Annotated in this window: 182 protein-coding genes, 8 pseudogenes and 2 riboswitches (2 of these 192 cut by a window edge); of the genes and pseudogenes, 82 read left to right on the forward strand and 108 right to left on the reverse strand. The window is 72.2% G+C overall.

The genetic code is table 11. The features are described 5' to 3' along the window. Positions 1-1,123, forward strand: the 3' portion of a protein-coding gene (locus KV557_RS01055) for a site-specific integrase (RefSeq protein ID WP_218197624.1). The gene continues 122 nt to the left of window position 1, outside the view; 1,123 of the gene's 1,245 nt are visible here — the last part of the coding sequence; its start codon lies off the left edge, out of view; it ends in the stop codon at positions 1,121-1,123. A 115-nt stretch (positions 1,124-1,238) separates the two neighbouring features. Here the strand turns inward: KV557_RS01055 and KV557_RS01060 are convergent, their stop codons facing one another. The 7 genes from KV557_RS01060 to pglW form a co-directional block, all read right to left on the reverse strand. Next, on the reverse strand, positions 1,239-2,405 hold the full coding sequence (locus KV557_RS01060; protein ID WP_218197625.1) for a hypothetical protein: 1,167 nt from the start codon (positions 2,403-2,405) through the stop codon (positions 1,239-1,241). A gap of 251 nt (positions 2,406-2,656) precedes the next feature. Further along, complete coding sequence (locus KV557_RS01065; protein ID WP_218197626.1) at positions 2,657-4,825, reverse strand: DEAD/DEAH box helicase; 2,169 nt, start codon at positions 4,823-4,825, stop codon at positions 2,657-2,659. Then, positions 4,822-6,168: a BREX system ATP-binding protein BrxD gene (gene brxD / locus KV557_RS01070; protein WP_218197627.1), complete on the reverse strand. Its 1,347-nt coding sequence runs from the start codon at positions 6,166-6,168 to the stop codon at positions 4,822-4,824. Before brxD ends, KV557_RS01065 begins: the two co-directional genes overlap by 4 nt. Further along, positions 6,168-8,942 carry a BREX-2 system phosphatase PglZ gene (pglZ, locus tag KV557_RS01075; protein ID WP_218197628.1) on the reverse strand — a complete coding sequence of 925 codons (2,775 nt, stop codon included), beginning with the start codon at positions 8,940-8,942 and terminating at the stop codon, positions 6,168-6,170. Before pglZ ends, brxD begins: the two co-directional genes overlap by 1 nt. Continuing rightward, on the reverse strand, positions 8,942-12,883 hold the full coding sequence (locus tag KV557_RS01080; RefSeq protein ID WP_218197629.1) for a DUF6079 family protein: 3,942 nt from the start codon (positions 12,881-12,883) through the stop codon (positions 8,942-8,944). The genes pglZ and KV557_RS01080 overlap by 1 nt, the downstream gene beginning before the upstream one ends. Before the next feature lie 62 nt (positions 12,884-12,945). Next, positions 12,946-16,644 carry a BREX-2 system adenine-specific DNA-methyltransferase PglX gene (gene pglX, locus KV557_RS01085; RefSeq protein ID WP_308129708.1) on the reverse strand — a complete coding sequence of 1,233 codons (3,699 nt, stop codon included), beginning with the start codon at positions 16,642-16,644 and terminating at the stop codon, positions 12,946-12,948. Positions 16,645-16,785: 141 nt separating this feature from the next. Then, positions 16,786-21,171, reverse strand: a complete 4,386-nt coding sequence (gene pglW, locus KV557_RS01090; RefSeq protein WP_308129709.1) for a BREX system serine/threonine kinase PglW — start codon at positions 21,169-21,171, stop codon at positions 16,786-16,788. 583 nt (positions 21,172-21,754) lie between these two features. Between pglW and KV557_RS01095 the strand changes: the two genes are divergently transcribed. Further along, complete coding sequence (locus KV557_RS01095) at positions 21,755-22,777, forward strand: outer membrane protein assembly factor BamB family protein (protein ID WP_218197632.1); 1,023 nt, start codon at positions 21,755-21,757, stop codon at positions 22,775-22,777. Between the two features lie 114 nt (positions 22,778-22,891). Here the strand turns inward: KV557_RS01095 and KV557_RS44775 are convergent, their stop codons facing one another. The 4 genes and pseudogenes from KV557_RS44775 to KV557_RS01110 form a co-directional block, all read right to left on the reverse strand. After that, the gene (locus KV557_RS44775; protein WP_374106575.1) at positions 22,892-22,984 is read right to left on the reverse strand and encodes a DALR anticodon-binding domain-containing protein; all 93 of its coding nucleotides are present in this window, start codon (positions 22,982-22,984) and stop codon (positions 22,892-22,894) included. A 68-nt stretch (positions 22,985-23,052) separates the two neighbouring features. Then, a pseudogene (locus tag KV557_RS44780) lies at positions 23,053-23,271 on the reverse strand (hypothetical protein); the annotation flags it as partial. Next, positions 23,210-23,632 (reverse strand): annotated as a pseudogene (locus KV557_RS01105) (helix-turn-helix domain-containing protein); the annotation flags it as partial. The pseudogenes KV557_RS44780 and KV557_RS01105, both read right to left, overlap by 62 nt. Before the next feature lie 39 nt (positions 23,633-23,671). Next, positions 23,672-24,169 carry a hypothetical protein gene (locus KV557_RS01110; protein WP_218197633.1) on the reverse strand — a complete coding sequence of 166 codons (498 nt, stop codon included), beginning with the start codon at positions 24,167-24,169 and terminating at the stop codon, positions 23,672-23,674. 121 nt (positions 24,170-24,290) lie between these two features. Here KV557_RS01110 and KV557_RS01115 point away from each other — a divergent pair, with 121 nt between their 5' ends. Beyond that, a complete protein-coding gene (locus KV557_RS01115; protein ID WP_218197634.1) occupies positions 24,291-25,058 on the forward strand; it encodes a phytanoyl-CoA dioxygenase family protein in 768 nt (255 codons plus the stop codon). 55 nt (positions 25,059-25,113) lie between these two features. On the opposite strand, the gene KV557_RS01120 is transcribed toward KV557_RS01115, so the two are convergent. Next, positions 25,114-25,647, reverse strand: a complete 534-nt coding sequence (locus tag KV557_RS01120; RefSeq protein ID WP_218197635.1) for a hypothetical protein — start codon at positions 25,645-25,647, stop codon at positions 25,114-25,116. A gap of 360 nt (positions 25,648-26,007) precedes the next feature. On the opposite strand from KV557_RS01120, the gene KV557_RS01125 reads away from it, so the two are divergent. From KV557_RS01125 to KV557_RS44785, 9 genes and pseudogenes are all read left to right on the forward strand, one after another. After that, positions 26,008-26,211, forward strand: a complete 204-nt coding sequence (locus KV557_RS01125) for a hypothetical protein (protein ID WP_218197636.1) — start codon at positions 26,008-26,010, stop codon at positions 26,209-26,211. A 232-nt stretch (positions 26,212-26,443) separates the two neighbouring features. Further along, positions 26,444-27,304, forward strand: a complete 861-nt coding sequence (locus tag KV557_RS01130) for a CRISPR-associated endonuclease Cas3'' (protein ID WP_218197637.1) — start codon at positions 26,444-26,446, stop codon at positions 27,302-27,304. After that, positions 27,301-29,196 (forward strand): CRISPR-associated helicase Cas3', encoded by a 1,896-nt coding sequence (gene cas3 / locus KV557_RS01135; protein ID WP_218197638.1) that lies wholly within the window; start codon positions 27,301-27,303, stop codon positions 29,194-29,196. The genes KV557_RS01130 and cas3 overlap by 4 nt, the downstream gene beginning before the upstream one ends. Positions 29,197-29,199: 3 nt before the next feature. Beyond that, complete coding sequence (gene casA, locus KV557_RS01140) at positions 29,200-30,768, forward strand: type I-E CRISPR-associated protein Cse1/CasA (protein WP_218197639.1); 1,569 nt, start codon at positions 29,200-29,202, stop codon at positions 30,766-30,768. After that, positions 30,765-31,310: a type I-E CRISPR-associated protein Cse2/CasB gene (gene casB, locus KV557_RS01145; protein ID WP_218197640.1), complete on the forward strand. Its 546-nt coding sequence runs from the start codon at positions 30,765-30,767 to the stop codon at positions 31,308-31,310. The genes casA and casB overlap by 4 nt, the downstream gene beginning before the upstream one ends. After that, entirely contained in the window at positions 31,303-32,529 is a 1,227-nt protein-coding gene (cas7e, locus tag KV557_RS01150) for a type I-E CRISPR-associated protein Cas7/Cse4/CasC (RefSeq protein WP_218197641.1), read from the forward strand. The genes casB and cas7e overlap by 8 nt, the downstream gene beginning before the upstream one ends. Next, positions 32,526-33,290, forward strand: coding sequence for a type I-E CRISPR-associated protein Cas5/CasD (gene cas5e / locus KV557_RS01155; RefSeq protein WP_218197642.1), 765 nt, complete (start codon positions 32,526-32,528; stop codon positions 33,288-33,290). The genes cas7e and cas5e overlap by 4 nt, the downstream gene beginning before the upstream one ends. Next, entirely contained in the window at positions 33,287-33,952 is a 666-nt protein-coding gene (locus tag KV557_RS01160) for a type I-E CRISPR-associated protein Cas6/Cse3/CasE (RefSeq protein WP_218197643.1), read from the forward strand. The genes cas5e and KV557_RS01160 overlap by 4 nt, the downstream gene beginning before the upstream one ends. 4,311 nt (positions 33,953-38,263) lie before the next feature. Then, a pseudogene (locus KV557_RS44785) lies at positions 38,264-38,515 on the forward strand (nucleotidyltransferase domain-containing protein); the annotation flags it as partial. Here KV557_RS44785 and KV557_RS01165 read toward each other — a convergent pair. Continuing rightward, a pseudogene (locus tag KV557_RS01165) lies at positions 38,476-38,931 on the reverse strand (helix-turn-helix domain-containing protein); the annotation flags it as partial. The pseudogenes KV557_RS44785 and KV557_RS01165 sit on opposite strands and share 40 nt — an antisense overlap. A 287-nt stretch (positions 38,932-39,218) precedes the next feature. Between KV557_RS01165 and KV557_RS01170 the strand changes: the two are divergent. Then, entirely contained in the window at positions 39,219-40,460 is a 1,242-nt protein-coding gene (locus KV557_RS01170) for an IS4 family transposase (protein ID WP_308129710.1), read from the forward strand. A 248-nt stretch (positions 40,461-40,708) separates the two neighbouring features. On the opposite strand, the gene KV557_RS01175 is transcribed toward KV557_RS01170, so the two are convergent. Beyond that, the gene (locus KV557_RS01175; protein ID WP_218197646.1) at positions 40,709-42,322 is read right to left on the reverse strand and encodes a recombinase family protein; all 1,614 of its coding nucleotides are present in this window, start codon (positions 42,320-42,322) and stop codon (positions 40,709-40,711) included. 98 nt (positions 42,323-42,420) lie between these two features. On the opposite strand from KV557_RS01175, the pseudogene KV557_RS01180 reads away from it, so the two are divergent. Beyond that, a pseudogene (locus KV557_RS01180) lies at positions 42,421-42,924 on the forward strand (DUF5995 family protein); the annotation flags it as partial. On the opposite strand, the gene KV557_RS01185 reads toward KV557_RS01180, so the two are convergent. After that, positions 42,885-44,324 (reverse strand): GuaB1 family IMP dehydrogenase-related protein, encoded by a 1,440-nt coding sequence (locus KV557_RS01185; RefSeq protein ID WP_218197648.1) that lies wholly within the window; start codon positions 44,322-44,324, stop codon positions 42,885-42,887. The pseudogene KV557_RS01180 and the gene KV557_RS01185 overlap by 40 nt on opposite strands. A 286-nt stretch (positions 44,325-44,610) precedes the next feature. Between KV557_RS01185 and KV557_RS01190 the strand changes: the two genes are divergently transcribed. Beyond that, positions 44,611-46,104, forward strand: coding sequence for an SDR family NAD(P)-dependent oxidoreductase (locus KV557_RS01190; RefSeq protein ID WP_374106581.1), 1,494 nt, complete (start codon positions 44,611-44,613; stop codon positions 46,102-46,104). 22 nt (positions 46,105-46,126) lie between these two features. Next, on the forward strand, positions 46,127-46,579 hold the full coding sequence (locus tag KV557_RS01195) for a nucleotide triphosphate diphosphatase NUDT15 (protein ID WP_218197649.1): 453 nt from the start codon (positions 46,127-46,129) through the stop codon (positions 46,577-46,579). Positions 46,580-46,587: 8 nt separating this feature from the next. On the opposite strand, the gene KV557_RS01200 is transcribed toward KV557_RS01195, so the two are convergent. The 7 genes from KV557_RS01200 to KV557_RS01230 form a co-directional block, all read right to left on the reverse strand. Next, positions 46,588-47,853, reverse strand: a complete 1,266-nt coding sequence (locus KV557_RS01200; protein WP_218197650.1) for a multicopper oxidase family protein — start codon at positions 47,851-47,853, stop codon at positions 46,588-46,590. Positions 47,854-48,445: 592 nt separating this feature from the next. Continuing rightward, on the reverse strand, positions 48,446-49,282 hold the full coding sequence (locus KV557_RS01205; protein WP_308129712.1) for a DUF1259 domain-containing protein: 837 nt from the start codon (positions 49,280-49,282) through the stop codon (positions 48,446-48,448). A 430-nt stretch (positions 49,283-49,712) separates the two neighbouring features. Beyond that, positions 49,713-50,768 (reverse strand): type III polyketide synthase, encoded by a 1,056-nt coding sequence (locus KV557_RS01210; protein ID WP_218197652.1) that lies wholly within the window; start codon positions 50,766-50,768, stop codon positions 49,713-49,715. 361 nt (positions 50,769-51,129) lie between these two features. Next, positions 51,130-52,335 carry a cytochrome P450 gene (locus KV557_RS01215; protein ID WP_218197653.1) on the reverse strand — a complete coding sequence of 402 codons (1,206 nt, stop codon included), beginning with the start codon at positions 52,333-52,335 and terminating at the stop codon, positions 51,130-51,132. Positions 52,336-52,688: 353 nt separating this feature from the next. Then, positions 52,689-54,926, reverse strand: coding sequence for an FtsX-like permease family protein (locus tag KV557_RS01220; RefSeq protein WP_218197654.1), 2,238 nt, complete (start codon positions 54,924-54,926; stop codon positions 52,689-52,691). Then, positions 54,923-55,609: an ABC transporter ATP-binding protein gene (locus tag KV557_RS01225; RefSeq protein ID WP_218197655.1), complete on the reverse strand. Its 687-nt coding sequence runs from the start codon at positions 55,607-55,609 to the stop codon at positions 54,923-54,925. Before KV557_RS01225 ends, KV557_RS01220 begins: the two co-directional genes overlap by 4 nt. Next, on the reverse strand, positions 55,606-56,130 hold the full coding sequence (locus KV557_RS01230) for a PadR family transcriptional regulator (protein ID WP_218197656.1): 525 nt from the start codon (positions 56,128-56,130) through the stop codon (positions 55,606-55,608). Before KV557_RS01230 ends, KV557_RS01225 begins: the two co-directional genes overlap by 4 nt. A gap of 252 nt (positions 56,131-56,382) precedes the next feature. On the opposite strand from KV557_RS01230, the gene KV557_RS01235 reads away from it, so the two are divergent. Next, positions 56,383-57,036 (forward strand): Rv1733c family protein, encoded by a 654-nt coding sequence (locus tag KV557_RS01235; RefSeq protein WP_218197657.1) that lies wholly within the window; start codon positions 56,383-56,385, stop codon positions 57,034-57,036. Positions 57,037-57,096: 60 nt separating this feature from the next. Then, complete coding sequence (locus KV557_RS01240; RefSeq protein ID WP_218197658.1) at positions 57,097-57,657, forward strand: hypothetical protein; 561 nt, start codon at positions 57,097-57,099, stop codon at positions 57,655-57,657. Between the two features lie 28 nt (positions 57,658-57,685). Here the strand turns inward: KV557_RS01240 and KV557_RS01245 are convergent, their stop codons facing one another. The 3 genes from KV557_RS01245 to KV557_RS01255 form a co-directional block, all read right to left on the reverse strand. After that, positions 57,686-58,363: a YoaK family protein gene (locus KV557_RS01245; RefSeq protein ID WP_218197659.1), complete on the reverse strand. Its 678-nt coding sequence runs from the start codon at positions 58,361-58,363 to the stop codon at positions 57,686-57,688. A gap of 45 nt (positions 58,364-58,408) precedes the next feature. After that, the gene (locus tag KV557_RS01250) at positions 58,409-59,143 is read right to left on the reverse strand and encodes an MgtC/SapB family protein (RefSeq protein ID WP_218197660.1); all 735 of its coding nucleotides are present in this window, start codon (positions 59,141-59,143) and stop codon (positions 58,409-58,411) included. 103 nt (positions 59,144-59,246) lie between these two features. After that, on the reverse strand, positions 59,247-60,893 hold the full coding sequence (locus KV557_RS01255; protein ID WP_218197661.1) for an NRAMP family divalent metal transporter: 1,647 nt from the start codon (positions 60,891-60,893) through the stop codon (positions 59,247-59,249). A 394-nt stretch (positions 60,894-61,287) separates the two neighbouring features. Next, positions 61,288-61,474: riboswitch (M-box (ykoK) riboswitch) on the reverse strand. A gap of 137 nt (positions 61,475-61,611) precedes the next feature. Between KV557_RS01255 and KV557_RS01260 the strand changes: the two genes are divergently transcribed. From KV557_RS01260 to KV557_RS01280, 5 genes are all read left to right on the forward strand, one after another. Continuing rightward, entirely contained in the window at positions 61,612-62,430 is an 819-nt protein-coding gene (locus tag KV557_RS01260) for an ABC transporter ATP-binding protein (protein WP_218197662.1), read from the forward strand. Beyond that, positions 62,427-65,168 carry an ABC transporter permease gene (locus KV557_RS01265; protein ID WP_218197663.1) on the forward strand — a complete coding sequence of 914 codons (2,742 nt, stop codon included), beginning with the start codon at positions 62,427-62,429 and terminating at the stop codon, positions 65,166-65,168. The genes KV557_RS01260 and KV557_RS01265 overlap by 4 nt, the downstream gene beginning before the upstream one ends. Before the next feature lie 367 nt (positions 65,169-65,535). Further along, a complete protein-coding gene (locus KV557_RS01270) occupies positions 65,536-65,904 on the forward strand; it encodes a BlaI/MecI/CopY family transcriptional regulator (RefSeq protein ID WP_218197820.1) in 369 nt (122 codons plus the stop codon). After that, on the forward strand, positions 65,901-66,788 hold the full coding sequence (locus KV557_RS44335; RefSeq protein WP_218197664.1) for a M56 family metallopeptidase: 888 nt from the start codon (positions 65,901-65,903) through the stop codon (positions 66,786-66,788). Before KV557_RS01270 ends, KV557_RS44335 begins: the two co-directional genes overlap by 4 nt. 109 nt (positions 66,789-66,897) lie before the next feature. After that, positions 66,898-67,989 (forward strand): hypothetical protein, encoded by a 1,092-nt coding sequence (locus KV557_RS01280; protein ID WP_218197665.1) that lies wholly within the window; start codon positions 66,898-66,900, stop codon positions 67,987-67,989. Positions 67,990-68,123: 134 nt separating this feature from the next. Here KV557_RS01280 and KV557_RS01285 read toward each other — a convergent pair whose 3' ends face one another. Continuing rightward, positions 68,124-69,083, reverse strand: a complete 960-nt coding sequence (locus KV557_RS01285) for a GlxA family transcriptional regulator (RefSeq protein ID WP_218197666.1) — start codon at positions 69,081-69,083, stop codon at positions 68,124-68,126. Between the two features lie 110 nt (positions 69,084-69,193). On the opposite strand from KV557_RS01285, the gene KV557_RS01290 reads away from it, so the two are divergent. Beyond that, on the forward strand, positions 69,194-70,147 hold the full coding sequence (locus tag KV557_RS01290; RefSeq protein ID WP_256176759.1) for an NADP-dependent oxidoreductase: 954 nt from the start codon (positions 69,194-69,196) through the stop codon (positions 70,145-70,147). Positions 70,148-70,237: 90 nt separating this feature from the next. Here KV557_RS01290 and KV557_RS01295 read toward each other — a convergent pair whose 3' ends face one another. After that, on the reverse strand, positions 70,238-71,332 hold the full coding sequence (locus KV557_RS01295) for a C40 family peptidase (RefSeq protein ID WP_218197667.1): 1,095 nt from the start codon (positions 71,330-71,332) through the stop codon (positions 70,238-70,240). A gap of 298 nt (positions 71,333-71,630) precedes the next feature. On the opposite strand from KV557_RS01295, the gene KV557_RS01300 reads away from it, so the two are divergent. The 4 genes from KV557_RS01300 (at position 71,631) to meaB (ending at position 78,595) form a co-directional block, all read left to right on the forward strand. Next, the gene (locus KV557_RS01300; RefSeq protein WP_218197668.1) at positions 71,631-73,283 is read left to right on the forward strand and encodes a serine/threonine-protein kinase; all 1,653 of its coding nucleotides are present in this window, start codon (positions 71,631-71,633) and stop codon (positions 73,281-73,283) included. Between the two features lie 132 nt (positions 73,284-73,415). Next, positions 73,416-75,353 (forward strand): methylmalonyl-CoA mutase subunit beta, encoded by a 1,938-nt coding sequence (locus KV557_RS01305; RefSeq protein ID WP_218197669.1) that lies wholly within the window; start codon positions 73,416-73,418, stop codon positions 75,351-75,353. Beyond that, on the forward strand, positions 75,350-77,587 hold the full coding sequence (gene scpA / locus KV557_RS01310) for a methylmalonyl-CoA mutase (RefSeq protein ID WP_256176760.1): 2,238 nt from the start codon (positions 75,350-75,352) through the stop codon (positions 77,585-77,587). Before KV557_RS01305 ends, scpA begins: the two co-directional genes overlap by 4 nt. Positions 77,588-77,599: 12 nt before the next feature. Next, positions 77,600-78,595 carry a methylmalonyl Co-A mutase-associated GTPase MeaB gene (meaB, locus tag KV557_RS01315; RefSeq protein ID WP_218197670.1) on the forward strand — a complete coding sequence of 332 codons (996 nt, stop codon included), beginning with the start codon at positions 77,600-77,602 and terminating at the stop codon, positions 78,593-78,595. 79 nt (positions 78,596-78,674) lie between these two features. Here meaB and KV557_RS01320 read toward each other — a convergent pair whose 3' ends face one another. Continuing rightward, entirely contained in the window at positions 78,675-79,220 is a 546-nt protein-coding gene (locus KV557_RS01320; protein ID WP_308129714.1) for an ATP-binding protein, read from the reverse strand. Positions 79,221-79,393: 173 nt separating this feature from the next. Here KV557_RS01320 and KV557_RS01325 point away from each other — a divergent pair, with 173 nt between their 5' ends. The 3 genes from KV557_RS01325 to KV557_RS01335 are packed head-to-tail and all read left to right on the forward strand — an operon-like array spanning position 79,394 to position 81,433. Further along, a complete protein-coding gene (locus KV557_RS01325) occupies positions 79,394-79,717 on the forward strand; it encodes a putative quinol monooxygenase (protein ID WP_218197671.1) in 324 nt (107 codons plus the stop codon). Continuing rightward, complete coding sequence (locus KV557_RS01330) at positions 79,717-80,955, forward strand: helix-turn-helix domain-containing protein (RefSeq protein WP_218197672.1); 1,239 nt, start codon at positions 79,717-79,719, stop codon at positions 80,953-80,955. Before KV557_RS01325 ends, KV557_RS01330 begins: the two co-directional genes overlap by 1 nt. 4 nt (positions 80,956-80,959) lie before the next feature. Continuing rightward, positions 80,960-81,433 carry a hypothetical protein gene (locus KV557_RS01335; RefSeq protein WP_218197673.1) on the forward strand — a complete coding sequence of 158 codons (474 nt, stop codon included), beginning with the start codon at positions 80,960-80,962 and terminating at the stop codon, positions 81,431-81,433. A 66-nt stretch (positions 81,434-81,499) separates the two neighbouring features. Here KV557_RS01335 and cyaB read toward each other — a convergent pair whose 3' ends face one another. The 5 genes and pseudogenes from cyaB to KV557_RS01360 all read right to left on the reverse strand — a co-directional run bounded on the left by cyaB (position 81,500) and on the right by KV557_RS01360 (position 85,038). Further along, entirely contained in the window at positions 81,500-82,069 is a 570-nt protein-coding gene (gene cyaB / locus KV557_RS01340) for a class IV adenylate cyclase (RefSeq protein WP_218197674.1), read from the reverse strand. Positions 82,070-82,268: 199 nt separating this feature from the next. Next, a pseudogene (locus tag KV557_RS01345) lies at positions 82,269-83,033 on the reverse strand (class I SAM-dependent methyltransferase); the annotation flags it as partial. 51 nt (positions 83,034-83,084) lie between these two features. After that, positions 83,085-83,861: a polyprenyl diphosphate synthase gene (uppS, locus tag KV557_RS01350; RefSeq protein ID WP_374106576.1), complete on the reverse strand. Its 777-nt coding sequence runs from the start codon at positions 83,859-83,861 to the stop codon at positions 83,085-83,087. 62 nt (positions 83,862-83,923) lie between these two features. Beyond that, the gene (locus KV557_RS01355; protein ID WP_218197676.1) at positions 83,924-84,712 is read right to left on the reverse strand and encodes a hypothetical protein; all 789 of its coding nucleotides are present in this window, start codon (positions 84,710-84,712) and stop codon (positions 83,924-83,926) included. Then, positions 84,709-85,038, reverse strand: a complete 330-nt coding sequence (locus tag KV557_RS01360; RefSeq protein WP_256176761.1) for a PadR family transcriptional regulator — start codon at positions 85,036-85,038, stop codon at positions 84,709-84,711. The genes KV557_RS01355 and KV557_RS01360 overlap by 4 nt, the downstream gene beginning before the upstream one ends. 54 nt (positions 85,039-85,092) lie before the next feature. Between KV557_RS01360 and KV557_RS01365 the strand changes: the two genes are divergently transcribed. After that, the gene (locus KV557_RS01365; protein WP_218197677.1) at positions 85,093-86,112 is read left to right on the forward strand and encodes a hypothetical protein; all 1,020 of its coding nucleotides are present in this window, start codon (positions 85,093-85,095) and stop codon (positions 86,110-86,112) included. Between the two features lie 98 nt (positions 86,113-86,210). Here the strand turns inward: KV557_RS01365 and KV557_RS01370 are convergent, their stop codons facing one another. Next, the gene (locus KV557_RS01370; protein ID WP_218197678.1) at positions 86,211-86,813 is read right to left on the reverse strand and encodes a superoxide dismutase; all 603 of its coding nucleotides are present in this window, start codon (positions 86,811-86,813) and stop codon (positions 86,211-86,213) included. Positions 86,814-86,994: 181 nt separating this feature from the next. Between KV557_RS01370 and tsaD the strand changes: the two genes are divergently transcribed. Further along, the gene (gene tsaD / locus KV557_RS01375; RefSeq protein WP_308129726.1) at positions 86,995-88,041 is read left to right on the forward strand and encodes a tRNA (adenosine(37)-N6)-threonylcarbamoyltransferase complex transferase subunit TsaD; all 1,047 of its coding nucleotides are present in this window, start codon (positions 86,995-86,997) and stop codon (positions 88,039-88,041) included. Here tsaD and KV557_RS01380 read toward each other — a convergent pair. From KV557_RS01380 to KV557_RS01395, 4 genes are all read right to left on the reverse strand, one after another. Continuing rightward, entirely contained in the window at positions 88,019-88,465 is a 447-nt protein-coding gene (locus KV557_RS01380; RefSeq protein ID WP_218197826.1) for a DUF5990 family protein, read from the reverse strand. The genes tsaD and KV557_RS01380 overlap by 23 nt on opposite strands. Before the next feature lie 168 nt (positions 88,466-88,633). Then, a complete protein-coding gene (locus KV557_RS01385) occupies positions 88,634-90,580 on the reverse strand; it encodes an ABC transporter ATP-binding protein (RefSeq protein ID WP_308129716.1) in 1,947 nt (648 codons plus the stop codon). A gap of 353 nt (positions 90,581-90,933) precedes the next feature. Further along, positions 90,934-94,119, reverse strand: a complete 3,186-nt coding sequence (locus tag KV557_RS01390; protein ID WP_218197680.1) for a type 2 lanthipeptide synthetase LanM family protein — start codon at positions 94,117-94,119, stop codon at positions 90,934-90,936. A gap of 145 nt (positions 94,120-94,264) precedes the next feature. After that, positions 94,265-94,444, reverse strand: a complete 180-nt coding sequence (locus KV557_RS01395; protein ID WP_218197681.1) for a hypothetical protein — start codon at positions 94,442-94,444, stop codon at positions 94,265-94,267. Between the two features lie 374 nt (positions 94,445-94,818). On the opposite strand from KV557_RS01395, the gene KV557_RS01400 reads away from it, so the two are divergent. Next, on the forward strand, positions 94,819-95,334 hold the full coding sequence (locus KV557_RS01400; RefSeq protein ID WP_218197682.1) for a histidine kinase: 516 nt from the start codon (positions 94,819-94,821) through the stop codon (positions 95,332-95,334). A 36-nt stretch (positions 95,335-95,370) separates the two neighbouring features. Here KV557_RS01400 and KV557_RS44340 read toward each other — a convergent pair whose 3' ends face one another. Continuing rightward, positions 95,371-96,198: an ABC transporter permease gene (locus KV557_RS44340; RefSeq protein ID WP_308129717.1), complete on the reverse strand. Its 828-nt coding sequence runs from the start codon at positions 96,196-96,198 to the stop codon at positions 95,371-95,373. A 182-nt stretch (positions 96,199-96,380) separates the two neighbouring features. Between KV557_RS44340 and KV557_RS44345 the strand changes: the two genes are divergently transcribed. Beyond that, positions 96,381-96,752 (forward strand): hypothetical protein, encoded by a 372-nt coding sequence (locus KV557_RS44345; protein ID WP_308129727.1) that lies wholly within the window; start codon positions 96,381-96,383, stop codon positions 96,750-96,752. On the opposite strand, the pseudogene KV557_RS44350 reads toward KV557_RS44345, so the two are convergent. Beyond that, positions 96,710-97,153: pseudogene (locus tag KV557_RS44350) on the reverse strand (FtsX-like permease family protein); the annotation flags it as partial. The gene KV557_RS44345 and the pseudogene KV557_RS44350 sit on opposite strands and share 43 nt — an antisense overlap. 52 nt (positions 97,154-97,205) lie before the next feature. On the opposite strand from KV557_RS44350, the gene KV557_RS43975 reads away from it, so the two are divergent. Then, positions 97,206-97,625 carry a hypothetical protein gene (locus KV557_RS43975; protein ID WP_305148963.1) on the forward strand — a complete coding sequence of 140 codons (420 nt, stop codon included), beginning with the start codon at positions 97,206-97,208 and terminating at the stop codon, positions 97,623-97,625. On the opposite strand, the gene KV557_RS42105 is transcribed toward KV557_RS43975, so the two are convergent. Next, positions 97,622-97,768: a hypothetical protein gene (locus KV557_RS42105; RefSeq protein WP_256176832.1), complete on the reverse strand. Its 147-nt coding sequence runs from the start codon at positions 97,766-97,768 to the stop codon at positions 97,622-97,624. The two genes, KV557_RS43975 and KV557_RS42105, sit on opposite strands and share 4 nt — an antisense overlap. A 73-nt stretch (positions 97,769-97,841) precedes the next feature. Further along, positions 97,842-98,531, reverse strand: a complete 690-nt coding sequence (locus KV557_RS01410) for an ABC transporter ATP-binding protein (protein ID WP_218197683.1) — start codon at positions 98,529-98,531, stop codon at positions 97,842-97,844. 208 nt (positions 98,532-98,739) lie between these two features. Here KV557_RS01410 and KV557_RS01415 point away from each other — a divergent pair, with 208 nt between their 5' ends. Both KV557_RS01415 and KV557_RS01420 read left to right on the forward strand, forming a co-directional pair. Continuing rightward, positions 98,740-99,969, forward strand: coding sequence for a sensor histidine kinase (locus KV557_RS01415; protein ID WP_308129718.1), 1,230 nt, complete (start codon positions 98,740-98,742; stop codon positions 99,967-99,969). Beyond that, positions 99,966-100,658: a response regulator gene (locus KV557_RS01420; RefSeq protein WP_218197684.1), complete on the forward strand. Its 693-nt coding sequence runs from the start codon at positions 99,966-99,968 to the stop codon at positions 100,656-100,658. The genes KV557_RS01415 and KV557_RS01420 overlap by 4 nt, the downstream gene beginning before the upstream one ends. A gap of 114 nt (positions 100,659-100,772) precedes the next feature. On the opposite strand, the gene katG is transcribed toward KV557_RS01420, so the two are convergent. After that, complete coding sequence (gene katG, locus KV557_RS01425) at positions 100,773-103,001, reverse strand: catalase/peroxidase HPI (protein WP_218197685.1); 2,229 nt, start codon at positions 102,999-103,001, stop codon at positions 100,773-100,775. A gap of 229 nt (positions 103,002-103,230) precedes the next feature. Here katG and KV557_RS01430 point away from each other — a divergent pair, with 229 nt between their 5' ends. After that, entirely contained in the window at positions 103,231-103,644 is a 414-nt protein-coding gene (locus KV557_RS01430; RefSeq protein ID WP_218197686.1) for a Fur family transcriptional regulator, read from the forward strand. Here KV557_RS01430 and KV557_RS01435 read toward each other — a convergent pair. Next, a complete protein-coding gene (locus KV557_RS01435) occupies positions 103,611-103,832 on the reverse strand; it encodes a hypothetical protein (protein WP_218197687.1) in 222 nt (73 codons plus the stop codon). The two genes, KV557_RS01430 and KV557_RS01435, sit on opposite strands and share 34 nt — an antisense overlap. Here KV557_RS01435 and KV557_RS01440 point away from each other — a divergent pair. Further along, positions 103,778-104,593 (forward strand): NADPH-dependent F420 reductase, encoded by an 816-nt coding sequence (locus KV557_RS01440; protein ID WP_305148961.1) that lies wholly within the window; start codon positions 103,778-103,780, stop codon positions 104,591-104,593. The two genes, KV557_RS01435 and KV557_RS01440, sit on opposite strands and share 55 nt — an antisense overlap. Before the next feature lie 45 nt (positions 104,594-104,638). Here KV557_RS01440 and galK read toward each other — a convergent pair whose 3' ends face one another. Both galK and galT read right to left on the reverse strand, forming a co-directional pair. Further along, positions 104,639-105,769, reverse strand: a complete 1,131-nt coding sequence (galK, locus tag KV557_RS01445) for a galactokinase (RefSeq protein WP_218197689.1) — start codon at positions 105,767-105,769, stop codon at positions 104,639-104,641. Further along, positions 105,766-106,875: a galactose-1-phosphate uridylyltransferase gene (gene galT, locus KV557_RS01450; protein ID WP_218197690.1), complete on the reverse strand. Its 1,110-nt coding sequence runs from the start codon at positions 106,873-106,875 to the stop codon at positions 105,766-105,768. Before galT ends, galK begins: the two co-directional genes overlap by 4 nt. A 194-nt stretch (positions 106,876-107,069) precedes the next feature. Here galT and KV557_RS01455 point away from each other — a divergent pair, with 194 nt between their 5' ends. Then, entirely contained in the window at positions 107,070-107,888 is an 819-nt protein-coding gene (locus tag KV557_RS01455; protein ID WP_218197691.1) for a DeoR/GlpR family DNA-binding transcription regulator, read from the forward strand. On the opposite strand, the gene KV557_RS01460 is transcribed toward KV557_RS01455, so the two are convergent. From KV557_RS01460 to KV557_RS01480, 5 genes are read right to left on the reverse strand one after another with little or no spacing between them, the layout of a single operon-like run. After that, positions 107,885-108,949, reverse strand: a complete 1,065-nt coding sequence (locus KV557_RS01460) for a LacI family DNA-binding transcriptional regulator (RefSeq protein ID WP_218197692.1) — start codon at positions 108,947-108,949, stop codon at positions 107,885-107,887. The two genes, KV557_RS01455 and KV557_RS01460, sit on opposite strands and share 4 nt — an antisense overlap. A gap of 30 nt (positions 108,950-108,979) precedes the next feature. Continuing rightward, a complete protein-coding gene (locus tag KV557_RS01465) occupies positions 108,980-110,716 on the reverse strand; it encodes a glycoside hydrolase family 36 protein (RefSeq protein ID WP_218197693.1) in 1,737 nt (578 codons plus the stop codon). A 56-nt stretch (positions 110,717-110,772) separates the two neighbouring features. After that, a complete protein-coding gene (locus KV557_RS01470) occupies positions 110,773-111,618 on the reverse strand; it encodes a carbohydrate ABC transporter permease (protein ID WP_308129719.1) in 846 nt (281 codons plus the stop codon). Next, complete coding sequence (locus KV557_RS01475; RefSeq protein ID WP_218197694.1) at positions 111,615-112,598, reverse strand: carbohydrate ABC transporter permease; 984 nt, start codon at positions 112,596-112,598, stop codon at positions 111,615-111,617. Before KV557_RS01475 ends, KV557_RS01470 begins: the two co-directional genes overlap by 4 nt. After that, positions 112,595-113,938 (reverse strand): ABC transporter substrate-binding protein, encoded by a 1,344-nt coding sequence (locus tag KV557_RS01480; RefSeq protein ID WP_218197695.1) that lies wholly within the window; start codon positions 113,936-113,938, stop codon positions 112,595-112,597. Before KV557_RS01480 ends, KV557_RS01475 begins: the two co-directional genes overlap by 4 nt. A 520-nt stretch (positions 113,939-114,458) precedes the next feature. On the opposite strand from KV557_RS01480, the gene KV557_RS01485 reads away from it, so the two are divergent. From KV557_RS01485 to KV557_RS01495, 3 genes are all read left to right on the forward strand, one after another. After that, entirely contained in the window at positions 114,459-114,935 is a 477-nt protein-coding gene (locus KV557_RS01485; protein ID WP_218197696.1) for an Imm50 family immunity protein, read from the forward strand. Next, a complete protein-coding gene (locus KV557_RS01490; RefSeq protein WP_218197697.1) occupies positions 114,925-115,323 on the forward strand; it encodes an immunity 50 family protein in 399 nt (132 codons plus the stop codon). The genes KV557_RS01485 and KV557_RS01490 overlap by 11 nt, the downstream gene beginning before the upstream one ends. Before the next feature lie 443 nt (positions 115,324-115,766). Next, on the forward strand, positions 115,767-116,171 hold the full coding sequence (locus tag KV557_RS01495) for a hypothetical protein (RefSeq protein ID WP_218197698.1): 405 nt from the start codon (positions 115,767-115,769) through the stop codon (positions 116,169-116,171). Positions 116,172-116,301: 130 nt separating this feature from the next. Here the strand turns inward: KV557_RS01495 and KV557_RS01500 are convergent, their stop codons facing one another. From KV557_RS01500 to KV557_RS01510, 3 genes are all read right to left on the reverse strand, one after another. Further along, the gene (locus KV557_RS01500; protein ID WP_218197699.1) at positions 116,302-116,466 is read right to left on the reverse strand and encodes a hypothetical protein; all 165 of its coding nucleotides are present in this window, start codon (positions 116,464-116,466) and stop codon (positions 116,302-116,304) included. Positions 116,467-116,577: 111 nt separating this feature from the next. After that, positions 116,578-117,933, reverse strand: coding sequence for a diaminopimelate decarboxylase (gene lysA / locus KV557_RS01505; RefSeq protein WP_218197700.1), 1,356 nt, complete (start codon positions 117,931-117,933; stop codon positions 116,578-116,580). A gap of 36 nt (positions 117,934-117,969) precedes the next feature. Next, positions 117,970-118,146: a hypothetical protein gene (locus KV557_RS01510; RefSeq protein ID WP_218197701.1), complete on the reverse strand. Its 177-nt coding sequence runs from the start codon at positions 118,144-118,146 to the stop codon at positions 117,970-117,972. A 372-nt stretch (positions 118,147-118,518) separates the two neighbouring features. On the opposite strand from KV557_RS01510, the gene kdpB reads away from it, so the two are divergent. Both kdpB and KV557_RS01520 read left to right on the forward strand, forming a co-directional pair. After that, entirely contained in the window at positions 118,519-120,711 is a 2,193-nt protein-coding gene (kdpB, locus tag KV557_RS01515) for a potassium-transporting ATPase subunit KdpB (RefSeq protein WP_218197702.1), read from the forward strand. Positions 120,712-120,881: 170 nt separating this feature from the next. Beyond that, entirely contained in the window at positions 120,882-121,367 is a 486-nt protein-coding gene (locus KV557_RS01520; RefSeq protein WP_218197703.1) for a universal stress protein, read from the forward strand. Positions 121,368-121,592: 225 nt separating this feature from the next. On the opposite strand, the gene KV557_RS01525 is transcribed toward KV557_RS01520, so the two are convergent. From KV557_RS01525 to KV557_RS01535, 3 genes are all read right to left on the reverse strand, one after another. Beyond that, on the reverse strand, positions 121,593-122,786 hold the full coding sequence (locus KV557_RS01525; protein WP_218197704.1) for an alpha/beta hydrolase: 1,194 nt from the start codon (positions 122,784-122,786) through the stop codon (positions 121,593-121,595). 87 nt (positions 122,787-122,873) lie between these two features. Beyond that, positions 122,874-125,609: a molybdopterin-dependent oxidoreductase gene (locus KV557_RS01530; RefSeq protein WP_218197705.1), complete on the reverse strand. Its 2,736-nt coding sequence runs from the start codon at positions 125,607-125,609 to the stop codon at positions 122,874-122,876. Next, positions 125,606-126,454, reverse strand: coding sequence for an FAD binding domain-containing protein (locus KV557_RS01535; RefSeq protein ID WP_218197706.1), 849 nt, complete (start codon positions 126,452-126,454; stop codon positions 125,606-125,608). The genes KV557_RS01530 and KV557_RS01535 overlap by 4 nt, the downstream gene beginning before the upstream one ends. Before the next feature lie 180 nt (positions 126,455-126,634). Further along, positions 126,635-126,822, forward strand: a riboswitch (M-box (ykoK) riboswitch). A 385-nt stretch (positions 126,823-127,207) separates the two neighbouring features. Between KV557_RS01535 and KV557_RS01540 the strand changes: the two genes are divergently transcribed. From KV557_RS01540 to KV557_RS01560, 5 genes are all read left to right on the forward strand, one after another. Then, a complete protein-coding gene (locus KV557_RS01540; protein WP_218197707.1) occupies positions 127,208-127,444 on the forward strand; it encodes a hypothetical protein in 237 nt (78 codons plus the stop codon). Positions 127,445-127,508: 64 nt separating this feature from the next. Then, the gene (locus KV557_RS01545) at positions 127,509-127,934 is read left to right on the forward strand and encodes a winged helix-turn-helix domain-containing protein (RefSeq protein ID WP_218197708.1); all 426 of its coding nucleotides are present in this window, start codon (positions 127,509-127,511) and stop codon (positions 127,932-127,934) included. A 54-nt stretch (positions 127,935-127,988) separates the two neighbouring features. Continuing rightward, entirely contained in the window at positions 127,989-128,492 is a 504-nt protein-coding gene (locus tag KV557_RS01550; protein ID WP_218197709.1) for a hypothetical protein, read from the forward strand. A gap of 40 nt (positions 128,493-128,532) precedes the next feature. Then, the gene (locus tag KV557_RS01555) at positions 128,533-128,952 is read left to right on the forward strand and encodes a VOC family protein (RefSeq protein ID WP_218197710.1); all 420 of its coding nucleotides are present in this window, start codon (positions 128,533-128,535) and stop codon (positions 128,950-128,952) included. 143 nt (positions 128,953-129,095) lie between these two features. After that, positions 129,096-131,720 carry a glycosyl hydrolase gene (locus tag KV557_RS01560; RefSeq protein ID WP_218197711.1) on the forward strand — a complete coding sequence of 875 codons (2,625 nt, stop codon included), beginning with the start codon at positions 129,096-129,098 and terminating at the stop codon, positions 131,718-131,720. A 4-nt stretch (positions 131,721-131,724) separates the two neighbouring features. On the opposite strand, the gene KV557_RS01565 is transcribed toward KV557_RS01560, so the two are convergent. The 7 genes from KV557_RS01565 to KV557_RS01595 form a co-directional block, all read right to left on the reverse strand. Further along, positions 131,725-132,369, reverse strand: coding sequence for a hypothetical protein (locus KV557_RS01565; RefSeq protein WP_218197712.1), 645 nt, complete (start codon positions 132,367-132,369; stop codon positions 131,725-131,727). Between the two features lie 141 nt (positions 132,370-132,510). After that, complete coding sequence (locus tag KV557_RS01570; protein ID WP_308129720.1) at positions 132,511-132,990, reverse strand: cupredoxin domain-containing protein; 480 nt, start codon at positions 132,988-132,990, stop codon at positions 132,511-132,513. A 133-nt stretch (positions 132,991-133,123) separates the two neighbouring features. Then, the gene (locus KV557_RS01575) at positions 133,124-134,455 is read right to left on the reverse strand and encodes a nitrate/nitrite transporter (RefSeq protein ID WP_218197713.1); all 1,332 of its coding nucleotides are present in this window, start codon (positions 134,453-134,455) and stop codon (positions 133,124-133,126) included. After that, on the reverse strand, positions 134,452-134,811 hold the full coding sequence (gene nirD / locus KV557_RS01580) for a nitrite reductase small subunit NirD (protein WP_218197714.1): 360 nt from the start codon (positions 134,809-134,811) through the stop codon (positions 134,452-134,454). The genes KV557_RS01575 and nirD overlap by 4 nt, the downstream gene beginning before the upstream one ends. Continuing rightward, the gene (gene nirB, locus KV557_RS01585; RefSeq protein WP_218197715.1) at positions 134,808-137,393 is read right to left on the reverse strand and encodes a nitrite reductase large subunit NirB; all 2,586 of its coding nucleotides are present in this window, start codon (positions 137,391-137,393) and stop codon (positions 134,808-134,810) included. Before nirB ends, nirD begins: the two co-directional genes overlap by 4 nt. Before the next feature lie 32 nt (positions 137,394-137,425). Further along, entirely contained in the window at positions 137,426-138,670 is a 1,245-nt protein-coding gene (locus tag KV557_RS01590) for an NAD(P)/FAD-dependent oxidoreductase (protein WP_218197716.1), read from the reverse strand. Further along, positions 138,667-140,880: a molybdopterin oxidoreductase family protein gene (locus KV557_RS01595; RefSeq protein ID WP_218197717.1), complete on the reverse strand. Its 2,214-nt coding sequence runs from the start codon at positions 140,878-140,880 to the stop codon at positions 138,667-138,669. The genes KV557_RS01590 and KV557_RS01595 overlap by 4 nt, the downstream gene beginning before the upstream one ends. Positions 140,881-141,072: 192 nt before the next feature. On the opposite strand from KV557_RS01595, the gene KV557_RS01600 reads away from it, so the two are divergent. After that, the gene (locus tag KV557_RS01600) at positions 141,073-142,194 is read left to right on the forward strand and encodes a uroporphyrinogen-III synthase (RefSeq protein WP_218197718.1); all 1,122 of its coding nucleotides are present in this window, start codon (positions 141,073-141,075) and stop codon (positions 142,192-142,194) included. Next, positions 142,194-142,895: a sirohydrochlorin chelatase gene (locus KV557_RS01605; RefSeq protein WP_218197719.1), complete on the forward strand. Its 702-nt coding sequence runs from the start codon at positions 142,194-142,196 to the stop codon at positions 142,893-142,895. The genes KV557_RS01600 and KV557_RS01605 overlap by 1 nt, the downstream gene beginning before the upstream one ends. Positions 142,896-142,897: 2 nt before the next feature. Here the strand turns inward: KV557_RS01605 and KV557_RS01610 are convergent, their stop codons facing one another. Beyond that, entirely contained in the window at positions 142,898-143,095 is a 198-nt protein-coding gene (locus KV557_RS01610) for a DUF397 domain-containing protein (protein WP_218197720.1), read from the reverse strand. 13 nt (positions 143,096-143,108) lie between these two features. After that, a complete protein-coding gene (locus KV557_RS01615) occupies positions 143,109-143,960 on the reverse strand; it encodes a helix-turn-helix domain-containing protein (RefSeq protein ID WP_218197721.1) in 852 nt (283 codons plus the stop codon). A 190-nt stretch (positions 143,961-144,150) separates the two neighbouring features. Here KV557_RS01615 and KV557_RS01620 point away from each other — a divergent pair, with 190 nt between their 5' ends. The 3 genes from KV557_RS01620 (at position 144,151) to KV557_RS01630 (ending at position 145,780) form a co-directional block, all read left to right on the forward strand. After that, positions 144,151-144,477 carry a hypothetical protein gene (locus tag KV557_RS01620; protein WP_218197722.1) on the forward strand — a complete coding sequence of 109 codons (327 nt, stop codon included), beginning with the start codon at positions 144,151-144,153 and terminating at the stop codon, positions 144,475-144,477. 267 nt (positions 144,478-144,744) lie between these two features. Further along, positions 144,745-145,209: a helix-turn-helix domain-containing protein gene (locus KV557_RS01625; RefSeq protein ID WP_218197723.1), complete on the forward strand. Its 465-nt coding sequence runs from the start codon at positions 144,745-144,747 to the stop codon at positions 145,207-145,209. 1 nt (position 145,210) lies between these two features. Beyond that, positions 145,211-145,780, forward strand: coding sequence for a PIN domain-containing protein (locus KV557_RS01630; RefSeq protein WP_218197724.1), 570 nt, complete (start codon positions 145,211-145,213; stop codon positions 145,778-145,780). 58 nt (positions 145,781-145,838) lie between these two features. On the opposite strand, the gene KV557_RS01635 is transcribed toward KV557_RS01630, so the two are convergent. After that, complete coding sequence (locus tag KV557_RS01635; RefSeq protein ID WP_218197725.1) at positions 145,839-147,473, reverse strand: purple acid phosphatase family protein; 1,635 nt, start codon at positions 147,471-147,473, stop codon at positions 145,839-145,841. Positions 147,474-147,670: 197 nt separating this feature from the next. On the opposite strand from KV557_RS01635, the gene KV557_RS01640 reads away from it, so the two are divergent. Beyond that, complete coding sequence (locus KV557_RS01640) at positions 147,671-148,726, forward strand: NAD-dependent epimerase/dehydratase family protein (RefSeq protein WP_218197726.1); 1,056 nt, start codon at positions 147,671-147,673, stop codon at positions 148,724-148,726. Positions 148,727-148,751: 25 nt separating this feature from the next. Here the strand turns inward: KV557_RS01640 and KV557_RS01645 are convergent, their stop codons facing one another. From KV557_RS01645 to KV557_RS01655, 3 genes are all read right to left on the reverse strand, one after another. After that, positions 148,752-149,195: a hypothetical protein gene (locus tag KV557_RS01645; RefSeq protein WP_256176763.1), complete on the reverse strand. Its 444-nt coding sequence runs from the start codon at positions 149,193-149,195 to the stop codon at positions 148,752-148,754. A gap of 148 nt (positions 149,196-149,343) precedes the next feature. Next, positions 149,344-150,498 carry a sensor histidine kinase gene (locus KV557_RS01650; protein WP_218197728.1) on the reverse strand — a complete coding sequence of 385 codons (1,155 nt, stop codon included), beginning with the start codon at positions 150,496-150,498 and terminating at the stop codon, positions 149,344-149,346. Beyond that, the gene (locus KV557_RS01655; protein WP_308129721.1) at positions 150,495-151,289 is read right to left on the reverse strand and encodes a response regulator transcription factor; all 795 of its coding nucleotides are present in this window, start codon (positions 151,287-151,289) and stop codon (positions 150,495-150,497) included. Before KV557_RS01655 ends, KV557_RS01650 begins: the two co-directional genes overlap by 4 nt. A gap of 172 nt (positions 151,290-151,461) precedes the next feature. On the opposite strand from KV557_RS01655, the pseudogene KV557_RS42110 reads away from it, so the two are divergent. From KV557_RS42110 to KV557_RS01665, 3 genes and pseudogenes are all read left to right on the forward strand, one after another. Next, positions 151,462-152,166: pseudogene (locus tag KV557_RS42110) on the forward strand (glycosyltransferase family 2 protein); the annotation flags it as partial. A gap of 180 nt (positions 152,167-152,346) precedes the next feature. Next, positions 152,347-152,802: a TIGR04282 family arsenosugar biosynthesis glycosyltransferase gene (locus tag KV557_RS42115; protein WP_374106582.1), complete on the forward strand. Its 456-nt coding sequence runs from the start codon at positions 152,347-152,349 to the stop codon at positions 152,800-152,802. Beyond that, positions 152,799-153,458, forward strand: a complete 660-nt coding sequence (locus tag KV557_RS01665) for a class I SAM-dependent methyltransferase (RefSeq protein ID WP_218197731.1) — start codon at positions 152,799-152,801, stop codon at positions 153,456-153,458. Before KV557_RS42115 ends, KV557_RS01665 begins: the two co-directional genes overlap by 4 nt. 246 nt (positions 153,459-153,704) lie before the next feature. Here the strand turns inward: KV557_RS01665 and KV557_RS01670 are convergent, their stop codons facing one another. After that, entirely contained in the window at positions 153,705-155,078 is a 1,374-nt protein-coding gene (locus KV557_RS01670) for a glycosyltransferase 87 family protein (RefSeq protein ID WP_218197732.1), read from the reverse strand. Between the two features lie 179 nt (positions 155,079-155,257). Between KV557_RS01670 and KV557_RS01675 the strand changes: the two genes are divergently transcribed. Together KV557_RS01675 and KV557_RS01680 are read left to right on the forward strand one after the other, a co-directional pair. Next, on the forward strand, positions 155,258-156,367 hold the full coding sequence (locus KV557_RS01675; RefSeq protein WP_218197831.1) for a molybdopterin-dependent oxidoreductase: 1,110 nt from the start codon (positions 155,258-155,260) through the stop codon (positions 156,365-156,367). Then, positions 156,367-156,846 carry a hypothetical protein gene (locus tag KV557_RS01680; protein WP_218197733.1) on the forward strand — a complete coding sequence of 160 codons (480 nt, stop codon included), beginning with the start codon at positions 156,367-156,369 and terminating at the stop codon, positions 156,844-156,846. Before KV557_RS01675 ends, KV557_RS01680 begins: the two co-directional genes overlap by 1 nt. Here the strand turns inward: KV557_RS01680 and KV557_RS01685 are convergent. Continuing rightward, entirely contained in the window at positions 156,812-157,666 is an 855-nt protein-coding gene (locus KV557_RS01685; protein WP_218197734.1) for an S-methyl-5'-thioadenosine phosphorylase, read from the reverse strand. The two genes, KV557_RS01680 and KV557_RS01685, sit on opposite strands and share 35 nt — an antisense overlap. Before the next feature lie 270 nt (positions 157,667-157,936). Between KV557_RS01685 and KV557_RS43980 the strand changes: the two genes are divergently transcribed. After that, the gene (locus tag KV557_RS43980; protein ID WP_218197735.1) at positions 157,937-158,575 is read left to right on the forward strand and encodes a transglycosylase family protein; all 639 of its coding nucleotides are present in this window, start codon (positions 157,937-157,939) and stop codon (positions 158,573-158,575) included. 186 nt (positions 158,576-158,761) lie between these two features. On the opposite strand, the gene KV557_RS01695 is transcribed toward KV557_RS43980, so the two are convergent. The 3 genes from KV557_RS01695 to KV557_RS01705 form a co-directional block, all read right to left on the reverse strand. Then, positions 158,762-160,669, reverse strand: coding sequence for an amino acid transporter (locus KV557_RS01695; RefSeq protein WP_218197832.1), 1,908 nt, complete (start codon positions 160,667-160,669; stop codon positions 158,762-158,764). A 282-nt stretch (positions 160,670-160,951) separates the two neighbouring features. Next, the gene (locus KV557_RS01700) at positions 160,952-162,595 is read right to left on the reverse strand and encodes a multicopper oxidase family protein (RefSeq protein ID WP_218197736.1); all 1,644 of its coding nucleotides are present in this window, start codon (positions 162,593-162,595) and stop codon (positions 160,952-160,954) included. A gap of 79 nt (positions 162,596-162,674) precedes the next feature. Continuing rightward, positions 162,675-163,070 carry a DUF6153 family protein gene (locus KV557_RS01705; RefSeq protein WP_218197833.1) on the reverse strand — a complete coding sequence of 132 codons (396 nt, stop codon included), beginning with the start codon at positions 163,068-163,070 and terminating at the stop codon, positions 162,675-162,677. Positions 163,071-163,316: 246 nt separating this feature from the next. Between KV557_RS01705 and KV557_RS01710 the strand changes: the two genes are divergently transcribed. The 3 genes from KV557_RS01710 to KV557_RS01720 all read left to right on the forward strand — a co-directional run bounded on the left by KV557_RS01710 (position 163,317) and on the right by KV557_RS01720 (position 167,004). After that, positions 163,317-165,701, forward strand: coding sequence for a collagenase (locus KV557_RS01710; RefSeq protein ID WP_308129722.1), 2,385 nt, complete (start codon positions 163,317-163,319; stop codon positions 165,699-165,701). A gap of 203 nt (positions 165,702-165,904) precedes the next feature. Then, positions 165,905-166,498, forward strand: coding sequence for a hypothetical protein (locus KV557_RS01715; RefSeq protein WP_218197737.1), 594 nt, complete (start codon positions 165,905-165,907; stop codon positions 166,496-166,498). A 104-nt stretch (positions 166,499-166,602) separates the two neighbouring features. After that, positions 166,603-167,004 (forward strand): YccF domain-containing protein, encoded by a 402-nt coding sequence (locus KV557_RS01720; RefSeq protein ID WP_218197738.1) that lies wholly within the window; start codon positions 166,603-166,605, stop codon positions 167,002-167,004. A 94-nt stretch (positions 167,005-167,098) separates the two neighbouring features. Here the strand turns inward: KV557_RS01720 and KV557_RS01725 are convergent, their stop codons facing one another. Further along, complete coding sequence (locus KV557_RS01725; protein ID WP_218197739.1) at positions 167,099-168,766, reverse strand: AMP-binding protein; 1,668 nt, start codon at positions 168,764-168,766, stop codon at positions 167,099-167,101. A gap of 957 nt (positions 168,767-169,723) precedes the next feature. Here KV557_RS01725 and KV557_RS44355 point away from each other — a divergent pair. After that, positions 169,724-170,371 carry a response regulator transcription factor gene (locus KV557_RS44355; RefSeq protein ID WP_218197740.1) on the forward strand — a complete coding sequence of 216 codons (648 nt, stop codon included), beginning with the start codon at positions 169,724-169,726 and terminating at the stop codon, positions 170,369-170,371. A gap of 100 nt (positions 170,372-170,471) precedes the next feature. Here the strand turns inward: KV557_RS44355 and KV557_RS01735 are convergent, their stop codons facing one another. Next, positions 170,472-171,281 (reverse strand): AfsR/SARP family transcriptional regulator, encoded by an 810-nt coding sequence (locus KV557_RS01735; protein ID WP_218197741.1) that lies wholly within the window; start codon positions 171,279-171,281, stop codon positions 170,472-170,474. A 336-nt stretch (positions 171,282-171,617) separates the two neighbouring features. Between KV557_RS01735 and KV557_RS01740 the strand changes: the two genes are divergently transcribed. After that, on the forward strand, positions 171,618-173,600 hold the full coding sequence (locus tag KV557_RS01740; protein ID WP_218197742.1) for an elongation factor G: 1,983 nt from the start codon (positions 171,618-171,620) through the stop codon (positions 173,598-173,600). Between the two features lie 147 nt (positions 173,601-173,747). Here KV557_RS01740 and KV557_RS01745 read toward each other — a convergent pair whose 3' ends face one another. Genes KV557_RS01745 through KV557_RS01760 form a run of 4 tightly spaced genes read right to left on the reverse strand, consistent with a single transcriptional unit; the run spans position 173,748 to position 177,989 of the window. Further along, positions 173,748-174,518 carry a cyclase family protein gene (locus tag KV557_RS01745; RefSeq protein WP_218197743.1) on the reverse strand — a complete coding sequence of 257 codons (771 nt, stop codon included), beginning with the start codon at positions 174,516-174,518 and terminating at the stop codon, positions 173,748-173,750. Continuing rightward, entirely contained in the window at positions 174,505-176,178 is a 1,674-nt protein-coding gene (locus KV557_RS01750) for an FAD-dependent oxidoreductase (RefSeq protein ID WP_256176764.1), read from the reverse strand. The genes KV557_RS01745 and KV557_RS01750 overlap by 14 nt, the downstream gene beginning before the upstream one ends. A 40-nt stretch (positions 176,179-176,218) precedes the next feature. Further along, a complete protein-coding gene (locus KV557_RS01755) occupies positions 176,219-177,157 on the reverse strand; it encodes an aromatase/cyclase (RefSeq protein WP_218197744.1) in 939 nt (312 codons plus the stop codon). Positions 177,158-177,200: 43 nt separating this feature from the next. Beyond that, positions 177,201-177,989, reverse strand: coding sequence for an SDR family NAD(P)-dependent oxidoreductase (locus tag KV557_RS01760; protein ID WP_218197745.1), 789 nt, complete (start codon positions 177,987-177,989; stop codon positions 177,201-177,203). 197 nt (positions 177,990-178,186) lie between these two features. On the opposite strand from KV557_RS01760, the gene KV557_RS01765 reads away from it, so the two are divergent. The 4 genes from KV557_RS01765 to KV557_RS01780 are packed head-to-tail and all read left to right on the forward strand — an operon-like array spanning position 178,187 to position 181,547. After that, entirely contained in the window at positions 178,187-178,603 is a 417-nt protein-coding gene (locus tag KV557_RS01765; RefSeq protein WP_218197746.1) for a nuclear transport factor 2 family protein, read from the forward strand. A gap of 12 nt (positions 178,604-178,615) precedes the next feature. After that, a complete protein-coding gene (locus KV557_RS01770; protein ID WP_308129724.1) occupies positions 178,616-180,169 on the forward strand; it encodes a class I adenylate-forming enzyme family protein in 1,554 nt (517 codons plus the stop codon). Positions 180,170-180,203: 34 nt separating this feature from the next. Next, positions 180,204-180,494 (forward strand): antibiotic biosynthesis monooxygenase family protein, encoded by a 291-nt coding sequence (locus KV557_RS01775; protein ID WP_218197747.1) that lies wholly within the window; start codon positions 180,204-180,206, stop codon positions 180,492-180,494. 12 nt (positions 180,495-180,506) lie between these two features. Further along, complete coding sequence (locus KV557_RS01780; RefSeq protein ID WP_218197748.1) at positions 180,507-181,547, forward strand: methyltransferase; 1,041 nt, start codon at positions 180,507-180,509, stop codon at positions 181,545-181,547. Positions 181,548-181,675: 128 nt separating this feature from the next. Here the strand turns inward: KV557_RS01780 and dapC are convergent, their stop codons facing one another. Together dapC and KV557_RS01790 are read right to left on the reverse strand one after the other, a co-directional pair. Next, positions 181,676-182,767 carry a succinyldiaminopimelate transaminase gene (dapC, locus tag KV557_RS01785; RefSeq protein ID WP_256176765.1) on the reverse strand — a complete coding sequence of 364 codons (1,092 nt, stop codon included), beginning with the start codon at positions 182,765-182,767 and terminating at the stop codon, positions 181,676-181,678. Beyond that, complete coding sequence (locus KV557_RS01790; RefSeq protein ID WP_218197749.1) at positions 182,764-183,231, reverse strand: PPOX class F420-dependent oxidoreductase; 468 nt, start codon at positions 183,229-183,231, stop codon at positions 182,764-182,766. The genes dapC and KV557_RS01790 overlap by 4 nt, the downstream gene beginning before the upstream one ends. A 170-nt stretch (positions 183,232-183,401) precedes the next feature. On the opposite strand from KV557_RS01790, the gene KV557_RS01795 reads away from it, so the two are divergent. From KV557_RS01795 to KV557_RS01805, 3 genes are all read left to right on the forward strand, one after another. Beyond that, positions 183,402-184,874: an FAD-dependent monooxygenase gene (locus tag KV557_RS01795; protein ID WP_256176766.1), complete on the forward strand. Its 1,473-nt coding sequence runs from the start codon at positions 183,402-183,404 to the stop codon at positions 184,872-184,874. A gap of 90 nt (positions 184,875-184,964) precedes the next feature. Then, positions 184,965-186,002, forward strand: a complete 1,038-nt coding sequence (locus KV557_RS01800; protein WP_218197750.1) for a methyltransferase — start codon at positions 184,965-184,967, stop codon at positions 186,000-186,002. A 17-nt stretch (positions 186,003-186,019) separates the two neighbouring features. After that, complete coding sequence (locus KV557_RS01805; protein WP_218197751.1) at positions 186,020-187,687, forward strand: NAD(P)/FAD-dependent oxidoreductase; 1,668 nt, start codon at positions 186,020-186,022, stop codon at positions 187,685-187,687. A 113-nt stretch (positions 187,688-187,800) separates the two neighbouring features. Here the strand turns inward: KV557_RS01805 and ctcQ are convergent, their stop codons facing one another. Both ctcQ and tcr3 read right to left on the reverse strand, forming a co-directional pair. After that, positions 187,801-188,376, reverse strand: a complete 576-nt coding sequence (gene ctcQ, locus KV557_RS01810; RefSeq protein WP_218197752.1) for a flavin reductase CtcQ — start codon at positions 188,374-188,376, stop codon at positions 187,801-187,803. 178 nt (positions 188,377-188,554) lie between these two features. Next, positions 188,555-190,090 (reverse strand): tetracycline efflux MFS transporter Tcr3, encoded by a 1,536-nt coding sequence (tcr3, locus tag KV557_RS01815; protein WP_218197753.1) that lies wholly within the window; start codon positions 190,088-190,090, stop codon positions 188,555-188,557. Positions 190,091-190,262: 172 nt separating this feature from the next. On the opposite strand from tcr3, the gene KV557_RS01820 reads away from it, so the two are divergent. Then, entirely contained in the window at positions 190,263-190,760 is a 498-nt protein-coding gene (locus tag KV557_RS01820) for a MarR family winged helix-turn-helix transcriptional regulator (protein WP_218197754.1), read from the forward strand. On the opposite strand, the gene asnB is transcribed toward KV557_RS01820, so the two are convergent. Genes asnB through KV557_RS01840 form a run of 4 tightly spaced genes read right to left on the reverse strand, consistent with a single transcriptional unit; the run spans position 190,744 to position 195,356 of the window. After that, positions 190,744-192,573, reverse strand: a complete 1,830-nt coding sequence (gene asnB, locus KV557_RS01825; RefSeq protein WP_218197755.1) for an asparagine synthase (glutamine-hydrolyzing) — start codon at positions 192,571-192,573, stop codon at positions 190,744-190,746. The genes KV557_RS01820 and asnB overlap by 17 nt on opposite strands. A 2-nt stretch (positions 192,574-192,575) precedes the next feature. Further along, a complete protein-coding gene (locus KV557_RS01830; RefSeq protein ID WP_218197756.1) occupies positions 192,576-192,830 on the reverse strand; it encodes an acyl carrier protein in 255 nt (84 codons plus the stop codon). Between the two features lie 43 nt (positions 192,831-192,873). Continuing rightward, a complete protein-coding gene (locus KV557_RS01835) occupies positions 192,874-194,079 on the reverse strand; it encodes a ketosynthase chain-length factor (RefSeq protein WP_218197757.1) in 1,206 nt (401 codons plus the stop codon). Further along, the gene (locus KV557_RS01840) at positions 194,076-195,356 is read right to left on the reverse strand and encodes a beta-ketoacyl-[acyl-carrier-protein] synthase family protein (protein ID WP_218197758.1); all 1,281 of its coding nucleotides are present in this window, start codon (positions 195,354-195,356) and stop codon (positions 194,076-194,078) included. Before KV557_RS01840 ends, KV557_RS01835 begins: the two co-directional genes overlap by 4 nt. A 292-nt stretch (positions 195,357-195,648) precedes the next feature. On the opposite strand from KV557_RS01840, the gene KV557_RS01845 reads away from it, so the two are divergent. Beyond that, positions 195,649-196,893, forward strand: a complete 1,245-nt coding sequence (locus tag KV557_RS01845; protein ID WP_218197759.1) for an FAD-dependent monooxygenase — start codon at positions 195,649-195,651, stop codon at positions 196,891-196,893. Between the two features lie 76 nt (positions 196,894-196,969). Next, positions 196,970-198,310: a cation:proton antiporter gene (locus tag KV557_RS01850; RefSeq protein WP_218197760.1), complete on the forward strand. Its 1,341-nt coding sequence runs from the start codon at positions 196,970-196,972 to the stop codon at positions 198,308-198,310. 25 nt (positions 198,311-198,335) lie between these two features. Here KV557_RS01850 and KV557_RS01855 read toward each other — a convergent pair whose 3' ends face one another. From KV557_RS01855 to KV557_RS01890, 8 genes are all read right to left on the reverse strand, one after another. Further along, on the reverse strand, positions 198,336-198,581 hold the full coding sequence (locus KV557_RS01855) for a DUF6059 family protein (RefSeq protein WP_218197761.1): 246 nt from the start codon (positions 198,579-198,581) through the stop codon (positions 198,336-198,338). 115 nt (positions 198,582-198,696) lie between these two features. Continuing rightward, positions 198,697-198,933, reverse strand: a complete 237-nt coding sequence (locus KV557_RS01860) for a chaplin (protein ID WP_218197762.1) — start codon at positions 198,931-198,933, stop codon at positions 198,697-198,699. A gap of 93 nt (positions 198,934-199,026) precedes the next feature. Further along, positions 199,027-199,641 (reverse strand): 2'-5' RNA ligase family protein, encoded by a 615-nt coding sequence (locus tag KV557_RS01865; protein ID WP_218197763.1) that lies wholly within the window; start codon positions 199,639-199,641, stop codon positions 199,027-199,029. Between the two features lie 9 nt (positions 199,642-199,650). Beyond that, the gene (locus KV557_RS01870; RefSeq protein WP_218197764.1) at positions 199,651-199,980 is read right to left on the reverse strand and encodes a hypothetical protein; all 330 of its coding nucleotides are present in this window, start codon (positions 199,978-199,980) and stop codon (positions 199,651-199,653) included. Beyond that, entirely contained in the window at positions 199,977-202,544 is a 2,568-nt protein-coding gene (locus KV557_RS01875) for an Hsp70 family protein (protein WP_218197765.1), read from the reverse strand. The genes KV557_RS01870 and KV557_RS01875 overlap by 4 nt, the downstream gene beginning before the upstream one ends. A 27-nt stretch (positions 202,545-202,571) precedes the next feature. After that, a complete protein-coding gene (locus tag KV557_RS01880) occupies positions 202,572-203,264 on the reverse strand; it encodes a nucleotide exchange factor GrpE (RefSeq protein ID WP_218197766.1) in 693 nt (230 codons plus the stop codon). Further along, positions 203,261-203,686, reverse strand: a complete 426-nt coding sequence (locus KV557_RS01885; protein ID WP_218197767.1) for a J domain-containing protein — start codon at positions 203,684-203,686, stop codon at positions 203,261-203,263. The genes KV557_RS01880 and KV557_RS01885 overlap by 4 nt, the downstream gene beginning before the upstream one ends. Before the next feature lie 51 nt (positions 203,687-203,737). Further along, the gene (locus KV557_RS01890) at positions 203,738-207,976 is read right to left on the reverse strand and encodes a hypothetical protein (RefSeq protein WP_218197768.1); all 4,239 of its coding nucleotides are present in this window, start codon (positions 207,974-207,976) and stop codon (positions 203,738-203,740) included. Positions 207,977-208,184: 208 nt separating this feature from the next. On the opposite strand from KV557_RS01890, the gene KV557_RS01895 reads away from it, so the two are divergent. Further along, positions 208,185-209,978, forward strand: a complete 1,794-nt coding sequence (locus KV557_RS01895) for a serine/threonine protein kinase (protein ID WP_218197769.1) — start codon at positions 208,185-208,187, stop codon at positions 209,976-209,978. Between the two features lie 31 nt (positions 209,979-210,009). On the opposite strand, the gene KV557_RS01900 is transcribed toward KV557_RS01895, so the two are convergent. The 4 genes from KV557_RS01900 to KV557_RS01915 form a co-directional block, all read right to left on the reverse strand. Then, the gene (locus tag KV557_RS01900) at positions 210,010-211,056 is read right to left on the reverse strand and encodes an ABC transporter ATP-binding protein (RefSeq protein ID WP_218197770.1); all 1,047 of its coding nucleotides are present in this window, start codon (positions 211,054-211,056) and stop codon (positions 210,010-210,012) included. Further along, complete coding sequence (locus KV557_RS01905; RefSeq protein WP_218197771.1) at positions 211,053-212,558, reverse strand: ABC transporter permease; 1,506 nt, start codon at positions 212,556-212,558, stop codon at positions 211,053-211,055. The genes KV557_RS01900 and KV557_RS01905 overlap by 4 nt, the downstream gene beginning before the upstream one ends. Positions 212,559-212,632: 74 nt before the next feature. After that, positions 212,633-213,700 carry an iron ABC transporter substrate-binding protein gene (locus KV557_RS01910; protein WP_218197772.1) on the reverse strand — a complete coding sequence of 356 codons (1,068 nt, stop codon included), beginning with the start codon at positions 213,698-213,700 and terminating at the stop codon, positions 212,633-212,635. A 369-nt stretch (positions 213,701-214,069) separates the two neighbouring features. Then, positions 214,070-216,322, reverse strand: coding sequence for a heavy metal translocating P-type ATPase (locus KV557_RS01915; protein ID WP_218197773.1), 2,253 nt, complete (start codon positions 216,320-216,322; stop codon positions 214,070-214,072). A gap of 248 nt (positions 216,323-216,570) precedes the next feature. Between KV557_RS01915 and KV557_RS01920 the strand changes: the two genes are divergently transcribed. Continuing rightward, positions 216,571-216,894: a heavy-metal-associated domain-containing protein gene (locus tag KV557_RS01920; protein WP_218197774.1), complete on the forward strand. Its 324-nt coding sequence runs from the start codon at positions 216,571-216,573 to the stop codon at positions 216,892-216,894. 112 nt (positions 216,895-217,006) lie between these two features. Here the strand turns inward: KV557_RS01920 and KV557_RS01925 are convergent, their stop codons facing one another. After that, on the reverse strand, positions 217,007-217,684 hold the full coding sequence (locus KV557_RS01925; RefSeq protein ID WP_218197775.1) for a hypothetical protein: 678 nt from the start codon (positions 217,682-217,684) through the stop codon (positions 217,007-217,009). Between the two features lie 94 nt (positions 217,685-217,778). Then, positions 217,779-218,384 carry a TetR/AcrR family transcriptional regulator gene (locus KV557_RS01930; protein WP_218197776.1) on the reverse strand — a complete coding sequence of 202 codons (606 nt, stop codon included), beginning with the start codon at positions 218,382-218,384 and terminating at the stop codon, positions 217,779-217,781. Between the two features lie 96 nt (positions 218,385-218,480). Here KV557_RS01930 and KV557_RS01935 point away from each other — a divergent pair, with 96 nt between their 5' ends. After that, positions 218,481-220,025: an FAD-dependent monooxygenase gene (locus tag KV557_RS01935; protein ID WP_218197777.1), complete on the forward strand. Its 1,545-nt coding sequence runs from the start codon at positions 218,481-218,483 to the stop codon at positions 220,023-220,025. 137 nt (positions 220,026-220,162) lie between these two features. On the opposite strand, the gene KV557_RS01940 is transcribed toward KV557_RS01935, so the two are convergent. Next, positions 220,163-223,246, reverse strand: coding sequence for an AAA domain-containing protein (locus tag KV557_RS01940; RefSeq protein ID WP_218197778.1), 3,084 nt, complete (start codon positions 223,244-223,246; stop codon positions 220,163-220,165). Positions 223,247-223,438: 192 nt separating this feature from the next. Here KV557_RS01940 and KV557_RS01945 point away from each other — a divergent pair, with 192 nt between their 5' ends. Next, on the forward strand, positions 223,439-225,094 hold the full coding sequence (locus KV557_RS01945; RefSeq protein WP_218197839.1) for an N-6 DNA methylase: 1,656 nt from the start codon (positions 223,439-223,441) through the stop codon (positions 225,092-225,094). A gap of 9 nt (positions 225,095-225,103) precedes the next feature. Here the strand turns inward: KV557_RS01945 and KV557_RS01950 are convergent, their stop codons facing one another. The 4 genes from KV557_RS01950 to KV557_RS01965 form a co-directional block, all read right to left on the reverse strand. Beyond that, positions 225,104-227,239, reverse strand: a complete 2,136-nt coding sequence (locus tag KV557_RS01950) for a UvrD-helicase domain-containing protein (RefSeq protein ID WP_218197779.1) — start codon at positions 227,237-227,239, stop codon at positions 225,104-225,106. A gap of 40 nt (positions 227,240-227,279) precedes the next feature. Beyond that, entirely contained in the window at positions 227,280-228,485 is a 1,206-nt protein-coding gene (locus KV557_RS01955; RefSeq protein WP_218197840.1) for an McrC family protein, read from the reverse strand. Continuing rightward, positions 228,479-230,362 (reverse strand): DUF4357 domain-containing protein, encoded by a 1,884-nt coding sequence (locus tag KV557_RS01960; protein WP_218197780.1) that lies wholly within the window; start codon positions 230,360-230,362, stop codon positions 228,479-228,481. Before KV557_RS01960 ends, KV557_RS01955 begins: the two co-directional genes overlap by 7 nt. 222 nt (positions 230,363-230,584) lie before the next feature. After that, positions 230,585-230,686 carry the 3' portion of a hypothetical protein gene (locus KV557_RS01965; RefSeq protein ID WP_218197781.1) on the reverse strand. The gene runs 1,038 nt beyond the window's last position, so only the last 102 of its 1,140 coding nucleotides appear in the window; its start codon lies beyond the right edge, outside the window; it ends in the stop codon at positions 230,585-230,587.

The following is a 230,686-nucleotide window of genomic DNA, read 5'->3' on the forward strand; positions in this document are numbered from 1 at the left end:
TCGCAAGCGCCTTTCGCGCTCCACCATGTTCCCGACCGAGGACGCCGCGCAGGACTGGCTGGACCGCATCATGAAGGCGGCCGGCCGAGGCGTCAGCGTCGATCTCGCCACCGCCTCGCTCGGGGAGTACGGCGACTCTGTAATGGACCTGGCCATGCGCGGTCTCGAACTCAAGACCCACGCCCCTTACATGGCAGGCTGGCGCCTTCGCGTCAAACCCACCGTTGGCCATCTTGAGGTCGTCGGCATCACTGCCGGCATCGCCGACCGCGCCCTCAACTCCTGGATCGCCGACGGCGCGGGCGTCTCGACCCTCAAGAACACCATCGCGGTGTGGGTCAGGGTCATGGAGCAGGCCATCCGCGACGGCATCATCGAGATCAACCCCGCCCGCCTGAACGGCTGGCAGAAGCTGATCAAGACCGCCGAAGACGAGGAACACGACCCCCGAGGTCTCGCGCTGCGCGACTGGGACACCCTCGACCGCCTCGCCGACGCCTTGGTGGCCGCTTCGTACAACCAGTACGACGGCTGGGGCGACGTCGTACGCTTCGCCGGCGGCACCGGCGCCCGCATCGGCGAGGTCTCCGGCGTTCGCGCGGGCGACATCGACACCGACAAGTGGATTTGGCGGGTCTGCCGACAGACCACCACCGCCCCCGGCGGGCTGATCGACAAGGGCACCAAGGGCAAGCGTTCCCGCCTCGTCCCGATCATCCCAGAGCTGCGGCCCAACATCGCTTGGCGGATCTCCCGGGTGGGCAAACGCTCCGACGCCAGGCTGTTCACCGGCCCTCTCGGCGGCCGGATCACCACCGCGGTGTTGCGCGACGCCACCCATTGGGATGACGTCGTCGTCCGGCTTGGCTACGAGTACCTGCGCCGCCACGACCTCCGCCACACCGCCCTCACCTGGTTCGCCGACGCCGGCGTCCCGCCCCATGTCCTCATGCGAATCGCCGGACACGGCCAACTGACCACGACCCAGCGGTATCTCCACCCCGACCTGCGCTCCATCGAACGTGCCGGCGCCCAGCTCACCGCCTATATCAACGCCTCACGCGGCCTGCCTGGCCCCAAGGTCGAGGTCGAGCAGATCCGGGAACTCGCTCTGACCTCCTGACCGTCCAGGCTCACGCGCCTGGACGTTGCCACCAACCATGAATGCCACGGTGTGGTGCCGTCGACCTGGTCGACGGCACCACACCGTCCAGGTGTCCGCGAGCTCCCGCCGGAGGCTACGGCGCTTCCAACAGGCCCTCGGTGATCTGTTCCCAGCTCGGACGGCCCTCGTCGATACGGCGAACCACGGTGAGCAGTCTGCCGTCCAAGTAGGCGTCCAGATTCTGTTCTGCCCGCTCGTCGCGACCTCGACGGGTCATGTGCTCGGGCAGGCGGCTGGCCAGGACGCCGAGCAGGACCTCATGGGTTGCCGGGCCCAGCCCGTCTGCTGGCACCCACCGCCCGCGCACCGCGACGTCTGAAATGCTGCCCTCGACGTCGGAACTTGTCTCGAAGCGACGGGATAGCGCGGCGTCCAGGTGTTCCTCCGCGCTCTGAACCCTCTCGTTCAGTGGTGGGTCGTCGTAGCCTATGGTCAGGCTATTCAAGGGCGGCTCGCTGTCGTCGGCGATGAGTGGACCCGCTGGTGCTTCCCGCCTGACGTCTCTGCGGCGTTCCGCGCGGATCTCCCAAACCGCATGGCCCGGTTCCTCGATCCATCCGAGCATGAGATCGCTCTCTACTTGGTCGTTCCCGGCGGGCAGGAAGATGTCCACGCTCACGCCGTTCGGGCCGATCCACACCCAGCTCATGAAGTAGGCGTGGTCGGTGTGCTTGGCCGACCAGTCGGCGAGCTGGAGCAATCTGCGTCGCTGCTGGGGCGTTTCCTTCGCCGGGAAGAGCGCCTTGGTTCTGACACGACGGCCCCGGGCCTCACCCGCGAGCGGCCCGCAGCACATCTGGAACAGCAAGTCCGGACGGACGCCTCCACCGCCGTAGCGCTTGACCAGATGACCGGGCAGCACGTCGAAGCTGTGCAGGCCATCGCCCGACTTCCACATGAACAGGGCCTCGCTGGCTGCGGTCATCACTCCCAGTCCCGCGCACTCGGCGACAAACCGGCCTATATGGCCCGAACTGGCCAGCAGCGCGGGGAAGTCGACTGTCAGTGGCCCTCCGGGCGTGGATCCGGCGAGATAGCTCGTGAGGAGCGCGACCTCCTGATCACGCACGCGCGGGTCGATGACTTTCCGTACATCGCAGGCGAGGGCGTTGATGTGCACCAGCCGTGAGAGTGCCACAGGCAATGGGCCCTGGCCGACTTCGGTGGCCACGATGTCCGAAGTGCCATCGGGGTTCGTTTGGACGATGAACCGCCAGAGACGGGCGCGTACGGAGTTCATGTCCGGAGCGTACGTTGCACCGCCGACACCTCACACTGTCCTGGCCTCGATCGCTGCAGCAGTTCTTGGGGTGGCACCAAGCACTGGCACTGCACGTGATCGAGATCGAGCTGCTTGGCGGCGTGCAGCGGAACGGGAACAGGCTCGGCTGCTCCTACCTCCGGCAGCCCCCCGACACCGGGCTAGAAGCTCACGCGAGACAGGCCGCGGTGGATGTCGGCGACCAAGCCGGGTTACTCCAGCTGGCGTGCTCACCTCGCTTGGGCTGAGAACCGGACCGGGGTAGCCAGAACGACGTCCGCTGATTCGAGGTCTGCGAGCCTGTTCGCAAGCGTGGCCATGGCGAGGCGTTCGGGGAGGGCCTCGTGGAACTTCAGCCCGCGCATAGCCTTCACGTCGACATCAGGCAGGCACAGGCGTGACGCTGCGTCCGCCGTACCGGCCTTCCACATCTGCGGGGTGAGGTCGGTGCGTAGGCGTAGGTATTCGTCGGAGAAGCGCTGGCGTTCGTCGGTGAGGCCGGCGAGGGTGGCGGTGAGGGTGGCGTTGGCGCGGTAGCCGGCCCAGGTCCACCAGCGGATATCGTCGCCGAGCCGTGTGATGACGGTGCCACCGGGGTGGACGGTATCGACGTTCTGCTCGCGGACGTGCGCGAGTTGCTGGGTGGCGCGGCGGGTGAGTCTGACCGGCGGGTCGGTTCCGAGCAGCACGTCGCGGGCGGCCTGGTTGAGTGCGTAGGAGGTGCCGCTGTAGCCGGTGCCGAACCAGCGGGCGCGGCCGGCGAGGTCCGAGGGTTCGACGTAGCAGCGGCGCCTGGTCCAGTCGATCCAGGTGACCTTCCAGCTCCGCCCGCCGAGCAGGAGGACCCGGGGGCCGTCGATCTTCTCGGTGAGGAGCATGGGGTCGGTGCGGCCGATCTCCTGGCGGCCGGCGAGGACGGTGAATTCGGGTGGTGCGGTGAAGACGGCGGTGATGCCCATGAAGTGGCGGCGGCCGAACTTCTCCTCGGCGGCCGGGCCGATGAACAGCAGCTCGCCGTCCTGGTCGAGGAAGCCCTCGTTCACCAGGTGCCGCAGGATGGGTTCGGCGCTGGGGTCGAACGGGGGCAGGCCGTTCCAGCCCTGGTTCCAGAGTCCTTGGGCGATCTTGTGCTCTTGCAGGCTGAGGGCCAGGAGCTGCTGGGCGATGATGTGCCGGGGCTCGGGCGGGGCGGTGACTGGCTCGATGTAGCCGCGGCCCCACAGGACGAGGAGTGCCGAGGCGCTCAGGAGTGCCTCGTGGCTGCGGGCGAGGAAGAGGCAGTTGCGGGTGGATCCTGCGCGGCGACCGGTGCGGCCGATGCGTTGGAGGAAGGAGGCGACGGTGGTGGGGGCGTCGATCTGGATGACGCGGTCGAGGTCGCCGACGTCGATGCCGAGTTCGAGGGTGCTGGTGGAGACGATGACGCAGTCGCGGGCTTCGGCGAAGGCGGCTTCGGCGCGGCGTCGTTCGTCGAGGGAGAGGGAGGCGTGGGAGAGGAAGGTGGTGACGCCGGCGGCGCGGAGTGCAGCGCCGAGTTCTTCGACGAGCTGCCGGGAGTCGCAGAAGACCAGGCGCTTCTCGCCTCGGTGGAGGGCGGCGATGACCTTGGCCGCGTTGGCGGTTGATCCGACGTAGTCGAGTTCGATGTCTCCCGGTGGCGTGACCGTCGTGGCGTCGGCGACGGCGCGTGGGGCGAGATCGACGCCGGGGGCGACGACCTGGGCGGGGCGCTGGCCGCGGCCTGACCCTTGCAGCCAGTGGAGGAGGTCGCCCGGGTTGCCGACCGTGGCGGACAGGCCGATGCGCTGGATGGGCCGTCCGGCCAGGTGTTGGAGGCGTTCGAGGACGGCGAGTAGGTGCCAGCCGCGGTCGTCGCCTGCGAAGGCGTGGACCTCGTCGACGACGATGGTCCGGAGGTCGGCGAAGAGGCGGTGCTGGTCGACCTTGGTGCTCACCAGCATGGCCTCGATCGACTCGGGCGTGGTGAGCAGGATGTCCGGCGGGTCGGTGAGGATGCGCCGGCGTGCGGTCTGGGGGATGTCGCCGTGCCAGAGTGCCACGCGCCGTCCGAGCCATCCGGCGTACGTTTCGAGGCGGGGCAGGAGGTTGTTCAGCAGGGCCTTGAGCGGGCACACGTACAGCACCGACAGCCCGGTCCACCGCTGCTGCTCCATGGCGGACAGCAGCGGGAACGACGCGGCTTCGGTCTTCCCACCGGCAGTGGGGGCGAGCAGGACCGCGTCCGATCCGTCGAGCAACGGGGCGATGGCCTCCTGCTGAAGGGGGCGGAGTTCGCGCCAGCCGAGGGAGTTGACGATGTGATGGACGAGAGCGGGCTGGAGCCGGGACAGCGCGGCCGTCCCGGCTCCTGAGCCGGAAGGTGTGTGGGCGTCGCTCATAGGTCGAGCTCGATGTCGCCCGCGGAAGCAGCGCTGCGTTCGGCTTCGCTCAGCTCCGCCGAGGAGAGGGTGAGGGCGTAGTGCCGGCGCGGGTCGAAGTCGTCGAACTCGTCGACCCGGTCGAGGACGTCGGCGACGAGTTTGCGCAGGAAGACGCGAGGGGCGATGCCGACCTGGCCGCCGAGTCCTCCGGTGACGGCGGTGGCGAGTTCGGCGATGTAGGCGTTATCTACGAGTTCGGCGACCCGGTCCGGGTTGCGGGCAGCTCCGGCGTAGAGGTCCCGCACGCTGCGGCCGAGTTCACCGAGGCGCTCCAGGTCGAAACCAGCGAGGCGCAGTTGGACCGCGCGGGGCGAGTCGAAGCGCGGGTCGGTCGTGAAGTCGGTGGCCAGGCGCTGTGCCAGCGGGGGAAGCCTCTGCACGCCCTGCTGTCCGTCGTAGAACGCGGGCGTGCCGGTGATCACCAGGAACAGGCCGGGGAAGCGGCCGGCGTCGATCTCGTCCAGGAGCTGCCGCAGGGCGTTGAGGCCCTTCTCCCGGACGTCGCCTCGTACGCGCTGGAGGGTCTCGATCTCGTCGAGGACGAGCAGCAGGCCGGGGTGTCCGCAGTCGCGCAGGACGGTCAGCAGGCCTTGGAGGAAGCCGAGGGCTGCGAAGTGGTCGAGGTCTCCGCGGACGCCGGCGGTCCGGCGGGCGCCGGCGGCGACGGACTTCTGGCCTCCGAGCCAGGCGATGAGCGCCTCGGCCGTTGCGGCGTCGCCTGCGGCCTTGGCGTGGCGGTAGCCGCGCAGGGCCGCTGCGAACGCGGGGGTAGTGCGGGCGACGTCGGCGAGGCGGGACTCCATGAGCGCATCGACGGCTTTGCCGAGGGCTTCGGTGTCGTCCTCGGGTACGTCTCCGGCGTCGAGGACTTCCTCTTCCAGGGTGTAGAACCAGGAGTCGACGATGGCGCGCAGGGCGCTCGGGGCGTGGCTCGCGGTGGACAGGCGTTCGGTCAGGCGTCGGTAGACGGTCTCCAGCCGGTGCAGCGGGGTCTCGGTCTCGGAGATCTGGATCTCGGCCGTGGCCAGGCCCATGCGCTTGGCCCGCTCGGCCAGCCAGCGGGCAAAGAAGGTCTTGCCGGATCCGTAGTCGCCGCGGACGGCGTGGAAGGCGGCGCCGCCTCGGGTGACGACGGTCAGGTCGTCGTCGAGGGCGCGTTCGAAGCGGTCGAGGCCGACGGCGAAGAGGTCGAGCCCGAACTGGGGCACGGTGCCGCGGCGCAGGGCATCGATCACATCGCGGCGGCGGGCCGCGCTCACGGAACCCGCGTGTCCCATGGATGCCGACTGGTCGGTGCTCATCAGCTGTCCACCTGGAACTGTTCACGGGCGAGCGGCACGTTGAGCCGCAGCCTGGTTCCGTTGTCGCTGAATTCCAGCACGGGGTAGCCCTCTACGTTCATGAGTCGTTGCAGTGTGGCGGCGAAGCCGTCTGCGTTGCGGCCGGCCTTGCCCGCTGCCGCCGCCACGGCGGTCAGGGACAGGACGCCGTCCGCTGCCACAAGGGCGTCGACGACGGCGGCCATGACCGCGGGCTCGAGCGACCTGCGGACGAACTTCCGCTGGAAACGGAAGGTTTCGGACGCCACCAGCTTTGTCCCGAAGGAGGGGCCGTCCGACGGGGTGCTCGTCTCGGCGGCTTCGCGCGTCTCCTCCATGGGTTCCTGGCCGTCCGTGGGCTGGGCCGGGGTCGACGACGTGTCTGTCTGCTCGGCGACGCGTGCCGCATCGCGGGTGGGGGCGCCGGCGTTCCACCAGGACGGGGTGACGTCCTCCGGTGCGAGGAGGTGCCAGTCCTTGGGTGGGTCGGCGTCGACGGGCAGCAGCGTCAGGACCGGGACGGTCATCTCGGCGAGGGAGGCGCCGCCGTGGTAGCCCGCCTTGCGGGGCGTGTAGCGGATGTCCTCGCGCCATGGCGCGACGATGCGGCCATCGCCTTCGAGGACGCGCGGTCCGGTGAGCAGGACTTCGCCGGATCCCGGTTCGCCGAGGCGCCAGCGCGCGGCGCTCACGTTCCCGGCGGCTGCCGGGGCGTCGAGTCCTTCGCCCCGCTCGAGGACGTGGCCGTGGTCGGCGACGATGACGACGGGTCGGCTGTAGAGGCGTGCGGCGGCGAGGAGCTCGTCCAGGTAGGTCACGTCGGCGAGGCGCCACCGTGTGCGGTCGCCCTGGGCCGCGTGATCGAGTGAGTCGTCGACCGTGTTCAGCACGACGCCGACGACCGCCTCGCCGGCCAGCTCGCGCTGCAGCGTGTCAGAGAGCCGCTGACCGGCCGCCCCTCCTATGTCCGCTTTGTGGAACAGGACAGCCGAACGGCGCTGCCGGGACCAGAACGCCTCGAAGCCGGGCTTCTCCACCGATTGGCCGCCCTGGGTGAGGCTGCCGGTGAGGAGGGAGGCCCGGCTGATGCGGGTGAGTGAGGGGATCGCGGCGACTGCGGCCGTGCGGCGGCCCCGGGCGGGGCCGGTCTCCAGCCAGCCGCGGCGGGCGAGTTCTTCGCCGAAGCCGACGGCGACTTCGCTGCTCATGCCGTCGACCAGCAGGATCAGCGGGGCCCGGCCTGACTTGCCGGCGAGCTTGACGGCGATGGTGTCGAGCACGTTCTCGACCAGGAGCGCCCCGGCCGGCGTTTGGCCGGTCGCGGTACGTGTCCATTCACGCAGGTACCGGGCGAAGATCTCGTCGATCACCGCGCGCCGCCCACGAGCAGCGTGGTAGACGCTGTGGTAGGCGGCACTGACCGGTTCCTGGGCATCGGCGTCGCCGGCCCACAAGACGGTGAGGGCGGCATCCACCCAGCCCCAGTCGGCGAGGTGCTGCTCGACCGCGTCTGCTACGGAGGCGATGGTCGGCTGCGGGCCGGCCAACCAGCGTGCCAGGCGCACGGCGGCTTCGGCGGTGCGGACACGCGGGCGCAGCAGGCCCGCGAGGTGGTGGCGGCGCAGTTCCTCAAGGGCGGCCTCGGCCGCGGCGAGGTCCCGTGTGCGGGGGCCGGAGGGGTCGAGGACAGCCGCGAGTGCGTTGAGGCGAGCCTGGAACCCGGAGGGCAGGTACGCGTTGCCCGCGAGGGCTTCGGTCAGGCCGGCTTCCTGGGCCTGCCGGTCCGCCTGGTCGAGGACTTCCCGGGCCCGGTTGTGGGCCGCGTGCTGCTCCGGTCCTGCCTGTTCGGCCTGCAGCAGCCAGCGGATCAGTGTTCCCTCGACCGCGAGGGCGAAGGGACGCAGGTCGGCGGGCTTGGGCCGGATGGTTCCGAACAGCCCGCCGAGCGCGAGGCCGGTCTCTGCCGATGGAGCAGGGCCTGCCACCACGGAGCCGACGACGCCGAGGGCCATGGCTTCCTCGCCGCGGCCGGCGGCGCACAGGTCGAGCAGCAGCGACGCCGCGTTGCCGGCGACCTTGGTCAGCCAGTCCCGCATACCCTGCTGCTCGTCCTTGGCCAGTGCCGCGTAGGCGGCGGGCCCGAAGGGGCTGCGGGACCAGGCCAGCAGGGTGTCGGCGTCCAGCGGGGTGTCGCGACGGCCATCTCCGCGGGTGCCGGCCGCGTCGGGGGATGCCTGGCTGATCGACAGCCTGGCCTCGACGAGTGCGCGCATCGCCGCATCCAGCGTGAGCACGGAGCCCAGCCGCGGCCACCCGCCATGGGGCTCTGCTTCGAGGAGAGCGTTCACCAGCCAGGATTCCGCGCGGATGCGCGGGTCGAGACCGGTGGCGCCGAATCGCAGCCGGACGATCTCCGCCCGGTCGACGCTGAGGACCTGGCGACGCAGGGCGTGGCCGAGCACGTCCCAGCCAAGCTGCTCGTCCTCGACCGTGGTGGTGACCACAAGCACCGAACCCACGCCCGTAGCATCTTCCTGATGGCGGTGCCAGGCGTCGGAGATACCAAGGACGGAGTGCTGCTCCACGACCTCGATCCGGCGCTTGTCCTCAGCCAGGGAAGCGGTGAACTCGGCAGCCGCGCCGCTCTCGTACCGGCCGTGGACCAGGACGAGCCGGCGGTCCGGCTCATTGGGAAGCTCCAGACGCAGAAGTGCCTCGATGACCCGGCGGTTGACCAGGGGCGGCTGGGCCGACATCACTGCGCCGCCCCTTCGCTCACGCTACCGCCCGCTCCGGGCTCGTCCGAGGGCTTCCACCACCCGATCTCAATCTCGGAATCAGGATTGGTGGCAGCGAACTCCCGGATCTCGCCCAGCAGATCCGCCAGCGCACTTTCGAACGCGGTCTCCCCGGCCCGGGCCGCCACCCTGCGCGTGGAGCGGCGCGGCACGGCCGCCGCAGGACCAGCCGCAGCGGTGGTGCCGGCGGGAGCGGCAGGCGCGCTCGGTTCGGCGGGCGAGGTGGGCAGGGGCGGCTGGCCGTGGAAGGTCAGGCTGACCTGGCCAGCCTCGGTCGGCGGCTCCTCCGGCATCGGCGACGACAGCGGCGCCGCGGGAGGTGCCACCGGTGCGGCGACAGCGGCCAGCCGGGCCGCGTCCCGGATCAGCGCCAGAGACTGCGGCTGGATCTTGTCCAGGACGGGCGCGAGCTGACGGGCGAACTCATCCTCGTGAGCGGCACGTTCCACCTCGGCGATCAGTCGCTGCGCGCGATCGCCGATCCCGTCCGTCCGTCCGGTGTACTCGCGGACGCTCTCCAGCAGATCCCACTGCGTACGGTCGAGCGCCTTGAGAACGGTCTCCGCCGAGCCGACAGCGGCACCCAGCTCCTGATCGGTGATGTCGTACGCGACCGCGGCAAGTTCCTTGACCAGCGGAGTGTCGTCCTGGTGCCGCGTCAGCCGCTGGACGAGGTCCGCGGCATGCCGAGCCGCCAGCAGGCGGGGCGCACGCGAATCGCCAAGGCCCAGCGCGATGGCGTGCTGCGGCTTTCCGAGGGAGCTGCGCACCCCTTCGACGGCCGGCTCCACTGCCTCGGCCTTCGCACGCACCGCTGCCGCGAGCTTCGCGACGTTGCGGGCGAACAGCACGGGCGGCACCCCGGAGACGCCGAAGAGCGCCGCCGCACGCTCCCGCGCGGTGGCGAACTCGGCCTCGCTGGGCTTCTCCTGAGCCCGCAGAACGTGGCCGGCCCCGATCGACTGCAGGGGCGGCGCCGCCGACTCGGCCTTGCCGTTGTAGACCCAGGACCGGTCGGCCAGCAGGGCATAGGTGGCGATCAGCAGACTGCTGACCTGCTTGTCCAGCCCGGTCCAGCCGAGCTTGGCGATCCACTGGCGGATGTCCTCCACCTTGTACTCGCCCGTGATCTGCTGCTGGGCGGCGTACTGGTCGATCCGCCGGCGCCACTCGGTACTCAGGGTCAGCGGACCGTCGTGGACCTCCCCGAGCTCCAGCGGGTGCACGATCCTCTTGACGACCGCCATCTGCCCGCGGTCGAGTTCCACGCGCCCGGAGCCGTCCTCCATGGCCTTGGTGATCCAGCCGAGCACAGTCTTCAACTCGGCCGGGGTGATCGCCTTGCGGTTGCCGGACGGGTCGAAGTTAGGGTGCTTCGGGTACAGCTCCTGGAAGACACCGTCGGCGATCCGAAGCATGTTGCCCTTGAAGCCGGCGGCGGCTTCCAGCCGGGGCCGGTGGCCGGGCAGCATCGACAGCAGGTGGCCGTCCTCCCCCACCGGTGCACCGGCGTTGGCCTCGTCCAGGCGGCTGATGCCGTACAGCTGGCCCAGCGTGACGGTGAGCTGGGAGGTGAGGTTGTCCCGCTGCGCCTGGAGCTGGTGGCGCATGCGGACGCGGTCCTCGGCGGAGTAGTTGACCGCGAGGTCGTCGAGGCGCTCCCGCTCCAGCACGTAGTTGATCTTCAGGAGTCGCCCGAGCTGGCCGGCACGCTGACGCGAGAGGTGCGCCGGCAGCCACACCACGGTGGGCTGGTGGTGCCGCTCGTCCCGCAGCAGCTGACGGACCCGCGCGGCGTCGTTGCTCGGGTACTGGCCGGCGACGTCGAACGGGTAGTCGATGACGAAGCGCACCCGCCCGTCGACCGAGGGGATGAAGTGGTCGTCCGGGATCTCCTGGGCGTCACGGACGTTGCCGAAGACGAACTCGGCGGTGCGCTTGGTGCCGCGCCACACGATCTCGTGCTCGCAGACGAACCCCTCGGTGTCCTTGATGTCCAGCGCGTTCCAGAGGGTCTCCTTGATCCAGACGCGCCGTGCGCTCACCCGGTCGACCTCGCCGACGGCGTCCAGCAGCGGCTCGACGTCAAGGTCGGACAGGTGTAGGGCGAACACCGGGTCATTGCCGCCGTCCGAACGCAGCTCCCCACCGAACTCGCCCTGCAGCTCCTCCAGGCGCGCCAGCGCCACCTTGTCGTCGGTGATCGTCCGGGTGCGCTTGACGGAACCGTGGTTGAGGTCCGCAAGACGGCGCGCGGTCAGCCGGGCCAGAGCCGGGACCTCGGGGGTCAGGTAGGCCAGCAGGAGTGTCTTGACGAGCCGGTCGGTGGCCCGGAAGTCGGCGCTCTCCTCGCCCTGGTAGCGCTCCAGCATCCAGGGACGGACCTTCTCGTAGAACCGGTTGGCCTGCCCACCCTCCTTGCGGAGCTTCTCGGTGAACGCGTCGCCCATGCCGCCGGAAAGGACGTCCCACAGGTCACCCAGCGGGATGATCTGGCCGACCTTCATGTCCTCGCGCCGCCGCCACAGCAGGTCCTGGAGCAGCTTCAGACCGGTCCGCTCGCGCTGGAGCGCACCTGACAGCGCGACCAGGACGTTCAGCAGGGCCGGCGTCAGCGGGTAAACGTCGCGGAAATCCGACCAGTCCGACTGGGTGGCGCCCTGGGAGTCAAGCAGCGCGTCCTTGACCCGTGCGTTCGCCTGCTCGAAGTCGGCGAAGGCCGCATCCAGGGCGGCCCGGGCCTCCGGGGAGCGGGGCTTGAGCACGCGCTCCTTGATGATCGCCGGGAGGTTCCGGTCCTCCAGGTTGATCACGTCGAAGCGCTGGGCGAGGTACCCGACCTGGGACTCCAGGTTCTTCACCTCGGCGCCAGTGACGTCCTCACCGACGAGCTGGGAGAGGTTCCTCTGCCTCGATACGAAGGAGACGATGGGCACCGGCCGGTCCGCCACCCCCGACTCGATGATCTTGACGAGCTTGCCGACCTCGGTCTTCACGAAGTCCTGGTCGCTCATCCTGGCCTGAAGCCAGAGGACCAGCTCGTCCAGGAACAGGACGATGCCGTCGTAGCCGAGCGACTTGGCGTGCCGGCTGATGACGGACAGGCCGTCCTCGAGAGGGATAAAGGCGTTCGCGTCACCGCTGGCGCCGCGAGCGTAGGACTTCATCGGTCCGCTGAGCAGCGCGGAGACCAGCGCCTCACGCAGCGAGTCGCCGGGCGGAGCCGCGAACGCGCGGTCCAGGTCAGCACTGGTCCAGCCGGTGGAAGGTGCTGCGGCCTCCTCCAGCGGCACCAGGTCGTCCTCGTCCGCGGCACTGGGCTGGCCCGTGCCGCCGCTGACAGCACGGTCCCCGAGCTTACGGATGAACAGCTCGTCGCCCTCGATGCTGCGGTTGTAGCGGGCGTCGTCCAGCATCGCATCGGCCCGGTAGACCGGCGGCGTCGGCGCGTTCGGGTCTATACGACGGATCGCACGGACGTAGCCACCGAGCAGTGCGGAGTCCAGGTCGGCGGCGCCGACGAGGTGGTACGGGACCATGAGGAATCGGCGGTCGCGAAGCCAGTCGTCGTGCTCGGCGATGACCTCCTGCAGACGTGGCTTGGAGCGGGCGGCTGGCTCGTTGTTGAGCACCGCGTGGAGCACTGACATGAAGTGGCTCTTACCGGAGCCGAACGAGCCGTGCAGGTACGCGGCGTTCGACGAACCGTCGCGAACCGAGCTGCGGACGAGGGTGAGCGCCTTGCCGAAGGCTTCCTTCAGCTGATCGGTGACGACGTACTCGTCGACCAGACGCTGGGTCTCCTCGAACCCGCCGGACAGCTCGACCTTGAACTTGCCGGCGAGGACCGCGTCAGGGATGTCCAAGACGTCCCGGAGGAAGAGCTCAGTGCTGGACATCGCGGGTCGCGGTTCCCTTCGTCGTGGAAAACATGTCGGTGCGATCGTGCAATGGCTGCACGTTACTTGGCCGCCGCCCTGCCGCGCTTGGGCGCGGACGGACGCCAGGAGAGCACCGCATCCGTCGTGATGCCGTGCTCGCGTTGCTGGGCCTCCAGCCACTCCTGGCAGTCGGTCGCAGGATTGCCGTCCCACTCGGGATCGAACTCACCGTGCCACTGCTTCAGCCAGGGCAGCAGCTCCAGCATCCCTGCAAGAAGCGGAATCAGCTGCTCACCCTGCCAGTTGTCCCGCTCAACACGGTCAGTCACGAGGTTGATGATGGCCTGCGCCTGGTCACGGTGATCCCAACCGGCCCAGCCGAGAACCAGCTTGGGGTCGGCCTCCGGTCCAGCATCCGGGTAGGAGATGAACCGCTCCTTTGCCACATCGAGCTTGCCCCGGTTCGACCAGTACGAGTGCTTCCGGAAATCCGCACCGGAGTACTTCGACGGGACCGCGATCTCCAGCCGCTCCCCGGTTCGATCCTCCTCGCGCTGCTGCTCCCACACCGTCTCCCACTGCTCACGCTTACGCAGACCGGAGTCCTTGTATCGCAGTGCAGCGAGATAAGGAACGTGCTCATCAGTGAGGATCTCGCGGAGGACATCAGCAAGTCTGAGGTCGCGCTTACCGAGGTGGTCCGCCGCGTACAGTTCAGCTACCGCGTGAACGTCAGCGTCCTGGGAAAACAGGTCCGCCAGCCCTGCCGGCGTGAGCGTACGTGGCTGGCGCATTCCATCGCGCGTATAGAACCACAGGTCCTCGCGCTCACAGCGATCAAGCAGCCAGGTACGGAGTGCGTCCTCTTCCCGCTTCTCCCAGGTAGGCATCGACCAGCGACGCTTGCACTCAGGCCGCTCAATCAGCGCGATATCCCGCCGCCTATCGATGACATCGATCCGGCGCTGAACGACGTCGCGATACCACTGAGGCCAGCGAGCAGGGATCTCCGTGACAGGGGTGGACCGGTGGCGCTTGAACCAAGCTGTGCCCGAATTTCCTACTGCCTTGCGTGCGAGCACAATCTCGAAAGCCCGCTCGCCTAGAGCAACTTCAGGCACGTCAGAGAAATTCTCAGCTGTGAGCGCGGCCAGCTCTCCGTCCTTGAGCATGCCATACGCACCATACGCCCACCAATCCAGCTCCTCCTGAATCGCAATCATCCGCTGGCGAGTCGACGTGTGAGCAACCCGAGCAAGACGGAGAGCCTCACGATTCGGCACGCTGTCCTGGTCGGCCGCAATAGCTGCTGGCTCGGTCATTGCGAGCTCTTGAGCGAGCTCATCAAGTGCAGAACCATAGCGATTCGCAAGAGCGGCAGGAACCGGAAACTTCACCAGCCTGGTGCCGGTGAATTCATAGTCCTTCATCCAAGCTTCGGGACTCCACCTATTCCCTCCACCACTCGTATTGTCGGCACCACTCTTCGCTTGACTAACCTGCTTCAGCCAGAAGCAAGCCACCGAGGAATTCAGCACGCCGAGCAGATCCAGATGTTCCTTCTCCGACACCCCCGCCGGCAGCTTAATCACCGGGGCGGAGCGGCTAAATACTCTCCCGCCGCGGTCCAGCACGAAATGATTATGCGTCGCAACGAACGCGAACGAAATCGACAAGGGCATACGATAGCGCTTGGTGAAAAACATCGAGTACTCATACCACTCGAGTCCCCGCTCTAGCTGAGTAGCGCCGAATGCGACACGCTCCCGCAATATCGAACGGTACGGCCAAAGAAAATCGAGAACCTCGGCTTCAGCTTCCGCTTCGAGCGAATCGGCGCCGTAGGGCCACAGAGATTCGATCGTATCAGCAATCGCAAAATCCCGAACAACATCCCCTTCGACCAGCGGGCGTCGGCGACCAGCATCAATCCTTTTTCGGTTGAGGGTTCCACCACCCACCATATATGCGCCATCTTCGCGAGTAACCGCTCCAAAGCCGATCTCGCCAACAAGGTCACCGAGGCGTCGAGGCATCCGTTCGAGTTGAGCCTGAAGATCAGCCGCGCCACCACCACTCACGGACCAGGGGTGCGCGGCAAAACGATCACGGTTGGCGTCCTCTACGGTTACCCAATTCGACTCGCCGCCCGGGCTCCCTACCTGTTCCACGATGGCACGCCACACCGATCCTTTTGCTGCATCTTCAGGCTGCCCGGGTTCACCAAGAATACCCAGCACGGCTCTGATGGGATCCCCCCAGCCTCGGTCCGTATTTCGACCAATCAAGATAACTGTCGGAGTTCCATGCCCCGGGATGTAAGCTCCCGAGGTGTCGATAACGTGCGTCAGCTTCACCTGAGTTCGAAAGAACTCCTCGATGAGCTTCTTGCCAAACTCCCGCTTCATGAAAGAATTCGACGTAATCTGCCCAGTGAACCCCTGATGCTCGCGCGTCGCCAGATCGAAAATTCGCTGCGCAAAGGGCACCGACAGTGCATACGTCCCAGCGCAGGAGCTGTATGCGTCGCGATAATTCCCGTTCTCGTGCTTATCCTTCACTGTGATATACGGCGGGTTGCCGACCACCACATGGTAGGAGTGGCGCCCCAGAAGGTCGCAACTGTGCACAAACTCATTCACGTCTTCGGTCGAGTACGCGAACGCGCTATCCGACTCCGCCTCATCCGCGTCTACCGACATCCCCAGGGCCGCGAAAAGGTCGTCGTCCGACTTGCCCTTCTGCTTTCGCTTACCTACACCGCGCCCGTGCAACAGCGAGTCGCCGACCGCCACATTAATAGGGAAGTTTGGCGCCAGATCCAGGCGCTCCACACCTGCTGCCTTAAGTGCAGCCAGCAACAGCCGGAATCGGGCGATGCTGACAGCGAATGGGTTCTTGTCGCATCCGTGCACCGCGTCCAGCGCGGCCCGCACATTGGCCCAGTCGTCTACGCCCGGACCTGCCTCCGCCCGGTACTTAGCCAGCAGCCGCTGGAACAGGCCAAGCAGAAAGTGCCCACTCCCACACGCGGGGTCGATTGTCCGCAATCCCCGCCGAACGATTGGTCGCGACTCGCCCTCACGAGTCGTCAGCTCAGGCCACAGCCCGAACTCCTCAACCGCAGGCTCTAGCGTAAGGTCGAGGATGAACTCCTCCACGAACTCGGGGGTTTGTAGCAGCGCATACGTCTTCCGCGCGTGCTCGCTCAGGTTCTGGTAGAGGTCACCGAGGAAGCGAGTATCCCAGTCCTCGCTTTCGAAGAGGTGGACAGCTTCGCCGTCTTCTCCCCGGCGACGCCAGAACGCCAGCAGCGCCCGCGCCGCCTCGAAGCTGGGGGTAAGCCCCCACAGCGGGTTGTGGTTGCGGTCGAAGAGCCCGCCTGCCGTCTCGTTCGCCGCCGCGAGGTGATCGAACGCCGCGACGAGCCAGTCGCGGTCGTTCTGCTCGGGGTTCTCCCGGAAGTACGCCTCGTGGCGCTCCTCTGCGATCACCAGCCGCTCGCCAGGGCCGGCGATCCAGGGCCATTCGATCAGCCCGTTGTCCTCACAGAAGCGGACAAAGACCGTGCCGAGCGCCCAGGCGACGGCAGCCTGCGTGATCCGCTCCTCGCGCCAGCTCTCGAACGTTGCGGCCGTGCGCTCAGCCGCCCGAGCGCGTCGGTACTCGTCTTCCAGCGTCGCCGCGAACTCCGGCACGTCTTGGCTGCGCTCTCGCAGGTCGTCCTCCAGAGCCGCCACCTGCTTGCGCAGGTCCTTCAGCAGCTCGTTCTGGTCCACTCCCCGACCCGTCACAGCGCCCGTCCCTTGTCCGTCCATCCGTCGGTCCAGGCGGACCGTACGGTTCCCCATTTTGCCAGTTCGGCGCACTCGAACGATCGGCTGTTCCGAAGCTCGGGTCCGCCGCAGAGGCGCATATCGTCAGGCTGCAGCACTCCGCGCTCGGAGCTCGTCCAGGAAGTCCCTGATCAGCACGGCCCGCTCCGCCTCGCCGAGCACCTCGACGATCATCCCGTCGAGCTGCGGGGTCTCGTGCGGCGCCTCCTGCGGGCAGAGCAGCCACAGCCCGTGCGGGGCGTCGGTCTCCCGGCGGGCTGCGTTCTGCAGGGTGACCAGCAATTCCCGCCCACCAGCGTCCTGGTATCGAGCGACCAGACCCGCATCGTGGAGGAAGAGCACGTCCGTCGACCGAGCTCCCTCGACTCGGTCACGCAGGTGCTCACCCACTCGAGACCACGCGCCCTTGACGTAGGAGGCAAGCCCTCGCGGCAGTTCGCCGGACTCGGTGAACTTGGTGTCGATAGTCAGGACTCGCCCCCATTCGGTGCCGTGCTGGGCCGCGAGGGCACGGAACTCCCGAAGGAACAGCCCGCCCAGCGAGACCGGCTCCACCCCATATGCCTGGGCAATGAGCTCTGCTGCCCCGGGAAGGTGCTTGCCTCGGAGGGTCAGGGCGAGGAAGCCTCCACGGTGCAGGGCGTCCTCCAGCTTGGCTTCGAGGAGTACCTTCGGGTCTCGCCCGGCCGCCGCCGATGCTGCGGCCACGCCTGCCGCGCTCGGGAACAGTGTGGTAGCGGTCGCGGAGGCCGTCATTGAGCGAACGCCCTCCGGGACCGGGGCGCGGAAACGCTTGGTCTCCCGGTCGTATTCGAGGACGAATCCGGCATGCTGAAGCGCCTGCTTCATCGCCTCGGCCAGAGCCTCTTCCAGCTCGACCGCCGTCGGCTCGCCGAGATCAAGATCCGGGAAGCGAAGCCGCACCTTGGCGAGGAGTTCCTCCGCGGTCGCGCCCCGGTCACGCCGCACACCGGCGGCGGCCTGCGAGATTCGGATCGCCTGTGCAAGGCCGAGGCCCCTCGGATAGAGCTCCAGACGCGGCGAGTACAGGGCGTCCTGGGCGGCAGCCGACGCGAGCGCCACCATGCGACCGTCCGAGAGAGGCGTCATGCCCGACGGCAGCGGCACGGATCGCAGGTCGCGGATCACGACGGCACGGTCCGGCAGCGGCTCGGTCAGCGCGAGCCGGTCCGCCTGCTGTCCGAGCGACCGAGCGTAGTCGGCGAGCTCAGGCGCGCTGGGGTCGTTGGTCCCCACCAAGGACTCGCACGCGATGAAGACCCTGCCGCTTCGCCGAAGCACGGCGAGCCGCGGCTGACCATCATGGTCCTTGTCCTGCGGCCAGGCTTCCGCCTCGACAGCCGCGCGGACCACGGCGAGCGCGAGCACCTCCGCACGCTGTGGGTCCTCTTCCCGCACACCCTTGCGGATCCGCAGGTCGGTTGCCACTTCCTGCGCGGTGACAACGCGCCCTGCCCCGGTGACGAAGGCGACGATTTCCTCCCGCAGCGTCGCCAGCACAGGATCTGCCGCCCAGGACTGGATCGCAGCCACATGGCTCCGCGAGACGGTCGCCTGCGAGGTGGGCAGTGCCTTGGCGATGTCCGTCTGCGAGCACCAGACCGGCAGTGTGGAGAGCTCGCCATCGACGCCGGGCAGGCCGAGCGTGAGCCGGATGATGTCGCGCTTGCGCGAGCCCTTGCTGGCCGGGCCCGGGTCGAGGTGGGCGGCGAGCTCGTCGATGCTGGCGCGGGCTGCGATGTCCGCTGGCAGATTTGCCAGGTCCACCTTCGGCTCCACGGCCGCGGTCCCTGAGCCTCCTGCCGGCTTCGGGCCGGGCGCGGCGGCCTTTCGGAGCTTCGCGGTCCACTGCTTGTGCCGGCGGTTGAGTTCCTTGCGGATCACCGCACCGGCACCTCGGGCACGGGCGATCTGGTGCAGCGGCACGCTGAGAAGTTCACCCACGGTGGTCGCACCGAAGGAGTTGGCCACCGACTGTGCGCGTGGTGAGAGGCCGGCGTCCTTGAGCAGGGTGTCCGCTTCGGCCTGCGCGGCGACGCGGTCGCGGGCGGCCTCCAGATCCTCCGTCTCGTCGTCCTCATCGTCCGGAGCCACCGCATCGGCCTTGGCGAACACGGCCTGCCAGGCTTCGTGCATCTGCCGCAGGGTGTCGAAGCGACGGTCAGCGTCCCGATGGAGTGCCCGCCGGAAGAACGCCTTCAGTCCTTCCTTCAGCGCGGGCTCGAAGACGTCCTCCGCGATCACCGGGTACTCGTCGTCGGTGGTGCGGGGATCGGTCATCTCGTCGCCCCAGCGGGGGCGCTCGCCGGATGCCATCTCGTGCAGGGTGACGGCCGCGGCGTAGTACTCGGCGTGGTTGTCGAAGACCGGCCGGCGCGGTGTGTCGAGGAACGGGTCGAGGTAGCCGCGGGTGCCGGCCTTCACGTCCCGCTCCGATGCCTCGGCGAGGGAGAAGTCGAAGAGCACCAGCTGCCAGGACCGGTCGGCCCGCTGGAGCACGCCGAAGTTGTCCGGCTTGAGGTCGCGGTGCCGCACGCCCTTGCCGGCCAACTGGTCGAGGGCGTTGAAGAGGTCGCTGCTGAAGCGCTCAAGCTCGTGGTAGGTCAGGCGCCCGTCCCCACGCAGTCGGGCACCGAGTGAGCGCTCGCCGGCGTACTCGAGGTCCAGCACCGTCCGGTTGTGGATCTTGCGCGGACCATCGAGCAGCCGCACAACGGCGCCACCGCCGACCTTGGCCAGCACGTCAGCCTCGGATTCGAGGCGGTCGTCGCGGGTCTCGTCCAGGGCAACCTTGAGCACGCGCCGATCGACCCGGATCGCGCCCCCGAGATCTTCCACCTCGCGCCGCACGAGCAGAGCCCTGGCGGTGGCTCCGGTGCCGAGGACCCTCTCGACCGTCCACTCCGCATCGACGTTCTGCCCTGCCATCGCCGCGAGCGGGTCGATGCCGACCGGCGCCGATACTTCCGTGGCGGCTGCGTGCTCGATTCGGTCGAGTTCGTCCAGGAACCGGTCCACCGAGTCGAGCCGTTCGGCCACGTCCGCCCGGGTTGCCCGGAACACCAAGCCGTCGAGTTCTTCCGACACGGCGTCCGACACGGCGGACGGACGCAGTCCGCCGTCGTTCGTCAGCCGCTCGATCATGGCGCTGCGCCGCTCGGCCGGTGGCTCGCCGGCCAGGATCAGGTGGGCGAGGGCGCCGAGGCCGAAGATGTCCAGGTCGACCGGGTCGGCGAACTCCATCTCGAACTCCGGCGCCAGGTAGACCTGTGCGGCGTTCTCGACGTGATCGCCGCCGGCGCTGGGGGTGCCGAGGGAGGTGTGCGAGGTGCTGTCAAAGTCGCGGGCGGCGACCTGCCAGTCGATGATGCGCACGACCGGGTTGGACCCGTCTGACTTGCAGGAGACGTACACCGACCTGGCCGCGAGCGCGCGGTGGTAGAGCGAGCGCTGGTGGGCGTAGCGCAGCGCGTCGGCGATCTGGCGTACCAGCTCCAGCCGGGTCTCGTGGGTCAATGAAGCGCTGTAGGTGGCCAGGTAGGCGTCCAGGCGCAGGTCGGCGGCGCGGTGGTTGAAGAGGATGGCCGGGCCGCCCTGGTGGTCGCGGAACTCCCGGGCCTGGGCGATGCCGCGGTGGCTGATGCCCTGGAGGACCTGGTACTCGCGCCGGGCTGCTCGTTCGACCGAGTTTCGGGTCTCCGCGGTTGCCTGGAGGCTCACCAGGTAGACGCGGACGCGGCCTTCCTCGCGGATGGGCTGCTCGCGGATGGCAAGGCGGTCCTCCCAGGTGGGGCCTCCGTCAAGGGGGCGCCCGGCGAGGTTCCAGCCGTCGCCGAAGTTCAGGTGGGCGGTGGATGCCTTGACGCCGATCCTCTTCATGAGATCGGGCAGGGCCCGCGCCAACTCGAATCGCTCGCGCCGGGCGGCCTCGGAGTCTCGCTGCGGCGGCAGTCCGAGGAAGTCCTGCCAGACGCGGGGCAGGCCGCTGGCACCGTCGTCACGGCCGTAGACGTTGGTCTGCTGGCCGGCGTCGAGTTCGGATCGCAGGCTCGGGGCGGACAGGAACACCGCCGGGGAGATAAACGGGATGCGCACGCCGGTGTGGAACTTCCCGGCGGCCCAGGAAAGCTTGCTCCGCAGTTCCTTGGACTTGAGGTCGGTCAGGTGCAGCGGGTTGTCGATCGTGCGGAGCCGGTCGGGGCCGTGGAAGTTCCAGGTGCTCCCGTTGTTGACGAGACGCCCCGGGTGCGCTTTGAGCTCCACGAGGAAGAGACCGCGTGGTACCAGAACGAACAGGTCGCACTCGTTGACGCGCCCCGAGGAGGCCGTGAACGAGAAGGTCGCCCACGCCCGGAAGGGCTCCGCCGGCGGCATCAGCGCCTTGACGTGGTCGAGCGCTTCCTGCTCGTGCGGGAATGGGGAGGGGCGTTCCTGGAACCAGCGCTGCACGCGCGGCGGTGCAGGCTTCGGCCGACGCGCCCCCGAGTTGCCGTCTTTGCCTGTTGCCGACACCCCTGCGCCCTCCCTGGTCCCTGCTTCCGGCCGCGGACGAACCACGGCCTTCCTTCACAGCCTTGACCCTATCGGTCAGGGCCGACAGGTGGAGGCGTGTAGTCCCTTCCGTGATCAACCGGTCCCGAGGTGCTCGCTGCGCCGTGGCGTGGATCCTTCCAGGGCGGCATTTCCGGAACCGGTCGATCACTGTCAGGTACAGTCTGCACTGCTTCGGTGATCAAGCAAAGGGGGAATGATGATCTTCGCGGCTCGCTGTCGGCATCGGCGCTGGGCTGGGGCTGTCGCCCTGGTGGTGGCGTTGGCTGGCCCGCTGTCTGGCTGTAGCGGTTCAACTCCCCTGTCCGCAGACGGGATTCCCCCGGCGGCCCGGCAACTCCAGGCATACGACCCGCCGACGTCATTCGAATTCGGCGACGGCAACGGCACAGGGGATGCACTCGACGAGGGCGTCCAGCCCTCGACATCAAGCCCCACACGGCAACGGCCGGCGATCTCGCTGAAGGACACAACCGCCTTCGTGACCACCGAGGACGGCATGAAAGCCGTCGACGCCGTCACCAGGAACACGCTCTGGAGTGCGAGCAGCACCATCCCCGCTACGAAGAGCGGCTTCGGGTCCGAGAGGGCCGCGCCACTACCCGCCCACTTCCACGGCATTGACGCCGTGCTCGTGGCGTTCTCCCGTTTCATCCCGGGCACGGGTACGGGCAGGGGCCGAAACGTGATCGAGGTACTGGCCGCCGACTCCACGACGGGCAAGACCGTCTGGAGCGCTCAGGTCGACCTCGTGATTACGCCTCCGGACAAGGAGGCTTTGAGTCACGACGATTCGCTGCTCGCAGACGGCATCAGGGCGGCGCAGGTGGTGGCCGTGGACGACCAGAGCGTGGTCGTGTCCGACGACGAGACGACCTATGTGGTCGACGCGGGATCCGGGCAGCTTCGATGGACCCGGGCGGATTTCCACGCGATGCAGCTTGTCGATGGCATCGTGGCCGGTGCCGAGGCTCCGACGTACGGCGAGCGTCAGCTCGCAGGCTACGGCGCGTCGGACGGCAGTCCCCGATGGTCGGCCGTCCACACGGAAAGCCACGCCGTCGCCTCCTCCGCCGGCCCCGGCCTGCTCGCGATGTCGGCCTCCGATGGGTTCGTCATCGTTGACGCCCGTACCGGAGCGATCCGCGCCCACCCGGGGCCAGGAGCGTATGTGCACCCCTGGCACTGTGACTTCGACGGAACGTCCGTCATCCTCTGCAACGACCAGCTGTTCGGCCAGACGCACTCGATCGCGGCCTTGGACGCGACGTCGATGAAATGGCTCTGGTCGATCACAGAGACGCCGGGAGGACGACTCGTGCCGGCGGTCACCGCCGTGTGGCATGGAGCGGTGTACGGCCGGACGACCAACGGCAATGTCATCCTCGACGCCCGCACCGGTGCCGACCGGGCAACTCCGAAGCTGGCTCCCTTCCTCGTCAACGCCTACGTCGGCATCGAGAACCGAGGCCGCAGCGTGACCCTGATGCGCTCCACGGGGTAGCAGTACACAGTGCTGGCAGGCCGCTGACTCCATGCAAGCGGGTCGCGCCCGCCACTACACGAAAAGCCTTCGAGTGAGCCGATCATGGCTGACCCACTCGAAGGCTTTCGTCAGCTACAACCTCTCGGGCGTTCCGATTCCGAGGATGTCCTTGCCCTGGCGGAGAGTCTGGCCGGTGAGTTGGCAGAGCAGCAGTCGGGTCTCCATGACCTCCGGGCTGGAGCCTTGAGGACGGGGCAGTGCTCGTAGAACGTGGTGTACGCCGACGACGCGAGGCTGTGCAGGTAGGCGCAGAGGCGGTGGGGTTCGAAGGTCTCGGTGACGAGGTCGATGGTGGCGTCGAACTCGTCGAGGAGGAGGCGGGCCAGGCACGCCAGACATGGCGTCGGCCTTGTTGCCCGAGGCCAGACGGGCGGTGGCGACCACGAGTCAGGTGTCGGCGTCGATGACGACCTGCACGTTCGCCGAGAAACAGTAGTTGCGGCTCGACGCACCGACCGTACGGCCCCGCACCGGGATCAGGGTGCCGTCCACGACCCACAGCCGCTCCACGCCCGCGGCCGGGCGTGAAGCGGCCTCCAGAGCCAGCAGCGGGCCCAGGCGCTGGACGATGCGGCACACCGTCGCCGTCGAGATCCCAAACAACGGCGCCAGCTGCCGCATCGTGAGATTCGTCCGGTAGTACACGGCCACCAGCAGGATCCGGTCCGCCAGCGGCAGGCACCACGGCCTGCCACCGCCCGGCCAATTGCCACCGCGCTCAAGCACGACGCGGACCAGGCCCTCGAACTGCCGCACCAGCAGACCCATGAACGTCTCCACCCACACCGGCTCAGCCCGCAGCACCCCACCCATACCAGGGAAATGCCCCAGCACAGGCATTGGGAACAAGCTTTAGTCCTGCTGGGATCCCTCGGAACCACCCTCGCTCGCACCACCGACCTTGCCGCCGACGAAGACCACGCCCAGCGCGAGGGCGGCCGCACCGGCGGCCGCCACCACCTTCATCCCCGTCCCCAGGAACTGCTTGTTCTCGCTGTCCTTCTCGTACGCCTGCCGCACGTTCCGGTCGAGGCGGTCGTGGAGGGCCTCCCGCTGCTCCCAGCTGAGGTCGGCCCGCAGAGCGTCCCGCTGGTCCTGCGAGGCCCGGTAGAACTGGTCCTGGCTGTTCTCGTTGGCCGCGAGCCTGGACTTGTGAGCCTCCTTGACCGCATCGATGTCAGCCTTGCCCAGGTCCTTGAAGGCGGGGAACTGCTCGATGAGCTTGAGCCGCACCTCGGTGGCCATCTCGGGCATCGCGGCCGCGAACTTGAGCACCTTGTCCTTGGAGATGTTCCGCCAGGTCTGGATCCCCAACTTCCGCTTGACCGCTGCCTCGTCCGCGCCGCCCATGCCCTGACTCCGTCCACCATCCCGTGATGCCTCCCGGATCCTAGCGGCGCCCACCGCCGGGCAGCGGCGCGGAAATCCCGTTGCCCGAGCCGCCCTCCGCCGCTTCCATAGGCTTATGGAGATGACAACTCCCTGTGCTATCAGCACATTTCGCCGTGATGGCTACTGCGTGCTGCCTGGCGCCCTCGCCGCCGGGCAGGTGGGCCACTGGCGGTCGCTACTCGATCGGCACATCACGGCCCAGCCGCCCGCCCCGGACCGCACCGGCCCATACTTCCTATGGCCGGAACTCGCCAACGAGACTGACCTGCGCGACCTCTATGAGGACAGCCGCATCGCCGATGCCATCCGCCCGTTCCTGCGCGCCGGGCTCGGCTTGCCGACTCCCGAGGTCGCCCAGCTGGCGTTCACCATTCCGCCGCACCCGCACCACCCCGGGGCCCCACACATCGACGGCCTCACCCCCACCGAGGACGATGGCCGCCCTGGCACCTTCACTGTCCTGGTCGGCCTGCTGCTGACGGACCAGAGCCAACGTGACCGCGGCAACCTGTGGGTCTGGCCCGGCAGCCACCTGTCTACCGGCGATTGGCTACGCGTACACGGAGCGGACGCCCTGCGCAACGCCATCCCGTACCCGCCCGTCGAGCTGCCCACCCCGCGCCAGGTCACCGGCCCGGCCGGGAGCCTGGTCCTCGTGCACTACCTGCTCGCCCACAACATCGGCGGCCACTTCGGCACCACCCACGACGAACGGCGCGAGACCGTGTACTTCCGCCTGCGCGCGGACGGCCACCGCGAACGGTGGCGCACGGCCGTGACGGACCCGTTGGTTGAGTTCGCACAGCCGGGCCCGATGGGAGGCTCCACCACTGGCTGCGGGCGATGATCGCCTCCGCGTGGACTGCCTTCTCGAAGGTGCCCGCCAGATGGTGCCGAGCCGGTCAGACAGTGAGGTCGAAGACGGTTTCGGTCTTGGTGGTGGCAGTTCGGGCCCGGAGGTAGGCGTTGCGGCCAGCGTCAAGGCCGAGGTCGGACGGGATCACCACTTCCAGGGAGAAGGCTCCGTTGGCATCCGTCATCGTGTCCCTCAGGTCCCGCAGACGGTAGTCCTCGCCGAGGTCTCCCTTGATGACGAAGGAGACCCGGAGGATCTCCTTCGGGCCGAAGCCCTGGCCGGTGAGGACGGTCTTGCTTCCGCCGCGGCCACCGTCCGGCGAGGCAAGGAGTACACGCTGAGCCGTCGGTGAGGCTCCGCCGGCCGCCACTCCGGGGGGAACCGTGCTCACCGCAGGCGCAGCAACCGGGCTGGTAATCGCGGTCACGGTGGGGCCCGGCACCGTGACCGTCGGGCCCGGCACCGTCACAGTGACGGCCGGCTGGGGACGGCTGTCCACGCCGCCGACCTGGGACTGGGTGAGAAAGCCGCCGGCGAAGCCCGCGCCGAGGGTGGCGACGCCGACCAGCGCGGTGATCATCGTCCCCCAACCCTGAAGGTCGATCCGGCTCCGGGTGGGATGGAGGCGCCGTGCGGCTGGGCCCGTGGACGGCTGCGGGGGAATGCCGGAGGGCGGCGAAAGCCGCTCTGTTGGTTGCTCAGGTGTGCCAGCCACGGTTTCCGATATCCCCCTTCGGCATGCCGCCCTCGTCGCCGGGCGTGATCATGTACACCTAGGTATCACATGCAGGCTCTCCCTGTCCGGCGGAGCGGCGCCGTCAGCGGACCGTGTTCGGTCACCGGCGGCGCCGATGGGTTGGTTGGCGGCTTTCGCGCAGCGTTCAAGCGCCCTTCGGCCCCGAGAACGACGACGTCGAGCTCCAGCGCGAGCAGAGCTGGGATGCCTGCACCGACCTCACTTTTCCAAGACACCGACATCCTGATGCTCTTCATCCCGTACCTGGACTGCACTGAAGACCCGGACGACACTGCCAACCAGGCCATGGGTATCGGCGACATGCGCCCCGCCGCATGGTTCGAACCGTTCGGCAACGTCGACGCCCGCGACCCGAAGCGCGGCTTTCGCCGCTCACCGAGGGGCTGATGACGGGCTGTCTTCCGGCCGGGCGGAAAACCTTGAACGATATCCGCCCCGGCGGGGCGAACCGCGTCGAGGCAGCCCATGAAGCCTACGGTCTCGCCGGCTCACGACGCGTGCGAGACCTCGAAGCCTCCGACGCGCGCCGTCCGCTCCGACGGCGCTCGTCGCACGGGGAGCGCCGCGGCCGCTTCAAGGACGCCTGCCGGACACCGACACCGGCTCCTACCATCGAAGTATGAGCATAGGTACGGAACTCACTTCAAAGTGGGTGATAGACGGCGTACTGTGGTCAAAAGAGGATGGATTGCCGGATGGCCTGACCTATCCCGCCTTCGCCCATCTGATGGACACTGCGGCCGTCTGTCTGGCCCTGTGGGACCTGCACATGTCCGAGGGCCAACAGCGAACGTTCACCGCCGGGTTGGGCCTGGATCCCGACTCCGGGACCGACCGAGAGCGCGCCAGATCACTCCTCGCCTGCTGGGCGGGCTGGCACGACATCGGGAAGATCGGCGCCTACTTCCAGGCTAAGGTGCGTGCGGTATTCGCCCAGTTGACAGGCTACTCGCCCCTGCCCGCGGGAGCGCGAGGCGTGTCCCACGGCGAGGCCACCCAGCTCTACCTGGCCGTGCGGCTCCCCCTGTACGGCTACGACGGCACCGGCGACGGCCTACCCGTGGCCGCGCCGGCACGTCGGCTCGCGCAGCTGCTCGGCGGTCACCACGGCCGGATCTTCCCGCAGCCGCATCGCTACCTCCTACGCCATCCGGCCCTCGTCGCGGGGGTGTTGGGAGACGGACGGTGGGAGGAGCAGCGCCTTGCCCACCTGGTGGTGGTCGCGCAGGCCGTGGGCGCTCCGGATCCGCCGCCAGCGTTGTCGGTGGAGGCCGCGGTGCTGGCTGGGGAGATTGTGGTGCTCGCGGACTGGCTGGCTTCTCAACGCTTCTTCGTCGTCAATCAGTTGGAGCATCTGACTGGGGCGTGGGATCCGTTGCGGGTGGTCCGGCACTGGGAGCGGGCTGTAGCAGCCGGTCCGCGCCTGGTGGAGGACGCAGGCCTTGGCCTGCCGGTGTGGAAGGAGACTCCGGTGTCATGAGGTTCGTAGACTGGTTCCGGTTCGAGCCGAACACGTTGCAGAAGTCGCTGTTGGATCTGCTGCGCGGGTGCGCGGTGCCAGGCGGGGCGGGACTGTTGGTGCTGATGTGGCCCACCGGGAGCGGGAAGACCGAGGGCGGGCTGTGGTCGGCGCAGTGGATGGGTGGGCCCCGTATGGGGGTTCACCTTGCCCTGCCCTCAGTGGCCACCACCGACTCGGCGTACCGGCGAGTCTGGCGGTGGGCGAGGCGGGCGCTGGCCGCGTCGTCTCCAGTGACGCTCGCGCACAGCCAGGCCGGACGGGGCGGGCAGGGCGCGATGCTCAGCCACGACGACGACGAGGGGCTGGCACTGGCGGCCGCGCCGGAGTTCCTTCAGGGCCGCGGGCGGCCGGTGCTGGCGGGGGTGACGGTCTCCACGATCGACCAGGTGCTCCTGGCGGTGCTGAGGATCCGGCACAACGTCCTGAGGATAGGCGGCCTGACCCGCAAGGTGCTCGTGGTGGACGAGTGCCATGCCTACGACCCCTACATGCAGAGCCTGCTGCGCACCGTGCTGGCCTGGTGGGGTGCACTCGGCGTGCCGGTCGTGCTGATGTCCGCCACGCTGCCGCGTTCGGTGGCCCGCTCGCTGGCCGCGGCCTACCTGTCGGGCTCCGCCCCGGGTGTGCCGCTGCCGGAGTTCTGTCCCGCCTACCCGGGGTGGTTCCATGTGGACGGCGCCACAGGGCGTCCGACAGTGCGACCGGTGGACACCGGTCGGACGAGGATCCTGAAGGTGCGGTTGGTCGGACTGCCGGGTTCGCACCTGGCGACGCGCCGTGATGCGGTTCCGGCCTGCGACAGGGCCCGCGCCCGGGTCGTGGCACAGCTGTTCGCGCATGGCCGGCAGCAGTTGTGTGTGCTGACGGTCTGCAACACGGTGGCCTCCGCGCAGAACACCGCGCTTGTGCTGCGGGCACTCCTGCCCGCGGACGTCGAGGTGCTCCTGGTCCACGCGCACTATCGCGAGAGGGACCGTGCGGGCGTCACCGCAAACGTGGAGCAGGCTTTCGGCAAGGATCGCACCCACCGCCCCCGGCGCGCCGTCCTCGTGACGACCCAGGTGTGCGAGCAGGCACTTGACCTGGATCTGAATCATGTGGTCACCGATCTGGCGCCGCTGCCGACGATCATCCAGCGCGCCGGCCGAGGCCGGCGCCACACCGAGCGGTCCCGCGTGCGGGTGCCGGTCACCGTGCTGGTGCCGCTGACCGCCGAGGGCCTGCCCGACGACGGCCGGTGGGAGGCGATCTACAGCACCGCCGTGGTGCGGGCCACCCGCGAACTGCTGGAAGGCCGCAGGGTGATCACGGAACCCGATGACGTCCAGCCCCTGCTGGAGGCGCTCGAAGACCGTCTGGGCGACGGCAGCTCGGACGAGGACGTGCTGTCCCATCTGGAGGGCGAGCAGGCGATGGCGGACGCGGCCCGCCCGGTGGTCATCCCCCATCCGCGGGAGCTGGTCGACCTGTTCGACCTCACGGACCTGTCCGGGACGGACGAGGAAGCCGCCACGCGCTACCGGCTCGACAGCATCCAGATCCTCCCGCTGTGGCGCCGGCTCGAGGGGCTCTCGCTGGAGCCCGACAGCTTCCTCCCGCTCCCCGCCCGCCTGCCGCACGACTTGGAGCCGGTCCGCGAGCGCCTGGTCTCCACCCGGCACGCCACCTGGCAGAAGCACCTCGGCGCCGACGCCCAGCCCCCGGCCGGCTGGGCGGGCGACAAGCGCCTGGGACCGCTCGTCCTGCTTGTGCACCCCGCTCCCGGGAAACCGGTACACGCCGCCGGGTGGACCGTCTTCTACGACCGCTACCTGGGCCTGGTGGCCCGACCTCCGACACCGAAGGAGTGAGCGATGAACGCCCCGGCCGACGACTTCGACCTGGCACACGGGGCCTGGATCGACTGCCGGTACCGTGACGGCAGCAGCCGCCGCACCGGCCTGTACGAGATGTTCTCCGACGCGTCCGCGATCGCGGACCTCACCCTGCCGTACCCGATCGCCTACGGCGCCCTCTACCGGATCGCGGCAGCCATCGCCTACCGCGTCACCGGCCTGGACCACCTGCGCACCGGCGAAACCGCCGCCGACTGGTACCGGCGTCGCAACTCCCGCTTCGCCACCGGCTTCGACCAGCGCGCCGTCGACCGGTACTTCCACAAGCACGCCGCCCACCTGCGCCTCTACCACCGACACCGCCCCTTTCTCCAGGACCCGCGGCTGGTCGAGGAATGCCCCCACTCCTCGGGCATCGGAAAGCTCGTGATCGGACGTGCCGTCGGCAACGCCAGGCCGTGGTTCTCCGACACTGCGAGCCAGCGCCACGCAGCCCCGGTGCCGTCGCCCGAAGCGGCGCTGCAGACCGTGATGTGGGCCTACTACGGAAGCGGCGGAGCCCTGAGCACCCGATCCCACGACGCGGTGAGCGCGCACGCCGGCTGCATGGCCGCCGTGCTACGCGGCACCGTCGGGTACCACCCGATCGGCCCCGACCTGCACACCACGCTCCTCGCCCACCTGACACCGCCCGGCGTCGACGGCGACCAGGGCGACCTCGCGCCCTGGGAGAACCCGACGCCCGCTGACCCGACCCGGCCTCCCCCCTCCCCCACAGGCCCGGTCTCCCTGCTCACCGCCCGCACCCGGCACGCGATCCTCCTCCTACCGAGCGCCGACGGCCGCTTCGCCACCGACTGGTACCTGACCTGGGGGGCGCGCAACCCGCCCCACAGGCCCGGCAGGCAGGTGGGTGAGCACGTCGAGTCGTTCCCGGACCCCTTCCTGTCCTACCAACGCTCGCGTGAGAGCGGCGCCCCTTCCTCCGCGGTGAGGGCAAACGGCGGACGGCAGTTGTTCCGCGACCTCGAGGTCCTGCTCAACGACCCGGCCACCGAGCCTCAACGGGCACGACGCGCACCGACCCGCCCCCAGGTCCTGGCCTCCTGCGACCAGATCCCCGACGAGGTGGTGGACAGCCTGCGCCTGCGCGTGGTCGGTGCCGAGCAGGACCGCGAGAAGAGCAACGACCACCAGTGGTGGACCACCACCACACCACCGCTGCTCACCCACACCGCCGCGCGCGACCCGGACGGCGCCCAGCGCATCAGCAACGCCGTCCACGAAGCCGACCTCGCCGAATGGCACCTCGACAACGCCCTGGCCGCGGCCTTCGACGACCGCCCCGCCGACACGCGGGCCCGCAAGGCCCGCATAGCCCTGCAATTCTGGCCACGCGCCGACACCATCTTCTGGAACCTTTACGACACTGGCCGGCTCGACGACGCCACGCGCCGCATGCGCGTGGCCGCACTGGACACCTTCGACCAGCTCACCGCCGACCTCGCCCGCAACCCTTCGGCCGGCGAGCGCGTCGCCCGAGCCCGCGCCCGCCTCCCCCTTCCCCCGAGGAAGGCCACGCCATGACCACCACCGCGCCCACCTCGCGCCGCACCCGCGCCGCGAAGTTCGTCGACCACATCGCCCACGCCATCGCCACCGACCCCGCTGCCCACCGAGCACTGGCCAGCGGACTCGGCCCCTGGCCCAACCAACAACCCCCCAGTCCGATGCACCAGTACGTCGCCCCCTGGCTGCCCCCGGACCTGCACCCCCGCCGCCAGCGTGCCTACTACACCGTCGCCGCCCTGATGAGCAGCGCGAACCGCTCCGGCACCGGCTCACGGACCAGCATCGGCACGGCACTCGGTCACGCCTCGACCCACATGTCCCCCGCCACCACAAAGCACCAACTGAACCGGCTCGTCCGGCCGAACCCCAACGGCCCCTACCAGGACCTGCGCGGCGCCATACGCCTCACCGACAACGCCGGCGTCCCCCTCGACTGGGCCCGCCTGCTCGCCGAACTCGACAGCTGGTACTTCGACGGCCCCCGCACCTGCACCACCTGGCAACAGGACTACTTCCGCACCATCGCTCGCCACGAGAGAAGTGACGATCATGACTGACACCCCGGTACCCGCGGCCTTCCTCGACATCCACGTCCTGCAGACCATCCCGTTGTCCGGGCTGAACCTGGACGGCGACGGCTGCCCGAAGTCCGTCGTCCTCGGCGGAGCGACCCGTGGGCGCATCAGCGCCTATTCCAAGAAGCGCCCCGTGCGGCTGCACATCGAGGAATCCCTCCCCGACCAGGCATCCGTGCGCACCCGCCGCCTCGTCCACGAGGTCCGCGACCTGCTCATCGGCGAGGAGGGTTGGAGCGAGGAACTCGCCACGTTCACCGCGCTCGACGTCTTCACCGCCGCCACCGGCGGCCGGATGTCCCTGGGCAGTTCCGCCGACGACATCCAGGCCAAGGACCCCCTGGCCACCGCCGCCCTCATCTACACCCCCACCACCACGGCCCACCGCATGGCGGCCACCACCGCCCGCCGCAAGCACGACTACGAGATCGCCTTCAAGGAAGCCGAAGCCGGCACCGCGAAGCCCCGAAGCGGCCGCACGGCCAAGAAGGACACGGAGCAGGAGGCGCGCGGTACGGTCACCGACCCGGCCGACGTCCGCGGTCTGCTCGCCGGCGCCAACGCCGCGATCGCCCTGCTCGGCCGGACCCTCATGGAAATCGACGGCGCCGAACGCGACGCCTGCGTCCAGGTCGCCTCGGCCTTCACGACCCACGAGGCCAACATCGAGATCGACTTCTTCGTCGCAGTCGACGACTACGCCGCCAAGACCCAGGGCGTGCCCGCCGTCGGCCTGATCGGCGACCAGCGCCTCGTCGCCGGCACGTTCTACATGTACTCCACCATCGCCCTGCGGTCCTTCGCCGACGCCGTCAACAACGACCACGCCGTCGCACGCGCGGTCTGCCGCGCCTACATCGACGGGTTTATCCACACCCTGCCGAAGACCGGCCAGACCAGCTCGGCCGCCTGGACCCTGCCCGATCTCGTCCACCTCGCCGTACGCACCGACCGGCCCGTCAACCTCTCCACCGCCTTCGACAACCCCATCACCGGCCGCCAGGGAAACGCCGCCCCCTCCATCGCCCGCCTGTCCGATTACGCGAAGACCATCCAGCGCCTGACCGCCGGCCGAGGCCTCCTCCACTCCGTCCACGCCTACACCGGCACCACCAAGCTCCCCGGCCTCGGCACCCGCGTCGACACCTTCGACCAGGCCACCGAATCCGCCCTCGACGCCGCCTTCAGGAGCACGCCATGAGCATCCGTCAGGCCCTCGTTCTGCGCCTCACCGCCCCCATGCAGTCCTGGGGGGTTCGCGGGGGCTTCACCGACTACCGTGACACCGCGTCCCACCCCACCCGTTCCGGCGTCATCGGCTTCCTGGGCGCTGCCCTGGGCCAGACCCGCGACGAAGCCCCCGGCCCGCTCGCCGCCCTGGACATCGCGGTCCGCGTCGACCGGCCTGGCAGCCCCATGGAGGACTACCACACCATCGGCGGCCAGAGCCCTACCGAGGTCGTCCCCTGCGCGGACGGCGGACGGCGCGCCGGCGCCGTCATCACCCACCGCGCCTACCTCGCCGACGCCGCCTTCACCGTCGTCCTCACCGGACCGGCCGCCCTCCTGCGCAAAGCCTCCGACGCCCTCGACCACCCCGTCCACCCGCCCTACCTCGGACGTCGCGCCTGCCCCCCGGCCGCCCCCTACAACCTCGGCATCCAGCACGGCAGCGTCACCCACATCCTCAAAACCGCCCCCCTCGACCAAGAACCCCCACGCGCCGGCGAACCCGTGACCGTCGACGTCATCACCACCATCGCCCCCGGCGACCCGCGCGCCACCCACACCCTCAACGACGACCCCCAGGGCGCCCGCCACTTCGCCGAGCGAGCCGTCGCCCGGTCCACCCTCACCCTGCCCGCCGCGCTCTGCACCGGCCGCGACGCCGCCACCCGCTACACCCGACTCCACGAATACCGCTTCGGCCCACAACCCGACCCCCAGGAGACACGATCATGACCACCGCCCACCTCACCGAGATCCGTCTCAACACCACCTCCCGCGACGTCCAAGCCGACCTACGGCACGGCGGACTCGGCTTCCACCGCCGCACCGAACGCCTCTTCCTGCCCGACGGCTACACGGCCCCCAGCAACTGCAGCACCGGTCCCCGCCCCAGCCTCGGACTCCTCTGGCGCCTCGACACCACCCGCACCGGCCTGCGCCTGCTCATCCAATCCACCGATCCACCCGACCTCACCACCCTCCCCGACCACTACGGCACCGCCCGCACCACCGCACTCGGCCCCTACCTCGACCACCTCACCACCGGCCAACACGTCCACTACCGCCTCACCGCCTGCCCGGTCCACTGGGCCCGCGACAAGGTCACCGGCGAGCCCCTGCGCAACCGCATCCCCTGCACCGGCACGGACATCACCCACTGGTGGACCCGCCGCGCCCCCGACCTCGGCCTCGACCCCTACACCACCAGCACCTTCCAACTCACCCCCGTCACCGGCGTCGCCGACCACAACCCCCGCATGCGCCTGCCCCTCACCCGCTATGACGGCCTCGCCACCATCACCGACCCCACCCACCTGCGCACCGCCATCCTCCAAGGCATCGGCCGAGCCAAAGCCTTCGGCGCCGGCCTCCTCACCCTCGCCCCACCCAACTGACCCAGCCACCACAGTTCCTTGACAACTGAACAGAGAAACGCGCATCCTGCCACAACACTTCAGCTCACGAAGGATCCGCCCCGCGCGGCCGGGGGTGTGCCCGCGTCGCGCACCTGCCCGGCGGCACCGGACAGATCCGCCCGCGCGGCCGGGGGTGTGCCCGTGTCATCGGTGCGGTAGTAGCTCCAGTGGTCATCCGTCCCGCGCGGCCGGGGGTGTGCCGTACACCCGCCGCGGCACGTCGATCTTCCTGTTATCCGCCCCGCGCGGCCGGGGGTGCGCCGTGCCCGGTGGCTTGGTTCCAAACCAGCCCGGCGTCTGCCCTGCATCCGTCGGGACGTACCCAGATCGCGAAGCCCGGTCGGCACCTAACCGTCCCGCTACGGGGGTGTGCCTCAGACCGGTTGGGCATTCAAGGACCGTGTCGTGTCCGCCCCGCCCGGCCGGGGATGTATCCATGCTGAAGATCATCAGCGACGGCCGGAATGCGCACGCCCCGCCCTGCCGCGGTGAGCAGATCGGGCCCAGTCCGCCCTACACGGCTGGGGGTGTGCCCGGCTGGCACTCGCACCTGCACATCCTGCTGTGGTCCGCCCCGTTCGACCAGGGGTGTGCCGAAGCCCGGGTTCGAGGAGCGCCACCTGCAGCCGTCCGCCCCGCGCGGCCGGGGGTGTACCCCAGCGCGTGCAGGCCTGGGGTGCCTTCCTCAAGTTCGCCCCGCGCGGCCGGGGGTGTACCGTACACGGACGAGCGCACCCGGGTGGAGACCAGGTCCGCCTCGCCCGGCCGGGGGTGTGCCCTACTACTGGCTGCACCAGACGCCGGACGGAAAGTCCACCCCGCGCGGGGGGTGTGCCCTCCTGGCGGACGTAGGCCCGGGTACCGCCGGGATCCGCCCTGCGCGGCCGGGGGTGTGCCGACGTGGCTCGCCACGGGCCGGGTTCCGCTCGCGTCCACCCCGCGCGGCCGGGGGTGCGCCGTAGATGCTGGCCCAGTTGGTTCTCATGCGGAGGTCCGCCCCACGCGGCCGGGGGTGTGCCCGGTCTGGTATTTCACAAGCCGGGCGACATCATGTCCGCCCCGCGCGACCGGGGGTATGCCGAGCCATCCGGTGTGCCAGGACTGATCGAGCGCGTGCGCCCCTCGCGGCCGGGGTGTGCCCGTACGGTGCCTCGGCGTGCTGGCCGGCTACACGTCCACCCCGCGCGGCCGGGGGTGTGCCAGGTCGCGGAACCCGGTCGGTACTTCCTCACCTCGCCCGCCTCCGGCTGCCAGGGGCGGGCCTCAAACCGGTTGGACATTCAAGGATCGTGAGGTATTCGCCCTGCGCCGTCGGGGGTGTGCCCGCGACACCGCAGACCAGCAGCATGAGTGCGCCGTCCACCCCGGCACAGCAGGGGGTGTACCGCCGAGCAGCATCTCGAACCATTGGACTCCCCAGTTCGCCCCGCACAGCGGGGGGTGTACCTGCCTATTTCGGCGGCACCATGGAGCGCGCACAGTTCGCCCCTCGCGGCCGGGGGTGTGCCTTCAGGGTCCTTCAGAAGGATGGCCTCGACCTCGTCCGCCCCGCGCGGCCGGGAGTGTGCCCTGAGTCCCGTACCCGTTCATGGTCTACAGAAGGTCCGCCCCTGCCCAGCCGGGGATGTGCCCGTCCGGCTGCTCGATGGGCCGATGCTCGACCAGTCCGCCCCGCGCGGCCGGGGGTGTGCCCGCTCCCCGCACGCTCTGGATGCGCTACCACTCGTCCGCCTCGCCCAGCCGAGGGGGCTCCCTTAGAGGAAAGGCCTGCGGTCAGGGTCACTCGATCCGCCCCGCGCAGCCGGGGTGCCCATGTAGCACTGCTTGGCGGTTTTCGACCCGAAGTCCGTCCCGCGCAGCCGGGGTGAACCTGTGTAGCCTGGTAGCTCGCCGGACCGATCAGGTCCGCCCCGCCGCCTTGGGGGTGTGCCCTGCATGCGGGCCGCGGCGCCAAGCTGCCACCAGTCTGCCCGCCCAGCCGGAGGTGTGCCTGACGTCGTATTCATCGAAACGACTCGAATCGAGGCGGCCCCGCACTGCCGAGGTGTGCCGAAGATCCCTTCGTCGCGTCCGCCCCACGCGCCGGGGGTGTGCCAGCGTGGAACATACCGGTCCCGGACGTGCAGCCGAGAGCCCCGCACGGCCCGGGGGTGTGCCCTCGATGACGCCGAGCCCGTCGTGCCTCACCGTGTCCGCCCCGCGCGGCCGGGGTGTGCCCTGGATGACCGTCTTGCCGACGTCCAGGTTGTAGATCGCCCCGCGGCCGGGGGTGTGTCCGCCGACGGCCAGACGTTCATGGTCCACGTCGCGTCCGCCCCGCGCCGCCGGGGTGCCCATGAACCACCGGTCTTGATCCGGAGCCCGCGCAGCCGGGGTGTGCCCCCGATGCGGATAGGCCACGGCAGGTGAGCGGTGTCCGCCCCGCACGGCCGGGGGTGTACCCGCCCAGACGGTGCCGGTGGTTGACCAGACCAGGTCCGCCTCGCGCGGCTGGGTGTGTACCCGTCACATAGGTCGGCAGGTTGACAGTCTGTCCGCTGTCCCCGCGCCGCCGGGGGTGTGCCCCGCATGATCTCGTCCAGGACGTGCACATGGCTGGTCCGTCCCGCACGGCCGCAGCTGTACCACCCTGGGGGCGGCACCCCAGCCCGGGCCAGCGGTTCGCCTGCGTGCTGGGGGTGTGCCTGCTGCACAGTGTTCTCCTGAGTACCGCCCGCAGTCCGCCCCGCGCGGCCGGGGGTGTGCCCTGGCAGGACATACCGCTCGGCAAGGCCGCCCAGTCCGCCTCGGCCCGTTCGTCTTGCAGTAATACATGGGGAGCAGGTCGATCCCGCGACGCCGACGGCGTACCCCAGCGGTTGGTGCCAGCGTCCCGCGAGCTGTAGCCCGCCCTGCGCGGCCAGTGTTGCGCCGAAGGGAGCGGCCGCGGTAGAGACGGTGTACAGGCCCGGCGCGGCCGGGGGTGCGCCCTTGTTGGGCTGTCGCCGATTCGGCAGAGCGGGTTCGCCCTGCGTGCTGGGGGTGTGCCCCCGTAGGAGGTGTTCAGCGAGAGGGACGTGCAGTGTGCCCCACGTGGCCGGGGGTGTACAGGCCTTCTGACTCCCGGGCTCCTTCCATTGGAGATCCACCGCCCCGCACGGCCAGGGGTGTGCCAGTACGGGTCGGCTGGTAAAGGTGATCCCGGTCATCCGCCCTGTGCCGCCGGGGGTGTGCCGGTGTCGGAGATGCGGCGAACCTCGCTCTGGCGGTCGGCCGCCGCGCGGCTGGGGGTGAGCCCGATCTCCGACTGGCGCACCGAGGAGTCCGCCCTTCGTGGCCGGGGTGTGCACTGCGGATACGACGTCAGCCACGACGCCCAGGTACCCGTCCCGCGCGGCCGGGGGTGTACTCGGCATAGACCGCGCAACCACCGGCCATGCGGCGTGCGACCTACGGGGCCGGGAGTGTGTCGTGGTTCCCGAGGAAGGTCATAGGCCTAATCCAGTCCGCCCCACAGCCGGGGGTGTACCCAGACCGAGGGTGTACGCCAGAGCGGCCGGGTCATCCGCCCCGCCGCGGCCGCAGGGGTATGCCACCTGCGCCCGGGACGTTCATCGAGGTGCTGATGTCCGCCCCGTGCAGCCTGAGGGTGTGCCTGCCCACTACACCGATGCCGAGGTGGTGCGGGCGTCTACCCCGGCCCGGCCGGGGGTGTGTCCCAGCCCATGCCGTCCCGCTAGCACGGGACTTCGTCCGCCCCGCGCGGCCGGGGGTGTGCCGCCGTCCTCGAGGTAGACGCTCTGGCCAGTCGGGCTGCCCTGCGCGGCCGGGGGTTTACCCGTGCCTTCTACGAGATCGCCCTCACCGACTCGTCCGCCCCGCGCGGCGGGGGTGTGCCTGCCTCGCGCGCCTGCCACGTGATCGATTGGCGGACCGCCCCGCGCGGCTGGGGGTGTACCGAGCCAGGCGACCCGGTCCCGGTCCCACCGGGTGTCCGCCCCGCTCGGCCGGGGGTGCACCCCGCCAGTCTCCGCCCAACTTGACGGCGGGTAGGTCCGCGCCGCGCGGCCGGGGGTGTGCCCGAGTACGGATATATCTTCAACGCCGGTGCTGGGTCCGCCCCGCGCGGCCGGGGGTGCGCCCGAGCGGGAGGAGGCATGGGCACCGGCCCAAGTGTCCGCCCCTCGCAACCGGGCGGTGCCGAGGCATGTCTCCAGGCCGAAGGTGTTGTGGATGCCCCAGCCCGCGCGGCCGGGGGAGTGCGTGTCTCTGTACCCACGATGGCTCGGCTTCCCGGTGGGGAGTGCCAGGATGGATACCGTGATCGACACAGACGCGACCGTGCCGACGCAGGGACTCTGGGCTCCGCTCTCACCGCAGGAGGTGGCCGAGCTGCTGGCCGAGGCGACCTTCCCCTGGTGGATCGCAGGTGGATATGCCATCGAGCTGACCGTTGATGAGGCGTATCGCGAGCACGGTGATGTCGACGTGCTGGTGCTTCATCGCGACCAGGCGAGGGTCCGCCGCCTACTTCGGCAGGTAGGATCTCTTCCTGTGTCCCTGTCAGCGACGAACCGCTCCACGATAGCTCCGACCGTGCGCCAGGAGGTGCGCATCAGCTGCGCGACGGCGGACTTGGAGCACTCGGTGGCCATCCAGGCTGCCTGCTGGTCGAAGGCGTGGGTGTGGCCCTCGCCGTGCCGGGCCCAGGGGACGGCGGCCGTGACCACCCCGTGCTCGCGGCAGGCCACCCGAGGCAGGTCGGCCTCCAGGAACACCTGGGTGGTACCGGCGTCCAGGCAGCGCCAGCGGCGCCGCCCCCGCCCCTGGTCGTAGCCACGCCCAGGGCGGCGGCAGACCCCGCACCGACCCCGTTCCCGCGCCACCGGCCGCACCCGGGCGACCAGCACGCCTGTGTCCTGGTCGATCTCGACCCGCTCGACCGTCAGCAGCTTCTTCCATATCCTGTTCGCAGACACGCCGTCTTCCTGCACGTGGATCTTGACCTCAGAGACCAAGAACCATATGCAGGAGACGGCGTGTTTCGCGTATCAGTCCAGTTCAGAGCACCCACACATGCGGTCGAAGAGCCTCAAAAAGGCCGCTCCCGCCAGAAGCGGAAACGGCCTACGACCTGCAGTTATGCAAGTCGGGACGACAGTATTTGAACCTGCGCCCCCTTGACCCAATGCCGCTTAGCTTAAGTTGATCTTGTGCGGGCGGGTGCTTGGCTGGCGAAGCTGCGGCATGGGATACGTTGCTGATTGTGAGTCAGCGAGCTGGTGGCCTGCCGGATCAGGTCTCGATCGGGGTGCTGGCGGCGTCGGTGCCGCGCGACGTGGTCGATGAGGCGGTCGCGGTGTGCGGGCGGCAAGCCCAGCGGACGGGCGGGAAGCTGCCGCCGCATCTGGTGGTGTACTTCGCGATGGCGCTGGCGCTGTTCGGCGATGACGACTACGAGGAGGTCATGGCCCGGCTGACGCAGGCCCTGGTCTCCTGGGGCAGTGTGGGTGTGGAGTGGGTACCGCCGACGACCGGTGGGATCACCCAGGCCCGGCAGCGAATGGGGGCCGAGGTGCTGCGGGAGGTGTTCGAGCGGGTCGCCGAGCCGGTCGCGGACCTGCTCACGCCGGGCGCGTTCCTCGGCCCATGGCGCCTGATGGCGATCGACGGGGTGGAGTGGGACGTGCCGGACAGCGAGCAGAACGCGGCCGCGTTCGGATACCCGGGCGGCGGAGCCGCGTTCCCCAAGGCCAGGCTGGTGAGCATCAGCGAGTGCGCCTCGCACGCGCACCTGGCCGCCGCGATCGGGCCGGTGGTCGGCGAGGGATCGGGCGAGCAGTCCCTGGCCCGGCAGCTCTACCCGGCCCTTCAAGAGGACCAACTCCTTTTGGCGGACAGCAACTTCTACAGCTTCGAGGACTGGCGTCTTGCGGCTGGCACTGGTGCGCAACTGCTGTGGCGGGTCGGCGTGAGGGTGGACCTGCCGCTGATCGAGGACCTCGGGGACGGCTCCTACCTGTCCCTGGTCTTCTCCCGCCAGGCGCATACCAGGCAGGCCAAGGCCCGGATTGTGCAGGCCGCTAGGGAAGGCCGGCAACCGCACCCCGACCAGGCCCGGCTGGTGCGAGTGATCGAGTACGACGTCCCCGACCGCGGCCTTGAAGCGGAGCGGGAGCTGATCTGCCTGATCACCACGATCACCGACCCCCGCACGGTCACCGCCGAACGACTGGCCCGGGCCTATCACGACCGGTGGGAGCACGAGGTCGCAGCCGCGCAGCTCAAGACCACGATGCGCGGACCGGGCAGGATCCTGCGATCCAAGAGCCCGGACCTCATCCGCCAGGAGATCTACGGCTACCTGCTCACGCACCATGCGATCAGCGCCCTGATCTGCCGGGCCGCGACCCATGCCGGAATCGACCCCGACCGGGTCAAGTTCACCCGCACCCTGCGGATCGTCCGCCGCCACGTCACCGCGACGCCGGCGGCCTTTCCCCCCTGATCACCAAGGCCGTGTCATCGACGCTATACGTCACGACATCACCCACCCCAGGAACCTCAACCCCCAACGCCGCGAACGCAGTTATCCAAGAGTCGTCAAACGCGCCCGACACAACAGCTACCACGTCAAACGCCCAGGTGACACCGGCACCCGCCACAGCACCCCGCCTACCGTCCGCCTCGCCAACATCCCAACAGCCGCTTGATCAACTTAAGCTAAGCGGCATTGCCCCTTGACCCCCAGCGGTTTCATCGGCCATCGGTCGAGCTACGCGGAGGCGCCCCCAAAGCGGGCGCCGGATTGGACAGGACTTCAGCCAGGGTCCACACCTCTGGGTTCGCGGTGATCACGTAACGGCGCTCTCCAGTGCTCGGGTACAGCACCGCTGACACTCCGAAGGAATCGAGCAGTTCACGGCGCGCGGCCTCGTCCGGCGCTGCCGCCCAGTCGGCCGCCACAGTCCGGCCGGTGCGGACCCTGCGCCACCCGGCCGGCCGATCCGGCAGCGCCTTGAGCTCCTTCAATTCCTCTCCCATCCGGGCATATTCGGTGCGGTACCACTCGGCGTCGTCCGGTTCGTCGTACAAGCCCGCCTTGCGGTCGTCCCGGAGCCGGGCACGGTCGGCCTTCAGATCTGCAATTCGAGAGGCAAGGCCCGTACCGGGGTCGTAGACCCGTTCCACGTACTCGGCGGGACCGAACCGACCCAGGAACCACGCCTCCATTTCGGCGTCGGCCTTCGCCACGTGGATGGACGGCGCGGGCTTGCAATTCTCTGCTCCTGGCAGCCCCCGGAACTTCGCTGTACAGGCGTAGGTACGGTTCCACGCCTTGCCCCTGCTTCCGCCCGAGCCGCTGACGATCAGCGTGTGCCCGCAGTTCCCGCACTTGATCAGTCCGGACTGTCGGTGCACACCCTTGGGCGCCCGCTGTTTTGTGCGCTTGGGCGCAGTCTTCGCGATCAGCGCGTCCCGGGTGGCGCGGTCCCACAGCGCGGGCCCGATCCGCACGGGGTGGCCGTCCTTGCCGAGAACGGGCTTACCGCTATGCATGAGGTACCCCAATGCGGCCTCACTGCAGAGGATGCGCTTCAGGCTCTTGTTGGACCAGAGCGTCCCCTTTGGCTCACGGCCATAGTTCGCACGCAACTGGTCATTCGGCGACAGGACGCCTGCGCGGGTGAGGCGGGACGCCTCCGTGGCGACGGTGATCTTCCCTGTCTGGTCAGCGAGGATGCGCCGCTTCACCTCCCGCAGGACTCCGGCAGCGTCCGGGATACCTCGCTTGGCGTCACCATGGTCCAAGACGGCGCGTTCCACCTTCGACGTGGGCGACAGCCGCGCGTACTTGAACCCGTACGACGGCTTGTTGTGTGGTTCGCCAGCGGCTCGGGCCCGCTTGATCTCCTGCCGGTTTCGGGTCCGGATCGCGCGATGCTCGATCTGAGCCCCGAAGAGCTTCATGTTGAATTCCAGCTCCTGGTTCGGGTCGTCCATGTCCCAGAAGCCCTGATGATCGCCCGTGAGCAGCGAGCGGCCCGCAGCCCGATTCTCGCGCTCCAGGCGAAGCCCCTCGTACGTGTCTCGGCCAAGGCGGTCCACCATGCTCGCCGCGAGCCCGCTGAACAGTCCGCGCTCACCGCGCAGCCACGGGCCCAGGGCCGGACGGGTGAAAGGGTCTGTAGCCCCGGACACCTCCCAGTCATCCGACCACGCGATGATGTGCCCGCCGACGGACTCAGCGACCCGGAGGATCTCGTCGCGCTGCCGCGCCGGGGACGACGTGGCGTCCTTCATCCGCGAGAGGCGGCGCACGCCAAGCAGGCATTTACCGCACCCGTCGTACGGCGTCACAGGGTCCATGGCACGATCGTAATCGTGAGTCGAATCGGGCATCTTCGCAGGTCGGGCAGTCACGTACAGCGGCACAGCGCGTCCATTCCGAGCCGCTGTGATAGCAGGCTCTTGCCGGGATGAACGCCCACATCCAGCACGACCTGCCGCTCGCCGTCCTCGACACCTGCGGCCGGCTCGGCTGCGAGCCGGAGGACGTCGAGGACGACTACCACCGGGTCAACGGGGTGCTGGCCGAGGTGGAGGCCGCCGTCCGGGAGCAGCTGCTGCCCGGACCCGACCTGCTGGAGCGGGCCGAGCCGCTCACCCACCTGCTCGGCGCGTGGTCGGTGGACGCCGCCCGCGAGGCGGCCTGGGCCGCCGTCCGGGCGCTGTGGGAACTGCGCCGGGTGCCGTGCGCCGCGCACGCCTTCGCCGCCGCGCTGGACGGCTCGGTCGGGCTGCTCGGCCACGCCCTGCTGCTGCCGCTCGGGCCGCATCGCGAACCCGGGCTCCATCGCGAACCCGGGACATCGGCGGCCGACCGGCTCCCCGAGGCGAGGAACCGGCCGGCCGCCGACGGTACGGACGATCAGGCCCAGCTGGAGTGCAGCGGCTTGCCCTCGGCGTAGCCGGCCGCGCTCTGGATCCCGACGATCGCCTTCTCGTGGAACTCCTCCAGGGAGCTGGCGCCTGCGTAGGTGCAGGAACTGCGCACGCCCGCGATGATCGAGTCGATCAGGTCCTCGACGCCCGGGCGGGCCGGGTCGAGGAACATCCGGGAGTGCGAGATGCCCTCCTCGAACAGCGCCTTGCGGGCCCGGTCGTACGAGGAGTCCTGGGCGGTGCGGTTGCTCACGGCGCGGGCCGAGGCCATGCCGAAGCTCTCCTTGTACTGGCGGCCGTCGGCGGCGGTCTGCAGGTCGCCCGGGGACTCGTAGGTGCCGGCGAACCAGGAGCCGATCATCACGTTGGACGCGCCGGCGGCCAGCGCCATGGCGACATCGCGCGGGTGCCGGACGCCACCGTCGGCCCACACGTGCTTGCCGAGCCGGCGCGCCTCGGCGGCGCACTCCAGGACGGCGGAGAACTGCGGCCGGCCGACGCCGGTCATCATCCGGGTGGTGCACATGGCGCCCGGGCCGACACCGACCTTGAGGATGTCGGCGCCCGCCTCGACCAGGTCGCGGACACCGGCGGCGGAGACGACGTTGCCGGCCACGATCGGGACCTGCGGGTCCAGGCCGCGCACCGCGCGCAGTGCGCTGATCATGCTCTCCTGGTGGCCGTGCGCGGTGTCCACCACGAGCACGTCGGCGCCGGCCTCGATCAGGGCCTTGGCGTTGCCCGCCACGTCACCGTTGATGCCGATGGTGGCGGCGATCCGCAGCTTGCCGGCCGCGTCGACGGCCGGGGTGTACAGGGTGGCGCGCAGCGCGCCCTTGCGGGTGAGGATGCCGACCAGGTTGCCGTCGGCGTCGACGACCGGGGCGAGCTTGCGGTGCGCCTCGGTGAGCTTGTCGAAGGCGGAGCGCGGGTCGATGCCCTCGTCCAGGAGCAGCAGCTCGCGGGACATGACGTCGGCGAGGCTGGTGAAGCGGTCGACGCTCTGGCAGTCCGACTCGGTGACGACGCCGACCGGCTTGCCGTCCTCGACCACAACGAGGCCGCCGTGCGCGCGCTTGTGCAGCAGCGACAGGGCCTCGGCGACGGTGGCGCCCGGGGCGAGGGTGATCGGGGTGTCGTGCACCAGGTGGCGCTGCTTGACCCAGGCGATGACCTCGGCGATGACCTCGATGGGGATGTCCTGCGGGATGGCGACCAGGCCGCCGCGGCGGGCGACGGTCTCGGCCATCCGGCGGCCGGCGATGGCGGTCATGTTGGCGACGACCAGCGGGATGGTGGTGCCGGTGCCGTCGTTCGACGAGAGGTCGACGCCCTGCCGGGAGCCCACGGCGGAACGGCTGGGGACCATGAAGACGTCGTCGTACGTCAGGTCGTACGAGGGCTTGAGGTCGTTCAGGAAGCGCATGAAGGGGGGCTCTCTGGCTGGGAGAAATTACACCTCGGGTGCGGTTGCGGCTGTGCCGCCGGGCGCACTCGGGCGCCCGGCACCCAACATTCGATTCTCCGGGACTGCGGGGGCAAAAGCCAGTTCGAGGACGATTGCTGGCGCTGTACACAAACCAAGATCAAGGCTCCGCGCGTAGACTTGGAGGATCATCCAAAGATCCCGCTTTTCGCCCCGGCCGGGGCCGCTCCCGTAGCATTCACGCGGTAACGGCGAGGCGAGCGGGAAAGCGACGGCGGGCGTGGACATCAGGCAGACGGACATCGAGCACAGCCAGGCCGAGGAGGAGATCGACTACGGCCCCGGCCTCGACCCCGAGCGCCTGAAGCTCTGCCTGGACGTGCTCGCCGAACTCGACGAACTGCACGTCGACCACCCGGACGCAATCACCGTCCGCCAGGCCGTCGGCGGCATATTCCGCACGCTCAAGCAGCGCCGCCGCCAGGAGACCCGGGCCCGCAAGACCGCCAACGACCGCGAGGTCACCGCGCGCACCGCCACCGGCGCCCCCAGCCGGATCGACGACGAGACGGCCGGCGCCTTCGGCCTGACCACCGTCACCACCACCGAGATCGCCGGCATCCTGGAGCGGCCCCGCTCCTGCTACATCTGCAAGGGCCGGTACGTCGAGGTCGACGCCTTCTACCACAACCTCTGCCAGCGCTGCGCGGCCCTCAACCGGGCCCGCCGGGACGCCCGCGCCGACCTCACCGGCAAGCGCGCGCTGCTCACCGGCGGCCGGGCCAAGATCGGGATGTACATCGCGCTGATGCTGCTGCGCGACGGCGCCCACACCACGATCACCACCCGCTTCCCCAACGACGCCATCCGCCGCTTCAAGGCGATGCCGGACAGCGCCGAGTGGATCCACCGCCTCAAGATCGTCGGCATCGACCTGCGCGACCCGGCCCAGGTGCTGGCCCTCGCCGACGAGGTCGCCGCCGACGGCCCGCTGGACATCCTGATCAACAACGCCGCGCAGACCGTCCGCCGCCCGCCGGAGTCCTACCGCGAGCTGGTCAACGCCGAGTCCGCGCCGCTGCCGGCCGGCGAGCTGCCGCAGGCCACCACCATCGGCCGCTTCGGCAGCGGCACCGTCGACCTGCCCGCGCTCCCCCACCAGGCGAGCGGCGGCGAGCAGCGGCTGGCCGCCGAGGACGTCACCTCGCTCGCCCTCGTCACCGGCTCCGCCACGCCCGCCCGGATCGAGGCCGGCACCGCGATCGACGCCGGCGGCCTGGTGCCCGACCTCGCGCCCACCAACAGCTGGGTGCAGACCGTCAGCGAGGTCGGCCCGGTCGAGCTGCTGGAGGTCCAACTCTGCAACTCCACCGCGCCGTTCATCCTGATCAGCCGACTGCGCCCGGCGATGGCCGCCTCTGCGTCCCGCCGCAAGTACGTGGTCAACGTCTCCGCGATGGAGGGCGTGTTCCAGCGCGGCTACAAGGGCGCCGGCCACCCGCACACCAACATGGCCAAGGCCGCGCTGAACATGCTCACCCGCACCAGCGCGCAGGAGATGTTCGAGTCCGACGGCATCCTGATGACCGCCGTCGACACCGGCTGGATCACCGACGAGCGCCCGCACCCGGACAAGATGCGTCTGGCCGACGAGGGCTTCCACGCCCCGCTCGACCTGGTCGACGGCGCGGCCCGGGTCTACGACCCGATCGTCCGCGGCGAGCTGGGCGAGGATCTGTACGGCTGCTTCCTCAAGGACTACGAGCACGCCAACTGGTAAACCCCGCAAAGGAGATGGCGAGTTGACCACCGCACCACTGCTCGGCGCCGGCGTGATCGTCCCCACCGGGGACGGCCGGGTGCTGATCGGCCGCCGGACCACCGCCGGCGAGCCGCCCACCTGGAGCCTGCCGGGCGGCAAGGTGGACGACCCGGGCGAGTCCTTCGAGCAGGCGGCGGCGCGCGAACTCGCCGAGGAGACCGGCATCGTGCTGCCCGCCGACGCGATGCGGGTGCTCGCGGTGCTGCTCGACCACGAGCTCGGCCGGCCCCGGCTGACCGCCGCCGTGCTGGCGCCGCCGAGCCTGGCCGAGGCGGTCGTCACCGAGCCGCACGCGTGCGGCGGCTGGGAGCGCTTCCCGGTGGACGCGCTGCCGGAGCCGATGTTCTACCCGTCGTCCCTCGTCCTGGCGGCCTGGCTGCCGGGCATGGACGGCGTCCGCCGACCCGGGACGCACGCCTACCGGATCGGCTGAAGAACCAGCTAGGACCCAAGCTCCTGATCGGGGTCTTCCGTTGCCGCGGGCAGCACGTCGATCCGGCCCATCTGGCCGTGCGAGGAGTGCACCATGTGGTGGCAGTGATAGACGTACTTGCCCGGGTAGTCGCCCCAGGTCATGGCAATCCGGACGGTCTCGCCCGGATGGATCGGGACGGTGTCCTTCAGTCCGGCCTCGGCCGGGCCGACCGGCTCCCCGTTACGGTCCAGCACGCGGAACCGCACCAGGTGGGTGTGGAAGGAGTGGGGGGCGTGGAAGACCCCGGCCGGCCGGCGGGTGAGGTGGTTGTGGATCGTCCAGATCTCGCTGGTTCCGACCGTGGTCCGCACGTCGGTCCGGTCCGGGTCGTACTTGCGCCCGTTGATCCTGGTGTCCGGGAAGGTCGTCAGCTCGAACTCCCGGTGCACCGTCGCCTGCGGGATCGGCGGCAGGGTGGCCAGGACGTCCGGTATCCGGCTACGGTCCTCGGCCGTCCGGGTGATGTCGAAGCGCAGGACCTCGGGCCGCTCGGTCTCCAGCGCGGCCGTGTTCTCCAGCACCACCGATTCGCCGACCGGGTAGCGGGCGAAGTCGACCACGATCTCGGCGCGTTCCGCGCCGGCCAGGGTCAGTTCGTCCAACTGCACCGGCGCGGCGAGCAGTCCGCCGTCGGAGGCTATCTGGGTGAACGGCTCGCCGTCGGCGAAGCGCAGCGATACATGGCGGTTGGGCGAGACGTTGAAGACCCGCAGGCGGTACTTGCGCGCCGCCACCTCGAAGTAGGGCCGCTCCTTGCCGTTGACCAGCATGTGCGGGCACGCGTACGGGTCGGTGTAGACCAGCCCGCCGTCGGTCTCTATTCGGGCGTCCCGGATCAGCAGCGGTATGTCGAACTCGCCGCCCGGCAGCGGCAGGCCGCTCTCGTGCGGGTCGCTGAGCAGGTAGGCGCCGGCCAGGCCGCGGTAGACGTTCTCGGCCTCCAGCCCGTGCGCGTGGTCGTGGTACCAGAGCGAGGCGGCCACCTGTTCGTTGGGGTAGCGGTACTCGCGGGTCTCGCCGGGCTCGACGAGGTCCATCGGCAGGCCGTCGTACCGTGACGGCACATGGCCGCCGTGCAGGTGGACGGAGGTGTGCACGTCCAGGTCGTTGGTCTGCTGGACCACCACCTCCCGGCCCTTGACCGCCCGGATGGTCGGACCGGGGAAACAGTCGCCGTAGGTCCGGACGGTGGTCAGCAGCCCCTTGACGATCTCCACCTGGGTCCTGGCCATCCGCAGCTGGTACAGGTCCGAGGAGCCCGTCCGCGACACCGGACTCAGCACCGGGGGCACCCGCATGGCGTGCGCGAAGGGGACGATCCGGGCGGCTCTTCCCCCGGGCGCCGATCTGGCCGGAGCGGCCGGCAGTGCGACGGGCTCGGCCGAGGGCCCGCCCGGTGCGCGGTCCCATCCGAGGAGGGCCGTAGGGCCGCCTATGGCGGCGACCTTCAAAAGGTTTCGTCGGTTCAGCATTCCCGGTCTCTCTGTCCAGGACTCGGCGGTCGGTATGCCGCCGGGCAAGTGGTCGCCGGTCGTGGCTTCCGGCCGCCCTGCTCAGTGGCCGCCACGCCCACGACGGCGCGCGGGCCGGGCGTGTCGGACCGTGGCGTCCACGCCGCGCTCCGTCACCGGCCTCTGGCTCAGTATCAGCGAGCTTCGCGCGCTCTGCATCGCGACCGCACCTGCCCGGGACCCGCCCCCCGGGCCGGCCGGCGGCCACATGATGCGGGGACCTGGTGCGGGGGCGAACACCTGGTGCGCTCCTGGCAGCCGGCCGCGCTCGTCGGGCGTGGCGGGGGGAAAGCTTGCTACCGGCGCCGGTCGGTCAGATGGTGGCCGCCACGACATTGGTGGCGGCCACCGCGGGGCGGACCGCTCTGGCCAGGTCCACGGCATCGCCCTCGGCCCAGATGTGGGTGAAGAAGAGGCGCGGTTCGTCCGTCAGACCGTGGTTGTGGAGTTCGACGAGGTCGATACCGCCCCGCCGCAGCGCCGTGAGTGCCTCCTGGACCTCGGCGGCGACCATGGCGAGGTCGCCGCTGAGCGCGGCCCGCCCCCCGCCGAGCGGCTGGAAGTTGAAGGCCGAGGTCGCGCCCAGGCCGACCGGCAGGACGTGCCCCTCCTCGATGACGGTCTCGCGGCGGACGAAGACACAGGCATGGACGTCATCGCTGCTCGTGCCCACGGCACCCAGCGCGGCGTCGATGCCGGCGGTGTCCAGATCGAGGGGCCGGGGCGGTCGGGGCGGGTGGGGCGGTGGCGTGCCGGTGAAGTCGAGCGCGATCCGCAGCCCGCGGGCCAGTGCCACGACGTCATGGCCGTGTGCGCAGACATGGGTCCACCAGACGTCAGGGGTCTGGGCCGGCAGGTGTTTGTGGATGGCGGTCTGGGCGATCCCATGAGCCTGAAGGGCGTCGGTCAGGGCCGGCAGTTCATCTCCGGTCACCACCAGATCGCCCATCATCAGCGTGCTGCCGTTGTCGTACCGGGCGAAGGAGACGTGCGAGCCCAGCGCGAGCCCGGGGGTGACGTCGACGCCGCGGCTGACCACATGCAGGTCGTGCCGCGGGAAGGGCGTGTGGTGGTAAATCCCGCGGATGAGGTGGCCCGGCCGGCCGAGAGCCCGCACGACGTCGACCCAGTCCGCCGCGGTGGTGGGCACCGGGGTGGGCGCCGGCCTGGCCGGCTGACTACTGCCGCGATCACGGGCTGCAGCCAGCTGTGCGGCGGTATCCCCTCCCAGGCCGGCCAGCACTGGCACCAGCCCGGCTGCCGCCAGCAGCGGCCGTCGCGGTACAGCGGGGGGAACACGGTTCCCGGGGCTTCCGTCTCCGGTCTTCACAGGCACACCTCCAGCCCGAGGCAAACACAGGAGCCGGCCCCCGCGTCGTCGCCACGGCGGTGCGCGGGTGCCGGCTCCTGTCCGGATCAGCCGATAGGGGTATGCCGACGGCCGGACGAACGGCCGGATGGAGGAGCGAAGCCACGGGACGGCAGCCGCCTGACAGCGACATCCAGCACCCTGGGCGACCGAACCCCACGACGGGCTCGATCGACCCGACTCGGAAGATGGAGCCGCTCGACTTCGCGCGTCAGGAATCGGGCGACGCCCAGGTGCCCAGGGACATCTCGGCGGTGATACCCGGGCCGAACCCGGCCAGCAGGCCGTGGTGGCCGTCGAGAGCCGAGTTCTCGTCGAACATCCGGGCCAGGGCGTCGAGCACGACCGCACTGGCGATGTTGCCGTACTGGGTGAGGGTGGCCCGGCTGAAGCGGAACGCCTCGGACGGCACCTCCAGGAAGTGGCTCAGGTCGTCCAGGATCCGTGGACCACCGGCGTGGACGATGTAGAAGTCCAGCATGCCCACATCCCACTGGTGCTGCTCCGCCACCGCACGCAGGGCCGGGCTGAGGGGCTCCATCGTCCCTGGCACCCGTTTGTCCAGCTGGAAGTGGAATCCGGTGGAGCAGACCGCGTAGGAGATCCACTCCTCGGTGTTCGGGATGAGGTACGAGCCGTTGCGCTCCAACCGGATCCCGGTCCCGCCCTCGCCCCGGACCACGGCGGCGGCGATCCCGTCGCCGAACAGGCCGTTGGACAGCAGCGACCCCACGCCCAGGTCGGTGGGCTGGTAGCACAGCGAGCAGAACTCGCAGGCCACGATCAGCACGTTGGCGCCCGGGTAGGCCGAGCAGAAGTCATGGGCCCGGTTCACCGCCGCGCCGCCGGCCGCACAGCCCAGTTGGGCGATCGGCAGCTGCCGGGTCTCCGACCGGAAGCCCAGCTTGTTGATCAGCCACGCCGTGAGCGACGGCATCATGAAACCGGTGCACGACACATAGACGATCAGGTCGATCTGCGACGGCTCCACCTGGGCCTGTTCGAGGGCCTTGACCACCACCGCCGGGACGCGGGCCTTGGACTCCAGCTCGAAGACGGCGCTCCGGGCGTCCCACCCCGGGTGCTTCAGCACCACCTCGATGGGTTGGATCAGATGCCGCTTCTGCACTCCGGTGTTCTTGATGAGGCGTAACGCCAGTTCGAGCTGTGGATGGCCGTGGTGGAGTCTGCGCGCCAGTTCGAGGGTTTCCTCGTTGGTGATGACGTGCTCGGGTACAGCTATCGCCGGTTTGCACAGAACTGCCATGGGACTTCCTCCTGACGGCAGTGTTCCCGGTGCGACCTTGGCGGGGGCGGGAATTCACCACTCGACGGCAGCCGCTGCGAGCCGCGCGCGGCGACGGCGCGGGCGGCGACGGCGCGGGCGGCTCGGACTCACCGGGCGGAACCCAACAGCGTGGCAGACGAGCCGACAGAGCGAGGATCGGATGCTCGCGGTGCGGGCGGTCGTGCTGGCCGCGAGTTGGTTCGGGCCACGTCAGCCCAATCTACGGAAGGTGGGCCCATCACGCACGTCGGCCCGCACACTCCGAGGTGTGCGGGCCGACGTGCGTGATGATGCCGGAAGCAACGTGGCGGCAGGCGAGCGCCGGAGCGTGGGGGCACCGTCACCAGGTGACTGGCAGCGCGAGCGGATAGCGCCAGATCGACGTGGTGTTCCACGCCAGCTCCGCGGCCGGCTTCGCCAGCGCGATCCTGGGGAAGCGCTCCAGCAGAGTCCCGAGGGCGACTTCGAGTTCGGTGATGGCCAGCGGTGCGCCGAGGCAGTGGTGCGCACCCCAGCCGAAGGTCATGTGGGAGGGGCTGGTCCGCTCCAGGTCCAGCTCGTCGGGCCGGTCGAACCTGCGGCCGTCTCGGTTGGCGGTCAGGTAGGAGACGTGCACGATGTCCCCCGCCGGGATCGTCACCCCGCTCAGCTCCACGTCCTCAAGGGCCACCCGGGGGATGCCGACGCCCTTGCGGAAGGGGATGAAGCGCAGCATCTCCTGGATCGCCTGGGTGAGCATCTCGGGCCGCTCGCGCAGTGCGGCGCGCACGTCGGGCCGGGTGAGGATGGTGTACGAGAGGTTGCCGAGCTCGTACGTCGTGGTGTCCTGGCCGGTGATCAGCAGGACCATGGCCATCACGGTGAGTTCCTTCTCGTCGAGGACCTCGTCGCCGTCGCGGGCCGTGGCCAGCGCGCTGATCAGGTCGTCACCGGGGTTCCTGCGCCGTTCGGCCGTCAGCTCGGCGAAGTACGCCCGTAGGTCGGCCTTGGCCCGCACCGCGTCCGGCTTGTTTCCCAGGCCCACGTTCATCATCGTCCGGGCGTTGGCGCGCAGCTGTGCGCTGTCGGCCTCGGGGATCTCCAGGACCTCGCAGATCGTGATCAGCGGGAGCGGGTGGGCCAGGTGCTCCATGAGGTCGGCCGGGGGACCCTGGTCCCGCATGCGGTCCAGCAGCTCGTTCACCACGTGCCGGGTACGGTCCCTCATCCGCTCGATGTGGTCGGGTGTGAAGCCCTTGGACACCAGGCTGCGCAGGCGGGCGCTGGCGGGCGGGTCCATGACGTTGATCGCCTCGGCCTGGACGATCGGCTCGGGAGTCATGCGCGGAAAGTCCCGGCCGACGACGGCGTGGCGGCTGAAACGCCGGTCAGTGGTCACTGTGCGCACGTCGTCGTACCCCGTGACGAGCCAAGCCTCCCCCTCACCGTAGGGGAGGCGGATGCGGCTGACCGGTGCGTCGTTCATGAGCTGCCGGAGCGTCGGGTCGAACTCAAGGGACTCGGCGAAGTCGAACGGGCAGTTCCGTGCGCTGGAGTCGGTGGACATGCGGACCTCCAGGTCTGGGCCGTGCGGGCCGGATGGGAAGGCGGATGGAATGGACGGAGCACCGGTACCCGATCGGTCGGCCGCACACACCGGTGGAAGCACGGGACCGCCGGTAATTCATCCGGGCTGATCAGCGGCGGGAGCGCCCGGTCGGACGTGCGGCGGTTGGGAGCGCTTCCCGGTGGACGCGCTGCCGGAGCCGATGTTCTACCCGTCGTCCCTCGTCCTGGCGGCCTGGCTGCCGGGGACGGACGGCGTCCGGCGGGCAGGGACGCACGCCTACCGGATCGGCTGAACACGCGCGAACCGCCCCGGGGCTCCCCTGTGGCCCCGGGGCGGTTCGCGGCGGATCGTCAGCCGTTGCGGGCTGCCCCGGGGCCGGTGATCCGCTTCAGCAGCGGCAGCGTCGAGGCGATGATGCCCAGGGACGCGACCAGGCCGGCGGCCGTCAGCCCGTAGTAGAGCGCGCCCGGCGACACCAGGTCGTAACTCATCTGCGACTTGAGGAACATGGCCGCCGCCGCGAAGCCCGTCCCGATCGAGATCGCCGACACCCCCAGCAGAGGCAGCGCGCTCTCCAGGCCGATCACCCGTTGCAGCAGGCGCAGCGGCGCCCCGGTCAGCCGCAGGATCGCGAACGGCCGCCTGCGGTCGGAGAGTCCGGCGACCACGCTCACCGCGAGGCTGCACCCGGCGATCGGCAGGGTGGTCAGCAGGACGACGTTCGCGAGCTGGCGCCAGCCCTGGAGTTGCTTCTGCGACTCGCTGCCCCAGTCGGCGGCCATCCTGGCCTCGTACGTCGGGTAGGCCGTGGTGAAGAGGGTCCGCAGCTGCTCCATGGCCGCCGACGAGCCGTCGGTGGTCGCGTAGATCAGCCGCACCGGCAGCCCGGCGACCTCCTGGGAGGAGACCGGCGCGGTCGGCCACTCCTGGTTACTCGCCTCCTGAAGATCGACGAACTGCCAGAACGGGACGGCCGCGACGGCCGCTCCGGGCGCGCAGTGACCGACCACCGGGATCTGCGCCAGCTCCGAGCAGAGCACGAGCGCGGGCGGGGGCATGGGCCGGGGGTCGTGCGGGTCCCTGCCGATCCCGGCCGGGTTGTCGTGCGCCAGCGCCAGGCCGCGAAACCCGGGAACGGCCCGGGCCGAGGCCAGGAGGCTCTCAGGCACGGCACCCATCGTCCGGGGACGGAACATGTCGAACGAGGGGGTGTGCACGACGGCCTTGCGCACCTCGGGATCGCCACTCAGGGAACCCCGGTTCGCGTTGATCGTGCCGATGACGCTCACCGTCGTGGTGACCACGAACAGCGCCAGCACCAGGCCCGCCACGGATCGGAACCCGGCCTTCGGGTCGTCCGCCAGCCGGCGCACCGCGATCAGCGTGGCCGGACGGCTCGTCCGCCGGGCCACCCCCTGGGCGGCCGTCTTGGTGAGCCACGGCCCGGCGATCACCAGGCCCAGCATCACCAGCAGGAAGCCGGTCAGATAGGCCGCCGACTGCCCGTTGGTGGTCGGCGGCCGGTTGTCCACGAAGTAGCCGAGCTCACCGAGGCCCGCCACCAGCGGGATCAGTCGCCAGGCGCGCGGCGGCTTCGGGGTCACCCGGCGGGAGACGCCCAGCGGCGAGATGGTGACTCGGCGCAGCGCGACCCGGGCGGCGATCGCCGCCGCCACCGGCACGCCCAGCGCGGCTCCGAGCGCCTGAAGCGCGGTCAGGCTCAGGTCGGAGGCGAAGAACCGGTCCCCGGTGAACGGCACGGTGGCCACCAGCGGGCGCAGCGCGGCGTACACGCCGAAGCCGACGGCCGTACCGATCACCGACGCCACCGTTGACTCGACCGCCGAGACCACCGACACCTGCCCCGGGGTCGCGCCCACCAGGCGCATCGCGGCGAAGCGCTGTTCGCGGGTGGCGGCGGAGAGGCGGGTCGCGGTGCCGATGAAGATCAGCACCGGGAAGATCAGCGCGCCGGCCACCACGGTGAGGATGAGCGTCATCGCGTCGCCGCGCACGCCGTGGCCGTAGCAGTCGTTGTCGCACTCGGCCGGCAGGGTGGTGGCGATGGTCGTGATCTGCCCGGCCCTCGGGCCCGCCTTGACCTCGTCCATCGTGCGGCCGATGACCACCGACAGGCTGTCCGGGGAGGGCAGCGCGTCGTCGCCCAGGGTTCCGGCGAGCCGGCCGGGGAAGCGGTCGCCCAATTCGACGGCCGGGACGTCGCGCAGCAGCTTTTCGAGGGCCGGCGAGGCGTAGTACTCGCCGGGGGCCGGCAACTTGCTCAGGCCCGGCGGGACCGGCGAGGTGGGCCCGGTCGGGGCGACCTCGGCCTCGAAGATCTCCTTGCCCTGGTAGAAGTCCCCGTGCGCGTACCACCAGAGCGGGTCGACCTGGGCCGTCTCGGTCCGGCTCTTGACCCCCGAATTCATCCAGAGCTGCCGCCCGTTGGCCTTGTCGATCGCGTTGACGCTCGCGAGCGTGGAGAGCAGCAGCCCGACGCCGATCGCCACGGCCGCCACGATCATCATCAGCCGGGCGACGGCCTCCCGGCCGCCGCTGACGGCCAGGCGGAGCGAGAAGGCGATCACGAGGCCACCGGCCCGGCGGAGAGCGTCCGGGCCTGGCCGTCGCGGACGATCGCCTCGCGGTCGGCGTAGGCGGCGACCCGGGGCTCGTGGGTGACCAGGATGACGGTGGTGCCCTGCTCGCGGGCCGAGGCGACCATCAGGTCCATCACCTGCTCGCCGGTCAGCGAGTCCAGGGCGCCGGTCGGCTCGTCGGCGAACAGCACCTGCGGGCGGGCCACCAGGCCGCGGGCCAGCGCGACGCGCTGCGCCTGACCGCCCGACAGCTCGCCGGAGCGGCGCTTCTCCAGGCCGTCCAGGCCGAGCCGGGCGAACCACGGCCGGGCCTCGGCCAGCGCGGCGGCGCGACGCACGCCGTTCAGCAGCAGCGGCAGGGCGACGTTCTCCTCCGCCGTCAACTCCGGTACCAGTTGGCCGAACTGGAACACGAACCCGAACCTGTCCCGGCGCAGGGCGCTGCGCTGGGCCTCGTTCATGGTGTCGAGCCGCTGCCCGTTGAAGTGCACCTCGCCCGAGTCGGGCACCAGGATGCCCGCCAGACAGTGCAGCAACGTCGACTTGCCCGAGCCGCTCGGGCCCATGATGGCCAGCACCTCGCCGGCCTCGACGGACAGGCCGGCCCCGCGCAGGGCCGGGGTTTCGCCGAAGGCGAGGGCGATGTCGCGGGCCTCGATCACGGCGGTCATGAGCGCACCGCCTCGGCCAGCGCGTCCAGGCGGGCGGTGGTGAGGTCGATCCAGCGCAGGTCCGCGTCCAGGTGGAACAGGCCGTGGTCGGCGAGCAGGGCGTCCACCAGGGCGCCGGTGCGGCGCAGTTCGGTGAGCTCGCGCATCCGGCGCAGGTGGGCGGCGCGCTGGGCGTCCAGGTACTCCTCGGCGTCGCGGCCCAGCATCAGGGCCAGCACCACCTTGGTGAACAGCACGCTCTGCAGGTTGGGTTCGGGCGCGACCGGGTCCTTGAGCCAGGTCTCGAACTCCGTCACCCCCGCCTCGGTGATCACGTAGCGCTTGCGCTCGGGGCCGTCGCCGGGCTCGGCCTCGCCGGCGACCACCTTGCCGTCGCGGGCCAGCCGGCCGAGCGTCGCGTACACCTGGCCGTACGGGAGGGGTTTCCCGCGGCCGAAGAAGGCGTCGTAGTCGCGCTTGAGGTCGTAGCCATGGCTGGGCTCGCGCTCCAGCAGGCCCAACAGGGTCAAGGGAACACTCATGGGAGGAGCATATCCCACGCGTATACCCTGAGTGTATATCTGGCGAGAATATAGCTCTGACCTGAGGAAACCCCTTAGGCAGGCGCGGGTGGGCAGGGCTTGTAGCGGGCCGAACACCCCGGTTCGGCGGGCACCCGCCCCGGTCGTACGCCCCCGCACGGCTCTTGTGCCCGAGTAAGCGTCGGGTGGACATTGGGTAACGGAACGCGGCCCACCACCGCACCACCCCAACACCTCTGAGGAGCCGTCATCGTGTCCAGCAGCCCCCGCCCGGTCCGGCCCGCGTCGCTCCTGCGCCGTGTCGGCCGCCGGCTGCGGCGGGTCGTCGGCGGACAGGGGGAGCCGCTCGTCCGGGCCGTCGACCGCGCCCGTGCCCGGGCCTGGGTCCTCGCCGCCCTGGGACTGCTGGTCGCCGTCGCCCTCTCCGTCGCCGGAGCCCTGGTCAGCTACCGCGCCGCCGCACCCGGGGCAGACGCCGACCGCGGGCGGCTCCACCAGGTCGACGCCGTGGTGCTGAGTGCGCCCCAACAGGGCACCGCCGGCAGCCGGTTCGCCGACGGGTACGAAAGCCGCGTCGACGCCGAGGCCGCCTGGACCTACCCCGCCGGACACCCGCACAGCGGCGTCGTCCAGGCACCCCGCGCGGCCACCGCCGGCACGGTCGTCCGCATCTGGGTCGACCCCGACGGCGCCGTCGCCACTCCCCCGCTCGACCGCGCCGCCCGCGCCGTCTCCGCCGCCTGCGCCGGCGCCGGCGGGCTGCTCGCCCTGCTGGCCCTCCTCGTCCTCGGCCTCCGGCTCCGGCTCCGGGCGCTCGACCGACGGGCCGACGCAGCCTGGGCCCGCTCCTGGGCCCGGCTCGAACCGCTCTGGAGCGGCCGGCCCTGCCATCGCCACGAGGACTGAAACCGGCGGCGGCCGAACCGCGTCTCCCCCGGCAGTCAATCCGTACTCGGGGGAACGAACATGAACAACCGTCGCACCGCTGTGGCCGCCGCGCTCGCGCTGGGCCTGGCCGCACTCGTCACGGCCTGTGGGCCGGACGACCCGGCCCCCGCGCCCGCCGCGGCGCCGCCCGCGGCCACCACCGCGGCCCCTGCCTCACCGGCACCGACCGCGAGCGCGGCGCCGACCGCGACCCCGGCCACGCCGACCACGCCGGCGCCGACGGCCTCGGAGGCCGTCAAGCCCTGCCACCAGGACCCGGCGCAGCCGGAGACCGTCAAGCTCGACTCGGCCACGACCGGCGGCGGGGTGACGAAGGTGAACCTGACGCCGGTGAGCTGCACGTACAAGGTCAGCAACGAGGAGGCCGTCGCCTACACGCCGACCGGCGACGCGGCGAGCTACGTGCTGGCGAAGAACGCGGTGGTGCAGGTCATCGAGTTCAGCGGGAAGGGCACGAAGGAGCGCACGATCACGCCTACCGAACTGCCGACGTACAAGCTCGCCAGTACCCCGTACTTCACGATCCACCGCGACGCGCAGGGGAAGGTGACGGCGATGAAGGAGATCTACCACCCGTAAGCAGGGAAGGTGCCCAAAGGGCCTCTCCTCACGCTCCGTTGGGGTGGGACCAGGGCGGGGTGGTCCGGCTGGGGCGGTGGAGGAGGGCGGCGACCGTGACGAGGAGGGCCAGGGCCAGCGCCAGCGCCGTCGGGACGTTCGCGTCGAGGACGAGGACGGCGCCCACCAGGGCTCCGGCGAACATCCAGAGGGCGGAGGCGAGTCGTCGGGGGCCGGTGCGGTCGGCGGCGAGGGCGGTGATCGTCATGGTCAGCACGGTCGTCGTCAGGTCGGGCACCTTGAGCGAGCGGACCACCGCGTTCTGGCCTCCCATCGCCAGGCCGAGCAGGCCGATCAGGGTGTAGCGGGCCGGGTCGGCGGTGTGGCCGGCCGCCGCGGCCAGGACGGTGCTCACCCCGACGAGCACCGCCTGGACGGCGACGGCGGCCCGGAGCAGCCGCCCGCGGTGGTCGGGCAGCCGCTCGGCGAGCCGGCCGCCGGCCAGCGCGCCGAGCAGGAAGGCGGCGAGGGCGGTGAGCGAGGCGGTCGCGGAGAGGTTGGCGGCACCGACCAGAGCGAAGGCGAGGAAGACCACGTTGCCGGTCATGTTGGCGACGAAGACATGGCCGAGCGTGAGGTAGCTGACTGCGTCCACGACGCCGGTGACGAAAGTGAGCACCAGCAGCATCGGCACGAGCGGCCCGTGCTTGGGGTCGGGTGTGAGCATCGGGCCTCCCGGTCGGTCGTGTGACGGCGCTTCCGTTCTACTCCCTCATGCGAGCGCCGCTTGGCTCGGGTCGTCCGGTTCGTCCTCCAGGTGCCAGTGCAGGTCGCGGACGCCCGGTTCGAGGGAGAGCCGGCTGACGACCTGTTCCAACGCAGGGGCGACCTGGCCGGTGATGGCCACGGTGGCGCGCAGGCTGGTGGCCTCGCCGTGGTCGGCGCGGCGGGCGCGCAGGCCGGTGGGGGCGAGTCCGGAGGCGCCGAGGGCCTGGAGCAGCAGGGCGCGGATGTGGCTCTCGGACTTGCGCTCGCACTCCAGGTGGACGGTGGCGCGGACGGTGGAGTCCGGGTCGCTGCCGGACTGCGGGGCGCGGTCGAGCAGTCGGCCGGCCGGGCGCAGCACCAGGTGGACGGCGAGCACGGCGAGCGTGCCGAGGACCGCCAGTTCCAGCTTGCCGGAGGCGGCGAGCACCCCGACCGCGGCCGAACACCACAGGGTGGCGGCGGTGTTGAGGCCGCGGACACCGGCGCCGTCGCGCAGGATGACGCCACCGCCGAGGAAGCCGATGCCGGAGACGACGTAGGAGGCGACCCGGGTCGGGCTGCCGGCGTCGCCGATGGCCTCGCTGTACAGGACGAACAAGGTGGCCCCGGCGGCGACCAGGGCGTTGGTGCGCAGGCCGGCCATCCGGGCCCGCCACTGGCGCTCGACGCCGATGAGCCCGCCGCAGGCGACGCCGGTGGCGAGCCGGATCAGGAAGTCGACGGTGGTCAGGGTGTGCACGGCGGCACCTCCTTCGGGATCGCGGGAATCACGCGGGAAAGCGGAACGGACGGGCGGCGGGCTCGCTGCCCACCACCCGTCCGTGCGGGGTGTCTCCGGTGGCTCAGTGGCTCAGTGCGGTCTGCACGATCTTGATGATGACCATGATCATCGCAACCAGCAGGTAGGCGCGCAGGGCACCCATGCCGACCTTGCGGGCGGTGGACATGACCGGCTTCTCCAGGGTCTCCAGCGGGGGCATCCGCCAGGTCTCGCGGCCGGTGCGGTCGATCGGGTCCTCCTTGGTGCCCCGGCGGCCGAAGGTGAAGAAGTACCCGGCGACCAGGACGCCCGCCACGCCGCAGCCGGCCATGATCCACAGGATCGCGTCGGAGCTGATGTCCGGCCAGACCACGGCGGCGGTCAGGATGAGCGACAGCATGACCAGGACGCCGACCACGGCCGAGGTGAAGGCGTTGGTCTTCGGACCGTTGACCCACGGGCCGAGGACGGCCTTGTCGTTGCAGAGCAGCAGCAGGAAGACGGTGGCGGAGGGCAGCAGGACACCGGCCAGCACCTGGACGAACTGCGTCATCAGGCCCTGGGTGTAGCCGGTGGACAGCAGGGTGATCGCGGCGGCGACCACGACCAGGCCGGCGTAGATCCCGTAGAAGCCCTTGGCGCCCTTGACGCCCCGGTGCAGGGAGTGCTTGATGCCGAAGACGTCGCCGATGGCGTAGGCGGTGGACAGCGATACGGCGAAGGCGCCGATGATCGAGGCGTCCAGCAGGGCGATGGCGAAGAGCACGCCCGCCAGGTGGCCGGCCTTGTCCTCGATGCCCTTGGCTACCGCGGCCGCGTCCGAGAACTGGCCGAAGCCGTCGGTGCCCGCGAAGGCAGCGGCCGTGAGGCCCATCATCGCGGCGGCGCCGACGATGACCACTGCGATGCCGATCCACAGGTCGACCTTCTCGTACTTCATGAAACGCGGGGTGATGCGCTTGTCGATGACGTACGACTGCTGGAAGAACAGCTGCCACGGGGCGACGGTGGTGCCGACGATGGAGACGATCACCAGCATCACGGCCGCGAGCTCGCCCGAGCCGCCCGGCATGCTCGGCACCACGAAGTCGTGCGCCATCTGCGAGGTCTTCGGGTGGACCATGAAGTAGATCGGCACCAGCAGCAGCGAGCCGACGCAGAGCGTGACCGCGACGCGCTCGAAGCGCTGGAAGGAGCCGGTGAACGCCGACGCGATGATGATCGCGGCGGCCAGCACCACCGCGGCGACCTTGGGCAGGCCCAGGTAGCCGGCCGCGAGGGTGACGCCGATGAACTCGGTCACCAGGGTCAGGGCGTTGAGCAGGAACAGGTCGATGACGCTGAACGCGCCCCAGAACTTGCCGAAGCGCTCCAGGATGAGCCGCGCGTGGCCGACGCCGGTGACGGCGCCGAGACGCAGCACCATCTCCTGGTTGACGTACAGCACGGGGACGAGCATGAGCAGCGTCCACAGCAGCTGGGTGCCGTAGTTCTGACCCGCCTGCCCGTAGGTGGAGAAGGCGCCGGCGTCGTTGTCGCCGACCATCACGATCAGGCCGGGGCCGATGATCGCGAGCAGCGTCTTCACTCTTGCGGACAGCCCCTGGCGCGGGGCGTCGTCATCGAGCCGGATGGTGCCGAGGGCACCCTTGATGTCGCCGACATGGGCGTCGTCCAGCACCGCGGTGCGAGCGGTGGGAACCTGCGGGTCCAGCATCACGTTGGCCATGGTGGAGCCTCCCCGCCCCCTGCCTTGAGGGGGCCTTCAGGGGGCACGCAGCAGCAATCCTCCCTGCGGGCGCACAGCATCGGACGGCCGCACGGCAGCATGAGCCGGCTCGGGGCGGGCTCGGGTGCCGTGATGGCATGACGATACGTCAGACGGCTTGCGTCAGGGCGAGGTTGAGCGCATCGCAGAGCGAGGCGCAGCGCAGGACGAAGCGTCGGGTGAACGCGCAGGGAAGGTTGTTACCGCGTGCCGGAGGTGTTCGAGAGCAAGCGGGGGTAGGGGCAACTATGGCCCGGACTACTGGAGTCCATGTTTCTCGCCTCCTCCCGGCCGGGGGCGCACCGTCTGTGCGCCGCGTCACGACACGGCAAGGAGCACACCGGTCCGCCGGACCGGTACACCCCAACTCGTCAGAGCTTTGGCACTTCACGGCGTAATCCCCGGACGCAATCGGTCCTGCGGGGAAGCCACTTGGGATCAACCCTTAACTCGGGAAGATCTGTCCTGAACCTGGGCGTCTCTCGACGTCGTCGGGTCAGTGGCCTGTGTCCGTGAAGACGCCTCACCGAACGAGGTGCCTTTTCAAACCTCGAAAAGCATAGACCCTCCCGCGGTGGCGCCGTGCAGCTTTTCAGGTCATCTTCGACAGCTTTGTAGAACCTTGACCAAATCTGCACGGCTCGGCGCACCCCTTCCGGCATATATAGTTCATCGACATATGCAGCTGAACAGCTCACGAGGGGGAAGTGTGTCCAACACCGATCCGACCCGGCCCGCGCCGGTCCTGCACCTCGCCAACGTCTCCCGGGTGCACGGACAGGGCGCCGCCCAGGTCCGCGCCCTGCACGGGGTCGACCTGGCGGTCCGCCCGGGCGAGTTCGTCGCCGTCATGGGGCCGTCCGGCTCCGGCAAGTCGACCCTGCTGACGCTGGCCGGCGGGCTGGACGCGCCCACCGACGGCGAGGTCCTGGTCGAGGGCATCGGGCTCGGCGGCCTCGGCCGGCGCCGGCTCGCCGACCTGCGGCGCCGCTCGATCGGCTACGTCTTCCAGGACTACAACCTGATCCCGGCGCTCACCGCCGCCGAGAACATCTCCCTGCCCCGCGAACTCGACGGCGTCCCCGGGCGGACCGCCCGGCGGGAAGCGCTGGCGGCGCTGGAGGAGCTCGGCATCCCGGAGCTCGCCGACCGCTTCCCCCACGACATGTCCGGCGGCCAGCAGCAGCGCGTCGCCATCGCCCGGGCCCTGATCGGGGAGCGGCGCCTGGTGCTCGCCGACGAGCCCACCGGCGCCCTCGACTCCGCCACCGGGGACGCAGTGCTGGCGGTGCTGCGCGCCCGGTGCGACGCCGGAGCCGCCGCCATGATGGTCACCCACGAGGCGACGCACGCGAGTTGGGCCGACCGCGTGATCCACCTGCGGGACGGCGCGGTCGCCTCCGAGAGCGCCGGACGGCGGTCGGGCAACCGGGCGCCGGCCGGCAGCCCCAACGGCAGTGCGGTCGGCGGCAGCGCGCTCGGCGAGGTGGCCTGGTGAAGCTCGGCGCATGGAAGGTCGCCCTGCGCATCGCCCGCCGCGACGCCCTGCGCGCCAAGGGCCGCAGCGCGCTCATCGTCGCGATGGTCGCGCTGCCCGTCCTCGGCGTCACCGGCGCCGACGTCGTGCACCGCAGCGGGCAGCTCACCCCGGCGGAGCGGGTCGAACGGGTGGTCGGCGGCGCGGACGCCCTGGTCACCGCCTACACGCCCGGACGCACCGTCGAGCAGCGCCCGATCGCCGAGGACGGCGCGCTCTCCGTCCAGCCCCGCGAGGGTCAGCCGCCCACGCCCGAGCAGCAGCGTGGCGCCTCGACCGAACCGCTCACCCTCGTTGGCCAACTGCTGCCGCCCGGCAGCAAGTTGACCGCCGCCCGGTACGGCCCCGAGACCGGCGCCACCTCCCCCGAGGGCCTGGTCCGCACCCGGACCGCCGAGGCCGACCTCAGCGACCCCGTCTGGCGGGGCCGGCTCGACCTGGTCGACGGCCGGGCCCCGAACGCGCCGCACGAGGTGGCCGTCACCCGGCCCTTCCTCGAATGGTCCGGGCTCGCGGTGGGCGGCACCACCACGTTCAAGGGGATGGAGCAGACGACGTACACCATCACCGGTGTCGTCGAGCACCCGGACGAGCTCGGCAAGGTCGAACTCATCGGCAGGCCGGGCGAGTTGCTCGAGCCGCTGGCGGCCGCCACACCTGCCGACCACCCGGCCCCCGGCGGGTCGGCCGCCGCCGAGCACAGCTCCTGGCTCGTCCGCCTCCCGGCCGGGGCGGGCCTCGACTGGGCCAAGGTCCAGGAGCTCAACGCGTACGGGTACACCCTCACCGCGCGCTCCGTCGCGCTCGACCCGCCGCCGTCCGGGGCCGTCCCCTACAACCGGGACCAGTACCGGACCGAGGACCCGGCGGCCGGGAACAGCACCAAGGTCGTCGTCGCCACCGTCACCGGGATGGCGCTGCTGGAGGTCGCGCTGCTCGCCGGGCCCGCGTTCGCGGTCGGCGCCCGCCGCTCCCGCCGCCAGCTCGCCCTGCTCGGCGCCGCCGGCGGCAGCCGGGCGCACGTCGGCGCGGTGGTGCTCGGCGCCGGGATCGTCCTCGGGCTGGCCGGGGCCGTCGTCGGGGTGGCCCTCGGCACCGGTGCGGTCGCCGCGCTCCGCCCGTGGATCGAACGGGCCGGCGGCGCCCGCTTCGGCCACTTCGCCGTACCGCCGCTGGACCTGCTCGCGATCGCCGGGATCGGCCTGTTCACCGCCCTGCTCGCGGCCGCCCTGCCCGCCGTGCAGGCCGCCCGGCGCAGCGTCACCGCCGGGCTCACCGGCCGGGACACGGTCCGTGCCCCCAGTCGATCGGTCGCCGTGCTCGGCGCGCTGCTCATGGCCGCCGGCGCCCTGATCGCGCTCTACGGCGTGGGCGCGCAGCAGCACGGCACGGCGGTGGTCAGCACGTTCGACGCCCGCACGCTCACCGTGCTGGGCGGCTCCGTCCTTGCCGAACTCGGGCTGCTCGCCTGCACCCCGCTGCTGGTCGCCGTGATCGGCCGGCTCGCCCGATGGCTGCCGCTCGCACCCCGGCTCGCCCTGCGCGACTCGGCCCGGCACCGCTCGCGCACCGCGCCCGCCGTCGCCGCCGTGATGGCCGCCGTGGCCGGAGCCGTCGCGATCGGCGTCTACACCGCGAGTACCGACGCCCAGAACCGCACCGCCTACCGGCCGCAGGCCCCGTACGGCGCCGTCCAGCTCACCTCCTACGCCGACGAGGCCCAACTCGGGCTGCTGCGCGCCGAGATGGAGCGCGAGATCGCCGGACTCGGCCCGCGCGCCGACCTCGCCCAGGCGGTGTACAAGTGGTGCCCCGGCTGCTCCAGCATCGTCCAGCCCAAGGGGCCGGTGAACTGGCGCAGGCCGGCCGGCCCGCCGCGCGTGCTGGTCGGCGACGCCGCCGTGCTGCACAACCAGTTCGGCCTCCACGACGCGGCCGCCGAACAGGCGCTCGCGGCCGGAAAGATCCTCGTCTTCGACCGCAACTACCTCCACGACGGCAAGGTCGTGCTCCAGATGCGCGGTGGCGGCGGCGCGCCGCTGAAGCCGGGCGAGATCCCCAAACCCGACTTCCAGGAGATCCCCGTCGACGCGGTGCTGGTCGAGAACCCGACCGCCGCCGGGTACGGCCCCGCGCTGGTGAGCGCCGCGGCCCTGCCGCAGCTCGGGCTCGCCGCGCAGACCACCGGGTCGGTGTGGCTGCCCGCCACCCCGCCGGACCGCAGGACGCAGCAGCGCGCCGAGGCCGCCGCACTGCGCTTCGACCGCTCGGCCCAGCTGGACGTCGAGCGCGGCTACGAGCCGAAGAGCGACGCCCTCACCCTGGCGCTCGGCGGGTTCGCCGGCCTGGTGGTGCTCGGCGCGGCCGGGATCGCCACCGGCCTGGCCGCCGCCGACTCCCCGCAGGACCAGGCCACCCTCGCCGCCGTCGGCGCGCCGCCGCGGATCCGGCGGACGCTGGCCGGGCTGCAGTGCGCGCTGATCGCGCTGCTGGGGGCCGTGCTGGGAGCGGTCAACGGGTTCGTGCCCGCCCTCGGGCTGCTGAAGTCCCGGGCGTCCGGCTTCGGCGCGCCGGCCCTCGTGATCAGCGCGCCGTGGGGTCAGCTCCTGCTGATCACCCTGGTGCTGCCGGTCCTGGCGGGCCTGCTGGCGGCGGCGCTGACGCCCTCCCGGATCCCGCTGGCCCGGCGGATCTCCTGACGGGGGTGCGCCCGCCCTCTCTGCTCTCTGCAGAGAGGGCGGGCGCACGGGCCGTACGGCGGGCGCGCGGGGCCCATCTTCAGACTCCCGTCGTCCGCCGGAGGGCGGGCGTGGCGGCGTTGGGGTGCGTGCATCGCAAGGCGGAGGAGGAAGTCCATGCGGTGGGGGCACCTCCCGGCCGAAGGCTGGGGGACATCGGCGACCGACGACAACGCCGCGAGGCGCGTGCCCTGGGGGTACCTCCCGGCCGCCAGGCTGGGGGAGCGTCGCCGCGCAGACGGGAGTCTGAAGACGGGCCCGTACGATGGGCGGGTTCCAGCGGGCGGCGGGCGCCGGCGGGGGTCGGCGAGGGAGTGTTCGGACGGTGCTGCGCGGGTTCGGCGATCTGGAGGCCGAGATCATGGACCGGCTCTGGTCCTGGGGCCGGCCGGCCACGGTGCGCGAGGTGGTCGACGACCTCCAGCGGCAGCGGCCGGTCGCCTACACCACCGTCACCACGGTGGCCGACATCCTCCACACCAAGGGCTGGCTGCGCCGGGACAAGGTCGGCCGCGCCTGGCTGTACGAGCCGACCTGCACCCGGGAGGCGTACACCGCGCAGCTGATGCACCAGGCGCTGGAGACCACGCCCGACCGCGCAGGCGCGCTGCTGCACTTCGTCGACCGGATGAGCGGCGACGAGGCCACCGCCCTGCTGGCCGCGCTGGAGCAGGTGAAGACCCGGGACGAGCGGTGACCCTCGCCCTGCTCGGCCTCTACCTGGCCGTGGTCGGGTTCGCCCTGCCCCGGCGGCTGGCCGGCTCGCCCCGCCTCCAGGCGCACCCGGCGGCCGGCGCCGCGCTCTGGCTGGCGCTGATGGCCTCGTTCCTGGTCGCCCTGCTGCCCGCCGCCCACCACGCGACCGGGCCGTTCGCCCACGAGCCGGCCGGCCTGGTCGGGCTGATCCCGCACGCCGAACCGGCCGTGCCGCTGGCCCCGCACACCCACGACTGGTGGCTGCTCACCGCTGCCGCCGCCGGGCTCGGCGCGGTGGTGGCGGCCGTCGGGGTGCGGGCCGGGCGGATGCGGCGGCGGCACCGGGCGGTGCTGGACCTGGTGACGGTGCGCGACCGGCAGTGGGACGCGCTGGTGCTGGAGCACGCCTACCCCACCGTCTACTGCCTGCCCGGCCGACGCTCCCGCGTGGTGGTCTCGCGGGGGGCGCTCGACCTGCTCGACGAGCGTCAGCTCGCCGCCGCCGTGGCGCACGAGCGCGAGCACATCCGCGGCCGGCACCACCTGTTCCGGCTGCCGGCAGACGCCTTCGCACTCTTTCTCGGCCGACTGCCGCTCGCCCGCCGGGGGCGGGCGGAGGTGGCGCTGCTGCTGGAGATGGCGGCCGACGACGCGGCGCTGACGCGGGTGTCGCGCAGCGAACTCGCCTCCGCTCTCTGTGCGTTGGCCACCTCCCCCGCTCCCCCGGGCGGCGCGCTCGGCGTGGCGTCCACCGGCGTGCTCGCCCGGGTACGCCGGCTCGCCCGGCCGGGAGTTGGCGGGCGGCGGCGCCAACTGGCGTGGCGGATGGGCGTGTTGGCGACTCCTCTGCTGCCCTACCTGCTGGCGTGCGCGCCGCATCCGTAGCGCGCCCCGGGCCTTGAACTTCGTCCACTGACCGCCCATCAGGATTGTCGGTGTGATCGGTTAGCCTGCCCCCGACACCGCACCGTGCGGTGCGCACAAGGGGGAATCAATGTCCACGCACACCCGCGTGAAGGCTGCCCGCTGGACCACGGCGATCGCCGCGGCCGCCGTCCTGGCCCTGACCGGCACCGGCGCCGAGGCGGCCGCACCGGTCTCCGGCACCGAGGCCGTCATCACGGTCGGCGCCCGCGGCGCGCTGCCGGTCGTCAGCCCGGACGGCACCAAGGCGTACGTCGTGGCGACGGAGGCCGACAACACGCTCAAGGTCAAGGTGGTCGACACCCAGTCCGGCGCGATCACCGGCCAGCTCACCCTGGGCACCACCGCGTTCAGCGTGTACCCGGCGCTCAGTGCGGACGGCTCGCGCCTGTACGTCGTGAACGGGCCGCAGCTCACCGTGGTGAACACCGCCGCGCTGACGGCCGTCGCCACCGTCGCCCTGCCCGACCAGCCCCGCCAGGCCGGCTGGTACCCCGGCACGCCCAGCGGGGTCGCGGTCAGCCCCGACGGCGCCAAGGTCTACGTCGTCCAGAACGGGCCGACGGCCTACCGGCAGTACGGACCGGGCCGGGTGCTGGCGTTCGCCACCGCGCAGCAGGCCTTCACGGCGTCCGTGCAGGTGCCCGGCAGCTTCACCGGCACCGCCGCGGTCCGGCCGAACGGCCAGGACGTGTACGTCGGCAGCAGCTCCGGGGTCTCCCACCTGAACACCGCGGGCGCCGCGCCGACCCTGGTCGGAACCATCGCCGGCACCGACCTCGACTACCGCCCCGTCCTCACCCCCGACGGCACCCGCCTGATCGCCGTCGCCGACGGCTCCAAGGGCGGCCAGGCCGACCTGATCGACCCCGCCACCGACACCGTCACCAAGCACGTCGCCCTGACCAGCGGCTACACCAGCCTCACCAACCCGCAGATCAGCGTGGACGGCACCCGGCTCTACGTCACCAACGACAACTACGACTCGGGCTCGTCGGTGTTCTCCTTCGACTCCACCACGGGCGCCGCCTACCCGGCCGAGACCGTGAGCCCCGACGAGGACCAGCTCAACGGTCTCGCCGTCGGCCCCGACGGGCACACCCTCTACATCGGCGGCACCATCGGGAGCAGCGCCGCCAACCTCCAGATCGTGAGCAACTGACCCGCCGGGCCCGGCCACCTCGGAAGGGGCGGCCGGGCCCGTCGGCACTGCGCCGGCAGCGGCGAGGAGGTGCCGGGCGCAGCAAGGAGCCGGCGCCGAGGCCGGAGCGGCGGGCCTGCGGACGGTGGGCCGGGTCAGGCAGCGCGGAAGGTGCGGCGGTAGGTCTGCGGGCTGACGCCGATTGCCGCGTGGAGGTGCTGGCGCAGGGATGCGCCGGTGCCGAGGCCCGCGCGGCGGGCGACCAGGTCGATGGGCCAGTCGGTGGTTTCCAGGTAGTGGCGGGCCAGGTCGACGCGTTGGCGGGTGAGCCACTGGCCGGGGGTGGTGCCGGTCTCCTCGCGGAAGCGGCGGGAGAAGGTGCGCACACTCATGTTCGCGTGGGCGGCGAGGCCGGCCAGGGTGAGCGGTTCGGCGAGGCGTTCCATCGCCCAGGCCTGGGTGGCGGCGGTGCCGGCGGCGGTCGGCGCGGGGACCGGGCGGCGGATGTACTGGGCCTGGCCGCCGTCGCGCCACGGCGGGACGACGCAGGAGCGGGCCACCTCGTTGGCGATCCCGCTGCCGTGGTCGCGGCGGACCAGGTGCAGGCACAGGTCGATGCCGGCGGCGACCCCGGCGGAGGTGAGGATGTCGCCGTCGTCGACGAACAGGACGTCGGGGTCGATCCGGGTCGTGGTGAACATCCGCTGCAGCCGGTCGGCCTCGCGCCAGTGCGTGGTGGCGGGCCGGTGGTCGAGGAGGCCGGCGGCGGCCAGCACGTACGTGGCGGTGCAGATCGCGACGATCCGGGTGCCCGGGCGGACGGCGGCGAGCGCCTCGCGCAGCGCGTCGGGCAGTCGGCCGTCCTCGCGGATCGGGCCGAGGGACCGCGAGGGCGGGATGACGACGGTGTCGACGGCGGCCAGCAGGGCGGCGTCGTGGGAGACGGCGAGGTCGTAGTCGGCGTCGGTGCGGACCGGGCCGCCGTCCAGGCTGCACGTGGTCACGGTGTAGAGCGGGGCGCCGGTCTCGTCCCGGGCGGCGCCGAAGATCCGGGCCGGGATGCCGAGCTCGAAGGGGAAGACGCCGTCCAGGGCCAGTACGCCGACGTGGTGCATGGCCGGATCCTTTCACCACGTGGCCGTCGCGCCACCACCAGGGGCCGCCGCCCACCGGCACGCTGACGGTGCGCCCGGAACCACGGGCCCGTGATTAGAGGAGTACGGACATGTCCCACACCATGCGCGCGATCTCGCAGGACACCGCCGGCGGCCCGGAGGTGCTGCGGCTGGTGAAGACTGCCCGCCCGGAGCCGGGCCGGGGCGAGATCCTGGTGCGGGTGCACGCCGCCGGGGTCAACCCGGCCGACTGGAAGACCCGTTCGCGCGGCACCTTCGCCGACGGCGGCACGCCCCCGTTCACCCTCGGCTGGGACGTCTCGGGCGTGGTGGAGGCGATCGGCTACGGCGTGACGATCTTCCGCCCCGGCGACGCGGTGTACGGCATGCCGAGCTTCCCGCACCCGGCGGGCGGCTACGCCGAGTACGTCGCGGCTCCGGCCCGGCACTTCGCGCCCCGCCCGCGGGGCCTGAGCCACGTCGAGGCGGCCGGACTGCCGCTGGCCGCGCTCACCGCCTGGCAGGCCCTGGTGGACACCGCCGACGTCCGGCCCGGTCAGCGGGTGCTGGTCCACGCGGCCGCGGGCGGGGTCGGCCACCTCGCCGTCCAGATCGCCAAGGCCCGCGGCGCGTACGTGATCGGCACCGCGAGCCGCGCCAAGCACGACCTGCTGCGCGAGCTCGGCGCGGACGAACTGGTCGACTACCGCACGACGGACTTCGCCGAGGCCGTCCGCGATGCCGACCTCGTCCTGGACCCGATCGGCGGCCCCAGCTGGTCCCGCTCGCTGCGCTCCCTGCGCCCCGGCGGCACCCTGGTCTCCATCGAGCCGCCGACCGACGCCTTCCCGGTCGCCGAAGCCGAGGCGGCGGGCGTGCGCGCCGTGTTCATGCTGGTCGAGCCGGACCGGCAGGGCCTGGTGGAGGTCTCCCGGCTGGTCGAGACCGGCCGTCTGCGGGTGCTGGTCGACTCCGTCCTGCCCCTGGGGCGGGCCGCCGATGCCCACCGCGTGGGCGAACTGGGCCGCACCACCGGGAAGATCGTCCTGTCGGTCACCGAATAGGCTCCGGATGGGCTCCGGATGGGCTCCGGCCTCGGGCAGAGAGCCGAAGCCCGCCCCCGCCGGAGCCGGAGCGGGCCGGTGCCGGCGCGGTCAGACCGGACGGACGGCGCCCATGTACTGCATCGCGGAGATCGGGAGCACCTCGATGTTCTTGCCGGTGCGGGGGGAGTGGATCATCTTGCCGTCGCCGATGTAGATGCCGACGTGGTGCAGGTCGCTGTAGAAGAACACCAGGTCGCCGGGCTGGAGGTTGGCGCGGTCGACGTGCGGTCCGTCGTTCCACTGGTCCTGGGACATCCGGGAGATCCTGACGCCCGCCGCTTTGTACGCCATGCTGGTGAGGCCGGAGCAGTCGAAGCTGTCGGGGCCGGTCATGCTCCAGCCGTACGGCTTGCCGAGCTGGGCCTGGGCGAACGCGATGATGTTGGCGGCCCGGCCGCCGGCGGACGGCACCGGGGCGCTCATGTCGGGGCGCTCGGCGGAGCGGGAGGCACGGTCGGTCGCGGCGGCCTGGGCGGTCTGGGCGGCCTGCTGGGCCTCGGCCTTGGCCTTCTCGGCGGCCTGCTGGGCGTTGACCTTGGCGCGGTCCTCGGCGCTCAGCTTGTTGAGCATGGCCTGGGCCTGGGAGAGCTTGGTCTGGATCTGCTGCTTCTTCGCCGCCAGTTCGGTGCCGACCGAGTCGAGCTGGGCGAGCGTGGCGGTGGCCTCGGCGCGGTCCTGGTCGAGCTTGCGCTGCTCGTCCTTGGCCTGCTTGAGCAGGGCCGTCTGGGTGTCGGCGACCTGGTTCTGCACCGAGGCGCGCTCCAGGTAGGCGGCCGGGTCGGAGTCGAGCATCAGCTGGACGGACGGGTCGATGCCGCCGTTGCGGTACTGGTCGGCGGCGACCGCGCCGAGCCGGGTGCGCAGCTCGTTCATCGCCTCCTGTCCGCGGGCGACCTTCTCCTGCAGCTTGTTGGCCTCGCCCTGCAGCTTCTGCTGCTTGTCCCGGAAGCCGTTGTACTGCTCGACGGACTGCTCGGCCTCCTCGTTGAGCTTGTCCACCTGCTCCTTGACCGAGGCGAGGGTCGGGGTCGGCTCGGCGTGGGCGGTGCCGGAGGCGAGCACCGCGCCGCCGGCCGCCATGGCCGTGGTGAGGACCGCCAGGCGGGCCCGGCTCGGGGGGCTGGGCTTGCGGCGCTTTCCCATCGCGGTGGGCTCCTTCGGGGGACGGGCGGGGACGTTCGGTGACACTCCAGGAACGTACGAGGGACGTTCGCGGGTTCATTCGAGGCGTCCGAGGACGCGCGCAGGGCGTCCGAGGACGCGAACGGGACGGCGAAGGACGCGAACAGGACGGCGAAGGACGGGCGGGGCCGTACGGGGGATGCCGTCCCCACCCACCTTCTTCGAAGTAACTTAATACTTCTTCGAAGTAACTTAATAGATGAGGGCCCAGGTTCCGCAATCCCCTCCCCCGCCCCCGCCGGCACGGCAAGATGCCGCCATGACAGATTCAGGGGGACGCACCGCGGGCACGGCCCTGCCGGGCATGCTGATCGACGGCCGGTACCGGCTGACGGCCCGTCTCGGACGGGGCGGCATGGGAACCGTCTGGCGGGCGACCGACGAACGCATACACCGCCAGGTCGCGCTCAAGGAGCCCCTGTTGCCCGACGGCCTGGACGAGACCGAGCGCACCGAGCGCTGCCGCCGGATGGAACGCGAAGCGCAGGCGATGGCCGGCATCCGGCACCCGCACGTCGTCCGGGTGCACGACATCGCCACCGTGGACGGCCTGCCCTGGCTCGTCATGGAGCTGGTGGAGGGCGAGAGCCTGGACGTCACGCTCGCCACCGGCACCCTCGACGTCACCGAAACCGCCGCCGTCGCCCGGCAGTTGGCCGCCGCGCTGGCCGCCGTACACGAGGCCGGGGTGGTCCACCGGGACGTCAAGCCGGGCAACGTCCTGCGCACCCGGTCCGGCGACGTCCTGCTCACCGACTTCGGCATCGCCCAGCTCGACGACGGACTCGACCTCACCCGGACCGGGCTGGTGATCGGCTCGGTGCCGTACCTCTCGCCCGAGCGTGCCGCCGGGCTGCGCCCGGGCCCGGCCGCCGACATCTGGGCGCTCGGCCTGGTGCTGTTCGAGCTGCTGGAGGGCGTCAACCCGTACCGGCGGCAGTCCGTCCCGGCGACGATGGCCGCGATCCTCCGGGACCCGGTGCCCACCCCGCACCGGGCCGGGCGGCTGACCAGCCCGATCCTGCGCCTGCTGGAGCCCGACCCGCAGCGCCGGCCGACCGCCGCCGAGGCCGTCCGGCTCTTCACCGAGCCGGCGACGGCAGCCACGGCGGCACCGACGGCGGTGCTGCCGACCCCGGCGTCGCGGACGACCGTGCTGCCGACGCCGACGGCCGTCGAGCCGGTCGCGCCCCCGGCCGGTGCTCCCACGGAGAGCCCCGCCACCGTGCGCCTGACGTCCGGCGGCCGCCCGTCGCTGCTCGCCCGGCTGCCCCGTACCCGGCGCGGCCGGATCGCCACCGCCGTCGCCGTGCTCGCCGTCGCCGCCGGTGGCGTGACCGCCTGGCTGATCAACGGGCGCCCGGCCGACACCCCACCGCCCGCCGCCGTCCCGCGCGGCTACACGGCGCAGCGGGTCGACGCGCTCGGCCTGGGCGTCGCCGTTCCCGCGTCCTACGCGGCCAGCATCGGTGCGGACGAGGCGAGTTGGAGCAGCCCGGACGGTCTCACTCAGATCCAGATCCGGGACGAGGGCGCGGCCTCCAAGACCGCCCGCGAGTACGCCGACGACCGGTTGAAGGACCTGCACAAGGCCGCGTCGACCTGCCACAACGATTCGCCGCTGGACATCTACGCGGTCGGCGTGATGCACGACACGCAGTCCGTGCTCCACTCCGGCGGAGTGAACGCCGCAGCCCTGGAGTACAACTTCACCCGCATCTCCGAGTGGCGCTACGACTGCCTGGTGGGCGAGCCACAGCACGACCTGGAGATGGAGCAGTACCTGGTGCACGACAAGCACGTGCTGCACGTGACCGTGCAGTTCATCTGGAACCGCAGGAACAACACCGACAACACGTCCGACAACCGCCAGCTGTACCAGAACGTCAGCGGCTCGCTCGCGTTCTCCTGAGAAGGCGCTCCCGCGAGAAGGCGCTCCCGTTGCACTCCACCCCCCGTGGAGTGCAACGATGCGCAAAATCGAGGGCAAGGTCACACCGCCCGGCCCTCCTGCGCCCTCGCGAACGGGCGCTAACCTGCGGGCATGAAGGTCCCGCCCGAAAGGCTCCCCCTGGCCGACGAGTTCCCGGCCGCGCACCGCGAGCAGTGGCAGCAGCTCGTCGAGGGCGTGCTGCGCAAGTCCGGCGCGCAGCCCGCGGACGCCGCCGCCGCAGAGCAGGCGCTCTCCACCGAGCTCCAGGACGGCCTGCGCGCCCGCCCGCTGTACACCGCCGAGGACACCTCGGCCGAGCCCGGCTACCCGGGCTTCCCGCCGTACCTGCGCGGCGGCCGGCCGCAGGGTTCGGCCGTCGCCGGGTGGGACGTCCGCCAGCGGCACGCCGACCCGGACCGGCGGCGGGCCAACGAGGCGGTCCTGGCCGACCTGGAGAACGGCGTCGGCTCGCTCTGGCTGGAGCTGGGCGGGGACGGCCTGCCGGTCACCGCGCTGACCGAGACGCTGACCGGGGTGTACCTGGACCTGGCCGCCGTGGTGCTCGACGCGGGCGCCGAATTCGCGGACGCCGCCGAGCAGTTGTTCAAGCTGTACGAGGAGCGCGAGGTCTCCCCGGCCGCCGCCACGGGCAACCTCGGCGCCGACCCGCTGGGCCTCGCGGCCCGCACCGGCGACACCGCCCGCACCGACGCACTGCTCGCCGACGCCACCGCGCTGGCCGCCCGCTGCGCCGCCGACTACCCGGGCGTCCGCGCGCTGACCGTCGACGCCCTGCCGTACCACGAGGCCGGCGCCTCCCCCGCCCAGGAGCTGGGCTGCGCGCTCGCCACCGGCGTCGCCTACCTGCGCGCCCTGACCGCCGCCGGGCTGTCGGTGGACGCCGCGCTCGGCCAGCTGGAGTTCCGCTACGCGGCGGACGCCGACCAGTTCCTGACGATCGCCAAGTTCCGTGCGGCGCGCCGCCTCTGGGCCCGCGTCGCCGAGGTGTCGGGGGCGTCCGCCGAGGCCTCGGCTCAGCGCCAGCACGCCGTCACCTCCCGGGTGATGATGACCGCGCGCGACCCGTGGGTGAACATGCTGCGCACCACCGTCGCCTGCCTGGCGGCCGGGGTGGGCGGCGCCGACGCCGTCACCGTGCTGCCGTTCGACAGCGCGCTCGGCCTGCCCGACGCGTTCGCCCGCCGGGTCGCCCGCAACACCCAGTCGATCCTGCTGGAGGAGTCCCACCTGGCCCGGGTGATCGACCCGGCGGGCGGCTCCTGGTACGTCGAGCAGCTGAGCGAGGAGCTGGCGCACGCCGCCTGGGACTGGTTCCAGGAGATCGAGCGGGCCGGCGGCCAGCAGGCCGCGCTGACCGACGGGCTGGTCGGCGAGCGGATCGCGGCGACCTGGGCGGAGCGCTCGGTGAAGCTCGCCAAGCGGCGCGAACCGGTCACCGGCGTCAGCGAGTTCCCACACCTGGACGAGCAGCCGCTGGTCCGCGAGCCGGCCCCGGCCGCGCCCGGCGGCGGGCTGCCCCAGGTGCGCCGCGCCGAGGCGTACGAGGCCCTGCGGGACCGCTCGGACGCGCACCTGGCGGCCACCGGCGCCCGGCCGACGCTGTTCCTCGCGTCGATCGGCACCGCCGCCGCGCACACCGCGCGCACCACCTTCGCCGCCAATCTGTTCCAGGCCGGCGGCATCGCGACCGTCTCCGCCGAGGGCGTCGATGCGACCGCATTCGCCGAGGCCTTCACCGCCTCCGGCGCCACGGTCGTCTGCCTCTGCTCCAGCGAAGCGCTGTACGGCGAGCACGCCGAGGCCGTCGCCGCCGCCCTCAAGGCGGCCGGGGCGCGGCGGGTGCTGCTGGCCGGGCGGCCCGGCGAAGTACCCACGGGAGTGGACGAGTTCATCTACGCGGGCGGTGACGCGGTCGCCGTCCTCACCTCGCTGCTCGACCAGATCCTCGACCCCGTAGACCCGACCGTCGACCCGATCCTCGACCAGACCGTCGACCCGACCCTCGACCAGATCGGAGGGGCTCGATGATCCCCGACTTCACCGGAATCGGGCTGGACGGCGACGCCGCCCGGGACGTCACCGCTCGGGACGGCGACGCCGCTCGGGACGTCACCGACGAGCAGTGGCGGGCCGCCTGGCGGCAGTCCACCGGCAAGGACGTCGACGAGCTGGTCTGGGACACCCCCGAGGGCATCGGCGTCAAGCCGCTGTACACCGCGGCCGACCTGGCCGGACTGGACTTCCTGGAGACCTACCCGGGCATTGCCCCGTACCTGCGCGGGCCCTACCCGACCATGTACGTCAACCAGCCGTGGACGGTCCGCCAGTACGCGGGCTTCTCCACCGCCGAGGAGTCCAACGCCTTCTACCGCCGCAACCTCGCGGCCGGCCAGAAGGGCCTCTCGGTCGCCTTCGACCTGCCGACCCACCGCGGCTACGACAGCGACCACCCGCGCGTCACCGGCGACGTCGGCATGGCGGGCGTGGCCATCGACTCCATCTACGACATGCGCCAGCTGTTCGACGGCATCCCGCTGGACAAGATGTCGGTGTCGATGACCATGAACGGCGCCGTCCTGCCCGTCCTGGCGCTGTACATCGTCGCCGCCGAGGAGCAGGGGGTGCCGCCGGAGAAGCTGGCGGGGACCATCCAGAACGACATCCTCAAGGAGTTCATGGTCCGCAATACGTACATCTACCCGCCGCAGCCGTCGATGCGGATCATCTCGGACATCTTCGCGTACACCTCGCAGAAGATGCCCCGGTACAACTCGATCTCCATCTCCGGCTACCACATCCAGGAGGCCGGGGCCACCGCCGACCTGGAGCTGGCCTACACCCTGGCCGACGGGGTGGAGTACCTGCGCGCGGGCCTGGACGTGGGGCTGGACGTGGACGCCTTCGCGCCGCGGCTGTCGTTCTTCTGGGCGATCGGCATGAACTTCTTCATGGAGGTCGCCAAGCTGCGCGCGGCCCGGCTGCTGTGGGCCAAGCTGGTCAAGCAGTTCGACCCGAAGAACGCCAAGTCGCTGTCGCTGCGCACCCATTCGCAGACCTCCGGCTGGTCGCTCACCGCGCAGGACGTGTTCAACAACGTCACCCGTACGTGCGTGGAGGCGATGGCCGCCACCCAGGGCCACACCCAGTCGCTGCACACCAACGCCCTCGACGAGGCGCTCGCGCTGCCCACCGACTTCTCCGCGCGCATCGCCCGCAACACCCAGCTGCTGCTCCAGCAGGAGTCCGGCACCTGCCGGGTCATCGACCCGTGGGGCGGCTCGGCGTACGTCGAGAAGCTCACCCACGACCTCGCGAACCGCGCCTGGCAGCACATCCAGGAGGTCGAGGCGGCCGGCGGCATGGCCAAGGCGATCGACGCGGGCATCCCCAAGCTGCGCGTCGAGGAGGCCGCCGCCCGCACCCAGGCCCGCATCGACTCCGGCCGCCAGCCGGTGATCGGCGTCAACAAGTACCGGGTGGAGAGCGACGAGCAGATCGACGTGCTCAAGGTCGACAACTCCTCGGTGCGCGCCCGCCAGATCGAGAAGCTGCGCCGGCTGCGGGAGGAGCGCGACGAGGCCGTGACGCAGGACGCGCTGCGCGCGCTGACCCGGGCCGCCGAGGCCGGCCCGCAGCGCGGCGGCTCGCTGGACGGCAACCTGCTGCACCTGGCCGTCAATGCGGCCCGGGCCAAGGCCACCGTCGGCGAGATCTCGGACGCCCTGGAGAAGGTGTACGGCCGCCACTCCGGCCAGATCCGTACCATCTCCGGTGTGTACCGAGACGAAGCGGGCCCGTCGGCCTCCCTCCAGCGCACCCGGGACCTGGTCGAGCGGTTCGAGCAGGCCGAGGGCCGGCGGCCGCGCATCCTGGTCGCCAAGATGGGCCAGGACGGCCACGACCGCGGCCAGAAGGTGATCGCCACCGCCTTCGCCGACCTCGGCTTCACGGTCGACGTCGGCCCGCTGTTCCAGACCCCGGCCGAGGTCGCCCGCCAGGCCGTCGAGGCGGACGTGCACATCGTCGGCGTCTCCTCGCTCGCCGCCGGGCACCTCACCCTGGTGCCCGCGCTGCGCGCCGAACTCGCCGAGGCGGGCCGAGAGGACATCACCATCGTGGTCGGCGGGGTGATCCCGCCGCAGGACTTCGACGCGCTGTACGAGGCCGGCGCGGCGGCGGTCTTCGGCCCGGGCACGGTCATCCCGGAGGCCGCGCACGATCTGCTGGCGGCGCTGGCGGCCGACCTCGGCCACGAGCTGTAGGCCTTCGCTCAGATGCCTCCTCGGACGATCGACCTCGACCAGTACGCGGCCGGCGTGCGGGAGGGCTCGCGCGCCTGGATCGCGCGGGCCGTCACGCTCGTCGAGTCCACCCGGCCCGACCACCGCGCGCTGGCGCAGCAGCTGCTCCAACGGCTGCTGCCGCACGCGGGCGGCGCGGTCCGGGTGGGCATCACCGGTGTGCCCGGTGTCGGCAAGTCGACCTTCATCGACTCCTTCGGCACGATGCTGACGGGGTTGGGCCACCGGGTCGCAGTGCTGGCCGTCGACCCGACCTCCAGCCGCACCGGCGGCTCCATCCTGGGCGACAAGACCCGCATGGAGCGCCTCGCCGTCGACCCGCACGCCTTCGTCCGCCCCTCCCCGACGTCCGGCACGCTGGGCGGCGTCGCCAAGGCCACCCGGGAGTCGATGGTGGTGATGGAGGCGGCCGGCTACGACGTGGTGCTGGTGGAGACGGTCGGCGTCGGCCAGTCCGAGACGGCGGTGGCCGGGATGGTCGACACCTTCCTGCTGCTCAGCCTGGCGCGGACGGGGGATCAGCTGCAGGGCATCAAGAAGGGTGTCCTGGAGCTCGCCGACGTCATCGCCGTCAACAAGGCGGACGGCCCGCACGAGACGGATGCTCGCGCGGCGGCACGCGAACTCGCGGGCGCGCTGCGGCTGTTGCAGGCGCCGGACGCGGCGTGGACGCCGCCGGTGCTCACCTGCAGCGGGCGGGACGGCGCCGGGCTGGACGTGGTGTGGGAGCGGTTGCAGCAGCACCGCAAGGTACTGGACGCCACCGGCGCCCTGGCCGCGAAGCGGCGGGACCAGCAGGTCGAGTGGACCTGGGCGATGGTCCACGACCAACTCTTCGCCCGCCTGCACGAACACCCGGAAGTGCGGCGGCTCGCCCCCGAGTTGGAGACCCAGGTTCGCGCCGGCACATTGCCCGCCGGCCTAGCCGCCCAGCAGATCCTGAACAGCTTCTTCGGCGCCTCGTCCTAACGATCACAACCGGCCGCGAACCCTGCCACCACAGCGGCAGAGAAAACCAACCACTACACAAGACGCCCGACGATCGCCACTACGCCACCTCGCACAGGGCCTGAAGGTTGAGCGCCGTGCCCCACCCATGCGTGGGGCACGGCGCATGGCTGGTTTCCAGGTACTCGAACCAGACCACCTTGCCCGCCCCCGCCGGGTGCCAGCCCCACGCGTGCGCCAGCGCCTCCACCAGCAACAGCCCACGCCCACCGGTCGATTCGGCATCGCGCTCCTGCCGAGGCAGTTCCGGACAACGGTCGGCAACCTCCACCCGCAACCGCCCAGCACGACGCCTGACGGTCACGGCACAGCACTCCTTGGTGTGCACCAGCGCATTGGCGATCACCTCGCTCGCACACAGCTCGATTTCCTGCAGCGCATCGCCAGAGAGCGGCACACCCCAGTCCCGCAAGATCGCCACCACCAACCGCCGCGCCCGCGGCACCGCATCCACCCCCGGCGGCACACCCCACTCCAGCGGAACCGGAAACCGCGCGGTGTTGAGCGGGCTGACGATCACGTTCCACCCCATTGCTCCTCCATCACCAGGGATGAACGAATCGCCGATGCTGGCGCTCTGATCCACCCGTGAAGCAGTGACTGCCAGCACACGGCAGCGAAAGGGAATCCATCCTCAGCTCTCCGCCACGTTGGCAACACCGACAGTAGTCACAGAAGAACTGCGAGTCAAGAGAATCTGCTACTCGCAGACTTTCATCGAGTTGTGCGAGACTCAACCAATCCTGGAAGGGGAGAAGCATGGGATTCGGTCTTGTAGTGCGCTTCGTCGCCCGCGACGCAGCCGCGGCTCACGCCTTCGACGAGTTGGCGCAGGAAGCCCTCGAAGGAATCCGCGCCGAGGAGCCAGGCACTCTCGTCTATGTCAACCACGCTGTGCCGGACAAGCCGAACGTTCGGGTCTTCTACGAGCTGTACGCGGACCGCGCGGCGTTCGAGGAGCATGAGCGCCAGCCCCACGTCCGCCGGTTCCTGGCCGAACGCGGGCAGTACCTCGAATCGTTCGAGGTCACGTTCCTGGACGAGATCTCGGGCAAGGGCTCATCCACCGAGCAGGCCACCTGATGAGCCCTGAGGAGCGGCGCGCGTTCGGCGCCCGGGTCGCCCAGCTCCGCAAGAGTCGTGGCATGAGGCAGGATCAGCTCGCCGCAGCCATCAATCGGACCGCCAGTTGGGTATCGCAGGTCGAGCGGGGCGTCCAGCCAGTCGTCCGCCTCGACGTACTCCAGTTGCTGGCGAACGGTCTTGGCGTCTCCGTTCAGACGCTGAGGCCCGATGCGCCACCGTCCGCCACGCCCCCGCTTTCAGCCTCAGATCAACCCAACGACCTTGACCTGGCACGGCTATCACTCTCGGGACATCCCGCACTCGCTGCGCTGCTCGACGAACACCCTGCGACAGAGACTCCCGACGTGGCCGAGCTGGCCGCTGCCGTCGAAGAGCTCTGGCACCTGACACACAGCGCGCGATTCGCCGAGCTGAGTACGGCCATCGCCGACGTCCTGCCGCGATTGGAAAGGGCGTCACGGGCCGCCACCCCGGAAGAGCGCCCCGAGATCCATCTGCTCCTCAGCCAGGCCTACCAGGCGGTCGCGGCCGCGTTCGTCCGCCAGGACGAGGCCGACGCGGCATGGGTGGCCGCTGATCGAGCCATCCGGGCCGCCGAGCAGTCCGGGCAGCCTCTGCACGTATTCGCTGGCATCTACCGTCTGGCCCATGCGTTCGTTCGGCTTCAGCGGCTGGACCAGGCAGAACATGCAGCCGGGAATGCGGTGACGGTCTTGCGGTCGTACACCTCGACCACCAGCCCACCGCCAGAAGCGCTTTCCGTGCTCGGCGCGCTCCACCTGGTTCTCGCGTTGGCCGCCGCCCGCGCGGGCCAACGCGAGCAGGCGAGGAAGGAACTCGCCAACGCCCGGGAGGTCGCGGCACGACTCGGCGAGGACCGCAATGACTTCAATCTGGAGTTCGGCCCTACGAACGTCGAGATTCAAGCCGTCTCGACGGCGGTCGACCTCGGTGATGCGGGCGAGGCCCTGGACCTGGGCGGGCGGATCAACGCCGGACAGCTCTCGCCCGAGCGCAGGTCCAGGCTTCTGATCGACCTCGGGAGAGCGCACGCCCAGAGGCGCCACCTCGGGGAGGCCATCGATTGCCTCCTTCGAGCCGAGCAGCTGGCGCCGGAGAGCGTCCGAACCCACATGGCGGCTCGGGCGACGATCCGCGAACTCATCCTCATCGCAGGCCGGAGCGCACCATCGGAGCTGGTGAAGCTCGCCAAACGCGCGAACGCTATGGGGTGATGGAATGCGGATCGGAATCACGGGCCACCGAGGGCTGACGGCCGAGGTGGAGGGGGAGGTTCGGCGGCTGTTCGAAGATGCTCTCGCGGGCGAGGATGCGGGTGGGCTCACCGTCGTGTCCTGCATCGCGGACGGGCCGGATTCGTGGCTGGCGGAGATCGCGCTTGAGCGGGGTGGGCGGCTGGAGGCCGTCATCCCGGCGGATCGGTACCGGGATGGGCTGCCGGAGTGGCATCACCCCGTCTACGACCGGCTGTTGGGAAGCGCCACGGCCGTTCACCGAACAGGGCGGGTGGAGTCCGACGAGGCTGCTCATATGGCGGGGAGCGAGGTTCTTGTCAGGCAGGTCGACAAGCTCCTTGCCGTCTGGGACGGCCTGCCGGCTCGGGGCTACGGCGGGACGGCGGACGTGGTCTCGTATGCACGACGACTCGGTGTGCCGGTTGAGGTGCTGTGGCCGCAGGGGACGCACCGATGAACAGGGGACGGCCCCGAACCGCCCCCGCCTTCCCCCCCGGAAGGCGGGGGCGGGTTCGCCTCGCGGTCAGGCCGGCCGCGCCGCGGCGACCGCGTCGGTGTACAAGTCGGTGGTCAAGTCCATCTCACTGATGCCGAGTTCGGCCAGAACTGCACGGACCACGACGAGCGCCGGCGCGAGATCGGCCGGTGTGGCAGCCGCCGTCTCCACCTCGATGAACGTGGCGTCGTCCAACTCGGGAACGCGCACGAGGGTGGCGAGCACCTGATGGCCATCGCGTTCGAAGGCGTAGTTGCGGCACCGCTTCTCGAACGCGATGCGCGCTGTGAAGCCCAAGCCCCGGATGATCTCGTGCGCGGCATCGGCGTCCTCGACGCGGGTCTCGGCCTCCGGCTTCGACCCGGACGCCTCGTCCACCCGGGCTCCCTTGTACGTGAGCACCGTGCGCGTGTCGTCCGGGCCGTGCACAATGCGGATCCGCAGCTCACGGTCGCCGCCCATGAGGCTGCCGTCCGGCGCGTCGTAGTAAGTGTCCTGGTAGACCTCGGCGCGGCCGACACCATACCGGTCCTCCAACTGCTTGAGCACGCCTTCCGGGTCGCGCACGACCGCCTTGAGCTCCGCTTCGATCGCCATCCCTGTTCCCTCCGCCAGATCACGCGCTCAGCGCTGTCCACCGTGACATCGAACTGCCGACGCCAGCCCCGATACAGGGGGCCGTGCGGGGTGGGCGGCACCTTCTGCGCCCGTCGCCGCTCTGTGCAGGTCCAGCTGCGTTGTGGCTGGTCGGATGGGGTTTACGAGTGGAGTGGGTCCGCCTTTCCCCGTCCCCGTCATCGCCGGCGACGAGCAGTCGGTAGCCGTAGTCGACGCTGTCGCGGGCGAGCAGGTCCGCATGGCGGCGCCCCCAGGATCCGGAGTCGAGGTCCGCGCGTAGTCTGACGATCGCCGGTTCGACGATGTCGGCCGGCAGTTGGGCGAAGGTGGAACTGGCCTGCCGTACGACGGGGTCCAGGAAGTGTTCGGGGCGGCGCCAGTAGGCGATCTGGAAGCCGTCGGTGAAATCATGGGGAATCGGGAACGGGAGCACGGTGTGCGCACCGAGCGCGTCGGCCACCTTCGACAGCGGCGTGAACCGGGCATTTTCCATGTCGCGGATCTGCGGCAGGTAGTCGCTGATCATCCACAGCTCCGGGCGGTGGTCCGGATCCCAGGTGAAGACCACCTGGCGCCGGGAAACGCGGCGCAGTTCCCGCAACCCTCGCGCCGGGTCGGACCAGTGGTGCACGGTCATCACGGCCATGGCCGCATCGAACGCCAGATCGGGGAAGGGGAGTTCCTCGGCGAAGGCCCGTACCTTCGTCGGGCCGGGGTGCTGGTCGAGCATGACCTGGGACGGGTCGACCGCGGTGACCTCGGCGTCCGGCGGTTCGTAGGAGCCGGCTCCCGCGCCCACGTTGACCACGGTGCGGGCGCCGGCCAGCGCCTGATGGATCAGCGCGGCCAGCCGGGGGTCGGGGCGGCGGGTCTGCCGGTAGCCGATCCCGATCGAGTCGTAGACGGGTGGGGTTCCGTCGGTGTTGACGGGAAGATCGGTCATCGTTCCTCCGGGTGTGGATCTGACGAGTGGTCGGTGGACGCTCTGGCCGTCTCAGCCGCCGTAGCGCCGCTGCCTGGCGGCGAAGCTGCGTACGGCGCGGAGGAAGTCGACCTCGCGGAACGCGGGCCAGTAGGCCTCGCAGAAGTACAGCTCCGAGTAGGCGCTCTGCCAGAGCAGGAAGTTCGACAGCCGTTGCTCGCCGCTGGTGCGGATGACCAGGTCGGGATCGGGCCGGCCGGCGGTGTAGAGATGCGGGGCGATGTCGTCGACGGTCAGGGTGTCGGCGACGTCGGTCAGTGACTCGCCGGCTTCGGCTCGCGCGTACATCAGCTCGCGTACGGCCTCGATGACCTCCTGACGGCCGCCGTAGCCGACGGCCAGGGTGACGTGGGCGCCGGTGGTGCAGGTGCGGGTGGTCTCGACGGCCTCCTTGAGGGCACGGGCGGTGCTGTCGGGCAGTGCGTCGGTCATTCCGGCGAGGTGGACCTGCCAGCGGGCGTCCGGGCGGGTGAGGCGGTCGGCGACCACCTGCTCGATCAGCCGCATCAGGTAGGCGACTTCGGTGTCGTCGCGACGCTGGAGGTTCTCGGTCGAACAGAGGAAGACGGTGACGTGTCTGATCCTCAGGGCTTCGCACCAGGAGAGCACCTCCTCGACGTGTTCGGCGCCCACCTTGTGCCCGAGGCTGGGGTTGGCCATGCCCATCTGCCGGGCCCAACGGCGGTTGCCGTCCATGATCAGTCCGACATGCCGGGGCAGTGGGCCCGCCATGACCTCGCGTCGCAGGCGGCGGGTGTAGAGCGTGCGGAGCGGATCAGGCACGAGCACCGTCCAAGTAGTCGGGGGATCGCCAGTGCAGGCGGGTCCGAGTTCGCGTGAGGTACCGCAGCTCAGTCGGCCGGCGGCTGGTCGCGCATGTCGCGCAGGGTGCCCGCGCACACCGCCGTGAGCAGCAGCAGGCCCGCGCCGATGCCGGCGCCGAGCAGGTGGAACCCGTCACCGGTGACCGAGACGCCGAGGATGGTCGCGCCGCCGGTGGCGCTGGCGCCGGCGAGGGTCCAGACGCCGGCCCGGAGGCGGCCGGTGCCCGGCGGCACGACGGCATCCGCGCCGACGCCGGTGAAGATGCGGGGGATCTGGATCGTGCCGAGGCCGAGGGCGATCCACCAGGCGGCGACCACGGCGGTGCACAGGGTGGGCGGCGAGGCGTCCGCGTCGACGCCACTGTGCACCAGGACGACCACGGCGGCGCCAAGGACCGTCGGTACGGCGAGGCGGCGGACCGCCCAGCCCAGAAGCGTGATCGCGGCGCCCAGCGTGGGCCGGGGCCGGGGGGCGACCAGGGCGATGCCGATTAGCAGCAGGGTGGTGCAGCCGTGCATGACCCCGTCCCGGATGCCGTCGGCGGGCAGCGGGTCGGCTTGTTCGGCGGCCAGGTGGCCGAGGAACCAGGCGGCGAGGGCGACCGTGATGCCCATGGTGGCCACCCGCCGCTGGCGCTGCGCCGGGGAGTCGGCGGGCCAGACCACCGGGTGCAGCCACATGTCCACGATGCCCGCGATCAGGTTGGGCCAGGACTTCCAGCCCGCACCCCGGGCCTCATCCTCCACCAGCGAACCCCAGCGCTCGCGGAAGGCGTCCGGGTAGAGCCTGACCAGGCTTCGGGCGACGACGCTCACGCGAGGTTCACCCCCAGACGCCGCAGTCCCGCGTTCGCGACGTGGGCCATGGCCCGCAGCTCACGTTCCAGCACCTCGCGGCCACGGGGCGTCAGCCGTACCGGGCGCTGACGGCCCTGCCCGTCGAGCGGCTCGATCAACCGCTTCGACTCCAGCCTGGCCAACGCCCCGTACAGGCTGCCGGGCCCCAGCCGCTCTCCGGTCAGCTCCTCGATCGCCGTGTTGATGGCGTATCCGTGCAGCGGCCCGTCGGCCAGCGCGCAAAGCACCAGCGTCTGGGCATCGTTGGCTTGCATGATGCCCCTCTCGTTCTGACGGAGCACCATACTACGCACCATGAACTACGCGCCACGTACTACGTGATGTGTACTATCGCCGCCATGCGCGACGACATGACGAACGATCATCTGGAAGTCGGGCACCCCGCCCGGCCGGTCGCGGCCGCGGCGCTGTGGACGTCCGCCGCGGGCGCCGCCGCCTTCACCGTGTTCGCCTACCTGACGACACAGGTGCACGCGGTACGGGCGGGCAGCCCCTGGCAGGACGATCCGTTCGACACTGTGGTGACCTTCACGCTCTTCTTCGTCCCGCTGCTCGTCGCGCTCGGCGCGGTGCGGGCGCTGCTGTGCCGCCGAGACCGGCCGCTGCCGCGCTACCGGGTCGAGCAGGTGCTGCGGACCGCCCTGGTCTGCACACTGCTCGTCGCCGCCACGCTCGCCGCCGACTGGGCGGCAGTGGCCGCGCGGGCGGACCGTGAGCTCTGGAACAACGGCACCCCCTGGCTGGTCGCGTCCCTGCTGCCGCTCACCGGGGTGACGGCCGCAGGCCTGCTGCTGCACCGCCGGACGGTCCGCCTGCTACCGGGAACGGCGCGCGGGCGCGGGGACTGGCTGGACGACGTCGTGCCCTTGGTGAACATGCTCACCGGCCGTCACTCGCGCGTGGGGCGCAAACTCGCCGTTCTGATCGGCCACAGCAACGTTCTCGGCTTCGTCCGCAGCCGTTTCACCGCGCTCGCCGCGGCGGCAGCCCTCGCCGCCGGCCTGCTGGTCGCCACAGGGCTGGCATCCGGCGAGGGCTGGCCCGGGATGCTGCTCTTCTCCGTGGAGACCACCGTGTTCGCGTGCGGCACCTTCGCCTTCGTGGTGATCTGCAATGGCGCCCTGCGGTTCGCCGCACCCCCGCCCACGTCGAGGGTGCGACGGGCCGCCCGGATCGCGACCACCACGGGGGCGTTGGCGTTGCCGATCTCGTTGGCATTGCGGGACACCATCTGGCAGCTACTCGGGCTCGGCAACCAGACCGACTCCCTCGGGCAATGGGCGGTCGTCACGCTCGCCGGTGCGCTGCTGACGGGCGCGCTCACCTTCAGCGTGGTGGCGCTTGGAACCAAGGAGTGACCAGTGTGAGTCGGTTCTCTGAACGTGGCCCCTGCGATGAGCAGCAGTCGGCCCCGGACCGCCCGACCGGGCCGGGGCCGTTCACCTGGTCCGGGGGGTCAGGCGGTCTTGGCGGCCACGAAGCGGGACTGGACGTCCTGCCAGTTGACGACGTCCCAGAGCTTCTCGACGTAGTCGGGGCGGACGCTGCGGTACTGCAGGTAGTAGGCGTGCTCCCAGGCGTCGAAGGCGAGCAGCGGGGTGGTGCCCTGGCCGACGTTGCCGTGGTGGTCGTAGACCTGCTCGACGATCAGGCGCTTGCCGAGCGGCTCCCAGGACAGGATGCCCCAGCCGGAGCCCTGGACGCCGGCGGTGGCGGTGGTGAGCTGCTTCTTGAACGCCTCGAAGCTGCCGAAGTGCTCGGTGATGACGTCGGCCAGCTCGCCCTCGGGGCGGTCGCCGCCCTCCGGGGAGAGGTTCTGCCAGAACAGCGAGTGCAGCACGTGGCCGGACAGGTGGAAGGCGAAGGTCTTCTGCAGGCCGACCAGGCCGCCGAACTGCTCCTTGTCGCGCGCCTCGGCCAGCTGCTCCAGAGTGTCGTTCGCACCCTTGACGTAGGCGGCGTGGTGCTTGGAGTGGTGCAGCTCCAGGATCTCGGCCGACATCGCCCGCTCCAGCGCGGAGTAGTCGTACGGCAGGTCGGGAAGCGTGTAGGTGCCCATCAGGACACGGCCCCTTTCGGCGGGTTGGACGTTGGCGATCGTGCCGGGACAACACTATTGCGTATGAGTTGCAAGAACGATGCATGGGCTCCTGCTTATTCCTCACATCCCGTCGGGCACAATGGTCGCCAGTTCGCGTAATGGGTGATGAGGGTGAGTGGCTGTGACAGGATCGCCGGTGGTGGTACTCGGGATCGAGTCCTCGTGCGACGAGACCGGCGCGGGCCTGGTCCGCGACGGGCAACTGCTCGGGCAGGCGGTGGCGTCGAGCATGGACGAGCACGCCCGCTACGGCGGGGTGGTGCCCGAGATCGCCGCCCGCGCGCACGTTCACGCGATGGCGCCGGTGGTCCGCGAGGCCCTCGACCGAGCCGGGCTCGCCCTCGCCGACGTCGGCGCCGTCGCCGTGACCACCGGCCCTGGGCTCGCCGGCGCCCTCCAGGTCGGCGTGGCCGCTGCCAAGAGCTACGCGTTCTCGCTCGGCGTCCCGCTCTACGGCGTGCACCACCTCGCCGGGCACGTCGCCGCCGCGACGCTCGACGGCGGGCCGCTGCCGAACCCGTGCGTGGTGCTCATCGTCTCCGGCGGCCACACCTCGCTGCTGCTCGTCCGCGACCTCGCCCGCGACCCGATCGCCCACCTCGGCGACACCCTGGACGACGCGGCCGGCGAGTGCTTCGACAAGGTCGCCCGCGTCCTGGGCCTCCCCTACCCCGGCGGGCCCGCCATCGACCGCGCGGCCCGGGACGGCGACCCGGCCGCCGTCCGGCTCCCGCGCCCGCTCACCGGGCCCCATGACGATCCGTACGCGTTCTCGTTCTCCGGGCTCAAGACCGCCGCCGCCCGCTGGGTCGAGGCGCAGCGCGCACCGTACGTCCCGGACGCGGCCGCCGCTCTCCAGGAGGCGATCGCGGACGTGCTGACCCGCAAGGCGGTGCGGGCCTGCACCGACCACGGGATCGGCACGCTGGTGGTGGTCGGCGGGGTCGCGGCCAACTCCCGGGTGCGGGCGCTGGCCGAGCAGCGCTGCGCGGCGGCCGGGATCGCGCTGCGGGTGCCGCCGCTGCGGCTCTGCACGGACAACGGGGCGATGGTCGCGGCGATCGGCGATCTGCTGGTCAGGGCGGGTGCCGAGCCCGCACCGGCCGAGCTGTCGGTGGACCCGTCGGCTCCGCTGGAGTACGCGGCGCTGACGCCGCGCCCGGTCAGCCCTCAGCCGTCCCGGTGACCAGCGGCGGCCGGACGGCGGCGCACAGCGGGTGGCCCTTGGCGTCCGTCAGGCCCAGCCGGGCCACCAGCAGGCCGGTGCCCATGGCCGCCTCGGCGGTCTCCCGGTCGATCTCCTCCAGGAGCAGCTTCGCGCGGCGGAACAGCGTGAAGTCCGCGCCGCTGACCCAGTTGAGGTAGACGAACCGCCCGCCCGGGCCGCCCTGCACGTACCGGCCGGTGATGTCCACGCCGGTCGGGGTCGGCTTCGCGGTGCACTCCAGCGTCCACTTCGCGTGCGGCGCGTCACCGGGCTGCGGGTCCAGCAACTCGTCCCGTTTGGCGCGGCGTTGGACGGCGACGTGGATGTCCCGGTACCCCGGGAAGCCCGGCCCGGCGCCACACTCGCGACCGGGCAGGTCGACGGCCTCGATCCTGAGCTGCATGCCGGTCATCCCGTCTGCTCCTCTCGCCACTGCCGCACGGCACGGACGATATCCTGGCCGATCCGGTCCAGGAACTCGGCCGCGTCGCCCATCCGGGCGAGACCGGTTCGCCCACCACCACCTGGGACTACCTGGGGGCGGCGAACCAGCAGTGGGGCCTGGTCTACCTCAGGTGGGGCCGGCGACCGACTCGCCGTCCCCGCGTCCTCGTTGAGCGGGGACGGCCCGGTCGCGCTGGAGGTCGAGCAGTTCGCGGAACAGCCCGTCGCGCTGCCCGGCCAGCTCCGACCAGGTGCCGGACTGGACGATCCGGCCCTTGTCCATCACGATCACCCGGTCCGCCACCGCCGTGTTGGCGATGTTGTGGGTGACGAGGAGGGTGATCCGCCCCGGGGCCAGCGCGCGCAGGGCGTGCAGGATCCGGTGCTCGGCGCGCGGGTCCAGGTCGGAGGTCGGCTCGTCCAGGATCAGCAGGCCCGGGTGCCGCATCGTCCGGTACAGCGCCCGCGCCACCGCCGCCCGCTGCCAGCCGCCGCCCGACAACTCCGCGCCGCCCCACCAGCCTTGGGCGAGCAGCGTCCGCCAGCCCGAGCGCAGCCGGCCCACGACCTCGTCGAACCCGGTCCGGGCCGCCGCCCGCTGCACGTCCGCCATCACGTCGTCCGAGACATGCCCCAGATGGATGTTCTCCGCCGCCCCCAGCGGCCACCGCGCGAACTCCTGCGGCACCCGGGCCACCCGCGTCCACATGCCCTCGGCGTCCAGTTCCTGCACCGGCACGCCGTCCCACGTGATCCGGCCGGACTGCGGCAGGTAGAGACCCGACAGCAGCTTCAGCAGCGTCGACTTGCCGCTGCCGTTCTGCCCGATGACGGCCACCACCTCGCCCGCGCGCAGCGTCATGCTCACGCCCCGGAGCGCCGGCTCCTGCTGCTCGCCCGGGTAGGCGTGGCTCAGGTTGCCGACCTCGACCAGCCCCGGTGCGCCCGGGATCACGTGACCGCGCCGGATCCGGTGGCCGCCGGCCTCGTCGAGGAAGGTGAAGTAGTCGTCCAGGTAGAGCCCCATGCGGTACAGCCGGGCGCCGTTGCCGACCACGCCCTGCAGGCCGGACGAGGCCGTCCGCAGGGCGAAGGTCGCCGTGCCGGCGGCGGCCAGGTCGATCCGGCCGGAGGCCACCAGGAACAGCAGCGTGCCCCAGATCAGCGCGCTGCCCGCCCCGGTGCCGAGGGCGGCGATGAGCGACACCCTCGCGGCCTCCCGGGTGGCCCGGTCCGTCGCCGCGACGATCTTGGCCTCGGCGCGCCGGTACTTGGCCATCAGGAACGGCGTCACCTGGTCCGAACGCACCTGGTCGGCGCGGGACTTGTCGATCAGGTGCCAGCGGTACACGCGCAGCGCGCCGCGGTCCTCGTTCGTGGTGAGCGCCGCCAGGTAGTGGATCCGGGCGGTGCGGACGGCGGCCACCCCGGTCGGCACCGAGCCGAGCAGGAGCAGCGGCACCAGCCACGGGTGCAGGGTCGCCAGCACCCCGGCGGCGGCCGCGAGCGAGACCGTGGCGGCGATCACGTCCTGGGCGTTGGAGAGCAGGTCGGGCGTGGTCGAGGCGCCCCGGTCGGCGGCCTCCCACCGCTCGTTGTAGGCGGGTTCGTCGTACGCCTTCAGCTCGGCGGCGCACCCGGCCGCGATCAGCGCCAGCTCGGCCTCGCGCGTGATCCGCGGCGCCACCCGGCCGGACAGGCCGACCACCGCGATCCCGAGGACGGCGCGCAGGCCGGCCGCGACCGTCAGGAGGAGGAGGGACGGCGCGGCGGCTTTCAGGTGCGGGCCGATCGGGCCGGCCACCAGCAGCGCGCCGAGCGTCCCGGTGGTGGCGTAGAGCGCGAGCGCCCCGAAGACGCCGGCGAGCAGCTGGCAGAGCAGGAGGAACAGGGTGGCGGTGCGGTCGGCCGCCCACGCGAGTTCCAGCGCACGGCGTACGAGGCGCGGCAGGCGGCGCAGCACGGCCGTCGTGGACATCGACGCGCCGGCCTCGGCGCGGTGGTCGCCGGGGAAGCGGAGGCGCAGCTCCTCGTCGTGGTCCTCCTGGTGAGTATCGGGTTTCTCGGGTTTCACGGCCTGATCGGACACAGTGCTCCCTCGGTCGGTTCCTCGGCGCACGCCTCGCAGCAGTGCCGGAGAGCACTGCTGAAAGGGGCGACGCTGGTGCGGACCCTGATCCTGGCAGCGCTTCGCGGGGCCGCTCGGCGTGTCCCGGCCGGTCTCACTCGATCCGGTCGAATCCGTGTCGGGGACGGCGAGTTGGTGGCAGTCGATCACCGGAACCGTCCGCGATGTTCGATTCGCAGGCGGCTCCGGCACACTGGGCGGCAGGCCGACGACCGACCACCGAAGCCCGAGCTGCCCGACCTGGCCGCCGCTCGCGAGCGCGGGCCGGGGGAGGCTCGGGCGGCCGGGGTGGGGGTGGGTCAGGCGGCTGTTGGAGGGTGCAGGGCCAGCAGGGACGGAACGGTGTCAGGAGCCGCCAGGCGGAGGAGGCCGTGGCCGATGCCGGCCAGGCCGGTCATGAGGGACGGGCTGTGGACGCCGTGCGGGAGGCCGCAGATCCAGCCGTTGGTGTCGAGGGCGTCCAGGGTGGCCCGGGCCTGGGCGTGCCAGGGGCGGCCGGCCAGGTGGAGCGGTTCGAGGTTGCCGAGGTCGCCGTGGCAGAGGGAGAAGTTGAGGCCGAAGCCCTCGCGGTGCACGGTGTCGAGGGCGGTATCGCGCTCCTTGCGGAGCAACTCATCGCCCTCCGGCAGGAGTTCGGCGAGTTCGAGGCGGGCGAGGGCGATGCCGGAGGCGCCGTGGCACCAGAGGGTGGGGAAGGACGGGGCGTCGGGGCCGCCGTCCTCGCGGACGTCGCGCCAGTTGGCGGCGGCCGGGTCGAAGAGGGTGCGCTCGTATTCCAAGGCGGCGAGAGCGAGTTGGGCCAATTGATCGTCGCCGAGGCGGTGGCCGGCGCGAGCAAGGGCCCAGGCGATGCCGGAGCCGCCGTGGGCGAAGCCGGCGAGGGGGCGGGTGGCGGTGTCGGCCAGGGAGGCGGGGAGCCAGCCGGTACCGCCTTCGGGGTGCGGGGCGGCGGTCTCGGTGAGGCGCCGGGCGCAGGCGGCGAGGGCGGCGGAGACGGCGGGGCCGGGGCGGACGGTGTCCCAGGCCAGGAGGCCGCCGATGGTGCCGGCGTTGCCCGCGAGGAGGTCGTGGAGGGTGTCCTCCGCCGCGGTGGCGGCGACGCGGTCGATCACCTGCGCCGCCAGGGCATCGAGTTCGGCGTCGGGGTGGTGGGAAGCGAGGTGGGCGAGGGCGTAGAGCACGCCGCCGGTGCCGGCGAGGCCGCCGCCGAGGCGGTCGGTGCGTCGGCGGATCTGCTGACGAAGCGTCACTTCTGCTGCCTGGGCGGCCGAGCGGTGTGAACGGTCGCCGGTGACGGTCGCGAGCTGGTGGAGGAAGAGGGTGATGCCCGCCGTGCCGCTGTAGAGGTCGGGTCCGAGCTCGGCGGGCGCCCAGCGGCCGGGTGGCGCCCAGTTGGGGCCCACCCAGGCGAGGTCGGCGCTCCCCCGGTAGGCCTCGCGGACCAGTTGCTCGCCGGCTTCGACGGCCTTGGCGAGGGCGCGGGTGGCCAACTCCTCTGCCGGTTCGGCCGGTTCGTTGTGCACCACGGACGTGACGGCCCTGCGCGGCTCGCGCGCGCCGTCGGCCGTGGTGACGGAGAGCCGCAGGAGCTGGAGTTGGCGGGCGAGGTCCTCCTCGCCGAGGTCGTCGGCCTTGGCGAGGGCGAGTTCGAGCGCGGGCCGGTCGGCGACGCCGGGGATGAGGGCGCCGGTGGAGGAGCGGGCGTCGACGCCGTCGGGGCGGATGGTGAAGACGGGCACGTCGCCGCGCCACAGGTCGGCACGTTCGTGGTCGACGAAGGCGAGGGCGTGTTCCTCCCACGCGGCGAGGGCCCAGAGCCGGTCGAGGTGGCGGTCCTGGTCGAGGGCGTCGCGCAGCAGGTCGGGGTGGCAGGCGGTGTTGAGGAGGCTGCGGTACTCGAAGGTGTCGCGGCGCAGCATCCGGGTTTCGTCGCCCGCGAACGCGCCGAGGAGTTCCCGGAGTTGGTCCTTGTCGGCGGCAAGCAGCCGGTAGGCCTCGGTGAAGCCGTCCTCCAACTCCCCCAGGTGGTCTGCGAGTCGCAGCGGCTGCCCGGCGGGGACCGGCCGGCTTCCGGGCGCCTCGACGGGCACCCGCCGGTACTCCAGCCGCAGTTCGTCCGTTCCCTGGTTGACGAGGACGGGGGCGGCCCGGGGCGGGAGGCTGGCCGGGTCCCAGCCGAGGGCGGAGAGGTCGGTACCGCCGTTGCCCTCGTCCCACATCCGCTCGGGGAGCAGGCCGGAGCGCAGGACGGAGTGGCGGGCCCGGTGGCGGGCGAGGCGTTCGGACTCGGAGAGGTCCTTGGCGGGTTCGTGCAGGTCGGGGTGGAGCAGGGCCTCCAGGTCGATGAGCACGGGCTGGTCGCGGACGGCGAGCAGGTTCTGCGCGTGGCAGTCGACCGCGTCGAGGACGTACATCAGCGCGGCAAGGGTGCCGGCGCGGTGGTAGAAGGCACTCAACTCGGCGTCGTCGCGGGCGGGTTCGGCGGTGACGTGGGCGACCCAGCCGTAACCGTCGCCGGCCAGGTGGGCGAGGTCGTGCAGGGGCAGCCGGAGCTTGGGGTTGAGCCACCGCAGGACCTGCTGGAAGTGGGTCTCGGCGCCGAGCGGGCGGGGCTTGTAGACGATCCGGGTGCCGTGCTCGAAGCGCAGGGAGCTGACGGTGGCGCCGCCGCGGTGCGGATCGCCGAGGCCGGTGGCGAGTTCGGTGAGACGGCCGAGCGGACGGCCGTCGGCGAAGGCGGCGGAGAGGGCGGGGAGGTCGGTGGCGAGGCGGCGGATCAGGGTGAGGCCGGTGGTGGTCCACCGCTCGGCCGCGGTGGTGAGGCGGTGGGCCAGGACCGGGTACTCGGTGAGGAGTCGGAGTGCCCGTTCGGGCCGGGTGAGCCGGTCGAGGAAGTCGCGGTAGCGCTGCTCGGGGGTGTCACCGGTCAACTCGCCGGTGAGGCGGGCGACATGGAGTTCCGTGATGACGGTACGGACGGCCATGCCGTGGACGGCGGCGGTGAGCGCGGGCAGGGCGAGGGCAGTCAGCTCCTCGGGGGTGCCGAGGGCGGGCGCGTCCAGGGCGGCGATGCCGGCGCACAGGCGGTCGCGGGCGTCGGCGAGCAGCGGCGCGACGAGCCGGGCGAAGGCGTGGTCCTCGGGGAGGTCCAGCGGCGCCTGTCGGTGAGAAGACGCGGTGGCGAACACGGCGGCGAGGCGTTCGGCCCACGGGGCCGGTCCGAGGCGGTCCGCGAGCGCGTCCGGGTGCTCGGCGAGGAGGGCGCGCAGCGCGTCCGGGTCGAGGCCGTCGGCGGCGAGGCGGCGCTCGAACCAGCCGTCCCGGTCGAACGGCGTCTGGGCCCGCCAGCGGTCGAGCTTCCGTCCGGCGCGTTCGGCCCGCTCGGCGGACTCCGGCCCGGGGTGGGTGCCGTCGGGGACCCTGCCGCGGGCGTTCAGCGGGACGGCTCGGGCGGCGGCCCGCGGGAGTTCGGACGCGTCAACCACGGGGCGGTGCTGCCTCTCTGAGGGGCCGGGTGAAGAAGGCGGGCGGCGGTCCGGCGCGGACCCAGGCGGTGCGGCCGGGGGTCCACGCCGGACGGTGGGCTCAGAAGCCGTGGACTCGGAAGCCGTGGGCTCAAAAGCCGTGGACTCAGAAGCTGCAGACGTGGCCGCAGCTCGACCAGCCGCCACAGGTGCTGGCCTGCACCGCGGCGGTCACGTACACCTCGTCCGCGAGCTCGCCGGCCGGGTGGACCTGGTGGCCCTGGCCGAGGGTGAGCCGGAAGTCCTCGTCCTTGAGCGCGCGAACCTGCTCAGCGGTGGGCTGCATGATGCCTCCTACAAGCGTTCGGATCTGGCACGGACGTGCCGGTCCGGATCCTGGCAGCGCCTCACCCGTCACACCAGGGGCATGTGCCCCACCGAACCGAATTCCGGCCAGGATCGAAATAGCGTCGCCCGCCCGTTCCGCCCCCGTTCCCACAGGCCACGCCCCGCCCTGGCCCGGACCACCGCGCCACCCGGCCCCGGGGACCGCCCTGCACCTGTCCAAAATCCGGACGGTGACGACCGGCTGAACCGGACCCCACGTTTGAACGCGCCACCCCTGGGGAGCCCCGCCGGATCGTCGCGCCTGTGGCAGGGCCGGGCACCGAAGGTCACGATGGAGCCTGGTACCACCGGCCGCGGCCCGATCGGAGCACGATGAGCGAGCAGCACAACGTCGTCCTGCTGACCTTCCCGGACGCCGCCGGGTGGCGGCCCGCCTTCGACGAGGCGCAGCACCTGCCGGGCCTGCGGCAGGCGGCGGCGCTGGAGCGCAGCGCGGACGGACTGCTGGAGGTGCGGGACACCTTCACGCGGGGCGCCGGGGTGGCGACCGTGGGGTCCGGGGTGCTGGGCGGGCTGGTGGGGCTGCTCGGCGGGCCGGTGGGCGTGGTGCTGGGGTTCGCGGCGGGCGCGGCGCTCGGCAGCGCGGCCGAGGAGAGCCGGGCGACGGAGGGCGGCGCCGGGCTGATCGTGCTGTCGCCGCGGGTGCCGGACGGTGGCGCGATGCTCGTGCTGGAGGTCCGGGAGGCGGCGCCCGGTCCGGCGGACGAGCTGGCCGCCAGACACGGGGCCGCGGTCGAGCGGATCGATGCCCATGCGTTCGCCGAGCAGGTCAAGGCGGCCGAACACAAGGCCGAGCACGAAGACGAGGAGCGGCCCGGTCAGGGCTGACCGGGCCGCTCCTCGCACGCTCACTCGGCGCGCAGCTCACTCGGCGCGCAGCGCGGTGACCGTCCGTGCCCGGGCCGCCCGCACAGCGGGCAGCAGCGCCCCGAGGACCGCGATCAGCACCCCGCCGAGCGCGAGCAGCACCAGCGTCGGCGTCCCGAACACGTCCGTGGCCGCCGCCGGGAAGTCGAGCCCGGCGCTGTGCCCCATGGCCGGCAGCGTGAGCCCGTGCAGGGCCAGCCCGGCGGGCAGGCCGATCGCGCCGCCGACCACGCCGACCAGGAGGACGGACGCGAGCACCATGCCGACGGTCTGCCGCGGCGTCATGCCGAGCGCCTTGGCGACGCCCATGTCCCGCACCCGCTCCCGGATCTCCAGGACGACGGTGTTGAACACGCCGAGCCCGGCGACGAGGACCAGCAGCAGGGTCAGGGTGGCGGTGAGCGAGTTCAGCGCAGCGATGACGTCACTGGAGCCGTGCTGCTGACCGGCCTGCGCCGTCAGCCCGAGCGGGGCGAGCGCGCCGCCGAGGGCGGTGGCGTAGGCGGCGGGGTCGGTGCCGGGCTTCACGTAGATCGCCCAGGTGTCCGGCCGCGGAGCGGTCCCGGCGGGGAAGCTGCCGGCGTCGGTGAGCAGCTCGTTGGTCTGCATGTGCGGGTCGAAGACCTCGCCGACGATGCGGACGGTGACGGCCCGGCCGTGGTACTGGAAGGTCACGCTGTCGCCGACCTCGGCCGCCGCCTCGGTCAGGAAGGTGCTGGGCGCGACGGCCTCGCCGGGGCCCTGGAACCAGTGCCCGGTGACCATCCGGTAGCCGGCCCGGGAGGAGTCGCCGGTGAACGCGAACACCGTGGTGGTGCCGGCCACGCCGGGGACCTTCGCGTCCCCCGTGCCGGTGCCGTAGTACCCGGCCGTACCCGGCTGCCCGTTGAGGGCCGCCGTGACGGCGGCGGGGTCGGCCGCGATCGGCTTCGCCGGAACGTCCCCGGCCCCGGCCCCGGCCCCGAGCCCGGTCGGGCGGGCGGGCGGGGACGACGGCGACGTCCGCCGTGTCGTGGTTCTTCGCCGCCTGCACCCAGGCCATCGACCCGCCCATGCCCACCGCGAAGACGGCCGCGGTGGTGCCGAACACGACGGCCGCGAGCATCCCGGCGGCCCGCGCCGGACGGGCGAAGGGCTGTGCGAGGCCGAGGCCGATCGGCCGGGGCAGCGGCAGCCGGGCCGCGAGCGCGGAGGCGCGCGCGGCAGTCGCGTCCCGCCGGGTGGTCCCGGCCGTACGCCCGACGGCGAGCGCGTCCACCGTCCGCAGCCGCCCGGCGCGGGCCGCCGCCGCCCAGGCGACCAGCGCGACGGCGGCCAGGGTGCCGCCCGCCACGGCCGCGTCCAGCCAGGGGCTGATGCCCGAGGTCACGGTCCCGTAGATCTGAGCGGCGGTGCTGAGTACGGGGACGGTCAGCAGGTTGCCCGCGACCACGCCGAGCAGGATCCCGACGGCGGCCGGGATCAGCGCCTGCCCGACGTACGCGCGGACCACCTGCGCCGGGGTGCAGCCGAGCGCCTTGAGGACGCCGATCCGCCGGGTCGCGGTGCCGACCGCGCCGGCCACCACATTGCCGGCCACCAGCACCGACATCACCATGCCGAGCAGCCCGAAGGAGACCAGGAACGGCAGGAACAGCGCGGTGTTGCGGTTGGTGCCCTGCTTGGTGGTGAGCCAGGACTGGGCGCCGGTGAGGGCTCCGGCGGGCACGGCGGCGTCGACGGCGGCCCGGTCGGCGGCCATCGCGCCGGTGGTGCCGGCGTCGGCGAAGCGGTAGAGCATCTCGTACCCGGGGGTGGTGCCGGGCGCGGTGAGCGCGGCGATGCCGTCGGGCGTGACCCAGGCGTCGGCGGTGCGGCTGACGGACCGGGCGAAGCCGACGACAATGAGCGTCGGCGCCCCGGGCAGTCCGGGCACGCGCAGCGTCTGGCCGACCTCCCTGAGCGGGCTGCCGTACCCGGCGGCGAGCACCACCTCGCCCGGCCGGCTCGGCCAACTCCCCTTCAGCAGCGTGACGTTGTCGATGCCGCCGGCGGCGTCGGCGCGGCCCGCGATGGTCATCGGCTCCATGGTGTCCCCGGGCGGGACGGCCGTGCCGGGGCCCGGCTCGGGGTCGACCGTCACGGTGGCGAACGGCCCGGCGGAGGCCGTCACCCCGGGGGCGTGCGCAGAGTCGGCGAGTTGGGCGGCGGTGGCCCGGGTGCCGTCGAACCGCGCGGTGAGGTGGGCGCCGGTCTGGGCGGCGAAGGCCTAGTCGAAGGGCTCCTGCGAGGCGACCAGCAGCGAGCCGCCGAGGACGGACGAGGCGGTGGCCACCAACGCGGCCATCCCGATCGCGATCGACTGCGTCCGGCGGCGCCGCACACCCGCGCGCACCACCCTGCCGAGGGCGCTCATGCGCCCACCTCGCTACGCTCGGCGAGCGCTTCGCGCAACGCGCACCTCTCGATGATGAGTTCGCTTCGCTCACTCATGCCAGCACCGCCGTGTCCGACGCGACCCGGCCGTCCCGCATCCGGACCGTGCGCGTCGCACAGTCCTCGGCAAGCTTCAGGTCGTGGGTGACGATCAGGATCGTCTGGCCGTCCTCGTGCAGCTCCCGGAAGAGCTCCTTGACGTCCTCCCCGGAGGCCGAGTCCAGCGCACCGGTCGGCTCGTCGGCCAGCAGCAGCGTCGGCCGGTTCATCAACGCCCGGGCCACCGCGACACGTTGGCGCTCACCGCCGGACAGCCGCGCCGGGTGTGCCTTGGCGTGCCGGTCGATGCCGAGCGCCTCCAGCAGCTCCGCGGCCCGCCGCCGGGCCTCGCCGCGCGACACGCCGGCCAGTTCGCCGGCGAGCGCGACGTTGTCGGCCACGGTGAGGTCGTCCAGCAGGTTGAAGAACTGGAACACCATGCCGATCGTGCCCCGCCGGTAGCGGGCGGAGGCGGCCTCGTTCAGCAGGTCCACCCGGACCCCACCCACGGTGACCGTTCCCGCGGTCGGCCGGTCCAGCCCGGCCACCAGGTAGAGCAGGGTGGACTTCCCGCTGCCGGACGGGCCGAGCACGGCCACCGATTCCCCCGCCCGCACGCTCAGCGTGACGTCGTCCAGCGCTGCCCGCGCGCCCTCGTAGTGGCGGCTCACGCCGCTCAGTTCGATCACCGGTGTGGTGGTCATGCTCGTCCCGTCCCCTTGTGTTCCGTGGCTGACGGGGAAAACCGTACGAACGGGCCCGGCAGGCCCGCGTCCGCCGCCCGCGGCATGTTCGGTACCGCGTCGGAGGTACCGCGCGCGACGTCATCCTTCCGATGTAGTCGCCCGAGGTACGGCCGGACCGCCGGACGCCGGGCTGTCCAGCGCGGCTCCCGGCCGCCACAATGTCCCGGTGATCAAAGTCCTGACCCCGGACCGACTGCGCGCGGCGGTCCGCCCGAGTGCCGAACCGCCGCCCCGGCCGACCCGGCGCGGGTGGGTGTTCGACGCCGCGCTGGCGCTGCTCCTCGCCTTCACCGGCGCCCGCTACGTCACCACCGCCAACGGGTTCGGCGAGCCCGACTGGTCGGGGCTGATGCTGCTGGTCCCACTCGTGCCGCTGCCGCTGGCCCTGCGCCGCCGCTTCCCGCTGGCGGTGCTCTGGACCGTCCTACCGGCCGCACTGCTGGTCCGGCACCAGTCCCAGGACATCGCGTACACCGCGGGCGTCGTCGTCATCATCGCCGCCTACAGCGCCGCCGCGTACGGGCGCCGCCCACGGCTCATGCTGCTCGGACTGCCCGCGGCCACCGCCGCGCTGGTGGTGCTCTTCAACGACGCCCAACTGCCCAGCTTCCCCAATGCGGTGATCGCGGCGCTGGTCCTGATACCGGTGTTCGCGGTCGCCTACGAGCTGCGGATGTGGCGCCGCCGGGTGGCCGAGGGCCACGAGCGGCTGTCCGCCCTGGAGCGCGAGCAGCTGGCCGCGCTGCAGCGGGCGGTGGAGCACGAACGGGCCCGCATCGCCCGGGAGTTGCACGACGTGGTGACGCACAACGTGAGCATGATGACGATCCAGGCCGGGGCCGCCCGCAAGATCCTCGACACCGCGCCGGACAAGGCCCGCGAGGCGATGGCCGCCGTGGAGACTGGTGGCCGCGCCGCGATGACCGAACTCCGGCACGTGATGGGCCTGTTGACCATCGACTCGGAGACCGGCGACGACCCGGCCGCCACCGCCGACCTCAGCCCGCAACCCGGCCTCGGCCGGCTGGACGCGCTGGTCGAGGGCGTCCGGCACGCCGGGCTGACGGTCGGGCTGACCGTCACCGGCGAACGCCGCGCCGTCCCGCCCGGGATCGAACTCGCCGCCTACCGCGTGGTCCAGGAGGCGCTCACCAACACCGTCAAGCACGCGGGCGGCTCCGCCGCCGAGGTGGCCGTCGAGTACGCCCCCGACCACCTGCGCGTCGAGATCACCGACACCGGCGGCCGCCCCACCGGCGCCGCCGCCACCGGCAACGGCCGCGGCCTGATCGGCCTGCGCGAGCGCCTCGCCGTCTACGGCGGCACCTTGCACACCGGCCCCCGACCGCGCGGCGGCTACCGCGTCAAGGCCCTGATCCCCTTGGAGACTTCATGACCGCGACGACCGGACAGCCATTGCGCGTGGTGGTCGCCGACGACCAGGCGCTGGTGCGCACGGGGTTCCGGCTGATCCTGGAGTCGGAGGGGATCGAGGTGGTCGCCGAGGCCGAGGACGGCGAGCAGGCGATCGCCGCGGTCCGGCGGACCCGGCCGGACGTCGTGCTGATGGACATCCGGATGCCCGGGCTGGACGGGCTGGAGGCCACCCGGCGGATCCTCTCCGACACCGTGGACGACCCGCCCCGGGTGATCATGCTGACCACCTTCGACCTCGACCAGTACGTCTACGCCGCGATGGCCGCCGGAGCCAGCGGCTTCCTGCTCAAGGACGTCACCCCGGAGCACCTGGCCGCCGCCGTCCGGCTGGTCCGCAGCGGCGACGCCCTGCTCGCCCCCGCCATCACCCGGCGGCTGGTCGAGCGCTTCGCCCGTCCGGACGCCTCCGCCGCCGCCCTGCACCGCGAGCTGGGCGCGCTCACGCCGCGCGAGCTGGAGGTCATGGGCCTGCTCGCGCGCGGCCTCAGCAACGCCGAACTCGCCGCCCGGCTCCAGCTGTCCGAGGCGACAGTGAAGACGCATGTGGCCCGGATCCTCGGCAAGTTGGGGCTGCGGGACCGGGCGCAGGTGGTGGTGGCCGCGTACGAGACCGGGCTGGTCAGCGTCGGCTCGGGGCCGGCGGCCTGACCCCGGGCGCATGCATGGGCCCGGGGACGCAACACCCCCGGGCCCATGCGTCACGGTCAGGACGTCACGGCCGGGACGTCACGGTCAGGACGTCACCGGTCAGGACGTCACCGGTCAGGCGAGGTCGAACCGGTCCAGGTTCATCACCTTGACCCACGCCGCGACGAAGTCCTTGACGAACTTCTCCTTGGCGTCGTCGCTCGCGTAGACCTCCGCGACCGCGCGCAGCTCGGAGTTCGAGCCGAACACGAGGTCGGCGCGGGTGCCGGTCCACTTGAGCTCGCCGGTGGCGGCGTCGCGGCCCTCGAAGGCGGTCGCGTCCGAGGACGTCGCCTTCCAGGTGGTGCCGAGGTCGAGCAGGTTGACGAAGAAGTCGTTCGTCAGCACGCCGGGGGTCTCGGTGAGGACGCCGTACGCGGACTCCTGGTGGTTCGCGCCGAGGACGCGCAGGCCGCCGACGAGGGCGGTCAGCTCCGGGGCGCTCAGGGTCAGCAGGTTCGCCTTGTCGAGCAGCAGGTACTCGGCCGGCAGCCGGTTGCCCTTGCCGACGTAGTTGCGGAAGCCGTCGGCGGCGGGCTCCAGCGCGGCGAAGGACTCGACGTCGGTCTGCTCCTGCGAGGCGTCCACCCGGCCGGGCGCGAACGGCACCGCGACGGCGAAGCCCGCGTCCTTGGCGGCCTTCTCGACGGCCGCGGAGCCGGCCAGCACGACCAGGTCGGCCAGCGAGACCTGCTTGGCGCCGGCCTGGGCGTTGAAGTCCCGCTGGATCCCTTCCAGGGTGCGCAGCACGATGGCGAGCCGGTCCGGGTCGTTGACCTCCCAGCCGACCTGCGGCTGGAGGCGGATCCGCCCGCCGTTGGCGCCGCCGCGCTTGTCGCTGCCGCGGAACGAGGAGGCCGCGGCCCACGCGGCGGAGACCAGCTGGGCGACCGACAGGCCGGACGCGAGGACGCGCTCCTTGAGGGTGGCGACGTCGGCCGCGTCGATCTGCGTGTAGGTGACGGCCGGCAGCGGGTCCTGCCAGATCAGCTGCTCGGCCGGGACCTCGGGGCCGAGGTAGCGGACGACCGGGCCCATGTCGCGGTGGGTGAGCTTGAACCAGGCCCGGGCGAACGCGTCGGCGAACTCCTCGGGGTGCTCCATGAAGCGCCGCGAGATCGGCTCGTAGACCGGGTCCAGGCGCAGCGACAGGTCGGTGGTCAGCATCGTCGGGGCGTGCCGCTTCGACGGGTCGTGCGCGTCGGGGACGGTGTCCGCCCCGGCGCCGTCCTTCGGCTTGTACTGGTACGCGCCGGCGGGGCTCTTGGTGAGCTCCCACTCGTAGCCGAACAGCGTCTCGAAGAAGGAGTTGTTCCAGGTCGTCGGGGTGGCCGTCCAGGCGCCCTCCAGGCCGCTGGTGATCGCGTCGCCGCCCTTGCCGGTGCGGAAGGTGCTCTTCCAGCCGAGGCCCTGCTGCTCCATCGGGGCGGCCTCGGGGTCGGGGCCGACGTTCTCCGCCGGGCCCGCGCCGTGGGTCTTGCCGAAGGTGTGGCCGCCGGCGATGAGGGCGACGGTCTCCTCGTCGTTCATCGCCATCCGGTAGAAGGTCTCGCGGATGTCGCGGGCCGCGGCGATCGGGTCCGGATTGCCGTTGGGGCCCTCCGGGTTGACGTAGATCAGGCCCATCTGGACCGCGGCGAGCGGGTTCTCCAGCTCGCGGTCGCCGGTGTAGCGCTCGTCGCCGAGCCAGGTGGTCTCCGGGCCCCAGTAGACGTCCTCGTCCGGCTCCCACTCGTCCACCCGGCCGCCGCCGAAGCCGAAGGTCCGGAAGCCCATGCTCTCCAGGGCGACGTTGCCGGCCAGGATCATCAGGTCGGCCCAGGACAGGCTCCGGCCGTACTTCTTCTTGACCGGCCAGAGCAGGCGGCGGGCCTTGTCGAGGCTGGCGTTGTCGGGCCAGCTGTTGAGCGGGGCGAACCGCTGCTGGCCGCCGCCGGCGCCGCCGCGGCCGTCGCGGATCCGGTAGGTGCCCGCGCTGTGCCACGCCATGCGGATGATGAACGGGCCGTAGTGGCCGTAGTCGGCCGGCCACCAGTCGTGCGAGGTGGTCAGCGCCTGCCCGATGTCACGCTTGACGGTCGGGAGGTCGAGGGCGGTGAACGCCGCGGCGTAGTCGAAGTCCGCACCGAGCGGGTTGGCCACCGCGGGGTTCTTGGCGAGGATCTTCAGGTTCAGCTGGTCGGGCCACCACTGGCGGTTTCCGCCGCCCTGGGTGGGGTGCGGTGCGCGCCCGTGGGCGACCGGGCAGCCACCCGTGCCCTCCGCCTCCGCCGCTACGCCGGTTGCATCGTGGTTCTCAGACATGGGAATCCTTCCCTACAAGGCGGATCACGGTGTCGTCTGTTACCTGGTGCTGCTACCTAGTGCTGCTGACTGCTCTGCTGCTACCCAGGCTATCGCCGGAGCCGATCCTACGATGGACGGAATCCAAGTCAAGAAAGACACCAACCCCATATCCGATCGGAAACCGGATAGCCGTGATATCCGTTGATAAACTCCGGGTTTCCCCATGGACCTGAATAGGTGAACCGACATGAGCGACCTCCTGGAACGACTGCGCGGGCGCGGCTGGCGCCTCACCTCCCAGCGGCGTGTCGTGGCGGAGGTCCTCGACGGCGACCATGTCCATCTCACCGCCGACGAGGTGCACGCCCGGGCCGCGCAGCGGCTCCCGGAGATCTCCCGGGCCACCGTCTACAACACCCTGGGCGAGCTGGTCACGCTCGGCGAGGTCACCGAGGTCTCCACCGACGGCCGCGCCAAGCGCTACGACCCCAACGCCCACCACCCGCACCAGCACCTGGTCTGCACCGGCTGCGGCACCATCCGCGACGTCCACCCGGCCGGCGACCCGCTGGCCGACCTGCCGGCGGAGCAGCGGTTCGGCTTCACCGTCTCCGGCGCCGAGGTCACCTACCGGGGCCTCTGCCCGGCCTGCGCCGCATAGTCCTGGGCCTCCCCGGGTCTCCAGCGGATCGGGAGGGCCTTGAGACCGTCCTGGGCCTTGAGACCGTTCTGGAAGTTGGCGTCCTGGTAGCCGATCACCTGGTTCGCCCAGTCGAGCAGCAGCTGCCCGGGTCCTGCCGTACCGCCCACCCCGCGGCGGCCCGCGGCCCCGGGCCAGGCCTGCGTCAACCTGGGTCCGGCAGAACCACCCCTGGGAGTGGGAATCGGCGGGGCCGTCGGGTGGTTGGGCCATGGCGAGCAGGCGTCTACTCTCGCGAAGGGGTCATCCCATGAAGATCGGCATCATCGGCGCGGGCAACATCGGCGGCAACCTGACCAGGCGGCTCACCGCCCTCGGCCACGAGGTCGCGGTCGCCAACTCGCGCGGCCCGCAGACGCTGAGCGCGCTCGTCGAGGAAACCGGCGCGACGGCGGTGGCGGCCGCCGAGGCCGCGCGGGGCGCGGAGGTCGTGGTGGTCACGGTGCCGCTGAAGGCCGTGCCGGACCTGCCGAACGGCCTGCTGGACGGCGCGGCCGAGGGCGTGGCTGTGATCGACACCGGCAACTACTACCCGCAGCAGCGCGACGGCCGGATCGCCCCGATCGAGGACGGCCTCACCGAGAGCCGCTGGACGGAGCAGCAGCTCGGCCACCCGGTGGTGAAGGCGTTCAACGGCACCTACGCCCAGGACATCCTCGACCGTCCCCGCCCCCAGGGCGACCCGGAGCGCATCGCCGTCCCGGTGGCGGGCGACGACGATGCGGCCAAGCGCGTGGTGCGGGCGCTGATCGACGATCTGGGCTTCGACACGGTCGACGCCGGTGGCCTCGACGACTCCTGGCGCCAGCAGCCCGGCACCCCGGTCTACGGCCTGCGCGCGGGCGTCGAGGGCGTCACCCGGGCCCTGGCCGAGGCCTCCCCGGAGCGCCCGGCGGATCACCGGGCGTAGCAGGGTGGTGCCCGATGGCTCGGGAGGGCCACCGGGCAGCGGCGGTCAGGCGATACGGCGTGCGCCCTCGGCCGGGACGGCGGTGAGGGTGCGCGGGGTGGCGTAGCCCGCTTCGCGGAAGGCGGTGGCGACCTCGGCGGCGACGGACTCGGCGGCCGTCGCGTTCACCAGCGCGATGACCGAGCCGCCGAAGCCGCCGCCCGTAATCCTCGCGCCGTGGGCGCCGGCTGCCACCGCCGTGCTGACCGCCAGGTCGGTCTCGGGGCAGGACACCCGGTAGTCGTCGCGGAGGGAGGCGTGGCCGGCGGTGAGGATCGGGCCGAGGGCGGCGAGGTCGCCGGCGTCCAGGTGGGTCACGGCCTCGGCCACCCGCTCGTTCTCGGTGACCACGTGCCGCACCAGCGGCCGCAGCTCGTCAGGCAGCTGCGCCAGCGCGGACGGCAGGTCGGCGGGCCCGAGGTCGCGCAGGGCGGGCAGGCCGAGCAGCCCGGCGGCCCGCTCGCAGCCGGCCCGCAGGGCGGCGTACGCGCCGTCGCCGAGGTCGTGCTTGACCCGGGTGTCCAGGACGAGCAGCGCGAGGCCCGCGCCCGCCAGGTCCACCGGCACCTGGCGCATCGCCAGGTCCCGGCTGTCCAGGTGCAGGGCCGCTCCCGCCCGGCAGCACATGGATGCCATCTGGTCCATGATCCCGCACGGCACGCCGACGAAGGCGTTCTCCGCCCGCTGCGCGATCAGCGCCAGCTCGGGCGCCGAAAGGCCCAGCCCGTACAGGTCGTTGTACGCGAGGGCGACCGCGCACTCCAGCGCGGCCGAGGACGACAGCCCGGCGCCCGTGGGCACGTCGCTGTCCAGGGACAGCTCCGCGCCGCCGACCTCGTGCCCGGCCTCGCACAGCGCCCACACCACCGCCGCCGGGTACCCGGCCCAGCCGGTGACCCCGCCCGGGGCGAGGTCCGCGACGGCCACCTCCACGACGGCCCCGTCCCCGCGCGTGGAGTGCAGCCGAAGCAGCCCGTCGTCGCGCCGCCGGGCCTGGGCGCGGACGGTCTGCGGCAGCGCGATCGGCAGCACGAAGCCCAGGTTGTAGTCGGTGTGTTCACCGATCAGGTTGACCCGCCCGGGGGCCGCCCACTCCCCCTCCGGGGCACGGCCGTGGATCTGGGCGAAGGTGTTCATCGGGCAACCTCCCGCAGCCGGCGGGCCGCGTCCTCGGGGGTGACGTCGTTGACGAAGGCGTCCATGCCGGATTCCACCCCGGCCAGGTACTTGAGCTTGTCGGCGGTGCGCCGGATCGTGAACAGCTCCAGGTGCAGGGCGAGTTCGTCGCGCTGCCCGGCCGGGGCCTGGTGCCAGGCGGAGATGTACGGGGTGCGCCCGCCGCCGAAGAGGCGGTCGAAGCGGCGCAGCACGTCGAGGTAGAGCCGGGGGAACTCGGCGCGCTGGGCCGCGTCGAGGGCGGTGAGGTCGGGCACGCGGCGGTGCGGGTAGAGGTGCACCTCGTAGGGCCAGCGGGCGGCGAACGGGACGAAGGCCGTCCAGTGCTCGCCGGCCACCACCACCCTGTCCCCGTCCGCCCGTTCGGCCGCGACGAGGTCGTCGAAGAGGTTGCGGCCGGTGGCGGCGCGGTGCTCGGTGGCCTGCGCGATCATGCGCGCGGTGCGCGGGGTGGTGAACGGGAAGGCGTAGATCTGGCCGTGCGGGTGGGCGAGGGTGACGCCGATCTCGGCTCCGCGGTTCTCGAAGCAGTAGACCTGCCGGACGCCGGGGAGGGCGGAGAGGGCGGCGGTGCGGTCGGTCCAGGCATCGAGGACGAGCCGGGCCCGGGGCTCGTCGAGGTCGGCGAAGGAGGCGTCGTGGTCGGCGGTGAAGCAGACCACCTCGCAGCGTCCGGCTCCGGGTCCGGCCGTCCGGAGTCCGTCATCGGAAGCGTCACCGGGAACGCCGGCGGGCGCGCCGGCCAGGGACGGGAACCGGTTCTCGAAGACGGCCACCTGGTAGTCGTCGGCGGGGATCTCGCTGAGCCGCCCGTCCCGGGACGGGCAGAGCGGGCACTCCTCGGCGGGCGGCTGGTAGGTGCGGGCCTGCCGGTGGGCGGCGACGGTGACCCAGTCGCCGGTGGCCGGGTCCAGCCGGCACTGGGAGGCGGGGGCCTGCGGGTCGAGCGGGCGCCGGTCGACGGCGTTCCGGGGGACGGCGGCGCCGCTGTCGTAGTAGATGAGCTCCCGGCCGTCCGCGAGCGTGGTCACGGTCCTGGCGGTGGGCTCGGTGACGGTCCCGGCCATGGCCTCTTTCTCTCTTCTCGGTCCGACGATGATCCGAAGATGATTCCGACGACGGTGATCCGACGGGTGATCCGACATGAACCAACAAACTCGAACACTATCCAACAGACCCGACTGTCCGGAAGCGCCCCGCGCCTGCCATGATGGCGGTGACCGCGGCCGCCCGGGCCGCGCCGACCCGAGGAGGCCGTCCGATGGCCGACAGCGCCCAACCGCTCGCCGGGCAGCGGCGCGTGCTGATCCTGGAGCAGGTCCGCGCGCGGGGCGGGGTCCGGGTGACCGAACTGGTCCGCGACCTCGGCGTCTCCGACATGACCGTCCGACGCGACCTCGACGCCCTCGCCCGCCGCGGGCTGGTGCAGAAGGTGCACGGCGGGGCGGTGCGGATCGAGGCCCCGGCGAGCGGTGAGCCCGGGTTCGAGACCAAGGCGCACTGGGAGCTGCCCGCCAAGGAGGCGATCGCCCGGGCCGCCGCCGCCCTGGTGCCGCCCGGCTCGGCGGTCGGCCTCGCAGCCGGCACGACGACCTTCGCGGTGGCCCGGCACCTGCGGGCCGTCGAGGGCCTGACCGTGGTCACCAACTCGCTGCGGATCGCCGACCTGCTGGAACAGCCCGACGAGGACGGCACGCCCGCCACCGCGACGGTGATCCGCACCGGCGGCGTCCGCACGCCCTCGGACGCCCTGGTCGGTCCGGTGGCCGACCAGGCGATCCGCTCGCTGCACGTCAACGTGCTGATCATGGGCTGCCACGGCCTGTCCGCGGAGACCGGGCTGACCACCCCGAACCTCGCCGAGGCGGAGACCAACCGGGCCTTCCTGCAGGCCGCCCGCCGCGTGGTGGTCGTGGCCGACCACACCAAGTGGAACGCCGTCGGCCTGGCCTCCTTCGCCACCCTGGAGCAGCTCGACGTGCTGGTGACCGACGACGCCCTGCCCGCCGAGGACCGGGCCGCCGCCGCCCGGCTGGTCGGCGAGCTGATCGTCGCACCGTCCGGGGAAGCCACCCCCTAGGAACTGGTCCTCACCACCAGCTCCGTCGGCAGCTCCAGACCCGCCGCCGGCACCCCCTCCCCCCGTACCTGCCCCAGCAGCCGCTCGACCAGCGCGACGGCGATCGCACGCAGCGGCAGCCGGACGGAGGTCAGCGCGGGGTGCAGGTGGCGGCAGAGCGGGGTGTCGTGGAAGCCGGTCACTGCCACGTCCCGCCCGACCGCCAGCCCCTCGGCGCGGACGGCCTCGTAGACGTCCAGCGCCAGCAGGTCGCCGGCCGCCGCGAAGGCCGTCGGCCGGTCCGGGCCGGCCAGCAGCTGCCGGACGGCGGCGACGTCCGGCCGTACCGCGGTCACCGCCGTCAGCCCGAGCCGCCGCGCCTCGGCGAGGAAGCCGGCCCGGCGGTCCGCCATCCACGGCAGGTCCTCCGCGCCGCCGACGTAGCCGATCCGCCGGTGGCCGCGCTCGGCGAGGTGCCGGACCACGGCGGCCATCGCCGGGCCGTTGGCGATGTCCACCCACTGCTGCGGCTCCCCCGGCCCGATCCGCCCGAAGGTGGTGAACGGGACGCCGGCCCGGGCGACATGCCCGATCCGGGGGTCGTCGCGCAGCACGTCCGCCAACACCAGCCCGTCGACCTGGCGGGCCGCCACGAGTTCGTCGATGGCCGCCAGCGGGTCCGCCGTGCCGGGCGCGGGCCGGAACAGCAGCACCCGCTGGCCCCGCGCCCCGGCCGCGTCGACCAGCGCCTCCAGGAAGCCGGCCATCAGCGGGTTGGGGTCGAACGGGTCGTCCACCGGCGCGAGGTAGCCGATCGTGCGCCGGGCGCCGCTGCGCAGCGACCGGGCCGACTGGTCGGGCTGGTAGCCGAGTTCGCGGATCGCCGCGGTGACCCGTTCCAGGGTGTCGGGGCGGACCCGCTGCGGGGCGTTCAGCGCGTTGGAGACGGTCTGCCGGGACACCCCGGCCGCGCGGGCCACCTCCTCGATGGTGGTGGCGCCGCGGCGTGGTCGGCGTGTTCCCTCGGGTGTGAGGCGTGTTCCCTCGGGTGTCTCGGGTGTGAGGCGTGTTCCCTCGGGCATGGAACCTCTCCCAGGCGGTCGGTCAGGTCGTCACGGACGGCGCAGGGTCAGCAGCCCGCCGCGCGGCACCGGGACGACGCCGTCGCGGCCGAGCTCGACCACGCCCTGCCGGACGATACGCCCTCGGGCGTCCTGGACGGTGGCCGCCGCCGTCCCGCCACCGCCGGTGAGGCGGACGTCCGGGTCGGCGTCGGCGTTGGCGACCAGCAGGGTGTGCCAGTCGTCGCCGGAGACGTCCACCGGCAGCGCCGCGTACCGGGCCACGGCCACCGTCCCGCCGCCGGTGGCGGTGACCATCGGGTAGCCGAGGTCGGGCCGGGCCGGGCGCAGGTCGCCGAGCTGCAGCGTGCCGATGTGCTCGCGGACGACCCCGAGCCAGAACGCGAGCGCCTCGCGCTGCCCGGGGCTCTGCGCGGCGAGGTCGACGGAGACCTGCGGCACCGCGAACAGCACGTTGATCAGGTGACAGGCGATCTGCTCGGGCGGCTCGGCCGGGTGCCACATCAGCATGTCGGCGTGGACCGGGACGGGCCCGGCGGCGAGCCGCACGTCGATGGTGCGCTGCCGGTTCTCCTGCGGGCTGAGCGGGCAGTCGGTGGCCCGGATCATGGTGACGTACGGCCACAGGCCGGGGCTGACGTACGGCTGGCGGTGCTCGATCATCGCCTCCGGCTTGACCGCGGCGATCCGCCGGCGGAGGCCGGCGAGCAGCAGTTCGACGCCCTCGTCGACGCTCTCGGTGTCCGCCTCGGGGCCGACGGGCGGCACGTCGGTGCGGGCGAACCAGTCGACGAAGTCGACCTTCAGCCCGTCCATGCCCCACTCCTCGACGGCGCGCGCGAGCCGGCCGGTCAGGAACTCGCGGACCTCCGGGTAGCGCGGGTCGGCGACGATCGCACCCATGTGGCCGGCGTCGGCGAGCGCGGACCGGCCGATCCTCTCGAAGGCGGCGCTGTCCTTGCCGATGAACGGCAGCGCGAACCAGAGCATGTACTGGACGCCGAGGTCGTGCACGCGCCGGACGTGGGCGGCGGTGTCCGGGAGCGAGACCGGCTCCCAGTCGCCGCAGTGCCCGTAGCCGCGGGTGCGGTCGGCGGTCATCCAGCCGTCGTCGACGATGACGACGTCCATACCGAGCTCCTTGCCGAGCGCGGCCTGGGTCTCGACGGCCTTCGGCGAGACGTCCTGGTGCATCGCGTACCAGGTGGAGTAGGCGGGGCGGCGCGCGGCCTCGGGGATGTCGGGGATGTCGGCCTCGCGGCCGGTCCGCCACCAGGCGGCGAGCCCGGCCAGGCAGCGGGCGTAGTGGCGGCGCGAGGTGTCGATCCGGACGGTGAGCCGGCCGGCGGCCTGCGCCCAGAACCGGAACTCGCCGGTCTCCTCGACCACACCGGCGCCGGCCAGCACGTCGGGGCGCTCGGCGGCGAAGGCGCAGATCGCGACGTCACCGGTGCCGACCAGGGCGGCGATCGGGGCGCCGCCGGCGAGGCCGGTGCGGCGCGGGGCGCTCCAGGCGGCGGGAAGCCAGCCGGTGCCGCGCGGTTCGGGCGTCCAGAAGGCGGTGGCGTCCACGCAGGGCACCCGCCACTCGATCCGGACGTCGCCGTCGCCGTCGGCGGTCACCTCGACGAGGCCGTCACCCACCGCGCGGGCCGTCGCCGCGCCGCTGACCCGCAGGTCCAGGCCCTCGGCGTAGAGCGGGCGCAGGGCGCCGGCGGCGGGGGCGTGCGGCTCCCAGATGTCGGTCGTGCTCAGCGTTTCGTCCATGCTCAGTCTTCCGTCCGTACTCAGCCTGTCGTCCATGCCCGGCCTTTCGTCCATGCTCAGCCCTTCGTCGCGCCGGCCAGCAGGCCGGAGATGAACTGCCGCTGGAGGACCAGGAAGAGGACCATCATCGGCAGGGTGGACAGCGCGGTGCCGGAGAGGATCGCGCCGTAGTCGGTGTTGCTCTTGTTGCCGTGCAGGGTCGCGAGGGCCACCGGCAGGGTGTGCATCGCGGGGCTGCGCAGCGCGACCAGCGGCCAGACGAACTGGTTCCAGGAGCCCAGGAACAGGAAGATCGACAGGGCCGCGAGCACCGGCCGCATGACCGGCACGACGACGCTCCACAGCACGCGGAACTCGCCCGCGCCGTCGACCCGTGCGGCGTCCAGGAGTTCGTCCGGCATGCCGCTGAGGGACTGGCGCATGAGGAAGATCGCGAACGGCACGCACAGGCCCGGCAGGATCAGCGCCTGGTAGGTGTCGAGCAGCCCGAAGGACATCATCATCTTGAACAGCGGTACCAGCATGACCTGTTCGGGCACCACGAGAGTGGAGAGCAGCAGCCCGAACAGCAAAGTACGGCCCCGGAAGCGGAACTTGGCGAAGGCGTACCCCGCCAGCAGGGCTACGACCAGCGCGCCGAGCGTCTGAACTCCCGCCACCAGCAGCGAGTTGCCGACGACCCGGAGCAGGCCGATCCGGTGCTGGAGGTGGTCGATGTTGGCGCCGAGGTTGCCACCGGGCAGCAGCTTGGGCGGCCAGTCGAAGATCTCGTCGTCCTTGCGGGTGGCGGCGACGACCAGCCAGTAGAACGGTCCGACGGACAGGCCGGTGACGCCCGCCAGGACAAAGGTGAGCGGCCAGCCCCGCAGCTTCTTGAGGTTCACGGGTTTCTTGGGGTTCACCGGTCTCGCTCTCCCATCAGGCGCATCTGGACCGCGCCGAGCACCGACACGAGCAGGGTGAGCGCGTAGGCGATGGCGGAGGCGTAGCCGAAGTCGAAGTACCGGAAGCCGTTCTGGTACAGGTACATGGAGACGGTCAGGGTCGCGTTGTCCGGGCCACCGCCGGTCAACACGTAGGGCTCGTCGAAGAGTTGGAGCGTCCCGATGGTGGAGAGGACGACCGTGAACAGCAGCACCGGGCGCAGCGCGGGCACGGTGATGGCGGTGAAGCGGCGGATCGGGCCGGCGCCGTCGACCATCGCGGCCTCGTACAGCTCCTTGGGGATGCTCTGCAGGCCGGCCAGGTAGATGACGGCGTTGTAGCCGGTGTAGTGCCAGGTGAGCACGAGGACGACGGCCATCCGGGCCCAGAACGGTTGGCCCAGCCAGTCGACGGTGGGCAGGCCGATCGCGTTAAGCAGCCAGTTGATCGCGCCGTTGTCGGTGTTGAGCAGGAAGGCGAAGATCACGCCGGTGGCGACCAGGCCGGTGACGGCGGGCATGAAGACGCCGAGCCGCCAGACGGCGCGCCAGCGCACCAGGACGGAGTTGATGCCGACGGCCATCAGCAGGGCCAGGCCGAGCATCAGCGGAACTTGCACGACGAGGATCTCGGCGGTGTTGCGCAGGGCCGTCCAGAACAGCGGATCGTCCAGCAGGCGGCGGTAGTTGGCGAGGCCGGCGTTGTGGGTGGCGGCGCCGGCGCCGGTGGTGAAGGACAGCAGCAGCGAGTCGATGATCGGGTAGGCCTTGAACACGCCGAAGGTGATCAGGGCGGGGGCGAGCAGCAGGTAGGGCAGGGCCTTGCGGCGGGCCCGGGCCCGGCGGTGGGCCCGTTCGGGGGCCGGGTTCGCCACCGGCTCGCCCAGCACGGCGGGTTGGGTGGCGGTTGGCTGGGTGGCGGTTGGCTGAGTGGCGGCGGGCTGGGCGGCGGCGGTCATCCGATGCCGCGTCCGGTCTGCTGGGCGAGTTGCTTGGCGGCGTCCTGGAGCACGGCGGCCGGGTCGCCACCCTTGAGGAAGACCTTGGTCTGGGCGTCGCTGACGAGCTTGAGCGCGCGGGCGTAGTCCCCGGAGTAGTTGGTGGCGTCGCCGCCGTCGGTGGCCAGTTCGGCGAACGTCCTCAGCACGGCCTGGCCGCCGTAGAAGGCGCTGGGCGCGCCGTACATCGAGCCGCTGTAGGCCTCGACGAGCGCGGGGAAGACGCCGCCCGCGTCGAACATGCTGTTCACCGAGGCGGGGCGGGTGAGCGCGTACTCGACGAACTTCCAGGCGGCGCGGCGGCGTGGGCTGGATGCGGCGACGGCGAGGTGGGTGGAGTTGACGAGCGCGGTGCGCTTGCCGCCGGCCACTACCGCCGGGGGCTTGGCGAGCCGCCAGTTGCCGCTCTGGTCGGGAAACTTCTTCTCCAGGTAGTGCGCGGCCCAGGCGGGCATCGGGGCGACGGCGAGCTTGCCGGCCTTCATCAGGTTGGCCCAGCCCTGGTCGCCGGAGGCGTCGGCGATCAGCCCGGCGTCCTCCAGGCGCTTGACCGTGGTGAGGGCGCGGACGTCCGGCTCCGAGCCGAGGGTGATCTTCCCCTGGAGGTCGAAGTAGAACGCGCCCTGGAGCTGCATCAGGGACTGCAGGAAGTCGAGGTCGGGGTCGGGGTTGGCGGACTTGCTGATGCCGATCAGGGAGATGCCCGGGTTGGCGGCCTTGAAGCGGTCGGCGGCCGCGATCAGGTCGTCCCAGGTGGCGAGGACGGCGGGGTCGATGCCGGCCTTGTCGAAATAGTCCTTGCGGTAGAAGAACCCGAGCGGGTTGACCTCCCAGGGCAGCGCGTAGGCGTGGCCGTCCTTGCCGGTGACGACCGGCCACAGGCCCTTGACGAACGCCTCCTTGTGGGCGTCGGCGCCGAACTCGGAGAGGTTGGCCAGGCCGCCGGGGAACTTCTCCAGGTAGCCGGGCAGGTAGTCGCAGCCGATGTGCAGGACGTCGCCGAGGCCCTGGCCGCCGGCCGCGAGGCCCACGGTGATCTTGTCCCAGATGGCGGGGTTGCCGATGTCCTGAACGTCGACCTTGATCCCCGGGTTGTCCTTCTCGAACGCCGGGACGACCCCGCGCAGGGCGGCGGCGGCCGTGGCCCATGACCAGACGGTGACCGTACCGGTGTCGGCGTCGCCGCCCGAGGCCGCCCCCGAACCGGAGTCGCCGCAGGCCGTGAGCGCGCCGCCGGCGGCCAGGGCCAGCAGGCCCGCTCCGGAGGCGCGGAGCAGATCACGGCGGGAAAGGTGTGACATTGCATTCCTCTCTGTGGGGGTGGCGAGGATGGGAAGAATCAGGGATTTGAACGTTCAAACACACAAAACAGATCAGAACCAAACAGCCTCGAACGGGCGGCTCACAGCAAACGCCCACCCTCCCCGCGCCGTCAACCCCTGGGCGGGGAGAGGGTGGGCTCCGCAACCGTTCCGTTATCGGTTGTCCGACGGGCGTGGAGTGGGAGTCCAGCGGGCCGTACGTGCCGATCGGCACGTACGGCCCCTCAGCCAGAGCAGGCGCAGCACAAGCCTCCGAGGGCGTGGTACCGAGCGCCGGGGCGGGCTACTTCGGCCCGCCCCGGCGCTCGCCTCCCCGGCAGACACATGGGCAGCGTTCGTCACTGTCCTCAGGGCCGGCGAGTTCCCCAACACCTGAAAGGTTGCGCGAGAAGTCGGCCGGGCCGACTTCTCGCGCAGCAGGGCGCGAAGCACCCAGAGCCGGAGGGACCCACCCATGTCAGCCGGCACGTGGCCGGAGCTCTTGGTCCACTCCGAACGGTTGACCGCGCTCTACTCTGAGTTGCCGCCCTTGGAGCACCTGGTTCTCAGATCGGTGCACCTGAGCCCGTACGGCGCCGCTGTGAAGTTGCGGGTCGAGCTCCCACGCTTCCCGGACCTCGCTCCCCCGGCTTGGACCGAAGCCGGCTGTGACCGCTTCGAGGCACAGATCGAGTTCATGGGCGTGGGCGAAGACCTTCGGATGCGGGGTGTTCCCGACCACACCGTGGTCGACATCGAGCTCGCCCCCTTCGTCGAGAGCCGAGAGCGCCGGATCACGGTCACGGTGAGCGGGCCGGGGCTCTCGTTGGACTTCACTGCGCATGCGGCGCTCAGGGCCGGCCGGCTCAACGCCTACCGCTCCAGCGGCGCCGATCCCTACGCAGCTCGGCGGTGGTTCGAGAGCCGGCTCGACCAGCGCCTGCACCCGAACCAGGTACTGCCTCCCACGACAGCGAAGACGTTCTATGAGCGGTGACCATGACTGGTCCACCGAGTTGACCAGCCCCGAGACGGTCCGCGCAGTCCTTGGCTCCCCACCGCCACCACTGAGCGACTACGAGCTGACCTCCGTCCTCATCGACGAACGCGAAGCGTCGGTCACCTTGAGGTTCTTCGCCTTCGCTGTCCCAGCCGGGGCCGCGCACCTGTGGCAGGCGCGAGGCCACAACGCGGTCGGGTTCGTCCTGGTCTGCCTCGGCGTGACGAACTTCGAGGTGGACGCCTGGTCCGGCTGGCCGACAACCACCGCCACCCTCGCAGGGAAGACGGTCGTGCTCGGAGGCCAGGGCAAGCACGTGTCCTTCCAGGCCGCCGAGATCCGCGCCAAGTCCCCGATTGGATGGCTGGCCAGCCGAGCGCAGTGACGTCACCCGAAGGGCGAAGGGATTGGCGTGCGCGGGGAGCCTCACCGCAAGGGTGAACCCCGCGGATGTTCGACAGGGGGTCCGAGCATGAGACAGAACTGTGGGTCAGCAATGCCCACTCGCACCCTGATCATCCATCATCAGCTTCCCTCGCGAAAGGGCGGGGCTAAAGGACTGCGCGAGAAGTCGGCCGGGCCGACTTCTCGCGCGGTCTCGTACGTTCCAGCCTTTCGATCAACGCCCAAACTCCGCTCCACTCTTCGCAGTTGACGCCATCGAACCGCACTGGTATCAAGACTTGTTGAATGGCACGCCCGTCATCTGCCACAGGGTCGCAGCCTTGTGCTGACGGACGTCGTCTCGAATCCGGCCGCGTCCGACACGCCGGCGGTGAGGTGCACCACCGGTGTCACACGGGCGCGATGGAAATCAACGGGGGAGTTATGATGCGCAACACGCTGCGCCGCACTGGCGTCATGGCCGCGATCGCGATCCTGGCCACGATGGGCGCCGTCTCGACGGCGAGCGCCGACGACGGCCACTACCTGTCCGGCTCCGACGTCGTCGCCGGCTCCGGGTGCAAGGCCTGGATGAACGGCCGGGGTCACGGGAACGGCTTCCAGGTGCAGGGTCGTGTGGAGAGCTGGCTGCGGTGGGGCTCCTGCACCATGTGGCTGGAGCAGCGCCGTGACGGCGAGAGGAACTACCACCCGATCTCCAGCAAGATCTCGGTGAGCGGCTGGGCCGACCAGGACTGGAGCGCCTTCTACCCGGACGGCTCCCACCTGAACACTCGGGTGTGTGTCAAGTTCGGGGGCGACTTCGCGCAGTGTTCCAAGTCGTTCTAAGGGAGCCACGGGCACGCCTGTGGCCCGCCCCTACGACCGGGGTTTGCCCGGGGCCGGGCCCTGTACGCCACTGAGAACGTTGCGGGAGAAGTCGGCTCGGCCGCCTTCTCCCGCAACCCGGGCATGCCCTTTAGTTGTGGCCGAAACGGCGGTGATGCTTGCGGGAAACGTCCGCCGGGGAAGCCTCGGCCTCTGATTGGGCCTGGGCTTCCATCGTCGACTTCTGTTCCTGCTGCGCGCCGCGTTCGGCGATCGAAGCCCGCTGCTTCTGCTTGCGGTCCTTGTTCTTGGCCATGGTGATGCCTCCTGCGGGGGTCCGGGGCCAGGGCCGCTCTCAGACTCACACACCTCAACTGAGACCGCATATCGGGCAATTACAGTGCGTAGCACCGGCGCCCTGCGGCCCTCAGCGGCCGACTTCCCGCAGGCGGAAGTCCTCCACCGTCTCCCGTCGGATCAGCAGCCGCGCCCGCCCGTCCTTCACGGCCGCCACAGCCGGACGGCCCACCAGGTTGTAGCCCGACGCCATCGAGAGCTGGTACGCGCCGGCCGCGGGCACCGCCAGCAGGTCCCCGGCGCGCAGGTCGGCGGGGAGAACCGCATCCCGGACCAGCACGTCGCCCGCCTCGCAGTGGCGGCCGACCACGTCCACCCGGGCCGTGCCCGCCTCCGAACGTCGGCCCACCAGGCGGACCATGTACGGCGAGCCGTACAGGGCCGGGCGCGGGTTGTCGCTCATGCCGCCGTCCACGGCGGCGAAGCAGCGGCCGTCCGCCGTGTGCTTCACCGACAGCACCCGGTACACCGCCACCGCCGCCGGCCCGACCACCGCACGGCCCGGCTCGACGACCAGGCGCGGCACCTCCAGGTCCGCCTCGGCGCAGCGCACGGCGAGCCGGTCCGTCACCCGGACGGCGAACGCGGCAAGGTCCAACTCCGCATCCCCCGGCAGGTAGCGGATGCCGTGGCCGCCGCCGAGGTCCAGCTCTCGCAGCTCGACGCCGTACCGGTCGCGCACCTCGGCCATCAGCCCCACCAGCGCGTCCACCGCCCGCAGGAACGGCTCCACCTCGGTGATCTGCGAGCCCAAGTGGCAGTGCAGCCCGGCCAGTTCGAGGCCCGGCTGGTCCAGCACCCGGGCAATGGCATCAGCCGCGTCGCCGCCCTCGATCGGGAAGCCGAACTTCTGCCCGCCGACGCCCGTCTGCACCGCCGCGTGGTGCCCGGCCGCGATCCCCGGGACGACCCGGACCAGCACCTTCTGCGGGGTGTCCGCTGCCACCAGCGCCGCCAGCCGGGCGATCTCCGCCGGACCGTCGATGACGATCCGGCCCACCCGCAGCCGCCGGGCCAGCCGCAGCTCCTCCGGGGACTTGGCGTTGCCGTGCAGCAGGATCCGCTGCGCCGGGAGCCCGGCCGAAGCGGCCAGCCACAGCTCGCCGGACGAGCAGACGTCCAGGCCCAGGCCCTCCTCCGCCACCCAGTCGACCATCGCGCTGCACAGGAAGGCCTTGGCCGCGTACAGCACGTCGGCGTGCGGCATCGCCCGCCGGTACGCGCGGGCGCGGGCCCGTACCTCGGCCTCGTCCAGAACGTACAGCGGGGTGCCGAACCGCTCGGCCGCCTCCGCCAGCCCCACCCCGCCGACCAGCAGGTCCCCGCCGGGCCCGGGCCGCGCCGAGGCCGGCCAGGGATCGCCGACCGCCTCGGGGGCGTCGGCGGGGGCAGGGGCGGGGACAGTCGGGGCGATCAGCTGGGTCATGGCGGCTCTCCTACGGAACGTCGTACGGGTGGCTGGTCAGTCCTCGAAGTGCATCGAGATCCGGCAGTGCGCCGGACGGGTGCGGTCGTGCGCGGCCGCCGGCGCCGGGGCCGGCTCGGGCCGCTCCGGGGCGGCCGGCCGCTCGGGGACGGGCAGCAGACGGACCGGACGGCGCAGCGGCTGGTCGACGGCGGCGGCTGTGGCAGTGGCCATGGCGGGCTCCTCGGGGGTCGGGAGGGCCGTCGTCCGCGGCCCTCGCTTCCAGTGGAGACCCTTCGCGCACCGATGGCACCCGGCCTTGACGCGTGGTCTACGCATCGGGGGCGGACCTTGACGGATTCCTGACATCCGCCCGCTTCCCGTCAAGCTCCCGCCGACCCTCAGCACTCCGAACGACCGTTCGTGCCGGTCGGAGATCTGTTCGATCACGTGTCAGGGAACTGTCAAGGATGTCCGGTTCGCCGCCAAGCCTGCGTCAAGACCGGCATGGCGCCCGGGATTCCGATGGTGGGCTGTCGGCCGTCCCCGCCGCCACCGAGCCCGCCGCCCCGCCGTCCGGGGCAGCCCGGAAGGTCCCCCGAGACGATGCGCCGTTCGGCCCTCACCCCACCGGACACCACCGCCACCGGAACCAACTGGTTCCGCCGCCCGGAAAGCCCCCGCGACCGAGAACAGCCACCGCACCACCCCAGCCACCGGCCGACCGGTTCCAGGAACGGACGCCGGCAGCTCATCACCCGACAGCAGCTCACCGAGGCCCTGCCCGCCGCCGTCCGCAAGCTCCACCCGCGCACCATGGCCCGCAACCCGGTGATGCTCGCCGTCGAAACCGGCTCCGCGCTCACCACGATCAACGCGGTCGTCCACCCGAGCGTCTTCGCCTGGGTGATCGGCTTCTGGCTCTGGCTCACCGTGCTGTTCGCCAACCTCGCCGAGGCCGTCGCCGAGAGCCGCGGCAAGGCGCAGGCCGAATCGCTCCGCCGCGCCCAGGCCGGCACCACCGCCCGGCGGCTGCTGCACTGGCGGGTCGGCACCCGCGACCGGCGCCACGAGGTCATCCCCGCCGAGGAGTTGATGCTGCACGACATCGTGTTCGTGCCGGCCGGCGAGGCCATCCCACAGGACGGCGAGGTGGTCGAGGGCGTCGCGAGCGTCGACGAGTCGGCGATCACCGGCGAGTCCGCGCCCGTCATCCGCGAGTCCGGCGGCGACCGCACCGGCGTCACCGGCGGCACCAAGGTGCTCTCCGACCACCTGATCATCCGGGTCACCTCCCGGCCCGGGCAGAGCTTCATCGACCGGATGATCAACCTCGTCGAGGGCGCCAACCGGCAGAAGACGCCGAACGAAATCGCGCTCAACATCCTGCTCGCCTCGCTCACGATCGTCTTCGTGCTCTCCGTCGTCTCGCTCCAGCCGATGGCCATCTACGCGCACGCGCCGCAGACCACGATCGTGCTCGTCGCCCTGATGGTCGCGCTCATCCCGACCACCATCGGCGCGCTGCTCTCCGCCATCGGCATCGCCGGGATGGACCGGCTCGTCCAGCGCAACGTCGTCGCCCTCTCCGGCCGGGCCGTCGAGGCCGCCGGGGACGTCGACGTCCTGCTGCTCGACAAGACCGGCACCATCACCTACGGCAACCGGCGGGCGGTCGCCCTGCACCCGCTGCCCGGTGCCACCACCGAACAGCTCGCCGAGGCCTCGCAGTTGGCGTCGGTGGCCGACCAGACGCCGGAAGGGCGGTCGCTCGTCGAACTGATGAACCGTCAATACTGGGTGCCGCCGAGGGCGCCCGGCGAACTCGGCGAGCAGCAGCCGGTCCCGTTCACCGCGTACAGCCGGATGAGCGGCGTCGACCTGAGCTGGCCCGACGGCACCACCTGCCTCATCCGCAAGGGCGCCGCCAACGCCGTCGCCCAGTGGGTCGTGCAGTCCGGCGGACGGCTGCCGATGGAGGCCAAGCCGCTCGTCGACCGGATCGCCGAGGCCGGCGGCACCCCGCTGCTCGTCGCCGTCCACGACCGGCACGGCGCCCGCGCGCTCGGCGTCGTCGAACTCAAGGACGTCGTCAAGGAAGGCATCGCCGAACGTTTCGCCGAACTGCGGCGGATGGGCATCCGCACCGTCATGGTCACCGGCGACAACCCGCTCACCGCCAAGGCCATCGCGGAGGAGGCCGGAGTCGACGACTTCCTCGCCGAGGCCACCCCCGAGGACAAGCTCGCCTACCTGCGGCAGGAGCAGGCCGCCGGGAACATGGTCGCCATGACCGGCGACGGCACCAACGACGCGCCCGCCCTCGCCCAGGCCGACGTCGGGGTCGCCATGAACTCCGGCACCCCGGCCGCGAAGGAGGCCGGCAACATGGTCGACCTCGACTCCAACCCGGCCAAGCTCATCGACATCATCCGGGTCGGCAAGCAACTCCTCATCACCCGGGGCGCGTTGACCACCTTCTCGATCACCAACGACGTGGCCAAGTTCTTCGCGATCATCCCCGCGATGTTCGCCGGCTCCCACCCCGGGCTGCACCACCTCAACATCATGGGCCTGCACAGCCCCACCTCGGCGATCGCCTCCGCGATCATCTTCAACGCGCTGATCATCGTCGCGCTCATCCCGCTCGCGCTGCGCGGCGTCCGGTACCAGCCCGCCTCGGCCACCGACCTGCTCCGGCGCAACCTGCGGGTGTACGGGCTCGGCGGGCTGATCCTGCCGTTCCTCGGCATCAAGGCGATCGACCTGCTGATCGAGTTCGTGCCCGGACTGGGCTGATCCGGAGGGCTTTTCGGGCAGGCTGCCGGGCGGGCTGTCAGGGGGCCGTCAAGAATCGGGCGGCGGGCGTCATGGCGGTGTCAGCGGCGGTACGGACGGGCCGGTTCCGGGGTTCACTGGAGACATCCGAACCCAGGAGTACGGAACCGGAGAAACGGAGGCGAACGGCCATGACCGGGACCACCCGAGTGATCGTCGGCCTGAGCGGATCACTGAGCAGTCTGGCCGCCCTCTACCACGCCGTCGGGGAGGCGGCCCGGCACGGGGCCACCCTCGTCCCGGTCGCCGCGTGGACCCCGAACGACCGGGACGGGCTGCGGCCGCTGTCCGAACTGGAGCACGCCGCCCGGCGGCGCCTCGACATCGCCTTCGAGCAGGCCTACGGCGGCTACCCGTCCGACCTGGTCATCCACCCCCTCGTGGTCAGGTCCGAACCCGGGCCCGCCCTGGTCGGCGCCGTCTCCGGCCCGGACGACCTGCTCGTCATCGGCGCCGCCACCCGCCGCCGCCTCGACCGCCTGCGGCACGCCTCGGTCGCCCGGCACTGCCGCCACCGGGCGGGCTGCCGCGTCGTCGAGGTGTCCCCGTCGGAGCTCCTCACCCGCCTCGAACTCCCCGCCCGCACCGGCGCACCCCTTCCCCTCCTCGCCCGCTGAGACCCGCCCGCCGAGCCGGGCGTGTCACCCACGCCGCCCGGCGGGCGCCAACACCGCCGCAGCCCCGCCCCGATCCCCCTCGGGCGGGGCTGCGGCGTGCCCAACTCCCGGACAGCGGACCCAACTTGTGAGGGCGAAGGGGGTTGGGGCCCGGCGAAGCCGGAGCCGCCGCGGAGGAGTTCGGGCCGACGAAGCCAGGGCGGGGCGCGTGGGCCGGCGAGGGGCTCAGGCCGGGTCGTTCAGGTGGGCACTCAGCCAGGTGAACGACGGTGGCAGCAGGCGGACCCACGTCGTGAAGTTGTGCCCGCCGCTGTCCACCGTCGCCTGGCGGACGACCAGCGGCGGACGGGCGGCCGCGGCGAACGCCGTCGAGTCCGCGTACGTGCGCCCGTCCTGCTTGCTGTCGGCGAGGAGCACCGCCACCGCGGGCATCGGCAGGTTTGCCAGGCGCCAGCTCATGTCCGCCTCGTTGCGCCGCTGCCGGCTGCCGCCGAAGAGGTCGCCTGTCGTCACGTCCTCCGCGGCCTTGAAGTAGCCGGACAGCGACACCGCCACCGAGAAGGTCTGCGGGTGCTCCATGCCGAGCTTCAGCGCGCAGTACCCACCCGTCGAGTCCCCGAGCACGCCGAGGCTCCCCGTTCCCCCGAGCACCCGGTAGGACGCCCGCAGGTCGGCCGGCACGTCCGTCGTGAAGTAGTGCTGCGCCTGCGGGCCGTTCGGGATGTCCTCGCACTCGCTGTCACGGGGCATGGACGGCGAGGGCCGCATCAGCACCAGCACCATGGGTTTCATCGCCCGCGCGCGCAGGAGGTCGAGTTCGTTCGCGGGATAGCGGAGCTTGGTGACGAGGTTGGTGGCGTCGCCGGGGAAGCCCGTCATCACGAGCACGGCCGGGAAGTGCTTGTGCTCGCTGCCCGCCTGGAAGTACTGCGGCGGCAGGTACACGTACCCGTCGGTGCTCAGGCCGGTCGTCCCGCCGGGGATGCGGACCTTGTCGAGCCGCCCGATCTGGGCCGGGTCGCGGCTCACCGATCCGGCGCCGGTGATCTCCGCCGTCCCGAGCATCTGGACCCCGGCCGGCGCCACGGGACTCGCCCCGGCACTCGCCCCGCCACTCGAATGCCCGCCACTCGACCCGGCGGACGCCCCGCCGGTGGGCCCCGCCCCCTGGATGACCCCGGTGCCGTGCTCGTGCCCGAACAGGTCGGACCAGCTGCTGTAGAACACGAAGTAGTCGTTGACGGCCAGCCCCAGCGTGGCGAGCAGGGTGAACTGGGTGAGCAGGATGCTGCCGAGCCGCAGGAACATCGCCGGCCAGCTGCGGACGGCCAGTCTGGGCCAGACCCACAGCGTGCCGAGCACCGTCAACACCGCGAACAGTGCCATCAGCGCCAGCAGCTTGTGACTGGTGAGTCCCATGGGTCCCGGCCTCCCCTACTACTGTGAACCACCGGCCGGGGGTCGGCGCGCGCCAAACACCCAGAGTAGCGGTCGACAAGCGGAGCGTCACGACCGCCGTCGGGCCAGCGCCTGCCACACATGGTCGCGCAGGAACGGTGCCTCGGTGAAGCGGATCCCGGTGGCGTCGCGCAGTGCGTTGGCGAAGGCCGGGGCGACCGGGTTGAACGGGCTCTCGCTCATCGACTTGGCGCCGAGCGGGCCGATCGCGTCCGAGGTCTCGGAGAAGTGCACCTCGGTGCGCGGCACGTCGGCGTACGCGGGCAGGCGGTAGCGCCGGAAGGCGGCCGTGGTGACCTCGCCCCGCTCGTCGACCAGGACGCGTTCGAAGAGGGTCGCGCCGAGCGCCTGGGCGACGCCGCCCTCGACCTGGCCGCGGCACTGCAGCGGGTTCATCACCCGCCCGGCGTCGGCACCGTGCACGCTGCGCAGGATCCGGATCTCGCCGGTGTCGGGGTCGACGGCGATCCGGAACCACTGGGAGTTGAACGCCACCGAGCGCGGTGAGCCGCCCCAGTGGCCCTCGCCGAACAGCTCCACCCCTCGCCCCGCGGCCGCCTCGAAGAGCTCCTTCAGCGACACCAGCCGTCCGTCGCACTCCACGGAGTCCGCGGTGAGCCGGAGTTGGCTGCGCGGCGTTCTGGCGTACTCGGCGGCGAAGGAGAGGATCTGTTCGGCGAGCGCGTTGGCGGCCTTCATCACGGCCTTGCCCGCGACCACCGTCCCCGCCGAGCCGAACGCACCGGTGTCGTGCCGCACGACGTCGGTGTCGGACTGCCGGATCGCGATCCGGTCCACCGTCGTCCCGAGCGCCCCGGCGGTGATCTGCTTGTGCACGGTGGTGGTGCCGTTGCCGAACTCCGCGGTGCCGACCGCGATGTCGTACGTGCCGTCCTCCAGCAGTTTCACCGTGGCGTCGGCGAAGTGGCCGCCGGGCGGACCGGTCGCGATGGCCGACATGGCGAAGCCCTGCCCCACCAGCCATCCCTCGGGGGCGAGTTCGGCACTGCGGTCCTCGGCGAGGGCGTTGCGCACCACCTGCAGGCACTGGTCGAGGCCGTAGGAGGCGATGTGCAGGTCCTCCTCCTCGCCGCCCGGGCCCTCCATGTGCTCCCCCGGGCCGATGATGTTCTTCTCCCGGAACACCAGCGGATCGATGCCGAGGCGCCGCGCCAGCTCGTCCAGCGCCGACTCCACCGCGAAGGTGACCTGGCCCAGCCCGTAGCCCCGGAAGGCCCCCGCGGGAACGCAGTTGGTGTAGACGGAGTACGCCTCCACCTTCTTGTGGGGCGCGCGGTAGACGCCCATCGACTCGCCCACGCTGTGGAACATCACCGCCGGGCCGTGGTTCCCGTACGCCCCGGTGTTGGCGACCACCCGGAACTGCAGCGCGGTGAGCGTGCCGTCCGCCTTGGCCCCCACCTTGACGGTGATCGTGAACGGGTGCCGGGTGGTGGCACCGTAGAACTGCTCGGCCCGGGTGAACTCCAGCTTGACGGGCCGGTGCAGGCGCAGGGCCGCGAGCACGGCGATGTCCTCGGTGAGCATCTCCTGCTTGCCACCGAACCCGCCGCCGACCCGGCCCGCGACCACGCGGACCTTGTCCATCGGCAGGTCGTAGAGTGCACACAGGGCCCGCCGGGTGAGGAACGGCACCTGGGTCGAGGAGCGGACCACGATCCGCTCCTCGCCGGTCTCCTCGTTCTCCTCGAAGGACACCAGGCAGCCGTGGGTCTCCAGGCTGGCGTGCTGCACCCGCTGGGTCCGGAAGGTCTCCTCGTACACCTCCGCGGCCTCGGCGAAGCCCTGCTCGACGCTGCCCATCTCGCCGTGCACCTCGCCGCAGACGTTGTTCTCCGGGCGGAAGATCCGCGACTCCGGGCCCTTCGGGTGGATCACCGGCGCGCCGTCCTGCATGGCCAGTTCGGGGTCGATGACGTACGGCAGCAGCTCGTAGCCGACGACGATCCGGCGGCAGCCCTCCTCGGCCGCGCCCTCGCTGTCGGCGACCACGGCGGCGACCCGCTGCCCGACGAAGCGGACCACGTCGTCGAGCACCCGGGTGTCGTCCGGGTCCTCGGTGGGGTGCTCGTGGCGGGCGGAGGAGTAGAGCCGCTCGGGCGCGTCGTGGTGGGTGAACACCGCGTGGACGCCGGGCACGCGCAGTGCGGCCGAGGTGTCGATGGCGACGATCCGGGCGTGCGGGTGCGGGGAGCGAAGCAGCTTCATGTGCAGCAGGCCGGGCACGTCGACGTCGAAGGTGTAGCGGGCGGTGCCGGTGACCACCTGCGGACCGGCGGGGGCTCCCGGGCTGCGTCCGACCGCCTGCCCGGCGTCCGGCTCCTCGGTGTGCTTCACACCGCGGATCGCGTCCTCGATCGCCCGGTAGCCGGTGCAGCGGCACAGGTTGCCCTTCAACGCCCGTGGCAGGTCGTCGAGTTGCTCTTCGTCGAGGGCGGTGGTGGTCATCAGGAAACCGGCCGTGCAGAAGCCGCACTGGAAGCCCTGGGCGTCCAGGAAGCGCTGCTGCATCGGGTGGAGTTCGCCGCCCCTGGCCAGGCCCTCGACGGTGGTGACGGCGCGGCCGTCGGCGCGGGCGGCCGGGTAGAGGCAGCTGTGCACGGGGGCGCCGTCGACCTGGACGGTGCAGGCGCCGCAGTCGCCGGCGTCGCAGCCCTTCTTCACCCCGAACCAGCCGCGTTCGCGCAGGTAGGTGCGCAGGCACTGGCCGGGGCGGGGCTCGGCGTCGGTGTCCTGGCCGTTGACGCGGAGGGAGAAGCTCATCGTCCGGTCTCCTCGGTAGGCTCGCCGACAGGTCCGTCGGCCAGTTCGCGCCGGATCTCCTCGGCGAAGCGGAAGGTCATGTGCCGCCGCCAGGCGGGCAGTCCGTGGATGTCGTCGAAGTACTCGTCCGGACGGATGCCGTCCCGGACCGCCTCCGCGACGGCCGCCGCGTTCGGCCCGGGCGGGAACCAGAGCCGGATCGGGCGGACGGTGGCGGCGGTGACGGTGATGGTCAGCGAGTCGTCGACCGGGTCGAGAGTGCCGATCAGCAGGGCGCCGGAGCGGCCGAGACCGTACAGCGAGCCCTGGCGGAACGCCGTCCGGCTCGCGAGGGCGCGGGCCGGCAGGGTGATCGAGCGCACCAGCTCGCCCGGGCGCAGGTCCTTGGCACCGGCGCCGGTGACGAAGTCCGCCACCCGGACGCGGCGCAGCTCACCGGAGGGCGCGCGGAGCAGGCAGACGCCGTCCAGCGCGGCGGTCAGCGAGATCATCGGGCCGGCGGGCAGGCCGTTGCAGAGGTTGCCGCCGACGGTGGCCATGTTCCAGATCTTCCAGGAGGCGAGGAACGCCCGGCAGCACTGCTCGAACAGGGGCGCGGCCCTCCATCCGGCGGGCTTGGCGAAGCGGGAGAGCTGGGCGACGGTGCAGGTGGCGGCGATCTCCAGATCGCCGTCGGGAGTGACGGTGAGCGGCTCCCAGCCCATCCGGCCGAGGTCGATCAGGCGGCGGATGTGCGGCTGCGGCTCGGAGAACAGGTAGGTGCCGCCGCCGAGCCAGGCGTCCCCGGGCTGCCAAGTGCCGCCGCGGCGGGCGTCGCGTATCTCCGTCACCGTGTTGAGGTCCATGTCACCGATTGAAGCCAGCGGCGCGAGTTCTTCACGAGTGGGTTCGCACACCATGCGCCATCGGCCTGAGCTGGTCGATCGTCCAGGTGCGGGCCGGTGGCAGGCGGTCGTTCGCGTCAGGAGTTCGACAAAGGTGTCGAGGATCGGCGGGTAAGGGGCTATGCTTTCGGAGGTTTGAAAAAGGCACCTCGTTCGGTGAGGCGTCTTCACGGACACAGGCCACTGACCCGACGACGTCGAGAGACGCCCAGGTTCAGGACAGATCTTCCCGACCTAAGGGTTGATCCCAAGTGGCTTCCCCGCAGTAGCACTTGCGGCTCGGGGATTACGCCGTGAAGTGCCAAAGCTCTGACGAGTTGGGGTGATCCGGTGGCCTCCGGCGGGCCGGTGAACTCCTTGCCGAGTCGATGAACGCACCGCGGTGGTGCGTCCGACCGGAAGGAGGCGAGACATGGACAGCAGTAATAGTCCGGGCCACAGTCGGCCCTCTTCCCGCATGCCCGAGCACGCCTCCGGCAGACGCTGAACTCCCCCTTCGCGCCAAACTTCTGACGGTTAGTCGGCAAGTGTCTCCGCCATGCCCGCGCGGCCCCGCACCGGACGGCCGCCACGGGTCGCGGAGCCGTGCGCCCCGGGGGCAGCCGTCGCACGCCGTGGGCCGGGCCTCTCGCGTCAACCCGCCACCCGTACGCCACGCCCGGCCGGGGCATGCCCTCGCACGCCCGTCGGCCGTTGAACCCGAGGTGAGTCGCCATGTCCGTCGTCGCTTTCTTCCACCCCACCCGGACCCTGCCGCGCCGCGGCCTGCGCACCGCCCTGTCCGGCCTCCTCGACCGGATCGCGGCCAGCCCGCTCGACAGCTCGGTGCTCCAGGCCGTGGACGCCCAGGCCCCGGCCGGCCCGCCGGTGCGGATGCGCGCTCGCTGGGAGGCCGTCACCGCCGCCGACGGCAGCAGCCGGCTGCGGGCCAGCTGGCACGCCGAGAACTGACTATCCGTCTGATCAACACCAATACAAGCCGATTCACACCGATTCACGCCGAAGGAAGTCCGTCATGGCCGTCCGCTACCCCCGGCTCGACGTCATCTTCTCCGACTACCGGGCCGTCGCCCGCGTCGCCGCCACAGCACCCGCATCCACGCCTGTACCCGCACCTGCCGCTCCCGTGCTCATCGCCGGGCCCAACGGGCTCGCGATCGACCCCGAGCAGCGGCTCGCGACCGTCGACGGGCGCGAAGTCGAGTTCACCTTCATGGAGTTCGAGCTGCTCGCCCACCTGGTCGCCCACCCGCTGCGGGTGCACAGCCGACGCCAGCTGATGGAGAACGTCTGGGGCCGCCCCGACAACGGCGACACCCGCACCATCTCCACCCACATCGCGCGGATACGCCGCAAGCTCGGCCCCGAGCACGGCCCGGCCGTCGCCACCGTCCGTCAGATCGGTTACAAGTACGACCCCCGGCTGACCGCCGCCGCCTGATCCGCCGCCAACTCCGCCTGGCTCCCCTGTCGACCGAGCACGATGAGGTTTCCGATGACTCCCGGCAAGCTGCTTCCGCGGCGCGGCGAGGCCGCGGGGCTGCTCACCGTCCTGACGCTCCTCGTCCTCGAAGGGGTAGCGCTGGGCACGGCGTCGGAGCCGAACCGGCCCGTGATCGGCGCCGCCCTGATCGGGGCCGCCGGGTCCGGCCTGCTGCTGACCGCCGCGCTGCTGGTCGGCCGCCGCCTGGCCGCCCGGCGGGGGCTGCCGCTGCCCCCGCCGGGCCCGAACGGCCCCGACTACAGCGCCCGCGCCCTGGAGGGCTTCCCGATGGAGGCCGTCCGCCCGCTGCTGCTCGCCGAACACGGGCCGCGGCTCGACCAGTTGTACGCCGCCTGGGTGCTCGCCCTCGGCGGCCGCACGGCGCCGTGGATCGCCCGCCGGCTGGACCTCCCGGTCCCCACCGTCCGACTCCTGGTGGACACCGTCCGGCAAGTGCCGCACCGGACGGCCGAACCACCGGCCGCCGCACCGCCGTTGACCGCTTCTCCCCCATAACCCCCCGTACCGACCGTCGAACCGAGAGAGGAACCGTTCGATGATCACTGCCCTGGACCACGTCCAGCTCGCCGCGCCGCCCGGCAGCGAGGCCCTGCTGCGGGCCTTCTACGGCGACATCCTGCAGATGGCCGAACTCCCCCGCCCCGCGACGCTCGACCGGCGCGGCGGCTGCTGGTTCGCCGCCGACGGCGGCCGGGTCCGGCTCTATCTGGGCATCGAGGACGGGTTCCGGCCGACCACCAAGGCCCATCCCGGCCTGGCCGTCGACGAGATCGACGACTTCGCCGGCCGGCTGGAAACCTCGGGCGCCCTGGTGGTGTGGGACACCTCCCTGCCGCCGAACCGCCGGTTCTACACCCAGGACCCGGTGGGCAACCTGCTGGAGTTCGTCGAGCAGCAGGTCACGCCCGTCACGGCGTCCAGCACGGAATCCCCCAAGGAACATTCATACAGTTAATCCCAACTGGTTGAACGGAAAAGGCTTTTACTCACTCCTTACCCGTTTTCCCTTCTCCCCCGGCCGTCCGGCGGACAGGCTTCGGTCTGCTCCGCCGGGTGCGCGACCCGCGCACCGCGGAACGTCCAGGGGAGGACTCCACCGTGCCCGACAGGCAACACCGACGGCTGCTCCCGATCGCCGTGACACTCACCGCGCTCGGTCTCACCACCACCCAGGCCTTCGCGGCACCACAGACTGGCACCACCCCCACCACCGTCACCGGCACCGTCACCACCCACGACGGCACCACGGGCGGCGGCGACGGCGGCAGCGACGACGCCCACAACTCCATGGAATCCACCGCCCAGTTCACCGAGGCGCGCACCGCCCCCGGCGTGGTCGCCCCCGGCGCGTACGGCGCGGCCTGGGCGCAGCTGAAGTCGCTGCCGCGTACCTCCGGCGAGTGGGAACACGTCACCAGCAAGCCGTACAACTCGGACGACCCGCGCTACCGCGACGTCAACTCCAACTCCAGCGGCGGCGCCGGCTACGTCACCGGCCGGATCACCGGCATCGCGGCCGACGACGACGGCTACGTGTACGCGGGCGGCGCCAACGGCGGTGTCTTCCGCTCCCGTACGGGCGGCGGCCACTGGGAGCCCATCTCCGACAAGCTGCCCTCCCTCTCCACCGGCACGCTGAACCTCGACGGCTCCGGCCGGCTCTGGTACGCCACCGGCGAGTCCAACACCGGCGCCACCTCGTACGTCGGCACGGGTGTGTATGTCCTCGGAGACCCCAAGCACGGCAGGTTCCAGCCGGGCGACCGCGTCGGCGGCGCCGAGCTGGAGTCCACCACCATCCACGCGCTGCGCTTCGCCGGCGACAAGGTGTGGGCGGCCACCAGCCGGGGCGTGTGGAGCCACTCCGCGACCACCCTCAGCGGCCCCTGGACCCTGGAGTTCGCGCCCAACCCCGAGTACCTGCCCGGCGGTTCGAAGGCGAGCGACCCGAGCGCGCCGTACAAGAACATCGCCAACGACGTCGCGATCGACCCCAAGGACCCCTCGAAGGTGATCCTGGCGGTCGGCTGGCGCGGCGGCGACACCTACAACGGCTTCTACAGCAAGGCGGCGGACGGCAGTTGGCAGCGCATCGCCTCCCTCGGCGACCTGCCCACCGACGCCGCGAACGTCGGCAACGTCACCTTCGCCCGCTCGGCGGACGGCTCGCGCTACTACGCGATCGACCAGTCCCCGGCGGTCATGGCGAGCAACCCCGACACCGGCCTCAAGGGCGTCTACGTCTCCAAGTCCGGTTCCCCGTCCGGCCCGTGGACCCTCATCGCGGACAAGGACAAGCTCAAGGGCTCCGGCTCCGCCCTCCAGGACCCGGGCTACCAGCCCGGCATCCAGTCCTGGTACAACCAGTTCCTCCAGGTCGACCCGGCCAACCCCGACCACGTCTACGCCGGCCTGGAGGAGGTCTTCGAGACCACCGACGGCGGAAACAAGTGGGTCACCGCGGCGCCGTACTGGAACAACGGCTTCCCGTGCTGGAGCATCGACCCGACCAAGCAGACCGGCGCCTGCTCCCCCACCACCCACTCCGACCAGCACGCCGTCGCCATCGGCAGCTACCAGGGCAAGGCGAACGTCTTCGTCGGCAACGACGGCGGCATCTACCGCCGCCCGGTCGACGGCCAGTTGGACGCGTACGGCCACGCCAAGGACTGGACCTCCCTCGCCGACGGCACCATCGACACCCTGCAGTACTACTCGGTCGGCGTCGGCAAGGACCTCGCCGACCCGTCCGGCCGGGGCGTCGTCGTCAGCGGCGGCCTGCAGGACAACGGCGAGTCCGTCCTGCGCGCCCACGACAAGGTGATGGGCTCGGACTTCGGCGGCGACGGCGCCGACACCATCGTCGACCCCGCCAACGGCTGCAACATCGCCGAGGAGTACGTCTACCTCGACATGTGGGTCACCCAGAACTGCGCGGTGAACGACGGCAGTTGGCTGAAGGACCCGACCAAGGCCACCTCCTTCGAGGTCGCCCCGCCCGACAAGGACCTCGGCGGCGCCGGCGCCCGCTTCATCGCGCCGATCACCACCGACCCGAGGAACACCAACACCTGGATCGCCGGCGGACGCCACATCTGGGTCCAGAACAAGGGCTTCGCGATCCGCAGCGGCAGCGAGTGGACCAGCGCCTACGACCTCGGCGCCGGCCACGTCGCCACCGCCGTCGCCACCGTCAACGGCACGGTGTACGCGGGCTGGTGCGGCCCCTGCAACAACCAGGGCTTCACCCGCGGCATCGCCGTCGGCAAGACCGACGGCACCGGCTGGCACCAGCTCGACCTGCCGGTCAACGGCCTTCTGCCGAACCGCTACATCTCGTCGTTCGCGGTGGACGAGAACGACGCCCAGCACGTCGTCGTCGCCTTCTCCGGCTTCTCGCGGTCGTGGACCGAGGGCCCCGGCGCCGGCATCGGCCACCTCTTCGAGACCCACGACGGCGGCACCACCTGGACCGACATCTCGGCCAACCTGCCGGACGTCCCCGCCGACACCGTCAAGCTCCTGCCGGGCGGCGGCCTCGCCCTCGGCACCGACCTCGCCGCGTTCTACCGTGCCCCCGGCGAGAGCCAGTTCAAGCTCCTCGGCGACGACCTGCCGACCACCTCGGTCCTCCAGCTGAAGACCGGCCCCGACGGCAAGCTCTACGCCGCCACCTTCGGGCGCGGCATCTGGTCCCTCGACCTGCGCCGCCGCGACAGCTGATCCCTCACACGTGCGACCCGGGCGTGGCGGTGGCCCCGCCGCGCCCGGCGCTCGCCTGAGCCACCAGGTACGGCACCATCCCGCGCTCCGCCAGCGCCGTCCGCCACGCCTCCCGGGCCGGCGCCAGCTCCCCGACGCCCCCGGTGTCCCCGGACTCCGCCGCCCGCGACCGCGACGCCGTCCCCAGCAGGCCGAGCCCGCCGGCCAGCGCACTCACCAGCGCGACCCCGGCCGCGATCCACCCGGCACCGACCAGGGCCTGCCCCGGCACCTCCAGGTCGTCGGCGAGCCCGAACGCGTACCCCAGCAGCAGGAAGATCGCGGCGGCCGCACCCGCGACGATCGGCACGATCACCGCCAGCACGCCCAGCCACCCCGACGCCCGCTCCCGCCCGGACGCGTCCACCGGCAGCCGCGCCACCGCATCCGCGTCCGCGCGCAGGGCCGCGTACCGCTCGTACTCCGGCGCCGCGGCAGCCAGCACGTACTCCGCGTTGTCCCGCGCACTCCGCCGCAGCCGCTCCACGCCGTGCGCCTCGTCCCCGATCTCGCGCAGCGCGGCCTGCACCGGCGCCCCCGCCAGCGCCCTGCTGAGCACCGTCTCGAAGTCGGCCCGGTCCTGCTGCGGCAGTCGTAGCGGCCTGTCCATGGTTCTACCCCGTTCGCTGTTCACCTGCCGGCCCCGACCCGAGCGTGTCAGCCCCACCGCAGCGCCGGCTTTACCAGCCCTTAGTTCTACAGCACTGTAGAGCATGCGATGGCACACGAGCGGCACACTTCACCTGTGGGGTCACGGAGCCGAGGACGGCCGCTGGGCCACCGTCAGGATGCCGCGCATGAAGTGGTGGAAGGTGCACAGGTACGAGTAGGCCCCGGGCTGGGTCGGCGCCGTGAAGGTGGCCGAGGTGCCCGGGGCGATGGGGCCGGTGTCGAAGGAGCGGTCCTGGGCGGTGAGGGTGTGTTCGACGGTGCCGGCGTTCACCACCGTCACCGCAGCACCGGGGTGAACGGTGAAGTTCGCGGGCTGGAACAGGAAGTCGGAGATCATCACCGTCCCCGCCGCCGAAGCGGTCGTGGCCGTCGGCCGGGGGGCGGCCGACGACGGCGGGGCGGCGGAGCTGCTCTCGGCCGGGCCCGGGCCGACGTAGGCGCTGAGGCAACCGCTGAGGCAACCGCTGAGGCAGCCGCTCAGGCCTGCGGCGAGCAGCAGTGCGCCGCCGGCCCGGGTGAGCCGGGCCGGCGGCCGCATCAGGGGGACCCACCGCTGCACTGCCGGCCTCCCGGGGACGAGAACGCGCTGAGACCGACGCTAACCGCCCGCCCTGCGCCCCGCACGCCGGGTCGTCCGACCGTGTCACGAACGGCTCCGTGGACGGCCCAGGCACCCGGACGGCCCGCCCGCCTCACCGCCGCCGCAGCCAGACCGCCCAGGTGAGCGCCGAGCACGCCAGGTACGCCACCAGGAAGCCCACGTACGCCGCGTCCCCGTTGTGGCTGGCCTGGAACGACTGCCGGAAGGCCAGGTTCACCAGCACCCCGCCGAACGCCCCGATCGCGCCCGCGAGCCCGATCAGCGCGGCGGTCCGCCGCCGGGACGCGGCCTCGGCCGCCGCCGGATCGGCACCCGCGGCGACCGCCGCCCGGGCGAGGGCCTGGTAGTGCGCGGGGATCATCTTGTACGTCGAGCCGTTGCCGATCCCGCTGAGGACGAACAGCGCGATGAACCCGGCGAGGAACAGCGGCAGCGAGCCCGCCCGGGAGGCGGCCAGGACCACGGCCGTCCCGGCGCCCATGGCCGCGAAGGTGGCGAGGGTGACCCGGGCGCCGCCCCAGCGGTCGGCGAGCCGCCCGCCGACGGGCCGCAGCAGGGAGCCGAGCAGCGGCCCGAGGAAGGTGAGGGCGGCGGCCTTGACCGGGGTGTCGAAGCGGTCGTGGAACTGCACCTGGAGCACCTGCCCGAAGGCGAAGCCGAAGCCGATGAAGGAGCCGAAGGTGCCGATGTACAGCGTCGACACCGCCCAGCCGTACGGGTCCCGCACCACCTCGCGCAGCGCCCGCCCCTCGCCCGACGACGAGATGACCAGGTTGTCCATCCGCCACCAGGCCCCCGCCGCCGCGAGCAGGATCAGCGGCAGGTAGAGCAGCGGCAGCAGCCGGGGGTGGGTGGCGCCCGCCGTGGCGAGCACGAGCAGGCCGAGGAGCTGCACCGCCGGGACGCCGAGGTTGCCGCCGCCCGCGTTGATGCCGAGCGCCCAGCCCTTGAGCCGGTGGGGGTAGAAGGCGTTGATGTTGGCCATGGAGGAGGCGAAGTTGCCCCCGCCGACGCCGGCGACACACGCCACCGCCAGCAGCGTCCCGTACGAGACGCCCGGCTCCAGCACCACCGCGGCGAGTGCGGTCGGGACGAGCAGCAGCAGCGCGCTGATGACCGTCCAGTTCCGCCCGCCGAACTTGGCGACGGCGAAGGTGTACGGGAGCCGCAGCAGCGCGCCGAGCGCGGTCGGGAGCGCGGTGAGGGTGAACTTGCCCGCCGTGTCGATGTGGTACTCGGGCCCGAGGAAGAGGACGAGCACCGACCACAGGCTCCACACCGAGAAGCCGATGTGCTCGGAGAGGACGGAGAAGACGAGGTTGCGCCGGGCGATCCGGGCGCCGGCGCGCTCCCAGAACTCCTCGTCCTCCGGGTCCCATCCGCTGAGCGGCGCGGGCCGTCTGGCGTCGACGGCGGTGGTCATGCGGCACCTCCGGAGGGGGCGAGCCGGACCGGCCAGCGCCGCAGGACGGCCGGGGCGCCGTCGGGGGCGGTGTCCTCGTCGAGGCAGCGGCCGTCGGTGAGGTCGAAGACCTGCTTGTACATCGGCGAGGCGAGGGTGGGCCGGTCGCCGCGGCTGCCGAGCAGGCCGCGGGAGAGCACCTGCGCGCCGCTGAACGGGTCGCGGTTGTCGACGGCGTACAACGCGTCCGAGCGGTCCCGGAACAGCGCGATCTGTTCGTCGTCGGAGAGCAGGACGGCCACGCCGCGGCCGGGCTGCAGGTCGTCGAGGGTGCAGACGGCGTGCCAGCGGGTGCCGTCGTGGATCTGTACGGTCACGGGGTGAGCACCTCCAGTCGGGCCCCGGCGACGAGCACCGGGGCAGTAAGGGTCTGTCCGGATTCGCCCGGGCGGGCGGGGCGGATCTGGCCGCGTTCGGGGACGAAGGTCACGGCCGGGTCGGGGGTGCCGGGGGCGTTGACGAAGGAGGCGAAGCGCCGCATCCGGCCGGGGTCGGCGAGGGTCTCGGCCCACTCGTCCTGGTAGCCGGTGATGTGACGCGCCATCAGTTCGTCGAGTTCGGCGGCAATGCCGAGCGAGTCGTCGAGGACGACGGCCCGCAGGTGGTCGAGGCCGCCTTCGAGCCGCTCCAGCCAGACGGAGGTGCGTTCGAGGCGGTCGGCGGTGCGGATGTAGAACATCAGGTAGCGGTCGATGGTGCGGATGAGCGTCTCGCGGTCGAGGTCGGCGGCGAGCAGGTCGGCGTGCCGGGGGGTCATGCCGCCGTTGCCGCCGACGTAGAGGTTCCAGCCGGCCGAGGTGGCGATGATGCCGAAGTCCTTGCTCTGGGCCTCGGCGCACTCCCGGGCGCAGCCGGAGACGGCCGACTTGAGCTTGTGCGGGGAGCGCAGGCCCCGGTAGCGCAGTTCGAGCTCGATGGCGAGGGCGGTGGAGTCCTGGACGCCGTAGCGGCACCAGGTCTCGCCGACGCAGGACTTCACGGTGCGCAGCGCCTTGCCGTACGCGTGCCCGGACTCGAAGCCGGCGTTGACCAACTTGCTCCAGATCACCGGAAGTTGGTCGACGGTGGCGCCGAAGAGGTCGATCCGCTGGCCGCCGGTGATCTTGGTGTAGAGGCCGTGGTCGCGGGCGATCTCCCCGATCGCGATGAGGCCCTCGGGGGTGATCTCGCCGCCGGGCACCCGGGGGACGACCGAGTAGGAGCCGTTGCGCTGGAGGTTGGCGAGGAAGTGGTCGTTGGAGTCCTGGAGGGCGCCCTGCTCGCCGTCGAGGATGTGGCCGTTGCCGAGGCTGGCCAGGATGGAGGCGACGGTCGGCTTGCAGATCTCGCAGCCCTCCCCGCTGCCGTGCCGGTCGAGCAGCTCGGTGAAGGCGGTGATCCCGGTGACCCGGACGATCTCGTACAGCTCGGCGCGGGTGTGGGTGAAGTGCTCGCACAGGCCCTTCGAGGTGCTGACGCCGGCGGCCTCCAGCTCCTCGGTGACGACAGTGGCGAGCTGCTTGAGGCAGCTGCCGCAGCCGGTGCCGGCCCGGGTGCACTTCTTGACGGCGGCGACGCTGTCGCAGCCCTGGTCGCGGACGGCGGCGCGGACGGCGCCCTGGGTGACGTTGTGGCAGGAGCAGAGCACCGCGTCGTCGGGCAGGGCGACCGGGCCGGCGGAGGCGAACCCGGCCGGCAGGACGAGCTGTTCGGGGGCGACGGTGAGCGGCTTGCCGGCCGCCGCGAGCGGGCGCAGGGTGCCGTAGGCTTCGGTGTCGCCGACCAGGACGCCGCCGAGCAGCGCGCCGTCAGGACCGATGACGAGCTTGCGGTAGACGCCGCTGCGGCTGTCGCTGTAGAGCACGTCGAGCGCGCCCTCGGCGGTGCCGTGCGGGTCGCCGAAGCTGGCGACGTCGACGCCGAGCAGCTTGAGCTTGGTGGAGGTGTCGGCGCCGGTGAAGCCCTCGCCGGCCGGGCCCGCGAGGGTGCGGGCGGCCGTCTCGGCCATCTGGTAGCCGGGCGCGACGAGGCCGTAGACCCGGCCGTCGGCGGCCTGCGCGCACTCGCCGATGGCGAGGATGTCCGGGTCCTCGGTGCGGCAGTGCGCGTCGACGACGATGCCGCCGCGCTCGCCGACCGGCAGGCCGCAGTCCCGGGCGAGCTGGTCGCGGGCGCGCACGCCGGCCGAGAACACCACGAGGTCGGCGGGGAGTTCGCGGCCGTCGGAGAGCGCGAGGGCGGTGACCCGGCCGTCCGGGCCGGTGACGACGCCGCTCGCGCCGGCGCTGGTGTGCACCGTCACGCCGAGGTCCTCGATCTTGCGGCGCAGCACCGCGCCGCCGCCGTCGTCCACCTGGACGGCCATCAGGCGGGGCGCGAACTCGACCACGTGGGTGGCCAGTCCGCCAGCCTTCAGCGCCCCGGCGGCCTCCAGCCCGAGCAGGCCGCCGCCGACCACGACGCCGGTGCCGGCCGCCTCGGCGTCGGCGCGGATGGCGTCCAGGTCCTCGATGGTGCGGTAGACGTGGCAGCCGGCGGCGTCCTTCCCGGGCACCGGCGGGACGAACGGGACGGAGCCGGTGGCCAGCACCAGGACGTCGTACCGGACTTCGGTGCCGGACCGGGTGGTGACGGTCCGCCCGGCCCGGTCGATCGCGGTGACCGGGTCGCCGAGGCGCAGGTCTATGCCGTGCTCGGCGAGGAAGCCGGGCGGGCAGAGCGACAGGTCCTCGGCGGTGCGGCCGTCGAACAGCGCGCTGAGGTGGACCCGGTCGTACGCCGGCCGGGGCTCCTCGGCGAGCACGGTGACCCGCCAGCCGCGCGCGGCGGGCTGCTCGGTCCAGGCCTCCAGGAAGCGCTGGCCGACCATGCCGTGGCCGACCAGGACGAGGTCCCGGATACTGCGGTCGTCAGTGGTCATCCCATTGTTTTCGGTCATCCCGTCGCTTTTGGTCATCGCAGTACTCCTCGGGTGATCAGGTGCAAGGGGTGGCCGCCGAGCGGTCCGTCGCTCTCCCAGGCGCCGGCCAGCGCGTCCACGGTGGCCAGGTCGCCGAGCAGGATCGCGCCGACCAGGCGGTCGCCGCGCAGGACGAGCTTCTTGTAGCTGCCGCGGGTGGCATCGGTGATCCGCAGGACGTCGAGGCCGGGGTCGAGGGTCTCGTCCACGGCGCCGAAGGCCGCGTACTCGAGGTCGCCGGTGCTGAGCCGGGCGCGCGGGCGGGAGCCGGTGTAGCGGGCGTCCGGGTCGGCGCCCGAGAGCCGCCGGGCCAGCACGTCGGCCTGCTCCCAGGCGGGTCCGGCCAGGCCGTGGACGATGCCGCGGTGCTCGGCGCAGTCGCCGATCGCGGACACGTGGGGCGCGGGCGTGGCGAGCCCGTCGTCGACCAGGACGCCGGTGCCGACCGGCAGTCCGGCGCCGTAGGCGAGGGCGGTGCGGGGGCGGGTGCCGCAGGCGAGCACGACCAGGTCGCAGTCGAGCCGGTAGCCGTTGGCCAGCTCCACGGCGCCGACCCTCCCCCAGCCTCCGGCCGGGGGTCCCCCCATGCCGCCGTGCACGGCGCGGGCCCGGTTGCCCGGGTAGCACTCCACGCCGAGTGCCAGCAGCCGTTCCCGCAGCACCGCGGCGGCCTCGTGGTCGAGCTGACGCTCGACCAGGTGCGGCCCCTGGTGGACGATCTCGGTGCGGACTCCGAGCGCGGCGAGCGCCCGCGCGGCGCTCACCCCGAGCACTCCGCCGCCGATCACCACCGCCCGCTTCGCGCCGACCGCCTCCTCGGCGAGCCGGCCGCAGTCCTCCAGCGTGCGCAGGGTGTGCACGCCCTCGGCGAGGCCCTGCCCGTCGGGGCGGCGCAGCCCGCGGACGGGCGGCAGCACCGGGTTGGAGCCGGTCGCGAGGACGAGCTCGTCCCACGGCTCGACGGTGCCGTCGGCCAGCCCGAGCGTCCGGGCCTCCGGGTCGAACGCGAGCACCTCGCAGCCGGGCCGCGGTTCGGCGCCGCCGAGCGGCAGCGCGATCGACTCGGCGTCGTACCGCCCGGTGAGCACGTCCGCGAGCAGCACCCGGTTGTAGGGGGCGCGCGGCTCGGCGCCGTAGACGGTGACGCTGCCGTGCCCGCCGAGCGCTCCGTACCGCTCGGCGAACCTGGCGCCCGCCATGCCGCCGCCGACGACGGCGATCCTCGGTTCCCGCGTCATCCCGCGACCTCCTCTCGATCCGTACGAGCCCCGACCGCTTGCGCCGCCCCCTCCGCAGGAGCCCCGACCGCGTACGCCGCCCCCTCCGTACGAGCCCCGACCGCGTACGCCGCCCCCTCCACCCGCACCGCGCAGACCTTGAACTCCGGCATCCGCGACACCGGGTCGAGCGCCGGGTTGGTCAGGCTGTTGGCCCGCCCCGCGCCCGGCCAGTGGAAGGGCATGAACACGGTGTCCGCCCGGATCGAGTCCGTGATCCGCGCCGCCGCCACCGCCCGTCCGCGCCGGCTGGTCACCGCGACCTGCTCCCCGTCCGCCACCCCGAGCCGCTCCGCGAGCCGCGGGTGCAGTTCGACGAACGGGCCGGGCGCCGCCGCGTTGAGCTCGGCCACCCGCCGGGTCTGCGCGCCGCTCTGGTACTGGGCGAGCACCCGTCCGGTGGTCAGGTACAGCGGGTACGCCTCGTCCGGCTCCTCGCCGGCCGGCCGGTGGGTGACGGGCGCGAAGCGGGCCCGCCCGTCCGGTGTCGCGAACCGGTCCAGGAACAGCCGCCGCGTGCCCGGGTGGTCCTCCGCCGGGCAGGGCCAGAACACCCCGTCCTCGGCCGCGATCCGCCGGTAGCTGATGCCCGCGTAGTCGGCGTCGCCGCCCGCCGAAGCCCGCCGCAGCTCGTCGAACGCCTCCTCGGCCTCGACCGGGAAGCCGCTCGCCACGCCCAGCCGGGCCGCCAGCTCGCGCAGCACCCACAGCTCGCTGCGCACACCCTCCGGCGGGTCGAAGGCGCGGCGCCGCAGGATGACCCGACCCTCCAGGTTGGTGGTGGTGCCGTCCTCCTCCGCCCACTGGGTGACCGGCAGGACGACGTCCGCGAGCCGGGCCGTCTCCGACAGCACCAGGTCCGCGACGACCAACAGGTCCAGCGCGCGCAGCCGTTCGGTGACATGCCCGGCGTTCGGCGCGGACACCGCCGGGTTGGAGCCCGCCAGCAGCAGCGCCCGGACGCCGTCCGGACGGCCGAGGCTGTCCAGCAGCTCGTACGCCGAGCGGCCCGGGCCCGGGATGCTTTCGGCCGAAACGCCCCACACCACGGCGACGTGCGCGCGGGCGGCCGGGTCCTCGATCGAGCGGTAGCCGGGCAGTTGGTCGGCCTTCTGCCCGTGCTCGCGCCCGCCCTGCCCGTTGCCCTGCCCGGTCAGGCAGCCGTACCCGCTGTACGGGCGGCCGGCCTTGCCGGTGGCCAGGCACAGGTTGATCCAGGCGCCGACGGTGTCCGTCCCCTTGCTCTGCTGCTCCGGCCCGCGCGCGGTGAGCACCATGCCGGTCTCGGCGCCGCCGAACAGCCGGGCAGCCTCCCGCAGTTGGTGCGCGGGCACGCCGGTGATCCGCTCCACCCGGTCCGGCCAGTGCGCCATCGCCGACTCTCGGGCCGCCTCGAAGCCGCTGGTCCGGGCGGCGACGAAGTCCTTGTCCAGCAGACCGTCGGCGATCACCAGGTGCAGCAGGCCGAGCGCGAGCGCCAGGTCGCCGCCGGGCCTGGGCTGGAGGTGCAGGTCGGCGAGTTCGGCGGTGCGGGTGCGGCGCGGGTCGACGACGATCAACGTGCCGCCGTTCTCCCGCAGTTCACGGAAGTACCGGAGGGCCGGCGGCATCGTCTCGGCCGGGTTGCCGCCGACCAGGATCAGGCAGCCGGTGTGCGGGATGTCCGCGAGCGGGAACGGCAGCCCGCGGTCCAGGCCGAACGCCCTGCGGTGCGCGGCCGCCGCCGAGGACATGCAGAACCGGCCGTTGTAGTCGATGTTGGCGGTGCCCAGCACCACCCGGGCGAACTTGCCCAGCAGGTACGCCTTCTCGTTGGTCAGCCCGCCCCCGCCGAACACGCCCACCGCGTCCGGCCCGTGCTCCGCCCGCACCCGGGCCAGCCCGGCCGCCACCCGGTCCAGCGCCTCCGGCCAGCCGGCCGCCCGCAGCGGCCCGCCGGGCCGGTCGCGCAGCAGCGGGCCGGTCAGCCGGACGTCGCGGGCGAGCAGGGCGGGCGCCGAGCGGCCCTTGCCGCAGAGCGCACCCCGGTTGACCGGGAAGTCCGGCCGCTCCAGCACCTCGGCCGGGGCGTCCGCCGTCGGGCCGCCCAGCCGCATGCCGCACTGCAGCGAGCAGTACGGGCAGTGGGTGTCGGTGGGCGCCGTGGGGGCCGGCGGGCTGGTCAACGTCATGCCGAGGAATCTCGCCGTCCGCTGTTTCACGTCCGGGTCACGCGTGTTGCGTGCGCGGTACACCTCTCTCACGGCACCCGGGCCGCAGGGTGCGCGGACGGACATCTGCCGTAACCGGAGCGGCGGTTTCGCTTACCTGCAGGTGACGGCCGGGCAACGCCCCCGTAACGTGCGCGCCGCACCCTGACCGACATGGCAACCCTCACCCAGCCCGGACCGCTCACCGGCTTCACCGTCGGGGTCACCGCCGCACGCCGCCGCGAGGAACTCGTCGCCCTCCTCACCCGGCGCGGCGCCCAGGTGGTCGAGGCGCCGGTGCTGCGCATCATGCCGCTCGCGGACGACCTCGCCCTGCGCGAGGCCACCGAGCGCTGCCTCGCCGCCCCGCTCGACTACGTGGTCGCCACCACGGGCGTCGGCTGGCGCGGCTGGATGAGCGCCGCCGAGGGGTGGGGGCGCGGCGCCGCGCTCGCCGAGGCCTGCCGGTCCGCGGTCGTGCTCAGCCGGGGGCCCAAGGCCACCGGCGCGGTGCGGGCCAGCGGGCTCGGCGAGGGCTTCTCCCCCGGCTCCGAGGCCACCGACGAACTGCTCACCTGGCTGCTCGCCCGCCCGCTCGCCGGGCGCCGGATCGCCGTCCAGGAGCACGGCGTGCGGCTGGACGCCTTCGCGGCGGCGCTGCGCGAACGCGGCGCCGAGGTGATCTCCGTCCCCGTCTACCGCTGGGCGCCGCCGGACGACATGGCGCCGGTCCGGCGGCTGGTCGAGCAGACGGTCCGGCGGCAGGTGCACGCGCTCACCTTCACCAGCGCGCCGGCCGTCACCGCCTTCATTGCGACCGCCGATGCCGAGGGCCTGCGCGAGCCCCTGCTGGACGCGCTGCGCGCGGACGTCCTGCCGGTCTGCGTCGGCACCCTGTGCGCCCGCCCGTTCGCGGAGCTCGGCCTGCCGACCGTCTTCCCGGAACGCGGCCGGCTCGGCTCGCTCGTCCGCCTGCTCGCGGAGACCCTGCCCACCCTCGGACGGCGCGAACTCTCCCTCTCCGGCACGGTGTTGACGCTCCAGGGCAACGCCGCCCTGGTCGACGGCGAGAGCCACTGGCTCAGCCCGCGCGGCGCCGCCGTCCTCCGCGCCCTCGCCGAACGGCCGGGCCGGGTGCTCAGCCGGGCCGAACTCCTGCGCGCCGCCTGGGCGGACGCGAGCGCCGACGAGCACGCCGTCGAGGCCGCCGTCGGACGGCTGCGCGCGGCGCTCGGCCCGCACGCAGGGCTGATCCGGACCGTCCCGAAGCGCGGCTACCGGCTGGCGGCGGGCTGATGCCGCCCGTCCTGCTCGCCGTCGCCCACGGCAGCCGCGACCCGGCGGCCTCCGCCACAATCCGGGCCTTGCTGCGACGGGTTCGCGTGCTGCGGCCCGAACTGACCGTCCGCTGCTGCTTCCTGGACCTCGCCGAGCCCTCGCTCTCCGACGCCCTCGCCCAACTCGCGGGCAGCAGACCGATCCTAGTGCCGATACTCCTCAGCACCGGCTACCACCTGCGCGTCGACCTCCCGGCCGCCCTCGCCACCGCCGGCCTCCCCCTCTCCCACCTCGCCCCCGTCCTGGGCCCACACCCCCTGCTGGCCGAAGCACTGGCCGACCGCCTGGCAGAATCCGGTGCCACCCCCAACGCCCCAGTCGTCCTAGCGGCAGCCGGCTCCTCCGACCCGGCCGCAGCCGAAGACACCGCAAGGATGGCGCATCTGCTAGCCACGCACCTGGGCCGCCCCGTCATCCCAGCCCACCTGTCAGCGGCCACCCCCACCCCCCACGAGGCCGTGGCCGCCCTCCAAACCGCCGGCCACCGCGAGGTCGCAGTAGCCACCTACCTCCTGGCCCCCGGCTTCTTCGCCCGCCGAGCCGTGACAACGACGGCGACGTGGACGAGCCCTCCACTGGCCGCCCACGACGCAATAGCCCGCCTGATCCTCCACCGCTACGACGAAGCGCGCGCTCCCCTCGCCCTGGCCGCCGCCTGACGTTACGCCGTCAGGTGGTCGAACTCCCCCGCTTTGACGCCGCATATGAAGGCGCGGAGCGTGTCAGGCGTGGTGGTGATGACGCTGTCCGGGTCGTCGCTCTCGCGGATTTTGATGGCGCCGTCGGCGGTTGCTGAGACATACACGCAGTTGGCGGCGTCGCCACTGAACGAGGACTTCTGCCAATTGTGAACGGCCATACTCGGTCCTGTCTCAGATCCTCTGGGCGATGCGGCGGATGAGGTCACGGGATGCGTCCGGCTGAAGCGCACTCACCTCCAACCGGTCCATCACAGCCCGATACTTGATCAACTGCGGCTCGGTGTCAATGAACTCCGATCTGTCGCCATCGACCTGGACACTGTCCAATCGTGCGACCTCGGCGTTGAAGTACACAATCCCGGCGCCGGAGCTGGGGTAGCTCCCGGTGCCGAACGGGATCACCCGCAGGTCGATGTGCGGCCGCTCGCTCGCGGTCAGCAGATATTCCAGCTGCCCACGGGCAACCTTCGGACCGCCGAAGCCCATGCGCAAGGCGGCCTCGTGGACGACAGCGGACAGCGGGATCGGCTGCTCGCCATAGATCACTGCCTGCCGTTTGATGCGATGGGAGACGAGATGTTCCACCTCTGGCGGCGAGAAGGGTGGGACGACATCCCGAAAGAGTGCGCGAGCGTGTTCCGGGGTCTGGAGGAGTCCAGGGATGTGAATCGCGGAAGCGATCCGCATTGATTGCGCATGGTGTTCGAGTACGGCCAGGTCAAGCGCTCCGGCCGGAAGGATCTCGCGGTACTCCTCCCACCATCCCCTCGTGCGGCCGCCGGTCATGCGGGTCAGCGCGTCGATCAGGGCGTCATCCGCGCAGCCATAGAGGCGCGCCAGGGCCCGTACCCGGTCCGCGCTCACCGGGTATCCCCCGGATTCGATGTTGCTGATGCGGGACTGCTGGGTACCGTGCAGTTCCCCGGCACGCGTGACCGACAGCCCTGCCTGCTCGCGCAACCGGCGCAACTCCGCGCCGAGTCGCCGCTGCCGGATGCTCGGTGGGATCTTGCTGGGCGGCATCCGCTGCTCCCTTCCCTCGCTCGCCGTGGCCGGCGCCGTTCATCCTTTGGAGTGGCGATGCCATGGATTCCCCAAAGGCAATGGACTACATACTACCGGCCGACTACCTTTGATCCTGCGTCAGGAATGCCGTGCTGCTCGTGGTGGTGGCAGCGCCGCGTCCCAACTCCCTTTCATGTAGGAGACTTCCATGACCGCTGCGCCCTCGCCAAACCCCCGCGTACCCTTCGACCAGGAGCTGTGCGGGCTCGTGCTCGACACCGCGCCCCGCCTGTTCGCCGTCGTCCAGGTGTGCGGGGATGGCCTTGCGGACGCCGACGGGTGGGTCGTGGCCTGGGGGCTCGCCGACAGCGACGGCCCGGCCCACGTGATCGGCATCGACGGGCGGGCGCGCATGACCCTCGCGTCTCCCGAGCGAGCCGTGCGTCACTTCGCCGGGCGGCCGGGGATCACCGCACGGCTGGTCTGGCTCGCGCAGCCGAGTGCCGCCGCGATGGATCGGGCCGAAGCCGCCTGATTCGAAAATCCCCCGTTCCGCGTTGGGGTGGGCGGGCCCGCGTCTTGGACGCGGGCCCGCCCACCCATCCGTTCCAGCTCGCCCCACAGCGCATGCCGTCCTCTGCGTAGGAAGTCGGCCTGGCCGACTTCCTACGCAGAGGGTCCGAACAATGCCGCCGCCCAGGATCAGATGGGCGATGCCCCGCGAGGGCAGAAACACGCCGAAGACGGGTTGCGACTGCTTCGTTTATTGCGAATAATTCGAATAGGACACTGGAGGGAAGCCATGGGAACTGTCACAGGCAGGAAGATCGAACCTGGCATCGTCGACGCAGGTGATGCTCGGCGTGCCCTCAGCCGGATCACCGACTACCTCTCGCGCACAGCTCAGAGCAACAAGGACATCGAGGTCCACCTCGAAACAGGAGCGCACGACGAGGCTCTTGTGCTCCCTAGGCCTGTGGCTGAGATGTTCGCCTCGATGTTGGCGGCCCTCGCCAACGGACAGGGTGTCCAGATCATCCCGGTCGATGCCGAGCTGACCACTCAGCAGGCTGCCGACATGCTGAACGTCTCCCGCCCGTACCTCATCGGGCTGCTGGAGTCCGGGAAGATCCCTTACAGGCTCGTGGGTCGGCACCGCCGCATCCGTGTCGATGCTCTTCGCCAGTACCTTCGCGAGGACGATGCGGCACGAAAGGACGCCGCCGACGAACTCATGCGCTTGGACCAGGAGCTGGGACTGCTCTGACATGGCCTTCGTCGTCATCTATGACGCGTGCGTGCTGTACCCCAACACCCTGAGGGATCTCCTCATGCGTGTCTCGCTAAGGGGACTTGTGCGCGCGCAATGGACTGACACCATCCTTGACGAGGTTGACCGCAACCTCATCAAGGACTTTCAGATCCCTCCGGAGAGGCTCCAGCGACGTCGGGAGCTAATGAATCAGGCGGTCCGTGACTGTCTCGTCACGGGGTTCGAGTCCCTGATCGAAGGGCTCAAGCTCCCGGATCCCGATGATCGACATGTATTGGCTGCGGCGATCAGGGCAGGAGCCCAAGTGATCGTCACCAACAATCGAAAGGACTTCCCATCCGACTACCTCGGCTCGTTCGGCATCGAGCGGAAGAGTGCCGATGACTTCGTGATGGACCTCATCGGGCTGGATGATCGGATCGTCTACTCGTGCGTCCAGGAGATCGCTCTGAGCCGGCGCAAACCGCCACAGACGCTTGACGACGTACTGGGCCAGCTTGAGAAGTCCGGTCTGAGTCAGTCGGTGGCTGCCTTGCGCCTCGGCTGGGTCGCAGAAGAGGGATAGTCGTCTAAAAGGGCGAAGGGCCCGCCGCGCAGCATGCGGCGGGCCCCGAACAGGCGCGTTATCGGCGACCGGCGGCCGCCCTGCCCTGGGAGTCGCTGGTCTCGTCCTCGCTCTGGTCGTCGCCGCCCCAGCCGTCGCTGCGGTCCCGATAGAGCGTGAACCGGTCGAAGAGCACCGGCGCCGGGACCGGGTTGGCCGCGGTGGCGGGTGCCGAGTGGTAGTAGCTGACGGTGATCGTGGTCCGCCCGCCCGGCACCAGCCCCGGGTCGACGTCGAACACCGCGACGCCGAACGGGTAGTTGGTGTCGGGGTCGGTCACCGCGGACCAGTGGGCCTTCTCCTTGGCGTCCGGGTCGGCCTTGAAGGTGAGGCGTTGGGTGCGGACGAAGGCCTCGCGGACGCCGTCCTCGTCGGCCGGCAGGTAGTGGTCGTCGTGCCCGGCGGTGCCGCCGCCGCCGAGGATGAGGTGGACGGTGCCCTGCGAGGTGTCGATCTGCCGCAGGTCGTCGTCCGCGACGGCCGGGGTGAGCAGCCCTCCGGACTCGGTGCCGCGGACGGGGTAGGTGCGCTCGTAGTCGTGGTCGTGGCCGGCCAGCACGAGGTCGACGGAGTACCGGTCGAGCAGCGGCAGCAGCTTCTCCCGGATGCCCATGTCGCCGCCGTGGCTGGCGGCCGAGGAGGACATCGCGAACTGGTGCATGCTGACGACGATCCAGTCCACCGCGCTCCCGTTGCGGGCCCGCGTCAGCGTCCGCTCCAGCCAGCGCAGCTGGGCGCCCTCGCTGTAGTCGCTGATGTATATGGACTGGCCGGTGGCCGGGTCGAGGCTGGCGTCGTCCTCGACGGCGATCTCGTTGCCGTCCAGGCTGAGGAACAGCACCGAACCGACCTGGAACGCGTACCAGTTGCCGCAGTAGTCGCGGGTGCCGTTGTCGGGCAGCTCGAAGCGGGTCAGGTAGGAGGCGTACCCGAGGTCCCCGCCCCCGGCCTCGACCTCGTGGTTGCCGGGCGAGGGCATCCACGGCCGGCCGGCCGCGGACTTGGACAGGTTGTTCATGAACGCGTTCCAGCACTGCGGCTGGAGCTGCGGGTTGTTGTTGGCGTACGCGAGGTCGCCGTTGAGCAGGTGGAACAGCGGAGCGAACTGCTCCACCTGGCGGACGGCCGCGGCGCCGTGGATCGAGGACTTCGCGAACACGTTGTCGCCGGTGCCCAGGTCGCCGAAGCTGGTGAACCGGAACGAGGCCCGGCCGCGCCCGGGCGCGGTGCGGAAGGTGCCGCGCACGGGCTCGGCACCGTCGTGCAGCACCTCGTAGACGTACGTCGTGTCGGGGCGCAGCCCGCGCAGGCGGGCGTGGTGGGTGAAGGTCTCGACCTTGTTGAGGCCGTCGACGTAGCTGCGGGTCTCCGCGTCGACGCTGTGCCCGGCGCCGCCGCGCGGGGTGCCGAGCCGGACCCGGGGGCGGCTCACGGTGGCGGCGGTCGCCCAGGAGACGGTCATCTCGGTGGACGGCTCGTTGCCCCACTGCAGGTGGATCTGCTCGGGCCCGGGGGTGCCGGCCAGCGCCGGCTGCGTCCACAGCAGGGTGGACGCCGGGATCGCGGCGAGCGCGCCGACCGCCGCCCCCGTCCGAAGAACCGTTCTGCGCGAGGGATTTGACCGCGAGGGGTTTGACCGCGAGGGATGTGACACTGCCGCCTCCTGGGCTCCGAGAAACGCCCAGGAGATTTCCAGCCGGACGGAACCGCCACACCACTTCGGACAGTGCGGACGGCGAACGGCAGTTGAACGCTGGTCCACACCAACCGCTCACCCGGACGGATTACCGAACCCTGACGGCGGCCCCGCCCGCTCCCGAACCGCCGCCCCGCGGGGCTAAGTTCGGCGGTATGGAGATTCTGGTCACCGGCGGCGCCGGGTTCATCGGGTCGGCCGTCGTCCGCGCACTGGCCGCGGCGGGGCACGGGGTACGGGTGCTGGACGCGCTGCTGCCCGCCGTCCACCCGTCGGGGCGCGCCCCCGAGCTGCCACCCGAAGTGACCTTCCACCACGGGGACGTCCGCGACACCGCGGCCGTCGAGCGGGCGCTGGCGGGGGTGGACGCGGTCTGCCACCAGGCCGCGATGGTCGGGCTCGGGCTGGACCTCGACGACGCGCCCGCCTACGCCGGCTGCAACGACCTGGGCACCGCCGTCCTGCTCGCCGCGATGGCCCGTACCGGCGTACGGCGACTCGTCCTGGCCGGCTCCATGGTCGTCTACGGCGAGGGCCGCTACCGCTGCCCCACGCACGGCGACGTCGCCCCCGGCCCGCGCCGACCGGCCGACCTGGACGCCGGCCGCTTCGAACCGCCCTGCCCGGTCTGCGGCACCGCCCTCGCGCCCGGCCTGGTCGCCGAGGACGCCCCCGCCGACCCGCGCAGCGTGTACGCGGCCACCAAGCTCGCCCAGGAGCACCTGGCCTCGGCGTGGGCGCGCGCCTGCGGGGGCGTCGTCCTGACGCTCCGCTACCACAACGTCTACGGCCCGGGCATGCCGCGCGACACCCCGTACGCGGGGGTCGCGTCGCTGTTCCGCTCCGCCCTCGCGCGGGGCGAGGCGCCCCGGGTGTTCGAGGACGGCGGCCAGCGGCGCGACTTCGTGCACGTCGAGGACGTGGCGGCGGCCAACCTGGCGGCCCTGACCACGATCGACGCCAGGACGCCCGGCAGCACCCGCGCCTACAACGTGGGCAGCGGCGAGCCCCGGACGGTCGGCGAGATGGCGTCGGCACTCGCGGAGGCGTACGGCGGCCCGGCGCCGGTGGTGACGGGCGAGTACCGCCTCGGCGACGTCCGGCACATCACCGCGGACTCCGCCCGCCTGCGCACCGAGCTCGGCTGGCGCCCGCAGATGCCGTTCCGCACCGGGATGAAGGAGTTCGCCGCCGCGCCCCTGCGGGCGTGACCCGGCGGACGAAACCACGCCACGCTCAGTGCACGGCCTGTTCCCAGAGGTCCAGCCCCGCACGGAGGAGTTCGCGCACCGCCACGGTCTCCTCGCCCGTCCAGGCTCCCTCGCCGGCGGTCGGGTCGAGAGCTCCGCCGCCGAAGATCTTTTCGTAGGCACTGTCGTGAGCCGGTCCCTGGGAGGGCAGGGGCGAGCCGGCCTTCAGGCTGCGGGAGAGGTCTTCGAAGAAGTTCCACGCGTCCAGCAACAGTGCCGCCGGGGCCGGGCCAAGGCCGGGGTGCTCGACCCACCGCCGTACGGCGCCAAGATCGAGCGTGGGTTCGCCCTCCCGGACGACCTCCCAGCCGTTGCGGTCACAGCATTCCTGCAGCGCCGTGAGGTCACGGAACGCGAGGAGCCTTCCGCGTTCGTCAACCATGAGCTCATCCGGGGCATCGTCCTCGCCCGGCCGCCAGATCAGCGTCAAGTCCCCTCTCCTGGTGGCGATGCAGTACGGGTAGTAGTCAGCCATGCGCGTCTCCCGGATGCCGCAGTGGCACGTGCCACACGGCTCATCCTGCCTGCCGAGCGGTCGGAGCCGGGTATGGAGGTAGGGCCGGAATCCGTACGGCCGGCTACGCGTGCGAAGCTGCCCTCGGCGCGGGCAGCGCGATCTCGAAGCAGCAGCCCCCGTCGACGTTGTGCACCCGGGCCCGCCCGGCGTGCGCCTCGACGATGCCGCGGACGATCGCCAGCCCGAGCCCGGCCCCGCTGTCCCCGGCCTCCCCCGCACGTCCGCCCGGACGCGGGGTGCGGGCGGAGCCGCCGCGCCACCCGGTCTCGAAGACCCGCGGCAGGTCCTGCTCCGGGATGCCGCCGCAGCCGTCGGTGACGGACAGCACCACCTCGTCCGCCTCCCGCCGGGCCGCGACCGCCACCACGCCGTCCTCGGGGGTCGAGCGGATCGCGTTGACCAGCAGGTTGCCGAGCACCCGGGTGATCTCCCGGCTGTCCACCTCCACCGGCTCGGCCGCCACCTGCCGCCCCTCCAGCCGCACGCCCCGCCGCCGGGCCAGCGGGTACGCGCCCGCCAGTGCGTCGTCGACCAGGTCGTAGACCGACACCCGGGCGATCGAGAGGGAGAGCGCGCCGGCCTGGATCCGGGAGAGCTCGAACAGGTCGTCGACCATGCCGGTGAGCCGCTCGACCTCGGTGCGGATCCGCACGAGGTAGCGCTCCGGCTCCTCGGCGACGCCGTCCTCCAGCGCCTCGGCCATGGCCCGCAGTCCGGCCAGCGGGGTGCGCAGGTCGTGCGAGATCCACGCGATGAGTTCCCGGCGGGAACGTTCCAGCGCCTGCTCGCGCGCCCTGGACTCCGCCAGCCGGGCACTGGTGGCGGACAACTCCTCGCTCAGCGCGGCCAGTTCGGCTCCGAGCGGGCGGGCCGGCGCGGTGAACCCGGCGTCGCTGCCGACCGTCCGGGCGGCGGCGGCCAGCGCGCGGCTGCCGGCCACCACCTGGCGGCCGAGCAGGGCGGCGGTGACCAGCGACACCACCGCTGCCATGCCGAGCACCGTGATGACCACGCCGAGGTCGTGGGTGGAGAGGAACATCGCCTGCGCCACCGCGAAGGTGCCGGAGGTCACTGCGAGGACGGTCACCACGGCGACGCAGAACAGCGAGAGCGCGACCGAGCGGCGGCGCAGCAGCCGGATGGCCGCCCAGCCGAGCAGCCCGGCCCCGCCGGCGCCGAGGGCGGCGAACAGGGCGATCAGCAGCAGGTCCTTCACACCGCACCGCCCTGCTCCGGACGGGTCTCCGGACGAGCGGGGTCATACCGGCCCTCCGAACGAGCCGGGTCATACCGGTCCTCCGGACGAGCGGGGTCGTAGCGGTAGCCGACGCCCCAGACCGTGCTGATCAGGGCGGGCGCGGCCGGATCGTCCTCGACCTTCTCGCGCAGCCGCCGGACGTGGACGGTGACGGTGGAGAGGTCACCGAAGTCCCAGCCCCAGACCCGCTGCATCAGGTCCTGCCGGGAGAACACCGTGCCGGGGTGCCGGAGCAGGAACGCGAGCAGGTCGAACTCCCGGAGGGTGAGCGCGAGTTCACGCCCGCCCCGCTGGGCGCGGCGGGCCTTGGGGTCGAGCGCGATGTCCCCGGAGTGCAGCGGCCCGTCCTCCGCCGCCGGGGCCGCGCCGGCCCGGGAGCGGCGCAGCACGGACTGCACGCGCAGCACCAGCTCGCGCGGGCTGAACGGCTTGGTGACGTAGTCGTCCGCGCCGAGTTCCAGGCCGAGGATCCGGTCGGCCTCGTCCCCCTTGGCGGTGAGCAGCACCACCGGCAGCCCGGCGCCCGCCGCGGAGGCGCGCAGCCGGCGCAGCACCTCCAGGCCGTCCAGGCCGGGCAGCATGAGGTCCAGCACCAGCAGGTCGGGCGGCGCGCTGCGGGCCAGGGCGAGGCCCTCGGCCCCGTCGGCGGCGCGGTCCACGTGGTGGCCGGCGCGGGTGAGGTAGCCGGCGACGACCTCGGCCACGGTCGGGTCGTCGTCGATCACCAGGATGCGCGAGGTGTCGTTCACCCCGCCGAGGATAGGAGGCCGCGGCGGGTCCTGCGGACGGGACGGGCGAATGTCCGGCTTCCGTAAGGTCCCCTGGACAGATCCCTCGAACGGGTCAGCCCCCGGCGACGTCCGACTTCCGTAAGGCGCCGGTGCCGCCGCAGGCCGCCCCTCCGCGCTTAGCGTGGCCCGCGTGACCTCACCCACATCCCCTTCTCCGGCCGTCGACGTCATCCTCCCGTGCCTCGACGAGGCCGCCGCGCTGCCCTGGGTGCTCGGGCGGATCCCGGCCGGCTGGCGGGCGATCGTCGTCGACAACGGCTCCCGGGACGGCTCCGCCGAGCTGGCCCGGTCGCTCGGCGCGACGGTGGTCGCCGAGCCCCGGCGCGGCTTCGGCGCCGCCTGCCACGCCGGGCTGCTCGCCGCCACCGCCGAGCTGGTCTGCTTCCTGGACTGCGACGGTTCGCTCGATCCGGCCCAGCTCCCCCGGGTCACCGGCCCGGTGCTGGCCGGGGCGGCGGACCTGGTGCTGGGCCGGCGCCGCCCGGCCACGGCCGGGGCCTGGCCGGTGCACGCCCGGTTCGCCAACGCGGTGCTGGCCCGCCGGCTGCGCGCCCGCACGGGGGCGTCGCTGCACGACCTCGGCCCGATGCGGGCCGCCCGCCGGGAGCGGCTGCTGGCGCTGGGCCTGGGCGACCGCCGCTCCGGCTACCCGCTGGAAATGGTGCTCGCGGGCGCGGCGGCCGGGATGCGGATCACCGAGACGCCCGTCGACTACCTGCCGCGCGCGGGCCGCTCCAAGGTCACCGGCACGCTGCGCGGCACGCGCCAGGCGATCCGCGACATGCGCGCGGTGCTGGCCGCGCCGCCGCCCACGCTGCTGGTGATCGCCAAGGCGCCGGTCCCGGGCCGGGTGAAGACCCGGCTCACCCCGCCGTGCACGCCCGAGCAGGCCGCCGCCCTGGCCGAGGCCGCGCTCACCGACACCCTGCACACCCTGGCCGCCGTCCCGGCCGGGCGGCGCCTGCTGGTCCTGGACGGCGAGCCGGGCGGCTGGCTGCCGGCGGGCTGGGAGGTCGTGCCGCAGTCCGGCGGCGGGCTGGACGAACGACTGGCAGCCGCCTTCGCGCACGCCGCCCGGCTGGCCCCGGACACACCCGCGCTGCTGGTCGGCATGGACACCCCGCAGCTGAGCGCGGCCGCCCTCGCCGAGCCGCTCTCCGCCACCGAGCGTTCCGGTGTGGACGCCTGGTACGGCCCGGCGGCCGACGGCGGCTTCTGGGCGCTGGGCCTGGCCCGGCCGACACCACAGCTCGCGGCCCAACTCCTGCACGGCGTACCGATGTCCACCCCGCAAACCGGCGCCCGCCTCCTCGACCGGCTCTCCGCAGCGGAGTTGACGATCCATCAACTCCCCATGCTCGCCGACGTGGACACCGTCCAGGACGCCGTCCGGGTCGCCGCCGAGGCACCGCACAGCCGCTTCGCCGCCCGCCTGCGCAGCGCCGACCTCGCCCCGGAGGTGGCGGGGTGACGCTCACCGCCACCACCCCCTGGGTCGACGACCCCTTCGCCGAGGCCGTCCGCACCGGCCGCGGACCGCTCTGGCTCCGCCGCGAGGACGGCCACCGGCTCCGGCTCGACCTCGAACGCTGGTGCGCGCCCGCGGCCGGCGCCGACCACAGCCTGCTGCTGCGCTGCACCCGGCTCGCCGCACCCGTCCTCGACCTCGGCTGCGGGCCCGGCCGCCTGGTCGCCGAGCTGCTGGCCCTCGGGGTCCCGGCGCTCGGCGTGGACGTGACCGACGCGGCCGTCGCCCGCACCCTGGGCCTGGGCGGCCCGGCGCTGTGCCGCTCGGTCTTCGACCGCCTGCCCGCCGAGGGCCGCTGGGGCGCCGCCCTGCTCGCCGACGGCAACCTCGGCATCGGCGGCGACCCGGCCGCCCTGCTCCGGCGGGGCGCCGAACTCATCGCCCCGGACGGCCTGCTGCTGGTGGAGGTGGAGCCGGAGGAGATCGACGAGCGCGCCGTCGTCCGGGTCGAGGGCCCGGACGGCCGGCTCGGCCCGCCCTTCCCGTGGGCCCGCCTGGGCACCCGCGCCACCCTGCGCCGGGCCCGGTCCGCCGGCCTCACCGAGGCCGAGCGCTGGACCTCGCACGGACGACGCTTCCTCGCCCTGCGCAAGAGCTGACGCCGGCCCGTGGGCCCGCCTGGACACCCGAGCCACCCTGTGCCGGGCCCGGTCCGCCGGCCTCACCGAGGCCGAGCGCTGGACCTCGCACGGACGACGCTTCCTCGCCCTGCGCAAGAGCTGACCCTGCGCAAGAGCTGACGCTGGCGCCGGGGTCCAGGTGGCCTTGCCGGACGCCGTTCGTGCGTCACGCGTGCGGCTGTCGCCCGACCGCCTCTCGGCCTCCCGGTTAAGGGTGCCCCGGCCTCACCCTTCGAGGCGTCGGGGCCGAGCCTGCCAGATCCCCCGGGCCGCCACAAGAGTTCCCGCCCGTCCCATTTGCCTCAGCAGTCCGCCCACCACCACGCACACCAGCGCCACCCCGTACGCGGCCTGCTGCGCCTCCGTCCCGCCGGTCAGGTACAGCGCCAGCCCCGCGGCCGGGACGGCCAGCCACTCCCAGCGCCCGTCGAGCGCGACCAGCGCCACCACCAGCAGCCCGTACCACGGGTAGGACGGCGCCACGGCCAGCAGCGCCGCCCCGGTGACCAGCAGCGCGCCCGACCACGGCCGGGCCGGGTCGCCGCGCCACATCACCCACAGCGCCACGCCCGCCATCGCGGCCCCCGCCGCCCATGGCAGCAGCGCGTCCGGCAGCACGAGCGCCAGCAGGCCGAAGCGGTCGATGTGCCCCTGCTCGTACCCCTCCTCCCGCAGGTAGCCCGGCAGGTAGCCGAGCACCCCGGCCCCCGAGGCGGCCACGTACGGCAGGTACGACAGCGCGAACGCACCCGCCGTCGCACCCAGCAGCAGGACGGTCTCCCGGGTCGGCCGACGGGACAGCGCCCCCGCCAGCGCCCCCGGCACCGCCAGCCCGGGCAGCAGCTTCACCGCCACCGCCGCACCCAGCAGCACCCCGCCGCCCACCGCCCGCCGCCGCGCCACGCACCCCAGCCCCGCCACGAGCAGCAGCGCCCCCAACGTGTCCACGTGCGCGTCGTTCACCGACCACACCGTCACCCCCGGGCACCACCCCCACAGCGCCGCCCGCCGGCTGCCCCTCCCGACCACCAGCAGCGCCCCCGTCGTCGCCACCGCCAGCAGCGCGCCGGCCGCCTGCACCCCGCGCACCCCGCCCCCGAACGGATGCACCGCGAGGAACCACGCCTCCGCGACCGGCGGGTAAATCGTGTGCACCGCAGGCCGGTTGATCCGGGTGCAGTCCCCGGCCACCGTCCGCCGCTCGTCCCACCCGGCGCAGGCTCCGCCCGCCGGCCAGAGCCCGGGGTCGCGCAGCCGGGCGAGCGCCGGGTCGTCCGGGGTGTGCGCGTACGGGGAGATCCCGGCGGCCTGCACCCGGCCGTCCCAGACGTACCGGTAGGCGTCGTCGCTGGTGCGCGGCGGCGCGAGCAGTCCGACGACGGCGACGGCGACGGCGCCCGCCAGCACCAGCGGCACGACCTGACGGTCCGGCACCTTCCGGAGCAGCAGCAGCGCGAGCGCGAACAGCCCGGCATCGACGGCGTACCAGGCGTACAGCGGCGCGCGGTGGTCGAGCGTGCCGCCGCCGGTGACGGTCAGGGCGAGCGCGGCGACCAGGGCTGCCAGCGCGAACAGACAGGGCAGGACACGAGTGAGCATGCGCAAACCCTCGCACCGCCCGGCGGCACCCGGCCGGACCGGCGTGGCGCCGTTCGGATTCCGTAAGCACCTCGGAGCACCACCGCACGGCCGCCGAACGGTTCCATGAGGACGTGACCCCGAAACCCCCGGACCCACGCCCCCGCTACGACCTCCCACTCCCCCCGCCGCCCGCGTCCCTGCGCCGCGGACCGTTCCGCGCCGGGGCGTTCCGCTCGCCGCTGCACGAGCCGCGCACCACCGTGGTGCTCGGCCGCTGGCTGGGCGCGGCGCTGCTGGTCTGCTTCCTGACCGGCCTGATCAGCCACGCCCTCCAGGACCCGCCCGGCTGGATCGTGCCGTACCTCCAGAGCCGGCCGGTGAGCGGCTACCGGATCACCCAAGGGCTCCACGTGATCAGCGGGCTCGCCGCGATCCCGCTGCTCGGGGCGAAGCTGTGGACGGTCTACCCGCGGCTCTTCGAGTGGCCGCCCGCCCGCAGCGTGCTGCACGCCCTGGAGCGCCTCGGCATCTTCGTCCTCGTCACGGCGATGCTGCTGGAGCTGTTCACCGGCCTGTTCAACACCTTGCAGTGGTACCCGTGGCCGTTTCCCTTCCGCCAAACCCACTTCTGGATCGGCTGGTTGGCCACCGGCGGCCTCCTCGTCCACATCGCCGCCAAGGGCACGCTGATCGCCCGGCACTGGCGCCGCCCCGCCGTCGGCCTCCCGCAGCGCCGGGCCTTCCTCACCGCGGTGACCGCCGCGGCGGGCGTCGTCACCCTCACCACCGCCGGGCAGGCCGTGCCGTTCCTCAGCGGCCTGGACCTGCTCGCCCCGCGCCGCCCGGACCTCGGCCCGCTGGGCCTCCCGGTGAACCGGACGGCCGCCCAGGCCGGCACGGTCACCGTCCCCGCCGACTGGCGGCTGCGCGTGGACGGGCCCCGCCCGTACGTCCTCACCCTCGCCGAGCTGGGGCAACTCCCGCAGTACGACGTCGAGTTGCCGATCGCCTGCGTCGAGGGCTGGAGTGCGTCGGCGCGCTGGACCGGAGTCCGGGTCTCCGATCTGATGGAACGGGCGGGCGCCCCCGCCGGGGCCTCGCTGCGGGTCACCTCGCTGGAGGCGAACGGGCCGTACCGGGTGATGGAGATGCCCGCCGAGTACGCCGTCGACCCGCTCACGCTGCTCGCCCTGCGGGTCAACGGCGAGGTGCTGACGGCCGACCACGGCTTCCCGGCCCGGATCATCGCGCCGAACCGGCCCGGGGTCCTGCAGACCAAGTGGGTCGAACGAATCGAGGTGCTCTGATGCCCCGGTGGCTGCGCGCGGCCCTGCTGCTCGGCGGGCTCGCCCTGATCGCCTACGGCCTCTCCGGCCTGCTCGCCGACTCCTACATCACCGACCCGTTCGACGTCCTGGTCTGGGCGGTCGGCGCGGTGGTCCTGCACGACGGACTGTGGGTGCCGCTGCTCCTCCTGCTCGGCGCGTCCGTCGTGCGCGGGCCGGTGCTGCGCGGCTGGCTGATCGTCGCGGCGGCGGTGACGGCCGTCGGGCTGCCGGCCGTCCTGCGGGACGGCACGAACCACGGCAACTCCTCGGTGCTGCCGCTCCCGTACCTGCGCAACTGGCTGCTGGTACTGGCCGCCACCGCCGGGATCGCGCTGCTGATCGCGCTCGTCCGGCGGTGGCGGCACGGAGGACTTCACCTCAGGGGCCTGCACCTCAAGGGACTACACCTCAAGGAACTGCGGCTCAGGCGCCGGGCACGCCCGGCAGACCCGTCGTGAGCCCGTCCAGCGCGTGCGAGCAGACGCAGTCGCGGTCGACCGGCAGGCTCTCCAGCGCCTTGAACAGCACGGTGCGCAGCCGGTCGACGTTCCCCGCGAACACCTTCAGCACCTCGGTGTGGGTGACCCCCTCGCCGCTCTCCACGCCCGCGTCGAGGTCGGTGACCAGCGCCAACGAGCTGTAGCAGAGGCCGAGTTCGCGTGCCAGCACGGCCTCGGGGTGACCGGTCATGCCGACCACCGACCAGCCGTTCGCGGTGAACCAGCGGGACTCGGCGCGGGTGGAGAAGCGCGGGCCCTCGATCACCACGAGGGTCCCGCCGTCCACCGGCTCCCAGGCCGCGTCGCGCGCCGCGTCCAGCGCCGCCCGCCGCCCGGCCGGGCAGTACGGGTCGGCCATCGACACGTGCACCACCTCGGGGAACGAGCCGTCCGGCAGCGGCAGCCCGTTGTAGTAGGTCTGCACCCGGCCGGAGGTGCGGTCCACGAACTGGTCCGGCACCAGCAGCGTGCCCGGCCCGTACTCCGGCCGCAGCCCGCCCACCGCGCACGGCCCGAGCACCTGGCGCACGCCCAGCGAGTGCAGCGCCCACAGGTTGGCGCGGTAGTTGATCCGGTGCGGCGGCAGGCCGTGGCCGCGCCCGTGCCGGGGCAGGAACGCGACCCGGCGGCCCGCGACCTCGCCGAGGAACAGCGCGTCGCTCGGCGGGCCGTACGGCGTGTCGACGCGCACCTCCGTCACGTCGTCCAGCAGCGCGTACAGCCCGGAGCCGCCGATCACGCCCAGTTCGGCGCGCGGCGTGTCCTGATCGATCGTCATCGTTCGTGCCCTTCCTCGGGAAACGTCCCGGCCACTCTAGGAGCCGGCCCACGCGGCGCGGTCGGGGCACGGCTTACGGTCCCCTTACAGTCGGCTGGGCCGAACGGCGGCTACGGCCGGATGGCCGCGGGCCGCCGGGGTGGTCCCGGGCGGCCGAGCGGGTGACCTGCCGGACGTGTCGGCACCGCCGAGCCCCGCCCGGCGTGCATCGGTTGGGAGTGCGCCGCCTCCGGACGGCGTACGCCCTGTCCCCGGACCTGAGAGCCGCCCATGCCTCCCACCGCGTATCTGCGCCGTCTCCTCCCCACCGCCCTGTGCGCCCTCACCGTGGCCCTCTCCGCCCCCGTGGCCCTCTCCGCCCCCGCGGCCCAGGCCGCGCCCCCGGGCCGCGACACCGGGACCGACCCCGGCGGGAGGTACGACTGGGAGAGCGTGGCGGCCTGCGAGAGCAGCGGCAACTGGCACGTCAACTCCGGCAACGGCTACTTCGGCGGCCTCCAGTTCGACAACCCCACCTGGCGCGCGAACGGTGGCCTCGCCTACGCCCCGCGCGCCGACCTCGCCGGCCGCGACGAGCAGATCGCGGTCGCCCAGCGCCTCGCCGAACGCCGCGGCCTCAGCCCCTGGCCGGTCTGCGGCGCCCGCGCCAACCGCGGCCACGCCCACGACCGCGATCACGACCGCGATCACGACCACCACGCCGTCCTCCCGCCGCCGGCCGCGCCCGCCGCCACCGTCGCCTCGACGTCCGGCGAGTGGCGCGTCCGCGAGGGCGACACCCTGGCCGACCTCGCCGACGCCCTCCACGTCCCCGGTGGCTGGCCCGCCCTCTACGACGTCAACCGCGCCGCCGTCGGCGACGACCCCGACCTCATCCACCCGGGCCTGGTCCTCCGCCTGCCGTCCTGACCCGCCTGCTGCCGCCCACGCCCCTGGAGGACGTGGGCGGCAGCGCGTCCGGCTCCCTCCGCCGCATCGGCCCTGCGGACACCGACAGCCAGGAACCGCCCGCCCCGGCCCCGGACGCGCACCCCCGGAACGCCGTCGGCCCGCCCGGTCACCAGGACCGGACGGGCCGACGGAACGGCGGGACGACTACCCCACGTGGACGCGCGGACGGCGGTTGCGGTCCGGCTCCGCCTCGCGCAGCACCTCACGGGTGACCGGGGCGACCTCGCCCTGGCCGAACAGGAAGAACCGCAGGAACTGGGCGAAGGGGTGGCCCTCGGTCCACTCGAAGTACAGGTGCGGCCGCTGGCCGGTGCGGTCCCGGACGGTGAGCGCCAGGGCGGCGATCGCGTTCGGGATGCTGGAGCTCTCCAGCGTCAGCACCCGGTAGCGGCCGTGCAGCACCTCGCCGCGGACGGTCAGCTCGGCCTCGAAGTCCGACGCGTCGCGCACCGTCACCTCGACGAAGACCAGGTCGTCCTCGCCCGGGATGTCGTTGTCGGCCCGGATCTGCCGGATCTTGTCGCGGTACTCGGCGACGTCCCGGCTGGTCGGCTCGTTGGCGATCAGGCGCAGCGGACGGTGCGCGTAGTCGCGCATGAAGCGCTCGGCGACGTCGTCCAGGACCACGTTCGTGACGCGCAGCTCGAAGGCGCGCTTGAGCCGGGAGAGCAGCGACAAAAGGATGATGCCGGCGATGAAGCAGGCACCGATCTTCACACCGTCCGGGCGCTCCATGGTGTTCAGCACGGTGGTGTACAGGAAGACCGCCGAGATGATCCCGAAGGCGATGGTCCAGCCGCGCTGGCGCTTCTTGTAGGCGGCGATGGTGACGGCGATGGCCGCCGAGCTGATCAGGACCAGCACACCGGTGGCGTAGGCGCCGCCCTGGGCGTCGACGTTCGCGTCGAACAGCCAGGTGATCAGGAAGCCGACGATCGTCAGGACGATCACCATCGGGCGGACGGCGCGGGCCCAGTGCGGGGCCATGCCGTAGCGCGGCAGGTAGCGGGGCAGGAGGTTGAGCATGCCCGCCATGGCGGAGGCGCCGGCGAACCAGAGGATCGCGATGGTGGACAGGTCGTAGACGCTGCCGAAGGTGCCGCCCAGGTACTCGTGGGCGAGGTAGGCGAGGGCGCGGCCGTTGGCCTGGCCGCCGTCCTCGAACTCCTTGGCCGGGATGAGCAGCGTGCAGATGAAGCTCGTGGCGATCAGGAAGGCGCTCATGATCACGGCGGCGGTGGTGAGCAGCTTGCGGGTGCCGCGGATCCGGCCGGTCGGGTTCTCCTCGGTGTCGTCCGCGTCGCCCTCGATGTGCGGCATCACGGCGACGCCGGTCTCGAAGCCGGACATGCCGAGCGCGAGCTTCGGGAAGACGATCAGTGCGACGCCGATCATGACGAACACGTTGCCGTGCTCGGTGGTCAGCGCGCTGGACCAGTCGGTGACCACGTGCGGGGCCTGGATGATCTTCCAGATGCCGACCACGACGACGACCACGTTGAGCGCCAGGTAGACCGCGACCAGCGCGACGGCCAGGCCGATGGCCTCGCTGAAGCCCTTCAGGAAGACCGCGCCGAGCATCGCGACCAGGATCAGCGTGATCAGCATCTGCTTGCCGCCGAGGGCGCTGGTCAGGTGCGGGTTCTCGACCAGGTGCGCGCTGGCGTCGGCGGCCGAGAGCGTGATCGTGATGATGAAGTCCGTCGCCGCGAAGCCGAGCAGGGCGAGCACGAACAGCTTGCCCTTCCAGAACGACAGCAGCCGCTCCAGCATCGCGATCGAGCCCTCACCACGCGGGCTCTCCTGCGCGACCCGCCGGTAGACCGGCAGCGCGCCGAACAGGGTCACGAGCACGAGCACGATCGTCGCGATCGGCGACAGCAGGCCGGCCGCGAGGGCGGCGATGCCCGGCTGGTAGCCGAGCGTGGAGAAGTAGTCCAGGCCGGTCAGGCACATGACCCGCCACCAGCTCTGGCCCTTGTGCCCGCCGGACGCCTCCGCGGGCGCGCCCTCGTGCTGGGCGCCCTTGTCCGCGGACATGTCCTCCAGCATCCAGTTGCGGAGGCGTATTCGCGCCGACGGCGCGGCCACTGCCGGGGGCGTCGACACCTCCGCCGTCCCCGTCTCCGTCGAACCCGACGAAACCACCTTGCACCTCTTGTTTAAAGACCCCGTAAAAGCGCCGTCGGGCGACGGCAGTGCGCCAGGCTATGCGACGGCCGTTAAGGAAGCGTCATCGGCCCGCGTTAAGAAAACGTCATGGTGGTGGGCGTCGGGCGCAGAAGGGCGGCGCGCCGGGTCGGGGGGCACGCCCCGGCCCGGCGCCCGCGGGCGTTACGCCCGGTAACCGAGGACCGTCATCATGCCCGTCTCCGCGTGGTACACGTTGTGGCAGTGCACCATCCACAGGCCCGGGTTGTCGGCGTCGAAATCCACGGCCAGGGTCGCGCCCGGCAGCACGATCGCGGTGTCCTTGCGGGGGCCGTCGCCGGCCAGGGCGAAGGTGTGGCCGTGCAGGTGGACCGGGTGCCACATGGCCGTCGTGTTCCGGAACTCCAGCCGCACCCGCTCCCCCACCGCCACCGGGTGGCGCTGCGCCGGGTCGTACCTGCGGCCGTTGAACGCCCAGTCGGCCTTCGCCATCCCGCCGGTGAGCTCCAGCTGCACCGTCCGGTCCGGCGCCCGGGCGGGCAGCCGCACGCTCGCGTCGGCCTTGAGCTGCGCGGCGCCGACCAGCCTGCCGTCCAGCTCGGCCGGGCGCACCGAGGCGTCGGGCGCGGTGCCGCCGCCGGTGCGCAGCAGGGCGAGCGCGGTGGCGTTCTTGCCCTCGGCGAGGGCGGTGAGCGGGAAGACGCCGTCCTGGGCGGTGACCAGGACGTCGTAGCGCTCGCCCATGCCGAGCAGCAGCGCCTGGGTGGTGGCCTGCTCGACCGGGAAGCCGTCGGTGTGGGTGACGGTCAGCTCGTGGCCGCCGAGGGCGACCCGGTAGGCGGTGTCGCCGCCCGCGTTGATCAGCCGGATCCGGATGCGGTCGCCGGGCTTGGCGGTGAAGGTCTCGGGCGCGGTGGCGAGGCGGCCGTTGACCAGGTGGAACGGGTACGCGACATCGCCCGCGTCGCCGCCGAGCAGCGCGCTGCGGGCGCCCATCAGCATGCGGGACGGGCCCTGGGCTCCCGAGGCGCCCGCCATGTCGTGGCCGCCCATCCCCGCCATGTCGTGGCCGGACATGTCGTGGCCGCCCATCCCCGCCATGTCGTGGCCGGACATGTCGTGGTTGCCCATCCCCGCCATGTCGTGCCCGCCGCCCATGCCCTTGGCGAGCTCGGCGAGGACGGCGTCCGGGGTGCTGCCGTCGATCCCGTCCACCCAGTCGTCCAGGACGACGACCCACTCCTTGTCGTAGCGCAGCGGCTCCTTCGGGTCCTCGACGATCAGCGGCGCGTACAGCCCGCGGTCCTGCTGGACGCCGGAGTGCGGGTGGAACCAGTACGTGCCCGGGCGGGTGAGCGCGAACCGGTAGTCGAAGGCGACGCCGGGACGGACCGCCTCCTGGGTGAGGCCCGGCACGCCGTCCATGTCGTTGCGCAGCGCGAGGCCGTGCCAGTGCAGGGAGGTGGGCTGCGGAAGGTGGTTGGCGAGGCTGAGGGCGAGCGTCTCGCCCGCGGTGGCGCGGACCTCCCGACCGGGCAGCCGGTCGCCGTACGCCCAGGTGCGGACGGTCCGGCCGCCGAGATCGACGCCGGTCTCGGTGGCGGTGAGCGCGACCTTGCGCTCCGGCCCGGGGCTGCGCTTCGCCTCGGCGGCGGCGACCTCGGGGCCGTTCGGGGCGACGAAGCCGCCCGGGGTGGTGGGCGCGGCGTGGCCCGTGCCGGAGTGGTCCATGCCCTTCATGGAGTCGGAGGAGCAGGCGGCCAGCAGGCCGGTCCCGGCAGCGGCGAGCGCCGCGCCGAGCACCGTACGTCGGGTGGGTGTGCGCATGACGAAATGCACCTCGTGCAGTCGGTGTGAGTAAGAAGGACGTCGCGTCGGCTGCCCCTGGGGGACAGCGGTCGCACGCCTACTGACGAAGCACCGACAACTGAGCGAGGAGTATCCGCCCGCCGCGGGGAGGCGGGAGCGCCCGGACGGCGCGCAGCAGCCGCGCCCGCACGGCGGCGGCCGGATCGCCGGCGCGGCGCAGCACATGGCCGGCGGCGAGGAGCACGAGCGTCCAGCTCGCGAGGACGGCGAGACAGACCGTCATCGGGTCCATCCCGCCGGGGGACGCGAGGTCGGCCGTCACACCGTGGCCGGACTCATCCATCTGATGAACCTGGACGTGCCCCCGGCCATGCCCATCCCCATGCCCACCCACCGGATGCCCGAGCGTGTGCATCGTCAGGACGCCGAGCAGGACGGCGGCAAGGAGGAGCAACCGCAGGGCCCACGGCACGCCCGGCCGCCTCTCCCACATGGCCCGCCTTCCGATCACTGCCGCTCCTCCATTGACCCCAGAGGAATGGACCCCACAGGGCAGTTACCCCCACAGGGTATCCCGAGCGACCTCTTCCGGCCGAGCGGGGGCCGGGCGTGTTCACCCCCTTGTCGAGTGCAATTTCACATTGCTATGTTACGTGCTCACATCAGGGGCGGTCGCGCCCCACCCCCACCCCAACTCCCGCCTCACACCGCCCTGCCACTTCCCCCTCCAGGAGAATCGGTGTCAACTCCCCACATTGCCAAGCGCGTTCTGCTCGCCGCCACCATGGCCGCCACGCTCACGCTGCCGACCCTGCAGAGCGCCCAGGCGCTCACCCCCGCGCCCGCCGCCACCGCAACACCCAAGGCCGCGCCCACCCCTGACGCACCGCAGCGCACCGCCTACGACGACGCCGACCAGCTCGGCACCGACGCCGCCAAGCCCGGCGCCCCCGCCCCGGCCCCCGGCGGCGGCTCCCTCGGCACCACCCCCGTCCCCGGCCTGCTGCCCGACCACGTCGGCGCCCCCGCACCCACCGCCGACCAGGCCGCCAAGGCCGGCACCGCCACCCCCGCACCCACCACTACCGCGGGCGTGCCGTGCACCGTCGACGGCCTGACCGGCCTCGCCCCCGACCAGCTCGTCACCTTCCTCACCGACCCCGCCGTGACGGCCGACGGCTGTCTGCGCGCCATCATCTGGACCTGGGACGCCCGTTTCGCCACCACCATGGACAACGCCCACGTCCAGGCCGTCGCCCAGCGCATCACCCAGCTGTCCGCCACCGACGACGGCACCGGCGCCTCCCACCTCTACGAGCTGTGGACGTACCTGCACGCCACCGTCTACCACGCCTTCGGCCACCACGAGTTGAACCTCACGGACGCCGCCACCCTCGCCGCCCTCCAGCAGGCCATCACCACCTACACCGGCAGCGCGCACGCCTTCGACCGCACCGACCTCGCCGCCAACATCCTGCGCGAGACCGCCATCACCGCGGGCTCCGACGGCCTGCGCCAGAACAACCTCGGCCTCGCCCAGCGCCTTCTCGCCGTCCTCGCCCCCGGCACCGCCGTCGCCGACAGCGCCCCCTGGGGCAACGCCGTCCTCCAGGCGCTCAACCTCAACTACCTGGGCATCAACAACCAGGACCCGGCCTTCCTCACCGCCGTCGCCGCCAACGCGGACTACCGCGCCGCGTTCCGCGCCTACGCCTCCTGGGGCCACCTCAAGGGCACCGCGAACGCCTGGGCCGCCCGCGACGCCGTCGGCGAGTACGGCCGCCTCGGCCAGATACCGGCCCTGCACGACGCCCTCGTCGCCGACCTCGGCCCGCTCCTCGACACCACCAAGGCCGCCTTCGGCGAGTGGTCCGACCCGTGGGCCAAGGCCATCGGCTGGGCCAACACCTACGGTGTCTGCCAGCAGTACGGCGTCTGCATCGCCGACCTGGAGAACAAGCTCTTCCCCCACACGTACACCTACGACAACGGCGCCATCGAGGTCCGCACCGCCCTCGACAAGGCCACCGTCGACCAGATGTACTACGCCAGCAAGCAGGTCAAGAGCCAGTACTTCCGCGTCCTCGGCACCGACCAGCCGCTGTCCGACGACATCAACACCACCCTGCACATCCACCTGTACGCCTCGCGGGCCGACTACGAGGTCTACCACCCGATCCTCACCGGCTACAGCACCAACAACGGCGGCATCTACATCGAGCGCGGCGCAACCTTCTACACCTACCAGCGCCGAGTCCCGCAGGACTCCACCCTCACCCTCGAGGAACTCTTCCGCCACGAGTACGTCCACTACCTCAACGGCCGCTGGGCGGTGCCCGGTTACTTCGGCGACGAGCGCTGGTACGCCGACGACAAGGTGACCGCGATGGACGAGGGCACCGCCGAGTTCTTCGACGGCTCCACCCGCGACCAGGGCATCCTGGTCCGCAAGTCCCTGGTCCAGAAGCTCGCCTCCGACGAGGCCAACGGCATCCCGCGCATGACGATCGCCCAGCTCCTCCACGCCAAGTACGCGGACACCCCGGCCTTCCACTTCTACAACTACGCCGGCACATTCTTCGAGTTCCTCTGGCTCAGGCACCCCACCCTCATCCGCGAGATGTACGGCTACCAGCGCGCCGACAACCCCGCCGGCTTCGACGCCTGGCGCGACCGCCTCGGCGCCGACACCGCCCTGCAGACCGAGTACTTCGCCTTCCTCGACGACCAGATCAAGAACGCCGACAACCTCTACGTCCCGTCCACCTCCTACCTCGCCGACGACCAACTCGACCTCGCCTCGGCCTCCGACGTCCAGGCCGCCATCACCGACGCCACCGCCGCCACCCCCACCTGCAACGACAACGGCGACTGGACCAACAAGCCGATGCGCTTCGTCTGCACCGGCCGCGTCACCGCCAACCTCTCCGACGCCACCAACCCGGACAAGGTCTTCAAGGACATGTCCGACACCGTCGACTACTTCATCCTCACCCGCAGCAAGGACGTCCCCGGCGCCAACAACCTCAACGACATGAACTGCACCTTCGGCCAGGTCGACATCTGGTCCACCGGCCAGGGCGGCACCGCCACCTACACCTGCGAGGGCCCCCTCCGCCGGTAACCGGCGGGCAGCCCGGGCGCGGTACGGATGGTGGGATCCGTACCGCGCCCGTCCCGTGCCGGCCGCGTCGCGTCGCGTACGATCTTGATGATCGTTTACGGGGAACGCGAAAGGTGGCAACAAAAGTGCGGAAGTGGGGGATCCCGACGACGGCCCTGATTCTGGGCGCGCTCGTCGCAGGATGCGGTTCGGGCCAGGGAGCCGTGCCGGCGGCAGCACTGAAGGCGGAGAAGCTCCAGCCGGACCCCGGGACCCGCTACTCCCAGGTCAACGTGCCGCAACTGAACGGCCTGACCTGCGCCCAGGGCAACGGCGGCTTCCACTTCGGAGACGACCTGGACATGCACGTGTTCGGGACCGACGACCTTCCCACCCGCCAGGGGGACCAGGACGACGACCACGGCACGGCATCGTGCTTCGGAAACCCACGCATCAGGCTGAGCAAGGGACCGCACACGGCGACGGTGCCTCACTTCACGGCCAAAACAGTCCTCTTCGCCACCGTCGCCGACCCCCAGGGCGCTCTCGACAAGTCCTTCAAGGACACCATGGAGCTGGTCGAGGGCTACGGCCGCACGCCCGTCGGCGAACCGCGGTCCTACTCCACCAAGACCCTGGTGATGAAGTGCCAGCAGAACATCACCGACACCTTCCCGATGACCACCTGCTTCTGGGCGAACTACAGCGCAGTCGGCTCGCTCGACTTCTTCCCCCCGAACAACGAACACGTCCCCCTGGACCAGGCCGCGGAACAAACCCGCACCTTCGCCACCGCCGCCCTCGCCACCCACCCGTGACCCGGACCGAACCCTGAGGAGCGGCCCCTAAGGGGGTAGACACGCCCACCAGCGGGCATGGCAGGTCACAGAGCCCAAACGCCAGCCGTGAGAAGGTGCCGACCATGAAGGTGATCGATTTCGTTCTCAATGTCCTCTGGTTGATTCTCTGCGGCATCTGGATGGCGATCGGCTACGTCATCGCCGGAATTGTCTGTTGCCTGCTCGTCATTACCATTCCCTTTGGCATTGCGTCGTTCCGTATCGCCGGCTACGTGCTGTGGCCCTTCGGGCGGACGACGGTCGAGCGGCGGGACGCAGGGGCAGCGTCCTGCGTCGGCAACGTCATCTGGCTGGTCTTCGCCGGGTGGTGGCTGGCCCTCGCGCACCTCGTGACCAGCATCCCGCTCTTCCTGTCGATCATCGGCATCCCCTTCGGGTGGGCCAACCTGAAGATGATCCCGATCTCCCTCATGCCCCTCGGCCGGGAGGTCGTGTCCACCGACCAACGCTTCGCCGGCTGGTAGCAGGACCCGGCGAACAGCGGCCGGCGAGGGAATCCTCGCCGGCCGCTGGTGTTTTTGCGCCCGGGGCCGCCTCCCGGGCGCCTGCGATCGGCGGTTACAGGCCGAGGATCTCGGTGGCCATCTCGCGCATCTCGACCTTGCGGATCTTGCCGGTGACGGTCATCGGGAACTCGTCGACCACGTGGACGTAACGCGGGATCTTGAAGTGGGCGAGGCGGCCGGTGCAGTAGGTGCGGACGGCCTCGGCGGTGAGGAGGGCGGCGCCCTCGCGCAGGCGGATCCAGGCCATGAGCTCCTCGCCGTACTTGGGGTCGGGCACGCCGATGACCTGGACGTCGAGGATGTCGGGATGGGTGTACAGGAACTCCTCGATCTCGCGCGGATAGAGGTTCTCGCCGCCGCGGATGACCATGTCCTTGATGCGGCCGGTGATGCCGAGGTAGCCGTCGTCGTCCATCACGGCGAGGTCGCCGGTGTGCATCCAGCGGGCGGCGTCGACGGCCTCGGCGGTGCGCTCGGGTTCGCCCCAGTAGCCGAGCATGACGGAGTAGCCGCGGGTGCAGAGTTCGCCGGGTTCGCCGCGGGGGACGGTGCGGCCGGTGACCGGGTCGACGACCTTGACCTCCAGGTGTGGGCCGACCCGGCCGACGGTGGAGACGCGGCGTTCGACGGAGTCGTCGGCGCGGGTCTGAGTGGAGACGGGCGAGGTCTCGGTCATGCCGTAGCAGATGGAGACCTCGGCCATGCCCATCCGGCCGATGACGTCCTTCATCACCTCGGTCGGGCAGGGGGCGCCGGCCATGATGCCGGTGCGCAGGCTGGTGAGGTCGTGGCGGTCGAAGTCCGGGTCGGCGAGTTCGGCGATGAACATGGTGGGCACGCCGTAGAGCGAGGTGCAGCGCTCGGCGGCGACGGCGGCCAGGGTGGCGCCGGGTTCGAAGGAGGGGGCGGGGATGACCATGCAGGCGCCGTGCGAGGTGGCGGCGAGGTTGCCCATGACCATGCCGAAGCAGTGGTAGAAGGGCACGGGGATGCAGATCCGATCCTGCTCGGTGTAGTTGAGCAGCTCACCGACGAAGTAGCCGTTGTTGAGGATGTTGTGGTGCGAGAGGGTCGCGCCCTTGGGGAAGCCGGTCGTCCCGGAGGTGTACTGGATGTTGATCGGGTCGTCCGGAGACAACTCAGCCTGGCGGGCGCAGAGATGGGCAGGATCGGCCTGACGTCCAACCGCGAGGAGGGCGTCCCACGCCGGGCTGCCGAGGAGGACGACGCGCTCCAACTCTGCACAACGGGGGCGGACTTCTTCGATCATCGCGGCGTAGTCCGACGTCTTGAACGTCGGGGCGGCGACCAGCAGGCGGATGCCCGCCTGGTTGAGCACGTACTCCAACTCGTGGGAGCGGTAGGCCGGGTTGACGGTCACCAGGATCGCGCCGAGCTTGGCGGTGGCGTACTGGGTGAGCGTCCACTCGGCGCAGTTGGGGGCCCAGATGCCGACCCGGTCGCCCTTGGCGATGCCGAGGTCGAACAGGCCGAGCGCCAGCGCGTCGACGTCGGCGGCGAGTTCGGCGTACGTCCAGCGGCGGGCGGTGGCGCGGTCGACCAGGGCGTCCCGCCCGGGGAAGGACCGGACCGCGCGGTCGAGGTTCTCCCCGATGGTGTCGCCGAGCAGCGGGACGTCCGATGTCCCCGACGAGTAGCTCCGTGCGAACGTCGCGGACGTCGCGGAGTTGGCGGACGTCGCGGACGTCGTTGTCGACACGATGTGCCTCCTGTCTGAAGCGATGGAGCGATGACGCGACACGGCAGGGCGGGCGGCCGCGCCCGAGGGAAGGATTACCGGCGTCGGCCCGGCAGGAACCCATGATCCGCGCCACACCGGTCAACGACCACCCCCGATCGGGGGTAGTGGGCACGATCGGATCCGGCCGTCGACCGCCGGCCGACATCAGCGCCGCACGACCGGCCCGGGCAGGGGATGCGTACACGGAGGGCGAGATCGTCCCGTGATCTAGCGTCGCTCGTGCGGCGAAAAACCGCCCTTGGGCTGAAAGTAAGAATCAGGTTAGGTTCTCTTCAGTCCGGATCGCCGCCAAATCGAGCCACCGTCGCGGCGGGCTCGTTCGACCGACTGCGGACGCAGCCGACCGGGGCGTGATCCCGCCTCCGGCCGTGCACGCCGCAGCACGGAAACCCGCCTGGCCACGCCATATGTCCTGAATACGAACATCCGCCGACCCCCACCACCGAAGGACTACGAATGGCTGCTTTCCCCGGCCGGCCGCAGGCCCCGCGCCCGTCTCCGAGCGCGGCCACGCCGGCCCTTGCCGTCGCCGCCCCCGCGGCCGGCGGCTTCACAACCATGCAGGTCACAGAGGTGACCACCGTGTTTTCGAGGATTCCGGGGCGACCCCGCCGGGCGGCGGGGCGCGGGCTCCGCGCGACCGGATATCGCCCTTCCCGCCGCCCGGAAACCGACACCGCTCCGGCGGCCGGAACCGTCCGGAATTCGGCGGCGGTCCAGCGCGCCGCCGGCCGGCTCCGGCTCGGCCGCTCCATCGCCCATGGCAGGGCCGCGGATGCTCCGAGCCCGCATTCGGAGAATCGGTTTTCCGCCACCCGCCTCAGGACTCGGAACGTCCGCCGCGCCGCCTTGAACAACCGGCCGAGTTCGCTCCACACATCGGTCATTCGCGCCTGTCGCCATCGGGGGTCAATCGTGTCGCTCGTCAACAACCATCCGTCGGTCCTGGTCGTCGAAGGAAACGTCCTGCTGCGCACCGGTCTCCGGGCCCTGCTGTCCGCCGAGGGCGACCTCGCCGTCCACGCCGCCGTGGGCGACGTGGACGAGGCGCTCGGCGTCCTCGCGGGGCAGCGGGTGGACGTCGTGGTGTACGGCGCGGGCGAGTCGGTGGCCGATACCGAGCGGGCCCTCGGGCGGCTGCTGGACCGCGGCGCCCGGGTGGTCGTGCTGAGCCGGCAGGAGCACCCTGGCGAGGTGGAGATGTACCTCAACTCCGGGGTGAGCGCCTACCTGGCCGAGGACGCCGCCGGCGAGTGCCTGGTCTCGGTGGTCCGGGGTCTGACCGCCGACCGGGAGCGGGTGTACATCATGGCCTCGCGCTCCGGCATGGGCTGGATGGCCGGCCAGCGCGGCGGCCGCCTTTCCGGCCGGGAGCGCGAGGTCATGGGGCTGGTCGCGACCGGGCTGAGCAACTCGGCCATCGCCGGGCGGCTCTGCATCTCGCCCGGGACCGTCAAGCGTCATCTCCGGAACGTCTTCGTCAAGCTCAACGCGGTCTCCCGGATCGACGCCGTCAACAAGGCCCGGGCGGCCGCCATGCTGGTGCCGATGGGGCGGGCCTGACCCAGCAGGCCTGACCCAGCAGGTCTGACCCGGCAGGCCTGCCCGAAGAGGCCTGACCGGCGGGCCCGGGTAGCGGGCCTGACCGTACGGGAGCCGCACCCTACGCCGAGCGGGCCCGCAGACCCTGCTCCACCGCCCGCGCGGCAGCCGCGCGGAACTGCTGCCGCGCGGGCGCGGTGTCGCTGAGCAGGTCGTTGTGCAGGTCCCGCACGGGCTGCGACGGGGTGATCCCGAGGTCCTCGTCGAGCCTGCGGTAGAGCGTGCGGTAGACGTGCAGTGCCTCGCTGCGGCGCCCGGCGGCGTCCAGGGCGAGCATGAGCTGTTCGTGGTACCACTCGTTGAGCGGCTGATGGAGCGTCAACAGCCGTAGCTCCGGTATGAGTTCGCGATTGCGGCCGAGCTGCTGGTCGGCCAGGATGCGGTGCTCCAGGGCGCGCAGCCGCATCTCCTCCAGGACGGCGACGTGGCCGGCGAGCACGCCGCCCACCGGGATGTCGGCCAGCGCGGTGCCCCGCCACAGGCCCAGCGCCCGCCGCAGCCGGTCCGCGGCGGCCTCGGGGTGGCCGTCGGCCAGCAGGCGGCCCCCTTCGATGTGCAGCCGCTCGAACTCCTGGGCGTCGAGCTCCTCCTCGCCCAGGAGCAGCACGTAGCCGGGGGCCTTGGTGAGGATGACGTCGCGGCCCTGGGGGCGGCAGAGTTTGCGCAGTTGGTAGATGTAGGTCTGCGCGGTGGTGACCACCGTCCGCGGCGGGCTGGCGCCCCAGATCTCCTCGATGATGACGCCGAGGTCGACGATCCGGTTCGCGTTCATGAGCAGGATCGCCAGCGTCCAGCGGACCTTCAACGCGCTCGGGGTGCACGGAATTCCCCGGTCGAGGACTTCCAGCGGGCCCAGAATGTTGAACTTCACAGTGCCTCCGATGTCGCTTGGACATTTCCTCGAACCCAGGTATATCCGGGCCTCCGGCGGGGCCTCAAGAGGAATCCGTACAAGGTGGCAGCAGAGCATTTCCAAGGTGGCATCGGGGCATTTCCAAAGCGGCCCGCCGACCTGTCCCGAGGGAAACACCCCCCGCCGATCGACCCCCGCCGATCGACTGGCTATCCGTCAAGTTCTGTTAGACTGCGCCCGGTTGGACCATGAGGTCGGACCATCGCCAGACCCGCGAGGAGAGAGACGTGCCCCGAAAGATCCGTGTTGCTCCGGTTATCCGTACGAAGACCGAAGAACAAGGGGAAGCACGTCTTGACAAGCGTGAACATCGGAATCCTGGCGCATGTCGACGCCGGTAAGACCAGCCTGACCGAGCGGCTGCTGCACACCGCCGGCGTCATCGACCGCGTGGGCAGCGTCGACCGCGGCGACACCCAGACCGACTCGCACGAACTCGAACGCCAGCGCGGCATCACCATCCGGTCCGCGGTGGTGTCCTTCACCGTCGGCGACGTGAAGGTCAACCTCATCGACACCCCCGGCCACCCGGACTTCATCTCCGAGGTGGAGCGGGCCCTCAGCGTGCTCGACGGCGTGGTGCTCGTCGTGTCGGCCGTGGAGGGGGTACAGGCACAGACCCGGCTGCTGATGCGCACGCTGGTCAAGATGCGCATCCCGGTGATCCTCTTCGTCAACAAGATCGACCGCATGGGCGCCCGGTACGACGACCTGCTGGACGAGATCCGGTCCGAGCTCTCCCCCGCCGTCGTGCCGCTGACCAGGGTCGAAGGGATCGGTACGGCCGAGGCGCGCGCGATCACCCGGACCGTCGGACCGGACGATCCGGAGTTCGCCGCCGAACTGGCCGACGTCCTGGCCGAGCACGGTGACGAGTTCCTGGCCCGCTACCTCGACGACGAGGCGGCCCTGACCGCGCGGGACTACACCGAGGAACTGGCCCGGCAGGCCTGCCGGGCCCAGCTCTACCCGGTGCTCTTCGGCTCGGCCGTCGCCGACGCCGGCATCGGCGCGCTGGTGGACGGGATCACCGGACTGTTTCCGGTCAATCACGGCGGCGCCGACGGCACGCTCCACGGCACGGTGTTCAAGATCGAACGCGGCTGGGCGGGCGAGAAGGTCGCCTACGTGCGGCTGCGGTCGGGCACGCTCGGGCCGCGGTCGAAGGTGTCCGTGTTCCGGCGCGACCCGCACGGCGCCGTCCTCGAACTGCCCGGCCGGACCACGGTGGTCGAGGTGTTCGACCGGGGCTCCGCCATGGTGGAGGCGCAGGCCCGGGCGGGTGACATCGCCAAGGTCTGGGGCCTCAAGGGCATCCGGATCGGCGACCGGCTCGGCTCCGCCGAGGGGCTGGACGGGGAGCACCTGTTCGCGCCGCCGAGCCTGGAGACCGTGATCCGGCCGGCCCGGCACGGCGCGATGCCCGAACTCTACGACGCCCTGCTGCAGTTGGCCGACCAGGACCCGTTCATCAACGTCCGCAAGGACGACGAGGAGCAGGAGATCTCGGTCTCGCTCTACGGCGAGGTGCAGAAGGAGGTCATCGCGGCGACCCTCGCCGACGACTACAAGCTGGACGTCGTGTTCGAGGGCACCCGCATCATCTGCGTCGAGCGCCCGATCGGGGTCGGCGAGTCGGTGGAGGAGATCGACTACCGGAGCAAGACCTTCTTCTGGGCCACGGTCGGGCTGCGGGTCGAGCCCGGGGAGCCGGGCTCGGGGGTCGTCTTCCGCCGGTCGGTGGAGCTCGGCTCGCTGCCGCACGCCTTCCACAAGGCCGTCGAGGAGGCCGTCCGCGCGACCTTGCAGCAGGGGCTGAACGGCTGGGAGGTGCTGGACATCCTGGTGACGCTGACCCACACCGGGTTCGCCAGCCCGGTCAGCGCGGCGGGCGACTTCCGCAAGCTCACCCCGCTGGTGCTGATGAACGCGCTCAAGCAGGCGGGCACGCAGGTCTACGAGCCGGTCAACCGGTTCGAGCTGGAGGTCCCGGCCGAGAACGCCAGCACCGTGCTGCTGAACCTGGTGGAGTGCGGCGCGACCCCGGAGACGACCCGGGGACAGGGCAGCAGCTGCCTGGTGGAGGGGATCATTCCGGCCCGTACGGTCCAGGAGTTCGAGCAGCGGCTGCCGGGGCTGAGCCAGGGCGAGGGGATGCTGGTGACCCGGTTCCACAGCTTCCAGCCCGCCGTCGGGCCGGTGCCGAGCCGGCGTCGGACCGACCTCAACCCGGTGGACCGCAAGGAGTACATGCTGCGGGCGTTCGGGCGGATCTGACCGGACGCCGGTAGAGCAGCGCGAGGTCCCGATCACCGTCCGGTGGTCGGGACCTCGCGCGTTTTCCGGAATTCCGAGCCGTGGGCTCAATCGAGAGGCGGGCTCAATCACTCAACCGAGCAGCGCCACTCAATCGAGCACAGCCACTCAATCGAGCAGAGCCACCGCCCGCGTCCAACCCGCCCCCGCCCCCGCGATCTTGACGGGAAAGGCCTGCACCGTGAATCCGGTCGGCGCGGGCAGCGCGCCCAGATTGCTCAGCCGCTCGATCTGGCAGTATTCCCGCTGCCGCCCGGCGAAATGCGCGGGCCACAGGACGGAGTGGTCCCCGGTGCGCCGGAACTCGGAGAGCATGTGGGTGAACGGCGCATCGAGACCGAAGGCGTCCGTCCCGATGAGCCGCACCCCGAGGTCGAGCAGGAGGTTCGTCGCCGCACCGTCGAGACCGGCGAACCGGGTGAAGTACTCTGGCCTTCCGGCGAGTTGGTCCGCGCCGGTGTGCAGCAGCACGATCTCCCCGGCGCGCGGGCAGTGGTCGATGTCGTCGAAGGCCTGCCGCAGCCGGTCCGCGCCGATCGCCCCGACCCCGGTGTCGGTCAGGTCCAGGACGACTCCCGGTCCGGTGAACCACTCCAGCGGCAACTCGTGGATGTGGCGCGGCACTCCGTACGTGGCCTTGCTGCCGTAGTGCGACGGGGCGTCGACGTGGGTTCCGGTGTGGGTGGTCAGGGTCAGGGTGTCCAGCGACAGCAGTTCGCCGTCCGGCAGGTCCGCGATGTCGAACTCGATGCCGTGGTTGCGGAGCATGCCCTCGGCCATGTGGCGAGCGCCGTCGGCCGGTGTCAGCACCTCGTGCCGGATGCCGTCCACCTCCCAGGCGGCGGCGTCGATCGTCGACGAGAGGTCAATGATGCGCATGCGCAGCCCTTTCCGGCAGCAGGGCGCAGGCCCGGAGGACGTCGAGGTACCGGTCCGGCCCGCGGCCGCGTGCGGCGAGGTGGCCGTCCGGCCTGATCAGCAGGAAGTCGCCCGGTGCCAGGCCGAGTTCGCGGCGGAGCGTGCCGTCGGGGTCGGGCAGGTCGCCCTGCCCACCGGGGTCGGCCACCGCGCGGACGGAGACGGCCGCGCCGAGCAGCTGGTCCACCCGGGCCAGTGCCTCCCGGTGCCCGGTCCGCCCGGCGGCGGCCGCGGTGGCCGGGGTGGCCGGGGTGGCCTCGGCAGCCGGGGTGGCGAGCAACGTCCAGCGGGGGTCGGCGAGTTCGGCGCAGAGCGCGGACCAGCCGGGGTGCCCGGCCGCGGTCCGTCCGTCGCAGGCCACCCGGTCGCCGGGGGCGATGCGGCCGGCCGGTGCGGGGTCCGGCCGGGTGAGCGGGCTGTCGGGGTAGGCCAGGGCGAGCCCGCAGAAGCCGCGGATCATCCGGCCCTCGACCTTGCGGCGCAGCGGCGGTATCCGGCGCAGCGCCGCGGTGCCCACGGTGAGCAGGGCCGGGGCGAGGGCGGTGCGCAGCGAGACCAGGGCGGTGGCCGTCCGGGTGGAGCGGAGCAGGACGGCCCCGGTCGGGACCCGCTCGGCGTCGTAGCTGTCGAGGAGTCCCGGCCCGGCGTGGCCGCGGATCACGTCGGCGAGCTTCCAGGCGAGGTTGTAGGCGTCCTGGATGCCGCTGTTCATGCCCTGTCCCGAGGCCGGGCTGTGCACGTGGGCGGCGTCCCCGGCCAGGAAGCAGCGGCCCTCGCGCATCCGGGTGATCTGGCGCTGCTGGACGGTGAAGACCGAGAGCCAGGTGGGGGTGCCGACCTCGACCGGGCGGCCGAGCGCCCGGCCGATCTTGTGGGCCAGGCGGCGCCGGACGAGTTCGGAGTCGTCGGCTCCGTCGGTGTCCACCGTGTCCACCACGCGCCACTTGCCGGGCTCGGGGAACGGGACGAGCAGCAGGGTGCCCGGGTCGGTGTGCAGGAGGTGGTTGCTGTCCGGCGGCAGGTCGGTGTCGAGGGTGACGTCGGCGTTGAGCCAGACCTGGGTGGAGTCGCCGATCAGGCGCATGCCGAGCTGCCGGCGTACGGTGCTGCGGCCGCCGTCGGCGCCGATCAGCCAGGGCACCCGGGTCTCCTCGGTGCGCCCGTCGGGGTGGCGGAGGGTGACGAGCGCGGCGTCGGCCTCGGGGTGCAGGGCGGTCAGTTCGACGCCCCACTCGACGGAGACGCCGAGTCCGGCGGTGCGCTCGCGCAGCACCTGCTCGGTGACCACCTGGTCCACCATCAGGCTGAACGGGTAACGGGTGGGCAGGGAGCGGTAGTTGGTGTCGAAGCGGATCAGGGTCCGGCCGCGCCGGTGCATGGTGAAGTGGGTGACCCGCCGGCCCAGGGGCAGCAACCGGTCGACGACCCCCATCTGGTCGAGCACCTCCATGGTCCGGGCGTGCACCGCCAGGGCCCGGCTGCTGGTCGCCGGGCCGGGGGCGGCGTCGATCAGCCGGACGGGTACGCCGCGCCGGGCGAGCTCGTGGGCCGCGGTGAGGCCGACCGGGCCGGCGCCGGCGATCAGGACGGCCGGGGCGGGCGCGGCCAAAGGATCAGCCAAGGGGCCGGCCATGGGGTCAGCCGTGGGGTCGGCCATGGGATCAGCCATGGCGTTCCTCGGCGAACCGCTTGGCCAGCCCGAGGGTCGCGCGGCTGTTGCCGCCGGCCGCGTCGCGGATGAAGCGGCGGGCGGTGGCGGTGGTGGCGTCCGGGCCGAGCACGGCGGGGATCGCCTCCGGGTTGAGGACGACGGCGTGCCAGGAGGTGACCCGTACGCCGTGCTCGGTCGGCTCGACGGTCCAGCGGCCGGTGTGCGCGGACATCATGGAGGGGGTGCGCAGCTGTTTGTAGGCGATGTCGGTCTCCGGGAAGCAGATCCGGACGGACTCGGTGGTGTGCTCGGAGCCGTCGGCGGTGCGGGTGTCCATCGCCATGTGCTGGAGGCCGCCGGCCTCCTCGCGCAGGTCGAGCCGCGCGACGTGCGGAAGCCGGGCGGGCCAGGCGGCGGCGTCCCGGAGGAAGTCGTAGACCGTCCCCGGGGCGGCGTCGACCAGCACCGAGTCCTCGAACTCGAATTCCAGGTCGGTGAGTTGGGACCAGCGCTCGGCGAGGGACTTGATGTTCCCGAGTTCGCTGCGGCTGTTGCGGTCGGTCGCCTCGGCGATCCACCGCAGGCCCTGCGGGTCGTCGTCGAGGGCGGTGAACTCGTGGGTGAGGGTGAGGGTGGCGCCGCCGGGGCGCTCGGTGACCTGCCACTCCCCCGCCATCGAGGCGACCGGGGGCGAGGAGACCTCCTGGCGGAACCGGATCCGGCGCCGGTCGACGTCGAGGTCGCGGCGGGAGGTCCACTGCTTGACCTCGCCGTTGGCCCGGGCCCAGATCCGCAGGCGTTCGACGCCGGGTGCGAGGTCCGCGTGTTCCACGTGGAGGGTGGGTGCGAAGCGCCGCGGCCAGGCCCGGGCGTCGGCGATGACGGTGTAGACGACGTCGGCGGGGGCGTCGACGTCGATCTCGTGCGTGGTGTGCTGGGTGGCGGTCATGCGTCGAACCGGCCTTTCTGTCCAAGGGTTGGGACGTGCAGCGTCAGTAGATGCCGAGTCCGCCGCAGACGTTGATCGCCTGCGCGGTGATGGAGGCCGCGGCGGGCGTGGTCAGGTAGTCGACCATGCCGGCCACCTCCTCGGCCGTGGAGTAGCGGCCGAGCGGGATCTTCTGCTCGAACCGCGCGAGCACGTCCTCCTCGGTGGTCTGCCAGGTGTCGGCGTACGCCTGGCGGACCCGGACGGCCATCGGGGTCTCGACGTAGCCCGGGCAGACCGCGTTGACCGTGGTGCCGGTGGCGGCGAGTTCCTTGGCGAGGGCCTTGGTGAAGCCGATGACGCCGGCCTTCGAGGCCGAGTACGGGGCCCCGAGCGGGACTCCCTGCTTGCCGCCGGTGGAGGCGACGGTAATGATCCGCCCGTGGCCGGCCGCCTCCATGCCGCCGGTGGTGAGCACCTCGCGGGTGACCCGGAAGACGCTGGTCAGGTTGGTCTCGATCACGTCCTGCCAGAGCTCGTCGGTGATCGTGGAGGTGACACCGCCGCCGTTGCGTCCGGCGTTGTTGACGAGCACGCCGATCGGGCCGAAGCGGTCCACCGCGGCCCGGACCGCCTTCGCGACGTCCTCCGGGGAGCGGACGTCGGCCGCGATGCCGTCCACCTCCAGTCCCTCGCCGCGCAGCCGGGCGACCGTCTCGACGACGGCCTGCGCGGTACGGGCGCAGAGGAAGACGCGCAGCCCGCGCCGGGCCAGCCGGACGGTGCTGGCCAGTCCGATTCCGCTGGTCGCCCCGGTCACCAGGGCGACGTCACCGGTTGTCACCGTGCTCATCGCATCGATCTCCTGTCTCGCTCGCGAGTCGCGGGCCCGTTCCGGACCGCTGGGCCGACCCTGCCCGGCCGGCTTCGACTGCGCTTCGAGCGGGACGGACGCGCCGAGCGCTCCAACGGGATTCGAACCGGGGGTGGGAGCGTCGGCGCTGCCCCACCCCCCAACAAGCCGCCCAACCATCCGAGGAGGCCCGGAGCATGACCGGATCGCTCTACGAGGAGGTCCAGCACTTCTACGGCCGGCAGATGCGCCATCTCGACGAGGGCGCGGTCACCGAGTGGGCCGCGACCTTCACCGAGGACGGCGTGTTCGCCGCCAACGCCCGCCCGCACCCGCAGGAGGGGCGGAGCGCGATCGAGCAGGGCGCCCGGGAGGCCGCGGCGCGCCTGGCCGCCGCCGGGGTCCAGCACCGGCACTGGCTCGGGATGCTGGAGGTCGCCGAGCAGCCGGACGGCACCGTGCTCGCCAAGACCTACGCCCTGATCATCGCGACGCCCGAGGGCGGCTCGGCCGCCGTGCACCTGAGCTGCCGCTGTGAGGACCAGCTGGTGCGGGTGGCCGGGGAGCTGAAGGTCCGGCACCGCCAGGTGTACCGGGACGACCTGCCCGCCTGAGAGGAGGCCACCGTGGACCTCCCACGGGACAGTACGACCTTCGGTGCGCCCCTGGACGGCGTGGCGGAGCTGATCGGCGGCCCCCGGATCGACGACCTGCTGCGGCGCGCCGCCGGGCGGACGCCGCGTCACCCCGCCCTCGTCGCCGATGGCCTGGTGCTCGACTTCGCCCGCCTGGACGAGCGGGTGACCGACTGCGCGGAGGCGCTGCGCGGCGCCTTCGGCGGCCCCGGCGCGGTGATCGCGATCGCCGCCGAGCTCACCGTCGAGTTCGCGGTCACGTTCCTGGGCATCTCCCGCTCCGGGAACACCAGCGCCATGTTCAACCCGCTCGTCCCGGACGACACCCTGGTGCACGTCCTCAACTCCTGCGGCGCGCGGGCCGCCGTGCTGTCACCCCGGATGCACCGGCGGATCACAGCGCTGCGCCCCCGGCTGCCGCTGCTGCGGCAGCTCGTGGTGGCCGCCGACGCCGGTGACGGCACGCCCGTCCTGGGCGGCCTGGAGCGCGCCGCCGTCCCGGCCGGCGAGGTGGTGGAGACCGCCTGCCTGCAGTTCACCAGCGGCACCACCGGCGCGCCCAAGACAGTGCGGCTGAGCCACCGCAACCTGCTGGTGAACGCGGCGCAGTCGGCACACGCCCACCGGCTGGCGGCGGACTCCGTCTCGCTCAACAACCTGCCCTCGTTCCACCTCATGCACCTGGACACCGCGCTCGCCGTCGGCGCGACCCACGTGCTCTGTCCGGAGGAGGACCGGGAGGCGCTGGTGCGGCTGGCCCGCACCTGGCGGGCCTCGCACCTGTACAGCCTCCCGGTGCGGCTGTCCCGGCTCGCCGGGGACGAGCGCCTGCCCGGCTTCCGGATCCCGTCGCTGCGGGCGGTGCTGTCCGGGGGCTCGGCGCTGCCGGCCCGGACGACGGTGGCCCTGTCGGAGCACTTCGGTGTCCCGGTCGTCCAGGGGTACGGCCTCGCCGAGACCTCCCCCTCGACGCACTTCGACCTGCCGGAGGGGCCCGCCGTCGGCTCCAGCGGGCCGCCGGTGGCCGGGACGGCCTGCCGGATCGTGGACGTGCGCACCGGCAAGGTGCTGCCGGTGGGCGAGCGCGGCGAGATCCAGGTCAGGGGGCCGCAGCTGATGCTCGGCTACCTGGGCGACGGGCCCGCCGACGCCATCGACCCGGACGGCTGGTTCGGCACCGGTGACGTCGGCCGGATCGACGAGGCGGGCCGGCTGTTCGTCGTCGACCGGATCAAGGACGTCTTCAAGTGCGACAACTGGCTGGTGTCGCCGACCGAGATCGAGCGGGTGCTGATGCGGCATCCGGCCGTCGCCGACTGCGTGGTCTTCGACCGCCCCGACGAGCTGAGCGGCGCGGTCGCCGTCGGACTCGTCGTGCCGCGCGGCGAGGGCGTCGACCCGGCCGCCCTGGCCGAGTTCGCCAACGCCCGGCTCCCCTACTACGAGCACCTGCGGCAGCTGCGGCTGGTGGAGAGCATTCCGCGCTCCGCCACCGGCAAGGTCCAGCGGCGCGAGCTGCGCGACCGGCTGTTCGGCTCCCTCTGACCCACCCCCTCACACCATCACAGGAGTTGTCACCGTGTTCACCTTCATCAACCGCTTCACCGTCACCGGGGACGTCGCCGAGTTCGAGGCCCTCGTCGGGGAGATCACCGACTTCATGAGCACCCAGAGCGGCTTCCGTTCGCACCGGTTCTACCGGTCGGCGGCGGACGCCACGGTGTACGTGGAGACCGCCGAGTGGGACGACGCGGCCTCGCACAAGGCGGCGACCGGCTCCCCGGAGTTCCGCTCGCGGGTCGGCAAGGTGATGGGCCTCGCCCAGGCCGAGCCGGCCCCGTTCGACCTGATCGCGCAGCACGGCGCCTGAGAGGAGCGGACCATGACGACGAGCGGCGACATCATCCCGCAGCCGGTGGTCCGGCTGCGCGAGCTCGCGCTGAGCGCGGCCGGCGCGGCCGGCGTCCGGGCGGCGGCCCGGCTGGGCCTGGCCGACGCGCTCGGCGAGGAGCCCGCCGGCGCGGCCGAGCTGGCCCGGGCCGTCAACGCGGACCCGGACACCCTGCAGCGGCTGCTGCGCGCACTGACCTGCTACGGCGTGTTCGCCGAGCAGCCCGACGGCCGGTACGCGCACACCGACGCCTCCCGGCTGCTGCGCGAGGACACCCCGCGCAGCCTCAAGGACATGGTGCTCTGGGGCACCGAACCGTGGACCTGGGAGCTGTGGGGGCACCTCGACGAGGCGGTGCGCACCGGCAAGGCGGTCTTCCCCGAGCTGCACGGGATGGACTTCTTCGACCACCTGCACGAGCACGCGCCGGAGTCGGCCGCGGTCTTCGACCGGGCGATGACCCAGTCCAGCCGGCTCTCCGCCCTCGCGCTGGCCGACCGGCTGGACCTGAGCGGCGTCGGTACGGTGGTGGACATCGCCGGCGGCCAGGGGCACGTCCTGGCCACGCTGCTGGAGCGCCACCCGGGGCTGCGCGGCACCCTGCTGGACCTGCCCGAGGTGGTGGCCGGGGCCGACCCGCGGCTGCGGCCCGGCGGCGCGCTCGCCGACCGCGCGACGCTGCTGGCCGGCGACTGCCGGCGGGAGATCCCGGTCGCGGCCGACGTGTACCTGCTGAAGAACATCCTGGAGTGGGACGACGAGAGCACCGTCCTGACCCTGCGCAACGTGGTGCGGGCGGCCGGGCCGGGCAGCCGGGTGATCGTGGTCGAGAACCTGGTGGACGGCAGTCCGGAGCTGCGGTTCACCACCGCGATGGACCTGTTGCTGCTGCTCAACGTCGGCGGCCGCAAGCACACCACGGCCGGGCTGGTCGCGCTGTTCGAGGAGGCGGGTCTGACCGGGGCCGAGGTCCGCCCGGTCAACTCGTACCTGCACCTGGTCGAGAGCGTGGTCCCGGAGCGGACGGGCTGACCGCGCCACTGCAACTGCCGCTGCCCCCGGACGAGTTCGGGGGCAGCGGCGGTTCGGCGCCCCCCACAGACAGGACGACACAGCACGACGCCCCGCCGGCGCGCGGCCGGCGGGGCGAGGTCCGTACGTCAGCAGCCCTCGGCGAGCCGCTTCACCGCCTGCTCGACCCGCTCGTCGGTCTCGGTGACGGCCACCCGGACGTGCCGCGCACCCGCCGCACCGTAGAACTCCCCGGGCGCCACCAGGATCCCGAGGTCGGCCAGCGCGCCGACGGTCGTCCAGCACGGCTCGTCCCTGGTTGCCCAGAGGAACAGCGCGCCGGCCGAATGGTCGATCCGGAAGCCGTTGTCCACCAGGGCCTGCCGCAGCACCGCGCGCCGCCGGGCGTAGTGCTCGCGCTGCTGCGCCAGGTGGGAGTCGTCGCCGAGCGCGGCCACCATCGCGGCCTGCACCGGGGCGGGGACCATCTGGCCGGCGTGCTTGCGCACCTCCAGCAGCGTGGCGATGACGTCCGGGTCCCCCGCGGCGAAGCCCGCCCGGTAGCCGGCCAGGTTCGACCGCTTGGACAGCGAGTGCACGGCCAGCACGCCCCGGTGGCTGCCGCCGCTGACCTCGGGGTGCAGCACCGAGCGGGTCCCGCCCTCCCAGACGTGGTCCAGGTAGCACTCGTCGTTCACCACCAGGGTGCCCTGCTCCCGCGCCCAGGCGACGATCGCGCGCAGTTCGGCGGTGCCGAGCACCCGGCCCTCCGGGTTGGACGGGGAGTTCAGCCAGAGCACCCGGGGGGCGGGGCCGTCATAGGTCAGCGGCGAGTCCGTCCGGACCAGCTTGGCGCCGGCCAGCCGGGCGCTCACCTCGTAGGTGGGGAAGGCGAGTTCGGGGACGAGGACGATGTCGCCGGGGCCCAGTCCCAGCATGGTGGGCAGCCAGGCGATCAGCTCCTTGGTGCCGACGGCCGGGATCACGGCGTCCGGCTCGACGGTCACCCCCTCGCGGCGCAGCAGCCAGGCCGCGGCGGCCGCCCGGAGCGCGGGCGTGCCCTCGGTGGACGGGTAGCCGGGGGCGTCGGCCGCGGCGGCGAGGGCCGCGCGGACGGCGGGCGGGGTCGGGTCGACCGGGTCGCCGAGCGCCAGGTTGACCAACCCGTCGGGGTGGGCGGCCGCGCGCCTGCGGTACGGGAACAGGACGTCCCAGGGGAACTTCGGCAGCCGCTCGATCATGCCCGCACCCCGTTCCCGACGTTCCCGCTGTTCCCGCTGTTCCCGCTGTTCCCGCTGTTCCCGACGTTGCGGGCCAGCGGCGGCGCCTGGCAGTCGGAGTCGATGCCCCAGGAGACGATCCGCTCCAGGGTGATCCGGATCAGCTCGTCGTCGACGTGCGGCAGGATCTCCTTGCCGCCGCGGGGCAGCGCCACCGCGGTGCCCCGGATCTCGATCCCGCGGACGACCCAGCGCTCCGCGTCCACGACGTCGTCCACCACGAGCGAGACCCGCGGATGGGCTTGGACGTGGCGGTACTTGAGGCTCCGGGCCATGCCGCGCCCGGTCACGTCGACCGTGCCGAGCCCGGCGTTGTAGTGGAAGCCCAGGGGAACGACGTGCGGCTGCCCGCGGCCGTCCACGGTGGCCAGGCGGGCGAGCGACTGCGAGGCCAGGTACGCGGCCTCGTTCGCGGTGAATGGCATGGCTGTCCTCTGTCGGTGGGTCAGGTGGGTCAGGGGCCCTGCCGACGCTAGGCACGCCGCTTCGAGCCGCCTTGGTGCCGGCCGCACGGGCGGCGATCGCCGCTGGACTCCGGCTCGAATCCCGGCTGACAGCGTGAGCCCGTCGTACCGGACCGAGACCGGAGGTCGTATTGGACTGCGATGTGGTGGTGGCGGGGGCGGGGCCGACCGGCCTGATGCTCGCCTGCGAGCTGGCGCTGGGCGGGGCCCGGACGGTGGTGGTCGAGCGCCGCAAGGAGCCGGAGAAGCACTCCAAGGCCATGGGCATGCAGGGCCGCACGGTGGAACTGCTCGAACTGCGGGGGCTGCTCGACCGCTTCAAGGAGGGCGCGGGCGTGCTCCAGGGGGGCAACTTCGCCAGCCTGGGCGTGCCGATGCGGTTCGAGGAGTTCGACACCCGCCACCCGTACGTGCTGCTGGTGCCCCAGCTGCGCACCGAGGAGCTGCTCGCCGAGCGGGCCGTCGAGCTGGGCGTACGGATCGTACGCGGCGCGGCCGTCACCGGCTTCGCCCAGGACGAGGAGGGGGTGACCGTCGAGACGGGGACCGGCCGCCTGCGGGCCCGCTACCTGGTCGGCTGCGACGGCGGCGGCAGCACCGTCCGCCGGCGGGCCGGGATCGGATTCACCGGCCAGGACCCGCAGATGTACGCGCTCATCGGCGACATGCGCTTCAGCGGCGACCTGCCGCGCGGCGAGGGCCTGGGGCCGATGCGCCCGGTGGGCCTGGTCAACCCCGAACGGCGGTCCTGGTTCGGGGCGTTCCAGCACCAACCCGGCGTCTACCGGGCGACGGTCGCCTGGTTCGGCGAGCCCTTCCCCGACCGGCACGCGCCGGTCACCGAGGAGGAGATGCGCGCGGCGCTGATCGAGCACACCGGCAGCGACCACGGGATGCACGACGTCACCTGGCTGTCCCGGCTCACCGACGTCTCCCGGCTGGCCGAGGCCTACCGGCGCGGCCGGGTGCTGCTGGCCGGCGACGCCGCGCACATCCACCTGCCGGCCGGCGGCCAGGGGCTCAACCTCGGCGTCCAGGACGCGGTCAACCTCGGCTGGAAGCTCGCCGCGGTGGCGCGCGGCCGGTGCACCGAGGACCTGCTCGACAGCTACCAGAGCGAACGCCGCCCGGTCGCCGACGGCGTGGTGCGCAACACCCGCACCCAGGCCGTCCTGATCGACCCGGACCCCCGGTACGACGCGCTGCGCCAGACCTTCCGCGAGCTGATGGCCCTGCCCGACACCAACCGCCACATCGCGGGCATGCTCTCCGGCTTCGACGTCACGTACCGGACCGGCGACCACCCGCTCACCGGACGCCGGATGCCGGACGCCGAGCTGCTCACCGCCGAGGGCCCGCGGCGGATCAGCGACTGCTTCACCCGGGCCCGCGGCCTGCTGCTGCTCCCCGAGCCGGCCCCGGCCGTCTCCCCGCTGGCCGCCTGGGCGGACCGGGTGGACACCCTGACCACCAAGGCGGGGGGACCGGAGCCGGCCACCGCGTACCTGATCCGCCCGGACGGCTACGTGGCCTGGGCCGGCGACCCCGCCCGCCACGACGAGCTCCACCACGCCGCGGCCACCTGGTTCGGCGCGGCGGCCTGACCACACCGGCTCACCTGACCACACCGACCCACGGGCTCACCACACCGGCTCACCGCCTCACCACACCGACTCACCGAGAGAGGACGCACGATGACACCGACCACCGACAGCGCCGCCGCCCGCGCGCGCCGGATCGTCGCGCTCAACACCGCCTACTTCCAGGCGAAGGCCCTGCAGAGCGCGGTCGAGCTCGGCCTCTTCGAGCTGCTCGCCGACCGCTCCGCCGACGTCGGGCAGATCCGCGCCGAACTGGGCGTCCAGCACCGGCTGTTCAAGGACTTCCTGGACGCGCTGACCGGCCTCGGCCTGCTGGACGAGCAGGACGGTCGCTACCAAGCCGCGCCGCTCGCACGGGAGTTCCTGCTCCCCGGCAGCCCCACCTACCTGGGCGGCACCGCCCGCCAGCACGCCCGGCTGCACTACCACGCCTGGGCGCAGCTGACCGACGCGCTGCGCGACGGCAAGGCCAAGTCGGCCGTGGCCGCGCAGGGCCAGCTTGCCTACCCCACGCAGTACGAGGACCTCGACCGCGCCCGGCAGATCATGCTGCACATGGACGCCCACAACGGCTTCACCGCCGACGAGTTGGCGCGCGCGATCGACTGGAGCCAGTACACCTCCTTCGTGGACGTCGGCGGCGGGCGCGGCAACGTCGCCTCCCGGATCGCCGCCGCCCACCCGCACCTGCGCGGCGCGGTCTTCGACCTGCCGGCGCTGCGCCCGCTCTTCGACGAGCTGGTGGCCGAGGCGGGCACCGCCGACCGGGTCGCCTTCCACGGCGGCGACTTCTTCGCCACCGACCTGCCGGAGGCGGACGTGGTGATCTTCGGCCACGTCCTGCCGGACTGGCCGGTCGCCGACCGCAGGGAGCTGCTGCGCCGCGCCCACAAGGCGGTGCGCCCGGGCGGACTCGTGGTGCTGTACGACGCCATGATCGACCCGGACGAGCGGGACCCGGAGGTCCTCCTCCAGCGGATCAACCACACCATGATCCGGGACGAGGCCGGTGCCTACTCGCTCCAGCAGGCCCGCGACTACCTGGTGGAGGCCGGCTTCACGGTCGACCGGATCGCCGCGTCCGACACCATCACCCGGGACCACTTCGCCATCGGCGTCAAGTCCGCCTGACCGGAAGGGAGTTCTTCATGACCACGCACCAGGGGGAGCAGCCCGGACAGCCCGGACAGCCGTACGACGTCGTCATCGTCGGCACCGGCCTGTCCGGCACGATGCTCGGCTCGATCCTCGCCAAGCACGGCTTCCGGGTCATGCTGCTCGACGGCGCCCACCACCCCAGGTTCGCCGTCGGCGAGTCGACCATCGGGCAGACGCTGGTGGTCCTGCGGCTGATCTCGGACCGGTACGGCGTGCCGGAGATCGCCAACCTGGCGAGCTTCCAGGACGTGCTGGCCAACGTCAGCAGCGCGCACGGGCAGAAGAGCAACTTCGGCTTCATGTTCCACCAGGACGGCGAGGAGCCGGACCCGGAGCAGACCAGCCAGTTCCGCATCCCCGCGATCGTCGGCAACGCGGCCCACTTCTTCCGCCAGGACACCGACGCCTACATGTTCCACGCCGCCGTGCGCTACGGCTGCGACGCGCGGCAGTACTACCGGGTGGAGCGGATCGACTTCGACGACGCCGGGGTCACCGTGGCCGGCGCGGACGGCAGCACGATCCGGGCCCGCTACCTGGTCGACGCCAGCGGCTTCCGCTCGCCGCTGGCACGGCAGTTGGAGCTGCGGGAGGAGCCCAGCCGGCTCAAGCACCACGCCCGCTCGATCTTCACCCACATGGTCGGGGTGGACGCGATCGACGACCACGTGGACACCCCCGCCGAGCTGCGCCCGCCGGTGCCCTGGAACGACGGGACGATGCACCACATCTTCGAGCGCGGCTGGATGTGGATCATCCCGTTCAACAACCACCCGGGGGCCACCAACCCGCTGTGCAGCGTGGGCATCCAGCTCGACCCGCGGACGTACCCGGCCCGGACCGACCTCACGGCCGAGGAGGAGTTCTGGTCCCACGTGGACCGATTCCCGGCGGTGCAGCGGCAGTTGAAGGGCGCCCGCAGCGTGCGCGAGTGGGTCCGGACGGACCGGATGCAGTACTCGTCGACCCGCACGGTCGGCGAGCGCTGGTGCCTGATGTCGCACGCGGCCGGCTTCATCGACCCGCTGTTCTCCCGCGGGCTGTCCAACACCTGCGAGATCATCAACGCGCTGTCCTGGCGGCTGATGGCGGCGCTGCGCGAGGACGACTTCGCGGTCGAGCGGTTCGGCTACGTGGAGCGGCTGGAGCAGGGCCTGCTGGACTGGAACGACAAGCTGGTCAACAACTCCTTCATCTCCTTCTCGCACTACCCACTATGGAATTCAGTGTTCCGGATCTGGGCCTCGGCCAGCGTGATCGGCGGCAAGCGGATCCTCAACGCGCTGACCAGGACGAAGGAGACCGGCGACGACACGTACTGCCAGGCGCTGGACGACAACCCGTACCCCGGGCTGTGGTGCCCGCTCGACTTCTACAAGGAGGCGTTCGACGAGCTCACCGAGCTGTGCGAGGCGGTGGACGCGGGGCGGACGACGGCCGAGGCGGCCGCGGCGGTGCTGGAGCAGCGGGTGCGCGAGTCGGACTGGATGCTGCCCGCGCTGGGCTTCAACGACCCCGACACCCACCACATCAACCCGACGGCGGACAAGATGGTCCGGATCGCGGAGTGGGCCACCGGCCACCCCCGCCCGGAGATCCGCGAACTGCTGGCCGCCAGTGCCGAGGAGGTCAGGGCGGCGATGCGGGTCAAGCCGTGATGCGGGTCAAACCGTGATGCGAGTCAGGCCGTAGCGACGGGAAGTGGCGAGGGCCGCGTCCGGGGAGCCGTTCCCCGGACGCGGCCCTCGCCGTCGTTGCGCGTACGGCCCGGTCAGCCCTCGGCCGCCAGCGTCAGGGCGGCGGTCCCCGGGTCCTCCTCCACCGGCCAGCGGGCGTAGGAGCGGCGCCAGTACATCAGCGGGCTGGGCACCTCGGGCCGGGGGCCGCCGGCCACCACCGCGCCGAGCACGATGGTGTGGTCGCCCGCCTCCACCGCCGCGGCGACCCGGCATTCGGCGTGCGCGACCACGTCGGCGGGCATCACCGGCAGGCCGCCGGAGCTGCCGGGCTCCCACCGGACGTCCCGGAAGCGGTCGTCGAGCGGCGAGGCGAACCGCGCGGAGGTGGACTCGCCACCGCCGCGCAGCACGTTGACGGCGAACTCGCCGCGCTCCAGCAGGGCCTTCAGCACCCGGCTCTCCCGGTGGATGCACACCAGCAGCAGGGGCGGGGTCTTGGAGACGCTGCACGCGGCGGAGCAGGTCAGCCCGTACGGCTCGCCGTCCGGGCCCAGGGTGGTCACCACGGTCACCCCGGTGGGCAGCGCGCCCATGATGGACAGGAAGGTCGGGCCGTCCACCAGGCCGTCGGCCAGGTCCAGCGGCAGGGGCAGGGGTGCGGGGGGCATCGGTCCTCCACTCTCGGCGGGTCGGTGCCCCCATGCTCGCGGGGCGCCTTCGAGCCGCCGCCGGGCCGTCGTCGGGCGAAACCGCCGGGTCAACTGCCCAGCAGGCGGCGGAAAAGCGCGTACCCCCGGCACGGGGGCGACCGGGGGTACGCGGTTCAGGGGGTGCGGGTGCGCGCGGTCACTCCTCGTCGCGCAGCTCCCGCAGCGGGAAGGTGAGCACGAAGCCCACCGCCAGGATCAGACCGCCGACCAGGAACATCGTGCTGAAGCCCGCGCCGAAGGCGTCGAGCGCCGAGGCGGTCAGCCGGCCGGTGGAGTCCGGGTCGGAGAGCGCCTGCCGGACGGCCTCGGCACCGTCCCCCGCCCCGTCGATCCGGCCGGCGGCGACGCCGAACAGCACCGACATGAACACCGCCGCACCGGTGGTGCCGCCGAGCTGGCGGAACAGGCCGGAGGCCGCGTTGGCCACGCCCAGCTCGGACTTGGGCGCCGCACTCTGGATGGCCAGGGTGATGACGGTCTGGGAGAGACCGATGCCGAAGCCCAGCCAGGCCGCGATCAGCACGATCACCCACAGCGGGGTGTCCGCCCCGGTGGCGGAGAGCGACAGCAGCGCGCCGGCCATCGACCCGAGGCCGACGATCGCGGGCTTCTTGTACCGGTTCCACTTCTTGATGATCTTGGCGCAGATCGTCTGGGAAACGATCGCCCCGGTCATCACCGGGATGATCACCAGCCCGGCGACGGTGGCGCTGCGGCCCTGCACCAGCTGGAGGAAGAGCGGCAGCGTGGAGACCGTCCCGAAGATGCCCACCCCGATGGTGAAGTTGACGGCGGTGGCCAGGGTGATCCCGCCGCGCCGGAACAGCCGCAGTGGGACCATCGCCTCCAGCCCGCGGGCCCGCTCGGCCAGCACGAACAGCACCAGGCCGACCAGCGAGAGCGCGAACAGGGCCAGCGAACGCGCCGATCCCCAGCCCCAGCCGAGGCCCTCCTCGGCGACGATCAGCAGCGGCACCAGGCCGAGCGCCAGGGCGAGCGCACCCCGGTAGTCGATCGGGTGGTCCACCCGCTGGTGCGGCAGGTTGAGCGCCTTGCGCACGCTGAGCAGCGCCACCAGGCCGAGCGGCAGGTTGATCAGGAACGCCCAGCGCCAGCCGGTCACGCCCAGGATCTCGCCGGCGCCCGCGAAGAGGCCGCCGACCAGCGGACCGAGCACACTGGCCGCGACCCAGGCCATCATCAGGTACGAGAAGTAGCGGCCGCGCTCACGCACCGGGGCGAGATCGGCGATGACGGCCGTGGGCAGCGACATCAGCCCGGCGCCGCCGAAGCCCTGGACCACCCGGGCGACGGCCAGCGTCTCCATCGAGTTCGCCAGCGCGCAGGCCGCCGAACCGATGATGAAGACCACGATCGCCGCGAGATAGAGCGGCTTGCGGCCGTAGATGTCGGACAGCTTGCCGTAGAACGGCATCGCGATCGTGGAGCTGACCAGGTAGCCGGTGATCACCCAGGCCTGGACGGTCTGCCCGTGCAGCTGGTCGCCGATCGTGCGCAGCGCGGTGGAGACGATGGTCTGGTCGAGCGCGGCGAGCAGCACGGCCAGCAGCAGCCCGGAGAGCGCCGTGATGATCTGGCGGTGCGTGAAGCCGGCGGGGCCGTCGGCCTGGTCCGGGGCGGCCTCGTCGGTGTGCGAGGCGGCGTTTGCCATTCCTGTTTCTCCCAGCGGTTCCGGTCGGCCGGCCGGGGGGACCGGCCGGCGGCGCGCATCCCGCGCGACCCACCAAATTGACAAGGTCTTGTCGAATTGAGAGTAGTGGGTACCGGAGCGGAATGACAAGTTCTTGCCGAAACCCCGGACGGGCTGCGGTTAGGCTGCCCCCATGACCGACCTCTCCCCCTCGGCCGAGACCTTGAGTGACATCACCACCGAACTGTTCGCCGTCAACGGCGGCCTGCTGCGCGCGGGCGACGCGCTGTCCGCCCGGTTCGGGCTCACCTCCGCGCGGTGGCAGGTCCTCGGCCTGCTGCACGACGGGCCGCAGAGCGCCGCGCACCTCGCGCGCGAGCGCGGACTGCGCCGGCAGGCCGTCCAGCAGGTTGTGGTCAAGCTGGTCGAGGAGGGCCTGGTCAGCACGTCTCCCAACCCGGCCGACCGGCGCGCCCCGCTGGTCTCCCTGACCGCCAAGGGGGCCGACGCCCTCGCCCGGATCGAGCCCGCCGAGCGGCACTGGATGGAGCACCTCGCCGGTGGCCTCGACCCGGACGACCTGAAGGCCACGCTGCGGCTGCTGCGTGGCCTTCGGGCGGTGCTCGCCGACGGGCTGCCCGCGTCGGCCACCGGCGGCGCGGACGCCGCCGGGGTCACAGATCCAGCGTGACCTCGTACTCGGCGAGCCAGGAGTTGAGCCACAGCACCAGCTCCAGGCTGCCGCGGTCGTAGGGCCGGCTCACCGAACCGGTCGCGCGGCCGGCCACGGCCCGTGCCCGGTCGAGGTCCAGCAGCGGGAGCACCGGGGCGTCGGGGTCGCCCAGCACCCGCGCGAGTTCGGCCCGCAGGACGCCCTCGTAGCCCGGGTCCTGGGTGGCCGGGTACGGGGTCTTCATCCGCTCGGCCACCGAGCGCGGCAGCAGGTCGGCCACCGCCGCGCGCAGCAGGCTCTTCTCCCGGCCGTCGAAACTCTTCATCGCCCACGGCACGTTGAAGACGTACTCCACCAGCCGGTGGTCGCAGAACGGCACCCGCACCTCCAGGCCGACCGCCATGCTCATCCGGTCCTTCCGGTCGAGCAGCGTCTGCACGAACCGGGTCAGGTTGAGGTACCCGATCTCGCGCATCCGCCGCTCGTCGCCCGACTCCCCCGGCAGCACCGGGACTTCGGCGAGCGCCTCGGCGTAGCGGGCGGCCCGGTACCCGTCCAGGTCGAGCTTGTCCAGGAGGCCCGGCTGGAACAGCGAGCTGCCGCCGAAGTAGCGCGCCGAACCGGCGGTGAGCCACGGGAAGGTGGCGGCGCGCAGGGCCAGCGGGTTGCGGAACCACCGGTAGCCGCCGAACAGTTCGTCCGCCGCCTCACCGGACAGGGCCACCGTCACGTGCTCCCGCACCTCACGGAAGAACAGGTACAGCGAGGGCCACATGTCGCCCCAGTACGCGGGCGGCAGGTCCGTGGCCCGCAGCACCGCGGCCCGCACCGCGGGGTCGGTCAGCCCGGGGCTGTCCAGCAGCACCTCCAGGTGGTCCGCGCCCACGTGCCGGGCGAGCTCGCGCACGTACGGCGCGTCCGCCTCCGGCCGGACGGCGTCGGAGGCGAAACCGTCGGCCGCGCCCCGGAAGTCCACCGAGAACGAGCGCACCGGCCCGGAGCGGGCGGCCAGCGCCGTCACCGCCGAGGAGTCCAGGCCTCCGGAGAGCAGCGTGCCGAGCGGCACGTCCGAGACCAGCTGGCGGGTGACGGTGTCGGCGAGCAGCTCGCGGACGGTGCCGATGGTCGTCGGCAGGTCGTCGGTGTGCTCCCTGGCCTCCAGCCGCCAGTACGTGTGCCGGCGCACCCCGCCGCGCCCGACCCGGACCAGCTGGCCGGGGCGGACCTCGGACAGCCCCGCGAAGACGGCCGCCTCCGGCGTCCTCACCATGTCCAGCACCTCGCACAGCCCCTCCGCGCCGACCCGGCGGGGCAGCGCGCGGTCGGCCAGCACCGCCTTCGGCTCCGAGCCGAACCGCACGCCGGCGCCGGTCGGCCAGTAGTAGAGCGGCTTGACGCCCATCCGGTCCCGGACCAGCAGCAGTTCCTCGGCCTGTTCGTCCCAGATGCCGAAGGCGTACATCCCGTTCAGCCGCTCCACCAGCGCGGCGCCCCACTGGAGGTAGCCGCGCAGGACCACCTCGGTGTCGCAGGCGGTCTCGAACCGGTGCCCGTGCGCGGCGAGTTCGGCGCGCAGCTCGCGGAAGTTGTAGACCTCCCCGCTGAACGTGATCGCCGCGCCGCGGCCCTGGTGCAAGGCGGTCATCGGCTGCTGCCCGTGCTCCGGGTCGATCACCGCCAGCCGCCGGTGGCCGAGGCCGGCCGACGGGCCGAACCAGAGCCCCTCGGCGTCCGGCCCGCGGCAGGCCATGGTGTCCGTCATCGCCCGGAGCAGCTCCCGGCGGTGCTCGGGCGGGGTGTCGAAGTCGACCGCCCCCACGATTCCGCACATGATCAAGCAGCCTTGGCCAGGCCGCGGTTGACCGCGTCCAGGAGCAGCCGCGGGGTGGTGGCCTCGACCACGGTCTCGTCCGGGAGCGCGATCCCGCGGTCCCGCTCGATGGTGTTGACGGTGTTGAACAGGGCGAGCGAGTCGTAGCCCAGGTCGGTGAAGGGCACGTCCAGGATGTCGTCGAGGTCGACGCCCTCGTCGGCGCCCGCGGCCTCCTTGAGCACGGCGATCAGGTCGTCAAGGGTGAACTCTGCCATGACAGTTCCTCACAGTGGTCGGGTCGGTGGTTTCGGAAAGTCGTCAACGGGTGAGCACCAGCGCGCTGTTGAAGCCGCCGTGCCCGCGGGCCAGGACCAGCGCGCTGGTCAGCCGGGCCGGCCGCGGCCGGTCCCGCACCAGGTCGAGGTCCCGGTGGGCCGGCTGTGCGATGTGGACGGACGGCGGGATCACCGCGTCCCGCAGGGCCAGCAGCGCCGCCGCCACGTCCAGCGGGGCGCCGCCGGCCAGCAGCCGGCCGGTCATCGTCTTGGGCGCCGTCACTGGCACCCCGCGCGGGCCGAACACCGCGCTCAGCACCTCGGCCTCGGCCCGGTCCTGCTCGGCCACCCCGCTCGCGTCGGCGAAGACCACGTCGATGTCGGACGGGCCGAGCCCGGCGTCGGCGAGCGCCGTGTCGATCGCCCGCCGCAGCCCGGGCGGACGGCCCGAGCCCGGCCGCGGGTCGAAGGTGGCCGCGTAGCCCGCGATCCGCCCGTAGTGGCGGTGCTGACCGCGCTCGGCCGCCCGCTCCGGGGCCTCCAGGACGAGCAGCGCGCCGCCCTCCCCCGGCACCCCGCCGGAGGCGTCGGCGTCGAACGGCAGGAAGGCCCGGCGCGGGTCCCGCCGGGGGCTCACCGTGCCGCTGCGGGTGAGGCAGAGCCACGACCACGGGCAGAGCGAGCCGTCCACCGCGCCGGCCAGCATCAGCGCGGTCCCCTCGCGGACGTGCCGGCGCGCCTTGGCCAATGCGTCCAGACCGCCCGCCTGCTCGGCCACCAGCGCCGAACCGGGGCCGCGCATCCCGTGCCGGATCGAGATCTGCCCGGTGTTGACCGGGTAGAACCACGCGAAGGCCTGGTAGGCGCTGACATAGGCCGGGCCCTTGCTCCACAGCGCCCGCAGCTCCTTCTGGCCGAACTCGAAGCCGCCCGCCGAGGCCGCGGTGACCACCCCGGCGGAGAAGTCCGGCATCACCGCCGGGTCCGCCCCGGCGTCGGCCAGCGCCTCCGCCGCGGCCACCAGGGCCAGCCGGGTCATGTGGTCGGTCTGCGGCAGCAGCCGGCCCGGCAGGTGGTCCTCCGGCGTGAAGTTCACCTCCCCGGCCACGTGCGCCCGGTACCCCGACGAGTCGAAGCGGGTGAGCGGCCCGAGGCCGGAGCGGCCGGCCAGGGTGGCCGCCCAGTACTCCTCCACGCCCCAGCCGTTCGGCGCCACCACGCCGACCCCGGTCACCACCACCTCGGTCATGCCCCGCTCCACTCCGGCCCGGCCAGCACGATCGCGCTCTGGAAGCCGCCGAAGCCGCTGGCCACGCTGAGCACCGTGGGCACCCGCTGCTCCCGCGCCGTCAACGGCACGTAGTCCAGGTCGCACTCGGGGTCGGGCACGTGCAGATTGGCCGTGGGCGGCACCACCGAGTGCTCGATCGCCAGCGCGCTGGCGGCGAACTCCAGCGCGCACACCGCGCCCAGCGAGTGCCCGATCATCGACTTGATCGAGCTGACCGGCACCCGGTAGGCGTGGTCGCCCAGGCTCTTCTTGAACGCGGCGGTCTCGTGCCGGTCGTTCTGCTTGGTCGCCGAGCCGTGCGCGTTGACGTAGCCGACGTCCTCGGGGTTCATCCGGCTGCGGTCGAGCGCCACCCGGATCGCCTCGGCCATCTCGTTCCCGTCCACCCGCAGCCCGGTCATGCTGTACGCGTTGCAGCGCCCCGCGTAGCCGGTGACCTCGGCGTAGATGTGCGCACCGCGCCGGCGCGCGTGCTCCCGCTCCTCCAGGACGAACATCGCCGCGCCCTCGCCGAGGGCGAAGCCGTTGCGGGTCAGGTCGAACGGACGCGAGGCGCTCTCCGGTTCGTCGTTGCGCGGGGTGGTCGCCTTGATCGCGTCGAAGCAGGCCACGGTGATCGGGGAGATCGCCGCGTCCGAGGCGCCGGCCAGCATCACGTCGGCCGCGTCGTCGCGGATCAGGTCGCAGGCGTGCGCGATCACGTCGATCCCCGAGGTGCACCCGGTCGAGACCACGCCCACCGGGCCCTCGGCCTCCACCAGCCAGGCCAGTTCGGTCGCCATGGACGACGGCACGAAGTAGTCGTAGAGGTAGGGCACGCCGTGCGCGTCGTCCACCAGGTGCTTGCGGCCCTCGTCACTGACCACGGCGAACTCGCGGTCCAGACTGATCGTCATCCCGCAGGCCGTACCGGCCATCACCCCGGTCCGGACCGGGTCGTTGACCCCCGAGACCCCCGAGTCGGCCAGTGCCTCGCGGGCCGCGACCACCGCGAACTGCGCGGTCCGGTCCCACTGCCGGATCTGACGCTGCGTCAGGCCGCTGGCCTCCGGGTCGAAGTCGCACTCGGCGGCGACCCGGGACCGGAACGGCGTCGGATCGAAGGTCGAGATCGTCCGGGTCGCGGACCGGCCCGCCGTCAGCAGGTCCCAGAACGCCTTGGTGCCCGCCTCGCCGGGCGCCACCACGCCGATCCCGGTCACCACCACGCGCCGTCGACCGTTGTCAACTGCCACCGCTGCTCCCCCTGTTCGTCTCCCTGCTGGTCTCCGACGACATGCCCGCCTCCTGTCCGGTCCGTCCGCCCTGCCCTGTCCCGCCCTGCCCGCACGCTCCGATGCGGCAGGGACTTGAGCCGGATCAGATCGTCCTGGCCGGCGTTCGCGGGGGCTTCGAGCCGCCGTCCACCGGGCGCGACCGGCCGCGGCGACCGACCTGCGCAGCCACCGGTGCGGTCATCGGTGCGGTCACCGCCGCGGGAAGGCGGCGCGAACCGGCGTTGAGGGGCGCTGCCTAGCGTCTGGCCGCATGGACATCAACACCGACATCTGCGTGGTCGGCGGCGGGCCGGCCGGCCTGACCCTCGCCCTGCTGCTGGTCCGCTCCGGCCTCCGCGTCACCGTGCTGGAGCGCAGCCGCTCGCTGGACCGGACGTACCGCGGGGAGATCCTCCAACCCGGCGGCCAGGCGCTGCTGGACGAGCTCGGCGTGCTCGGTCCGGCCCGGGAGCGCGGCGCCGTCGAGCACGACCGGTTCCTGCTGGAGGAGCACGGGCGGATCCTCATCGACGGCGACTACCGCCGGCTGCCGGGGCCGTACAACTGCCTGCTGAGCCTGCCGCAGCGGCACCTGCTGGCCGAGCTGCTGGCCGCCTGCGAACGGTACGACGGGTTCCGCCAGGTGGCCGGCGCCAGGGCGACCGCACTGGTCGAGGAGGGCGGCGCCGTCCGCGGGGTGGTCGCGGGCGGGGCGGCCGACGCGCCCGCGCTGGTGGTGCGGGCGCGCTGCGTGGTCGCCGCGGACGGCCGGTACTCCAAGGTCCGCTCCCTCGCCGGGATCGGCTACCGGCGCCAGGAGCTGTTCAGCCAGGACGTCCTCTGGTTCCGGCTGTCCGCACCGCCCCGCCCGGACTCCCGCCGCCCGTGCGACGTCCGGGTCTTCCGGGCCGGCGGCAACCCGGTGCTGAGCTACCGCTCGGTGCCGGACGCGCTCCAGCTCGGCTGGACCCTCCCGCACGGCGGGTTCCGCCGCCTGGCCGACCGCGGCATCGGCCACATCGTCGAGCAACTCTGCCATTCTGCACCGGAGTTCGCCGACCGGATCCGGGCGGAGATCACCGGGTTCGCCGACCTGTCCCTGCTGGACGTCTTCTCCGGCAGCGCCGAGCAGTGGGTGCGCGACGGCCTGCTGCTGATCGGCGACAGCGCCCACACCCACAGCCCGATCGGCGCCCAGGGCATCAACCTGGCCATCCGGGACGCCGTGGCGGCCCACCCCGTTCTGGTCGAGGCGGTCCGCAGCGGCGACGCGGGCGCGGGCCGGCTGAGCCGCTACGCGGAGCTGCGCCGGCCCGAGGTGGAGCGGATCACCCGGATCCAGCGGGTCCAGAGCCGCATGATGCTCTCCACCGGCCGGTTCTCCTCGACGCTCCGCCCGCGGGCGGCGGCGCTGATGTCCAGGACCCCGCTCTACGGCGCCATGCTGCGCCGGATCGCCTTCGGCACCGCCCCCGTCCGCCTCCGCACCGACCTGCTCGCCGGGGCCGAGCGGTGACCCGCGCCTTCCCGTACCCGACCGGACTCCGCGCGCGACGGCGCGCCCCTCGAAAGGGCCGATCCCTGTGCCGCCGATGACCGAACTTCCCTATCATCCGTACGAGTTGGCTGCTGCCGCCGGCGAGTCGACGACAGCGGGCGGGGTGCTGCTCGCCCTCGCCGTCATCCTCGGCACCGCCTTCCTCTGCGGGCGGATCGCCCAGCGGCTGCGGCAGCCGGCCGTCATGGGCGAGATCGTCGGCGGGGTCGCCCTCGGGCCCAGCCTGCTCGGGCTGCTGCCGGGCCATCCGGACGCCGCCCTGTTCCCGTCCGAGGTCCAGCCGTACCTGCGGGTGCTGTCCCAACTGGGCCTGGTCCTCTTCATGTTCACGGTCGGGCTCCGGTTCGACGTCGGCCATCTGCGCGGGGTCGGGCGCCGGGTGACGGCGGTGTCGCTCAGCTCGGTGGCGCTGCCGTTCGCGCTCGGCGCGGGGCTGGCGGTCGCGCTCTACCCCTGGTTCGACACCGCCCAGTTGGCGACGGACGGCCGGCTCGGACCGGCGCTGTTCCTGGGCGCGGCGATGTCGATCACCGCCTTCCCGGTGCTCGCCCGGATCATCGCCGAGCGGCGGATGGAGCACGACCCGCTCGGCAGCCTCTCGCTGGCCTGCGCCGCCTTCCAGGACTTCCTCGCCTGGTGCGCGCTGGCCGTGGTGGTGGCCGTGGTACAGGCCCGGAGCCTCTGGTCGCTCGGACGGCCGGCGCTCGGCACGGCGGTGGTGGTTCTGGTGCTGGCCGGCCTCGTCCGCCCCGGCCTCGCCCGGCTGCTCGCTCCGGGGCGCCGCCGTCCGCTCGGCGAGCCGTGGGTCCATGCCGTCCTGGTCGCCGGCACCCTGCTCACCGCCTGGGTCACCAGCCGGATCGGTCTGGACGCCGTCTTCGGGGCCTTCATGTTCGGCGCGGCGGTGCCCCGGGACCGGGTCGAGGCGGTCGCGCCCGAGGTCCCGGAGCGCATCGAGCAGGCGGGCCTCCTGCTGCTGCCGGCCTTCTTCGCCGTGACCGGTCTCGCCGTCGACCTCACCGGTCTCGGGCTGCGCGGCCTGGTCGTCGTGGCCGCGGTGCTGGTGACGGCGTGCGCCGGCAAGTTCGTCGGCGCAGTCGCCGCCGCCCGGTTCACCGGCTCGACCCGGCGCGAGGCGACCGTGCTCGGCATCCTGCTCAACGCCCGGGGCCTCACCGAACTGGTCATCCTGAACGTGGGCCACCGGCTCGGGGTGATCGACACCCGGATGTTCAGCGCCATGGTGGTCATGGCCCTCGTCACCACGTTGATGACCGGGCCGCTGTTGGCGCGCACCGCCGTGCGCACCGGGGCGTCCGCCGCGCTCCCGACCCCGTCGGCCGCGCCCGCGGGGGCATCGCGCACGCCGTCCTGACGCACGCCGACCCGACGTCCCCGGGTCAGGGCGCTTCCGTCCACCCGGCGACGCCGCGCAGTTGCCGCCGCAGCGCCCGCTCGACCGGGCTGAGCGGCACGTCGGGGCGCAGCCGCTCCGGATGCCCGGGCGCCGGGCCGTCCCGCTCGGGTTCGTCCACCAGCACAGGCTCGTCCACCGGCACCGCGTAGCCCGCCATCTGTCCCAGCACCGACAGTCCCCGCAGGAACCCGCCCAGCAGGCCGCGGCACCATCCGCTCGCTTCACGCATCCGCCGAGCATGGCGGCCGGCCCTGAAGCGCCGTTCGAGCCGACCGGATGCCCGGGACACGGCGAAGGGCCGCTCGCCGAGGTTCGACGAGCGGCCCCTGGGCACCGGTACCGGGTCAGCTGTTGATGCAGGTGTTGCCGAAGGCCGGGTTCGCGATGCCGATCAGGTTGATCGAGTTCCCGCAGAGGTTGAGGTCGAGGTCGATCGGAATCTGGATCAGGTTGCCGGAGAGGACACCCGGCGAGCCGAAGGCCGTGCCGTTGGCGGTGGCGTCGGCGGCGGCGGTGCCGGCCCCGGCGAGCACGCACACCGCGGCGACGGCGGTGGCGGCGAGGGTGGTGCGAATACGCATTGCGTCACTCCTTGTGAGGGTGGCGAAGTTCCGTGTGACGATCACACTCGCACCCGATCTCACTCGACGCGAGGCGGGGAACGCCGGGATTGGTCAGTCGGAGGGCGTGTCGCCCGCCCACGTCACGGCGCCGCTGCCCAGGGCGACGGCGGCGCGCGGGAGCATCGGGCCCGCGCCCCGTCGGGACAGCAGCACCAGGCCACTGACCTGCGCGGACAGTGCGCCGAGCCGGGCCGCGCACTCGGCGGCGAGTTGCTTCGGGTGGTGCGTCCGACCGAGTGACAGGTGAGGGGTGAAGCCGGCCGCGTGGCCGCGGCAGCGCGGGAAGCGCTCCAGGAGGTCCGCGTACAGCCGGGCCCAGGGCGCGGCGCCCGCGGCGGCCGGGTCGAGCCAGACGGTCGAGTACGCGCGGTGACGGAAGCTGTGGACGCCGCTCAGGCGGGCGGTGAACGGCCGGGAACGGGCCGCGGCGGCGGACAGCAGCGGGGCCGCCCGGCCGAACTCACTCTCGGGGACGAACCCGAAGAGCAGGTTGACGTGCGGCGGCCACCGGCGGATCTGCGGGTCGTGCTCCAGACGGATGGCCTGGATGGACGGCCACAGCTCGTCCGGCGGGAGCCAGGCGACGGCCGTCCGGGGGGTGGGGGCGAGGTCCAGGACGGCGGCAGGCCACGTGTCGCCCTCGCCTGCCGCCGTCCCGTCGTCCATAAGGCCAGGCTACGTACCACCCGACCCAGCACCCAGCCGCGCCTCCACCACGGCCAGCAGCTCCCGCGCCGGTTGCAGGCCGGGCTCGGCCGCCAGGGCGCGGCGCAGCAGCACCCGCGCCGCCGGGTCGTCCCCGGCCCGGACGGCGGCGACCGCCTCGTTGTAGTCGATCCGCCCGGCGTAGCGCAGCCGGACCAGCGCGGCCAGGTCCTCCCGGCAGGACGGGCAGCGCAGGCTCTCCGGGTCGGCCCGGACGGCGCACTGCGGGCAGGGCACCTCGATCGGGGGAACGGCCGGGGGAACGCTCGCGGGAGCGATCAGGGGAACGTCGGATGTCATCGCGGACCGGCCTCCTCCGGGCGGACCGGGCCGAGCGACTCCGGCGTCGGGTCGTTGCCCAGCTCCCGCTGCGCCTGTGCGTACAGCTCCAGCAGCGCCGAGTTGTGCCGGTTGGCGGCCTCCATGTTGGCGGACTCGACCGCCGCGTCCAGCCCGCGCAGCTCGGCCATGATCCGCTGGGCGAGGGCCGGCGAGACCAGGTTCTGGTTGACGTAGACGTTGCACATGGTGAGCATCCGGAAGGTGTGCCCGAGCGAGTCGCACAGCTCGTCCGCCCGGTGCGCGGCGCGCATCGCGCCCTCCCAGTCGGCCGCCTCGCGGCGCAGCCGCAGCTCGGCGGCGACCGCCCGCAGCCGGTCCAGGTCGCTCGGGTCGAGGTGCTTCTCGCAGTAGTGGATGAACAGGCTCAGGTACGCCTCCGAACCGCGCACCCAGCGCTGGGCCTTGAGCTGGCGCTGGGCCCGCTCCAGCGCCTCGTCCACCGAGCGGCCGCGGGTCTGGCCGGCGGCGAGCTCGTCGAGGGTGTCGATCAGGCGCTGCGCCTCGCGGAGTTCGGCCTCGGTGAGTTCGCCGCCCCAGCGGTCGGTGAAGGTCTCGATCTGCCGCTGCTGCTCCTCGACCTGGACCTTGAGCTCGGGGTCGAGGGTGACCCGCTCCAGCTTGACGGTCTTCTCGCCGCCGCCCTGGATCCGCACCGACAGGGTGATGGTGCGGTCCCGGTCGAGGCCGAACGAGACCTCCACCGGGATCCGACCGCCGAGGCCGGCGGGGATGCGGGTGGTGAGGTGGCCGATCAGCTCGTTCTGCTGGGCGATCTCGTGCTCGCCCTCGTAGACGGCGACCTCCAGCCGCTGCCGGCCGCTGCCGGAGACGACGAACTCCCGGCTGACCGGTGAACTCGTCGGGTAGCTGGTGTTCTTGGGGATGATGACGGCCATCCGGCCGTCGTTGAGTTCGATGCCGAGGTTCTTCGGGGTGATGTCGAAGGGGTTGGTGACCTGCATCAACTCCCCGCAGCTCCGGCACTCTTCGCTGCCCGGCGGGTTGACCACCCCGCAGGCGGCGCAGCGCAGGCCGACGTCCTCGGCGGCGGTGGTGGCCGCCCCGGCTACCTTGGTGTGGCCGGGGGCGGCGGAGTTGAGGGCCTCGCCGCACAGTTCGCAGGCGGTGACACCGGGGGCGGCCGGGGTGCCGCAGCGCGGGCAGTTGTCGGTGCGGACGACCGTGGCGGTCTGGGACGGGACGGGTGCCGCCCCCGAACCAACCAGCGCCTGACCGCACTTGGGGCAGCCGGCGGACGAGGCGTCCACCGGGATGTGACAGCCCGGGCAGGAGATCCGGGGGCCGCCGAGCAGCGAGGTGGCGCAGTTGGCGCAGGCCGAGGCGGAGAGGTCCCCCGGTGCCCGGCACTCGGGGCACTCCACCTCGCCGACCAGCGCGGACTGCACGGCCGCGCCGAGCGCCACGCACTGCATCGGGTTGACGCCTCGGCGGATCCGGCGGGGCCCGAAGACCTCGCCGAGGCGCCGGGCCACCAGCGGGATGGCGGTGGAACCGCCGACCAGCACCACCTCGTCGATGTCCGCGACGGTGAGGTTGGCCTGCATGATGGCCTTGTGGGTCAGTTCGATGGTGCGCTCGATCTGGGCCTCGATCAGCTCCTCGAAGCGGGCCCGCTCGAACTCCGTCTCCAGCACCAACTGGCCGGCGCCGAGGCCGGGGAGGATGACCTCGGAGGACTCCTGGTGGGAGAGTTCGATCTTGATGGTCTCGGCGGTGGAAGCGATCTTCGGGCGGTCCCGCAGGTCCGGCTGGTAGTCGGAGCCGTACTCTTCCCGGATGTCGTCCAGCAGCGCGGTGGTGATCGCGCGGTCGAAGTCGTCGCCGCCGAGCAGGTTGTCGCCCTCGATGCCGAGCACCGACACCGAGCCGGGCACCAGCAGCAGGATGGAGATGTCGAAGGTGCCGCCGCCGAGGTCGTAGACCAGGACGGTCCGGCCCTCGTCGCCCGCCTCCGAGGTGATCCCGTACGCGAGGGCGGCGGCGGTCGGCTCGTTGATGATCCGCAGCACGTGCAGGCCGGCCATCCGGCCCGCCTCCTGGGTGGCCGCGACCTGCCGCTCGCCGAAGTAGGCGGGGACGGTGATGACGGCCCGGTGGAAGGGCTCGCCGAAGCGCTGCTCGGCGTCCTCCTTGAGGCGGTGCAGGATGATCGCGGATATCTCGATCGGCGTGTAGGAACGGCCGTTGAACCAGACGTTGACGTCGCCGTCGGTGCCCGCGGTGACCTTGTAGTCGACCTCCTTGAGCGCCGCCTGGACCTGTGGGTCCTTGAACTTGCGGCCCATGAAGCGCTTGACCGAGCGGATCACGTTCGCGCCGTCGATGGCTGTGCGGCTGCGCGCGGTGGAGCCGACCAGCAGCTCGCTCTTGCGGCCGGTGCCGACGACGGAGGGCGTGGCCTCCTGGTTCTGCCGGTTGAAGATGATCTCCGGCTCGCCCCGGCGGAGGTGGGCCACCACCGAGTTGGTGGTGCCCAGGTCGATGCCGAGTGTGCGGTACATGCCGTTCCCCTCTTGCCCCTCGTGGTCCTAGTTCTTCTTCCGCTTGCGCCGGCCGCCCGAGGGCGCGCCGCCCCGCCGGGGCCGGGCCGGGGGCGCCTTCGGCCGTGCGGGGACCGCGGGCGCGGCGGCTTCCGGGCCGGCGGGCTCCTCGGGCTCCTCAGGCTCCTCAGGCGCTACGGGCTCCTCGGGCTTCGGCTCCGGTGCAAGCACCATCACGACGTCCTCGGCCTCGATTTCGGGCGCCTGTGCGGCAACCACCACCTGGGCCCGGCGCAGCACCTCGTCGCCCCAGAAGAACCCGGTGACCACCGTCTGCACGACCGTCTCCGGCGCCACCCCGGGCCGTGCCTCGATGCCCACGATCTCGGTCAGCGCCGGATCCGCCGCCAGCCCCTCCAGCCGCATCGGCCGCACCCCGGCCTTGGCCAGCCGGCCCAGCAGGCGGCGGCGGGTGGCCTCGATCCCGGCGCCCCGGCCCAGGTGGACCAGCTCCGCGTCCAGGCCGAGCGCGGCAAGTGCGTCGTCCACCTCGACCAGGACGCCGAGCAGGTCCCGCTGCGTGGCCCGGGCGGCCTGCGCCTCCTCGGTCCGCTTGCGCTCCAACAGGGATGAACGGAAAAGGAGTTGGCTGAACGCCTGGCCGAGATCGAGCTCAAGGGCACGCTGCGGCACGGGCAGCGGCACGGGCGGCTCATGGCTCGGCGGGTGGGTCGTCGTCATTCCGGAACCTCGATCTGCGGCAGCACGGACAGGTCGGCGGCGAAGCGGGCGGGGACGGGCGGCTCGGGGTCGGCCCCGGCCGGGGCGGGCTCGGCGAAGTCGGCCGCCAGTTCCGCGCGGTGGACGGCCAGGAAGGAAGCAGCGGGCGGCAGTTGGGGACGCTCGACGACCAGCAGCGGATCGGCGAGCACCGGCGTCAGCAGTCCGACGGCCTGATCGACGGGCTCGGGCGGGAGCGGCTGCTGGAGGTCCGACTCCAGCCGCTTGTCCGGGTTTCGCAGCAGGGCGGCGGCGTCCTGGATCTGCTGGCGGGTGTACCGGGCCGCGCGCATCGCCGGGCCCACGGCGAGGTTGATCTCGCGCACCCCGGCGGTGGGCGGAACGCCCAGGACCTCGTACGGCGACGGTTCGTGCAGTGGCATGGTGAGGGTCGCTCTCCTTCGACTGCGGCCGCGGCCGCGACAACAGACGCTTCAGTACAGCGAGTTGATCTTGCGCTGGAGGGCGCGCAGGTCCCGGTCGTCCGGACTGTGCTCGACGGCCCGGCGGATCAGCTGCCGGGCATCCTTGAAGGCGCGCGCGTTGGCCCGCTGGACGGCGTGGGCGCTGTAGACGACGCCGAGTTCGGTGCGCAGCTTGGCGGTGTCCTCCGGGGTGCGGGACAGGGTGAGCGCCTCCTCCAGCAGCCGGGCGGCGTCGGGGTAGCGGCGGGCCTCGTAGTGGCCGATGGCCTCGCCGCGCCAGACGCTGACCATCAGACGGCGGATGTCCGGCGAGTCGTCGTAGGACAGGGCCTTGCGGAGCACCTCGGCCTGCAGCCGGAAGGGGCTGTCCTGGAGGTTGTCCAGCACGTGGTTGGCCAGCATCACGCCGACCCGGCGCGGTGCCTCCCGGGCGGTGTCGCCGTCCCACTTGGGGTCGGCGTCGAGGGCCTCGGCCATCCGGGCGACGGCGAGGGCGCGGTCCTCGGCGAGGGCGGCCGAGCGGGCCAGGCGGCGCAGCACGTACGCCAGGCCGAGCCGGTGGTCCGGGTCCGGGTCCAGGGCGGCGAGTTCGCGCCACCGGTCCGCCGCCTCCGTCAACTCCGCGTCGGTGGCCTCCGGTTGGCTGAGCCGGCCGGCGTGGTTGCCGAGGGCCGCGATCATGAAGTGCCGGGCGGTCGGGTCGCCGGGGGCGAGGATGAGACTCTTGCGCAGCAGGGTGAGGGCGCGGGGGTAGTCCTTGGTCTCGTTGTTGATCTTCCGGGCCCACTGGGCGTAGGTGGCGCCGAGGTCGCCGCGCACCTCCGCGTGGTCGGGGGCCAACAGCAGGGCCCGTTCGAGGAGTTCGGTCGCGCCCTGCTGGTCGTCGTCGCTGCTCTTGAGCAGGGCGCGAGCGGCGCGCAGACCGGATTCGGCGGCGATGTCGGCCACGTCGCCGGGGAGTTCGGCGCCGACGAGGGTGTGGGCGCGGGTTAGGCAGTCGAGGGCCTCGCGCCAGTCCTGGTTGCGGTGGTGCTCGCGGGCCTGGCTGACCAGGGTCTCGGAGAGCAACGCCTCCCAGGCGGCCCCGCGTTCGGCCTCGGGGACCGCGTCCAGGGCGCTGACGGCGGCGGACTGGCGGCCCTGGAGCAGGAGGTACCGCTGCGGGCCGAGCTCACCGAACAGGCTGAGGGCTTGGGCGAGTTGCCGATCGCGGACGTGGCCGGGGCGGACGGCGTTGTCGAACCTGGCGCCCCAGGCAGCGAGTTCGGGCTCCTCGCGGAGCAGCCGCTCCAGGGTCGGGCCGACCACCAGGCGGCGGGCCGGCGCCCCGGGGAGGGCGATGCTCAACTCCTGCTGGGTGAACGCCTCGGCGCTGCGGGCCTCCATGCCGAGCCGTACGGTCCACGCGGTGACCTCGTCGCCGCTGCGGCCGGCCGCCCGGTCCAGGGCGCGCAGGTCCTCCCGGAGGCGCTCGGTGAGCGCGGCGCGGGCGGCGGCGACGCGCGGCGGATCGGCCGGGCGGCCGGTGACGCGGGCGGACTCCGCCCACAGGTCGGGCTGGTGCAGGGCGGCGACGAGGCAGCCGATCGTCCACTCCCAGACCCGCTCGTCGACGTCGGCCCCGGCGGCCAGGCGGTACCCGGCCAGGCCCAGCGCGTGGAGCAGGCGGGGGTGGGCCGGGTCCTTGAGCAGCAGCGCGTGGTAGGCGTGCCAGGCGTCCCAGCGGCGGCCCGCGGCGGCGTGGCCGTGGGCCTCGTGCTCGGCCAGCACGCCGAGGGTGGCGGCGGCCTGCGGGTGGTCGGGCGTCAGCCGCAGGACCTCGCGCAGGTCGCCGGCGGCCTGCCCGGGCTCGCCCGCGTCGAGCCGGGCGGCGGCCCGGCGGACCAGGACGGCGGTGCGCTCCCGGACGGCGACCTCCGGCAGCTCGGCCAACGCCTCGTCCAGGCGGCCCAGTTCGGCGCGGAGCAGGGCGAGGTCCAGCCGGACGGGCGCGGCGGCGGCGCTCTCGCCGAACGCGTCCGCCCAGGCGGCGAGGGTCGGCTCGGCCAGCTCCGGCGTGCCGGCCCGGCGGGCACAGTCCAGAACGGCACGCAGGGCGGGGCCGGCACAGCGGACGCAGCGCGGCGAGGCGGAGCCGGCGGGCCGGTGCAGGTGCGCGGCGCACGCCTCCCGCCCGCAGCCGCCACAGGCGCCGATGGCGGGGCTGGCGCACACGGCGCACTCCGCGTCCTCGATGGGCAGGGCCGGGGCTGCGTACGGGCCACCGACGGGCGGGGCGGAGTACGGGGTCGGGTCGGAAGCCTCCGAGGCCGCGCCCCTAACGGCCGCAGCCGGCGGGCCGAACGCGCCCCCGACGGGCGGAGCAGCGTACGGCGACGAGCCAGAAGCATCCGACGCCGCACCCACAACACCCGCCGCCGGCCCCGGCGCGGACAGGAAGTGCCGGTGCCACTCCAGCGCGGCGCCCCAGTTCCCGGCCCGCTCCGCGAGCAGCGCGCGCAGCCGGGCGAAGGCAGGGTCCCCCGCCGGGTCGGCCTCCAGCGGCGCGAGCAGGGCGACCGTCTGCACCGGGCGGCCGGTCAGCAACGCGGCGGCGGCCAGGTGGTAGCGATCCCGCAGCCCCGCGGCCGGGTCGAGCAGCCCGGGCAGCGCCTCCGCCGCACCCTCGGCCAGGGCGAGCGCGGCCCGCAGCCGCCCCTGCCGTCCGCTGACCGCGCCGGGAAGCGAATCGGCGAGGGTGAGGGCCTCCCTGGCGTACGTCCGGGCGTCCGGGCTGTCACGGTCTACGACAAGCCAGTGCGCGGCCTCGCGCAGGGCGGCCTCGCGCAGGGCGTGGCGGTAGCCGGCAACGGCCGGGTCGTCGGCGACCGCCTGCTCCCACAGCTGCCGGGCCGTCACCGGTTCGGCCGCCAGGCCTCCCCGGGCCAGCCGGTCGCGGACCACGGCGAGCCACGTGCGCAGGTCGTCGTCACGCAGCCCCTCGAAGCGCGTCAGCGCGCCCACCAGGTTGCCCGACCTGGCGCACGCCAGCCCGTGGTGGAAGGCGGCGATCCGGCCCCAGCGGGAGTCGTCCCCGGCCTCGGCGCGCAGCAACGGCTCGGCCTCGGCCGTCCGTCCGGCGGCGAGCAGCGCCGCGCCGAGCCGGACCCGGGCCGGGCGCCAGTCGGGGGCCAGGGCGAGGCCGGTGCGGTAGTCGTCGGCAGCCTCGGCGGGCCGCTGGGACCGCTCGTGTACCAGGGCCAGGCCGAACCGGGCCGGGGCGAAGGCGGGTTGGGCCGCGAGCGCGGCCGTGAACTGTTCCTCGGCCTGGTCGTCCGCGCCGAGCAGCAGCGCGAGCCGGCCCAGCGCGTAGCGTGGGCGCGGGTCCCAGGAGGCCTCGCCGGCCGCGCCCTGGAGGTCGGCCCAGGCAGTCTCGGTCTCGCCGAGTCGCTGCCGGGCCAGACCGCGGAACAGCAGGCACTCGCTGCGCAGCGCCGGGCCCCGGGACCAGCGGAACGCCTCGCCGGGCGCGCGCCGCAGCGCCTCGTCGAAGGCGGCGACCGCAGGCACGTCCCGGTGCAGCGCGAACAGCTGCGCGCCCCAGCGGAACCAGATCTCGCCGCCACCACCCGGTGCGGCCCCCGCCAGCAGGGCCTCCGCCTCGGCCGCGCGCTCGGTGCCGCGCAGCACGGCCGCCCGGGCCAGCACCGGCCAGTCCCGGCCGGGCAGCGCGGCGAGGGACTGCTGCGTCGCGTTGTCGCGCTGCTCGAACGGGCCCTCGTGGCAGAGCCGTTGGAGCCAGTCCAGGGCGCGGGCAGCCACCTCCGCCTCGCCGCCCGGTTCGGCGCCTCCGGCCGTCACCTGCAGGAACGCCAGCACCACCCCGAGGTCGCCGTCGGCCGCCTGCATCCGCTCCTCGGCCAGCCGGCACAGGCTCCACCGGGGCAACTGCCGGGAGGGGTCGGGCAGAAGCGGGAAGGCCTCGCGGTGGAGGGCGAGGGCGGCCTCGGCGTCGCCGGAGGCGATCGTCGCCTCGGCCTGGCCGAGCAGGGCAAGGCCCCGCTGCTCCGGCGCAGCCGCCAGTCGGCCCGCCAGCTTCGCGTACTGGCGCCGGGCCTGTTGCGGCTTGCCCGCCGCGAGCCGCTCCGCCGCCCTGGCCAGCGCCTTCGCCACCGACTCCGGGTCGATCGCCCGCCGGCGGCGGACCAGCAGAACGCCCGCGACACCGGCGAGTGCCACCACGATCAGCAGCACCGCGAGCTGCGCCATGCCCCGTCCCCCTGCGCTCCGAAACCGCCCCCTCTATGATCAAATACATACTGTTGATCATGAGTTGACGTTATTTCATGATGTTGCTCAGCGAGCATCAGGATAGGCCCTCGATGGGGTGGCGGACCAGGAACGAGCACTATCCTGGGCAGCGCGAGCAGCCGGACCGCCGTCGACGGCCCGGGGTCAGGCGTCAGGCGGGGGATGAGTGTCCGAGTCGCGTTGGGTGCCCGGGCTCCGGTTCGGGCCGGAGTTCGACCCCGAGCAGTACGAGCTCCTCGAATTCCACCACCGGGGCGGCGAGGCCGAGGTGTGGCGGGCCGTTCGTACCGGCCACAACGGGCGCAAGGAGCTCGTCGCCGCGAAGATCATGCTCGAACGGGACCCCTCCGAGGTCCGGCGCTGGCTCGGCCGCTGGGACGACGTCTCGCACAACGCCCACCGCCTCGGCGTCACCGACCTCGTCGTGCCCAGCTTCCTCCTCGGCCCCTCCCCGCACCGGCCCGGCACCGCGCCCACCGGCGGCCTGCTCGGCTACCAGATCTCCCCCTGGGTCGACGGCGTCCCGCTCCACACCTGGGCCCGCACCAACCGCGGCGGACCCGCGGCCGCCGCCGAGGTCCTCGCCCGGCTCTGCCGCATAGTCGACGAACTGCACCGCAAGCGCTGGGTCCACCGGGACATCTCCCCCGCCAACGTCCTCGTCGACGGCGACGGCCAGGTCAAGCTCATCGACCTCACCTTCCTCACCCCGCTCGACCTCACCCTCACCGTCGCCGTGTTCACCCCCGGCCACGTCCCGCCCGAGGCCGAACAGGTCGGCGGCTTCCCGACCACCGCCAAGGACCTCTTCGCCGTCGGCACCCTCGCCCGCAACCTGCTGCTGCCCGAACACGGCCGCCTCGACCACCGGCTGGCCGCCGAGCAGGCCCGCGCCGAAATGCTCGCCGCCGGGTACGGCGAGGAACTCGCCCAGTGGGCCTGCGAACCGCTCGCCCGCGACCCCGACCGCCGCCCCGCCCCGCTCGGGCCCTGGGCGGCACGCGGGCGCGAACTCCTGCGGTCCCACCGGCCGTTGCCGCGCACCATGGGCCTGGCCGTGCTGCCCGACGCGGCCGGGCGCCCGCTGGTGGCCGCAGCCGGGCCGAGCGGGGGCGTGCTGCTGGCCGGTCCCGGCGGCGCCGGGTTGCGGGCGCCGGCCGGACAGGGGCCGGGAGCGGTGCGGGAGTTGGTGTGCGGACGGGCGGGGCGCGACGGCGAGCTGGTGCTGTGCGCCGAGGACGGCACCGGCACGCTGTGGGTCGGCACCGCCGCCGGCTGGTGGGAGGCCGCGCGCGGCGTCACCGGACTGGCGGGTGCGGTCGACTCGGCCGGCGAGCTGACGGTCTGGACGGCCGCCGGCGGCGCCCTCCACTCCTACCGCTGGGCCCCCGGCCGCACCCTCACCGGCCGCGAACTGCCCGGCTGCCCCGCCGACCGGGTGCTCGCCGCCGTCGAGGAACGGCCCGGCGGCTGGCTCGTCCTCGTCGAGCACCGCGACCGCGTCCTGAGCTGGCGGCCCGGATCCGGATCGTCCTCCACCCCGCTCGGGCCCCCCGGCCCGCTGAGGTCCGGCGCACTCGCCCGCTCGTCCGCCGGCCCCCAGGCCGCCACCCTGCGTGTGGACGGATCCGTCCAGCTGCACACCCTCGGCACGGCCGGCGCCCCGGCCGAGATCGGCGACGGCGAACCCTCCCTCGGCGTGGCCATGGCGGGCCACCGCGGCGGCCCCACCATAGCCCTGGCCGGCGAGGGCGGCGTCCGCCTCCGCCTCCCGGCCGCAGGCGCCTCCCGCCGCCCCCGCTGGTGGCGCCCGACGCTGCGGCCCTCCAGCCGCGTCGCCCTGGCCGTCGGCGACGACTGGCGCCTGTGCCTGGCGGCGGTGGTGGAGGGCGAGTTGCAGTGCTGGCAGGAGGATGCGGCCTACCGGTGGCAGTCGGTGACGCTGCCGGACGCGACGTGACTCCGCTGCCTGCTCCAAGTGCGAAGACGCCTCAGGCCCCGGCGCCCGCCGGGTCCGGGACCACGTGGACCGGGCCGGCCGCGCCGACGTACGCCTCGCCCGGACCCCAGGGGAGCTCGGCGTAGGCGACCAGCGTTTCCGGCAGTCCGGCCGCCTCGGGGCGGAGTTCGATGCGGTGGTCGTGCCCGCGGAAGTCGGAGCCGAGCACCCGCGCCCGGACGGCGCCGGGGGCGGGGTCGGCGGTGAGGCGCAGCTGGCGGGGGCGCAGGAGGGCGAGCCCGCGGCGGGCGCCCGAGGCCTCGCCCGCCAGAGGAAGGGTGCCGAAGGCGGTCTGGGCCCGGGCGTCGGTGAGTTCGGCGGGGACGAGGTTGGCCTCGCCGAGGACGCGGGCGACGGCGGCGTCGGCCGGCCGGTGGTAGAGGGTGTCGGGCGTGCCGGCCTGGGCGATCCGGCCGTCCCGCAGCACGGCGACGGTGTCGGCGAACGACAGGGCCTCGTCCTGGTCGTGGGTGACCAGGATCGCCGTGGTCCCCGTCTGCCGCAGGGTGGCGGCGACCTCGCGCCGAAGCTCGGCCCGCAGCGCGGCGTCGAGGGCGGAGAACGGCTCGTCCAGCAGGAGCAGCCCGGGCCGCGGCGCCAGCGCGCGGGCGAGGGCGACGCGCTGCTGCTGGCCGCCGGACAGCTGGTGCGGACGGCGGTCGCCGAGCCCGGCGAGCCCGACCAGCTCCAGGAGCTCGCCGACCCGGGCACGCCGTTCCGAACGCGGCAGCCCGAAGCCGATGTTGGCGGCGACCGTGAGGTGCGGGAACAGCGCGCCGTCCTGCGGTACGAGCCCGATGTTGCGACGTTCCGCGGGGAGCCTGGTCCGCCCGTCGTCGAGCGTGCGGCCGTGCAGCACGACCTGCCCGGCCGCGGCCGGGTGGAAGCCGGCTACGACCCTCAGGAGGGTGGACTTGCCGCAGCCGGACGGGCCGAGGATGCAGGCGAGGGCGCCGTCGTCGACGGTCAGGTCGATGCCGTCGAGGACCGTGCTGCGGCCGTGGGTGGCGTGCAGGGCGGTCAGGGTGAGTCCGGTCATGAGTTCTTCCCGGGGCGGCCGAGGGTGCGGCGGGTCAGCAGGAGGACGGAGGGGACGGACAGCGCGACCATGAGGGCCGCGTACGGCGCCGCCGCCCCGTACGCGAGGCCGCTGGTGTACACCCAGAACTGGGTGGCCAGGGTCTGCGTGCCGGTGGGGCGCAGCAGGAGGGTGGCGGTGAGCTCGGTGGAGGCGGTGAGGCCGACCATGGCGACGGCCGCACCGAGGCCGGGCAGGACGAGCGGCAGGGTGACCCGGCCGAGGACCGCCAGCGGCCGGGTGCCGAGCGAGCGGGCGGCCTCCTCGACGCCGGGCGGCACCTGGGCGAGGGCCGCGCGGACGGCGGTGAGGGCGAGCGGGAAGAACAGCACGACGTACCCGGCGATGAGCATCGGCGGCTGCTGGTACAGGGGTTGGGCGTAGCGGACGGCGAAGTACACGACCGAGAGCGCGACCGCGATGCCGGGCAGCGCCCGGGTGAGGTAGGCGACGCGTTCGACGGCCCGGGCGGGCCGGGTGCCGCGCCGCCACGCGTACAGGGCGACGGGGACGGCCGCGGCGGTGGCGACGAGCGCGGCGCCGAGTGCGTAGCCGAGGGTGGCGAGGGTCGCGCCGAGGACGGAGGCGGACGGCAGGGTCGTCGAGCTGCCCTTGATGAGCCAGTATCCGAGCGCGTACAGCGGCACGCCGAGCGAGACCGCGACCAGCGCGGCGAGGGCGGCGAGCGCCGGCACCGTCCACCGGCCGAGCCGGACGGGCGGCGCGGTGCGGGCGAGGGCGCCGTGCCGGGTGACGCGGGCGTGCCGGCCGGCCCAGGCCTCCAGTCCGACCAGCAGCAGCGCCAGCGCCACCAGCACCAGGGTGAGCAGCGAGGCGGAGGCCGCGTCGAAGCCGAGCTTGTACTGGGTGAACACGGCGGTGGCGAACGTGGTGTAGCGCAGCATCGCGAACGCGCCGTACTCGCCGAGGAGGTAGAGCGAGACGAGCAGGACGCCGCCGGCCAGCGCGGGCCGGGTGAGCGGCATGGTGACCCGCCACAGGGTGGCGAGCCGGCCGCGGCCGAGCGAGCGGGAGACCTCCTCGGCGGCGGCGTCGCCGTGCCGCAGGGCGGCCGCGACGGGCAGGAACACCAGCGGGTACAGCGAGCAGGTCATCACCAGCACCGCGCCCCAGTAGCCGTGGACGGAGCGGAACAGCGAGACCCAGGAGTAGCCGCGGACGAACTCCGGTACGGCGAGGGGGAGGGCGAGCGCGACGGTCCACGCGCGGCGCCCGGGCAGGGCGGTGCGCTCGACCAGGTAGGCGGCGCCGAAGCCGAGGACGGCGGTGGCGAGGGTGACGGCGGCGGCCAGGGTGACGGTGTGCCAGAGCAGGGTGGCGATCAGCGGGCGGCCGAGCAGCCGCCGGGTCTGCTCCCAACCGGCCTGCGCGGCCTGGGCGATGACGAAGCCGAGCGGCGAGGCGACCACCGCGACGACGACGGTGGCGACGGGTGCGAGCACGCCGGTGGCCCGCCACCGCCGGAGCGGGGACGGGCCGTTGGCACGAGCGGCGCCCCGGGGGTGAGACCCAACAGTCACTGGAGCAGACCGGCGTCCTGGAGCAGCGACAGCGCCTGCTTGCCGTCGCCCAGCTGGGCCGGGTCGGCGACGGCCCCGATGCCGTCCAGGGCGGGCAGTTCGGGCTTGCCCTTCACACCGGTGACCAGCGGGTACTCGTAGGACGCGGAGTTGGCGATGACGGTCTGGGCCGGGGCGCTCGCGAGGTAGGCGAGGAAGGCCTGACCGGCGGCCTGGTGCTTGCCGTTCTTGAGGACGGCCGCGCCGGAGACGTCGACGAGGGCGCCCGGGTCGCCCTTGGGGAAGTAGTGCAGGGTGCTGTGGGTGTCGGCGGCACCCTTCTCGTCGCGCAGCCGGTAAAAGTAGTAGTGGTCGATGACGCCGCCCTCGACCTCGCCGCTGTTGATCGCGGCGGAGAGGTTCTCGTTGCTGTCGTAGACCTTGGCGTTGTCCTTGAGGCCCTTCAGCCACTGCTTGGCCGCGTCCTCGCCCTTGGCCTTGAGGACCTGGGTGACGACGGGGGCGAAGTCGGTCTCGCTGGGGGCGATGCCGAGGCGGCCCTTCCACTCGGGCTTGGCCAGATCGAGCACCGAGGCGGGCGGCGCGGTGTCGGCGCCCTTGCCGGTGCCGGCGAGGAAGGCGGCGGTGCGGGCGGAGATGCCGACCCAGTCGCCCTTGGCCGAGCTGTCGGCGGCGGGAACCGACTTGAGCGTGTCGGCGGAGACCGGGGCGAGCAGCCCCTTGTCGCCGAGGACGGTCAGGGCGGGCGGGTTCTCGGCGTAGAAGACGTCGGCCGGGGAGGCCGCGCCCTCCTGGAGGATCTGGTTGGCGAGCTCGGCCTCGTCGCCGGAGCGGAGTTCGACCTTGATGCCGGTGCGCTTGGTGAAGTCCTCGGTGAGCGCCTTGACCGTCTGCTCGTGCTGGCCGCTGTAGACGGTGATGCTCTGTCCGGCGAGCGCGGAACCGGAGGGCGCGGGCGAGCCGTCGGCGCTGCCGCCGGAGCCGGAGCTGCCGCACGCGGTGAGGGCGAGGGCGCAGGCGGCGATGACGGACAGCGCCGCGAGGGGCCGGACGGTTCCGGGCATGGTGAGGGTCCTCCAATAGGGCAGGGGTAAGGCTGGGCGGCTCCCCCCGGAGCACGCGTCCCGGCCTGGCGACACGAGAACTTAGGGCAGGGAAGGCTTGCCTAACAAGTTTCGGAGCGTCACATCTCGACCCGGTCTCGCTGGGGTCGCGCTTCGGTGGCCGATCCGCCAAGATCACGCAAACCACCCTTCAAGCGCAGGTCAGAGCGGGTGTACACGACAGGCCATCAGGCCGCGTCGGTGGCGGGCCTCACGACGCTGCGTAATCGAAGGCGGGGCGCACAGGGACTTACAAGGACGCACAAGGACGGCCGGGCAACGCCAAGGCCCCGGAACCGTTCGTCGGTTCCGGGGCCCGGGGCCTCGATATCAGCGGAAGCGGCGGAGCCGGAGGCTGTTGCCGACCACGAAGACGGACGAGAAGGCCATAGCCGCGCCCGCGATCATCGGGTTGAGCATCCCGGCCGCCGCGAGCGGCAGGGCCGCGACGTTGTAGCCGAAGGCCCAGAACAGGTTGCTCTTGATGGTCGCCAGGGTCCGGCGGGAGAGCCGGATCGCGTCGGCGGCGGCCAGCAGGTCCCCGCGGACCAGGGTCAGGTCGCCCGCCTCGATGGCGGCGTCGGTGCCGGTCCCCATCGCGAGGCCCAGGTCGGCCTGGGCGAGCGCGGCGGCGTCGTTGACGCCGTCGCCGACCATCGCGACGACCCTGCCCTCGGCCTGGAGCCGCTTGACGGTGGCCACCTTGTCCTGCGGCATGACCTCGGCGATCACATGCTCCGGGTCGATCCCGACCTCGGCCGCCACGGCCTCGGCGACCAGCCGGTTGTCACCGGTCAGCAGGACCGGGGTCAGGCCCAGGCCGCGGAGCCTGGAGATCGCCTCCGCGCTGGTCGGCTTGACCGCGTCCGCCACCTCCAGGACGGCCCGCGCCACGCCGTCCCAGCCGACCGCGATCGCGGTCCGGCCGGCCGCCTCGGCGGCGCGCTTGGCCTCGACCAGGCCTTCCGGCAGGTACTGCGACCAGTCGTTGAGCAGCGCCTCCCGGCCGGCGATGACGGCGTGGCCGTCCACGACGCCCTGGACGCCGAGGCCGAGCACGTTCTCGAAGCCCTCGACGGGCGGCAGTTCGCCCGCCCTGGCGGCGGCGGTGGCGATCGCCCGGGCGATCGGGTGCTCCGACGCATGCTCCAGCGCCCCCGCCAGCCGCAGCACGTCCGCCTCGGCGACGCCCTCGGCGGTGTGCACCGCGAGCAGGGTCATCCGGCCGGTGGTGACGGTCCCGGTCTTGTCGAGGACGATGGTGTCGACCTTGCGGGTGGACTCCAGCACCTCCGGGCCCTTGATCAGGACGCCGAGCTGCGCGCCGCGACCGGTGCCGACCAGCAGCGCGGTCGGGGTGGCCAGGCCGAGGGCGCACGGGCAGGCGATGATCAGCACGGCCACGGCGGCGGTGAAGGCGGCGGTCCAGCCCTCGCCGGTGCCCAGCCAGTAGCCGAGGGTGGCGATCGCCAGGGTGATCACGACCGGCACGAAGACGGCGGAGATCCGGTCCGCGAGGCGCTGCGCGGCGGCCTTGCCGTTCTGCGCGTCCTCCACCAGCTTCGCCATCCGGGACAGCTGGGTGTCCGCGCCGACCCGGCTCGCCTCGACGACCAGCCGGCCGCCCGCGTTGACGGTGGCGCCGGTGACGGCGTCCCCCACGCCGACCTCGACGGGCACGGACTCGCCGGTCAGCATCGACGCGTCGACGGCGGACGCTCCCTCTGTCACCGTGCCGTCGGTGGCGATCTTCTCGCCCGGACGGACCACGAACCGGTCCCCCACGGCGAGGTCGCCGATCGGGATCCGGACCTCGGCTCCGCCGCGCAGCACCGTGACGTCCTTCGCCCCCAGCTCCAGCAGCGCCTTCAGCGCCGCCCCCGCCGTCCGCTTCGAGCGGGCCTCGAAGTAGCGGCCGGCCAGGATGAAGGCGGTGACGCCGGCCGCCGCCTCCAGGTAGATGTTCCCCGCCCCGTCGCTGTGGCCGATGGTCAGCTCGAAGCCGTGCCGCATGCCCGGCATGCCCGCCGTGCCGAAGAACAGCGCCCACAGCGACCAGAGGAACGCGGCGCCGGTGCCGAGCGAGACCAGGGTGTCCATCGTCGCGGCGCCGTGCCGGGCGTTGGTGAACGCGGCCTTGTGGAACGGCCAGGCCGCGTACGTGACCACCGGGGCCGCCAGGGTCAGCGACAGCCACTGCCAGTTGTCGAACTGCAGGGCCGGGACCATCGCCATCGCGACCACCGGCACCGCCAGCGCCACCGCCGTGATCAGCCGCTGCCGCAGCGGCGCCAGCTCGTCGGCCGGCCCGGTCTGCCCGGGCTGCCCGGCGGACGGGCCGTCGGCGACCGGGGGCTTCGGGAGAGCGGCGGTGTAGCCGGTGGCCTCGACGGTGGCGATCAGGTCGGCGACCTCGACGTCGCCCTCGAAGCTGACCTTGGCCTTCTCGGTGGCGTAGTTGACGCTCGCCGAGACCCCGTCCATCCGGTTCAGCTTCTTCTCGATCCGCGCGGCGCACGAGGCGCACGTCATGCCGCCGATCGAGAGCTCCACCTCCGTGGAGGCGGGTGCCTGCGTGGTCATCGTGGCTCCTCGTGACAGTCGTCGTACAGGGAACGGTCGCCTCGTCTGATACCTCGGAGGGGTATCGGGTGGCGACGAGTTCCTTTATACCCATGGGGGGTATCGGAGGCAAGCATTGCAGGCCCTCCAATTACCCCAGGGGGGTATGGTACGTTCCTCAGCAGACCCGCCGACCCGACCCGGGACCGGCCCCGCGCACCGACACCCCGCGCACCGACACCCCGCGCACTAACAACAGGAGCACGCCCATGACCGAGAACACCCTCACCGTCGAGTCGGCCTCCGCCGAGGCGCCCGCTGCCTCCTGCTGCGGCTCGTGCGGCACCGGCGCCGCCGCCCCCGCCACCGAGTCCGCCGGCCTCGCGGTCTTCCAGGTGAAGGGCATGACCTGCGGCCACTGCGTCACCTCGGTGACCGCCGAGCTCAAGAAGATCGACGGCGTCACCGAGGTCGCCGTGGACCTCGCCACCGGCCGCGTCACTGTCGACGCCACTGCGCCGCTCACCGACGAGGCCGTCGCCGCCGCCGTCGGCGAGGCCGGCTACGACCTGGTCGGCCGCGTCAACGCCTGACGCCCCCAACACCCCTGGGCCGTCGGCCCGGACGGCACCCCGCCCGTCCGGGCCGACGCCGCGCGTTCGGCACCTCCCCCCGGTACCCCCGATGCGAGCCCCGGGCGGCCCGCTACCACTCCCTCAGCGCCACGGCGGCGAAGAGGACGAGGGCCAACCAGTAGGCGGCGCCGACGGCGATCGCCACCGCCGTCGAGACGTGCAGTCCGACGAGGATGAGTCCGACGATCCACCCGACGAAGCAGTAGGGCACGAACATCATGAGGGCAAGCCACAGGTCCTCCCGGCGCCGGGCCGACACGGCGAGCGCCGCCACGTTCGCCCCCGCCGCGATCAGCAGGGCGATCCCCAGCTGGCGCAGCCAGGCGGCGTGCGGGACCTCGGCCTCGTGCCCGCGGTAGTCGACCTCGACCACCTCCCCCTGCCAGACCTTGAGTTCCACGTACGTGCCGACCTCCACGTCGCCGTAGAACGCCTCACTGACGTCGTAGGACTCGTCCCCGGAGGCCAGTTCGCGGGCCACGGCCAGTGTGTAGACGGGCGAATCGCCGCTCTTGTCCTCCTTCATGTCCGTCACCCGCCCGCTCACCGCGCGCAGGCAGTCCTCCCCGGGCCGCAGGGACGTGGTGCAGGCGGGGGCGTCGATGTACGCGCGCCCCTCCTTCTGCACGTCGACGAACCGGGCCATGCCGATGCCCATCGCGCACAGTCCCAGCAGGAGCAGCACACCCCGCAGCGGCACCAGCAGGATCCGCCACCGGCCGAACCGCGGCCTCCGCGCGTTCTTCACGTCCCCCACCCCGCCCTCCAGGCACCGTCACCCCCCACAGACGCCGGGCCCTCCCCCAGGAGTTCCGCGCTCCGCCGTACGAACTCGCCTGCCGCTACGGCGCCTTGAGCAACGGGAGCACGACCTCGTCGAGGATCTCGTCGACGACGTGGTCCGGCGGGACGGTCCCGCTCACCAGGAAGGCATCGCGCAGCAGGTCCAGCGGGAGGGAGGCCGTGCGGCGGGTCAGCCGGGCGGCGTTGATCTCGCCCCGGTCGGCGGCGCGGCGCATCATCGCCACCAGGGCGTCCACCGGTCCGCTGGCGGTCAGGCCGGTCCGGAACCGCACCCGCAGCTCGGGGTCGCGCAGCAGGTCGACGAGGAAGCCGTGCACGGCGTCCATCGGCAGGTCGTCGAAGCGGTGCAGCAGACCGCGCAGGAAGGCGGCCAGGTCGGACCTCAACTCGCCGGTGTCGGGCGGGTCCTGGTAGTCGGGGGCGTTGCGGCCGAGGGCGGCGATGACGAGCGCGGCGCGGTTGGGCCAGCGGCGGTAGAGGACGGGTTTGCTGGTCCGGGCTCGGGCGGCCACGCCGTCCATGGTGAGCCGGTCGTAGCCGTGTTCGGCCAGTTCGGCCCAGACGGCGTCGAGGATCGCCCGCTCCAGCTCGTCGCCCCGCCGCCGCGAGGCCTTGCCGCCCGCCGCCGTCGCTTCTCTGCCCATCACCGAGTCCCGTAGATACGTTGCGTTTCTTATGAGGGCCAGTCTACAGTCGAGAACAAGAAACGCACCGTATCTTACGAGCAGGGGGAGTCAGCCATGCCCAAGATCGAATCCACGGACGTCCTCGTCCTCGGCGCCGGCCCGGTGGGCCTCGCGCTCGCCATCGGCCTGGCCCGCTCCGGCGTCAACTGCCGTGTCATCGAACGGGATGCGGACTTCCGCGACCGCGGTGTCCGGGGCAAGGGGGTCAACCCCCGGACGCTGGAGGTGTTCGACGACCTCGGCATCGTCGACGAGATCTACGCCCGCGGCGACCTCAACCTCAAGATCCGTACGTACGAGGGCAGTCGGCTCGTCCACGAGGTGGACCCCGGCCCCGCCAACACCCCAACGCCCGACCGCCCGCACGCCGGTGTGGTCCTGCTCGCCCAGCACCACACCGAGGCGGTCCTGCGCGACCGGCTGGCCGGGTACGGCGTCAAGGTCGAGCTGGCGACGGAACTCACCGGCTACACCCAGGACGACGACGAGGTCCTCGCCACCGTCCGCCGGGGCGACGGGACCGCGGCGATCCGCGCCCGCTACCTGGTCGGCTGCGACGGCGGCCGCAGCGCCGTCCGCAAACTGACCGGCATCCCGTTCCTCGGCGAGACCTGGGAGGAGGAGCGGTTCCTCATGGGCTCGATGTACATCGACGGCCTCGACCCGGACGCCCTGCACGTCTGGAACCACCACCAACTCGGCGCCGGTGCCCTCGCGTTGGTGCCGATGCGGCAGGACGGCCAGTGGGCCGTACACGCCTCCGTCAGCCCGGACGAGCACGGCGGACTGCCCGCCGCCTCGCTCGACAACTTCCGGCAGCTGTTCGCCGAACGGGCCGGCCTGCCCGGCGTCCGCCTGCACGGCCTGACCTGGTCGAGCGTCTGGCGCCCCACCGTCCGCATGGTCGAGCGCTACCGCAGCGGCCGGGTCTTCCTCGCCGGCGACGCCGCCCACTGCCACTCCGCGGCCGGCGGCCAGGGCATGAACACCGGCATCCAGGACGCCCACAACCTGAGCTGGAAGCTGGCCGCCGCCCTGCGCGGCGCCCCCGACGCCCTGCTCGACAGCTACCAGGCCGAGCGCGTGCCCGTCGCCCGCGCGGTCCTGGCCGCCTCCTCGGCCCAACACCGCGCCCTGTTCGCCGGCGGCGGCGCCCAGAAGCTGGCCGACCAGTTCATGAACCTGACGAACACGGGCGGCGCCGACCTCACCGGCCTCTCCATCAGCTACCGCGGCGGCCCGCTCGGCCACGATCTCGACTCCGCCACCGGCATCCGGGCGGGCGACCGCGCCCCCGACGCCCCCTGCCTCACCCCGGACGGCCCCACCCGCCTGTTCGACCTCTTCCGCGGCCCGCACTTCACGTTGCTCACCTTCACCGAGGCCACCGACCGCCCGGCGCCTGCACCCCTCCCCGGCCTGCGCCGGGCCACCGTCCACGACCCCGACGGCCACGCCCGCCACGCCTACGGCCTCACCGGCGACGCGACGGTCCTGGTCCGCCCGGACGGCTACATCTCCCTCACCGCCGCCTCCGCGCCCGCCCCCGACCTCACCACCCACCTGCGCCAGTTTGCGATCACCGCCCACGACAACTGACCCACCCCGCCCCACCCCAAGAGCGTCCGCATCGCCCAAGGGGTAACACGATCTGAAATCGTGTCAGTTATCGGTGGGATGCCACAAGGAGCCGCCCTGGCAGGACGGGAGCACAGCCGGATGCTCGTGTCCGGTTCTCACGGCAGCCAGCGGGCGGCCTGCTCCCGGGTCACCCGGGCGGCGTCGACGTACCAGAGCCCGTTCGGCTCGTCCCAGCGGGCCTTGAGGAGCGCTTTGGCCTCGTCCTTCTCCCCGTACGGGACGCTGAGGTAGAGCCGCCCGTCGATGATGTCCCCCGGACGAATCCTCGCCGCACCGGTCGTACAAGGAGCGGCGGGCTCGGACGCAGCAGGCCTCGCGCCGTCGACAGTTCCCCCGGCCGCCCGCGGGTTCCACGCAGCCCGCTCCTTGCGGGCCCGGTCGATGACCCGGCTGACACGTTCACAGGATGCAGGGTCGGTGAAGCGCATCATCAGGTCGGTCGGCCCGCTGCTCGCGAGCAGGTTGAGCGAGCCGTGCCAGAGCACAGTGCTGTCGAGGATGAGGACCTTCTCGTGCATCCGCTCACGGAAGCCCACCTGGCATCCGGCAGCCCGGAGGATGTCGATCTGCCGCTGGTGGCGAGCTGCTCCGGTTGCTTCCCGTTGCTCCTCGGGCGCCCGAGTGTGGACGACGATCCGCACACCGTCGGCCACACGGGCACCGAGCAGTGCCGACCAGCGGCGCACCGGCTGCGGGTCGAGGAAGGCGCAGTAGATCTCAATGCTTGTCCTGGCCCGGGTGATGTCCCACTCCACGGCCTTCTGCACCTCGTCAGCCGGGAAGAAAGCCGGTCGTGCCAGCTCCTCCTCGGACAGGGCTGACAGCTGAGCCGCGTCGCGCGTCGGGATCAGCTGGTCGGCCGAAATCACCTGGGCGTGGCTCTCCAGGTGGTCGAGCATGGCTCGAGCCTCGCTGCGCGAGCCGAGGTGCTTCCGCAGATGCTCGACATCGGCAACGACGATGAGGTGGTCCTGGGCCCGGCTGAGCGCGACGTTCAGCAGACGGCAGGTCTGGGAGGAGAGGCCGGTTCCGGCGTAGAAGATGCCGGGGTCCTTTCCGGCACCGACGGCGGTGTCGAAGATGACGATCGGGCGCTGGCTGCCCTGGAACCGGTGGATGGTGTCGACCAGCCCGTCGTACTCCTCTCCGAACCGGTACTTCAGGCTTCCCTTCAGTGCCTTGACCTGCGCGCGGTACGGCGCGATGACCGCCAGCCGGTCGGTCGCCCGTTCTCCCGCACCGATGCCGGCGCTCTCCCACTTGCGGCCGGGGAGCACCCCCTTGTACTGAAGGCCGCGGACGAGCTCGTGCACAACGGCCTCGTTGACGGTGTTGGCACGGTAGTCGGGCCCCGGGATGCGTTGCGTGGAGGTGTCGATGAGGATCACGGGGACATCGACCAGTGGGTTGGGCGGGATCCGGCTGCCGTCGGCGCGACCGGTGGCGAGCGGCGCGTCGGGGTAGGCGACGGCATTGACCAGTCGGCAGATCGGCTCGCGCATGCGGTACTGAGTGTCCAGGGCCACCAGGCGCGGGTCCTGGCGCACGGAGCCGGCCTCGCTCACCAGGCCAGCCGCGTGGAAGGCGTCACGGGCGGCCCAGTGCCGCGCATGCATGCGCTCGTCCTCCGTGGCCTTCCGGTCGCCATCCCCCTTGGTGACTGCGGGCAGCTGCCGGAAGTCGCCCGCCACGACGATCCGTTTGCCCGCCAGGCCGGCTGCCAGCCATGCCGAGGGCAGATCCACCATGCCCGCCTCGTCCACCACCACGACGTCCACCCGGTCCAGCAGCTTGCGCGACTGGACCGCCTTGGCCACCGTTGCCCCCATGACCCGGCACCGGGACCGTACGGTCTGCTGGATACGGGCGAGCTGCCGGTCGAGGTCCTGGATGCGTTCCTGCAAGGTCCCGGCCTCGCGGACCAGTGCCGCATGCGCCGGAAGGCCTTCGAGGCGAGGCCGGAGACCGGCGAGGCGCCCGCTGGTCGCGCTGATCCGGACGGCCAGTTCCTCCGCCTGCTTCCGGGCGGCCGCCCCGACGTACTGCGCGCCGGAACCGGCTTCGGTGGCCCGGGCGAGTTCCTCCCGCAGTGCAGCGAGCCGGCTCTCCTTTCGCCCGGCGAAGAGGCCCTTCGGCTCCCCCGCCTCGCTGATGTCCAGCCGGAGCCGGGCCGCCTCGGCCTCCGCCCGCAGGGCGTCCCGTTCCGCGGCCCCGGCCGAGTCTCCCGCTTCTTGGTGGGCCTTCCGGTCGTCGGCGAGGCGCTGCTCCAGCTCGCGGGCTTCGTCGTGCAGGGCGACACCGGCGCGGGCCCGTTGAAGGGCCTCCCGCGCGGTCCTTGCCGCCTCGTCCAACTGTGCCGAGACCCGTCCCGCGATCCGGGCCGGGTCGACGAACTCTCCGTACCGCTCGCGCAGCGACGGCAGTTCGACCTCCCCGGCCCGCTGGACGAGGCCCTCGGCGAAGCCCGCCTCGGTCTTCAAGAGGTCGCAGATCCGTTCCAGGGCCTGGTCGACGGCGACCTTGGTCGGCGCCAGGAACAGGACATTGTGCCCCTGCCGGACATTGCCCTCCACGATGTGGCCGACGACGTCGGTCTTTCCCGTTCCTGGCGGGCCCCAGAGGAACAGCGCCTCGCTCGCAAGGGCCTGGGCGACGGCAGTCCGTTGGCGGGGGTTGAGCTTCAGCCCGTGCCAGCCCGCCACCCACCGTTCAGGATCCGCTGCCCGGCCCACCGTCGGCGTTCCCTGTCCGACGATCCACCCGGCGCTCTCGACCCGGATGCCACCGTCGTCCGAACCCGCCGCCTCCAGGCGTTCCCCGAGCACCAGCAGGCCTGCCGAATCGTCCTTCCGCACCTGCACGTTGCGAACCCCGGCCGCCAGGCTCTCGGCCACCACGAGCCTGACCTTCCCGTCCGGCATCGGGGACGCCTCGCCGGGGATCCAGGCACCACGCGCCTGGGAGGGCCGTACGAGGACGGGGCTGCCGTCGAAGGAGCCGGGCCACCTGCGGCAGCCGAAGAGGTACTCGTACCGGCCCTCCGACGCGGAGACCTGCTGCCCGTCCGACAGCGCCGCCTTCTCCGCGTCCTTGGCGTCGTCGCGACGTTCCGCCCGGATCTCCGCCTGCACGGCGGCCAGAAGTTCGGAAACCGGGTATGGCTGATCGGCCTGCGTCATAGGTGTGCGCTCCCCCGTGGCATATGCACAGTGCTTCGCCCACTGTACGGAGTGCGACCGACACCGGGGCCGGATTCCACAAGCCGCTTTCCGCACATGGTTGGGGTAAACGGGACATCTGGCAAAGGCATGTGTACGCCGCCAACATGGATGACCTTCCTGGATGACACCCTCTTCGTGTACGGTGGCCGAATGAAGGACGACACTCGCCCCGCCCCTGATCCGCTGATCACCGGTGCCGAGATCGCCCGGCTGGCCGGAGTGACCCGGGCCGCGGTTTCCAACTGGCGGCGCCGCTACGACGACTTTCCGGCGCCGGCCGGGGGCGGGCCGACCAGTCCTCTCTTCAACCTCGCCGACGTACACGCCTGGCTTGCCAAGCAGCGCAAGGGCCACGATGTGTCCGACGAAGTGCGGCTGTGGCAATCCCTGCGCGGTGTGTTCGGGGACGACATCATCCAGGGGTTGGCGGCGGTCGCCCGACTGCTCACAGACGGTGCACCCCCACCGCGCCTCGGGCCGGAGATCATCCGACAGGCTCTGGAGCTCGCACAGAGCACTTCCAAGGCCGACCTGATGGCCGCTCTCACAGAGCGCTTCCTGGACGTCACCCGACGTGCGGGCTCCGACCAGGTGTCCTCCCCCCGAATCGTCCGGGCGGTTCAGCACTTCGCGGGCCCGGTCTCGGACACGGCGACCGTCCTGGACCCTGCTTGCGGAATCGGCACCCTGCTTCTCTCCGTCGGTCCGGCGGTCGGCCCCGCCCGGTACGGTCAGGACGTCGATGCCACGATGGCCGACTTCGCCCAGCTCCGCGCCGGGCTGAGCGGCTTCACCCGCACTGCGGTCCGGGCCGGAGACTCACTGCGCGACGACAAGTGGCCAGGCCTCAAAGCAGATCTCGTCGTCTGCGATCCGCCGGTGGCCTGGCCCGATTGGGGACGCGAAGACCTCCTCCTCGACGCGCGGTGGGAACTCGGCACGCCCTCACGTGCCGAGAGCGAGCTCGCATGGCTCCAGCACGCGTATGCCCACACGGCTCCCGGAGGCAAGACCGTCCTGGTGATGCCGGCCTCCGTCGCCTACCGGAAGGCCGGCCGACGCATCCGTGCGGAAGTCGTCCGGCGGGGCATCCTCACCGAGGTCGTCGCCCTCCCGGCCGGAAGCGCAACAGCGCACTCCCTTCCCATTCACCTGTGGATCCTCGTACGCCCTGACGGCCACACCGCACAGACCGTACGCATGGTGGATCTCACCGCCAACGCGCCGGACGGGCCCCTCTCTCCCGAACCCGGCCAGGTCGTCGACATCCCGCTCATCGACCTCCTGGACGACACCGTCGATCTCACGCCCGGAAGCCACATCGGCAGCATCAACCGGGACTACCTCGTCGAGTACACAGCCCTCCGCAGCCGGCTGCAGGAACAACTCCGTGCCTTGGATGCCTTGCTGCCCCGACTCGCCCCTGGAGGCGGACCGGGCACGCTCGACACCGCATCCGTCAGCGTCGCCGATCTCGCCCGCGCCGGACTCGTCGAGTACGCCGAGGGCGAGCCGGTCTCCGTCAGCGAGCACCTCGACACCGACTACCTGCAGGGCTTCCTCGTCAGCCCCGCCAACAAGCGCCGTTCCACCAGCAGCAGCGGTACCTTCCGCGCCGACACACGGGGCTCCCGCATTCCCCAACTGGGCATCGAGGCCCAACGTCGCTACGGCGCGGCCTTCCGCGCGCTCCAGGAGGCCGAGGCATGTACCCGCCGGCTCACGCAACTCAGTGAACAGGCGACGGTTCTCGCCCGTGAAGGTCTCACGAACGGTGCTCTGAACCCTCCTGCCGAGGGAGCCTGACCGGCCCTCTCACCCGCGCGAGGGCAGGAAGCCGCTCGGAGACCCACTCCACGAGACGGCAAGCGCCTCCCGGGCACGGGTGCAGGCCACGAAGAGCAGACACCGTTCGCGCAGCATGTCCGTCTCGTGCTGCGACTCGTCCACCTCGGCCGGGGTGATCTCCCGCGCGAACGGCACGGCGTTCGCGTTCACCCCGAAGACGGCCACCGCCCGGAACTCAAGTCCCTTCATGGCGTGCATGGTGGCCACCCGCACACCATCCGTGTCCGGCGCCGGGCCGTCCTTGACGCGCACCACGGGCACTCCGCCACTGACCAGCCTGTCGTGGGCCTTGTCGAGCAGCACGTTGAAGCGACTTGAGACGCCGATATCGGCGGGACGGATCCCCTGGGCGATCCATCCCTCGATCCGTTGCACGAGTGCGGCAATCTCCGCCTGCTCGGAGCCGTGGCCTTCGACGTGGGGCCTTCGACCGTGGAGCAGCGAGCGGTATCCGGCGAGACTGTCGGTCCCCTCGCCGCCCAGGTCCTCAACGGCGGCCGGACCGATGATCCCGGTCGACCACGCGAGAATCTCCTCTGTGCTGCGGTAATTGATGCGCAGCCGGCTGGTACGGCCCTTCACCTGGATCCCTAGCGAGCCCAGCGACACCCGTGAGTCGTAGATGCGCTGGTGCGGGTCGCCCGTGATGAACAGATCATCCGGGCCGGATGCGACAGCCGCCCGCAGCACCCGCCACTGCGCGGGGTGGAGATCCTGCGCCTCGTCGACGACGACATGGTCGTAGCGCGCCACCATGGCCTCAAGCGCCCGCGCCGCCTGCGCGCACACCTGAAGGTGCGTGATCGACCCTCGCGACTTCAGCTCCGCCTCGAAGATCTCGACGGCCGGCCACAGCAACCTGCGTCGTCCCGTCAGCAGCGATCTGCCGCGTCCCGGACGGTCGGAGGCGAGGTAGTCGTCGAGCGTGCGCAGGTCGTGGGCGAGGACCACGTGCCGGTATTCCTGGGCCAGGAACTGCTCGGTCCACGGGAGGTCCAGCCGCTTGCGGATCCGCTGCCAGACCAGCCGCTCCTCCTGGTCCCCGATGAGTCCGGGCACCCGCCCCGCGTGTTCGGCGAGAGTCCGGTGCGCGAAGGCGTTCACGGTCGTCACGTCCACCCGGGCGAGCTGCTCGTCGTCGCCGTCGAGGAGCAGCGCCAGATTCTCCCGCAGGGTCGCGGCCAGCGCGTTGGTGTAGGTGGTGAGCAGGACGCGGGCGTCGGACGAGCGGGACAGCAGGTGCTTCACGCGGTGCAGGGCCACGACCGTCTTACCCGTGCCGGGACCCCCGGTGACCTGGACGGGGCCGCGGTAGGAGGCCCGGTAGGCCACCCTCCGCTGCGAGGGGTGCAGGAAGACCCTCCAGGCCGCGAACGGCTTCTCCAGGATGTCGGCCAGTTCGTCCGGGCCCGAAACGAGGGTGATCCGGCTGGTGGTGTTGGCGATGGCCACGGCCAGACTCTGTTCGGACTCCGGGACGGGCGCGACCGGGCGCCGTTCGACCACGACGTCCCGGTACACCTCCTCCGGCTTGAAGCCCTCCGCCAGGAACTGCAGGACCTCGAACTGGTCCTCCGGCAGGAGCGTCCCGAACGCCTCCAGCTGCGGCTTGTCGACCACGGTCCGCACGGCCCGCAGCACCTGGTCGTCGATGCCGAGGTCCCGCAGCACCGTGTCGGAGTACTCGGCGAACAGCAGCGTCGGCGCGGCCGTCGCCGCCTTCTCAAGGGCCGGGGTCAGCTGCTCGATGGCGACGACGTTGCGGACTTCCAGGGCGCGCGTGGCCGTGTTGACGGTGTAGAGCCGCTTGGCCGCCCAGGTGTACGCGTCGTCGTGCGGCACGACGTTGATGAGCAGGAACACGTCGCTGCCGTCGTCGGGGGCGAGGACGACGCCGCGCCAGAAGTCGTTGATCCTGATCGTCCGCATCCGCGGATCGCGCGCCTTGTCGACGGACTCCAGGTGCAGACCCTTGTCCGCGTGCAGCTCGGGCACGGTGAGCTGCTGGAACTTCTGCATCGCCTTCCGGACCCCGGCTTTGACGGGCTTCTCCAGGACGTCGTAGCTCTCCCAGAAGCTGTTCGCGAACGCGAGCTGCGGCACCGACGGACTCCCTACCCCCTGGCGGCTGTTCCGGTCGTGATCATACCGTCGCCCCTGGGGCCATCTGCCAGGCCAGGGAACGGATTTCACCGAGAAGGTCGGCCGGTCCCCGGTCGAGGTCCAGCGCGAGTTGGTGGATGACGATGCCGGCGTGCCGCACCCGGTGGGCGGCGTGCGGGGCATTGCCCTTGGCGTAGACGAGGTGTCCCTCCCGCAGGCCGAGGGCGGTGCAGTAGGCCAGCATCTGGTAGAGGTCGCCGTCGGGGTAGCCGCCGGACTTCTCGGCCTTGTACTTGGCGTCGGCCACGGCCTGTGGAGTTCCCTCCGGGCCGTACAGCACGAGGTCGGGCTTCATCCGGATCTCACCGGCCTCATCCAGGTGGTGCGGGTCCTGGAGCCGGCACGTACGGTCCGTCGCCCGGAACACCTCGCGCAGGGCGACCGTCACGAAGTCCTCGAAGAGCTTGTTCATGTTGAACAGGAAGCCCTCGATGCTCAGTCCGCCGGCGGTGTGCTCGGGCGACGATCCGTCGAGGACCACGCGGGCCAGGTGAAGTGCCTGCTGGTAGCGGGCGTTGAGACGGGTGGCATGCCAGGCGGGGAGTTCCTGGCCGCGCACCAGCGGGGAGATGTCGGCGAGGCGTGCCCGCTGGTGCAGCAGGCGGCGGCGTACGTCCCGGGGTACGCCGGGCAGGCGGAGCAGGCGTTCGACGGCGGCCCGCAGGATGCGGTTCTCCGCGATGTCGGTGGTGAACTCGTCGTACGCGATCTCCACGGGCAGGGCGGCGCCGAACCGGCGGCGTATCTGCTCGGCCTCGCGGATCCGGCCGCGGACCACGAGGGCGCTGTCCTCGACGGCCCGGTATCCCTGCAGCAGGCCCTGGCGCAGCGCCCGGTCGACCTGGCGTTCCACGGCGTGGGCGAGCGCCGGCAGCAGTTCCCGGTGGTCGCCGACCTCGACCTGGCCCTCCCGCCAGCCGTGCGGGTCGACGCTGTATCCGATGAGGAAGAAGAGGCGGGCGATCGGCACCTTGGGAGTGATCCTGACCGTGACGGGATCACCCCCCGGTACCGCCAGGCTCACCGCGCCGACCTTGCTGCCGGCCCGCAGTGTCCAGCAGCCCGTTCGGTACGGATCGGGGGCGGCGTCGACGATGCGTGAGGCGGCGAGCGCCCTTCCGGTGGCGTCCGGGAGCGGGACGGACACCGCCGGCGCGTGCTCGGCCAGTTGGACGACGGTCACGATTCGGCGCCGGGCTCGGGCTGGTCCTCCCAGACGATGTCGCCCGGCTGCATGACGAATCTGGCGCCCCGGGCTGCCAGTTCGGCTTGCAGCGCTGCGAGGCCGTACCGCTTCTCGATGTCGACGCCTTCGCCGTAGTGGTGTTCCTCCAGCAGCGGAAGGATCTTCGTCCGCCAGGTGCGGTCCAGGCCGCCCTCCCGGTAGACGCCCGGCTTCATCAGGTACGAGGGGCCGATCCGGAAGTCCGCTTCGTCGATCCGGGCGTTGAGCGCGTCCAGCAGGTCCGCCGGTCCGCTGTCACGCTCCTGTGCGGTGAGCCAGCGTCGCAGGAGGCCGCTGGTCGGCTCCGTCCGCGGTGACAGCTCGACGAACGCGAACCGGCGCCGCATCGCGGCGTCGACCAGGGCGATGGAGCGGTCGGCGGTGTTCATGGTGCCGATGACGAAGAGGTTCGGCGGGAGGGCGAAGTCGTCACCGGAGTAGGTGAGCCGGACGGCCTTGTTGCGGTACTCAAGGAGGAAGTACAGCTCGCCGAAGACCTTCGCCAGGTTGGCCCGGTTGATCTCGTCGATGATCAGGAAGTGCGGCACGTGCCGGTTGCCCTCGCGGGAGGCGAGGTCGGCGAGTTCGCGCAGCGGGCCGGCGGTGAGCCGGAAGGCAACCTCACGTGTCTCGGGATCCTCCTTGGGACGGAACCCCTCGAAGAAGTCCTCGTAGGCGTAGGAGGGGTGGAACTGGACGAGCTTGACCTGCTCGGGCCCGCCCCCCAGGAACTCCGCGAGCTTCTGCGCGAGGTACGTCTTGCCCGTGCCCGGGGGCCCGTAGAGCACCAACTGGCGTTCGTCCCAGAGGAGGTCGCGGACCTCCTGGAGCCACTTCACGTCATGGACGAGCAGTTCCCGGGCGAGCTCGGGAGTCGGCTCGGGCAGCGCCAGTTCGCGCCGGGCGGTGAGAGCGGGGATCTCCACGCTCGGGTCACGCTCTATGGCCTCGGACTCGTCCGCCAGTTCCTGGTCACTCAGACCGAGGCCCTTGATCAGAGCCTGCACGGAGGTGAGATCGACGACGTCGTGCTGCACTGAGAGCTTCTGCTGCAACTCCTCGGGCAGGTCGGCGTACGCGTAGCCGACGCTCTGCCACTCCACCGGCCGACGGAGGTTGGACCGCTCGTCCTCCGAGGCCGTCTGTTCCACCGGCCCGGTCACCTCGCCCACGTACAGCAGCCCGCCGGAGATGGTGCACACGGTGTCGCCGGGCTTGATCCGGGAGAGGAAGGCGTGCAGTTCCTCGACGAGTGCCTGCTTCTGGCTGTACGTCGCCGTGGACTCGTAGTCCTCCTGAACGAACGCGCGCAGCTGCTCCTTGCTCGGAGCCTGCCGGACGTTCTGCCGCAGTCGTGATGCGGCGAGGGTGACCCGGCCCTCGGGCAGCCACAGCCGCTGGACAAGGTCGAGACCCGAGACGTTCGAGCCGCGGACCAGCCAAGCTCGGTTGGGCCCGGCCCAGACGCCTGGCATGAACTCCGACAGTGGCCTGTCGTCCTTCGTCCGCCACCGCGACCAGCCGTTGGCCGAGCGGCCCAACAGCACTTCGGCGGCGGCGGAAGGGGAGCCGCACTCCAGGTCCTCGACCAGTTCGAGGTGCCCGGGCCAGCGTTCAGAGGGCCGCAGCTTGCCCTCGTTGATCAGCTGCGTCCGCAGGCGGCTGGAGGATGCCTGACGCTCCGTGTAGGACGGCACGACCTTGCCCCGCGCCGGCGCCCCCGCGTACACCAGGAACTTCTGACTGCCGTTGCTGCCCTTCTCCGGCAACAACCGCCCGCGCGCAACGGGCCCTGCGACGGCCAACCGCAGCTTGAACTCCTGATACTCGTCTTCCACGGCCGCTCCCGCCCCTCACCCTCGAAGATCCTGTGCGCACAATAAGGCCTGACACCGACAGGTACGCCAGCAGGCCGAGAGGTCAGGCGGCTTCAGCCCGGTCCAGTGCGGCGGCACCCGGCTGCGCGAGCCACACCAGTCGCGCGGTGATCCCCGGCCGCCCGCCGAGGAGATGCGCAGCCCGCTCAGGCGACGCAAGGGTCATCCGCGTCCACCCCTCCCTCACCCCAACCAGCGGTCCGCCAGGCCTCGTGCCGGGCTCCAGCGCGACTTGTCGAGGACGGCCTCCCTGGCGAGGTCGTTGGAGGCGTGCAGGCGGCCGGC

This window comes from Kitasatospora aureofaciens, assembly GCF_019192735.1.
In the GTDB taxonomy this organism is placed as follows: Bacteria; Actinomycetota; Actinomycetes; order Streptomycetales; family Streptomycetaceae; genus Kitasatospora; species Kitasatospora aureofaciens_A.

Coding starts and splice junctions, on each gene's coding strand:
- KV557_RS01875 (WP_218197765.1), bottom strand. CDS start 202,544: ATGTACCGCACACTCGGCATCGACCTGGGCACCACCAACTCGGTGGTG.
- cyaB (WP_218197674.1), bottom strand. CDS start 82,069: ATGGCGATCGAAGCGGAGCTCAAGGCGGTCGTGCGCGACCCGGAAGGC.
- cas3 (WP_218197638.1), top strand. CDS start 27,301: ATGAGGTTCGTAGACTGGTTCCGGTTCGAGCCGAACACGTTGCAGAAG.
- KV557_RS01695 (WP_218197832.1), bottom strand. CDS start 160,669: ATGCTGGAGGACATGTCCGCGGACAAGGGCGCCCAGCACGAGGGCGCG.
- brxD (WP_218197627.1), bottom strand. CDS start 6,168: ATGAGCACCGACCAGTCGGCATCCATGGGACACGCGGGTTCCGTGAGC.
- KV557_RS01200 (WP_218197650.1), bottom strand. CDS start 47,853: ATGGCCAGGACCCAGGTGGAGATCGTCAAGGGGCTGCTGACCACCGTC.
- KV557_RS01245 (WP_218197659.1), bottom strand. CDS start 58,363: ATGCTCACACCCGACCCCAAGCACGGGCCGCTCGTGCCGATGCTGCTG.
- KV557_RS01870 (WP_218197764.1), bottom strand. CDS start 199,980: ATGACATCCGACGTTCCCCTGATCGCTCCCGCGAGCGTTCCCCCGGCC.
- KV557_RS01400 (WP_218197682.1), top strand. CDS start 94,819: ATGAGCGAGCAGCACAACGTCGTCCTGCTGACCTTCCCGGACGCCGCC.
- KV557_RS01370 (WP_218197678.1), bottom strand. CDS start 86,813: ATGGGCACCTACACGCTTCCCGACCTGCCGTACGACTACTCCGCGCTG.
- KV557_RS01285 (WP_218197666.1), bottom strand. CDS start 69,083: ATGCACCACGTCGGCGTACTGGCCCTGGACGGCGTCTTCCCCTTCGAG.
- KV557_RS01520 (WP_218197703.1), top strand. CDS start 120,882: ATGACCGGGACCACCCGAGTGATCGTCGGCCTGAGCGGATCACTGAGC.
- KV557_RS01525 (WP_218197704.1), bottom strand. CDS start 122,786: ATGGGACTCACCAGTCACAAGCTGCTGGCGCTGATGGCACTGTTCGCG.
- KV557_RS01080 (WP_218197629.1), bottom strand. CDS start 12,883: ATGTCCAGCACTGAGCTCTTCCTCCGGGACGTCTTGGACATCCCTGAC.
- KV557_RS01865 (WP_218197763.1), bottom strand. CDS start 199,641: ATGGACGACGGGACGGCGGCAGGCGAGGGCGACACGTGGCCTGCCGCC.
- KV557_RS01060 (WP_218197625.1), bottom strand. CDS start 2,405: ATGAACTCCGTACGCGCCCGTCTCTGGCGGTTCATCGTCCAAACGAAC.
- KV557_RS01420 (WP_218197684.1), top strand. CDS start 99,966: ATGACCGCGACGACCGGACAGCCATTGCGCGTGGTGGTCGCCGACGAC.
- KV557_RS01575 (WP_218197713.1), bottom strand. CDS start 134,455: ATGACCACCGCCGTCGACGCCAGACGGCCCGCGCCGCTCAGCGGATGG.
- dapC (WP_256176765.1), bottom strand. CDS start 182,767: ATGATCGAGCGGCTGCCGAAGTTCCCCTGGGACGTCCTGTTCCCGTAC.
- KV557_RS01210 (WP_218197652.1), bottom strand. CDS start 50,768: ATGGCAGTTCTGTGCAAACCGGCGATAGCTGTACCCGAGCACGTCATC.
- KV557_RS01565 (WP_218197712.1), bottom strand. CDS start 132,369: ATGGACAGGCCGCTACGACTGCCGCAGCAGGACCGGGCCGACTTCGAG.
- KV557_RS01175 (WP_218197646.1), bottom strand. CDS start 42,322: ATGGACCCTGTGACGCCGTACGACGGGTGCGGTAAATGCCTGCTTGGC.
- pglZ (WP_218197628.1), bottom strand. CDS start 8,942: ATGTCGGCCCAGCCGCCCCTGGTCAACCGCCGGGTCATCGAGGCACTT.
- KV557_RS01880 (WP_218197766.1), bottom strand. CDS start 203,264: ATGACGACGACCCACCCGCCGAGCCATGAGCCGCCCGTGCCGCTGCCC.
- KV557_RS01465 (WP_218197693.1), bottom strand. CDS start 110,716: ATGGACGAAACGCTGAGCACGACCGACATCTGGGAGCCGCACGCCCCC.
- KV557_RS01685 (WP_218197734.1), bottom strand. CDS start 157,666: ATGACGATCGATCAGGACACGCCGCGCGCCGAACTGGGCGTGATCGGC.
- KV557_RS01555 (WP_218197710.1), top strand. CDS start 128,533: ATGATCACTGCCCTGGACCACGTCCAGCTCGCCGCGCCGCCCGGCAGC.
- KV557_RS01615 (WP_218197721.1), bottom strand. CDS start 143,960: ATGCCGCCCAGCAAGATCCCACCGAGCATCCGGCAGCGGCGACTCGGC.
- asnB (WP_218197755.1), bottom strand. CDS start 192,573: ATGTGCGGAATCGTGGGGGCGGTCGACTTCGACACCCCGCCCGAGCAC.
- KV557_RS01625 (WP_218197723.1), top strand. CDS start 144,745: ATGGGAACTGTCACAGGCAGGAAGATCGAACCTGGCATCGTCGACGCA.
- KV557_RS01945 (WP_218197839.1), top strand. CDS start 223,439: ATGAAGGACGACACTCGCCCCGCCCCTGATCCGCTGATCACCGGTGCC.
- KV557_RS01755 (WP_218197744.1), bottom strand. CDS start 177,157: ATGACCGCCACCCAGCACACCACGCACGAGATCGACGTCGACGCCCCC.
- KV557_RS01290 (WP_256176759.1), top strand. CDS start 69,194: ATGTCCCACACCATGCGCGCGATCTCGCAGGACACCGCCGGCGGCCCG.
- KV557_RS01930 (WP_218197776.1), bottom strand. CDS start 218,384: ATGGGCAGAGAAGCGACGGCGGCGGGCGGCAAGGCCTCGCGGCGGCGG.
- galK (WP_218197689.1), bottom strand. CDS start 105,769: ATGAACACCTTCGCCCAGATCCACGGCCGTGCCCCGGAGGGGGAGTGG.
- KV557_RS01535 (WP_218197706.1), bottom strand. CDS start 126,454: ATGGACCTCAACACGGTGACGGAGATACGCGACGCCCGCCGCGGCGGC.
- KV557_RS01215 (WP_218197653.1), bottom strand. CDS start 52,335: ATGTCCACCGACTCCAGCGCACGGAACTGCCCGTTCGACTTCGCCGAG.
- KV557_RS01110 (WP_218197633.1), bottom strand. CDS start 24,169: ATGGGCGGCGCGGACGAGGCAGCGGTCAAGCGGAAGTTGGGGATCCAG.
- KV557_RS01475 (WP_218197694.1), bottom strand. CDS start 112,598: ATGACCGCCGCCGCCCAGCCCGCCGCCACTCAGCCAACCGCCACCCAG.
- lysA (WP_218197700.1), bottom strand. CDS start 117,933: ATGACCCAGCTGATCGCCCCGACTGTCCCCGCCCCTGCCCCCGCCGAC.
- KV557_RS01490 (WP_218197697.1), top strand. CDS start 114,925: ATGAGCGGTGACCATGACTGGTCCACCGAGTTGACCAGCCCCGAGACG.
- KV557_RS01630 (WP_218197724.1), top strand. CDS start 145,211: ATGGCCTTCGTCGTCATCTATGACGCGTGCGTGCTGTACCCCAACACC.
- KV557_RS01325 (WP_218197671.1), top strand. CDS start 79,394: ATGGGATTCGGTCTTGTAGTGCGCTTCGTCGCCCGCGACGCAGCCGCG.
- KV557_RS01855 (WP_218197761.1), bottom strand. CDS start 198,581: ATGCGTGAAGCGAGCGGATGGTGCCGCGGCCTGCTGGGCGGGTTCCTG.
- tcr3 (WP_218197753.1), bottom strand. CDS start 190,090: ATGGCAAACGCCGCCTCGCACACCGACGAGGCCGCCCCGGACCAGGCC.
- KV557_RS01720 (WP_218197738.1), top strand. CDS start 166,603: ATGAAGGTGATCGATTTCGTTCTCAATGTCCTCTGGTTGATTCTCTGC.
- KV557_RS01800 (WP_218197750.1), top strand. CDS start 184,965: ATGACACCGACCACCGACAGCGCCGCCGCCCGCGCGCGCCGGATCGTC.
- KV557_RS01130 (WP_218197637.1), top strand. CDS start 26,444: ATGAGCATAGGTACGGAACTCACTTCAAAGTGGGTGATAGACGGCGTA.
- KV557_RS01545 (WP_218197708.1), top strand. CDS start 127,509: ATGGCCGTCCGCTACCCCCGGCTCGACGTCATCTTCTCCGACTACCGG.
- KV557_RS01640 (WP_218197726.1), top strand. CDS start 147,671: ATGGAGATTCTGGTCACCGGCGGCGCCGGGTTCATCGGGTCGGCCGTC.
- KV557_RS01760 (WP_218197745.1), bottom strand. CDS start 177,989: ATGAGCACGGTGACAACCGGTGACGTCGCCCTGGTGACCGGGGCGACC.
- KV557_RS01330 (WP_218197672.1), top strand. CDS start 79,717: ATGAGCCCTGAGGAGCGGCGCGCGTTCGGCGCCCGGGTCGCCCAGCTC.
- casB (WP_218197640.1), top strand. CDS start 30,765: ATGACCACCACCGCGCCCACCTCGCGCCGCACCCGCGCCGCGAAGTTC.
- KV557_RS01065 (WP_218197626.1), bottom strand. CDS start 4,825: ATGAGCGACGCCCACACACCTTCCGGCTCAGGAGCCGGGACGGCCGCG.
- KV557_RS01125 (WP_218197636.1), top strand. CDS start 26,008: ATGCCTGCACCGACCTCACTTTTCCAAGACACCGACATCCTGATGCTC.
- ctcQ (WP_218197752.1), bottom strand. CDS start 188,376: ATGCCCCCCGCACCCCTGCCCCTGCCGCTGGACCTGGCCGACGGCCTG.
- KV557_RS01780 (WP_218197748.1), top strand. CDS start 180,507: ATGACGACGAGCGGCGACATCATCCCGCAGCCGGTGGTCCGGCTGCGC.
- KV557_RS01295 (WP_218197667.1), bottom strand. CDS start 71,332: ATGGGAAAGCGCCGCAAGCCCAGCCCCCCGAGCCGGGCCCGCCTGGCG.
- KV557_RS01365 (WP_218197677.1), top strand. CDS start 85,093: ATGCGCGACGACATGACGAACGATCATCTGGAAGTCGGGCACCCCGCC.
- KV557_RS01300 (WP_218197668.1), top strand. CDS start 71,631: ATGACAGATTCAGGGGGACGCACCGCGGGCACGGCCCTGCCGGGCATG.
- KV557_RS01255 (WP_218197661.1), bottom strand. CDS start 60,893: ATGGCCAACGTGATGCTGGACCCGCAGGTTCCCACCGCTCGCACCGCG.
- katG (WP_218197685.1), bottom strand. CDS start 103,001: ATGTCTGAGAACCACGATGCAACCGGCGTAGCGGCGGAGGCGGAGGGC.
- KV557_RS01500 (WP_218197699.1), bottom strand. CDS start 116,466: ATGGCCAAGAACAAGGACCGCAAGCAGAAGCAGCGGGCTTCGATCGCC.
- KV557_RS01620 (WP_218197722.1), top strand. CDS start 144,151: ATGACCGCTGCGCCCTCGCCAAACCCCCGCGTACCCTTCGACCAGGAG.
- KV557_RS44775 (WP_374106575.1), bottom strand. CDS start 22,984: ATGGAGACCCGACTGCTGCTCTGCCAACTCACCGGCCAGACTCTCCGC.
- KV557_RS01850 (WP_218197760.1), top strand. CDS start 196,970: ATGACCGAACTTCCCTATCATCCGTACGAGTTGGCTGCTGCCGCCGGC.
- KV557_RS01790 (WP_218197749.1), bottom strand. CDS start 183,231: ATGCCATTCACCGCGAACGAGGCCGCGTACCTGGCCTCGCAGTCGCTC.
- KV557_RS01590 (WP_218197716.1), bottom strand. CDS start 138,670: ATGACGCGGGAACCGAGGATCGCCGTCGTCGGCGGCGGCATGGCGGGC.
- KV557_RS01830 (WP_218197756.1), bottom strand. CDS start 192,830: ATGGCAGAGTTCACCCTTGACGACCTGATCGCCGTGCTCAAGGAGGCC.
- KV557_RS01280 (WP_218197665.1), top strand. CDS start 66,898: ATGTCCACGCACACCCGCGTGAAGGCTGCCCGCTGGACCACGGCGATC.
- cas7e (WP_218197641.1), top strand. CDS start 31,303: ATGACTGACACCCCGGTACCCGCGGCCTTCCTCGACATCCACGTCCTG.
- KV557_RS01430 (WP_218197686.1), top strand. CDS start 103,231: ATGAGCGACCTCCTGGAACGACTGCGCGGGCGCGGCTGGCGCCTCACC.
- KV557_RS01595 (WP_218197717.1), bottom strand. CDS start 140,880: ATGACGTTGACCAGCCCGCCGGCCCCCACGGCGCCCACCGACACCCAC.
- KV557_RS01335 (WP_218197673.1), top strand. CDS start 80,960: ATGCGGATCGGAATCACGGGCCACCGAGGGCTGACGGCCGAGGTGGAG.
- KV557_RS01225 (WP_218197655.1), bottom strand. CDS start 55,609: ATGACCGCCGTGATCGAGGCCCGCGACATCGCCCTCGCCTTCGGCGAA.
- KV557_RS01305 (WP_218197669.1), top strand. CDS start 73,416: ATGAAGGTCCCGCCCGAAAGGCTCCCCCTGGCCGACGAGTTCCCGGCC.
- KV557_RS01900 (WP_218197770.1), bottom strand. CDS start 211,056: ATGACCGGACTCACCCTGACCGCCCTGCACGCCACCCACGGCCGCAGC.
- KV557_RS01115 (WP_218197634.1), top strand. CDS start 24,291: ATGACAACTCCCTGTGCTATCAGCACATTTCGCCGTGATGGCTACTGC.
- KV557_RS01530 (WP_218197705.1), bottom strand. CDS start 125,609: ATGAGCTTCTCCCTCCGCGTCAACGGCCAGGACACCGACGCCGAGCCC.
- KV557_RS01360 (WP_256176761.1), bottom strand. CDS start 85,038: ATGGTGCTCCGTCAGAACGAGAGGGGCATCATGCAAGCCAACGATGCC.
- KV557_RS01260 (WP_218197662.1), top strand. CDS start 61,612: ATGCAGCTGAACAGCTCACGAGGGGGAAGTGTGTCCAACACCGATCCG.
- KV557_RS01835 (WP_218197757.1), bottom strand. CDS start 194,079: ATGACCGAGGTGGTGGTGACCGGGGTCGGCGTGGTGGCGCCGAACGGC.
- scpA (WP_256176760.1), top strand. CDS start 75,350: ATGATCCCCGACTTCACCGGAATCGGGCTGGACGGCGACGCCGCCCGG.
- casA (WP_218197639.1), top strand. CDS start 29,200: ATGAACGCCCCGGCCGACGACTTCGACCTGGCACACGGGGCCTGGATC.
- KV557_RS01935 (WP_218197777.1), top strand. CDS start 218,481: ATGCCCAAGATCGAATCCACGGACGTCCTCGTCCTCGGCGCCGGCCCG.
- KV557_RS01230 (WP_218197656.1), bottom strand. CDS start 56,130: ATGAGTGTTCCCTTGACCCTGTTGGGCCTGCTGGAGCGCGAGCCCAGC.
- KV557_RS01510 (WP_218197701.1), bottom strand. CDS start 118,146: ATGGCCACTGCCACAGCCGCCGCCGTCGACCAGCCGCTGCGCCGTCCG.
- KV557_RS01550 (WP_218197709.1), top strand. CDS start 127,989: ATGACTCCCGGCAAGCTGCTTCCGCGGCGCGGCGAGGCCGCGGGGCTG.
- KV557_RS01805 (WP_218197751.1), top strand. CDS start 186,020: ATGACCACGCACCAGGGGGAGCAGCCCGGACAGCCCGGACAGCCGTAC.
- kdpB (WP_218197702.1), top strand. CDS start 118,519: ATGCGCCGTTCGGCCCTCACCCCACCGGACACCACCGCCACCGGAACC.
- KV557_RS01680 (WP_218197733.1), top strand. CDS start 156,367: ATGCCCCGGTGGCTGCGCGCGGCCCTGCTGCTCGGCGGGCTCGCCCTG.
- KV557_RS01885 (WP_218197767.1), bottom strand. CDS start 203,686: ATGCCACTGCACGAACCGTCGCCGTACGAGGTCCTGGGCGTTCCGCCC.
- KV557_RS01700 (WP_218197736.1), bottom strand. CDS start 162,595: ATGCGCACACCCACCCGACGTACGGTGCTCGGCGCGGCGCTCGCCGCT.
- KV557_RS01605 (WP_218197719.1), top strand. CDS start 142,194: ATGCCGCCCGTCCTGCTCGCCGTCGCCCACGGCAGCCGCGACCCGGCG.
- KV557_RS01540 (WP_218197707.1), top strand. CDS start 127,208: ATGTCCGTCGTCGCTTTCTTCCACCCCACCCGGACCCTGCCGCGCCGC.
- KV557_RS01160 (WP_218197643.1), top strand. CDS start 33,287: ATGACCACCGCCCACCTCACCGAGATCCGTCTCAACACCACCTCCCGC.
- KV557_RS01120 (WP_218197635.1), bottom strand. CDS start 25,647: ATGATCACCGCGCTGGTCGGCGTCGCCACCCTCGGCGCGGGCTTCGCC.
- KV557_RS01820 (WP_218197754.1), top strand. CDS start 190,263: ATGACCGACCTCTCCCCCTCGGCCGAGACCTTGAGTGACATCACCACC.
- meaB (WP_218197670.1), top strand. CDS start 77,600: ATGCCTCCTCGGACGATCGACCTCGACCAGTACGCGGCCGGCGTGCGG.
- KV557_RS01940 (WP_218197778.1), bottom strand. CDS start 223,246: ATGACGCAGGCCGATCAGCCATACCCGGTTTCCGAACTTCTGGCCGCC.
- KV557_RS01765 (WP_218197746.1), top strand. CDS start 178,187: ATGACCGGATCGCTCTACGAGGAGGTCCAGCACTTCTACGGCCGGCAG.
- KV557_RS01600 (WP_218197718.1), top strand. CDS start 141,073: ATGGCAACCCTCACCCAGCCCGGACCGCTCACCGGCTTCACCGTCGGG.
- KV557_RS01910 (WP_218197772.1), bottom strand. CDS start 213,700: ATGCCCGGAACCGTCCGGCCCCTCGCGGCGCTGTCCGTCATCGCCGCC.
- KV557_RS01920 (WP_218197774.1), top strand. CDS start 216,571: ATGACCGAGAACACCCTCACCGTCGAGTCGGCCTCCGCCGAGGCGCCC.
- KV557_RS01460 (WP_218197692.1), bottom strand. CDS start 108,949: ATGCCCGAGGGAACACGCCTCACACCCGAGACACCCGAGGGAACACGC.
- KV557_RS01185 (WP_218197648.1), bottom strand. CDS start 44,324: ATGCGCTTCCTGAACGACCTCAAGCCCTCGTACGACCTGACGTACGAC.
- KV557_RS01455 (WP_218197691.1), top strand. CDS start 107,070: ATGGCCGACAGCGCCCAACCGCTCGCCGGGCAGCGGCGCGTGCTGATC.
- KV557_RS01395 (WP_218197681.1), bottom strand. CDS start 94,444: ATGCAGCCCACCGCTGAGCAGGTTCGCGCGCTCAAGGACGAGGACTTC.
- galT (WP_218197690.1), bottom strand. CDS start 106,875: ATGGCCGGGACCGTCACCGAGCCCACCGCCAGGACCGTGACCACGCTC.
- KV557_RS01610 (WP_218197720.1), bottom strand. CDS start 143,095: ATGGCCGTTCACAATTGGCAGAAGTCCTCGTTCAGTGGCGACGCCGCC.
- KV557_RS01915 (WP_218197773.1), bottom strand. CDS start 216,322: ATGACCACGCAGGCACCCGCCTCCACGGAGGTGGAGCTCTCGATCGGC.
- nirB (WP_218197715.1), bottom strand. CDS start 137,393: ATGACCACTGACGACCGCAGTATCCGGGACCTCGTCCTGGTCGGCCAC.
- KV557_RS01240 (WP_218197658.1), top strand. CDS start 57,097: ATGAACAACCGTCGCACCGCTGTGGCCGCCGCGCTCGCGCTGGGCCTG.
- KV557_RS01860 (WP_218197762.1), bottom strand. CDS start 198,933: ATGCGTATTCGCACCACCCTCGCCGCCACCGCCGTCGCCGCGGTGTGC.
- KV557_RS43980 (WP_218197735.1), top strand. CDS start 157,937: ATGCCTCCCACCGCGTATCTGCGCCGTCTCCTCCCCACCGCCCTGTGC.
- KV557_RS01745 (WP_218197743.1), bottom strand. CDS start 174,518: ATGCGCATCATTGACCTCTCGTCGACGATCGACGCCGCCGCCTGGGAG.
- KV557_RS01670 (WP_218197732.1), bottom strand. CDS start 155,078: ATGCTCACTCGTGTCCTGCCCTGTCTGTTCGCGCTGGCAGCCCTGGTC.
- KV557_RS01380 (WP_218197826.1), bottom strand. CDS start 88,465: ATGCAGCTCAGGATCGAGGCCGTCGACCTGCCCGGTCGCGAGTGTGGC.
- KV557_RS01480 (WP_218197695.1), bottom strand. CDS start 113,938: ATGTCACACCTTTCCCGCCGTGATCTGCTCCGCGCCTCCGGAGCGGGC.
- KV557_RS01705 (WP_218197833.1), bottom strand. CDS start 163,070: ATGTGGGAGAGGCGGCCGGGCGTGCCGTGGGCCCTGCGGTTGCTCCTC.
- cas5e (WP_218197642.1), top strand. CDS start 32,526: ATGAGCATCCGTCAGGCCCTCGTTCTGCGCCTCACCGCCCCCATGCAG.
- KV557_RS01495 (WP_218197698.1), top strand. CDS start 115,767: ATGATGCGCAACACGCTGCGCCGCACTGGCGTCATGGCCGCGATCGCG.
- KV557_RS01890 (WP_218197768.1), bottom strand. CDS start 207,976: ATGGCGCAGCTCGCGGTGCTGCTGATCGTGGTGGCACTCGCCGGTGTC.
- KV557_RS01845 (WP_218197759.1), top strand. CDS start 195,649: ATGGACATCAACACCGACATCTGCGTGGTCGGCGGCGGGCCGGCCGGC.
- KV557_RS42105 (WP_256176832.1), bottom strand. CDS start 97,768: ATGAGCGCCCTCGGCAGGGTGGTGCGCGCGGGTGTGCGGCGCCGCCGG.
- KV557_RS01410 (WP_218197683.1), bottom strand. CDS start 98,531: ATGACCACCACACCGGTGATCGAACTGAGCGGCGTGAGCCGCCACTAC.